The organism is Prochlorococcus marinus XMU1412 (assembly GCF_017696315.1).
Classification (GTDB): domain Bacteria; phylum Cyanobacteriota; class Cyanobacteriia; order PCC-6307; family Cyanobiaceae; genus Prochlorococcus_A; species Prochlorococcus_A marinus_AF.
Genome location: NZ_JAAORJ010000001.1, coordinates 207,526 through 435,325 on the forward strand (window position 1 = coordinate 207,526; position 227,800 = coordinate 435,325).

Here is a 227,800-nt window from a genome sequence, read left to right on the forward strand (position 1 = left end):
CTCCGTATAGTCCATAAATTGCTCCGCCAGGTCCTAACGCAGCATTACCAAAAGCAAGAGCGAGAGGTAAAGCCACTACTGCGGCTGTGATGCCTCCAAGAATATCGCCTCTTACATTTTTCAGATGAAATCCATTAATTATTTTCAAAGATGCTCTCCTTAAAATAAATACTTAACTAGAAGATATTATCTCTTAATGACGTAAATTTGTGAAAAATGAAGATTGTGCAAAATATTTTTGTAACTTTTTTTGCTTTTAATAAATAAATTTTAGTTAATTTTCCTGAACAAAAGTAGTCTCTGATTGATTTATGTGGGAGGTGAGCGATTAATGTATTAAATAAATATTTTTCAATTTAAATAATATTCAAATGAATTCGATTATTCGACCTAGAAGATTAAGAAGAACTGAAGCAATTAGAGAAATGGTTAGAGAAAACCATCTAACGGCATCTGACTTTATATATCCATTATTTATTCATGAAAAAGATTTTAAAGAGGAAATTTCAGCAATGCCAGGAACTTATAGATGGGATATTAATGGCTTAATAAAGGAGGTTACTAGGGCATGGGAATTGGGAATAAGGTGTGTGGTTCTTTTCCCAAAAATTAACGATAGTTTAAAGACTGAAGATGGAGCAGAATGTTTTAATGAAGACGGTTTAATTCCTAACGCTATTCGAATATTAAAAAAAGAGATTCCAGAAATGGCAATAATGACAGATGTTGCCTTGGACCCATACTCTTGTGATGGTCATGATGGATTAGTTGATGAAACTGGAAAAATATTGAACGACGAAACAATTGAAATTTTAAAAAAACAAGCTTTAACACAAGCAAGAGCTGGAGCAGATTTTATTGGCCCGAGTGACATGATGGATGGGAGAGTTGGAGCGATCAGAACTGCTCTTGATAGCCAAGGATTTAGTGATGTAGGTATTATTAGTTACACAGCAAAATATTCATCTGCTTATTATGGTCCATTTAGAACTGCTTTAGATTCGGCTCCAAAAGAAAATAGTAAAAAAATAATTCCAGACAATAAGTCTACATATCAAATGGACCCTGCCAATTCAAAAGAGGCTTTAATTGAATCTGCATTGGATCAGTATGAAGGAGCTGATATTTTGATGGTAAAACCAGGAATTTCATACTTGGATATTGTTTATAGATTAAGCACTTTTTCAAATAAACCTATAGCTGCATACAACGTTAGTGGTGAGTATTCCATGGTAAAGTCTGCTGCTATGAAGAACTGGATTAACGAAAAAGATATTGTATTAGAAACATTGCTAAGTTTTAAAAGAGCAGGAGCAAAATTAATACTCACTTATCATGCTTGTGATGCATCTCAATGGTTGCAGGATACTTAAAAACTCATTATTAACAAAAATTTGGTTTATTCTTAGATAAGTAATAAATTAACTGCTTTGTTTTGAAGTTTTCACAAGGAGTAAATAGGATTGGTCACATTGCACTTAGAGTCGAGAATCTCGAAAGGGCGAAATCTTTTTATATTAAGCTGGGTATGAATTTAGTTTGGGACGATAAAGATTGGTCTTATTTAGAAGCTGGTAAAGGGAAAGATGGACTTGCTTTGTTAGGCCCTAGTTACAAAGCTGCGGGACCTCACTTTGCTTTTCATTTTGAAAATAAAAAAGAAGTGGAAAATATTCAAAATGATTTAAAAAATTCTGGTGTAAAAGTTGGGCCTATACATGAACATAGAGATGGAACAGCATCTTTTTATATGAAGGATACTGAAGGAAACTGGCTCGAGATGCTTTATGTTCCTCGTGAAGGGATTCAATCGAATGTTTGATTCTTTTTTGTTGTATGCAAGAGAAAAGTTATTCAAAAAAATTATATTCAGATAACACCTTAGAAGAAGAATCTATAAGCCTTCTAGAGTGGGATTCGTTAAAAACGCATTTATCTTCTTTCGCCTCAACGGAAATGGGTAAAAGAGAAATTTTAAGTTTTGGTATCCCTTCAGAATACGAAGCATCTAAAAGACTTTTGAATGAAACTATTGAAATAAATGAGTTAGAAAATAATTTAGATAAATCAATTAGTTTTTCTGGTGTTTTTGATATTAGTAGAAATATTGAAATTTGTTCCAAGGGAGGTGTGATTTCATCTTCTGAATTGTTAGAAATAGCGAAAACAATCGCTGCAGCAAGAAATTTAAAAAAAATTTTATTAGATTTTGAACAAAGGCCTTATATTTCATCATTTACAAAAAATTTAATTGACCATCAGAATATTGAAACGATTTTTAAAAAAGGCATTGAATCTAATGGAAGGATTTCAGACAATGCTAGTAATGAACTAACTATTCTTAGAAAAGAATTATTATCTAAGAAACTTGAAAGAAAAATATTAGTTGATAAATTTATTCAAAAGAATTTAGCTTATTTGCAAGATACTACTATTGGAGATCGATATGGTAGGCCTGTTTTAGCTATGAAAGTTAATTATTTAGATAAATTTAAAGGTATAATTCATGACTCTTCATCTTCAGGAAATACAGTATATTTTGAACCTGATAGTGTAGTAACTAGAGGTAATAAGATAGCTTCTTTAGAAGCTAGGATCACAGCAGAAGAATTTAAATTACTTAAGAAATGGTCCCAAGTTGTTAGTGATAATTCAGAAAATCTTATCGAAATGGCATCTATTTTATTGAGATTAGAAAATGCTCTAACTCGTTCAAGATATTCGCAATGGATTGGAGGCAAAACTCCTACGTTTGAGAAAAATCCTATTATTTCTTTAATAGGTTTTTCTCATCCATTATTGATTTGGGAACATAAGAAAAAAGGAGCTCATCCTCCAGTGGCTGTCGATTTTCATATAAATAGAAATATTAAGGTTGTAGCTATTACAGGTCCAAATACTGGAGGTAAAACGGCAGCTTTAAAAGGCTTGGGTTTATCTTTACTTATGGCTAGAGCAGGATTATTGATACCCTCAACTAATAATCCTATTATCCCTTTTTGTCCAAATATATATGTGGATATAGGAGATAATCAATCATTAGAAGAAAATTTATCTACCTTCAGTGGGCATATATCCCGCATAAAAGAGATATTAGATTCACTTGATAATAAAGAAGGATTATCAGTCGTTTTGTTAGATGAGATTGGATCTGGCACAGATCCTCTTGAAGGAAGTGCTCTTGCGATGGCTTTATTAAAAGAATTTGCAAATAAATCTGATATCACTTTAGCAACTACACATTATGGAGATATTAAGGCTTTAAAATATAACGACTCCAGATTTGAAAACGTATCAGTTGCCTTTGATGAAGATTCTTTGAAGCCAAAATATATACTCAACTGGGGTATTCCTGGGAGAAGTAATGCTTTATCAATTTCTAAGAGAATTGGTCTCGACGAAAGCATACTCAATGAAGCCGCAAATTATCTAAAGCCGAAAGAAGTTGATAACATTAACAGTATTATTAAAGGACTTGAGGAAGAGAGGATTAAACAACAAAATTCTGCAGAAGCAGCTGCAGAACTGATTGCAAGGACTGAAATATTACATGATGAACTGAAGAGAAATTATGAATATCAAAAAATAAATGCTGAAAAAATCCAAGAAATTGAAAGGTCTAAATTATCAAAACATATTGTATCCGCTAAAAAAGAGGTAATAGATTTGATTAAAAAATTAAGAGATAAAAATGTTAATGGAGAAGATACGAGAATTATTGGAAAAAGATTAAAGGAAATTGAGACGGAACATTTAACCCAAAAAAAATTTGAAAAGTCAATATCATGGAATCCTAAAGTAGGCGATTATATAAAAATTAAAAGTCTAAATAGTACGGGACAAATTGTAGATTTAGATAAAAAAGGTGGTTTTTACGAAGTTAAATGTGGCTCATTCAGAAGCATATTATCTATAAATGACTTTGAAGGTATTAATGGAGAAAAGCCTTATTTCAAAAGATCAAAAATTGAGATCAAGTCTACAAAGGAAGATTTTTCTTTTTCTAAGATTAGAACGAGTAAAAATACAATTGATGTAAGAGGGCTAAGAGTTCATGAAGCCGAAATAATTCTTGAAGAGAAAATTAGAAAATTTCATGGACCGCTATGGATTGTCCATGGAATTGGAACAGGGAAATTAAAAAAAGGATTAAGAAATTGGTTATCAGGTTTAAATTATGTTGATAAGATTGAAGATGCAGCCAACAACGAGGGTGGGCCTGGTTGCAGTATTGCGTGGATAAAATAAAATTTAAAAAACTTAGAAAACATTTTAATAAGCTTATTAAGTGCAATTTATTGATCAAGCAAACATTATTCTTAAAGCTGGAAAAGGTGGTAATGGAATAGTTTCATTTAGAAGAGAAAAATTCGTTCCTGCTGGAGGACCTTCCGGGGGGAATGGTGGCAAAGGTGGTTCAGTTATTTTGATGGCTGATAATAATCTTCAAACATTATTAGATTTCAAATTCAAACGAGAAATAATTGCTGAAGATGGATGCAAAGGAGGTCCTAATAAGAGGTCAGGTGCTTCAGGTGAGGATAGAATCCTTAAAGTTCCCTGCGGTACAGAAATAAGGGATATTAAAACCGGGATTATTTTAGGAGACTTAACTAAAGATAAAGAGAGTTTAACTATTGCCATTGGAGGAAGAGGTGGACATGGTAATGCTTACTATTTAAGTAATCAAAATAGAGCCCCAGAATCATTCACTGAAGGAAAAGATGGTGAGATATGGGAGGTTCAATTAGAACTAAAACTTCTTGCAGAGGTTGGGATTATAGGCCTTCCAAATGCTGGGAAAAGTACTTTGATTTCGGTTGTATCATCTGCCCGTCCAAAAATCGCAAATTATCCTTTCACGACTCTAATACCTAACTTAGGTGTAGTAAGAAAAATTGATGGGAATGGTTGCCTTTTTGCAGATATTCCTGGATTAATATCAGGTGCAGCTGATGGAGTAGGTTTGGGGCATGATTTTTTAAGGCACATCCAAAGAACCAAGATACTTATTCATTTAATTGATGCAATTGCAGAAAATCCTTTACATGATTTTGAGATTATTGAGCAGGAATTAAAAAAGTATGGGAAAGGTCTTTTAGATAAAGAGAGGATAATAGTATTGAATAAAATGGAGCTTGTAGATGATGCTTATTTGAAAATAATTACAAAAAAGTTAGAAGATTTATCTAAAAAGAAAGTTTTAGTTATTTCTTCATCTTTAAAAAAAGGTTTATCTCCACTGCTTTCTGAAGTATGGAAGAGAATATAACTTAAATTAAAAATTTTTTTGTCAAAAAATATACTTGATTTAATAATGAAAATTAGTCATAAATAAGATACTTCTTTAGAAAAAATATGAATTTCTATACTTGCTTTGATCAACAAGGAAAAATAATAGCTAGATGTCAAACGATTCAAGATATCGAGGTCTTGAAGAAAATGGGAAGACCAATTGTAGAAGTCAAGGAAATGAAAAATGAGGAGTCGGTTGTTTGTTCGCTTACAGGTAGTCCATCAGACTTTAATAGAGATTACTAAAAAATTTAACAAACAAAAAAAGGGCTTTTAGAGCCCTTTTTTTTGTTTGTGCATTATCGATAAAAAGAAAACTTAATCATCATAAACAAGACATTCCGGTTCATCCGGATTGGCATCGCAGAAAAGTTCCAAAGCATTAGGGTCATGTTTATCCTCTGGATGATGATCCTTATATTCTTCGAGTTCTTTTAACTCTTCAGTTAAATGTCTGACCTTTGGAAGATTGCCCTCTGCTTTTGCAGATTCGATTTCCGATTGATCTTTTTGGATGTGTTCGTCAATGGATTTCATTTTAAGCTATTCGTACTTTAGTAGACATACATAACATAGTTAATTTCTAATGAAATTGCATTATCTATGAACTAAATAAGTGTTCATTACAACATCATTTTTTTTCCGAAATTGATTTATTTATTTTTTAAGTACTCTAATCCCATTATTTCCTCTAACGATGCTAAAACTGGGATTAGTTGATTTGGGTTTAAAGGGAATAAAGCTTTGTAGTAATCTTTCTTCCATTCATTGTCGAAGCATGTCTTTTTTACGTTAGATAAGTTAAAGAATTTTAATCTCCATTCAATAATCTTTTCGAAACTTGATAGTTCTTGTTCAGTACATTTGAAAAGTTTGCTATATATCAATTCCCATCTTATAAGCGTTGGAAAAAGGTAAATATCTGCATAGGTTAACTCTTCTCCAAATATCCAGCCCCCTTTGTTTTTCTGTAGTAAATTTTCAACTTCATTTATAGCTGCGAAAAGATGTTGACTTGCTTTTTCATAAGCTGGCTGGTTTCTTGCGAAACCACATTTATATACGCCATCATTAATACTGTTATTAATTAAATCTAAAAATTTTTGATTACAATCTTTAATGCTTAATGACTGATATTTCGATTCACTTTTTATTGAATTGAGCAGTCTTGTAATCTGTGAACTTTCATTAGACAAAATTTTTACTTCATCTTTTACAAAACTAGTTAATAGAGGTAATGTCGCTCTAAATATGTTCTTTTCATTAGCTTTTTTGTAAAGGTCTGAAAGTCTCATACATCCCTTTAAATTTGTATTGAAAATCCATTCGCCATGCTCAACATCTGCTTTTAAAAAAATAACTTTAACTTTTTTAGATAAATGTTTTATTTCGTGGACGAGTAAAGTTCTTTGACACCATGGACAAGAATTCCCTACCAATAAATAAATTTGTCCATTCTCATTATTAATATCGTATTCATTATCAATTGTTATACCTTTGGGCCTTTTATAATTACCATGTAAATCCGATGGTGCGAAGCCATTCATTAGTTGGGTCCAAAACCAAAACCAGAATTTTTTGGAGGCCTTAATAAGGTATTTATTTTGCATAAAATTTTATTTAAAAAAAAATGACTGTTCAAAGAATACTTATCGTTTCAGGTACTCATGGGAATGAAATTAATCCTGTTTGGGCGGTTAAACAATTTAATAGAGAGGAAAATAGTTTAAATCATGGTATTGAGTATGAGTACATCATAGGTAATCCTGCTGCCTATGAAAAAGGGTACAGATATATAGATGTAGATTTAAATAGATCTTTTAAAATAACTGAGAATTTTGATCAACATAAGAATAGCTTTTATGAGACTAATAGAGCCAATTTTTTAGTAGATCAATTTGGAATTGACGGATCTAAACCCTGTCAAATTGCAGTCGATTTGCATACTACTACTGCAAATATGGGAACTAGCATTGTTTTGTATGGGAGGCGATTCAAAGATTTTTGTTTAGCTGCGTTACTGCAGAACAAATTTGGATTGCCTATTTATTTGCACGAAAAAGACAAAGCCCAAACAGGCTTTCTTGTAGAAGCTTGGCCATGTGGTTTAGTTATTGAAATAGGAGCTGTCGCACAAAATTTTTATGATCCAAAAATCATAGATAGATTCTTAATAATCATTAGATCTTTAAGGGAAGAGATATTTAAATTAAGAAACAATCTTATAGAACTTCCCAAGGAATTGGTTGTTCATGTTCATCAAGGGAGTATAGATTATCCAAGAGATGAAAAAGGATATATTGATGGTCTAATACATCCTGAAAGAATAAACAAAGATTGGGAAATGATTAAAAAAGGAGATCCATTATTTCTTGATAGCCAAGGAATAATTCATAAATATGATGGAGAACAATTGATTTGGCCTGTTTTTATTGGCGAAGTCGCCTATAAGGAAAAAAAAATTGCCATGAGTTACACGAAGAAAGAAGTTATTAGTTCTAACAATCAATGGGTTTATGAGTTTGAAAGCCTTTAAATTAAGAAACAAGGACAATAAATTGGTGAAAACTAATAAGGATTTTTTATTTAATAGATAAGTTTATTTAATATTTAATACTTTTATTTTTTTTTGCTAAGTCTTAATCCTTAAAAACTTAAATTCTTTCGCTCCAATAAATAACAGCTCCAAAAGCCTCTAATTGCAGTCTTCTATGCTTAGCATCTCTTAAGGAAACCACCTCTTTCGATCTTTTTCCGTTGAGAAGCCATTCGATTATCACCAAGTTAAATCCTCAATAACAAAGAAAATATTAAGACATGGAGGTTATGTTCTTTGATATTGCAAAAAATAAGTTTACTTAAAGAAAAAAAAATTACACATTTTTAGCGATTTTGGTCTAAAATCTTCGAAGCGGAATTTATTTTCCGTTTTTATTTACACGTCTCACTTTAGAGACATATTTTACGAACTCATGACAACTATTCAGCAGCAGCGTTCTTCGCTGTTAAAAGGTTGGCCACAGTTTTGTGAGTGGGTAACATCAACTAACAACAGAATCTATGTTGGTTGGTTCGGCGTCTTAATGATTCCATGCCTACTTACAGCAGCGGCTTGCTTCATCGTTGCATTCATCGCAGCACCACCAGTAGACATCGACGGAATTAGAGAGCCAGTTGCTGGTTCATTCCTTTATGGAAACAACATCATCTCAGGTGCAGTTGTTCCTTCATCTAACGCTATTGGTCTACACTTCTACCCTATTTGGGAAGCAGCTACTGTAGATGAGTGGTTATACAACGGTGGTCCTTACCAGCTTGTAATTTTCCACTTCCTAATTGGTATCTCAGCATACATGGGAAGACAGTGGGAGCTTTCATACCGTTTAGGTATGCGTCCATGGATCTGTGTTGCATACTCTGCACCAGTTTCAGCAGCTTTCGCAGTATTCCTTGTATACCCATTCGGTCAAGGTTCATTCTCTGACGGAATGCCTTTAGGTATCTCTGGAACATTCAACTTCATGTTCGTTTTCCAAGCAGAGCACAACATTCTTATGCACCCATTCCATATGGCTGGTGTTGCTGGTATGTTCGGAGGATCTTTATTCTCAGCTATGCACGGTTCACTTGTTACTTCATCTCTAATCAGAGAAACAACTGAGACAGAATCTCAGAACTATGGTTACAAGTTCGGACAAGAAGAAGAAACATATAACATCGTTGCAGCTCATGGCTACTTCGGTCGTTTGATCTTCCAATATGCAAGTTTCAACAACAGCAGAAGTCTTCACTTCTTCCTAGCTGTATTCCCAGTTGTTTGTGTATGGTTAACTTCAATGGGTATCTGCACAATGGCATTCAACCTTAACGGTTTCAACTTCAACCAGTCAGTTGTTGATGCAAACGGTAAGATTGTTCCTACATGGGGTGACGTTCTTAACAGAGCAAACCTAGGTATGGAAGTAATGCACGAGCGTAACGCTCACAACTTCCCACTTGATCTAGCAGCAGCTGAGTCTACAACAGTAGCTCTTTCAGCTCCAGCTATCGGTTAAGCTTAAAGTTCTTAAATTTACAAGCCCCCTCTTAGGGGGCTTTTTTTTGTTTAATTTTCAATTGGTTTCATATAATGTTTATATAGATAAAACATTTGATATTTCTATGAGTAGTAGTTTTGGAAAAATTTTTCGTGTTAGTACTTTTGGAGAATCACATGGTGGTGCAGTTGGAGTTATCCTTGATGGATGTCCCCCTAAGTTAAAAGTAGATATAAAACTAATACAAAATGAATTAGATAGGCGCAGACCTGGCCAAAGTGATATTACAACACCCAGAAATGAAGAAGATAAAATTGAAATATTAAGTGGAATAAAGGAAGGGTTAACACTTGGAACTCCAATAGCGATGTTGGTAAGAAACAAGGATCAAAGACCAGGAGATTATGGTAATTTGGAGCAAGTATTTAGACCTTCTCATGCAGATGGTACATATCATTTGAAATATGGAATTCAGGCAAGTTCTGGTGGTGGAAGAGCCTCTGCAAGAGAAACAATTGGAAGAGTAGCTGCTGGTGCTGTAGCAAAACAATTATTAAAAAACTTCTGTAACACTGAAATACTATCTTGGGTAAAGCGTATACATGATATTGATTCTGATATAAATAAAGAAAAAATTTCTCTCAACAAAATAGATTCTAATATTGTTAGATGTCCTGATGAAAAGGTATCAGCAGAAATGATAGAGAGAATTAAGGAATTAAAGCGTCAAGGAGATTCTTGTGGCGGTGTTATTGAATGTCTAGTAAGAAATGTCCCTTCTGGTCTTGGAATGCCTGTTTTTGATAAATTAGAAGCTGATTTAGCGAAGGCTTTGATGTCTTTGCCTGCCACGAAAGGCTTTGAAATAGGTTCAGGTTTCTCTGGAACTTATTTAAAAGGAAGCGAACATAATGATGCCTTCATTAAATCTGATGATATAAGGAAGTTAAAAACAATATCCAATAATTCAGGCGGTATACAGGGAGGTATAAGTAATGGCGAAAATATTGAGATGAAGATAGCTTTTAAACCTACAGCAACTATCGGGAAAGAACAGCAAACAGTAAATGCTGAAGGAAAAGAAGTTTTGATGAAAGCAAAAGGGAGACATGATCCATGTGTTTTACCAAGAGCAGTTCCTATGGTTGATGCTATGGTGGCTTTAGTACTTGCTGATCATTTACTACTGAATCAAGCTCAATGTGGCTTAATCGAAAGTTAGTAGTTTTGTTAAATAAATTATATTTATCTTTGATTTAATTATTTTTGAGCCATTCATATATTTTTGGATCAAATTTTTTTTTAATAATACCTTTATCTCCAATCACGATTGCTTTGTATCCTAAAGATTGATAAGTTTTTACATCATTGATTGATAGGCCTCCAGCAGCAATGAAATTAATACTTTCAAAGTTGAGTATATCTATGGAACTAGCTTTACTTTTTATTGGATAAATTTTGATAATGTTGCAATTTAAATTTATCGCTTCCTCGAGATCTTTTAAATTTTTAATTCCGGGTATTAATAAATAATTTTTTGACTTCGAATAATTAAAAAGTTCTTTATCCCAAAATTTCATCATAGAAAAATTTAATCCAATTTTTAATGAATCTTCTATTGATTGCTTATTAACTATGGAGGCAGAGCCTAAATTAATTTGTGGAAAATTGAGTTTGATTTCGGATACAAAATCCAACCACTTTTCGTTGTTTGACCAACTTATTTCAATATTTTTTAATCCTAATTTTACTAAGCTTTCTAATTCTTCAAAAAATGAATTTCTTATAGAAGTATTTGAGTAAATATTATCTTCCGGTTTTACGAGTAAAAAAAAAGATCCTTTTAGCAGCAAGTCAGAAAAAGAATCTTCTTTAATATTCATTAAATATTTGTTTTTTAATTAGATATAATTCGCTACTTTGACTTCTGATCGGTTTAGCAAGTCTTGGATATCTTCAGTATCTATGGTTTCTTTTTCAATTAGCATTTGAGCCATCTCGTCAAGAACAGTTCTATTATCTGTTAAAACTTTTGTAGCTCTCTTATAGGCAACATCAACAAGTTCTGAAACCTCTTCATCAATTGTTGCGGCTGTGTCTTCAGAAAAATCTCTTGTAGAACTCATATCTCTTCCGAGAAACATTCCACCTTGAGATTGACCTAGAGCGACTGGACCTATTTTGTCACTCATGCCGAATTTAGTAATCATTTGTCTTGCTACATTGGCAACTTGCTGTAAATCATTTGAAGCTCCGGTTGTTACCTCTTCTTCACCATAGACTATTTCTTCAGCAACTCTTCCACCAAGAGCTACAGCCATTTGATTTTGTAAATAAGAACGAGAGTAAAGGCCAGATTCCATTCTTTCTTCACTTGGAGTAAAGAAGGTTAGACCTCCAGCTTGACCTCTTGGAATGATAGAAACTTTTGCTACTGGATCATAATCAGGCATTAATGCTCCAACTAGTGCATGACCAGCTTCGTGATAAGCAACTAATTCTTTTTTCTTATCACTGATGACTCTATCTTTCTTTTCTGGGCCAGCCATTACTCTTTCAATGGCGTCACCGACTTCGTCATTACTTACTTTATCTAAATCTTTTCTAGCTGCTAGTATTGCTGCTTCATTTAAAAGATTAGCTAAATCTGCACCAGTAAATCCTGGTGTTCTTCTGGCAACTTTATCTAAATCAACGTCTTTTGAAAGAGTTTTATCTTTCGCATGGACATTTAATATCTGCAATCTTCCAGCATAATCTGGTCTATCTACTGTTACCTGTCTATCAAATCTTCCGGGGCGCATTAAAGCTGAATCTAAGACATCAGGTCTGTTGGTGGCAGCAACTATTATTATTCCTGAATTACCTTCGAAACCATCCATTTCGGTTAGGAGTTGATTTAATGTTTGTTCTCTTTCATCATTTCCTCCGCCCATACCAGCACCTCTTTGTCTTCCAACTGCATCTATTTCATCAATAAACACAATACAAGGAGCATTCTTTTTAGCTTGTTCAAAAAGATCTCTAACTCTGCTAGCTCCAACTCCTACAAACATCTCTACAAATTCTGAACCAGATATTGAGAAAAAAGGTACACCTGCTTCTCCTGCGACTGCTTTTGCTAACAATGTCTTTCCTGTACCAGGAGGGCCAACTAGAAGAACTCCTTTTGGAATTTTTGCTCCGACCGCAGTAAATCTATCTGGACTCTTAAGAAAATCTACAACTTCTGTAAGTTCTAATTTTGCACCTTCAACACCAGCAACATCTGAAAAGGTTACTTGTGTAGATGGTTCCATTTGCAGTCTAGCTTTGCTCTTGCCAAAACTCATGGCAGGGTTACCGCCTCCAGCATTACCACTTTGGGATCTTCTGAAAAGAAAAAATAGGCCTCCAATTAAAAGTACTGGGAAAATCAAGCTACTAACAGCCTGTTGCCATGGATTGGCTAATTTTGTAGGAGTTACAGCTATATCTACATTATTCTCAGTCAGTATTTTTAATAAATCTTTGTCAGGGGCTAAATTGACCTCAGACCTGCTCCCATCATTTTCAACAACCTGAGCTGTGGCATTATCTGGGGATATTAGGACTCTACTGATTTCTTTATCCTGCACTGCCTCTATAAAATCACTGTATCTTAGAGTCTTTGTAGAATTTTCAGTACTAGGTTTATCAAAAACTGAAGTACCAATGAAAATTACAGTAATAACAGCTAGGACATAAAGTCCTACGTTTCTCCAACGTTTGTTCACAATAAAAAAGCTTTAATAAATCTATAATACTAATAATAAAACAATATTAAGAGCGTCTTAGAACATCAACTACACTTTTGAATGCAAACCATTCAGGAATTGGTTCGCCATTCCTCAATTTCTTTCTAAATTCAGTACCACTAAGTTTCATGATTTCATAATTAAATTCTTTGGCTTCTTCAGCTGTTATATATCCTTTTTCCTTCGTATAAACTAAATTTTTTGAAGGAACAGTTTGCATCATCAATTCATCTGCACACTTATTCGCAAAATTTTGGGCGTCATATGGACCATAAAAATCTTCACCAGTTGATGACGACTTACAACCAGCCATATCTCTACCAATAATAAAGTGGGTGCAGCCATAATTTCTTCTGATTATCATATGTTGAAGAGCTTCTCTTGGACCTGCCATATGCATTGAATAAGGTAAAAAAGCCCATTTTATTCTTTCATCAGATATTTCCTCTTCTAATTCTTTATAGGTCAAATATCTAACTTTTCCAGGGATATCATCTTGTTGAGTTGGCCCACAAGTTGGATGAACTAAGACAACTGAGTTAGAGGAGACATTATCTGAAAGTAAGGCATTAGTAAATAATTCATAATGTGCTCTATGAATTGGATTTCTGCATTGAAATGCAACTACATCATGATTTGATGGCAGTGTAGATCTAACTTCTTCTGGGGTTTTGCAGGGGAATTCTCTAATTGGTAGTTCAAAACCATAAACTCTTCCTCCTATATAAAATCTACCTCTCTCGTTAAAAATCATCTTAACAGCAGGATGATCTAAAGAGTTAGTACCATAACAAAGTTCAGCTTCTAAGGATTTGTCAGGCTCCCATTTAGAGCTAACTTCTAAAACTGCTATTTTTTGTTTTTTATAAGTAAGCAATATTGTCTCTCCAGCTTTTACTTTTTCATTATTTGAATCAAATACAATAGGTAAGCCAAAAAGTAACCCGTGTGTATTTCTATTATTTTTAATTACCGAATTGTAGTTATTTTCATCCATAAAACCTTCCAATGGAGAAAAAGCTCCAACCATCAAAAGTTCTACATCGCATGCATTTCTCTCGCTACATTCAAACTCATAAGTAGCATTAGAGATAAGATCATTTGTAAGTTTTTTATCTTTGATAATTAAATTTTTTAGTTCTCCTCCATAAGGCGGTATTAGTCCATCAGTATCTGTTTTACTTTTTTGTTGTAATTCCATTTTTAAAATTGATAAAGAAAAATTTTGAAAAAAAAAAGAGGGGTTTAACCCCCTTTTTCTCTTGAGTAAGATTTATGCCTTTCTTCCGTAAAGCTCCCCTATTATTTTTACATCAAGTGGATCCTTTGAACCCATATCTGTATCTGAAGGTTGGATAGCTTCAAAAGTACCAGCAAATTCGTCTGTGTCAGAATCTACATTGTTGATTGAAAGAGTAATAACGCCAGTACCATTTACATCAACTTTAATATTTTCTTTTGCAAGTTCTTCGTCATCTCCTCCTAATGCAACTAAACCTTGAGCATATTCAACACCAGTATTTTTAGCTCTTGCTTTAGGATCTAGAAAGTCACCAGTTCTGTAGTTAGGTGTAAATGTTGAACCATTAACCTCAGTGCCTGGCTCAATAGATGAAGGTAAATCAGCAGTAAGATCTTTTGCTGAGAATGCGAATGGCACCTCTAAACCACCAGGAGTTAAAACAGTTATAAGTTGAAAATCAATACCACCCTTTTCAGTGAAAGTTCCTGAATCTATATCTCCATAAACTTCTGTGACTGTGGTGTTATTTCTAGGACTTATAATTTTTGTAGAAACAAATTCTGCAGCTTTTCTTTTTGTCCCTGGCACTTTTACATAAACTTCTGTTGGATGCATACATATTCCTTTAAGGCTATCTCCATTCCCTAGAGATATTGATCCGACAAGAGATGAGTCTAATGTAGGGCAATCATTAGCTTTTCCTGTGTTAACAACATCTGTGAATTGTGCATTTCCTCTTTCAGAAAAAGCAAATGTTTTAACAGGTACGAAAGCAAAAGTTATACAAATTGAAATAACAAAAGCTAAGAAAGAACGAATTCTCATAATTAAAGTTGCAGTAAAGTTCTGTGACGATAGATTAAAGGTCATCTAATAAGTTCAGTACGGATATTACAAGGGAAAGGACCATAAAAGATAGGACTATTAAATCCTCGAAACAACCCGTAGCTTTTTAGATTTTAAAAAACTGGAATCATTTTAAGCTATCACATTATTTTTAATGATTAAGATTACAAAAAAATACAAATTAAAAAATTTTTTTTTATTTTTTAAATGAAATAATTTGGGTTATTAATTTATTTGCTAAATCAATTTTTGATGTTTTTTTAATGTAGTGTTCCATATTGTTAGTATCGAATAGCCAGCCTTCATTTTGTGCCAAAAAGCCAAATCCTTGACCTTCAAGATCAATTGGATTTGCGAATAGATAATCACAACCCTTTTGGATAATCTTTTCTTTAATTGTCATTCGTGCTTCTTCGATAGATCCTGTAAAAGCACAAAAGCCTACAAAAACTTGGTTATCTTTTTTTGATTTACTAATTGTTTTTAAGATATCTGGGACTAGCTCAAAGTTTTGATTCAAATGAGCATTAATTTGATTTTTTGGAATTTTGGCTGAAGTATCAGAGGTTATCTTGAAATCAGATACTGCTGCATTCATGAAAAAATAATCGCAATTTGATATTTCATTATTAAGTTCCCTAATTAAATCAACACTATTTTCAATTTCATATCTTTTTATTCCATCAGTAAGATTCTTGTCGATTTTCAGAGGCCCATGAACATATTTTACTTGTGCTCCTCTGAACCTCGCTACTTGAGAAAGAAGTAGGCCCATAGCTCCAGAACTTTTGTTAGTAATGTGTCTTGCCGCGTCAATTTTCTCTGAGGTACAACCTCCAGTTATTAAAATTTCTTTATTAAGTAAATCTTTGCGATATTCATTTTGTTTGTGTGAAGCTATAAATTCAAGAGCTAATTGGATTAGATCATTTGAAGGTATCTTACCGATGCCAATAGCATCACATGCTAAGAGACCTTCACTTGGTTGCAAAGATAAAACATTTTCGTAATTCTGTAAATTCTCATAATTTTTTTGGACAGCTTTATTAAGCCACATTTTTGTATTCATTGCTGGTGCAACAATAATTGGCTTTATATTTGCTATTAAGATGCTTGGAATCAATCCCTCAGCATTTCCAGTTACCCATTTTGCTAATGTTGTCGCTGTTAAAGGGGCGATGATTAAAATATCAGCCCAATTACCTAGTTCTATGTGAAGAGGTGTTGATTGACTATCAGACCATTGATCATTTTCTAAAATGCAGGGGTTTCTACTTAAAATAGAAAGAGAAAGCGGCTTTATTAATTTTTCTGCATTTTTTGATAAAACGCATCTTATTTCATAATTTTCTTTCGCTAATTGGCTAACTAATAATGGAATTCTTACAGCTGCAATACTCCCAGTTATTAATAAAAGAACCTTTATTTTGGAGTCCTTAGTTTTAGTTTTCATCGAAAGGTTCCTGATCGAGGAGATGGGTATAATTAGTTGTTAATTCAGGCCTATTGATTGCAAGTGCCCTCAGTAAATGCCAGTCCTTTAAACCATCAAATGGACTATTATAATTATCTTCCTCTAGCCTTTTAGCGAGCTCAAGGGTCATTTCTTCATCAAAAGAATTTACTAGTTCCTCACTTATTTTATTTTCTGAAATAAATTTCATATTGAGTAAAGTCAATATACTCTAATAATAATGCTTCAAGTAATTTTTTAAAATTGATATAAGAATTAAGTATATATTTTCAAGGGTATTATAATTTTTAATTTCTATAATCTTTCCAAATTTTTGTTAGGTCATTTATCTTCATTCTCAATCATAAATATGCAAACTCTCCTTTTCAAAAATATTCTTCCTTAAAATATCCGTGTAATTATTTACATCATGTCGCAAACCAAAAGAGAGCAAGTCATTAGTCACATACGCTATTTAAGGCAAGAGCTCAGAGAAATGCATTTAGGAATAAAAGAAGATAACCTTTTCCCTGAACCAGGCGAATTAAGAGGATTAATGGCTCAGTTCGAAGCATTACTTGAATTAATAGAAGGAAATACTAAAATTCAATCAAATTCTGAAGCGGCCTAGTTTAATGAAAAATGGTTGTTAAACCTCAAAAGACAAAATTTCAGCTAAAAATTGTGGAAAATATTCAGACATTAAGTTTTTGGGCTAACAATCCATGGCGAAGATATTCAATATCATTGATTACTCTTTTAATCGGCTACTTTTTTGGAAGTTCTCTTGGTATGGTAAGTGCCGTTGTGGAACTCATGGATCCTGTAGCCGCGTTTTTAGCAGTAGTTTTTATTGAGTTTTTAATACTTCTAAGAAGAAATTTTAGATTTGAAAGGAAAAAAAAATTTTTAGTACTTTTATTAGATTCTTTAAGATTGGGATTGTTTTATGGTTTCTTTACTGAAAGTCTTAAGTTGCTATAAATTTAGTTGTTGTGTTTTTGTAACAGATAAAGCAAAGCCATTCTTATGGGGATACCATTTGCAACTTGATTATTAATTAAGCAATTAGGATATCGATCTACCACTTTGCTACTGATTTCAATATCTCTATTAATGGGACCAGGATGTAGAATTGGGATCTCTTTATTATTTAAGGATAATTTCTCTGGGGTTAAGCCATAATCCAAACTATATGAATCAATGCTACTTAGTAAATTTTCCATCATTCTCTCTTTCTGGAGTCTTAAAACAATAATCGCATCTGCAATTTTTATTGATTCTTCCAATGATCTAGAAATCTTTATGGAACCTCTTGATTTAACAGGATCTTCTGTTTGATTTGGCGCGGGGGTTTTTAAAAAATTGATAAATTCATCAGGTATTAATGTCTTAGGACCACATAAGATTATATCGGCGCCGAATGCACTCAAAGCCCAAAGATTTGATCTAGCAACCCTTGAATGATTAACATCTCCAATAATTAAAATTTTTTTGGAATTTAAAACCTCTGGATTCAGTGTTTTTTTGGAAAAGAATTTTATCAATGTATAGATGTCAAGCAATCCTTGGCTTGGGTGACTATGTAATCCATCTCCCGCATTAAGAACCGAAGTCTTGGAATTTATTGCATCAAGTTTTTTTGCGATCTCAAAGGTAATGTAACTTGATGAATGTCTAATAACTAATGTATCCGCCCCCATAGCAGAATAAGTTATGGCTGTATCAATTATTGTTTCGCCTTTTGTTAGAGAGCTAGAGGATGGCGCAAACGTTTGGACATCAGCAGAAAGTCTTTTTGCTGCAAGCTCAAAACTATTTTTTGTTCTTGTACTAGCTTCAAAAAATAAAGAAGTTACCAAAGTCCCTTGTAAGGCCGGTATCTTTTTTGTTCCTGCATTCTTTAGTGCATCAAATCTATTAGCTAATTCAAATACTGACTCATAATCTTTAATTGAAAAATTAGCTAGTGTGTGGATATGTTTATGAGGCCAAATTTGCATTACGCTTAAAAAGATAAATGATTATTGAAATTTAGGTGTTCTGTCACCTTTTAATCTTTTACTTACACTCCTACTATTTTTGAGATACCAACGCCATTTTATATTTTTTGCCTTTGATATGCCAATTCTCGTAGTTTGAATAAGATCTTTTTCTTCTAGATTGGATTCTCTTGGAGAAATCCATAAAGATTTGTTATTAAGAACTTCAAGTGCGTTAAATGAAATGTCTACACTATATGTTTTAGTTACTAGGCCAGGTCCCGAAGCTAATCTTTCATTCTTATTAGAGATAAAAACCGATCTTATCAAAACACCACTCGCAAAATTTTCTTTATCAGTAACTATGTTTAAACAATGATGAATGCCATAAGATTTGTAAATATAAAATGTGCCAGGTTTACCAAATAATGATTTGTTTGATTCAGTCATTTTACGGTAGCCATGACAGGCCTCTTCTTCCTGTGAATAAGCTTCAGTTTCAACAATAACCCCTTTAACTTGATCTATCTCATTATTTTTTTTTATGAGGTGGCAGCCTATTAAATCAGGAGCAACAAGTTTAGAGTGCCGAAAAAAAAAATTTTTTGGAAATAATTCTTCTTCTATTTTTCAATATCTATCTATAACATATTTAGCTGAGAAAAATAATTAAGGCTATTAATTTATAATGATTTTCAAAAAGATGTGATTATTTTTTAAATTATTTATAATTCAAAGGATATATAAATATTATGTTCTCAATAAACTATTATTTAATAATAAAGATATTAAAGACATGTCAAAAATAACTAAAGAGGAAGTTAAAAAAGTTGCTCATTTAGCGAGATTAGAACTTAACGGGAATGAAATTAATAATCATGCAGAACAATTAGAAAAGATATTGGATTATATAAAACAACTTGAAAAAATTGATACAGATGATGTCCCCTGTACAACTAGAGCTATAGAGGTTGTAAATGTATTTAGAAAAGACGAAAAGAAAAATTCTGATTGCAATGAAGAACTTTTAGAATTGGGCCCATCGAAAGAGGATAAATATTTTAAAGTACCAAAAATTATTAATGAATGAGTAAGTTAGTTGCTTCCAATAAATGTTTTGTTGACTATCTTTAATAAAAATTTTTTTATTTTAAAGCTTGGATATAAATTTATGATTTTTCGTATTTTCCCCCTCTTTTTACTATGACTCCTTACACCTATTAATAAATCATAAATAAAGTTAAAAATGTCTTCTTTACTTTCAAATATACCAACCCTTTGGGGGGAGCCTTTTTTATCCAATAAAGGCTTGGTTTTTTCATAAGCTATTTTGTATTCAAACCAAGGAATCGAAGGCCAAAGATGATGAATGAGATGATAATTTTGTCCCATTATTAATAAATTCATAAATTTGCTTGGATAAACTCGAGAATTTATCCATTTATTTCTTGATCGAAATGGTCTATGGGGTAAATAATCAAAAAATATTCCTAAGGTAACCCCGACCATTAATGCTGGACCGAACCATAAATTATAAATTAAATTCATAAAGTCAAATTTCAAACCTGCCAAGATAATTGTTATGAATATTGATCTTTCAATTCCCCATTGTAGTAATTCATATCTTCGCCAAAGTTTTCTTTGAAAGAAAAATACCTCATGATAAAAAAATCTAGGAGCAATTAGCCAAATTGGACCAAAAGTACTGACAATATGATCTGGATCATTTTTGGGGTGATTTACATGTATATGATGTTGTAAATGAACTCTCGTAAAAACTGGAAAGCTAAACCCTAATAGAATTGCTGAGCCATGACCCATTGCTTGATTTATCCAAGGAACTGGATGAGCAGCTTTATGACAGGCATCATGAATTACAGTACCTTCAATATGTAAAGCTAAAAACGCAGTGGCTACAAGTAAAGGTAAAGGCCAAACACCTCTATACCATTGCCATATGCTAAGAAAAGCAAGAAAATAACCGCCAAAAAATAAACCTAATGTTGGGTTCCAAAAACTTGGCGGATCTACGTAATTTTTAATCTCTTTTTGCCAATTAAATGTTTTTGAAGAATTAGTTTTTTTCGTTGTATTTTTACTGGTTAAGTTTGAAATCGTTTCTTTTATTCTTTAAATAATATAACTAATATTTTAAGATGATTGCATGCTTAAACATAAAAAATTTCTTTTAAGAGATTTTTAATTGAATTTAATGTGTCAAATTAATCATCTTGAGAAAAAAAATTTTTAAAATAAACCTCTTTCAATTATTATTTTATTTGAGCGGTCGTGGCGGAATTGGTAGACGCGCGAGTTTTAGGTACTCGTATCTTCGGGTGTGGGAGTTCAAGTCTCCCCGACCGCACTTAAGGAAATTCTGATAGATAGTTTGCTTATCTATATCAACTCTTATAATTTAATTGAGTAGTTAATCTAATGAATAGTTTGATATTTTACTTGGGAACTTTTTATATTGTAATTGGGGTCATTTTCCTGACTGTACCTATAATTTATCTTGAGCTCGGCAAACCAAAAGACTTAATAAAAGCTTTTTTTAATTTATTAATAGGTTTGATATTAATAATTAAAAATAAAACATTAGATGAATCATTTTTTGTAATTTTCCTTTTTTTAACAGTACTAGTTATTTTTTATCTAGTAGAGATTTTTTTATCTAGATGGTACCAATTAACAGATATCGAAAAGAAAAAATTAACTACCTTTGTGGAGTTTAAAAACAACTTTTCGAAAATATTAGAGTCTATTAATCTTGTATTTGGTGATTTCACGAAACCTTCAAATTTTTTTAATTTTGGTAGCAATAATAAAAATACAATCCAAAAAAAGTGGGTAAGAAATGATAAAAATGATAATATAAAAGTCTGAAATTAAATAAATTGGTTATTTGAAAAATCCCAAAAAAACTACAGGTCAATTAAGAAAGAATATAATGAATTAGATTTATTTAAATAATTCTTTTGATCACCAATATTTTTATATCGTCGTATGAAATCTCAAAATAGCAAAGAACAAAAATCAGACTTTTCTTATAAAGAAACTTTAAATTTACTAAAAACTGACTTCTCAATGCGTGCTAACTCAGTTGTAAGAGAACCTGAGATTCAAAATTTTTGGGCAAACAATGATATTGATTTCCAATTAGGTTCAAGTAATTCAGGCGAAATATTTACATTACATGATGGGCCTCCCTACGCAAATGGAGCGCTTCATATGGGTCATGCCCTTAATAAAGTTTTAAAAGACATAATTAATAAGTACAAAACCTTAAGAGGATTTAGGGTCCATTTCGTACCTGGTTGGGACTGCCATGGATTACCTATTGAATTAAAAGTTCTTCAGAATTTAAAATCTGATGAAAGAAAGAATCTGGACATTCTAACTTTAAGAAAAAAGGCTACAGATTATGCCCATATCCAAATTAATAATCAAAAGGAGGGTTTCAAAAGGTGGGGCATATGGGGAGATTGGAATAACCCTTACTTAACTCTGAAGAAAAGTTATGAATCTGCTCAGATTGGAGTATTTGGGAAAATGTTTTTAAATGGTTATATATATCGAGGTCTTAAACCTGTGCATTGGAGTCCAAGTTCAAGGACTGCACTTGCAGAAGCAGAATTAGAATACCCTGATGAACATTATTCAAAAAGTATTTATGTTTCATTAAAAATCACTAAAATACCTGAGGAAATTCTATTAAATTTCACCCAAGAAAATCTTAATATCAAAAAAGATTTTTTTCAAAATAATTCTTTCATAACTATTTGGACCACTACTCCTTGGACCATACCTGCAAATGAAGCAGTTGCAGTAAATCCAAAAATAAATTACGTTTTTGCTATCGATGAAGAGAAACGAATTTACCTTTATGCAAAGGATTTATCTTCTGAAATAAGTAAAAAATTTAATAAAGAATTCAAGATGCTTCTAGAGGTTAAAGGCTCTAAATTGGAAAATATTGAATATCAACATCCCTCTAAGAATAAAAATTGCAGAATTGTAATTGGAGGAGATTATATTACTACAGAATCAGGGACTGGCATTGTTCATACTGCGCCTGGTCATGGGATAGATGATTTTAATGTGGGTCAAAAATATGATTTACCAATAACATGTGTCGTTGATGAAAAAGGCAACTTAAATGAATATTCTGGTCAATTCAAAGGATCAAATGTCCTGAAAGATGCAAATGATTTAATTATTGAATATTTACAAGGAAATAATTTACTTCTATTACAAGAAAATTATAATCATAGATACCCGTATGATTGGAGAACCAAAAAACCAACTATTTTTAGGGCAACAGAACAATGGTTTGCGTCTGTAAATGGCTTTAGATCATCAGCATTAAAGGCAATCGAAGATGTTGAATGGATGCCAGAGACTGGAAAGAAAAGAATTTATTCTATGGTTGTTGGTAGAGGTGATTGGTGTATTTCTAGACAAAGGTCTTGGGGAGTCCCTATTCCAGTTTTTTATAAAAAAAATGGTAATGACATCCTCCTTAATAACGAGATAATTAATCATATTCAAGAACTTTTTAGTGAACATGGAGCAGATATTTGGTGGGATTGGGATGTTAAAAATCTTTTGCCAGAAAATTATGCAAAAGAATCGGATCTATGGAAAAAAGGAACAGATACAATGGATGTTTGGTTCGATTCAGGATCTAGCTGGGCCGCAGTATGTGAACTAAGAAGTGAATTAAAGTATCCAGCAGATCTTTATTTAGAGGGCTCAGATCAACATCGAGGATGGTTCCAGTCTTCTTTGCTAACATCTGTTGCGGTCAATAAAAAACCTCCATATAAGAAAGTTTTAACTCATGGTTTTGCACTTGATGAAAACGGCAGAAAAATGAGCAAATCTTTAGGAAATGTTGTTGATCCAAATATTATTATTAATGGAGGTAATAATAAAAAAACTGACCCTGCTTATGGTGCTGATGTTTTAAGGCTATGGGTTAGCTCTGTAGATTATTCAGTAGATGTTCCAATTGGTTCAAATATACTCAAGCAACTTTCTGACGTATATAGAAAAGTTCGTAATACTGCAAGATATCTTCTAGGTAATATTCATGATTATGATCCTAAAATTGATAGTTTTGAAATTGATCAATTGCCTCTCTTAGATCAATGGATGTTAGGCAGATTAGTTGAGGTTACAGATCAAATATCAAATGCTTATGAAAATTACGAATTTTCAAAATTTTTCCAAATCTTGCAAAGTTTTTGCGTTGTAGATCTATCAAATTTTTATTTGGATATTGCGAAAGATAGGTTATATGTAAGTTCTAAATCAGAATTTAGAAGAAGATCATGTCAGTTCGTCATGTCAAAAGTTGTTGAAAATTTAGCCGTACTTATTTCTCCAGTGCTTTGTCATATGGCTGAAGATATTTGGCAAAATATTCCATATTCAACTGAAGAAAAATCAGTCTTTCAAAGAGGATGGCCAATATTTTCGCAGTCATGGAAAAATCAAATACTTAATGAGCAAATTGCAAATTTAAGAAATTTGAGAGTTGAAATTAACAAGGCTATAGAAGGATGTAGGAACAAACAAATAATTGGAGCAGCTTTAGAAACTGAAGTTAATTTTTTACCTAAAGATAAAGTTTTAAAAGATTCACTTACTTGGCTAGAAGAATTTGGCAATCAAGATGTAGATTTATTTAGGGACTGGCTTATAGTATCAAACTTCCAAGTGGTATCCGATTTGGTGGAGAATTCTCTAATTATTGATAATAATACAATTGGTAAGATTCAAATATTAAAAGCTCAAGGTCAAAAATGTGCTAGATGTTGGCATTATCAAAAAGAAACTTTTAATGGTATCCAAAATACAAAATTATGCAAAAGATGTTCAAATATTATTAATTCTGAATTTATTTAGATCCAGTTTTTTTGATTCAAAAAGAAAACTGAGTTTGAATTTTCTCTTATAAAATTTTCTTCGGTTTCTGATAGCGGTGCTTTATAAAGTTTAAAGTTTTTAATTATATATGTAAGTGCAATAACTTTTTTTTCTGAATCTATTTCAATTGGATGAGTTGTTGAGCTACTGTAACCTCTGAAAATAAGTATTTCTAATTGTTCTTTTTGATTTTCTTTTGGAATAAAACCCTCTAGTTTAAGTATCCTATCAGGCATCAAGGAACTTATTTTTTCAAGACTATTTATTAAATCAATTTTTGCCATTTTCTGAGAAGCAAGAGTTTCTACCATTTTTAGGTAATTTGATTATTGACCATTGAACAAGGCCTAAAATATAAATTAATAATGAAAATAATCCCAAGAATTTTGCTACCGGCTGAGTAAAGTTAGCTCCAAAGAAAAAATTAAATAAATTTTTTATAACAATATATAAATTTGAAGAAGGCTGAAGCCATATTGCACACGAATCCGAATTAATAAAATAAAAGCAGTTGAAGTTTTGTAAACTCTGAATAAAGAAATTGAGAGATATAAAAGTTAACGTCCATCTCCATATTTTTGTCGTTGTGGTCAGGGAGTAAGAAAAATTATATTCTCTTAATTCATCATTAATATCGTTCCAAAACCAAACTGAAACTGTCATTAATAATGTTGAAATATTTGTTATTACTAAAGCATAATTATACTTTCCTATTAAAAGTAAAAGGCTTATAAAAAATAAAAGGGATATTTTCCAATAAATTGATAGAAGTTTAATAACTGCTTTATTTCTTTTTTTAATTGACCAGACGGATAGAGTAACAGGAATTCCAATAAGGAAAATTATTGAAAGTTGAAAGGATAGCCAAATAGAAAGTTGATTAAAAACGTTCAAAACTTTTTCTTTTTAAACACATAATAATTAAACATCAAACTGTTACTTTTGATCTTACCATTGTCATAGTTATGAATATTATGCATCCTTATATTATTGCCTAGAAATATATTAATAATTGTATGAGACAGCATGTTAATCCCCTTAGTAGTAATTTCAATCAAATTGAGAGAATACCTTCTTTGAGCGAAATGTTTGATGATTCTAAATCGAATCTTCATTTGGATATAGGTTGTGCTGCTGGTGAGTTTCTTTTTGATTTAGCTTTAGTTAATACCAGTTGGAATTATTTAGGAATTGAAATCCGTGAGAAATTAGTCAAAAATGCTAAATTAAAAGTGTTTGAAAGAGAAATTAAAAATCTATATTTTATATTTGGAAATGCTAATAATATTTTGAATGATGTCCAAAGTAAATTTATTGTCAAAAATCTAAAAAGTCTTTCTTTTAATTTTCCTGATCCATGGTTTAAAAAGAGACATCATAAAAGGCGTGTAATTCAGCCAGAATTTTTTAATATTCTTTCAAATTCTTTGCAAAAAGGTACCTTAATTTTTATCAAAACGGATGTAAAGGATTTATTCGATTATATGGATTACACCATATTAAGTAGTTTTTATTTTAAAACAATAGATAAAAAAGATTTTAATTATTCGGAAAGTTTTAATCCAAATAAAGTTAAAACTAATCGGGAAAAATATGTGATTGTTAACCAACTTGATATTTTTGAAAGGATTTATATCAAAATTTAATACATCGTTATTTCATTATTTTCTCAATTTCTAAAAAGAGTTTGTTTGTTATTTCGCTTGATAAATAATCAACTTTCTTATGACTTTTGGCCTCAACGAGAACTCTTATAACGGGTTCTGTACCGCTAGGCCTTATATAAACTCTACAATTATCCGAATATATTTTCTGAAAAAACTCTATAGTTTGATCAATTAATATTTTGGTTTCTGGATTTAATTTATTAAGATTAAAATTTAAATTGATATTGGTTAGTTTTTGAGGAAACGGTTTGAAACTACTTTTAAGCCAATCATTTAAATTAATATTTTTCTTTTTACAATATTTGGAAATTTGAAGTGCAGTCAATATCCCATCTCCACAAAAGTTATTAATTTTTGAAAGTATATGGCCTGACTGCTCACCTCCTAAAACAGCTTTTTTTTTCTTAATTGCTTCATGCACATATTTATCTCCAACATCCGTTCTATATAGAATTCCTCCAATTTTCTTCCAGGCTTTTTCAAATCCTAAGTTTGCCATTTGTGTTGATATTAGTAAATTATTTGCGAGAATTTTTTGTTCCATAAGTTCTCTTCCCCAAAGAAAAAGAATATGATCTCCATCTAAAACATTGCCTTTAGAATCTATTCCAATTACTCTATCTGCATCACCATCGAAGCTAAAACCCATATCTGCATGACTATCTTTTAATGCTTTTTTTAATGGTTCGAGGTTAGTAGACCCACAATTCATATTAATTTTCAACCCATTTATAGAGTTATTGATAACTTTTACATCAGCACCAAGAGACTGAAAAATTTTTTTTGCGCAGGTTGTCGCTGATCCATAGCATGTGTCTAAAATTATTTTTAACCCGTTTAGATTTTCTCCTCCCATTGTTTGGATAAGGCTTTTAATATAAATATCCATAAGATCTTTATTTGTATTTAAGGGAATTATTGTTGTAGGAACTGATATATTTTGATTTGTCTCTTCAATTATTTGTTGAATTTTATTTTCAAAATATTTAGAAATTTTTTGACCATTATGATCAAAAATTTTTATGCCATTATATTCTGGTGGATTATGACTTGCAGATATCATGATCCCACTACTAAGATTCTCTTGTTTGATTACAAAAGGGATCGCTGGGGTAGGGCATATTCCAATATTTATAAATTGTTTGCCACTTTTATTTATACCTTGTGTTATTGCCTGAAGCAGAATATCTCCGCTGATTCTTGTATCTCTCCCAATTAATATTGGACTTTTCTTCTCTAAAGTCGTACCTAGAGCATATCCTACTTTGTAGGCTAGAGAATAAGTTATCTCTTCATTAAATTTTCCTCTTATTCCATCAGTACCAAAGAGAGATTGCATAATTAGGTTTCAGGAATCAAAGAAATTTTGATAATTATTCATTTTTTTATTTTATCAGTTGATTAAAAGCTTATAGATTGAGATACTCTTTATTTGTTTAACTTATTTAAGATGTTTTTAGTTAGTTATGCTTCAATAGTGCAATCTGAAAATCGAGAGCAAATTTTAAAGACAAATTTAAAAATTATATTCATATTGATTATATCTATTGTTATGGTTTCACTGCTTTTGTTTAAAAATTTCTTTTTTAAATCAACTTATCTTTTAAAGAGTTTTGGAGAATTATCTGTTGAACCTGAAATAGCTTTTACAAATAATAAGCCTACATTTATGGAATTTTATGCTGAGTGGTGTGAAGTTTGCAAAGAAATGGCTCCTCAAGTGTCTGCTTTTAAAGATGAATACGAAAAAGATATTAATTTTGTTTTTTTAAATGTTGATAATCAAAAATGGGGTAACTATATCCAGAAATTTGATGTCAACGGGATTCCTCAAGTTAATCTTTTTGATAAAAATGGTAGTTTAATATCTACTTTTATTGGTAAACAAGATGAAATAACAATAAGAGAATCAATTAATAATTTAGAAAAAGAAGAGAAACCCTATAGGGAAATTATTAATAATGAATTTTCAACAATTCAAGAAAATAAAAACAATGAGGTTAGTCCTCGTAGTCATGGATAGAATTACCATTCTAAAGATTTCGATACAATCGGAAAACTTTGTTTAAAAATAGACTTGCAATCTTGGGCAATGGACTTGTGTTCTTTTTGGGTACCGTGACCTGATCTTAAATGAATATAATGGATCCACGATCTGCATGATCCAGACATATATATTCTTGTTGGAGTTGCTAATGGTAAAACAAATCTCGCACATTCTTTGGCTACGCCTTCAGCAAGTAAATCTTCATATAATTCTGAAGCAGCCTGAAAATGCAAACCAATTTTTTCATTGAATCTTTTTTTTAACTCATCAGGTAGGTCAGGGATGGAATTTTGTCTATTTTTAAAATCTTGACGCCTCAACTCTGGTAAAGGAATGTTACCCAATTGGGAACTATCTGCATACCTCTGTGAAAATTCCTGGAAAGTAAATGACCTATGTCTTAAAATTTGGGCAGCTATTCCTCTGTTCGTTTCGATTTGTAAGGTCATAAATGACTGTTCAAAAACACTCCAATGTTCATTTTTAATGCAATAACTCAATAATTTCGAATAGTCCTCATTCTCCTGATTTTTTGGATTACTAACTCTTGCGATGTAAGCCATTGTTTTTTCTGCATCAGGAGTTAGCGAAATTAGTTCAACTTTACTCATTTTAGATTTTTGCAAGAGTTACTTTTTCTGGCTGGTTTTGATATTTACCTCTTCTATCTTCATAGGTTGTAGAGCACGGATCACCTTCAAAAAAGAGTAGTTGGCAAATACCTTCTTCAGCATATATTCTGCAATCTGCACCTGAACTATTACTAAACTCTAAAGTTAGATGGCCTTCCCACCCTGCCTCTGCGGGCGTTGTATTAACAATAATTCCAAGCCGGGCGTAAGTACTTTTGCCTATACAAATTACAGTTATATTTTCTGGTACTTTCATCTTTTCTAAAGCAACTCCTAAACCATAGGAGTGAGCAGGAAGAATAAAATAGTCTCCATCATTATCATGGTGAAGAACAGTTTTCTCTAAATTATCAGGATTAAACTTTTTGGGGTTCATCACAGTCCCAGGGACATGCCTGAAAATTAGGAATTCTTTTGATGAAAGTCTTAAATCATAGCCATAGGATGAACATCCGTAACTCAAAACTGGCTTTTGTTTATTCTCAGGCTCAAGATGTCTCACCAAATTTGATTGAAAGGGCTTTATCATGCCTTCGGCAGCTTTTTGATTTATCCAGAGATCATTTTTTAGCATTGTTTTATGTGCGAAGTTCGGTAATTTGATTAGCCATTAATAATAAATCTTTAGGTATATCTGTACCAGTAAGGATTACATCTCCAGATATAAATCGGTTTTCAAGTGTTGAAATCAAATCATCTTTATCGATAATTTTCTTATCAATAGCTAAAAAAATTTCATCAAGTATGATTTGGTCATTCTCTCCAGACTGTATTTCACTTTTACAAAAATTCCATAATTCAATAGTAGATTCATGAATAGATTTTTTTAAATTCTTATTATTTTCAATTGTCTCAGAATTATATTGATCAAAGGAATGTGATGATCTTACCCATGTTAAATTACCGCATAGCTTTACTGCATTATCAACTCCTTGCTTGACCCCTCCTTTCATAAATTGTATTAGTAGCACTTTCCTGCCAAGAGCAGCATTTCTCAGAGAGTCTCTAATGATGGATGTGTAGCTACCTCTATATGAAGATTGATAGATATGAATCTGTCCGTTTTGTGAAAATTTTTTTACGTTAATTTTCCTTGAAGTATTTGTTTTTACAACATCAAGATTACCTTTGGAATATGGGTTAGGTGAACTAATTACCATTATTTAGATTCTTTCTACATGCAGTATAATTAGAATCTAATGACGCTGCATATAGTGTAATTTTACTTAAAAAAGGGTTAAGTAATCTGAAGCTGAATGAAAAAAGCTTGTTGATAAACTGATAAGAATTGAAAATTGTTACTGTTGATACAAGATATTTCATTGTGTCTCCTTAAATTTTTTAATAGTCAAGACATTTATGATACCTGCTTCACGAGGATTCAACCGCTTTAGTTCGCAACATTCCGGACAAAGTAAAATTAACTCTGTTGGAGAACGTTTTCCAATAAATAGAACTTTAATGGAAGTTATTAAAGGTCTAGATGGTGCAAGCACAGAAATGGTTGAGAGGTCTAAAACAATATTCTTCCCTGGAGACCCTGCTGAAAGGGTTTATCTTATAAGAAGAGGAGCAGTAAGACTTTCAAGAGTTTATGAGTCAGGTGAAGAAATAACTGTTGCTCTTTTAAGAGAGAATAGTCTCTTTGGTGTTTTATCTCTTCTAACAGGTCATAGATCCGATCGTTTTTACCATGCCATAGCATTCACGAGAGTTGAAATGATAACAGCACCTGCAAATTCTGTTTTAAGAGCTATAGAGGAAGATGCATCAGTCGGACTGTTACTTTTACAGGGGCTTTCAAGTAGGATCCTGCAAACTGAAACAATGATAGAGACTCTTACACATAGAGATATGTCTTCTCGTTTAGTAAGTTTTTTAATGGTCCTTTGTAGAGACTTTGGAGTTGCAGGTGAAAAAGGTATTACTATAGATTTAAGGCTTTCACATCAGGCAATTGCTGAAGCTATTGGCTCTACAAGAGTGACCATTACAAGATTATTGGGAGATTTAAAGGATTCAGGGCTTCTTAATATTGAAAGAAAAAAGATCACAGTGTTCGATCCAATTGCTCTTGCAAAAAGATTTAATTGATTCATCATAAATTATGATGTATAGAGTATATGCAAAAGTGTGGCTTGGATTTTAATTGTTTTTTTAATATTACTAGGGGGATTAATTGCACCATTTGGGGATATTCTTGGAACAAAGATTGGTAAAGCAAGATTTAGTATCTTAAAATTAAGACCGAAAAAAACAGCAACCATTATAACTATTATTACTGGTGGGTTTATTAGTTCAGTATCAATAGGTTTATTGATTTTAGTAAGTGAAGAATTCAGACAAAGGCTTTTTGTTGATATTCCGTTTCTGCAAAAAACTTTAGATGAAAGTAAAAAGGCCTTAATCCCTTTACTGGAAGAACAAAAGGAACTAGAAGGTAAAATTATTCAAAAAGAAAAGGAGTTAAATCAATTAAAAAATAATATTAATGAATTTAGGAGAGGAAATATTGTTATTAAAAGAGGACAAACTTTGTTTATAGCTGAAATTAATTCTAGCTCAAATGTAAAACTAGACTTTACAAAAATCTACAATGAAGCTGATAAATTTGTTAAGAAAATTGTTATTCCAGTTAATAAAGAAGCAAAAAATATTCTTTTGTGGAGACCTAGTGATATTACAAAAATTAAGACAATAGCTGCAGAGGGTGGTAACTGGATTTTACTCATCAAATCAGCAACAAATGTTTTAAAAGGTGATAATTATGTTTTTGTATCTCCTGATTTATTAGAGAATAAATTTATAGTCAAAAAAGGGGAAGTTATTACTAGTTCAGTTCTGGGAGAAAGTGATTTAAATCTTAATTCAATAAATTCAAAAATTAAATCATTGCTTAGAGAAACAAGGGATGAAATCAAATCAAAAGGATCACAAGTTAGTGAAATTAAAACAAATCGAAATTTTGTAAAAAAAATTAGAGACTTTCTTCAAGAAAATCAAAATATCAAATTTAAGTTAGAAGTAGTATCTTTGAGAGATAGTAAAACTATAGAACCCATAGTCGTTGAAATCAATATTTTAAAGGTTGCATCTTAAATGACGAGAGTTATAACTATTGATCCCGGGAAAAGTAAATGCGGCTTAGTATTAGCTGAATTAAGTGAAAAAAAAGTTTGTGAAGCGATTATTCTTAAAAGTGAATTAATTGAGAATTATGTCAGAAATTTAATTGCCGCTGAGGACATATCACAAATTATTATTGGCAATGGTACCACAAGTAGAGAAATTAGAGAAAAACTATATTTTTTTAAAAAAGAAATAATAACTTTTGAGGAAAAAAATACCACCTACAGGGCTAAAGCAAGATATTTCGAACTTTTCCCAATTAGTGGTTTGAAGTTTTTAATGCCTAGGGAGGTTTTTATCCTTAATAAAAACCTTGATGCGATATCAGCATTGATAATTTTAGAAGATTATTGCAAAACGAAGTTCTCTTTGAATCAAAATATAGATTTTAAAACTTGGCTGAAATAGTGAACTTATATTCATGCCCTGTTTCTAGTTCATAATCTTTTTTCAATAAGAATCTCAATAAGGCATCCTCAATTAATGCTCTTCCCAAAGGTGGATTTACCTTTAATAGACCTTTATTAAAGGACCATGTAAAAGTCCATTTAAATTGACTAGCTACCACAACACCCTGAATTTGCTTTTTTGAGAAGCAATATTCTTTAACACTTACATTGGCAATCGTTTCAGGTTTTGAACGCATTTCTTAAGGTTGGTCTTTGTCAAAAGAATTTAATTCATTAATTATGAATTCTTCTTTTTTAGTATTTATTTGTTCTAGGGATTCTATTACTCTCTTATATACTTTATCCAATATTGATTTTTCTTCTGGAGAAATATTTCCTAATACATATGAAATGGTATTTAAATTATTTTTTCCTTTTATTACAGGAGGTGAACCAATACCAATTCTTATTCTCTTAAAGTTTTGTGTCTGTAATTGTTCAATGATGCTTTTCAGCCCGTTATGTCCGCCTGAGCTTCCTTTTCTTCTAAATCTTATTTTTCCAAGGGGAAGATCTTTATCATCGACTATTACATAAATCTGATCTAAATTTATTTTGTACCAATCAACTATTGCTCGGACAGCATCACCACTGTTATTCATAAACGTATTTGGCAAAAATAACCTGAAATTAGAATCATTTATTTTAAATTCTGAGCAGGAACTTTTAAGCTTATCTTTTAATAAAAAATTTGAATTATATTTTTTCGAGAGATATTTAAGCAGTAAAAAACCAATATTATGTCTGCTTTTTGAGTACTTTTTACCAGGATTACCCAATCCAATTAAAAATATCTCATTCATGGTGTATTTCTCATTCTCTTTTCATTGAGAATTTTAAATATATAAGCAAACTATAACCTAGTAAATTAAAACAAAGGTTCTAAAAAAGGATTATTTAGACATATTCAAAATTATTGGGATAAATTCTTGATAGATTTTAGAAGTCTAGTTTCCATTCCAATCTACTGAGAAACCCTGTAATAAAAGCGATTGGTTATAAATTTGTAGAAGAATAACTAAAAAAACCAAAAGTAGTAGGCCAATTACTGTCATTACAGGAACTGCTCCCCAACCGGGTACAACTTTTCCTTGACCTGAATTGCCAATTGCTTTTAAAAGACTTCCTAAGGCTGTTTTTTGACCCATGTTAAATTCACAAAATCGAATATTATTTCGCTATTGTATAAGAACTTATACATAAATTGTTTACAAACTTAGCAAAATTGATGCAAACTTTATCATCTACTCCAGATCCTGCAGTTTCCGTAGCTGTAACAATTCTAGCATTACTGTTAGCTTTGACCGGTTTTGGTCTATGGACTGCCTTTGGACCTAAAGCAGCAAAGCTTACTGATCCTTGGGATGATCATGACGATTAATTAATCCTTAAAGTATTTCAAAATTTTCCAAAAATACAAAAGGTAAACTTTTGATCATAGTTTAATTATAAATTTAATAGTATATAAATCTGTCAGCACTAGTATTTCCATGCTCGCCTTAAAAATTTCTGTTTACACTATCGTCTTTTTCTTTGTAGGAATATTTCTATTTGGATTTTTAGCAAGTGATCCAACTAGAACGCCAAACAGAAAAGATCTAGAAAGTCCTCAAGATTAATTTATTAATTAAGATAATTTAAATTGATTTCCAGAATTTCTAAAAAAGTAATATTTTATTCCTTTCTGTTTATTAATTTTCTACAGCCATCACAATCAGCTGAATCCCCAAAAATTAATAAAAATACCAATAAACTAAATGTTGAATTAACTCTATCAAAAACACCTAATGATGAGATCCCACCAAGTTCTTCTGAAAATTTAAATGAAACTATTACCTATGTAAATTTATTTCAGAAAAATTTTGATTCACTTTTAGCGGCAAATGACGAAAAACAACAAGAGTTAATAATCCAATCTGATAAACAGTCTGAAATAAATGATGTTATTTATGCAGAGGGAAATGTATCTGTTTCTTATAGGGGCAAACTGTTTAAAGCAGATACTTTAATTTACGATAAGTTAAATAAAAAAATTAGTGCTAAGGGTAATGTCTCTTTAGTACTAAGTAATCAAATTTTTAAAGCTTCACAATTGGAGTACAGTTTTATTAATGAAAAAGGCTATTTATTAGATGTTAAGGGGTCTATTGATACTAATACCTTATTGGAGGACTTGTCCTCAAATTTCAGCTCATTAGACTCTAAAAATATAGAAAATTTACTTGAATTAAAAAAAAAGGAAGTTTTACATACTCCTAGCGAGATTGAGAATTGGTTATTTTTTACAGATAAAATAAATATAGATGGAAAAAAATGGAAAAGTAAGCAGGCTGTATTTAGTAATGATTTACTAGAATTTAAACAAGTTAAATTAGCAATTAATTCACTAGAAGTTATTCCTGAAGAAGATAAATTACGATTTAATTCATCATTAAATTATTTGATATTTGAAGAAAAAGTTTCAATACCATTTTGGATTGGAGATAGAACTTTAACTAATTCTGGAGAATTCTTTAACTTTGATAACAGATGGAATTTAGGTTATGACAATTTAGATAAGGATGGATATTTTATTGGGAGAAAATTTAACTCTATTGATATATCAGATGATTTTGTTCTTGATTTGGAGCCGCAATTTTTGATTCAACGCTCACTTAAAGGCTATACAAAAAGTTTTGTAAAAAAGGATGAATCAATAACTTCTGAGAGACTTAAAAGAAATACGAATTTTGAAGATTACTTTGCTCTAAGATCTCTCATAAAAGGCAAAAAAAATAATTGGGATTTAGAAATAGAAAAGAATATAAATACTTTTGATTTGAATAAATTTTCAGATGGATTTAGATTCAAAACTAAATTGAGTAAAGAAATTGATTTTTTAGATTCAAAGTGGGATATAAGCCTTTATGGAATTTATAGAGAGAGAGTTTGGAATGGTTCATTGGGTGAGGCTGAAATTTACTCAGGTTATGGTACAAAATTACAAAAAGAAAATACTTGGGTTGTAAATGGCATTAAAAAGACAGAAATTTTTTCTTTAGGTTTATCTGATATAACGGCAGAGGCTTTAAATACAAAAAATCTAGTAACTAATCTAAAAGCTAACTTGTTTTATGCTCTCGATCAGAAATTTCCCTTAAATATTGAATATCCTAATAATAAAACTATAGATATTTCATATAGATACATTCCTAAACCAGTCACTAAAGGATTTAGTCTTAATACGCGATTAGAAGCATCATCTTCTTTCTACGAAAACGGAAATCATCAAGAATATTTAGGTTTAGGTATAGGCCCAGAATTAATATTGGGTAATTTTAAAAATAAAACTTTTGACTATACTCGTTTAAGCATTTTCTCTTTTTATCGATTTAAAAGTGGAGAGAGTGTTTTTAAATTCGACCAAAATAACGATAATTTCACTTTGAATCTTGCTTTTGATCAGCAATTATTTGGGCCAGTAATACTGAAAAGCTTTGGGACTTTAAATCTAACGAATGATTCTGATAATTACGGTGAATTTATAAATTCTAAAATCTCATTAAATTGGAAAAAAAGAGCCTATGAATTTGGTATTTTTTATCAACCTCATAATCAAGCAGGAGGAATTTCTTTTGAGTTATTTGGATTTAAATAACTATGTGAAATCAGAATTAAAATTTAAATAGGGTAAATCATTAAATTTATTTTCAATTAGTTTTTCATTCTCAAGCAGTGTTGAAGTTGCATCCCATTCTCCTGATAAAAACATTCTTCTTGAGCTTTCTTTAATCTCAAGATTAAAACTTAAGTCTTTTGATTTTGCTAATGAATTTTGAAGATCAATTTCTAAGAATAAAAATTTATTATCCTTATTTTTTTGAATTTCTTGGATTGATTTTTTTGGTAGGGTAAAACATGGGATTCCTATTGCAATACAGTTACTGTAGAAAATATCGGCGAAACTCTCTGCTATGATTGCTTTTATGCCCCATCTCATAAGTGCTTGGGGGGCATGTTCTCTGCTGGAACCACATCCAAAATTGCTATTAACAATTAGTATTGTGGCATTTTTGTTTTCCTCTAGATCGAAAGGATGCCTTCCCTTTAAAGTTTCTCTATCATCCTCAAAAACAGATTCACTCAATGAATCAAAGTTAACACACTTCAAGAAACGCGCTGGAATTATTCGATCTGTATCAATGTCGTTACCAATCAAGGAGATACATTGACCTTTTATTTGTGTAATTTTTCCAATTGGTAGGGTAAACTCGGATTTCATTAGTTGATGAATTCTCGAACGTCACTGACTTTGCCATTAATTGCAGCCGCAGCAACCATTGCTGGACTCATTAGTAGTGTTCTTCCACTAGGAGATCCCTGTCTACCCTTGAAATTTCTATTACTAGAACTTGCACTAACTTGATTACCTATTAGCTTATCTGAATTCATTGCTAAACACATTGAGCAGCCGGGTTCTCTCCATTGAAATCCAGAATTCTTAAATATTTTATCAAGACCTTCCTGTTTTGCTTCATCGGCGACTTTTTCTGAACCGGGGACCACAAATGCTTTTACATTCTTAGATACTTTTTTATCTTTTAATACTTGAGCTGCAACTCTCAAGTCACTGAGTCGCCCATTTGTACAACTGCCTATGAAACAAACGTCTACCGGGATATCTTTTATTGGTTGTCCTGGCTTGAAACTCATATATTCGTAAGCCTCTTCAGCAACTAATTTGTCATTTGGGGACAATTCATCTAAGAGAGGGATTTGTTGATTAATGCCTATACTTTGGCCCGGAGTAATCCCCCATGTAACTGTTGGCTCTATTTTAGAGGCATCTATTTTAATTACATCATCATAAATTGAATCTTCATCGCTTTTTAATGATCTCCACCATTTGAGCGCGTTTTCCCAATACTCATTTTTTGGTGCGCATAATTTATTCTTGATGTAGCTAAAGGTCTTTTCATCAGGGTTTATATAGCCGCATCTGGCGCCCCCTTCAATAGACATATTACATATTGTCATTCTTTCTTCCATTGATAATGCGCTAATCGCAGGGCCTGCGAATTCATACGCGAAACCTACTCCAGCCTTTACACCAAGTTCATTAATAATATGAAGCACTAGATCTTTAGCATAAACCCCATGAGATAATTTATTTTCACACCAAATTTGCCTTACCTTCAATTTGTTCATGGCTATGGTTTGGGTAGCAAGAACATCCCTTACTTGGCTTGTACCTATACCAAAAGCAATTGAGCCAAACGCGCCATGAGTTGAAGTATGGGAATCTCCACAAGCGATTGTCATGCCCGGCTGGGTTAGCCCCAATTCTGGGGCTACTACATGCACTATTCCTTGATTTCCACTACCAATATTAAAAAATCTTATTTTGTGTTGTAAACAGTTCTTTTCAAGTGTTTCAATCATCTGTTCAGCTAGATTATCTTTGAAAGGCCTGCTCTGATTATCTGTTGGCACAATATGATCAACAGTAGCAACAGTTCTATCAGGGAATTTTACTTTTAATTTTTTGTCTTTTAAAGCACCAAATGCTTGAGGACTAGTCACTTCATGGATAAGATGAAGACCAATAAATATTTGATCAGATCCTCCAGGAAGAGTTGAAACTTTATGTAAATCCCAAACTTTATCAAATAGGGTATCTTGACTCAATTTGTAAAAATAGTTACTTACTATTCGATAATAGGATTAATCGGAGGTTGTTCAAACACACATTTACACTTAGTCTTTGAATTTCTATTCGATTTCGTGTTGAGTTAAATTGTTTTTTTATATTAGTTATATGATTATTCGGTCCTGAAATTGAGATATAGACAAGTCCAACCGGTTTATCTTGACTGCCTCCGTTGGGACCAGCTATTCCACTAATTGCTATTGCCCAATCTGCTCCTAATTTCTCTTTTACATTAATTGCCATGGCCTCACAAACTTCTTCAGAAACTGCTCCATATTTTGAAAGCTTTTCTTCAGAAATATTTAATAATGAATTTTTTAGCTCATTACTATAGGAAACAATACTACCTTGAAAAACTTTAGATGAGCCTGATATTGAGGTTAGTGATGAAGATAGAAGGCCTCCGGTGCAGGATTCGGCAAAAACAATAGTTTGATTCCTCTTGGTTAATTCTTTTATTAAAACGCTAGGAAGAGTATCGTTATCCTCTCCAAAAATAAATTTCGAAAACTCTTTTCTTAATTTTTCTTTTACAGGCTTAATTATATTTTTTGCTTCTAGTTCGTTCTTTGCTCGCGCGGTGATTCTGAGTTTCACCTCTCCCAAGTTTGCATATGGAGCAACGGTCGGGTTTTTAAGATTTAATAGATCATTAATTTTTTCAGCAACGCTAGATTCTCCAATGCCTGCAAATTTAAGAGTATTTGAAAAAAAGGAATAACCATCTGAGAATTTGGTTTTAATGAAATCACATGCCGTCTCTTCCCACATGGATTTCATTTCACTTGGTACTCCAGGGAAAGTAAGAATAGTAAATCCTTTTATTGGTTCCCATATCATTCCTGGGGCAGTGCCCCTAGGGTTTTTAATTATTTGAGCATTTTTTGGGAAGAGACATTGTTTCCTTAAGCTAGATGAATCGTCCTGTAGTTTTGAGTTTGGCAGTTTTTGTTTAATTTCATCCCATAAGAGCGGTCTTTCAAAAAGAGATACATTAAAAGATTTGGCTATTGCTTCAGTAGTTAAGTCATCTGGGGTGGGTCCCAAGCCACCAGTTGTAATTAGAAGATTACTTCTTTTCGATATTTCTTGAATTACTTTCATAATTCGATCACAATTATCACCGACAGTTGATTGCCTAAAGTGGTTTAAGCCTAATTGAGATAACTGTTCAGAAATCCATTGAGCATTTGTATTGATAATATTTCCTAAGAGTAGCTCTGTTCCAATAGAAAGAATTTCAACTCCCTTGGAGTTAGGACTCATTTAATTGATGCTTCAAGTTTGCCTTCATAAAGAGGAAAACGATTACATAACGTTAATACTCTTTCTTTACATTGACTTTCAATCAGTGAATCGTCTGGGTTAAGTAATCTATCAGCAATTATTTCGCCAACTTCAGCAAAAGCATTCTCATTAAAGCCTCTAGTAGTTAAAGCAGCAGTCCCCAACCTTAGTCCGCTGGTTACAAAAGGTGATTCAGGATCAAATGGAACAGTATTTTTATTTGCAGTGATATTCACTTCACTTACAAGCAAGTCAGCAATCTTACCCGTCATATTGATACTTCTTAAATCGAGTAAAACAATATGGTTATCAGTGCCACCACTCACGATATTGATACCTCTATTTATTAAAGTTGAAGCAAGAACTTTTGCATTTTTTATTACTTGTTGGGAATAATTAACGAAATCTGGCTGCAAGGCTTCTCCAAATGCAACTGCTTTAGCGGCAATTATATGTTCGAGGGGACCACCCTGAGTTCCAGGGAAAACAGATTTATCAAATTTCTTTCCAAATTCTGCATCTTTACACAAGATAAGCCCCCCTCTAGGCCCTCTTAATGTTTTATGAGTAGTTGTAGTTACTACATCACAATAAGGTATTGGATTTGGGTGAAGTTTACTTGCTACAAGACCGGCGATGTGTGCAATATCAGCCATTAAGAATGCACCAACTTCATCTGCAATATTTCTAAATGACTCAAAATCGATTGTTCTTGGATAAGCAGAATATCCACATATGATTAATTTTGGTTTTGTTTCATGTGCTATCTCTCTTATCTCATCAAAATTTAATTCACTAGTTTCTTTATTTACACCATAGTGAACTGCATTGAACCATTTACCACTCATATTTACTGGAGACCCATGAGTTAGGTGTCCACCATGAGATAAATCCATCCCCATGATTGTTTCGCCAGGTTTAAGTAGACTTAGGAAAACAGCAGCATTTGCCTGTGCTCCACTATGGGGTTGAACATTAGCCCAATTTGCATTAAATAGTTTTTTCGCTCTCTGAATAGCTAATTCTTCGATTTCATCAACAAATTCACATCCCCCGTAATATCTTTTTTGAGGTAATCCCTCGGCGTATTTATTTGTAAGGACGGAACCTTGAGCCTGCATAACGGCAATTGATGCGAAATTTTCGCTTGCGATTAACTCAAGATGAGTTTCCTGCCTATTTTTTTCAGAGTTAATAAAATTTGATATTACTGGATCACTTTCTTTAAGATTTTGAAGGATATTCATTGAATTTGATAAGTAATACTCTTAATATAGACGATATTTTTTAGAAAAATATAAAAAGAATATTTCAGAATTTGAAACGCGCCTGGAGAGATTCGAACTCCCGACACCCTGATCCGTAGTCAGGTGCTCTAATCCACTGAGCTACAGGCGCATAATTATGTAATATCTCTGTTTCAGGGTCTCTTAGTCAACTAGATTTCGGGTAAAATATCTATTATTAACAATCTTATTATTAATATGCCTATAAAGTGGTACGGAAATGGTGATTTAGAAGATCCTATCTATAAACATTTTTCTCGAATAGTAAATTTTGTTATTCACTGCATGATATTTACTGCGATTGTAAGTGGCACGTGGCTTTTAAAAGAGATTAAATATGAAATAAGTTATTTTAATAATTTTGCAATTGTCTGGTCAGTACTTTTGGCCTCCCATTTACTTTTCGTAATTATAAAAAAACCTAAAGATACTTCAAAACAATCAACTTAAATCAATATATATTTATGGACTCTCAGATACGTATAAGTGATCTAGAAAATGTTATTTCTGAAAAGGTTTTTATTAAAATAGAAAAGTGGAATTTGTATCTTGGAGACGCTGGCCTAGCTAGGCATCTTGCTATTGAATGTATCAGCAATAAAGATCAAGGCCCATTGGAGGCTGCAAAATTAAGTTTGAAAGCAATAAATGTAAAAGTAGGGGATGGAGTTAATAGTATTCCACTGATTAATTTAATTACTTCTTCACAAATTTTAGAATTAGAGGAGATTTTGGAAATTTTTTTTAAAAACTAAATCTCTTTTTTTGAAACTTTAAATTTATTTACTTTCAAGTATTTTGTAAGTAAATAATAAATCACAAAAAAAGTTAGAGTTCCAAATATTAATAATAAAAATTCCGCGAGATTTGAATTGAAGTTATTCTTAGTTTGGAGAATAGTAAAACAAAGTGTGCTGTCTATAAATGCTGCTAATGACATGAGGCTAATTTTCCTCAATAATTCCAAGTTAGGCAAAATTATATTTTCATTGCGCAGATTGAAAGAAAGAAAAATACAAACTATAAAGTTGACTATTACTGAAGATAAAATTATTCCCACGATTCCAAAATTATAAGGAGAAAGATACCCAAAATTCTTAATTGGGGCACCAATTAAAAACCAATCAAAAAAAATATTAAATATTATTCCTGCAAATGAAGACTTAAAAGGAAAGTTTGTTTTTTCTATTGAATAGTAAGTTCTTACTAATAAATCTCTATAAAGATAAAATGGTATGCCAACTGCATAAGCAATTAATATATTTTTTACTTTTAAAGTTGCTGAATAATCAAAAGATCCTCTTTGAAAAACTAATTGTACGATTTGATTATTGAATGTTATGAAAAATCCCGTTAAAAAAATAGCTGTCAAGAAACAGTACTCTACCCCAGATATCAATTTTTTTTGGAGACCTCTTTTGTCTTTTTCACTTCTCAATTTAGAGAATTTTGGAAGTAATGGCAGAATTAAGGAGTTAGATAATATGCCTAAGGGGGCTTGTATAAGAAAGTTTCCGTAAGCTAGTCCAGATGCTGCGCCTTGAAAACTTGAAGCGAAAAACATATCGATAAAAACATTAATTTGACTTAGACCTGATGAGATAGATGCTGGAATAATTAGTTTGAAAATCCTCCTCTCTTCATCTTTAAATAAATTGAAGGTTGACTCTAATCTTAAGAGACCAATTTTATTTATTTCCCAAATTTGAACAACAAACTGAATTAAAGTACCTGTCAAAGTTCCAAATGCCAGTAATCCCGTGTAAGTAAAGAAATTAGAAGATGTATTTTCTTGGTTGAAAATCCAACTAAATAAAATAAAAAAAATAATAGTTACGCTTGTTATTGCTGGACTTATACTTGATAAAAAGAATTTTTTTTGGGAATTTAAGGCGCCAAAGCTTAAACCTATGAAGCCGGATAAAGGGATGCAAGGTGTAAGTATTTGTAATTGGTAAGTGGCAATAGATTTAGTTTCGTAACTTAAATTCGGGGCCAATAAATCAATTAATAAACTGGAATTGGAGTAAATCAAGATGGCTAAAATTAATAATAATATTGAAAGTTTTATGCTTACTTGAGTTAAAACTATCCCTCCATTTTTTTTGTTAAGCGGAGTTAAAACTGCAACGACTGCGTTATGCAATGGACCATTGATACCCCCAATGATTATTAGCAAAAAACCAGGAATTATATATGCATAATTAAATGCGTCGTATGTTATTCCAACCCCAAAAGCAGCAGCTATAAATATTTGTCTTATACATCCAGCTAATTTACTTAGACAAGTACCAAACGAAATTGAAAAAACATTATTTTTTAAAAATGATTGCATTTGGATTCGTCTATATTTTTCAATAACTTTAAGTTTCAATTATATTTGATTTTTAACTAACGACATATTTATGAATGATCGGATAATTGATTTTGATCCATTAATTGAAGGGGTTTTAATTAAGAGATATAAAAGGTTTCTTGCAGATATTGAATTAGAGAGTGGAGAGGTAGTAACTGCTCATTGTGCTAATACTGGCCCAATGAAGGGACTTTTGAGTGAGGGAGCAAAAGTAAGAATAAGTGTTTCCCCTTCTCAAAAAAGGAAATTACCTTTCACTTGGGAGCAAATATGTGTTTTAAATGCAAAAAATGAGGAGGTTTGGGTAGGTATTAATACTCTGTTCGCAAACAAGTTAATCAAAAAGGTTATTGAGAAAAATCTGCTTATAGAAATAATAGGTGAAATAGAGACAATTAAATCTGAAGTTCCTTATGGAGAAGATAAAAAAAGCAGAATTGACTTTTTTTTAACCCCTAAATCTTCAAATCCTGATAAACGTAACATTTACATAGAGGTTAAAAATACGACTTGGATTAAAGAAAATGTAGCTCTATTCCCAGATACAGTCACGAAAAGAGGCCAAAAGCATCTCATGGAATTAAAGAAATTAATTCCTGTAAGTAAAAGTGTTTTAGTACTTTGTATAACGAGAAAAGACGCTTGTTTTTTTGCCCCTGGAGATGATGCAGATCCCTTATACGGCAATCTTTTTAGAGAATCTCACAGTGCAGGAATGATAACTATCCCATGTTCCTTTGAATTTCATAAAGACCACGTATCATGGAAAGGAATTAAACCTTTGAAATAAATAAAATCTTGATAATTTGAAACTCTTAAAAAAAAATTTTTTAAATTTAACAGATATAGTTTTAAGGCGCAACTATTAAATTGGTAACAACGACTACTAGACACTAATAAGTTTTTTGAGCAAAATTGAATATGAAAGGAAACAGCACAAACTGTTTTTTTGCAGATCTAATTTTTTTTTATGACCACTGCTTTGCAAACGCCTCAAAGGCGCTCTAGGTCCAGACTACAAGATGCAAGTCTTGTTAATGGACCTATGCTCCTTTTGAGGAGTATTCGAGGATTTAGTTCAAACCGCTCAATGTTGTGGCTTGCGACTGTTCCTTTAGCTTTGTTTGGTTTAGGTATTTTTAATCTTTCAGCTCACGCAGCTGATTTACCTGAGTTGAATGCAGCTTTTCTTGCTAACAATTTATGGCTTTTGATCGCTACTATTTTAGTGATCTTTATGAACGCTGGTTTCGCTATGGTTGAGGCAGGTATGTGTCGTTCTAAGAACGCGGTAAACATCCTTGCTAAAAACCTATTCGTATTTGCTCTAGCTGTAACCTCTTATTGGTTTATCGGCTATTCATTAATGTACGGAGGTAGTGTTGCTGACGGATGGCTTTATTTTGGAGGCTTATTTTTTGATCCAACAGTTACTGCAGATATGGTAACTGATGCTGGATTAGTCCCAACAGTTGATTTCTTGTTCCAGTCTGCATTTGCAGGAACTGCGGCAACTATCGTATCCGGTCTTGTTGCTGAAAGAGTTAAATTTGGAGAATTTGTTGTTTTTGCTGTCGTATTAACTGCATTTATATATCCAATTGCTGGTAGCTGGAAATGGAATGGTGGTTGGCTTGATTCTTTAGGTTTTGTAGACTTTGCTGGTTCTTCAATTGTTCACTCAGTTGGAGCATGGGCGGGTCTTGTAGGAGCTATGCTTCTTGGACCAAGAATTGGCAAATACTCTGATGGGAAACCACAGGCTATGCCAGGACACAACATGGCTATAGCTACTCTAGGTGCATTAGTTCTATGGATAGGTTGGTATGGATTTAACCCCGGTTCTCAACTTGCTATGGATCAATGGGTTCCATATGTTGCTGTAACAACTACTTTGGCAGCAGCAGCTGGTGCTATTGGTGCAACTATTGTTTCAACATTAACTTCTGGAAAGCCTGATCTTACAATGATAATTAACGGAATCCTTGCTGGTTTGGTTAGTATCACTGCCGGTTGTGGTGATATGACTCTTGCTGGAGCCTGGTTTGCAGGACTAGTGGGAGGAATAATTGTTGTATTTTCAGTTGCAGCACTTGATGCCGCTGAGATCGATGATCCTGTAGGCGCATTCTCTGTTCACGGAGTTTGTGGTGTATGGGGTACTGTTGTTATCGGTCTTTGGGGTACAGCTGTACAAGGTGATGGAGCAGGTATGGGATTGTTCAATGGCGGAGGTATTACCCTTCTTCTAGTTCAAGCTCTTGGTGCCGCAGCTTATGCTATTTGGACACTGGTTACTTGCTGGATTGCCTGGTCTGTAATTGGAGGATTATTCGGTGGAATCCGAGTATCTGAAGAGGAAGAGACTCAAGGCTTAGATATAGGAGAGCATGGAATGGAAGCTTATCCAGACTTTGCATCTGCTAAATAATCTAACTAAAAATTAATTTAAGAAACCTGACTTATGTCAGGTTTCTTTTTTTTTACGAAAAATTATTTAAAACGTTGTAATATAGGAAAATGGATACTCAAGCTTTTAGACGATCCCTTCATCATTCTGATAGATACAATAGAAGGGGTTTCGATTCTCCAACAAAAAGAGCTCAAGCGTTAGAAGAAGCTTACCAAAGTGATTTGATAAGTTCTATTAGAGATAATAATTTTACTTACACTAAAGGTAGACTAAATATTAAGTTGGCCCAAGCCTTCGGTTTCTGTTGGGGAGTTGAACGAGCCGTTGCAATGGCTTATGAAACTAGAAGACATTACCCAAATGAGAATATTTGGATAACAAACGAAATAATTCATAATCCCTCGGTTAATGATCATTTAAGAAAAATGAATGTAAAATTCATCTCAGCTAAAAATGGAATTAAAGATTTTTCTTTAGTTTCTAATGGGGATGTTGTGATACTCCCTGCTTTCGGAGCTACTGTTCAAGAAATGAAACTCTTGCATGAGAAAGGTTGTCATATCATTGATACAACTTGTCCATGGGTTTCTAAGGTTTGGCATACAGTTGAAAAACATAAAAAACATGTTTTCACATCTATTATTCACGGAAAATTTAAACATGAAGAGACTCTCGCTACAAGTTCATTCGCGGGTAAATATTTAGTTGTACTTGATCTAGAAGAAGCTAACTATGTTTCTAACTATATTCTGGGGAGAGGTAATAGAAATGAGTTTATGAATAAATTTGCTAAAGCTTGTTCTAATGGATTTGATCCTGATAAAGATTTAGATAGAGTGGGAGTTGCAAATCAGACAACTATGCTTAAGAGCGAGACTGAGGAAATTGGAAAGGTTTTTGAAAGGACGATGTTGAAGAAATTTGGACCAGAAAACTTAAATAGTCACTTTTTAGCTTTTAATACTATTTGTGATGCAACTGAAGAAAGGCAAGATGCAATGTTCTCTTTGGTTGATGAAGACCTTGATATTTTAGTAGTTATTGGGGGCTTTAATTCTTCTAATACTACTCACCTACAAGAAATAGCAATTAATAAAAATATTTCTTCTTTTCACATTGATACACCAGAGAGGATATCAGTTAAAGAAAACTCAATATTTCATAAACCATTAGGTTCAGAATTAGAACTTAAAAATAATTTTCTACCTAATGGAAAAATTAATGTTGGAATTACCTCAGGTGCATCTACTCCTGATAAGGTTGTTGCAGATGTTATTGAAAAGTTAATTGATATTGCTTCCTGAATTTGTTATTCATTTATAGATTTGCTTAGTTTTTTTAATTTATTAGTAAGATAATTCCAAAAAATCTACTTTATTAACTAGAATAATGAAAAATTAATGAAGTATGGAAGACAAAGCACAAACTAATCAGGTTCAAACTGCAAGTATGAATAGAACTAAAGCGCCCCAAAAAGTTGAAGTTGTAGTTGCCAATTCATCGTCAGGGTCAGAAGTAAATATCCTTGGAGAACTATCGATTTTTGTTTTAAGAATCGGCTTTTGTGCTTTGATGATTCATCATGGCCTAGAAAAACTTCAGGATCCGCAGGGTTTTGCTGAGTTTGTAGTTGGTAAGTATTTCCCATTTTTGCCTGGTGATCCTGTTATTTGGACTTTTGGAGCAGCAATTACTCAACTGGTATGCCCATTTGGATTGGCTTTAGGGATTTTTGCGAGGCTTTCTTCTCTTGGTCTATTCTCAACCATGGCATTTGCAGTTTATTTTCATCTCCTTGATACTGGACTAGAAGGTTTTCCTTTGGCAGTTGTTGAAGGTCATAATTATGCTTTCGAATTGTCTTTTATATATGGGGCTATTTCTCTCTACTTTCTTTGTGCAGGTCCAGGCAGGTTATCTTTATTCAGAAAAACTAACAAGATTACATATTATCCAAAATCAACATAATTTAATGTAAGAAGTGCCTTTTTTGCGTAAATACCATTGAGATTTCTTTTAAATTGCACATGTCAATACTTTCTTGATCTCTTAAACTTCCTCCAGGTTGGATAATAGCTTTTATTCCATACTCATTTGCTAGTTCTACAGTATCTGCAAATGGGAAAAACCCATCGCTGGCCAAGACAGCACCAGAACATAACCTGCCAGCTGATTTTAATGCAATTTTTGCTGCTCCAACTCTATTCATTTGACCAGCTCCAATACCAATAGTTTTTTGGTCTTTTGCAATAACAATGGCATTAGATTTAACGTGTTTACAAATTTTCCATGCAAAATTTAGATCTAAGTTAATTTGATTACTAGGCTTTTTATTAGTTACTGAAATCCAATTTTCAATTTTTTCTTCACTATCGTCAGTATCTTGAACTAGTAATCCTCCCATTATTGATTTAGTAGAATTTTGATTCTTTTTTGGAAGTTGATCTTTTGAAAACTTTAAAATTCTTAAATTCTTTTTAACTTTTAAAATTTCTAAAGCTTTCTCATCAAAAGATGGAGCGACGACACACTCTAAGAAAATATCTTTGAGGTGAATTGCGGTCTCACTATCAATATTTGAATTAAAAGCGACTATTCCTCCAAAGGCACTAACAGAGTCGCATTCCAAAGCATTCAAAAACGCTTTAGAAGCTGAATTACTTATAGAAGCACCACACGGATTATTGTGTTTTAAAATGACAGATGCAAACATGTCGGTTGTAGGTTCATCTTTTTCTGCGTAGCCAAATTCTAAAACTGTTGAAAGTGCCGACTCTAGATCTAATAGATTGTTATAACTTAAGTCTTTTCCTTGTAATTGTTCTGCTGAGTTCCATCCAACGTTACTAAAACCATACCAGAAAGCTTTTTGATGCGGATTCTCCCCATATCTTAAGGTTTTGATTAGTGGATAAGATTCAATATATTTTGAAGATTGTAAATCTCTTTCTTTGCTTATCCAATTAGATATTGCAGTGTCATAGTCTGCTGTATGTTGAAAAGCTTCAAGGGCTAATTTTGATTTATATGAGTCTTTCAATTCACCTTTTTTACTTTCTTCAAGAAAATTTTGATACTGACTAGGATCTACTAAAACGGAAACATCTTTATGATTTTTAGCTGCAGAACGAATCATAGATGGCCCTCCTATATCGATATTTTCAATAGCATCTTCCCATTTAGCTCCCTGATCTACAGTTTTTTTAAAAGGATATAAATTTACAACAACTAAGTCAATTAACTCAAGATTGTTAGCTTCTACATCTTTTTTATGTCCCGCATCAGTTCTTTTAGCTAATATCCCCCCGTGTATTTTTGGATGTAAAGTTTTAACTCTACCTCCAAGAATTTCTGGAGAATTAGTAAAATCAGCAACTTTAATAACTGGAATTTTTGCCTCTATAAGATGTTTGGCAGTTCCTCCACTTGATAGAATTTTATAATTAAATTGCTCTACCAATTCCTTACAAAATGGGATTATATTTTTTTTATCAGAGACACTCACTAAAGCTAATGGAGACATTATGGGAAAGTTTACTTACCTAAGAATATAAACATGAAATATGCTATTAATCATGAATTTGTCTCGATTAGCTCTCAAACTGCAACTCATAGAATTATTTTGATGCATGGTTGGGGAGCTGATTCAGATGATCTTTTATCATTTGGAAAGGAGATGACTGAAAAAATAAATCTTGATTTTGAGGTAATTTCTTTGAGGGCTCCTGGATTACACCCAAGCGGTCAGGGAAGACAGTGGTATGGATTATACCCACATGATTGGAATGGAGCTGAGGTTGAAGTAAATAAACTTTTAGTTACATTAAATAAATTTGATACTTACCAGATTCCACTAAGAAAAACAATTTTGTTGGGATTCTCTCAGGGGGCGGCAATGGCAATTGATGCGGGATTCAAGTTAAATTTTGGATTAATTGTTGCTTGTAGTGGTTATCCTCATCCCAACTGGGACCCGAAAGAAAAATTCTCGCCATTGATTATTAGTCATGGTTTATTTGATAACGTTGTGCCTATAGATGCTTCTAGGACTATTTATGAAAAGGTAAAAAGTAAGTCTTCTAAATTTTGTGAATTATTAGAATTCGATGGATTTCATCAAATTGATTCAAAATTAATAAATTTTATAAGTTCAAATATAAGTAATATTTTTTAAACAAAAGCATATTCATATTCTTCAATCTCTTCCCAATCATCTGCAGTAAGTTCTAGACCCTCAAATATTTTTTCTTCACCAATTCCTTCAACTACAACTTTTAGTGATGGAAATAGAAAATGATTTTCTTCAGCATATTGGGCGCTAAATAACCCTTTTTCACCCCAAAAAAATCTATCGGTGGTGTGTTCATTTCTTCTGACATTGAAAACTGAAGGCGCAGAAAGACCATTTTCAGCTATGAATCTTCTTGCTGCTGTAACTGGTTTATGTTTACCAGTTTCGATATGATAAATAGGTACATGAGCCATTACTCTTTGGCCAGCCAATCTCCTTCTGCTGATTCTTTTTCTTTTTTTTGACATTGATTGGTACTCCTGAAATTATTAATGAGATTAGTCTTATTTATTTTTACTAATCTTATATATGTGATTTAAAATTCACTTCAAATTACATAGAGGACCCATCAACCCCTGATGTAGCTTAAAATATGAATAAATATTCATATTTAAGGCTGGCTAAAGTCAGACCTCTTTATATATCTTAATACTTTTTTCATATTTTACAAGCCCTTTTTCAAGTTTTTTTTAAAAAAATTTCTCAAAATTTCATTAATTATGAATCTTTCAAAAAAATTTGAAGAACTCATTTTAAAACAGCTAGAGAGTTTTGGTTGCTCAATGGGCGTGACTAATTTAGTAATGTATCTTGCTTCAGCTAAGCAAGGAACTAAAGCATCTTTTGAGATGATTGGTCAATGGCCACAAATTGATAGGCTTCTTACTTCAATAGAAGATGATCCTTCACTAAAGGTTTCATCGCCTAATAGAAGATGGTACCCGCTACAAGAAAACGATATTCTACTTGGTGTCCTTAGGGTAGAAACTGATTTAAAAGGAGGGAATTGGCCAGTATCTCTAGATTCTAGATTAAAAGCGCTTTCAATATCTTTAGCTAAATGCGTCTCTATCGAATTAGAACGTCAAAATAAGAATGAAGAAATCAATTATTTAAAAAATCAGGTCAATGTCATAATCCATCAATTAAGGAATCCATTGGCCGCTATTAGGACATATGCAAAATTACTAATAAAAAGACTTGGTTCAGATGATGATTCTATTGAAATAGTCGAACGCATGATAATAGAGCAAAAACAAATTAATCAATATATGAATTCTTTTGCGAAATTAAATTCACCTGTTCAACTTCCTCTTGAAATTGGAGAAGAAAGATTATTATTACCACCAAATTTAGATAATAAAAAGGTAATAACTGTTCAGAGTTTATTGAGGCCAATATTAGAAAGAGGTAAAGCTAATGCGGACTTAGAGAATAGAGATTGGACTGAACCTTCTCTTTGGCCAGATTGGACTATTTCGCCATTAAAGGCAAAATACGCTGTAATTGCTGAAATTGTGGCCAATTTATTAGAAAATGCGTTTAAATATGCCCAAAAAGATGCTGAAATTGGACTCGCAATTACGAGTAATGGACTTTGTATATTTGATGATGGTAAAAAAATATCCAAAAATGAAAACGAGAAAATTTTTGAAAAAGGTTTTAGAGGATCTGCCGCTAAAAAGAAGGACGGCACTGGTGTGGGACTTTTTTTGGCGAGGAAATTAGCAAAACAAATTGGAGGAGATTTGAGATTGCTGGAAAACAAATCGATTGATAATACTGAGAAATCAAAAAATCTTAAGAAGAAAAATATTTTCTATTTAGAACTACCTATAAAAGAATTGCATGCATAAATAACATTGCAGTTTCAACTAGTACAACACTTGCACCGCAGGCATCTCCATTGAAGCCCCCAATTTTATTACCTAGTATGTTTGGGATATAATAGCTTAAACAAATACCAATCAAAATAAGAATTAAAAATTTAATTAATATTGCTTGGGATGTAATTGAAACAAATTGGTATGCAATGAAAATTAAAAGAAAAATAATGGAGATCAAAGATTCTTTTTTAAATCCATTCCAAAACTTTTTGTGACTAATAGATTTTTTCTTATAACTCATATATTTAAACTTTTCAATAAAAAATAAATTTGAAAATCTTCCCCAAAATAAGCATATAGGTAAAACAAAAATTATTAGGCTTTGAATTTTTAATATGCAAGCAATTTGAATTAGAGTTATAAAAACTAAAGCTTGCACTCCAAAGGAACCAACTTTACTGTCTTTCATGGCTTTTAAACGTCTCTTTTTACCTGCAAAAATACCATCGAAAGTATCCATTAAACCATCTAGGTGTAGACCGCCAGTAATTAAATATCCCGAAGCCAAACAAATTAATGCAGATGCATAAATTGACCAAGAGTTTGTTCTTAAAAAAAGAAAAATATAACTCTGTATTGTCCCAATAAAAAATCCTATAGGAGGTGCAAATTGTGCAATATTTTTAAATTCGGGATTAATTAAAGGGATCTTTGGAAATGTCGTATAGAAAATCCAAGAGCCTGCCAAATTTTTTATTAAATATTTTTTGATGAGATAAAAATAGATTCAATATTAAATAATAGGTTAGATTAATGAAAAAGGATCAAAAAATTTTATAAAATATCGTGTTTGAATTTGAAATTACATGTAATTGCAGTAGAACAGGCGCAAGAACTGGTATATTTCATACACCAAATGGTTTGGTAAACACTCCAAAATTTATGCCTGTGGGTACTTTGGCAACGGTTAAAGGAATTTCATCTAAGCAGTTAACCTCTACAGGATCAGAAATGATTCTCTCAAATACCTTTCATCTTCATTTACAACCTGGAGAAAAATTAGTTAAAGAATCTGGCGGAATACATAAGTTCATGAATTGGCCTAATCCTATTCTTACTGATTCAGGAGGATATCAAGTTTTTAGTTTGGCTAAATTAAACAATATTTCTGATAAAGGTGTGGAATTTAAAAATCCAAGAGATGGTAGTCATGTATTTTTATCACCTGAAAAAGTAATACAGATTCAGATGGATCTTGGATCGGATGTTGCGATGGCTTTTGATCATTGTCCTCCGCATACAGCTAACGAAAATGATATTGAGGATTCTTTACGAAGGACTCATTTATGGTTGCAAAAATGTGTTGAGACTCATCAGAAATCCAATCAAGCATTATTCGGTATAGTTCAAGGTGGTAAATATCCGAAATTAAGAGAATATAGTGCAAAATATACAACTTCTTTTGATCTTCCTGGGATAGCAGTGGGAGGTGTAAGTGTTGGAGAGGCAGTCGAAGAAATCCATAGTGTAATTAATTATGTCCCGAAATTCTTACCAATAAATAAACCAAGATATTTAATGGGAATTGGCTCTTTAAGAGAAATTTCTTTAGCAGTTGCTAATGGATTCGATATATTTGACTGTGTTTTGCCTACAAGACTAGGAAGACATGGGACTGCATTTTTTAATGATGAAAGATTGAATTTACGAAATGCTCGATTTAAAAATGACTTTTCTCCGATTGACAAAACTTGTAAATGCGAAACCTGTAAGCACTATTCTCGTGCATACATACATCATCTAATTAGAAATGATGAAATATTAGGTCTTACACTAATAAGTTTGCATAATATTGCCCATTTAATAAGATTTACCAATGCAATTTCTGCTGCAATTAAAGATAATTGTTTTACAAATGATTTCGCTCCTTGGAAAACATCCTCTATTGCTCACCATACGTGGTAACGTCTTATCATAATTAATTAAATTATCAAAAAAGGTGCTCATTCTACTTAATACATTCGCTGAATTGCCTGAGGCTTACAAGGCCTTTGCTCCAACTGTTGATGTTCTTCCACTTATTCCTTTATTTTTCTTTTTGTTGGTATTTGTTTGGCAAGCTGCAGTTGGATTTAAATAAAATTCTCTTAGTTTAGATTGTCAGTATTAGAATGGATTTTCAAGTAAAATCGCATCTCCAGAATTTTCTACAGCACACTCTATAAAATCAGCAATTTTTAAAGCTCTTGAGGCTTGCTCACCATCTACCTCAGGAATTTCTTTGCCTTGAACACATTTAAGAAAATGCTCAAGTTCCGCATAAAGAGGTTCAATGGAGGTTGTGCTAACTTCTTCGACATATCCATCATTTCTATAAACTAATTCGCCATGTTCTGCAGTATATGATTCATGAGACTTTCGATGGATTTGTAAAGAGTGATTTAGGAAATCAGTTTCTACTAAACCATTTTGACAGTGAGCACTTAAACTTCTAATTTTTTTGTGACTCATTTTGCTGGCAGTTAAGCTTGCAATAACATTATTTTTAAAAACTAAAGTAGCATTGACATAATCTATTAATCCTTCGCTATTTCTGCCTCCAACAGCTGCTAATTTTTGTATTTTTGAGTTTACAAGCTCTAAAACAAGGTCAATGTCATGAATCATTAAATCCATTACTACAGATACATCATTTGCTCTGTCTGCATGAGGACTATGCCTCCTTGCTTCTAAAACAACAATTTCTTCATTATGTACTATTTTATTTAATTCCCTAAAAGCAGGATTAAATCTCTCAATATGACCAACTTGTAATAGACAGTTACTTGCATTAGCAGCCTCTATTAAGGATTTTGCTTCTAATTCGTTAGCTGCAATTGGTTTTTCAATGAGTACGTTAGTGCCTCCATTGAGACAATCTAGTCCTACTTTTTGATGAAGTAGTGTAGGCACAGCTATGCAGATAGCATCAACTTTTGGAATTAAGTCCTTGTAATCTTTGAACCATTCACATTGAAATTGTTCAATAGCTAATTTACCTCTCTCTTCATTTGGATCTGCTACTCCAATGAGATTTGCATCTTTAAGCAAACTTAGTACTCGTGCATGATGCCAGCCCATATTCCCTATACCTATGACTCCAACCTTTACGGGTGATGAGGTTGGTTGCATAATTTCAAATCCATTTATTTATTATCATTATCCTCCATGGGGAGCCACATTTAGCTTTTGGGAAAAATTATTTTAACACGATCAATTTTTGGACCTGACATTGAAATAACTTCAAATTTAATGTTATTAAAATCTAAAACGTCCCCAATTTTTGGAACCATTTGAAATTTCTCTAGCATAAATCCAGCAAGAGTATGATAATCTGCTCCTTCTGGGATGGAACACCCTAACTTTTTATTGATATCAATAATTTCTGATTTTCCAGCTATTGACCATTTTTTAGAGAAATTATCTAACATTCTCATGTCTGAACTAATTCTATTGTTAAGCATTTCCTCTCCAACTATTTCGCCATTTAGATCAGCTGCAGTTATTAGCCCCTCTGTACCACCGTGTTCATCAACTACTAGTAAGAAAGGATTGTAGTCTCTTACTATTGGAAATATTTCTGCTAATGAACATGTTTCTATAATTTTTGTCACTGGTAAAAGGAACGGCTCTAATAATGTATTGGCTTCCATTTCCCCTTTTGAAATTGGCTTAGCAAGATAACGCAAATCTAATACACCTAATACATCATCTAAAGACTCGCCAATCACAAAGAAGCGAGCATGGCGAGTTTTATCAACTTGTTTCATAAGTTCTGAAAAGGTTATATTTTTTGGCAAAGTTACCATTTCAGATCTTGGAATCATCACTTCTTTAACCTGTGTATCTTTTAAAGCAAAAACTCCTTCAAGAATATTCTTCTCATCTGGTTTTAAACCTGTTACATTATCTGTTTCTATAAGAGTTTCTAATTCTCCAGCAGATAAACCCGAGTTTAAAGAATCCCATTTGTTATTTAAATTGAACAAGCCTAAACAGGCGCTAGCAAAGAATTCTATCGTTTTCACAATAGGATTCATAGCTTTTCTTACGGCATCAAATATTGTGGTTAACATTAATGCGGCAGATTCTGGATTGTTAATTACTAAAGCTTTTGGAATTAGTCCAGAAACAAGAGTAACAACTAAAACAACAAATAAAAATAATAGAAGATCATAAAATCTATTTGATAAAATATTGCTTTTCCAATAATCATTAGCCAGGTTATTGCTGAGCCATCCAATTGCAATTAATGAAATTGTTACTCCAAATTGAGAAGCAATTAATGAAGATCTAAAGCGTTTTTGAATTTTTAAAATTGAAAATGCTCCTTTCTTTTTTTCTTCTATTAACCTTAAAACTTTACTTGGCCTTATTAATAAAAAAGATAGTTCACTCGCTGCGAAAAAAGCTGGAAAAAATAAAAGAAATAAAAGTAGGGTTATTTTCATTCAATGACAAATGAATAATGGGGGTGGCGAGGATCGAACTCGCCTTAGCCAAATTATGAGTTTGGTGCATTCACCAGATTGCTACACCCCCAAGGGAATTTATGTAATTTTAATTACATTGAATTTCAATATACAATATAAAAATAATATTTCAAAAAACACCTCCTTAGGAAGTTTTTGTGAGATTTCTTTTTTTTCTTCTAATCTTTAAATATAAATTTAACTTTTACTAATGAGCAAATTTTCTAATAAGTATGATTTAAATAAAGAAAAATTGTTAAAACAGTTAATTGAAAAATCTTACAAGAAAGGAAATTTTACTTTATCTTCAGGAAAAAAAAGCAGTCATTATTTGAACTGTAAGCCAGTGTCATTAAATGGCGAAGGCTTAAACTTAATAAGTGATTTATTTTTGGAATTAAAGGACTCAAGGTCAAAAGCTGTAGCAGGATTGACATTAGGTGCAGACCCTTTAGTCAGCGGATTAATTGTCAAAGCAGCTTTGCATGGCATAGACCTTGATGGTTTAATAATTCGGAAAGAAATCAAAAATTATGGTACCAAAGCTGGAATAGAGGGTCCTACATTAGAAGAAAGAACTTTGGTAACTGTTTTAGAGGATGTCGTTACAACTGCTGGTTCAGTGATAAAAGCTATAAAAAAGTTACGCGAAAATAATTATGTTGTTGAAGAAGTTTTGTCTATAGTAGATAGGCAAGAAGGGGGATTAGAAGCCCTTGAAGATGAAAATGTTAAATTAAAGAGTCTTTTTACAATAAAAGACTTTTTATAGTTATTTTAAAATGCAAGATATAAAAAAAAAGTTTTGGCTTGAAAAATTTGATTGTTTTTCTATTACTGGAAAAGATGCCAGAAAATTTTTGAATGGCATAACAACTGGTAATATTCTTGATTCAGAAAATAAAGTTATCAAAACTTGTTGGTTAACTCCAAATGGAGTTCTAAGGTCATTAATCGAAATTAATTTTTTTGAAAGAAACTTAGAAGTAATTATCTTGGCGGGTAACACTAATGAAATAATTGATTACTTTAATCAAATTATTTTTCCAGCGGACGATGTAGTTCTAAGTGAACCTTTCTTGATAAATAGAATTCAGGAAATTGATGAATCTAGTTCATGGAGAACCTTCCAGCCTATTTTCTTCAAAACAGAAGATAAAGAATTTGAAATATATAAAAATAAAATAAATTTACTAAATCCCAATGATTTAAAACTTTGGAAGATTAATCAGGCAATACCCTCATTAGAAATGGAAATAAACGGAAGAAATAATCCTCTTGAGCTTGGATTAAAAGATCTTATAGATTTTAATAAAGGTTGTTATTTAGGACAAGAAACAATGTCAAAAATAAAAAACGTATCTTCTTTAAAACAGGAAATAAGAATTTGGCAATCATTTGAATCTAATTTGAATTTAGACGTTGAAGATAAAAATTTATATATAAATTCTGCCAAGGATATTTCTGCAGGCAAAATCACTAGTTTTTTTAAATCGGATTCTCAAATAAAAGGTTTAGCAATGATAAAAAGGAAATATTTAGAGGAAGGAAGTTATTTTTTTTCAGAAATTTTTGGAAAAATTATTATTAATAAATCTGTAGGATCAATTTTTCTTTAATTGATTTTTGATTAAATATTCCGCAATTTTTAGAGTAGCCAAACAATCATCTTTGTTATATTGGATAATTTTTTTTAAAAATATTTCGTTTCCCGTAATTTGATATTGAATCCACCAATAAAGGGCTTTCGAACCACTTACATTTTTCTGCATCCATTCAAATCCAAGCCAATTAGAAACAGTTTTTAAGCCATAGTTTTTTAGTGGTAATATCCAAGACTTTCGTATTAAGGTATGTAAGTCTATAAATCTTGAGGCAAGTGAATCAATTTCTTCAAAACTAAAATTTAGGTTTTTAGCAACATTAATTATTGCTATCTTTTCAGTCTCTCCGTAATGTAAAACTGGCCATTCATTCTGTGAAAAAAGTATTTCAATAATCTTCCTGTAAGATTCTCCTTTATTGTTTTTAAGATTTAAAATTGGTTTATAAATAAGGTCTTCTTGTTTTGTAAATATATTATTTATTTTTAAAAAACCATATAAAAAGTCATGTTTATTATCTGGATTTGACTCAATATCAAAAATGTAAAATCCCGAACATATTTTTTCTAGTAGATAGTTATTAACATTTTCATTGGAAATGCAATATGGTTTCCCAGAGATATAAGCTTGTGCTTGCTTTATAAATATGGAAGCTTTTTCATACTTTTGATGGTTGAATTTAGATAATTTCTCTCCAAGTTGTTTTTCGCTATACGAAGCTAATGTTTTGGTATCAGATATACCATTTGTTATAAGTAATGAGGCCGTTTTGGATCCTATTCCATCTATATCTGTTAGATATCCATTTTCGTTTGCTTCTTTGTCACAAAATTTTTGCCATGAACAAATAGTACATTTTTTTCTATCTTGAGTTATTTCTGGCATAAATCCCTCTAAGCATTCATTCAAACTTAATAAAACATTCAAAACTTTTTTTCTTAATTTTTTATTTAAATAAATTTCTTCAATATTAGCTTTTTCATCAAAACTTGAAATTACTAATCCTTTCTCAATTTTAGATTCTTGAAAAGATTCCAACAGCATAGAACTAAAAGCTAAGTCGAATAAATGTTCTTTAGTGGTTTTGTGGCCTAACTTATAAACAACAGGTATATATTTATATTGTCCCCATTTACTTTTACCTTTAGTCTTTACAAGTAATTGTGGACGTATCTCTGCATTAATATTTTGTAAAAGATTCCCTTTGATTTTTAATCCAATTACCCCTTGATAACCATTTTCACAGGCTTTTAATCCTGTATATATTTCACCATTACAAAATTCAGAGAAAATTTGAAACTGATTAATTTTATCTATAGCTTTATGGGGAGACCAAACTTCATAAGATTTTTTTCCCTTAAAATCTAGCCATGCTTTTCTTTTGCATCTTGTAAAACTTTTTAAATGAAGAGAATTCAAATTATTTTTTAAGGGCGGTTTTAAAATTTACTCATATAAATTAGTATAGATAATTAAAAGAAATCAAGGAAATTTTAAATTTGACAGCTGATAAATTAAATAATATAAAATTTGGAACTGATGGGTGGAGAGGAATTATTGGATTTGATTTTAATTTATCTAATCTTTCAAGAGTTGCTGTTGCTGCATGCCAGGAGTTGCATTATCAATACTATAAAGAAGTTAATTCAAAGAAAATTATTATTGGATATGATCGTAGATTTATGGCTTGTGAATTTGCTAAGCAAATAGTACCTTTTGTAAGAGGATGTGGTTTTGAACCGATCTTATCTAATAGCTTTGTTACAACACCTTCTTGTAGTTTCTATGCCAAAGAAGCCGGTTGTCTTGGGGCGTTAGTAATTACAGCAAGTCATAATCCATATAATTGGCTAGGTCTTAAAATAAAAAGCTTTAATGGATGTTCAGTTGACGAATCTTTTACAAGTGAAATTGAAAAAAGATTAATGCTTGGAAATTCAATTGAAAAAATAGATGGTGTTAATCAATTGGTAGATATTAAGAAATTTCATTTAGAGCGAATTAAATCCCTTTTTGATATTGAATTTATATCCAATAGATTGAAAAAAATGAAATTGAGAATTTTTGTAGATTCTATGCATGGTTCAGCTGCAAATTGTATGGCTGAGATTTTTGCTTCTAATGATTTAGAAGTTATTTCAGAAATTAGGAAAAATGCTGATCCTTTTTTTGGAGGAAAACCTCCTGAACCTCTTTTAAATTATGTAGATGAACTAAATCAAATACTAATAAAAAATTCAACCAATGAAGTGAGAACTCTAGGAATTATATTTGATGGTGATGGTGACAGAATTGCGGCAATTGATGAAAAAGGAAGGTACACTAGTACTCAAGATTTACTACCATACTTTATTAGCTATTTGGGGAAAATTAAAAATAATTCTTATCCAGTTTTAAAGACTGTTAGTGGTTCAGATATTATTAAAAATATATCAGAGAGTCAAAATAGAGATGTTTTTGAACTTCCAGTTGGCTTTAAATATATTGCTGAAAAAATGATTAAAGAGAAAATATTTATTGGAGGAGAAGAATCTGGTGGAGTAGGTTTTGGTGACTTCATGCCTGAAAGAGATGCTCTATATGCAGCGATGGTTTTATTAAATGGAATTGCTGAAAAATCTCAATATTTATATGAAACCTTAGATGAAATTCAAAAAGATTTTGGGCCAAGTTTTTATAAAAGAATTGATATTAAATTTCCAAATCAGTCAGAAAAAAATAATGTAAAAGAATTTATCATAGATAATATTCCTAAGAATATTAATAATCACAAGTTAAAAAGTATCACAAAGATTGATGGAATAAAGTTGAGAATTGATAAAAATTTTTGGCTTCTTTTTAGATTTTCAGGAACGGAACCTCTTTTAAGGTTATATTGTGAAGCACCAAAAGAATCTTATTTAGATGAGTTATTAGAGTGGGGTCAATTATTCATTAATTTTTCAGGAAAATAAGGATGAAAAATTTATATTTAGCGAGTAAGAATAAAGGCAAAATTGAAGAATATAAGAAATTGCTTTCTGGAGTTAATTGTAAATTATTACTCCAGCCAGAATCATTAGAAGTTGAAGAGGATGGGCTGACATTTAGAGATAATGCAATTAAAAAAGCGAGTGAAGTTTCGAGAAAAACAAATAATTTCTCAATAGCAGATGATTCAGGAATTTGTATTGAAGCACTAGATGGTAAGCCTGGCATCTACTCATCTAGATATGCAGAAAATGATCAGAAGAGAATTGAACGAGTTTTAAAAGAACTTGATGGAGTTAAAAATAGAAGTGCTTTCTTTATTGCCAATATTTGTGTTTGTTCCCCAAATGGTGAATTGATTATTGAATCTGAGGCCAAATGTCATGGAAATATTATTTTAAACCCGAGAGGAAACGGTGGTTTTGGGTATGACCCAATTTTTGAGGAGAGTTCTACCAGATTAACTTTCGCAGAAATGAATAATGATATTAAAGACACTTGTAGTCATAGAGGTAAAGCATTAAAAAAAATTATTCCAGATTTAATTGAAATTTTTTCTTAAATTCAATTAACCCAAGATCCATGAAGGCCATGAGGAATTGAAATGGGTAATTCATAAACAGCTAATTCTTTTAAGTCTTTTGCGTCTAATATCACTAAATCGCTACCTCTTCTTTCTCCATTCCATAGAAGTATAAATAAAAATCCCTCATCTTCTTTTGAAGAGTTTTCTAATGGAACCATAATTGGTTCACTTACAAATCCGCTTGGACCAGCTGACCAAGAAATCTCTTCCTTAGAAGTTAAATTTATTTTTTTTATTGCTTGAAGTGGAGCGTTCCCCAGCTTTTGAGATGTGCTTGCCATCCAACTAAAAGTTGCTGTTAATCCTAAAAACTTAGGATTAACAACAGCAAATTCACAACATTGCTCACTTAAAGTTTCAAGTTCACTAGTTTTTTTCTTTAGATCGATAATTGATCTTTTCAGTTTTCCTTCTGGATATTTATCAAAGTCAATATCCCTAAAATTCTCGTCTGGACCAACTGATGGGAAATCATCATAAAAAATACTATCTAATACGATTTTGGAATCTTTTTCAAATGCATTTACATGATGAAAAACGAATCCTTTTGGAGCATCTATTGTTAAAGGTGGCTGACCTCTAAATAATCCACTTTCTCTAGGGATGATAAAAAACTTTGCCTTTTTATTTGGGTTTGACTTTAGACATTGTGCTGCACCTCTTTGACCCATTACAAACGGAAGAGGATTGAAATCTATAGCATTCTGTAAGAATATTGCCCAATTAGTTGTAATTGCGAAATCATGAAGGAATGCAAAGCCATTAAATGTATCTTTTCTGTCAAAAATGAGCTCTCCAGAATTTGTACCAGCATTATTAAATTCCATTAATCTAATAGTACTTTTTGGCCCGGTTTGTACTCCAAAAGTGACTAAAAGTTCTGAAGATGCATTTGAGTTTAGATCTGTTTTGGGATGGGCACTGAATGCTTCGTTAGGCTTGAGTACCCCTTTTAATGTTGTTAATCCAATAGTGTCAAGACTATCAGGATCCATTGCATGTGGACCAGCTGCTTCCCATAACGCGAGAATTTCATCTCCTAATTTAACTACATGAGTATTAGCGATATTCTTGAATTTTAGGTCTAATGCATTATTTAAAACCCCTCCAATTTTTTGTGTTCCAAAAACACCTCTATAAATAAATTTATTTATTTTTTCTTCTTCCAAATAGCCTTTAGTTTTAACAAATCTATTTGTTAAGAACGGCTGACCATCTTCGAACTTTATGGACGTGATCATTCCATCTCCGTCAAATGGATGATGAACCCATTGTCCACCTCTTTCTAATTTTCCCGGTCCATTTCTTAATAATGTTCCATTTAAATTTCTAATATTATTACCTTTGCTAATTTTTAGAGGCTCCTTAGTTAGCTCCTTTTCTACATTTTGATAGGCACTTGACCAATCTTCTTTGTTAAAACTTTTAATTTTATTAATTTTTTTATCTTGTAAATTAGTCACAACAAAATAATTACTTTTATCTATCTTCGCCAAAAATCAACTCAATTGTGGCTGATTCGAAAAAATTCCTATTTTATTGATTTTCTAGCATTCCTTTACTGCTTGGAATTGAATCAGATCTTCTTAGATCTATTTCGGTAGCCATTCTCATCGCTCGTGAAAAAGCTTTAAAGCAAGCCTCAACTATATGATGTGAATTACTACCTCTTATTTGATTAATATGCAGAGTTATACCACTGTTATTTACAAATGCAATAAAAAACTCTTTAACTAGTTCAGTATCATAATTTCCTATTCTAGGAGCTTTTAATTGAAGATCATAAGATAGATGTGGTCTACCAGAACAGTCTAAAGTCACTTGAACTAATGCTTCATCTAATGGGGCAAAGAAATGTCCAAATCTACTTATTCCTTTTCTTTCTCCCAAGGCTTTTGAAAATGCCTTGCCTAATGCGATTCCCACATCTTCATTTGTATGATGATCATCAATATGAGTATCTCCAATTGCTTTTATTTGTAAATCGAATAAACCATGACTGGATATTTGATGAAGCATATGATCTAAGAATGGTATCCCGGTTTCAATCTCGGAAATCCCATTCCCATCTAAATTTATAAATACAGAAATATCTGTTTCATTAGTTTTTCTTTTTATTTCAGATTGCCTTAGAGATGACATTTTTATGCAAAAAAACGTAGTTTACATTCCATTAATGCAGTAGCCCGCATCAACATAAATTGTTTGGCCGGAAATCCCGCTAGAGAGATCACTTAATAAAAAGGCAGCAGTATTGCCTACTTCTGTTTGAGTGACTGTTCTGCGTAAAGGAGCCTTTTCTTCAACATTGTGAATCATATCTAAAATGCCACCTATAGCAGAACTAGCAAGTGTTCTTATAGGTCCAGCACTTATTGCATTAACTCTGACTTGTTTTTCGGGCCCAAGTTCTGCAGAAAGATATCTTACTGAAGCTTCTAAAGCTGCTTTAGCGACTCCCATCACGTTATAGTTAGGAATCGCCCTTTCTGATCCTAAATAAGTTAATGAGACAACTCCAGCACCATCACTAAAAAGTGGTTTTGCTGCTTTACATAAAGGTGCTAACGAATACGCACTTATATTAAGAGCCCTATCAAAACCCTCTGAAGTGGTAGCACTATAATCTCCAATCAGTTCATCGCGTCCTGCAAATGCTAAGCAGTGAACTAATCCGTCAATTTGCCCCCAATTGTCTTTTATATTTTTAAAGATTTCTTCAATTTGAGCTGGATTTTGAACATCAAGAGGCAAAAATAACGATGGGTTTAAAGGTTCAGTTAGTTCTCTAACTTTAGACTCGAATCTTCCCTTATCATCAGGCAAATATGTGATTCCAAGTTCTGCGCCAGCTTTTGAAAGTTGTTGAGCGATACCCCATGCTATTGAACGATTATTGGCAATTCCTGTAACAAGAATTTTTTTGCCAGTTAGATTTAGAAGCATTTTGTTTATTATTTCTATTATTCTCCTATATAAAAGTACCTATCTTTACGGATTACTGCAAAATATACAATAATTTTCAAATATCAAAGAATTTTAAACTTGAACATGGTCAGAACAAATTCTATGGTTTTGGAATTAGGTTTTCAATTACCTAATTTCCAAATGTTAAATGCTAATTCTTCAAAAAATGAATATTTTAATTCTCATAATCTAGATAAAAGGCATTTACTTTTGATGTTTATTTGTGCCCATTGCCCATTTGTTAAATATCTTGAGAATCAAATTTTCACCTTAAGTAAAGAAATTGAAAATACAGTTCAAACAGTTGCAATTTCTAGTAATGATATTGTCACTCATCCTTCAGATTCTCCTAAAAATTTGAGATTACAAGCACAATCACAGGGATGGAGTTTTCCTTATCTATATGATGAAAATCAAAATTTTGCTAAGGAATTAAAAGCGGCTTGCACCCCAGATTTTTATCTTTTTTCAAATGAAGGAGATGGTGATTTTTTATTGTTTTATCATGGCCAGTTAGATGATAGTAGACCAGGTAATAATATCCCTCTGTCTGGAAAAGATTTGCGCTCTGCTGTAAAAGATTTGAATCAAAATAATTCTTATCCTTCAAAGCAGATGCCTTCTTTAGGTTGCAATATAAAATGGACCCCTGGTCAAGAACCAAGTTGGTTTAAATGAATTAAAATTTTTTTTTACCCATAGAAATATGGTTTAGGGTTAATATATTCACTATGCAGATTCCTCCATTTACTTTAAATAGGCAGTACCAAGAAATTGGCTCAGAAATTGAGAGTGAGGTTTCCAAAGTTTTAAAAGGGGGCCAGTATATTGGAGGACAAGAAATTGCCAAATTTGAGGAGAGTTTTTCTAGTCTGATTGGTGTTGAAAATACTATTGGATGTAATAGTGGAACTGATGCTTTAGTATTAGCTTTGCGTGCATTAGATATTGGTGTGGGTGATGAAGTTATTACCTCATCTTTTAGCTTTTTTGCAACTGCAGAGGCTATTAGTGCAGTTGGTGCTAATCCTGTTTTGGTAGATATAGATCCAGAAACTTATCTCATTAATACTGAACTAATAGAACAAGAAATAAATTCTAATACCAAGGCAATTATGCCAGTTCATCTATTTGGTAATGCAGTGAATATGAACTTAATAAAATCTTTGGCCACTAAATATGACTTAAAAGTAATCGAAGATTGTGCTCAGGCAACATGCACAATGTGGGAAAATTCCAAAGTTGGAAGTATCGGAGATATAGGTTGTTTTAGCTTTTTCCCTACTAAAAATTTAGGAGCTGCTGGAGATGGTGGAGCCGTAACAACTTCAGATCAGAAGACTGCTAAAAAAATTAGAGAACTGGCTGTTCATGGCAGCCCAATAAGATATCACCATACCCAAATTGGATATAACAGCAGACTTGATACCATTCAAGCTGCCATATTAAACATTAAAATTAAGTATATTTCTAAGTGGATTAATAATCGCCAAAAAATTGCTAAGAATTACCTTGATTTATTAGAAAAAAATCCATTTATTAGTTTTCCAAAAATTAGCTCTGATTCAATTTCCCATTCTTGGAATCAATTTGTTATCAAATTAAGAAACGATAAATATTTTTTAAATGAAGATTTTTCAAATTTATTTGATACTGATTGCAAAAAATACTATTCCTTAAGGAATTTGGTGAAACAACAACTTTTTGAAAAAGGTATTAATTCAATTATTTATTATCCAATTCCAATACACGCACAAATAGCTTACAAAAATAAAAATTTTTCTAGAACAAAACTTATAAATACAGAGAGAATTTGTACAGAAGTTCTTAGTCTTCCAATGTTTCCTGAAATTTCTTATGAAGAGCAAGTTTATGTAGCAGAAAATTTAAATAAAGTTTTAAAGGATTGTATAGGGGAAATTCAAATTTCGGCATAAAGTGATTTAAATAATCTTTGTTGTATTTTGTGATTGACAATAGGGCTTGAATAATTATTTTTTTCTAAATTAGATATCTCCCCATTTAATAATTCTGAATTTGACACTTTAGATAATTCAGGAATCCAATATTTTATATATTCGCAAATAGGATCAAATTTTCTTGCTTGGGTATATGGATTAAAAATTCTAAGCGGTTTTGGATCCATACCGCTACTGGCGCTCCACTGCCATCCCCCATTATTTGCAGCTAAGTCGCCATCAACCAAAGTCTCAATAAATTTTTTCTCACCCATTTGCCAACTACATATAAGATCTTTTACCAAAAATGAAGCGACTATCATCCTACATCTGTTATGCATCCAACCAGTGCTATTTAGTTGACGCATTGCAGCATCAACTATAGGTACTCCGGTCTCTCCGTTGCTCCAATGTTGAAACCATTCATTATTGTTTTGCCATGGAAAGTGATCCCATTTTTTTCTATATGGACCTTTCTCTAGCTCTGGGAAATGGAATAAGCAATGTTGATAAAATTCACGCCAAACAAGTTCTTTTTGCCAAGTTTCAATTGATAGGTAATTTTCTTGATTTGCAAAATCTGAATTTAAATTTAATGTGGCATTCCAAACTTTTCTAATGCTGATGGTGCCGAATCTAAGAGATGCACTTAGAAATGATGTTCCATTATGAGCAGGAAAATCTCTAGAAGAATTATAAGAATATATTTTTTTTTCGTTAATGAAGTTTTCTAATAATGTCTCTGCAGCATTCTCTCCAGGTCTACATGGACAAATATGCGAACCAGAAAATTTGATATTTTTGATAAATTTCTCTAGAACCGAATCAGATGAATTTATTGTCTTATTTTCTTTGAATTTATTATCTATATCTTTCAACTGGAAAACAACTTTATCTTGTTCATATGAACCTAATAAATTCATTTTTGATTTAAGGTTTTTATAAAAAGGTCCATAAACTGAATAAGGATTATTATTCCCTGAAAATATTTTTAAAGGTTCTACTAATAAGTGATCCCAAGTTTCAATAACTTGAATATTTTGTTCTTTTAAATTATTTTTTATTTCTAGATCTCGATTAATCTCATAAGGTTCAATTGATCTATTCCAACAAACAAACTTAGCATCTATTGTCTTTGCTAATTGAGGAATTATTAATACCGGATCTCCTTCTCCCATTACTAATCTACTGCCCATTTTTGCCCAATTATTTCCTAATTCTTGAAGCGAATATCCTAGAAACCAAGCTCTTGAACTTGCATTGAAATCGTGTGAGTAATTTTTATCAAATATATAAGTTGAAGTAATAGCATTTGATAATGAAAATGCTTTGATTAAAGCTTGATTATCAAATATTCTTAAATCCTTTCTATGCCAAAAAAGTATTCTAGGTTTATTCATAATTTATCTAAAAATTGTTTAGCTCTAAACCAAGCCGTCACGGTTTTTGCGTCAAGCACTTCATCCCCACTAGAAATAAGATTATCTAGTTCGTCGGGTTCTAAAATTAATACTTCTATATCTTCATCTAAATCTCCTTTAACCTCGGAATTGAGTTTGTTTAAATCGCGAGCTAAAAATAAATAAATTTCTTCATCTGCATAACCAGGAGCAGGGACGAGAGTTCCTAGTTCCTCCCATTTGTTTGCACTGAATCCAGTCTCTTCTTGTATTTCTCTTTGAATTGAATTAATAGGTGTTTCACCTATTTCTAATGTACCTGCTGGAAATTCTAATAAATACCTTGAAACAGCAAATCTATATTGCCGAAGAATGATAACCTTATTGTCTTTTGTAATAGGTACGGCTAATGCTGCCCCTGGATGTTTAATATATCCATATTCACCTTCATGTCCATTTGGAAGCTCAATTCTATTAATTTCGAAACTAAATTTTTTTGACTTTAACTCAGATATTTTTTCTTTAAAAATGGATCTTTTTATAAAGTTTTTGTAGCCCATAATTTTTAAATTAAAATATCCTAACAGTTATTTTTTGGTTTTGTAAACCATTTATATAGACCATTTTGGTGCATCAAACTTTGTGATTTTTTGGCTTCTACTTAAGATTTCAGATAGTGGTGTAATAACGAAATTCCGATTCATGAATCTAGGGTGGGGCAATGTTAATTCCTCGTCAACCGTATGAAAATCTTCCCACCAAAGAATATCTAAATCGAGACATCTTGATAGCCATTTCTTCCCCTTTGGCGTCTCTTCTCGTCCGAAAAATCTCTCTAACTTTTTTAGCTCTTTTAAAAGTAATTTCGCGTTTTTATTTGATGGTTTAGGAAAAGAATTACTTGTTATAAGTAAAAGAGTATTTAAATAATTTGGCTGCTCATTTTCAACACCATGGGGTAATGTCTCATAAATTGAAGACCAAAAAAAGTTTGCATGAAATTTGCTTTCCTCTTCTTTTTTTTTGTTGGAACTATCTCCCCACTCATTTATTATTTCCTCTATTTTTGGTTTGCAAATCAATAATGACTCAAGAGGGCTTCCGAATTTACTATCAATATTTGCTCCGAGGGATATACATAGTCCATTTTTGATATTAAGATTTGATAATTCCACTACAAAAAACAAAGTTATTGGATAAATTCTATATCAGGCATTTTTAAAGTGATTTTGAACCCCGAGTTAAAAGAAAAAGGAGAAATAAAAGATTTAATGAACTCAAAGGATTCTTTTAGAGCTTTTCCTTTGGCGGCAATTACTGGTCATAGCTTATTGAAATTATCTTTGCTTTTGGCAGCAGTTGATCCGAGTTTAGGAGGAGTGATTATTGCTGGCGGAAGAGGTACTGGTAAGTCAGTATTAGCAAGGGGGCTGCATACTTTACTCCCTCCTGTAGAGGTATTAGATAATGAATCAATACTGGAGACACTATCTGAGAGAAATAGTAATACTTCATTAAGACCTATTGGTAGGAACCTAGATCCACATAAACCAGAGGAATGGGATATTAGTACTAATAAATTGTTAGAGGAGGTAATTGGAAGTGATTATTTGAATCAAATTGATGAAATTCCAAAAAAAGTAAAGGAGGCACCATTTATTCAAGTTCCTATTGGTATAACTGAAGATAGACTTGTTGGATCAATTGATGTCGCTGCCTCATTAAGTACGGGAGAACAAGTGTTTCAACCTGGAATTTTGGCAGAGGCTCATAGAGGAGTTCTTTATGTAGACGATATCAATTTATTGGATGATGGTATTGTAAATTTAATTCTTGAAGCTACAGGAAGAGAGAAAAATAATATTGAAAGAGATGGTTTAAGCCTTTCTCATCCTTGTAAGTCACTTTTAATAGCAACTTATAATCCTGAAGAAGGTGCTTTAAGAGATCATGTTTTAGATCGTTTTGCTATTGTGCTTTCCGCAGATCAATCTATTGATAATACTCAAAGAGTTGAGATTACAAAATCTGTTTTGTCACACGCAGAAAATAATATTAAATTTTCAGAAAAATGGTCGGAAGAATCTGATAATTTATCTACTCAATTAATTCTGGCAAGGCAATGGTTAAAGGATGTCAAGATAACGAAAGAGCAAATAACCTATTTAGTTAATGAAGCACTTAGAGGAGGAGTAGAAGGGCATAGGTCGGAATTATTTGCGGTAAAAGTTGCAAAGGCTAATGCAGCTCTTCGAGGCGATGAGAATGTAAATTCTGAAGATTTAAAAGTCGCAGTAAGGTTAGTTATTCTTCCTCGAGCAATGCAAATACCTCCAGAAGATGATGATATTCAACCACCTCCACCAGAGGATCAGAGTCCCCCACCCCCACCTCAATCCAACAATGAAGAGTCTGAACCTGAGACTAGCGAAAATGATAATCAGCAAGACCAAGAACAAGAAGAAGATAATTCTGATGGAGAAGAAGAATCTACTCCCGAAATACCTGAAGAATTCATTTTAGACCCTGAGGCATGTAATGTTGATCCTGATTTATTGCTTTTTTCATCAGCCAAAGCTAAAGCAGGGAATAGCGGGAGTAGATCAGTTATATTTAGTGACAGTAGAGGAAGATATGTAAAACCTATTATTCCAAGAGGTAAATTAAAAAGAATTGCTGTAGATGCTACCCTCAGAGCTGCTGCGCCTTATCAGAAATCGAGAAGATTAAGGAACCCTAATAAATCAATAGTTATTGAAGAAAATGATTTTAGAGCAAAGCTTCTGCAAAAAAAGGCGGGGGCTTTAGTAATTTTTCTCGTTGATGCTAGTGGCTCTATGGCTTTAAATAGAATGCAAAGTGCCAAAGGCGCTGTAATAAGACTTTTAACAGAAGCATATGAGAATAGAGATGAAGTAGCTCTTATTCCTTTTAGAGGTAATCAGGCAGAAGTGCTTTTGCCTCCAACAAGATCAATAACTGCTGCCAAAAGAAGGCTGGAAACAATGCCTTGTGGTGGTGGATCCCCTTTAGCACATGGACTAACACAATCTGCAAAAGTAGCAAAAAATGCTCTTTCAACAGGAGACATAGGTCAAGTTATTGTTGTGGGGATCACTGATGGCCGGGGAAATGTACCATTAGGATTATCTCTAGGTCAAAATGAGGTTGAGGGAAAAGATAATGAAAATGTCAATTTAAAACAGGAGGTTCTAGATATCGCTGCAAAATATCCCATGCTTGGGATAAAACTCTTAGTAATTGATACAGAGAGAAAATTTATAGCAAGTGGATTTGGTAAAGAATTAGCAGAGGCTGCTCAAGGGAAATACGTCCAATTGCCCAAAGCTACAGATAAAGCAATTGCAGCTATGGCTTTAAATGCTATCAATGAATTCTAAATAATTATTATGGATAAATTTCGTTAAGGAATTTTGAAAGTCCAATCGTTAAATCTCTTATAGATTTAGTTAATTCTTTATCTTGTGTTAATTTTTCAAAATCATTGCTCATGTCATCTATTTTGGTTGAGATAGACCTAGCAGCATTAATTGTCAATTTAATGTCATTAAGGGTTTCTTTGTCATCAATAGCAGACAAAATGTTATTTAAATGATCTGCAGCAATTGTAATTTCTTTTATAAGAGGTTCCACTCTTTGTAGTTCTTGTTTTGATAAATAAATTAATTCATCAAGATTTTCTTGTGTTCTGTCAAATTGGTCAATTGAGTTAACGATGTTTTCAACTAAGTTTTCTTGATTTGTGTCTTTTAAAAGTTGACTAATTCTATTAGTTATATTTGAGAGACTTGATAGTTGTTTGCCTGAGATAGTATCTCCCTGACAAATAATTAATTTGGCATTACATTTTTCCGATATAGGTTTTGCAATGTTTTTAGGAATTGTCTTGTCACTAGTTTCTAAAGCAACTTGTACATCTCCTCCAAGGAAAGAATTTGTAACTACTCTTGCAAATGCTGGCCTTGGAAGAATAATTTCAGGGTTATTTAAAACTATTTTTGCTTTAATTGATTCATTCGTGAACAAGATATCTTCTATCGATCCAACTAAGATTCCCCTGTAAGTAACTGGAGATTTTTTTGATAAACCGCTTGCGTTATTGAATTCAGCAAAGAGGTACCAATTTTTTGAAGATAATCGCACTCCTCTTAGCCAAAAAGAAAAAAATGTGAATATTAAAATTCCTCCTAATAAGGAAAAACCAACTATTGAATCTCGTAAGCTTCTACGCATAATTTCTAAATGTCTTTGGGTTGCATTGGACCATCAAGTTTTCCATTTCTAAATTGAAATACATAGGGATCTTTACTCTTTTTAAATTCATCAATCGAGCCTGCCCATCTGAATTTGCCTCCATAAAGCATTAAAACTTTATCTGAAGTTCTTTCTATAGTACTAAGAACATGGCTAACTACAATAGATGATCCGCTTGCTTTATGATTTGTCTTATTAATTAAATCTTCAATTCTTGATGAGGCAATGGGATCAAGGCCGGCAGTTGGTTCATCAAAAAGTAATAAAGGTTTAGACTTTGCATTAAGAGTTTGATCAGTAATTAATGCCCTTGCAAAACTTACTCTTTTTTGCATGCCTCCACTTAATTCATTTGGAAGTTTATTCTCAATATTAAATAATCCTACCTCAGCTAAACATTCACGTACTATTTCATGAATTGACTTTTTCGATAGGTTTTTATTTCTCTTGAGGAGAAAACCTACATTTTCTTCGATAGTTAGAGATCCTAATAAAGCGGGGTTCTGAAAAACGAGTCTTACATCAGGAGGATTATTTTGATCTAATCTTAAATATGTTTGCTTCTCACCAAATATTTTTAATTCTCCTTCGGTAGGTAAAATTAGTCCTGCTAGTATTTTTAATATGGTTGATTTACCAGAACCTGAGGGGCCAACAATAGCTAATTTCTCTCCATCATTAAGTTCAAAATTTATTTGATTAAGAACATTAACTGCCCCCCAGCTTATAGAGAGGTTTTTTGTTTCAACTGCATGCTTTGATTTTTTCAAAACTTCTATAAAAAGCATCTATATATTTCATTTTGCCTATATTTAAAAATAAAAAAAGGATGTATGAATTTGATTTATAATGATTTTACATAGTCTTCAAATTTGAGAAAAATAATTTAAGAGGTTTTTTTAATGAATAAGCGTAAAAAAAAGGTTAGAAGGTACTATAAAAGCTTTAAAAAGACTAATTTTGTATTGTTAAGCAAAATCTTAAGGATTTTGAGTTGGCTTTTGCCTGGATTAGTAATAAAAAGATGGATGCTTACATCTGCGATAGGATTTTTGACTACATTATTAGGCTTCGTAATTTGGACAAATTTAAGACCGCTCTATTGGCTTATTGAAATCTTTTTTGGGGTAATGACAGGTTTAACAAGTATTTTGCCTGTTACATTAATGGGACCGTTGATTGTTGTTATTGGACTATTATTGATCGGGATTGGACAAAATAGAAGTATTAATTCAATTCAAAAAGCGCTTGTTCCAGAAAAAAACACATTTTTAGTTGATGCATTAAGAGTTAAAAGTAAATTAAACAGAGGTCCAAATATTGTTGCAATTGGAGGAGGTACAGGTTTATCCACTTTACTGAAAGGCTTAAAAAATTACAGTAGTAATATTACAGCAATCGTAACTGTATCCGATGATGGTGGAAGTAGTGGAATTCTCAGAAAACAATTAGGTGTGCAACCTCCAGGAGATATTAGAAATTGTTTGGCAGCTTTATCAAACGAGGAACCTACTTTAACTAGATTATTTCAGTACAGATTTTCAGGGGGAAGTGGTCTAGAAGGTCATAGTTTTGGAAATCTATTCTTATCAGCTTTAACAACAATTACGGGCAGTTTAGAAAAAGCAGTTCAAGCTTCTAGTAAGGTTTTGGCGGTACAAGGTCAAGTTTTACCTGCAACAAATATTGATGTTATGTTATGGGCTGAATTAGAAGATGGTGAAAAAATTTTTGGTGAAAGCAAGATCAGTAAATCTAAAAAATTAATTTCGAGGATTGGTTACCTTCCAGAAAATCCTTCAGCTCTTCCAAGTGCTCTTGAATCTATAAAAGAAGCTGATTTAATTGTTCTTGGCCCAGGTAGTCTATACACTTCTTTATTGCCTAATCTGTTAGTACCCGAGATAGTGGATGCCTTATTGCAAAGTAATGCTCCTAAAATTTATATAAGTAATTTGATGACTCAGCCTGGAGAAACAGATGGACTTGATGTCTCTCAACATATCAAAGCAATAGAAAAACAATTATCAAATTTTGGAGTTAAAACTAGAATTTTTAATTCAATCTTATCTCAGATTCAATTTGAAAAGTCTCCATTAGTAGACTATTACGAAAGTAGAGGGGCAGAGCCTGTCAAATGTAATAAAGAAAAATTATTATCTGAGGGTTATTATGTTTTGCAAGCACCATTATATTCAAAAAAAATAACTCCAACTCTTAGACATGATCCAAGGAGATTAGCAAGAGCAGTTATGTTTATTTACCGCAAATTAAAGAAAATAAACTAATAAGCATCTTGGAGTTCATAGAAATCTGGCTGAATATAATCTTTTCGTAGTGGCCATCCTCTCCAATCTTCAGGCATTAATAGTCTTTTGGGATTTGGATGATCAATAAAATTTATTCCATACATATCAAAAGTTTCTCTTTCTTGCCAATCACTTCCTTTGAAAATTTCATACAAACTAGGGATTGATAAATCAGAATCTCTTTTTAAGAAAACTTTTAATCTCACTTCCTTAATTTTTTCGATTTTTTGTAAATCATCAACAGTTATAAAATGGTAGAAACTAACAAGATTTCTGCCTGGTCCTTCATCATATCCTCCTTGACATTGAAGATAGTTGAAACCGTAATTTCTCAAGGCAGATACAGCTTCATATAATTTGTTAGGTTCCACAGAAATGTTTTCAATTCCTAGGTGATCATCAGATAAAGATTGATTTGGAATTCCATCTTTAGTCAAAGATTGGCTTATAAACCCTTCTTTTTCTATTGAAGTATCTGAAGATGTGGCTAAACCGTCTTTTTCCATTAATCTTCTGTAGAGTTAATAATTTCAGTGTTTTCAGGTAATTCGGTTATTTGTTCTTTTTTGGAAGAAGGTATGACGTTAGCTGAAGTTTTGTTTAGATATTCACCTGTATTTTCTGAGAAAACAAGATTCATTTCGTGATCAGATGTTATGTATCTGTGAGTTTGCTCTGTTTTTGTGCGCTCTAAAATTGATTCATTACCAACTTTTTTTCTTAATTTAATTACAGCATCAAAAATTGCTTCTGGTCTTGGTGGACATCCTGGGAGGTATAAATCAACTGGTATCAATTTATCAACACCTCTTACAGCAGTTGTAGAATCTGCACTGAACATTCCCCCTGTGATTGTGCAGGCACCCATAGCAATAACATACTTTGGTTCAGGCATCTGCTCATATAGTCTTACAAGGGCTGGGGCCATCTTCATTGTTACTGTCCCTGCAACTATTAGTAAATCTGCTTGCCTTGGCGAGCTTCTCGGCACTAATCCAAATCTATCAAAATCAAATCTAGATCCAATTAAGGCAGCAAATTCTATAAAACAACAAGCTGTTCCGTACAAGAGTGGCCATAGACTGCTTAGTCTAGCCCAATTATGAAGATCGTCTAAGCTTGTCAATATAATATTTTCGCTTAAGTCTGTAGTAACTTGAGGTGCACTAAGAGGATTGCAAGTCCCTTCTCGAATTTCTCTTATTGCTTTTGGGGATAATTGTGGATTCAATTTTTTAACTCCATTCTAAAGCACCCTTTCTCCATGCGTATGCCAGAGCGATAACGAGTATTGCGATGAAAATTAAAGCCTCAATAAAGGCTAATAATCCTAATCTATTAAAGGCAACAGCCCAAGGATAAAGGAATACCGTCTCCACATCAAATATAACGAAAACTAAGGCAAACATGTAATAACGAATATTAAATTGAATCCATGCTCCTCCTATAGGCTCCATTCCGGATTCATATGTAAGTTTTCTTTCTCCAGTTCTGCCTTTTGGGGCAACGATGAGATTAGTAACTAGAGCTAATACTGGAACAGCTGCGGCGATTAGAAGGAAACCTAAAAAGTATTCATAGCCAGTTAATAAAAACATCTTAAAAAATTAATTTTGAATAAAAGTCGCTTAATTAAGCAAAATCTTTTAAAGTTCTTAAAGAACAATAATAAACCGTGAGTGAAAACATTCAACCAACCTCTGAGGAAAACAAAATAGTTGAAGATTTTGAGAAAGAAAAACTTTCTGAAAATTCCTTAGAAGCAAATGTTGAACAACCTATACTTAATCTAGAACAAAATAGATTCGAATGTAGAAGTTGTGGATATATTTATGATCCGTCTGAAGGAAATAAAAAATTAAACATACCTAAAAATACTCCTTTTTCAGAGTTAGATGGGAATACTTTTGCTTGCCCTGTTTGTCGAGCCGGTAAAAATTTTTATAAGGATATTGGATCTAGAGCAAAACCTAGTGGATTTGAAGAGAATTTAGTTTATGGATTTGGATTTAATAGTTTACCTCCAGGACAAAAAAATATATTGATTTTTGGAGGGTTGGCGTTTGCTGCTGCTATGTTCCTTTCTTTGTACTCTTTGCATTAATATAGTTAAATGAAAAATTTTTTTACCAGTATTCCTAATCTTCTTTTATCTGTTGTTCTCTGTTTTGTTTTAAGCAGTTGTTCATCTACAGGTGTCAAGATGAATGAAAGCAGCCCTTGGAAAACAATTCAGTTTGAAGATCAGGCTAATGCTTTAGATGTTGATTTTATAGATGATAATCATGGGTTTTTAGTAGGCTCAAACAGATTGATTATGGAATCTACTGATGGTGGTGAAACATGGGAAAAAAGATCATTAGATATCTCTGCTGAAGAGAACTTTCGCCTTCTCGATATTGATTTCAAGGGTTCTGAAGGTTGGTTAATAGGGCAACCCTCTCTCGTAATGCATACTTTCGATGAAGGTAAAAATTGGACTAGGCTTTCACTTGGGAAGTTACCAGGCCAGCCTTTCTTAGTTACTACTATTGATGAAGGAGTTGCTCAATTGGCGACAACCTCAGCAGCTATTTATGAAACTTCCAATAGCGGTGAAACATGGGAGGCAAAAGTATCAGACCCTTCGGAACAGGGAGGTATAAGAGATTTAAGAAGAACATCTAACGGTGATTATGTGAGCGTAAGTAGTCTTGGGAATTTCTTCTCTACTCTTGATAGTGATAGCAATACTTGGATTGCTCACCAAAGAGCAAGTAGTAAGAGAGTGCAAAGCATTGGTTTCAATCCAGAAGGAAGTTTATGGATGCTTTCAAGAGGTGCGGAAATTAGATTTAATGAAGATTCTAATAATTTAGAAAGTTGGTCAAAGCCTATAATTCCTATTCTTAATGGTTACAATTATTTAGATATGGGATGGGATCCAAATGGTGACATATGGGCTGGCGGTGGTAATGGCACTTTAATAGTAAGTAAAGATCAAGGTGAAACTTGGAATTCAGATCCTCTTGCTTCTGCATTGCCTACTAACTATATAAAAATAGTTTTCCTTGATAAGGAGTCTTTAGATAATCAAAAAGGATTTATACTTGGCGAGCGTGGTTACATTCTTAAATGGAATGGCTAACTAAATCTGTAATAACTTAAGAAAATAATAAAAAAAATCTTAATTTTGGATGAATTTAACAACTGTCTGTAACCAAGCTGTTAATTTCTTCGCGAACTTATGATTTTACACTGTAAGATCGTATGGTAAACATTTGTGATTATGGCCGCAGGTTCAACGGGTGAACGCCCATTTTTTGAAATAATCACCAGTATCAGGTACTGGATTATTCATGCAGTAACATTACCAGCTATTTTTATAGCAGGCTTCTTGTTCGTATACACAGGTTTGGCTTACGACGCTTTCGGTACTCCTCGTCCGGATAGTTATTTTCAGGCATCTGAAGCAAAAGCTCCTGTTGTAACACAAAGATTTGATGCGAAGTCTCAACTTGATTTAAGAACAAAATAACTATGTCTAATTCTCAAGCTCCAATGCAGGCTGCGGAAGTCCGCGTTTATCCTATTTTTACTGTTCGTTGGCTAGCAGTTCACGCTTTAGCTATTCCATCAGTATTCTTTTTGGGTTCCATTGCTGCTATGCAATTCGTAGCCCGATAAATTTAACAATCATGCAAGTAAACGAAAATCCTAACAAAGTTCCAGTTGAACTTAATCGTACAAGCCTCTATTTAGGCTTACTATCAGTATTTGTATTGGGAATTTTATTTTCCAGTTACTTTTTCAATTAAATTAAAACTATGAGTAAATTAAAAGGACCTGATGGAAGAATTCCAGATAGACTTCCCGACGGTAGACCAGCAGTTGCATGGGAAAGAAGATGGACTGAAGGAACTCTTCCTCTATGGCTTGTTGCTACGGCAGGTGGAATTGCAGTTATCTTCGTTTTAGGAATATTCTTCTATGGCTCATACCAAGGCGTTGGAGCTGGAGGCTAATAAATCCTTACCTTGACCTGATAATCACTTATATCAAATAAGCCTAATAAGAATCAGTAAATATCCTTAGTTTCTCTTTTGTAGAGCTAGGGATATTTTCTTTTTGGGTTATCAATCCATCTTTTAATGAAAAATGAGACTTGCTTTTTGGTCTTTCTTTTTCAATTAATTTAGCTACTTCAAATATTATTTTATTAGCCACTTCAGTATTTGATCTAAGATTATCCAAAACCATCTCTACAGAAACTTCTTGATGAGTTTGATGCCAGCAATCATAATCAGTAACCATAGATAAGGATGAGTAAGCTATTTCAGCTTCTTTAGCTAATCTTGCCTCTGTGTGGTTCGTCATTCCAATTATTGAACATCCCCAACTCCTATATAAATTAGATTCTGCTCTAGTTGAGAAAGCGGGACCTTCCATTGCTAGATAGGTACCCCCTCTATGCAATTGTCTACCGCCTGGAATATTTTTTTCTCCGATTTCACTTAATATACGTGATAAATTTGTGCAGAAGGGATCCCCCATCGTTACGTGAGCAACAGCTCCCTCGTTAAAGAAGGTTGCAGGTCTATTTTTTGTCCGGTCTATAAATTGATCTGGAACCACCATATCAAGTGGCCTTATCTGTTCTTGTAATGAACCAACTGCTGAGGGAGCAATAATCCATCTTACTCCTATTGATCTTAGAGCCCAAATATTAGCTTTGTAAGGGATTTCAGAAGGATTTAAACTATGTGTTCTGCCATGTCTAGGAATGAATGCTATCTCTAGGTTTCCAAGATTATATACTTTTATTGAATCAGAAGGTTTACCATAGGGAGTATTGATTTCTAGTTCTCTTAAGTACTCTATTTTATCCATTGAATAAAATCCACTTCCACCAATCACTCCTAATCTTGATTTTTCAATTGGTAATAAATGTTCTTTATTCATAGTGATGTAAATGACTTTTAATCATCTGGTACTAATTGGAGGGGGACACTCAAATGTTTCTTTGTTGAAGAAATGGTTAATGTGTCCGAAATTAATGCCAGAAATTCCTGTTTCAATTATATCTAGAGATTCTCATTTGGTTTATTCGGCGATATTCCCATCGGTGATTTCAAAATCAATCACTTTAGAAGATAGTTTAATTGATATAAAATCTTTAGCAAAAAATGCAAAAGTATCTTTTATAGAAGAAGAAGTAAAGGATATTGATTTTAATTTTAAGAAAATTGTTTTAAGTAATAGACCTTCAGTTAATTATTCGAAATTGGTGCTTAATTATGGAAGTCAAACAATAATTCCAAAAGAATTTGAATCACTAGTTAAAAATCGAAATGCTTTTTCAATTAAACCTTTTTTAAGGGCTTATGACTCAATACTAAAAGAGGACATTTTTGATTCAGTTAATGAACTTCCATTTGTAATTGTTGGGAGTGGCCTTGCTGCAATTGAAGTATCTTATGCTTTGAGAAAAAGATGGGGAGATAGACCTTTAAAACTATTATGTGATTCAAGAAAAATTAATAATACAATTCTAAAAAGTTTACGGAATTCCAATATTGATCTAGTTGAAAAACTTAATTTTGATTATGGCAAGATTCTTTTATGTACTGGAAATACATCTCCATTATGGGCACAAAAAAAATTATTAGATTCGGATTCTTATGGCAGAATAATTACAAATCAGAATTTACAGATAAAAAGTTTCTCTGGAATCTTTGCTGTCGGTGATTGCGCAGTTGTAGGTTCAGCAAAAAGACCAGCATCGGGAGTTTTTGCAGTAAAAGTTGTAAATACATTAGTACAAAATCTAAAAAAAAATATAGAAGGGAGACCATTAAAAAAGTGGTTCCCTCAAAAGATCGGATTGCAAATAGTAAATATATTTCCAAGCCATCATCCAAAGGCTTTTGCTATTTATCGCAATTTTGTTTTCGGCCCTTCTTTTATTTTTTGGATTTTAAAGCACAAAATTGATCTCAACTTTATTCAAAAGTTCAGATCAAAAAGGCTAATTATGAAAAGTAGTGAAAAAGATATTTCATTGAATGATTGCAGAGGATGTGCAGCTAAAATTCCTCAGTTTGTTTTGAATAAATCATTAATAAACTCTAAGTTAAATTCTTTTGCCTTATCACCTGAAGATTCAGTTGAGATATATCAAAATGGTCAAGATATTATCTTGCAAAGTGTAGATGGATTTCCTGCTTTGGTAAGTGATCCTTGGCTTAATGCAAAAATTACTACTTTGCATGCTTGCTCAGATTTGTGGGCATGCGGAGCAAAACTATCATCTGCGCAGGCTTTAATTTCATTGCCAAAAGTTGAAAGGGAATTTCAAAGTTATCTCTTTTCGCAATCACTTCAAGGTATTAAATCAACAGTTGAGGATCATGGAGGTGAATTACTTGGAGGCCATACTTTCGAGGCAAGAAGTTTAGTAAATAAACCCTATTCATTAGGAATAGATATTTCTTTAACAGTTCAAGGTATTTTAAAAAATGGAGCAAAACCATGGCTTAAATCTGGAATGAATATTGGAGATATTCTCATGATGTCTAGACCTCTAGGCGTTGGGATTTACTTTGCCGGTCAAATGCAAAATATTAATATGCTAGGTAGTTCTTCTGAAATAATTAATAATTTAATAAAGAGCCAGCAATATTTGATTGATGAAATTTATCATTTTCAAAATCAATTTAAAGGATCATTAATCAATGCTGCCACTGACATTACTGGATATGGATTTATTGGACATCTTAAAGAAATGGTTGAATCATCTAATTTATATAGGCAAAGCAATAATCTTGAGCCACTAAAAGTTTTATTAGATTTATTTGCATTTAAAGCTTATCCTGGAGTATTTGATTTAATAAGAAAAGATGTTAAAAGTACTTTGTTTGAATCTAATAAAGAAATTTTTGACAAAATTTATAAAGTAAATAAGCAAAAAAGAATAATTAATTTTTTAAACGTAAATTTATTAGATCAAGAGACTTTTAACGAGAGAATATCATTACTATTAGATCCTCAAACATGCGGACCCTTGTTGATTAGTTGCAATCGTAAATATGAAAATGTTCTAAAGGATAAATGGTACAAGGTTGGAGAAGTTGTAAAAATGTAATTAATTTCTATTTAATTTGTCAATTTCCAAATATCTTAATCTTTTGATTTCCTTTCCCATCTCCTTCCCTGGATCCCATCCTTCTTTTTTTAATGTTTCTCCATCTTTTTTTGATTTTATGAATTTGTAAATAAATAACCACTTAAACAATTTACGCCAGTATGGTCCTCCATCACAAATTAATAATTTGACTGTCTCATCATTAAGGTTTCTGTCTTCAATAAATTCTGTCCAACTTGATGGAGAAAAATGATTGAAATTTTTTTGTTTTGTATTTAATATCATTTTGATATCTAAATAATCTTCTAATATTTTTATCTCACTATTATTTACCAAAAATCTCTGACATGCTTTTTCTAAATCTTTTGAATCTTTTAATAAGTAAAGCATATGATTTCCCTTTAACTTCTTAATCCAATTGAGTCCTCTTAAAAATCTTTTATCGACTTTAATATTTTCATTTAAGATTGAGATAATTTCCCATTTATGAATTATCGAAATTACATTAGTCAAATTATCGTGTTTGCAAATTTCAGCTAGTTCCATCCTTATTCGTATGCCTAGTGCAGGAGGGTAAATCATTTTCTGTTCAGTTTTTGAACTTTTCCATGGCCATTGCCTAACTGTTTCTTGAGATTGTTTGAGAGAATTATTTGAAATATTGAAATCTAACCTTGAAGCATATTTTGCACATCTAATTAATCTACTTGGATCATCTGAAATACTATTATTGTGAAGTAAGTTCAATTTTTTACTTTTTATATCAGAAATTCCACCATAAAGATCATAGATTTTCCTTGTCGAGACCTCAAAGGCTATTGAATTTATAGTAAAATCTCTCCTCTTAAGATCCTCCTCAATAGTACTTTTATTTACTCTGGGATTTAAGCCTGGAGCAGAATAAATTTCTTTTCTTGCAGAAGCGATATCAATTTTATAGTCATTAATATTTATTTCTACGGTATTGTATAAATTAAATTCCTTAATTAAACATAAATCTACATTTACAATATTTTTTTTTATAAATTTTGCAAGAGAAATAGAGGATCCTTCAATAACAAGATCAATATCTACAGGTTTAGAAAACGATTTTTTGTGGAATTTACTAATTAATAAATCTCTTAAATAACCGCCAACAAAAGCTACTTTAGTATTGTTATTAGATTCTATGTATTTTGCAATTAGGTTATATAGATTAAATGGAGTTTTGATTAATTCCCCTTGGATGTAATCAGAGATATCGTTCATGAGTTTTAACTTACATAACGAATTGGAGCTAATCTTGGATCTAGAATTTTACTTCCTTTATCACCAAATTTTACTGCTAAAGATATTTTTTCCCCACTCCCAAAAATATGTATGATTTCACCTTTCCCAAACTTTGAGTGAATTAGCTTATCGCCAACTATCCAGCTTTTCCCTTTACTGGGACCTGAATATAATTTCCTTACTGCATTTATTGGTTTGTTAACAAATTCATTTGGATTGTTTCGATCAACTCTAGTTAAACGATCAAGATGCCAATCTCTTCTAATTGAAGCACCACCAGTTTGTGGTAATTCGCCATCCATTAAATCTTCAGGTATTTCCGAAAGAAATATTGAAGGAATTGTTGCTTCACGCATGCCACCCCATAATCTTCTTTCTCTGGCATGACTTAAGAAAACTCTTTCTTTAGCTCTAGTAATACCTACATAGCATAATCTTCTTTCCTCTTCAAGAAGTGAGGGAGTATCTATAGATCTATGGCTAGGGAAGAGACCTTGTTCTAGCCCAGTGATAAAAACATTTTGAAATTCTAAACCTTTACTATTATGCAGAGTCATGAGAGTTACAGAGTTAGGATTATTTTTCTTCGTATCATTATCAGTTGTTAAGGCTGCTGTAGAAAGAAATCCCTCTACATCTCCACTTTCTGTTTCTTCTTCATATTGAGTAGCTGCATTAATTAGTTCTTGTAAATTATTTCTTCTATCTTCAGATTCTTCTGTCCCACTAGAGAGCAAGTCACTTAAATAACCACTTTTTTCTAATATAAGTTGTAGTAGTTGAGCGGGACCTGAATTTTCTAGGTAACACAGTAGATCATTCATAATTTCAGTAAATTTATTAATTCCTTTTGATGATCGGCCTATTGTTTCTTCAAGACTTTGTTTATCATTAAGAACCTCCCATAATGGGATATTTAACCTATTAGATAGTTCATTAAGTTTTTGAATAGTAGTTTTACCAATCCCTCTTCTAGGAACATTTATGATTCGTAAAAGACTAACGTTATCTGAAGAATTAACCAGAACTTTCAAATATGCTATTGCATCTTTAATTTCTCTCCTATCATAAAAACGCAATCCTCCAAAAATTGTATAAGGAATGCGCCACCTTACAAGAGATTCTTCTAATACTCTCGACTGAGCTCTGGTTCGATATAAAATTGCAAAATTTTTCCAAATTGGGTTTTGATTATGGTTATTGAGTGATTTTATTTTATTGGTAATTGCTTCTGCCTCGGAAATTTCATCATCACAGCTGAGTAACGTTAAAAGTTCCCCTTTTTCTTTAGTAGCCTTTAAAACTTTGTCAATTCTTTCAGAGTTGTTTTCAATTAGTGAGTTTGCAGCATCAAGGATATTGGAAGATGACCTATAATTTTCTTCTAATTTAATTAAAGATGATTTTGTATCATCGTTGATTGAAGTTTTAAAATCTTCTTGAAAACCAATTAAAATTCTGAAGTCAGCTGCTCTGAAACTATAAATACTTTGATCAGCATCCCCAACTACAAAAATTGACCGATCTTCCCAATTGAAGAATTTTTTTGGTTCAGTATTTCCAGCCGTAATTAATTTTATAAGTTCATATTGTGTTCTATTTGTATCTTGATATTCGTCAACTAAAATATGTTTAAATCTTTTGTGCCAGTAATCTCTTACTATATCATTTTGCCTTAATAAGAAAACAGGCAAAAGTAGAAGATCATCAAAGTCTAAAGAATTATTTTTTGAGAGCGAAATCCTATATCTCTTGTAGGCTTCTGCAACTGTTTTATCAAAATTATTATCTGCTTTTTCTAAAAGATCATTAGAAGTTAAGCATTGATTTTTAGCATTACTTATTAATCTTTTAATCTTTTTGGGATCATATCTTTTTGGGTCAAGATTCATATCTTGACTGATAATTTCTTTTACTAATGTTTGAGAATCTGTTTCATCATAAATTGAAAATTGTCTTGTCCATTTTAGGCCTTCTGGATCAGTATATTTTTCAATATCGTATCTCAGAAGTCTTGAAAATAAGGAATGGAAAGTACCGATCCAAAGGTTCTGAAGCCTCTCTTGGTGAACGTTTGTTCTTAATTGATTTTGATCAATTTCTTTGAGAGTTGTCCAAGGCTGACCAAATTGATTAAAAGCTAATTCTTGGGCTAGAAGAACCTCTAATCTTGCTTTCATTTCTTTAGCAGCTTTGTTAGTGAAAGTGACTGCGAGAATGTTATAGGGATCTATAGAATTACCCTCAATAAGATTTGCAATTCTGTGTGTAAGAGCTTTAGTTTTCCCGCTACCTGCACCTGCTACAACTAGTAGTGGTCCATAAACATGTTTTACTGCTTGAAGTTGTTGATTGTTTAGGGACTTAAAAAGGAAATTGTTGGTTTGAGGCACTTTTGGAAGGGTTTTTCAAAAATCAGACTTTACTATGAGATTCAGATTCCGTTTCTAGATCTTCTAACGCTTTTTTTAAATTTAAAAGTTCATTATTGTTATTAATTATTTCTTCAAATTTATTTTGAGGCATCTTTAATTTCATACTTCTATCTAGAATTTCTTTTTCCAATCTCTTTTTATATGAGGAAATAAGCTTCTTTGATAATTTTAAATCCTGTTGATCCAAAACTTTATTAAAAATGTAGTTTTATATTAGCGGAAAAAAATTTTTTATTTGAATTATTTCAACTATCACTTTGGAATGAAGTTATTAATTAAGAAGCGTTGCGTTAAGTTTGAAATTGTATTGTTTTTGCTAGCTTTGTATTATTCTTAAGATCGGTCTTTAAATTTTTACTTTAGGAATGTCAGTTTCAAAGAATAATCAACTATTGTCAGCCGATAAGAAATTAAATGATTTAAGCAATATAAAAGAATTTATTAATAGTGCAAACTCAAGATTAGATGCAATAACCTCAATAACCAATAATTCACATGCAATCGCAGCAGACGCTGTAACAGCAATGATTTGCGAAAATCAAGATTCACTTAATTCAAAAATATCTTTAAATACAACTAACAAGATGTCCGTTTGTTTAAGAGATGGAGAAATAATCCTAAGGATTGTTGCTTATCTTTTAATTTCTAATGACGAATCAGTTTTAGAAAAAAGTTGTTTGAAGGATCTTAAAAATACTTATCTTGCTCTTGGGGTACCTTTAAGAAATGCAAGAAGGGTTTTTCAATTAATGCGAGATGCAACTATCTCTGATTTGAATTCAACAGTTAATAATATGCATGGTAACAAAGGCTTTCTTCCTAAATTAATATCTGAAACAGAGTTTCAATTTGAAAGGATAATTAATCTTTTAAACTAGCTAAATTTCTTATCTCTGAAGTATGTGAAGTCTGTATAACTGAGTTATTTTCCAGATTTCTAATAGTAGAAAATCTGGATCTTATATGAGTGGATAAAAAGGAAATTCTTTCTTCGGAAACTGTTGATTTATAAATAGTTTTAATGTGTAAATTATTTTGTTCATCAACAAAATAATTGGATGATGAAATAAAGGATTCTGTATAACCTTTATTTCTTAAAACAATTCCTGAATTTTCATCTTTGGGTAAAAAAATCAGAATAGTTTCATCTCCCTCATTCATATTATCTTCTTCCCAATCACTAATAGCTTGCCAGTTTATAGAAATGGCTATACTCTCAAGGTTTAAACTGAATTTATAATTTTTAAAAATTTCAACGACTTTTTTATTTTTTTTGTTGATATGTTTTATGTATATTTTACTAGTTGAGTTTTCAAATTCCTGAAAAGCTAAAGTGTGAGTACTTCTAATTGATTTCCACTCTCCTATACTTTTATCAATGAATTGATTAATTATTGTTAGATTCTTCGTCAAGTTTATCTTCTACGGAATGATTTTCTGCTTTTTGTATCATTCTTACCATTGAATCCACCATTAATCTCTTTGCAGAAGTTACTTTTAATCCAGAAGGAGTAGTTGATATTTGTTCTCCAGGACGATCATATGAAGTTGGTCTGAATGGAGTCATCTAATAACTTTAAGAATTAATCGATATCCATTCTTGCATGAATCATTATTTATATAGTTATTGTTTGCGAAAATGTCATATCTTTCGTCTTTGATTACAGAATTATCAATTGTTTTGTTATTTAGGCATTTTATTTTTTGCCAATCCTGAAATAGTCGCTAAAGCAAACATTCCCAATAGAGCAATACCTAGAAATAATCCTGCTCCCTGGCTAACTCCAGCTCCTACTGCTACAAGTATAGAGTCACTGATTAGAAGACTTATTAATAATGCAGGAGTAAATATTTTCCAGCGAGTTCCTCCAATACCAATTGCGTAGCTTAGAAAATCAAAAAGGCCAGTCATTAGTAGACCTGTCATAAGAAAGAAATTTTCTTCTAGCTGGTTTTGATTAAAACTTTCAATCTTTTGCATTGCTTTCGGGCCTACTAAATTACGTACAGGAACGCGACCATAATTTCTCGCGATAAAGAAAGCAGCTTGGCAAAAAACGATATCAGAAAAGATTATTGTCATGTAACCTTTTTGAAATCCTAGTAATGAACCAGCTAGCAGAGAATAAGCTGAACTTGGAAGGGCAGGTAAAATAATACTTACTCCTCTGAGTATGAATATTCCAAAAGGAGCCCAAATCCCCATACTTTCTATTTTGTTCCTTAGAGGTTCAATCCCATAATTTTGGATTAAATAAATCAATACTACAAATATTGCTATAAAAAAAACTACTGAGAGAAATTTCTGTATTTTATTCATTATTTTTCAAATAAATTTATTGGAATTAAATTCTTAATTTAATGTTTGATTCTATCTATAATAGAAATACTAATCAATAAAAATTTTTACAAATTTTTAATCTTATATTTCCTACTAATAAAAAATATTTGTATTCCATAAGTAGTCATGATTAATTCTAAGAATAAAGTTAATTCAATATTTTTAAGAAATATAATTAATTTAGTCCTTTCGATAATCGTTTCCATATTTATTCCAATAAAACAATCAGAAGCTTTGCCTCATGAATGGGTTGGAGTCCCTAAAAGTCAATATGGAGAGCAGTTATGGGATAAACAAAGTATTAAAAGAAATGAGGATGGTTCTGTAAGAGTATTGAGTAAATTTATTCCCAAAACAAAAAGTGAAATTACAAAGGATATTCTCTATACAATGGATATAAATTGTTTTGAAAAATCATTTAGAGATGTTGATGTCTCTATAGATGAAGTAAATAGTAATTTCAATGATTTAGCTGATTGGCAAGATCCAAATGGAGATAAACTCATTTTGGGTGTTATTGGTCAAGTCTGCAGAGTTGAAAACTAAAAAATTTTCAATTATAAAAATTAAATTATGAAAAATTTACGAACCCACTATTTCTTGAAAGTATAAAACCCTGTCAAAGACAGGGTTTTAAAGGTGCCAGGACCCAGATTTGAACTGGGGACACGGCGATTTTCAGTCGCCTGCTCTACCAACTGAGCTATCCCGGCTCTAACCTATATACTCTAAATTAAGATGTGTAGTTTGTGAAACCCTTTTCATTAAAAATTTTATATCTTTATCAAATATCCAAAAATTATTACCTTGAATTAATCGCTAATAATGCAGTACCAAAAGAAGTGGTTTTATTGCATGAAACTATTGGTATATTTATAATTTTTTCTCTTATTTTTCTCCACTGAGGGTTTTTTGAACCTCCACCAACAGTAATAATTTTTTTTGGAAGTGAACCTGTTAGTTCACCTAGTTTTTCCCATCCTTTCAATTCGATCTTGGCTAGCCCCTCGAATAATGCATGTAAATAAAGTGAGTCGCTTACTGGTCTTGGACCTAGTATAGGTTCTAAATTAGAATTATTAACAGGAAATCTCTCACCTTTACTATTGAGGGGTAAAAGATTCAAAGAAGTGTTTTTCGATGGATTTATTTGTCGACTGAGCTCCTTTATTTCTAAATCTGAGAAGAACTGAGACAAGATACCACATCCTGCATTTGATGCCCCTCCACATATCCAATCGCCGTTTACTTTGTGGTTTGTAATTCCTTGTTTTTTTATTGGGTTATCAATAATTTTCTTAACTACAATAGTTGTTCCTAAAACTGCGAGACCATCTTCTTTACCTAAACCTGCAGCTATTACACTTGCATTAGAGTCAGTGGTGCCTGAGATTAATATTAATTTCTTATTCAAGTTAAATCTTTCTGCAAAATCAATATTCACTTGTCCAATAATTTCCCCACTTTTTATTATTTGAGGTAGGCATTTGTGCCATGAAGTATTGCGATAGCTTTTTGGCCATGATTCTTTTTTTAGATCCCATCCTAGTTTTAGATTATTACCTTCTTCTCCATATTTCCAATCTTTTAAAAACCAACCAGTGATCCAATCAGATTGATGTCTTAAAAGTATATTTGTCCCATATTTATCTATTAGTTTTAATGCTTTAGCAAGACTACTGTATGGAGTTCGGAGATAATCTTCTCCAGAAGTTAATGATTCAAGAAGGACCATATGTTCATTACATGCTTGGTCATAAGATATTGCTTCTCCCATCGGCTCTCCTTTCAAATTTGATGCTATTAAAGTCCCTGAGGTGCCTGAGATAGCCAATTTATTAAGGTTAATTTTTACCTCAATAGGTAAATTGACTAAGAGATTTTCACAAGAATTGATCCAAGAATTTGGATTTTTAAAGCTGTATGAATAAGGGACTGAATTTGAATATACTAATTTCTTATGAAGATTAATTATTGATATTCTTGCACCACTAGTTCCAAAATCTAACCCTCCATAAAAATTATCAGGCATAGAAATAATATCTATAAAAAGATTTTGGAAGCCTCGGCTAATTGGGCTGCTTTTTCTTCTACATTTTCCCAAGGGAGCTCAAGATCTCTTCTGCCAAAATGTCCATAGGATGCAGTCTTTCTAAAAAATTTACCTCCCATTTTTTTTGGTAGATTTCTTAAGTTAAATTCTTTTATTATAGCTGCTGGTCTTAAATCAAAGTGCTCTTTGATTAGATCAGTCAAATTAGCTTGTGAAATAAGACCTGTATCAAAAGTTTCCACGAGAATAGAAATTGGTTTTGCTACTCCAATTGCATAACTTAATTGCACTTCTGCTTTTTTTGCCAATTTTGCCTTAACTATGCTTTTAGCTACATAACGTGCTGCATAAGCAGCTGATCTATCTACTTTTGTGGGATCTTTACCAGAAAATGCCCCTCCTCCGTGTCTTGCATATCCACCATAAGTATCTACAATAATTTTTCTGCCAGTTAGCCCCGCATCCCCTTGAGGCCCCCCTACGACAAATTTTCCCGTGGGGTTTACTAGAAATCTTGTATTGCTAATGTTTGGTTTGATTTCTAAATCTTCAGTAGCAGGAATTACAACATGCGTCCATAAATCTTTTTTTATTCTTTGACGAATTTCTTCTTCATTTGTTATTCCATCAATCTCAGGATTATGTTGAGTGGAAATTAAAATCGTGTTAATTGAGACTGGTAAACCTTTTTCGTAATCAATGCTTACTTGAGTTTTACCATCTGGTAGTAGATAATTAAGGACTTCTTCATGCCTCACTTTGGCAAGTTGGATGGCTAATCTATGTGCCAAGCTAATCGGTAAGGGCATTAATTCAGGCGTCTCATCGCATGCATAGCCGAACATTATGCCTTGATCACCAGCTCCAGTATTATCTTCCAAATCATCGTTAACATCATCTGCTTCGTTTACTCCTTGAGAAATATCCGGCGATTGCTCGTCAAGTGCTACTAAAACAGCACAACTATTTGCGTCAAACCCACCTGCTCTATAGCCTTCATATCCAATTTCTTTAATTACATTTCTAACAAGTTTTATATAATCGACTTTTGCTTTTGAAGTTATTTCTCCAGTAAGTAAACAAAGACCCGTATTAACAACAGTTTCGCATGCAACTCTGCTTTCTGGATCTTCAGTCAATAAAGCATCTAAAACAGCGTCACTAATTTGATCACATATTTTGTCAGGATGACCTTCAGTAACGGATTCTGAAGTGAAAATGAAATCACTCATTTATAAATAATTTTGGGATTAGGGAATATCCTAAATTAGATTATCGTTCCAAATCAATTATTGTAAATTAAAAAGACCTGTATTAAGAATAATGAGGCTTAATTTCCGATATTCGTGCACAAAATATAATTGAAGTTATACTGCTTCAGATGAAGCTGTAACGATCTCTTCGTTATCGTCAGTTTGTTCAAATAACATTTGTTTATATTTCGCAGCCATTTCTTCAGCTTTACTAAAAACTTTTTGAGGGTCAGTTAGCATATCTCCTGGTTCAGGTTCAAGTGCTTTAGTAGATAATGAAATTCGCCCTCTTTCTGAATCAAGGTCAATTATCATAACTTTCATTTGGTCATTCACATTTAAAACGTTATGAGGAGTCTCAATATGTTCATGACTAATCTCAGAAATATGCAATAGACCACTAACTCCACCAATATCAATAAAGGCTCCATAAGGTTTAATACCTTTTACAGAACCAACAACAACTTCGCCTACCTCAAGTCGGTTCATTTTTTTCTCAACTAAAGCTCTTCTATGGCTTAGTACTAATCTATTTCTTTCTTCATCAACTTCAAGAAATTTTAAAGGCAAATATTCACCTTCTAAGTCATCTTTAATTTTTCGAGCACTTATATGAGAGCCTGGAATAAAACCTCTCAATCCTTCTACCCTAACAAGAGCTCCTCCTCTATTTGTTGCGAAAACTTCAGAATATATCGTTGCATCTTCTTTTTGGAGTTGTCTAACCCTTTCCCATGCTCTTTGATATTCAATTCTTCTAATGGAGAGGGCTAATTGGCCATCTTCATTTTCTTCGCTCATTATGAAAAATTCTCTGCTTTCTGAAGGTTGTAAAACATCATTAAGTCCTTCAACTCTATTTATTGAAACCTCCTGAACAGGCATAAAAGCAGCTGTTTTTGCCCCTATATCGATCATGGCCCCTTTGGGCTCTAAGGCAAAAACGGTACCTTTAACTAGATCGCCCGGCTTGAAATTATAGTCATACTTACCCAATAGTGATGCAAATTCTTCTTGTGTGAATCCTGCGTTGTCAAAATCCGTATTTTTTCTGCTAGAGGAAGAATCTGCTGAAGGGATATCGCTCTCCAATGATAAATCTTCCTCGTTTTGAGATGCTGAATCATTATCTAACTCAGAAGAGTTTTTAATTTCTTGATCCTCAGAAAGTTCTTTAACGGTTTGGGAAGAATTTTCGTTCATTTGTTGTATCGCAGACTACCTAAGGTAGTTAGAAAGGGATGCTACTAGCCTGCAAACCAATAGCAAAAAACATTTGTGATATGTATTCTACACTTTAAGATGCTGAATTTTATGAAATTGAAGCTAATTGATTTTTTGAATTTCCCTTTAGAGATTCAAGAGTTGAAATAAAATCTTTTACTCCATTAAATTTTCTGTAAACTGAGGCGTATCTTATATAGGCGACTTCGTTTTCTTTCCTAAGATTTTTAAGTATTAATTCTCCGATTTGTGAAGATTTAATATCTTTATTAGAGTCTTGAACAATTTTTGATTCAATTCCATCAACGAAATTGATAATTGCTTCACTACTGAAGTTAGTCTTTTCGCATGCTCTTGATATGCCAGTAAATAATTTTTGTTTATCAAATAATTCTCTGCCACCGTCTTTCTTTATAACTGAAACTGGCATTGTTTCAACTCTTTCATAAGTTGTAAATCTAAAGCTGCAATTTAAACATTCTCTTCTTCTTCGAACACTTTTACCACTATCAGCAGATCTTGATTCCAAAACTCTGCTATCTGTGTTTTGACAGGTTGGACACTGCATGTAGTGAAATAAGGTGAACTGTAACTCTAATAGTAGAGTAAAATCCTAATTATGAAAAGTAAAAAAAAACCTCTTGTTAAAGAGGTTTTTTAATAACATCATTTTTTATCGAATTTAGGTGGATCTCTAAAGGCGACAGCAAAGAATAAAGTGACGACTGCAAGAGTTAAAATAAGAACGTATGCAAAAGCTTCCATAAGATTAAGTAATAAAGTTTAGTTTAAACCCTTCCTGGGATTCTTCTTGTGGTTTCGTCACCAAGTTTCTTGAATAAACCAAATTCAACTTGGTCTCCAATCTCAGCGTCGATACCAGCAAAGGAATTTCTGTAAAGAGTCCTTGAAGCATGCCACCAGTGTCCAAACAAGAATAGCAATCCGAAACATAGATGTGCATATGTAAACCATGCTCTTGGGGAGCTTCGGAATACACCGTCAGATTTATAAGTTTCTCTGTCGAACTTGAATGCTTCACCAAGCTGTGCTTTTCTGGCTAGTCTTTTAACTACTGCAGGATCAGTAAATGTTTGTCCATTTAAATCTCCTCCATAGATAGTTGCAGTTATGCCAGTTTGTTCAAATGAATACTTTGCTTCAGCTCTTCTAAATGGAATATCTGCTCTAACATTACCTTCTTTATCTTCAAGTATAACTGGGAAGTTTTCAAAGAAATTAGGTATTCTTCTAACTTCTAATTCGTTACCTTCCTTGTCTTGGAAAGAAATGTGACCTTGCCAACCAGTTGGTAAACCATCACCATTTACAAGAGCTCCAACTCTGAATAATCCTCCCTTTGCAGGACTGTTTCCAACATAATCATAGAAGGCTAACTTTTCTGGGATTGATGCATATGCCTCTTCTTTAGTGGCACCATCATCAATAGCAGCTTGGACCCTTCTGTTAATTTCAGTTTTGAAATATCCAGAGTCCCATTGATATCTGGTAGGACCAAATAACTCGACTGGAGTTGTCGCTGAACCGTACCACATTGTTCCAGAAACAACGAAAGATACAAATAGTACAGCAGCTAGAGCACTAGCAAGAACTCCTTCAAGACTTCCAAGTTTTAATGCTCTATACAGCCTTTCTCCAGGTCTATTGGTTATGTGAAAAATTCCTCCAATAATACCCATTAGTCCTGCCGCAATATGATTTGCAACTATTCCTCCTGGATTAAAAGGATTAAATCCTTCTACTCCCCATGAAGGGGCCACAGGCTCTACATGACCAGTCAAACCATAAGGGTCAGAAACCCAAATCCCGACGTTTGCGCAATGAAAAGCTCCAAAACCAAAGCATGTTAGTCCAGCTAGAAGAAGGTGAATTCCGAATATTCTTGGTAAATCAAGAGCAGGCTCACCAGTTCTTGAATCTTCCCATAAATCTAAGTCCCAATACGTCCAGTGCCAAATAGAGGCCAGCATCAGTAGTCCACTAAACACTATGTGTGCCGCTGCAACCCCTTCAAAACTCCAGAATCCAGGATCAACTCCTGTAGCACCCGTAATATCCCATCCGTTCCAACTACTTGTGATGCCTAGTCTTGCCATAAAAGGCATAACGTACATTCCTTGTCTCCACATTGGATTAAGAACAGCATCAGAAGGATCAAAAATGGCTAATTCATAAAGAGCCATAGAACCGGCCCAGCCGGCTAATAATGCAGTATGCATAAGATGCACAGCAAGTAGTCGACCTGGGTCATTAATAACTACTGTGTGAACTCGATACCAAGGCAATCCCATCGGTTAATTTCTTGTAACTATGCTGAATAAACAGCTAAACATCACGATAGTAAGGGTTTTTTAGTCTTTGAGGGATTTTTGTAAATAAATTTATTTTCTTGCAAAAATTGGGCAAATCAATAAGCAGAACTGGAGTTACAAGGAATTTTAAGCTAAAAATTGTTAATATTTTGGTCACAATTCTCAAAGTAAAACGCCAAAATAAGAAAAATAACTAAAAAAATGGCAACTATCAGATTTATCCGTGAGGATTTAGAGGTTCAATGTAATCCTGGTGAGAATTTAAGAGAATTAGTAATGAAAGAGAACTTACAACTTTATGGATTAAAAGGAATTTTAGGAAATTGTGGCGGAGCAGGGCAATGCAGTACTTGTTTTATTTCGGTTGAAGGAGGAAGCAAAAATTCTTTAAGCCCTCTTACTTCTGTAGAAGAAGAAAAACTTAAAAATAGACCTGAGAATTGGCGACTTGCATGCCAAACATTAGTTAAATCCTCTACAGTCATTTTAACAAAACCACAATCTCCACCTTCAAATTTTGAAGAACTTAAAAAAAATAGCGAAAATAAAAAATTACCTCGCTAATTGTTTAAGACTGTTAATTAGTTGATAAAAATTTGTTTATTTTTCCACTTTATTTCAAGTTATATGTCTATAGTCTTAATACCTAATAGAACTGTCAACTAAATGGAAACAACTAATTTCGGATTCGTAGCTAGCCTTTTATTTGTAGGGGTGCCAACAATATTCCTTATAGGTTTATTTATTTCTACTCAAGATGGCGAAAAATCAAGCTTCTACTCAGAATCTGGTAAAGGTAAGCTTGGCCCAAAAGGCTAAAGCTTTTATAAATGCTAAGCATTTCTGTAAAAGAAATTTTATTTTGGAAAAAAACACAACTTTCTAAGGGGGGAGATCATGAATCTCTTGCTCTTTTACTTGATTCTGTAGGCGGTATATCAACTAGTGATCTAAATTCGCTTAGTATAAATCCTGAAGGTAGCCTATATTTAAAACATGACTTAGACCATTTAGAGTCTATTTGGGAAGATCATTTATTAAATTCTTCGCCTATCCAATACCTTTGTGGGATTACTTTTTGGAGGGATCTAAAATTAAAAGTCACAAATAAAGTTCTTATACCTAGGTCAGAGACCGAACTAATAGTTGATATTGTCTTCAAGATATTTGGAAAAACTTCGCAGAAATTATGTTTCGCTGAATTAGGAACTGGATCGGGAGCTATTAGTATTGCTTTGGCATTAGCGTATCCATTGTGGGATGGAATAGCTACTGATATAGATCAAGATGTATTAGGAATAGCTACTGAAAATTACATTAATTCTTCTAAACAATCAAATTTAAGATTTTATTGCGGACACTGGTGGAGTCCTCTGGAAAGCTTTAAGGGGAAATTAGATCTGGCAATTTCTAACCCCCCATATATACCTAAAGATACTTATGAAAAATTACCCAAAGAGGTTAAAAATTTTGAACCAAAAATTGCTTTATTAGGAGGTGAAGATGGTTTAAAGCACATTAGAGAAATAATTCAAAAAGCACCATTATTCTTAAAGGAGAATGGTTGGCTAATTATAGAGAATCATTTTGATCAAAGTGAAAAAGTAAAACAACTACTAATTAAAAATAAATTTACATCCATAGAAATCGTGAATGATCTTTCAGGCATTGGTAGGTTTGCCATTGGGAGATATAAATAAATTATTAAAGGTTCATAATCTCAATGAATTTAGTAGACTGCAAAACTGCCTTGAGGACTCTTAAAAGTGGTTTGCCTATAATTTTCCCAACAGACACTTTACCTGCAATTGGATGCTTACCAAAATTCTCAAATATTATTTATGAGTTTAAAAAAAGAGATAGAAACAAACCCTTAATTCTTATGGGATCAGAACATAAACATTTAATTGATTATGTTCACGAATCAGCTAAAGAAGATTACGAAAATTTAGCCTCAAAATATTGGCCTGGAGCTCTGACAATTGTTATTCCTGCTTCATCAAAGCAGGCAGCAAACCTCACTAGTAATGATCTGACTATTGGGTTGAGAATTCCAAATTCAAATATCGCACAATCTCTTATGAGAGAGACAGGCCCATTGTTAACTTCCAGTGCAAATATTTCAGGTTTTAAAGGATCAATTACAGCTGAAGGTATTGCTCTAGACTTCCCTTCTGTAAAAATTTTGGGCCCTATCCCCTGGGGAAAAAGTAGCGGAAAAGCAAGTACTATTATATTTTGGAAGAAAAGTGGAAATTGGAAACTGATTAGAGAAGGAGAAGTATTAGTTAGGGAATTGTATTAATGTTTTTATTATTATTTTTTGTTTTTTTAATTCAATTTTTTACGTATTGGATATTTGAACCCCTTGCATCTTTTTTAGAGTTTGTTCTGGAGATAAGATTTTTTCCTATTGTTGCTCTGATAGGTTTAGTCTTTTTATTTTCAGGAAAGAATATTCAACAGAATTAAATAAATCAAAATGCCGGCTAACAGATTTGAACTGATGACCTTCGCTTTACAAAAGCGCTGCTCTACCGCTGAGCTAAGCCGGCAATCTCTTCATCTTACAATTAGGGAGGGTCAATTATCAGTATTTTTTTAGCTTTTTTTAAATTTATTACTTTTTGATATCTTTGTTAGATTTATCAGCTTTATCAGTTTTTTTGAATTTTATTTCTCCTGACATAGTTCTTTTAATTGGCAAATTGGCAACTAGTGCTGTCATTCTATCCTCAGTCTCTAAACTTACTGCCACCTCCTCAAAATCAATTTCAACATATTTAGCAACAACATCAAGGATCTCTTTCCTCATTTTATCTAAAAGATCAGTTGTTAAGGAACTCATATCAACTCTGTCATGAGCAAGTACAAGTTGTAATCTTTCTCTAGCTGTATTTGCACTAGACGTTTCTCTGCCTAGTAATTTATTTATAAGATCTCTGAGAGTCATCATTTTAAAAAACCTTTGTTTGCATTAATCTCATGAATTTATCTTTAAGACTTTTGCCTTCTTTTTTAAGATCGATAATTGGTACATCTTTATTTGTAAGTCTTTGAGAAACATTCAAATAACATTTTTTTGCAGGAGATCTACCATCTGAAAGGGTCAGTGGCTCTCCTCTATTTGTACTTATTATTACCTGTTCATCTTCTAAAACAATCCCTAATAAAGGCAAAGAAAGGATCCCTTGAACATCTTCGATGGATAACATTTCTTGACTAGCCATCATGTTAGGGCGAACTCTATTGATTACAAGTTGGATAGGCTCAATATCTGAAGTATTAAGAATCCCTATTACTCTATCCGCATCCCGCACTGCCGATAATTCTGGGTTAGTAACAACAATAGCTTCTTTACAGGCTGCAAGAGCATTTTTAAAGCCATCTTCTACGCCAGCAGGACAATCTACTAAGACAAAATCAAATTTTTCACTAAGTAACTCACTAATTTTTTTCATATCTTCGGGCTTCATCCAATCCAACATCCTTGGATCTCCAGCAGGTAGAAGAGCAAGATTGGGTTCCTTTTTATGTCTAACCAATGCTTGGTCAAGACGACAATTCTTGTCTAGAACATCTTGAGCGGTATAAATGATGCGATTTTCTAATCCTAGAAGAAGATCTAAATTTCTTAAACCAAAATCAGCATCTAATACAGCAGTTGTTGCTCCGCTATTAGCAAGTGCTATACCTAGGTTTGCGGTTAAAGTTGTTTTACCAACTCCTCCTTTACCTGAACAAATTAATATTGTGCGAGTATTCTTCCCCACGATTTTTAAGATTTTACAAATAATAAAGCCACTTGCAGAAAGTTAAATATTTTAAAGATTAAGTAATTCTTAAATTTATTTAGTGTGAATTAATTTATTGCAAATTATTGATTAATTTTTATTTTCGATTAAGTGTGGTTTGATAATTATCGTTTGTTTATCTATTACCGCAATTTCTGGATAATAATTTTTGGGTTTATCCTTTGGTCCTATAGCTACCACATCTGCAATTCTTAACTGTAAAGGGTTTAGATAAAGTGATGCAATAGAGGCATTTTTATTCCCGCTTTTACCTGCGAATGCGATCCCTAGTAATTTGCCCCAAACGTAAATATTTTTTTTAGCGGAAACTATTGCTCCTGGATTAACGTCTCCAATAATGCATAGGTTTCCATTTGAAGATATTCTTTCACCCGATCGTAATGTTCCTTTGTGAAGGATATCGTATTTCTTCTTTGAATTGAATAATGATAACTTATTTTTAATCTCTTGCTCTCTAATAAAAACTGAATCTATTTTTAAAAACTTTCCGCTTAGTATTGTATCTCTATTGTTTGAGTAAATGCATAAGGAACAAATGTTAATTTTGTCAAAATGGTTTTTTACTTTTGCTAATTGATGAGCACTTATTGACTCATTGACTACGAAAATTTTTGCTTCTAAAGGTTCCTTGATGGAAGAAAATTTTTTGAATGTTTCATGGATATTATCTAAATCTAATAAAGAAAAAATTTCTAAATATTTACTTTTAGTATTTTTTAAAACGATTTCCATTGAATTAAATCTAGGGATTGTTTTTCATCAATGAAATTTCATTATTAATTTCATTTTTGATCATACCTGGATAAATAATAAAAGAGCTTTCCTGGGATCTCATTAAAGTTTTTATTAATGCAGAACTATTTTCTAATGCGTTTTGATAAGTGCCGTCCCATATTTTCATTGCATTGTTAGATTCAAAACCTTTAAAAGACTTTTCCTTAATACCGCAAAATATTTCTGGATCATAACCATTCATTTCACATAATTTTGTGGCAAATGCAAGGATTTTTAATCTATTCATCTTAGTTAAAAAACTTATGTCTGATGCCTTTAATAAATCTCTATCAATAAACATTTTGCATAGTGTAGAAAGTGGTTCAAAAGATTCATCTTTCCATCTCATCAAATGATAAAAAAAGGTTACATCATCATTTCTTATGAAATCATCAAAATCAATCTTGGAAGGTGAAAAAATCCATTTATATAAAGAATCATCTAACCAAATTTTCTTTTCATAATAATGTTTTATTGTGTATAGTATTTTTTCCAAAATCCATGTCGATATTTCGTTTATCTTGTGATTGTATATTGTTCTATACATCAAGTTTCTTAGTACGAGGAAATGCTCGATAGCGATCACTCCTTTTGGTTTGATTCCGATATTACCATCGGGTGAAAAGGTGAGAGCTGAAATAATTCTTTCTAAATCTACTAACCCATAATTAGTACCTGTGTTGTAACTATCGCGTAAAAGATAATCGAGACGATCGCAATCTACCTCACTACTTATCAATGTTTTTAAAGGTTTTGAAAATAGTTGTTTTGATTGAAATAATTCACCAATTTTTTTCGGTAATTCGTTGTCATATTTTTTGAGGATTGAATTTATTGGAGAATAATTTGTAACTAAGTTTTCAGACCATTGTTCGTGATTATGCTTGAATATTGTTTCACTGGTATGGCTTAAAGGCCCATGACCTAAATCATGTAGTAGAGCTGCTCCATAAAGAATAAATTTATTTTCACAAAATGAAGATTTAATTTCAATTAATCTCTTATAAATTTTTCTAGCTATACAAAAAACACCAATTGAGTGAGTAAATCTACTCGATTCTGCGCCATGAAAAAGTAATGATGCAGCGCCTAGTTGTTTTATTCTTCTTAGTCTTTGAAAAGCGACTGTATCAATTAATTCCATAATCATTAATTCTTCTGGCTTTCCAGCATCAAATACTATTTCTTTATGAATTGGGTCATGAAAAATTCTTTTAATACTCATAATTTTTAGGATTTTTTATTTTCAATCCTTAACCATTTAAAGATTCAATTTCTTCATTGTTTAATTCAATATTTTGAACTGAAACTTCTTCTTTTTCCAATAGCGACCCCAGAAATAATTCTGCATTCCTCACCCATTTATCATCAGTACTTCCATAATCACTTGTATCCGGGAGATCAAGTAATTTGTTAGGAGTCATACCTTGGCCTTGAATATTATTACCATTGGGGGTTAAGTAACTAGCTACTGTTATGGCAATACCACTATCTTCTCCCAAACTTTTTAGGGATTGAATTAAACCTTTCCCATAAGTTTGCTCTCCCATAAGAATTGATCTCTCATTATCTTGTAAAGAACCGGCAAGTATTTCACTTGCACTTGCAGTACCTTTATTTACTAAAGTCACCATTGGTCCATCAAAAGATGTCTCCTTTTGAGAAATAATTGCATCTTTTATTCCATTTCTATCTTTTGTCTCGACTACAGGTTTCTCACTCAATAATGAGTCTGCAACTGCTATACCAGAGCTTACTAGTCCCCCTGAATTATTTCTAAGATCCAAGATCAAGCCTTCAACCTCTTTCTCTTTTAACTCTTGAAGTGCCTCTTCAACTTTTTTGGGTACGCTTTCGCTGAATTGAGTTATCCTTAAATATCCTATTGTGTGAGAATCGTCTCTCAATCTTTTTGTTCGAACTGGTCTGAGATCTACTGATCTTCTTTCTAGATCGACTTCCCTAACTTCTCCTGATTTCGAAGATACTTCAACTAAAACTTTTGTCCCTGATTCACCTCTTAACTTAGAGGCAGTACTTGCAAGCCCTAATTTTTCTGATGAAATTCCGTCCACTTTCTCTATCAAGTCCCCGCTTACTATTCCAGCTTCTTCAGCTGGAGAACCCCCAAGAGTAGAGATAACTTTAACTTTATTGTCATCATCTTCACCTAATTGAAGCCCAACTCCATTAATTTCACTCCCAAAATTACTTGATTTCAAAAGTTCATAATCTTTTGGGCGTAAAACTCTTGTGTAGGGATCTTCTAGAGGTCTTAACATGTCTTCAATTGCGGAATAAGCCTCTTCACTTGTTTCAATTTGTTTCTGTAATGTTTTTTGTCTAATTCTTTTCCATTGGATTTCATCAAACTTTTCAGGATCATAAAAACCTTCGTTTACTAAGGTCCAAGCGTCAAGTACTAATTGCCTGCTATCACTGAGAGCATCAACTCTTTCAGTCAACAAAAGATTGATAGAAAAAACTATGATCATTGATGCAGTGATCAAAGTTTTGAATGTTAAAAGTTTGTTAAAAGATGAATTCATTGGGTTAAGTGTTAACACCAAGTATAAGAATTTTAAGTAAGCTCTTTATATCAAAGCTAATTTTTTTTTGGATGGCGAATTCTTCATCTGTTTATGACTGGTTTCAAGAAAGGCTTGAAATCCAAGACATAACTGACGACGTAACTTCCAAGTACGTACCCCCTCACGTAAATATTTTTTATTGTTTAGGAGGCATAACTTTAGTATGCTTCCTAATTCAATTTGCAACAGGTTTTGCAATGACTTTTTACTATAAACCAACCGTTACACAAGCTTACAGTTCAGTCAGTTATTTAATGACCGATGTAAGTTTTGGTTGGTTAATAAGATCTGTGCATAGATGGAGTGCATCTATGATGGTTTTGATGTTAATCCTGCATGTCTTTAGGGTTTACCTTACTGGAGGTTTTAAAAGGCCAAGAGAACTAACTTGGGTTACAGGTGTTGTAATGGCGGTCATAACTGTTGCTTTTGGAGTAACAGGATACTCCCTACCTTGGGATCAAGTAGGTTATTGGGCAGTTAAGATTGTTTCAGGTGTGCCGGCTGCAATACCAGTAATTGGTGATTTTATGGTTGAACTACTTAGAGGTGGAGAAAGTGTTGGACAATCTACTTTAACCAGATTTTATAGCCTTCATACTTTTGTATTACCATGGTCATTGGCAGTTTTCATGTTGATGCACTTTTTAATGATTCGTAAACAGGGTATTTCAGGTCCCTTATAAACTCTTATACTTAAACCATTACTAGTTCTCCATATGTCTACGTTAAAAAAACCAGATCTATCTGATCCAAAATTGAGAGCAAAGTTAGCTAAAGGTATGGGCCATAATTATTATGGTGAACCTGCCTGGCCAAATGATTTATTATATATCTTCCCAGTAGTTATTTTAGGAACGATTGCCTGCGTAGTTGGATTAGCAGTTCTTGATCCAGCAATGTTGGGAGACAAAGCTAATCCCTTCGCAACACCTCTAGAAATTCTTCCTGAATGGTACCTCTATCCGGTATTTCAAATACTTAGAGTTGTTCCCAACAAACTTTTAGGTATCGCACTTCAAACATTAATTCCTCTTGGATTAATGATTTTACCCTTTATCGAAAACGTTAACAAATTTTCTAACCCATTTAGAAGGCCAATAGCAATGTCTGTTTTCTTGTTCGGAACTTTTCTAACCATCTATCTTGGTATTGGAGCGTGTTTGCCAATTGATAAATCACTCACTTTAGGTTTATTTTAGTATTAAATTTTAAACATATCTAAATCTTTACCCTCATTCCTTAGGAAATGATTCATCAATAAAAATCCAACAATTGTCCAAGTTTGATAAGTCCTTGATTGTTGTCCAACCCATGTACCTGTAGGCCCATCAAAATATTCTGCCCATTCTTGCTTGGGTAATTGATTAAGTTGACACCAATATGATTCCTCTATTAAAGATTTCATTTCTTCCATGAGAATCACATCATCTGAACCATATTCTTTTTGATGCAATAGAACAGCTGCACCAAAAAACCAAAGTAAACTTGGCCAATGACCACCGTTATGGTAGCTCCAAGGCCAATTCTTTGGATCCGATCCAGTTTTGTTTTGCCATTCTTCAACATCCATATGAGGATGACAAATCCTCATGGGCATTTGAGCCATCAGATCCTGTCTGTTATGTAAAACTAATCTAAATAAAGCTCTTTGCTCTTCAGGAGGTAGTACTCCGAACATACATGCTAAAGAGTTCCCTAAACTGTAAAATCGAAAGTCTGGTCTTCCTGTCCTAATATTCCCTATTAAGTAACCACCTCTATTTTCTAACCAATCTTGTAGCCATGAGGGAACTACTTGAGGTTGAACGTTAAATTCATTGAAGTGTTGATCATCTCCATACTGCTCAGTTGGCCTCCTTCTTAGAATTTGCATTGTTTGGCTGGTAACCCAATAATGTTTTAACAGAAAACTTCCTAAATCCTTAACCCATTGATTTGTAAGAATAAGTCTTTGGTCTAAAAGTCTACTAACGTGATCTTCTCTACTTAATTCCATTAAGTTGATACAACTTTTTAAACATCCATGAAGTAAAACTTCAACTTCTAGGGGTGCTCCCCATACATCCATAGGTCTATCAATCATGAATGCGCAATCAGGAACAAAAAGTACTGGAGTACCCTCAAATGTTGGATGTAGAACCAAATCTAATAGAAGTTGAATACCTCTTTGAACACTTTGACTTTTACCAAAGGCATAATCGCCGCTTTTATTGACATAATACCAACATAAAATGGGCCACCATAAACTTGCATCAGCTGAAGTAATCCTCCCTATTGATCTTTGACCATAGTCTCCAATGAGCTTGCCGTTCTCTTCAATGAAACTAGTAGGGAATACCCCACGTGTTTGGTAATTAGTGCTTTGTAATTCAAGACACACAGTTAGGAATTTTTTGACAATTTCGTACCTTTTTTGAGTTATGAGATAAATCATTACAGGAACGTTGTCTCTTAAAAATATTTCTCCATAATTTAATTTTTTATTTTTTGTTGGGTGTTCTAGTGCAGCAACGCTTCCTACTAACTCACCTGAGATTTCAACCAAAGTCTTTTCGAAGTGTTTTTTTGCATTTGTTACAATTTTCTCTTCATCGGAACTTGGTCTTACTCTTAAATTTTTTTGACTAAATCTTTCTGCCATTTCATTTATATCCCTTTATTTAAGCCTAGTTCTTTAAAGAGACTTTGAACAAATAAAAAATTAATAAAAAATTTTTGTATAAAAGGTTGCACAATTACAGTGGGATGGTTTAGTATTTTCTTCTGGGCAAAAATATATTTTTTGCATAATTCAACAAATTTCCTTAAATCTGATTTTTGGTAAATTAATGAATTTCCTAGAGATTTGATCTTGATCATTATTTCTAGCCAGAAGAAGGGTTTTCCCTTCAAATGAGTTAACCACTAGTTGTTTAGCTCAGCACCTAGAAAATTTAAAAACTTAGGAACTGATGCTTTTATTGCGTCTAGAATAACTAGATTTATTTTTAGTTATTCCAAGATGTACATGCGATAAAGGTGTGAGGTCCCGTCAAGAATATATAAAAATGTCATCAATTGCTAACTTTTGGCTTTGATGCAAACGGATCTGAGATCTTGGAAAGTCACTTTAAAATTTTTTTAATGTGCACTCAATGTAATCCTTAAAATATAAGGAGGCTTAACTGAATAAATAAACTCAAGTTTTTATTTGGATAAAGCAATTCAATTTGAGTAGATTTATCTACAAAAGGATTTGAACACAACGGAGAGTTTGATCCTGGCTCAGGATGAACGCTGGCGGCGTGCTTAACACATGCAAGTCGAACGAACCTTCGGGTTAGTGGCGGACGGGTGAGTAACGCGTGAGAATCTGCCCTCAGGAGGGGGATAACGGTTGGAAACGACCGCTAATACCCCATATGCCTATTGGTGAAATGAATTTCGCCTGAGGATGAGCTCGCGTCTGATTAGCTAGTTGGTGAGGTAATGGCTCACCAAGGCTTCGATCAGTAGCTGGTCTGAGAGGATGATCAGCCACACTGGGACTGAGACACGGCCCAGACTCCTACGGGAGGCAGCAGTGGGGAATTTTCCGCAATGGGCGAAAGCCTGACGGAGCAACGCCGCGTGAGGGACGAAGGCCTCTGGGCTGTAAACCTCTTTTCTCAAGGAAGAAGATATGACGGTACTTGAGGAATAAGCCACGGCTAATTCCGTGCCAGCAGCCGCGGTAATACGGGAGTGGCAAGCGTTATCCGGAATTATTGGGCGTAAAGCGTCCGCAGGCGGCTTTTCAAGTCTGCTGTTAAAGCGTGGAGCTTAACTCCATCATGGCAGTGGAAACTGAAAGGCTTGAGTATGGTAGGGGCAGAGGGAATTCCCGGTGTAGCGGTGAAATGCGTAGATATCGGGAAGAACACCAGTGGCGAAGGCGCTCTGCTGGGCCATTACTGACGCTCATGGACGAAAGCCAGGGGAGCGAAAGGGATTAGATACCCCTGTAGTCCTGGCCGTAAACGATGAACACTAGGTGTCGGGGGAATCGACCCCTTCGGTGTCGTAGCTAACGCGTTAAGTGTTCCGCCTGGGGAGTACGCACGCAAGTGTGAAACTCAAAGGAATTGACGGGGGCCCGCACAAGCGGTGGAGTATGTGGTTTAATTCGATGCAACGCGAAGAACCTTACCAGGGTTTGACATCCTGCGAACCTCTTAGAAATTTGAGGGTGCCTTCGGGAATGCAGTGACAGGTGGTGCATGGCTGTCGTCAGCTCGTGTCGTGAGATGTTGGGTTAAGTCCCGCAACGAGCGCAACCCACGTTTTTAGTTGCCAGCATTTAGTTGGGCACTCTAGAAAGACCGCCGGTGATAAACCGGAGGAAGGTGTGGATGACGTCAAGTCATCATGCCCCTTACACCCTGGGCTACACACGTACTACAATGCCACGGACAAAGGGCAGCAAACTCGCGAGAGCTAGCAAATCCCATAAACCGTGGCTCAGTTCAGATCGTAGGCTGCAACTCGCCTACGTGAAGTAGGAATCGCTAGTAATCGCAGGTCAGCATACTGCGGTGAATACGTTCCCGGGCCTTGTACACACCGCCCGTCACACCATGGAAGTTGGCCATGCCCGAAGTCGTTACTCCAACCCTTGTGGAGGAGGACGCCGAAGGTGGGGCTAATGACTGGGGTGAAGTCGTAACAAGGTAGCCGTACCGGAAGGTGCGGCTGGATCACCTCCTAACAGGGAGACAACAAAATGTTTAATATTATTATTTTGTCACCTTAGGTCGATCGGTATCTCACGTTCTTAATTTATTAAGAATTTCATTTCCTAAGTTTTTCTAGGTCACACCCATTATTTTTCCTGGGCCATTAGCTCAGGTGGTTAGAGCGCACCCCTGATAAGGGTGAGGTCCCTGGTTCAAGTCCAGGATGGCCCATATCTCTATGTTGGGGGTATAGCTCAGTTGGTAGAGCGCCTGCTTTGCAAGCAGGATGTCAGCGGTTCGAGTCCGCTTACCTCCACTGATTACCACCTCTTCCATATCTATAGAAAGGAAATGTTTTGAGTTGTGATCAAATTCTGAACGAATCTAGCTTCCTAATGAAATCATTAAGATGCTGGACTCATTGAATTAATTTCATTGTTTTCAGAGAACCTTGACAACTGCATAGATTATTTTAAAGACAATAAGCATTTTTAATGATGCAGATTTATTATTTGTGCGAACGCACTAATAACAATTCTATTAAGCTGATGCTTCAAATTTGAAGTTATTGGTCAAGCTACAAAGGGCTCACGGAGGATACCTAGGCACACAGAGGCGATGAAGGACGTGGTTACCTGCGATAAGTCTCGGGGAGTTGGAAGCACACTTTGATCCGGGAATTTCCGAATGGGGCAACCCCATGTACGGCCAACTGAATATATAGGTTGGTGCGAGCTAACCCAGCGAACTGAAACATCTTAGTAGCTGGAGGAAGAGAAAGTAAATAACGACTCCCTCAGTAGCGGCGAGCGAACGGGGAACAGCCCAAACCGATAGTCTTGACTATCGGGGTTGTGGGACAGCAATATGGATCAACAAGTCTAGAAGAAACGTTTGAATGGCGTGCCACAGAGGGTGAAAGCCCCGTAATCGAAAGATAAGTTGACCTAGCTGTATCCCGAGTAGCACGGAGCACGTGGAATTCCGTGTGAATCTGCGAGGACCACCTCGTAAGGCTAAGTACTACTGTGTGACCGATAGTGAAACAGTACCGCGAGGGAAAGGTGAAAAGAACCCCGGGAGGGGAGTGAAATAGAACATGAAACCGTGAGCTTACAAGCAATGGGAGCCCGACTAATCGGGTGACCGTGTGCCTGTTGAAGAATGAGCCGGCGACTTATAGGCACTGGCGGGTTAAACCGGAAATGGTGGAGCCACAGCGAAAGCGAGTCTTAATAGGGCGTTTGTCAGTGTTTATAGACCCGAACCCTGGTGATCTAACCATGGCCAGGATGAAGCTTGGGTGATACCAAGTGGAGGTCCGAACCGACTGAAGTTGAAAATTCAGCGGATGAGCTGTGGTTAGGGGTGAAATGCCAATCGAACCAGGAGCTAGCTGGTTCTCCCCGAAATACGTTTAGGCGTAGCGTCTAGTGCTCCAGCAGGGGGGTAAAGCAACCATTTCGGTGCGGGCTGCGAAAGCGGTACCAAATCGATATGAACTCTGAATACCCTGTGTGTAACTAGGCAGTCAGACTGTGGGGGATAAGCTCCATAGTCAAGAGGGAAACAGCCCAGACCGCCAGCTAAGGTCCCAAAATTAACGCTAAGTGATAAAGGAGGTGGGATTGCCCAGACAACCAGGAGGTTTGCCTAGAAGCAGCCATCCTCAAAGGAGTGCGTAATAGCTCACTGGTCGAGCGATCCTGCGCCGAAAATGAACGGGGCTAAGCGTTATACCGAAGCTGCGGATAAATTTATTTATGGTAGGGGAGCGTTCTATGTAGGGTGAAGCGTTAGCGTAAGCGGACGTGGACAGCATAGAAGTGAGAATGTCGGCTTGAGTAGCGAAAACATGGGTGAGAATCCCATGCCCCGAAACCCTAAGGGTTCCTCCGGCAGGCTCGTCCGCGGAGGGTTAGTCTGGACCTAAGGCGAGGCCGAAAGGCGTAGTCGATGGATAACAGGTCAATATTCCTGTACCAGATGTGTTTTGAGAAGGGGGACGGAGAAGGCTAGCCAGGCCAGATGTTGGTTACTGGTTCAAGCGTTCGAGGCTTTGAGAGATGGAGAAAACATCTTGAGCTAAGGCGTGAGTACGAGCTGCTACGGCAGCGAAGTTGGTGATGTCATGCTTCCAAGAAAAGCCCTATACTCGTTAAGACACAAATGCCAGTACCCGAAACCGACACAGGTGGGGTGGTAGAGAATACCGAGGGGCGCGAGATAACTCTCTCTAAGGAACTCGGCAAAATGGCCCCGTAACTTCGGGAGAAGGGGTGCCAGCGAGAGCTGGCCGCAGTGAAGAGGCGCAAGCGACTGTTTACCAAAAACACAGGTCTCCGCTAAGTCGCAAGACGATGTATGGGGGCTGACACCTGCCCAGTGCCGGAAGGTTAAGGAAGCTGGTTAGCTTTTAGTGAAGCTGGCGACTGAAGCCCCGGTGAACGGCGGCCGTAACTATAACGGTCCTAAGGTAGCGAAATTCCTTGTCGGGTAAGTTCCGACCCGCACGAAAGGTGTAACGATTTGCGCGCTGTCTCGGAGAGAGGCTCGGCGAAATAGAATTGTCTGTGAAGATGCGGACTACATACACCCGGACAGAAAGACCCTATGAAGCTTTACTGTAGTTTGATATTGTGCTCGGGCTCTGAATGCGCAGAATAGGTGGGAGACGTTGAAATAGTGCTTGTGGGTACTATTGAGTCATCGGTGAGATACCACTCTTTCAGAGCTAGGGTTCTAACGCTTACCCGTTATCCGGGAAGCGGACAGTATCTGATGGGCAGTTTGACTGGGGCGGTCGCCTCCTAAAAGGTAACGGAGGCGCACAAAGGTTCCCTCAGGCTGGTTGGAAATCAGTCGTTGAGTGCAAAAGCAGAAGGGAGCTTGACTGTGAGACCTACAAGTCGAACAGGGACGAAAGTCGGTTTTAGTGATCCGACGGTTCTGCGTGGAAGGGCCGTCGCTCAACGGATAAAAGTTACTCTAGGGATAACAGGCTGATCTCCCCCAAGAGTTCACATCGACGGGGAGGTTTGGCACCTCGATGTCGGCTCATCGCAACCTGGGGCTGAAGTCGGTCCCAAGGGTTGGGCTGTTCGCCCATTAAAGCGGTACGCGAGCTGGGTTCAGAACGTCGTGAGACAGTTCGGTCCATATCCGGTGTATGCGCAGGAATATTGAGAGGATTTCTCCCTAGTACGAGAGGACCGGGAGGAACGCACCTCTGGTGTGCCAGTTATCGTGCCAACGGTAAACGCTGGGTAGCCATGTGCGGAGTGGATAACCGCTGAAAGCATCTAAGTGGGAAGCCCACCTCAAGATGAGTATTGCCATGGCTTAAGCCAGTAAGGTCACGGGAAGAACACCCGTTGATAGGCTCTACGTGGAAGCTTGGTAACAAGTGCAGCGGAGGAGTACTAATAGACCGAGGGCTTGACCAAATAAACTTAATTTATTGTTTTTAATTTATATAATTTTCTATGCAGTTCTCAAGGTTCACACTATCCTGGTGTTCATGGCGATGTGGAACCACTCCGATCCATCTCGAACTCGGTTGTGAAACGCATCAGCGGCGAAAATATTTAGGGGGTAGCCCCTTGAGAAAATAGCTCAATGCCAGGTAAAAATATTTAAAAGGGTTTACTCTTCATGAGTAAGCCCTTTTTTATTTTTGGCATTTCGGACACCAATGGGTACTTCTTCCAGTGATTTTTTGTCTTTCAATTAAATTTCCACATTTACGACATTTTTTTCCAGTTCTCCTATAGACATTTGTCTGTAAACCAAAATTCCCATTTTCTCCTTCCAAGTCCCTAAAATCACTAAATGTAGTACCCCCAGAACCTATACTTTTTTTTAATACATTTACAATTGATTCTTTGAGCTTTATTAACTCATTCTTTTTTATTGTTCGAGCTTCCCTAAAAGGGGAGATGCCAGCAGAGTATAAACTTTCATCAGCATAAATATTACCTATACCTGCCACTATTGTTTGATCTAATAAAATAGCTTTTATAGATTTTGTTCTTTTTGAAATAACTTTCTTAAGGTAATTTGCATCAAAGTCTTTAGAAAATGGTTCTGGTCCTAATGAACCTAATCCTTTTATTATTTTATTAAGCGATAGGTCCTTATTAATCCACCACATTTGGCCAAAACTTCTTACGTCAATATACCTAAGCTCATTATTATTTTTATCGAAAAATCTTATTCTTGTATGTTTACAAGGATGACTTGAGTTTTCAATAAATTTAAAATATCCAGTCATTCTTAGATGAACTACAAGAAATCCGTTATTTTTTGAATTTTCTACAAGAAATTGGGCATTCTCATTTTGAACTTCTTTTAATTGAGCTATTAAATATTTTCCTCTTCTATCCCATTTATAAATAAGTGAGTTCAGAAGTCCTTTAATGAATTCTTCTTTGTTAATTGGGAATGCAACAGTTGAATCCCTACAGACTTCTACTTTTTTAATAATAAAGTTATTAAGTTTTTGCTCTAAACCTCTGCGAACTGTCTCTACTTCTGGTAATTCAGGCAATTATTTAAGCTTTCTCTAATTCACTTTCAGCGAAATTATTTGTATTTGCTCCACCATCAGTTCCGCTTATCCCAGCGTAATTTACTTTATCGAATCTGACTACACAGTTATATTTAATGCCTGAGGTATCAACTGAAGCAACTTTACCGATTTCGTTATACCAATATGATTCTGGTCTTTTTACTCTTACGAGATCTCCTCTTGAAATAGCCATTACTATTAATTTAACTTTTTGTAGAATAACTCATCATTAATATTCTTAGACAAATTATTCACACATATTAATTAAAGTTTTAACAAAAATCATTAATTAAATTATTTTCGAATTCTTCTTTAACAGGCTTACTTCCCATCCATTTCCTGCCAGGTATTCTTACATCTAATTCATTTTTATCACAATTGATTGAAATAATCAGTTTTTTATTTTCTTGATTTAGAACGTTTAAAACTTTTCTACCTTTAATATCTTTATATGATTTACTTTGGATAATTATAGGACCATAAATTTTTCTATCTAACTCAATTAAGTCATTATTTTTTTTATTTTTTGTTAATTTATATTTTTCTGAATTAATTGTGTTCTTTTTTCTTATTGTGAGCTTTTGACCAATTTTTATTGAATTAGGATTATTAATATTATTTATCTCTATCAGTTCTTTTACTTTTATATTATATTTGTTCGATATGTCAGTAAGATTTTCACCTGTTTGAACAATATGATAATTCTTAATTAAATCTGATTGTTTTGTGAGCTTTTCAGAAGATTCGGAGATAATAAGATTTTGGCCAACAAAGATATAATTTTCATCTTTTAAGTTATTCAATTTAATAATTAAATCTTTATTAATTGAATAGGATTTTGAAATACTTGATATTGTATCTCCACTTTTTACAATATGAATTTTATTTATTTCAGTTTTTTTTTCAGTAATTGATTCTTTTCTAGCAATATTCTCAATTTTATTTTTTGATGAATATATTTTTTCTTGTGATTTTATCAATGATTGATTAAAAAAATTAATAAATATGGCAATTACTAAAAATGCAAATTTCATAAAACTCACTATTTATTTAAAGATAATCTTTAAATTTAAAATCGCTAGGTTTTTGAAAACAATTTAAGTAATTTAAACCTGAAAAATAAACTTTAAAAATTTCTTTACTCTTTCATAGGGGGGATACCTCAGATTTGAATCAAATAAAAAACCTTTAAAAGTAATAGATTTTTGATTTGAAAAATTTCGAAAACCTTCTTCTCCATGAAATTTACCAATACCACTTTGCCCAACGCCTCCAAACGGTAAATTTGGAATAAGAACTGGTAACATCACATCATTTATACAAATTGTTCCAGAGCTGGTTACTTTTGAAATATGATTATGGATTTTTTTATTGCCTCCAAATAAGTAGATTGCTAAGGGTTTTGATGTTTGACTAATCTGTTTTAAAGCTGATTCCTTATCATTAATTCCAACTACAGGAAGTAGTGAACTGAATAATTCTTTCTGCAAAATATCTGTTTCATGTAATTTAGTTCTCAAAATTGTTGGAGATATTTTCAACTTTTTTTTACTAAAAGTCCCCCCAAATAAAATTCTTTTTTCTTTTTCATATTGTTTGAGAATTTCTACAGTTGATGTAAATTGTTTTTTCTCCAATTTTGATAGGTTTTCGGAAATAATTGGATTATCTCCGTAAAAGCTTACTATGTATTTCTTTAATTTTTCTATAAAAATATTTTCAATTTCTTTATCTACAAAGATATGATTCGGAGCCATGCAGGATTGACCAGAATTAAAAAATTTACCCCAAACAATTCTTTTTGCAGCTACTTCTAAATTTGCATTCTTAAAAACAATTACAGGATTTGTTCCGCTTAACTCAAGAGTTAATGGAGTTAAGTTTTTTGAAGCTAATTTCATTATGGATTTTCCAGTTTCAGTACTTCCTGTAAAAAAAATGTGGTCAAAATTTTGTTCAATTAATTTTATGGATTGTTTATTATCTCCCTCTACTGTCATTAGGACATCTTTATGGAAATATTTGGAAGTAAGCTTTTTAATAAGTTTTGAGGTCGCAGGACATTTCTCTGATGGTTTTATAACTGCAGTATTTCCTGCTGAGAAAATATTTACCAATGGCTTTAAAATATAAAGTAATGGATAATTATAAGGACCAAGAATTAAGACACACCCAAGAGGTTCATAAATAACTTTGGAGGATGATGGAAAAAGATAAAAAGGGGTATCAATCTTTTTTGGTCGCATCCAAGTATTGAGTTTCTTTTTTATAAGTGAAATTTCTTCTTTCACTAAAAGGATTTCTGAAAGCCCTTCTATTTCAGATTTGCCAAGATCAACAAAAAGTGATTTAATTATCTCTTTTTTATTTTCATCCAAAAGTTTAGAAACTATATTGATATGATGGATCCGCCATTTTATATCTTCAGTTTTGCCAGTGAGAACTGTATTTTTTAATTTATAGATGTCTTCTAAATGAAATTTATCAGAAATTTTCATTTTTTACCTTTGAATAGTATTAAATATATCAGAGGATAAATTGTAAATAACTATGGTTTTTAGGTAGTTAAATCAAAGCGAATAATTTATGAGAAATAATCAAATTTATTAATATTGCTTTTAAAAATTCAAATTTTTCTTGGTTAGTATATTTCTATGAGGGAAAATTTTTCAATTAGATTGATATCTATAAATGAAATACCAGAAGTCACAAACTGGGCAAGGTTAGAAGGATTTTCTCCTGGAATGGATGATTTATCAATTTATAGAAATACAGATAAACAAGGGGTTTGGGTAGCTTGTCTAGACAATAATCCTATAGGCTCTATTGCGTGTATAAAATATAATTCCTCGTATGGTTTTATAGGTTTATTTATAGTTAAAAAAGAATTCCGGAATAATGGATATGGAGTGAGATTATGGAAACATGCCCTCGAATATTTGAAAAATGTTGATTGTATTGGTCTTGAGGCTGCCCCAGATAGATTAAATGATTACGCAAAGTGGGGGTTTAGAAAATCTTCCATTACAAATCGATGGAAATTAAATGGTTCTCAAGATTTGCCATTGAAAAATTTCTATAAAGATCAATTTCATTCTTTTAAAGTTGTCCCGGGTAATAAAATTTCTTCTGAAGCAGTCTTAATTTATGATGATCAAAGAGAACCTAGTCCCAGACCACATTTTCTAAATGACTGGTTGAAGAATTCTCATGGTAATGTCAGTGCAATTGTCGATAATAATGGGATGTGCCATGGATTTGGCAGGATAAGACCTTGTGTATTGGAGGATAATGAGCAAGGCTGGAGAATTGGCCCACTTTTAGCGGATACTCCACCACTTGCTGAATTATTAATAAGGGAGTTAGTTGGTGATTTAGATGCTCAAATCTTATTGGATTGCTCTAATCTGAACCCTTACGCAAATTATCTTTTATCAAGTTTGGGATTTGAGGAAATATCAAAAACTTACAGAATGTATAAAGGCATTCAACCTCCCTGCCCTATGAATCAAGTATATGGTCTTGCCTGCTTGGAACTGGGGTGATTTCCTTTAAAGCTTTCATTTCCCCTTTTGTTTCTATAATACTGAAGGAAGTTTGTTTGATTAAGATTACCTTCCAGAAGGTTTCAAAATTTTTTCTACAATATCGGCATTGATTATAGTGATCTCTCCATTGTCAATATTGGCAACTTGAAACAAGGTCCATGAATTTGGATTTCTAGCTCCTCCAATACAGTCGATAACTTGACCGACCCAATAATTTTCATCCTTTTCCTTTGTATCTTCGCAATTTTCTTTTTTAATTGCGACATAATCACCAGGCCTAACGAAAAGAAACTCAGGAGTTGCTGAGCTCACAATAAATAACTAATAGTATATACGTACTATAGTAAGTTGTTGGTTTTGTTGCTGAAATTTGAATTATTTAGCAAACTAGGGGTAATTCAAAAATAAAATGGAATCAACTGAAATTGCTATATTTTCAACGTTATTGGGGTTAATCCTAGCTTTAACTGACGCTTATATAGAAAGAAATATTCCTGGGTAATATTTCCAATTGATTTTTTAAATTAAATAAGATTTAAGCTGGTCTAATATGTCGGCACGGTTGGAAACTAATTTTGTAAAAACTAAATATATCAACCCTCCCATTGCGAGCCTTCCGTTAATTTTTTCTAACTGCTTTAGTTTTCTCAAAAATTACCCTTGCTGTTAAATAAAATTTAAAGGGTATAGAAAATAAAAAAGTATTGATTACTTCAAAATTAAAAAATTTATAGAAATATTATTTCAAACACGAATTAAATTTAAAGCCAAGCTTCTTTCATCTCAAGATAAAGTCTCTCGCTCTCAGCAGAATTGATTTTGCTGTCTGAATAGGATTGTTGCTGTTGCTGTTGCTGCTGCTGAGTTGAGTTAGTATTAGAATTTTGGACTTCGCTCATTAGAAGGGCTTTATAATTGTGTTTATTCTCTCATATTTAGAGCTTTTTTTGTCAACTTAAATTCTTAAATTTTTTTTAAATTTTCTACGTTTTTAATTTTCCTGTTTTGAGTGAATTTATTTCGCTACTGTAGTTTTGGTATAAAGGAATTTAACTTCCCAATATACAATTCCTAGGAAGATAGCACTTGCAATAATAATTTCCGAAATGGCTAGCATTTTATTCTTCAATACTAATTTAATTTTGGTATCAATTTACACGGAATGCAATAGGTACTAATTACATTTTAGATTTTAAAAAATCTTATTTAATAAAATAACGCGTCGAAATAATATAAAATTTTAAATTAGATACATATTTTTCCGTGGGAAATTTCATAAATTCAACAACTCTTATACCTTTAATACCTTTTGTAACCTCTTTATTTATTCTTATTTTATTGGCAAGTTTTAACAGAACACTTAATAGGTTAACAAAACCAGTTACTGCACTGGTTGCATTATCTTTATTAAGTTCTGCTTTTATAAGCTCATTTGATTATTTTAAGAAAATAGAAGAAGAATTGGTTTTATCTGAATTTCTCAAATTTTTTGAAGAAAAAAATTTAGTTATACATCTCAATTTAGTAAATGAAAAAATTATAATTTTTTTCTCATTGATAATGATATTAATTATTGGAATATCTTTTTATAAATTGCCTAGAAAAAAAGGTTATGTCTCATTAATGATTAGCCTAGGATTAATTTCTTCATCGGCGATGCTCTCAATATTGCTAATAGATTTCTCAGCACTGATCTAAACTGTTGTAAGCATTGACAAAGCTTGGTTAAGTTCTTGGACATGATTTAATTCATCTTGAGCAATTTCTTTTATTTTTTGATCATTTGGATTATCTATTAAATATTTGGAATAAGTTTCAAATGCATGTTCTTCGATTTTTATGTTGACATCATAAGCATTAGCTGGAGAGAGGAAATAATAAAAAACCATGATCCAGTAATAAACAAGCACAAGGTGTCTCGCAAAAAATCTATCGATCCAGAACCTATCACCTCCTCTTTTCTCCATTTCTTTAAGATGCTCAGTTTCGTTAATAGCTTGATAAAAATGTTCTTTCATTAAAATCATCGTTTTCTCATTTCTAATTCCTAGGGATTCTTTAAAATGAAGAACTGAAAGAAATGCAAAATAAGGTGATCTAGCTATAACTTCTAAAACCCAAAATCTTTGCAAAGATCTACCAGAGTATATTAAGTCTAATAAGTTAACTGTACTATTCAAAATCAAAGAATTTAATTTCTTCATAAATTTCATTTTCTTTAAGTATAATTACTCAGCCGCTATAGGGCTATAATATATTGAGGTAATTAACCAAAAATTAATATTTATAATCTAAAAGTTGTTACTAACATTGAAATATTTTTTTTTCATGCATTAATTGGGTAGATAAAAATTTTATATGACAACTACTGAAAAAATTGCAAATGCCAAAAAGAGGATTGATGAATTAGAAAGACTTATAAAATATTGGAATGATTCAGACCATGATGAGGCAAAAATAGTAAATTTTACAAGGAAAATTGAAAATAAAGTTGCTTAGATTGGGATTATTAAGGCTGATTAACTTTATCTACTTAAAGTGATTTAATATCTTTGAGGTTTCGAAGATTGTTTAATTTATAAATAGAGCAATTAAACCTATTCTCAAAAACAGTAAGGAAGAAATAATCTAAAAGAAAAATCTATATGAAAACCTTTTCAAAAAAATATTTGATGCCGATTAAATTTATACCATGGCTTTTTTGGGTATTTATATCTTTTATGAGTATATATTTGTGTAAGATAGCCTGGGTAAATTGAATAATTAATGCATCTAGCTTCTCCTTAGCCAACCAGGAGCACCGCCAAACCAATCCGATATATCATCTTCATTTGGGTTGAAATGATTTTCTTTATCTAGTCCATCTATCCCAAATGATTGTAAGAGATTATCAATCCCCCCATCATTTTTTGTACCATTCCTTCTATAGCTGTTAGCTTTTTTTAGCCAAAGAGAAATTGTCGAATTATGGTGCGCAAATTTCTCAACATATATCCTTTCTTCTAATGTAATTGATTTATCTTGAGCAATTCTTTTAATTATTCCTTGTATCTTTAGTCTTTTTGCATTACTAAGAAGCATTTTTGATCAATTCATTATTCTTTTTATAGGGAGGATTACTAAATAAATCTTGTCAATGTTAATTTCAACAAATTAACTATTTTAAGAGGTTTTTAAGCAAGAAAAATCTTAAGACACTAAAAAAAGGGATCAATAAGTTACTTATGATACTTTTATTCATTTATCCAGCTTATGATTTCTGCAAATTAGATAAAAAAAATCAATCCATTTTCAAAGGAACTTCAAAATTAAGATAAGTCGATAAAGTTGTTGCGTAATAGTAAATCTGTACTAGTATTAGTACAGATTTACTATTAAGATATGAAAGTGATTTCATCTTCTCCTTATGCCCCTTTTAATTCAAAAGAGTGGAATTCTCTAATAAGCAAAAATGTAAAGTTTGAAAATACTCCAATAAAGATTCAAAAAAAAATTTATAGAACTTTTACTCTAAAAAAGATTGAAAAAGATAAACTTTTACAAGAGAAGAATGAACTGCATCAACAAATGCAACTTGTATTCGGATAGAAAAATATTAACTAACAATCTTTTTATTGAATATTATTTTACGAGATCCGATTTTTTGTTAGATTAGTAGAAATACAAGAAGGATTTAATTTGGCTGTAGATCGAGAACTTTTAAAAGAAGTTACCCAAGAACTTTGGAATACCGTAAAAAAACTAAGACCTGAAATAGATCGGCAAACTCGACTTCAATTAGTTTTAAAGGCCTTATTAACTATTGGAGATTTACCAGATCAAATGCAAGCTGCCATGGTAGTAGGTGTTTGCGCAGAAATGGATAAAAGTGATGTTGAAAATGTTGAAACTAATTCACAAACTAAAGATTCAAGCGGAGTTGATACTTCTACAGGCAGAAAAGTAGTTAGAAGAAGTTCAGCTAAATAAACCTTAAACGATCATTCTTTAATTTTCTTTGATTCGTTTTTATTAAGTCTATTGAATAAGTAATATGAAATTACAATTAAGAGAGGAACGAATATTGAGTGTAAAGTCATCATTAATTCTGTTTGACCCATTCCTATAAGATTTGACTCGCTTGGAAGTTGTTCTGACCAAGTGCCAACTAAATGCCAGGCTTGAGGAATTGATAAGAAAAACATATAAGAGCTATAAGTTAAGTTTATGTTCAGATAAAGATTATCATTATTGAACGTTTTTGCTTTCTTTATTCTTATTTCTTAACTAAGTATTTGCAGAGTTATAAAAAAGAACTTGATTCATAAATTTATTTTCTTAAGAAGAGTTTTAAATTCTTTTTTACCAATAATTTTTTCAGCTGCATACGCACCACTTGCTGAAACAGCAGGAATTCCAATACCTGGAAATGTACTTGCACCGCAAGTAAACAAATTTTTCACTGGAGTTTTGCAGCCTGGGAAAAGACCTGTTGCTGCAGATAATGCAGGGCCGTAACTACCGCAATAGGTATTGGTGAATTTTTTATGAGTGATTGGGGTTCCTAGCATCTTTAAATCAATCCTTTCATCTATGTCAGGGATGAATTTTCGCACTGCATTAAGGAATATTGAACATCTTTCTTCTTTCAAATTTCTATAGATTAATTCCTTTGGGTTTAGGTTTTCCCAAATTTCCCAAGGTTCATTTGCGGGAGTATATCCATGAAGAACATGTTTTCCTTTAGGGGCCATATTTTTATCTAAAACAGATGGGATTGAAAAAACAGCTATATTTCTTTCTGCGGTTATACCTTTTCCCCACTCATCAACATGTATCGCATGTATTGGCAAATCTTCAAGGCCATCAGCATCAAAACCTAGATGTATATGAAGGAAAGAATCACATTTATTAGGGTTCAAAACTTTTGTATTCCATTTTTTTGAAATTTCATTTGGAATTAACTTCTTTAAATTCCAAACATCAGTATTAGTGACAACAGATTCGCAACTATAACTAGAACCATTATTAAGAGTTACACCTGTCGCTAAATTTTTATTGAAGTTAATTGACTTTACTCTCGAAGAGAGAATTAATTCTCCTCCATTTTTTTTAAATCCATTAATTAAGGCTTTTACGATAGATTCACTACCTCCTTTAGGGTATTCAAGGTATGAATTTGGTTCAAACCATTCGTTAAATAAAGTAGCCATCGCAGCTGTATTTGTATCATGCATTGACATACCACTTATTAAAAAGCTTAATAAATCAACCCAATTTCTGAGAAAAGGATCTTCTAGATGATTATTTACTAAATTCCCAAAACCCTTATTAATTTTTGCTATTTGATTGATATTAGGTAAAAATCTTGAGGTTAAGTTTATTAGATCTAAGAAATTTATTGATTCGGGAGAAAATGAGAGTAAAGGTATCTCATTTATTACTTGGCTAAGAGGTTTTATTTCGGAAATAAATGATTCCCATTCTTTAACAGAATTCTCACCCCTTAAAGTTTTAATTGTTTGTTTAAAAGGTTCTTCTCCCACATCAAGATTAAAATTGCCTTCAGGGACAATTACTTGCCAACCTTTGTATTGAAATAGCTCAACTTCTTCATCAATTAATTTAAGAATTTGCCCTAAGGGATTAGTTGTCGGCCATTTACCTATTCCACTCCACAATGAAGGACCTGATTCGAAAGTGTAACCTTTTCTTTTGAAACTATGAGCAACACCTCCTGGTTGGGAATGTGCTTCACATATAAGTACAGTTTTGCCTGATAAAGCCAGAATTGAACCGCAACATAATCCACCAATTCCACTTCCGACTATTACAACATCGTACTTTTTCATTAAATATTTGCTTTACTCTTCTTGTAAAACTAATGCGTTTTAGACAAATGTATTAGTAGAGGTTGTAATACTTAGAACAACGGCAAGGAAAAATATGTAAGGGACAGCTTTTAGAGGAATGTATCCTTGGCTTTTAGAAATGAAGTCCATTAATTTAGTTACTTTATGTAAATATATTAACGAGATCTTGTTCCTTATGTGTGCCAAAAAATTATTTTTTTAGAAATATATTGAAACAAAGAAATCTTTTTGAGGTGATCTTTTTGGTTTTGAACATTTTTTATGAAGTTATCTTAGTATTTAATTCTTAAGAAAAATCTATTATGAAAGACTTACCTGATATCAAGGAGATAAAAATATTAGAAAAAAATTCTCAAAAAAATGGAAGCGGAATAGCATATGAGGAATTGTTAGGAATATGGAAGTTTAAGTATGTATGGGGAAAGGAGTTAGATGGAATTAAGAATGTACCCAGTTCGATTCTACAAGTATTGTCTGCAAGACTCGAATTAAAAAGTAAAAATAAAGAGGATCAAATAAATTATGAAATAAAAAATTCAATTAATTTTGGATTATTAAACATTACCTTTTTAGGCAGCGCAGAATTAAAAGGGCTTAGACCTTTATTGGTTTTTTATTTTAAAGAATTGAAAATTAGTATTAGTAATTTTCCTATATTTAATAATGAATTAAAAAAACCTGAAGAAAAAAAAATGCCTTTTTTCTCACTTGTAGGAATTAGCACTAAAGATAATTGGTTATGTGCTCGAGGCAGGGGTGGAGGGCTTGCAATATGGGTTAGGTCTTAAATTAGTGGTATTCCCCTGGATGATCTACCTTCCTTACAGTAACTTTATCGACTTTTTGTCCATTAAATCTTAAGAGATCATCTCCTGAAAAGTCATATCCCAAGCGTTGACCTATTAGGGCTACATCATCCGCTGTAGAGGATGTAGTAACCTGCTTTTTTAAGTCTTCATCAGATTGCATCTTAATTAAAAATTTTCTTATTTCAGAAAAACTCATTACTAGAACTTGATTAATTGATGTTAAAAAAATTTATAAAATCTTTTTCTTAGTAAGAACAAGATAAATAGATAATCATTATACTATTTTTATGACTTACCTATTCCTCTACGTAGTTGGCATAATTTTAATATGGTGGACATATCGTGTTGGTTGGCTTGAGGCGCTCAAAACAGTAGTTAAAGTTATAGTTCCCTCAGCGCTTATTATTTTATTTAACATTAAAGCCGGAAGATTACTTTTTAAAAGTCCTTTAGTCGGTTTATTAAGCGCTTTGCCTACTTCAATTTTTATTTTTAGAGGTTCATTGCCTTTAGTTAGTTATATAAATAACTGGATTGAAAATAAAATAAATAATTATGATGATTCGGAAGTTATAGATACTGATTCCGTGCCTTTAGATGATTAATTTAATTTAATCAAATCCAAGAAATAATTCTTTGTGTACAACAAGAACATCAAATAGAGTTGTCCCATGAATAGGACTTAATGGAATCTTGTCTATATTCAATGCTTCTGCGCAAATTAAATGAGCATCCCATTTTGTATCGTGATCACTTATTTCAATTGACCACTCAATTACTTTTTGGAAATGATCTGGCATCTCCGAACCAATTTTTCTGCAAATTTGACATAGAACTGACAAAAGAGGAGGTTTTGATGGCCTTTTTAAATCTTTAATAAGACTAGGTTGTGTAAAAACACTTGTATAGCGGATGTAGTCTATTAATTCATATTCTTCTTTAGTAAGAGCTGCTTTATCTAATGCTCTTTCAAATTCTTCTACGGGGGTTATGGGCCTATCCAAGATATTAGTTGTTGCTGTTTTCTGAATCTATTTTTTCTTGATTAATTTCATTTTTTTGATTGCTTTCTATAGATTTAGGAGATTCATCTTTATCTTCTTCGTTCATAACTTGATCGATTTCATTTTGAAATTCATTCGACGCTTTTTTAAGACTTTTCAAAGTTTTACCAAGCTGTTTTCCTAATTCAGGAAGCTTTTTTGGACCAAAAATTAAAAGAGCTAAGATTAGTATTACAGTAACTTCAGGCAAACCTACACCAAAAATATTCATAACTGATAACTATTTAACTAATTAGGAAATCTACTATTAAATATAGTCAAATCATGTGAAAATTTCATTCTCGGAAAAGCTTTATTAATATTAAAAAATTTTGAAAAATATTATTGTTATTAATACTCCTTTAAAGAAAACTAACCAAAGTAATTGATAATCACTCAATTTAAATTTTTTTTGGTACCAATTTATAAGAGTTTTATGTTTATCTATTAATTTTCTCATTTTTACTGAGATTATTTATTACTATCACTTATTTTATCTTAATTTCATTTATTATTATTTTATAGAATTTCTTGATTAAACTCAAATTAGATTATGCTATCAAGATTAAATTTTTTCTAAACTAATTTTTTTCTAAATTATTGAAACTATTCGCTAAATATCTACTATCTTAAAAAAAATGAAGTACTTATTTGTTGTTTTTTACCTATTTTTTCTAATTTATCCAGCTGAAGCCGTTACCACAAAAATGTTTAAAGTATTGGATACGTGTGCAAGATATCGACTCGGTGAGATTAAAGCTAATGAGGCTATAGAAAAACTAAAATTAAAATTAACGAATTCTTCCACTAGTCAGCCAAAGGACCTAGTAAAAAAATATTGCTCAGTATTTACTCCAAATGAAAAAATTGAATTTTAATTTTAGCACTCTATATTTAATTATTCTTTTTTGAATAATCTTTAGCTTTGTTTCTTATTTCTTTAACTTTTTTAAAATTAGTTATTTTTAAATTAAAAATAACTCCCAAAAAAAGAATAAGAAATAAAAAAATATAAATTATTAATTCCATATTATTGAATTAATAAATTTACCATGGTTAAATTTACCCTAGTTTATTTCAATAATTTTTTAGTATCTTTTAAAACAAAAAAACTGACTTTAATATCAGTTATTTACCTCTAGGCCACAAAAAAAACATATTAACCTCTAATATGGAACTTTATAAGAATTATTGTGCAGATTGGGGATAAAATTCCAGAATTTTCTTTACTGGATCAAAATGGAGTTAAAAGATCAAATAAGGGTTTAAAAAATCCCCTTGTTTTGTTTTTTTATCCAAAAGATGATACGCCGGGTTGCACTATAGAAGTTTGCGGATTTAGAGATAAATATGACTTATTTAAAGTATTAGGTGCACAAGTTTGGGGAGTAAGTAATGGAAGTACCTCAAGTCATTTGGCATTTGCTAATAAAAATAAATTACAATATCCATTACTTTGTGATACGAATGACTCTCTTAGGAAAACTTTTAAAGTTCCTAAAGTATTAGGTTTTATGGATGGTAGGGTGACTTACGTTATTGATCGCAAAGGGACAGTTAGGCATATTTTTAGAGATTTATTGAATGGTCCTGAACACATTAAAGAGGCTATTAGAGTACTTAAGGAAATTCAAAATCAATAAATTATTATTCAAAGAATTTTAGATTAATAAGTTTTGTTTTATTATAGTTTCAGCTTTTTTAACTATATGAAGAAAATGGGAATGCAGGCTGTTGATCTTGCTATTCAAAATGGAGTGGATCTTGACGGTACTCCTATCCCTCAAAAAATGCTAGATCTATACAATAGAATTATGGATGAGGAGAATAAAAGACAAAGGAGTGGTGTTAAAAAATCAATGAGAAATAGATGCGTAAAAACGGGTTCTAAGCATTTTGATAAAGAAACATTGAATCAATTATTAATAGACTCGGGATGGGAAGGTCTCAAAGAAAAAGAAATTTTGTTTTTTTATAACTAAAAATTTTTAAATTATCTTAAAATTTATATATGGTAATTTTTACTTAAATTATAAAAACTAAGAAATAACAAAATATTTATTAAGATCTAATTTTTCGAATTATTTAAACCATCCTTTTTTGTTAGAGGATATTATTTTCTCTTTTTCAGCTTTTGTTTTATTACTTGCTTTTTTGAAAGCCAAGTTGGCTTCTATAACTGTAATTATTGATATGAAAAAAAGACCAGAAATCCCAATTATTTGTTCATTTTGAGAAGGTTCTGAATCACCTTGTAAAAAAATACCTAAAGCGAACCATGCAGTACTAGCAGTGATGGTAAAAAAATAGGGTTTCCATCTTCTTTGATATAAGTAACCCGATCCTAAACCAGGAAGAAAATTCAAAAAAGATGCTACCCACCCTTTTGAAGATGCAAGTATTTCGTCTCTTGAAGGATAAGACATTTATGTTAGGTATTTATTAAATGTGAATTTATATAAGCAAAAGATATTGCTGCACAAATTACCCAACTAAAGGGTAAGAACATTCTTATTTTTTCTTTATTGTTATTCATTTTTTAATTATGGAAAATATTTTTAAAATCTGTGGATTTAATAGATACCTTAAAACTAGAAGAATTAAAAAAGACGGTTTTTAACCGTCTTTGAAAAAAGTAATTTCTCTAAAAATAAATTATTTATCTTTTGAGGCTGAGAGCACTTTAAGTTGTTTTTTTACTTCTTTTTCTCTCTCTTCAAGATGTTTTAGTTGAGCTTTAAAAGCATCTTCAAGTCTTACTTTTTGTGTTGTAATTTCATCAAGCTCTTCCTGATGTTGGTTTTTCTTTAACTCCTTCATTTCACTATCGGAAATAACATATACAGGGCGATATGAAGGTGTTTCAAAAAGAAGATCAAACATTGAATACATAAGTGACCTTTGAATTAGTACCAATTCAATATCTGATAATTCTTTGGAATATGAAAGGATAAATACCGAAGATATTGATACGGCAAATACACCGAATTTCGGTTTACCTAACATAACCGCCCAGTATTTACCGATCGAATTTTAAGGTATGTTTTAAAGTATTAAGAAAATGCTTCTAAAAATTTAAATTAAAAAGAACTAAAAATGGATTTAAAAATTACTAAAACATTAGTAATCCCATCCAACGAAATTAAATGGCGATTTTCCAGATCCTCCGGTCCTGGAGGGCAAAATGTAAATAAAATTGAAAGCAGAGTAGAGATTATTTTTGATTTAGAAGATTCCAAAGTATTAAATAATTATCAGAAAGAAATTCTTAAAAGAAACTTGAAAAACAAATTAGTAAATAATAGCTTGCGTTTAGCGGTTCAAGAACACAGAAATCAAGTATTAAATAGGCAGCTAGCTTTAATGAAATTTAGTTCAATCATAAAAAATGCTTTAAATAAACCATTTAAATTAAGAAAATCTACACAACCTACTAAAGCATCACAAAAGAAAAGAGTTGAGGTTAAGAAAAAACGCGGCGAATTGAAAAAAAGTCGACAAAAAGAAAAAATTTATCAAATATGAATTAACTAAATAAATTTTTTCCTCGCAGATTGCAATCAAAGCATGTGATAAATTTAATTTTATTTTGATTTATTGAATTCAACTAATGATTTCTGGTTAATTGACTCTAATTTTGTAGGGGTGATGCGTTTCTACAAAGATAGAGATTATTCTGATAAATCTATTGATTATATGTTTATTGAAGAAGGAATTATTATGGGAATTCATGGAGAAAATCCTCCATTAATGAAAACTAGAAAAAAAATTGTTATTGAAGAAGCAAGATTATTATGGCAAAAATTGTTAAATGAAGGTTGGCAAAAAACTAATAAAAAATGGTGAGGAAATTCTACAAAAATTTTTTTTAATTTAAGAAAGTAAATGAACCTTTAGGGTATAGCTTGGAAATTTTTTCCTGTTGCAAATATTTCTTTTTTTTGACGTCGTTTTCATATCTTCTCAACATCATTAGATAGTTTGTAACTCCAAAAATTATTAAAAACACAATAAATCTTATTCCTGCATCAAAGTTCATATGAATATTAAGCTTTATTTTAATCTGACAATTACTAATCAAAAATCAATCGGTATTTATATCTAATTAATACGTCTAGTAAAAATCTTTTTTGATTGTACGGTATAAAAAATACATAATAAAAGTAATATCAAAATTGCACTAAAGCTTCCGATTGGGTTTGGAATATTTTGTGTAAAAGGCCCTGCTAAAAAAGAAGGTGTATTTTCTTTGAATTCTATTAATCCGTTATTTAATAAAAACCAAATACCCACTAGTCCTCCATGAATTCCTATGCAATTCCATAAAGAACCTTTATCTCTAATTTTTACTAATGATAGAAATATCCCAAGTAAAATAAATCCCAAACGTAATCCTACTATGTTCCAAAAGATCTCATTTGATAAATTATGAACGAAGCTAAATATTATAGCTTGTAAAGCTATTGATATTTTTGTGCCATATTCAAATTTTAATTCTTCTAGTAACCAGCCCCTAAATATTATTTCCTCTGCGAATCCAACACCTAATCCCAGTAGAATAGAATTTAAAAATATTATTGGCGAGAATTCACCTATCCAAGAAATATAATTTTTTTGCAATAGTGGTACCAGAATTAGCATTATTAAAACTAAAGCAAATAAAATACCTTGTGAAAAATTGAAAAAGTTTTTCAAGAATTTGTCTTTTGTTATCCCAAGAAGTATCCAAGCACTTGATTTGTTATGTTTGATATAAAACCAATATGGGAGTAAAAAGATAAAAAGTAAGAAAGTAATAATAGTACCAATTAATGATAAATTATCTTTTTCAAAATTAAACAATAAAAGTGGCTGAGATAAAGCCCAGCCAATGCCATAAAGAATAGGAATAAAAAATATAGTGGATAAAAATCTTGGTCTTAAAAGAAAAAAACTTCTAATTAGTATCATTAAATTTTTCATTTTACTTTGAATATTAATTAACCCCAGCCTTTGCCTTTTATTATTCTAACTACTTGTTCAAAAAGTTTTAGCTTTTTCTTTTTACTATAATTTATGTTTTTTGAAAGATTAGATAAATCTTTATAAAATTGCCGAGTTATTTTATCTTCTTTATCACTAGGCCATAGTAAGTCTGAGCCCTCTTCATATTCTTCTTTATATCTTTCTTTATTCAAATTTTTTTTATATCGTAATAATTTAAATTTTACTTATTGCAAATGCTTAAAAGTGATGTTTATTAAATTTGTGTATTTATTTAAAATTTATGCTGATTAATCTTTCAACTTTAGTTTTTACATTATTATCTCCATTGCTTATTTTTGCAGTAATAGTATCGGTTTACTTATTTCATTAGGAAGTATTTAAAAATAAACTTAATTAATTTAAGGGTGTATTATGCCTACTTTTTCTAATGCAAATGATAAAACTGCAATTACAGCCATTAGTGTTAAGATCTTGTTCTTTTTAATGAAATCCATAATGCATATTAATAATCTTTTTATTAAATTCTTATATAAAATAATAAATAATTATAATCATTATAACAATTACAATGGAACCCATTTATTTAGGAGATTTAGTTCCCTCAATAGCTTCTTATAAAAAGATAATTGAAAAATTTGATAAAGGTATAAAAGAAGGGGAATTTTATGAAGAACCTATTGGAGGAGATTTTAATTACCCTGATTGGTAAATATGCTTACTACAAAAATAACTTTTGCCTTGGCAGATTGGATTAGAGAGTGGCGTAAGTGCCGGGATAATAATCCTTCTATTGATGAGTGTGTAAAATTTGTTCAGTGGAAATTAGAAGATTATAAACTTTCTGATAGTGATAAAAGAATAATTGAATCTATTTTGCTCTATGAATCTGAATAAATAAGGGATTATAGACTTTAATTTTTATTTTTATCTATAAAAAACAAAGGATCATTAAAATCCTCTTACAAATTAAGAAAAAAGTAAATCAGCATATTTACGGATTTACTGAAAATATAAAAAGGAGTAATTTATAAATGTTGAGTTCGGAGGCAATCTAAATGATTGATAGTCCGCCTGAAATTTAGCAAATTCCAAAATATAGGAAGCGTATTCCTGAGAATGGGATTATTCGAAAATTAAAGTTCAATCAATTAGTCTGATAAGACTTCGCTTTATAATTACTAGCGACAATAGGGACTGAAATTATCGAGAGAAATCCCCGAATTCACGTATTCTAGGTTTATGAGTAAATAGACTTTAAAATATGTAATTTTATATCCTGTAAGAAGGAAATCAAATATTAAAAAGGACTGTACAAGCAGTCCTTTTTTTGTTTAACAAATTTCTTCTAAATTAGACTTCTTTTTGGATAATATGGATTAATAAAGTGATTAAAAATATTTCAAAATGAAAGATCAAGTCTTGTTTCCAAAAATTGCAGTACGTGAAAAGGGTTTTTTACAAGTAAGTGATATTCATACTATTTATTGGGAAAGATCTGGTAATCCAAATGGCAAAAAAATTCTTGTTATTCATGGAGGTCCAGGAGGAGGAAGTCAACCAAGATATAGAAGATACTTTGACCCAGATAAATTTGATATTATTCAATTTGACCAAAGAGGTTGCGGTTCTTCAACTCCCTTCTCCGAATTAAAAGAAAATACGACCAATCATTTAGTTGATGATATTGAGAAATTAAGGATTCTTTTAAAAATAGATACTTGGCATTTGTTTGGTGGATCTTGGGGCTCAACACTTTCACTTATATATGCGATTAAAAATCCCTCAAGAGTTATCAGCTTAACTTTGCGAGGAATATTTTTATGTAGAAAGTTTGAATTATTGTGGTTCTATCAATATGGTGCAAGTGAGATATTCCCAGATGAATTTGAAGAATATATTTCTGTAATACCAAAAGAAGAAAGAAATGATTTAATAAGTTCTTTTTATAAATATCTAACATCATCAGATGCAAATCTTAGATCAAAAGCAGCAGCAGCTTGGACAAAATGGGAACTCTCTACAAGTCATTTAATAAATAAAAAATTTGATTTTGATAAGTCTGAAGTTAATTCTTTTTCTGATGCCTTTGCAAGGATCGAATGTCATTATTTTATTAATAATATTTTCTTAGAAGATGATTTTATTTTGAAAAATATAAAAATAATAGAATCGATTCCTACAAAAATAATTCAGGGGAGGTATGACGTTGTATGTCCTGTTAGGAGTGCTTGGGATCTAAATAAGAAATTAAAGAATTCTGAATTAATTATTGTTAATGATGCTGGTCATTCAATGAGTGAAAAAGGTATAAGTATCGAATTAATAAAAGCTGTAAAAGGAATTGAAAATCTCTAATAAAGTGAATATGCTTTTAAAAATTAAAGGCCATTATCTTCAATATTTTGTGCAATACTCCTAAGAAGTTCGACTATATCAGAATCTTCGCATTTAGTATCTTCTTTGAGCAAAATGCACTCGTCTCTGATACTTACATTAGTACTCCACCATATACCTGAACTATTGGTATCGTCCCATTCAAATCTTTTAGACATAATTAATAAAATCTAATAAATACATTAAAGGTTGCATTAGTTCATCGTGGGTTTATATATTTAATTTCAAAATTTAAAAAACTTTCCTAGGAGCTAAAAGTAATCTGGAAATTTCTGACAATAAAATTTAGAAATCTAATTTCAGTTCGTATTGTTTTTCCTTTTCCCTAGAAACAATTTTTTTATTAATTATGTTTTTTCTAAGCCTTTTTCTAGAGCCATGCTTTAAATAAATTTCTTTTGAGATATCCCAATATCCATCCTTTTTAGTGATTTCCTGAATTTTCTTCTTTGCAGTTTTAGTACTATTTGGGATGTCAATTATTGGTCTTATGTAATTAATTTGTTCATATTCTTCTTGATTAAATCTAGATAATAGCCATGGTTCATGAATGAAATTAAGTGATATATCCTTTAATTCTGGTATCCATTTTTTTATAAATTTACCTTGAGGATCATGATCTTTTCCCTGCTTAATAGGATTATAAATTCTAGTGGTATTTATAGACGTAGTTCCAGATTGCATTTGGCATTGGTTCCAATGTATTCCAGGCTCATAATCTACAAATTTATTTGCTAATTCAGAACCTGAATCTTGCCATGGTAGCCATAAATTATAGCTAGCAAAAGACATTAACATCGCTCGCATCCTAAAGTTAATCCATCCATTGAAATTTAATGAACGCATACATGCATCTATAAAAGGAAAGCCCGTATTGCCTGAACTCCATGAATAAAGTAATTCATTATTTTTTTCTCTAATATTTTTAAAAAAAGGATGGTATTCCCTAAACTCTAGTTCTGGTTCACTTTCAAGTTTCTGAATAAAATGACAATGCCAAGTTAATCTGCTTTTTAACATCCTGGAATTATTGTTTTTTGATATATTTGCCTCTTTAAAAATTTCTTTTAATGAAATACATCCCCAACAAATATATGGGGATAGTCTTGTACAACTATCAAATGATTTTTCTGGGCTAGATATATCTTTTGAATAAGAATCTAATTTATTACTAAAGAAGTATTGCATTCTCTCTAAACCTTTCTTTCTTCCACCTTGCATTCTTCCTGGACAAATTCCTTTTTTAAAGGTAAAAATTTCGTCTGAGGGTATTTCTCCAATATTAAAGTTAATAGAATTAATTTTTAATGGAGCTTTGAGTAAGTTTTTTTCGGAATTTTCTTGCCATTTTTTAGACCAATTATTCCTATCTAAATTTCCTCTAAAAACTGAAAATTGTAGAAATTCCTTCCAAATAATATTTTTGCTTAAAGCCCATTCTCTTACTTTTTGATCTCTTTTATAAGTAAGCCAATCTCCGGTTTCTTGATGGCTATATATACCTTTGATTTTAAATTTTGAACTAATTTCATCAAAAATATTAATAACATTTCCAGTCCTAATAATTAATGGTTGTCCAATCTCAGTAAGTGCATTTCTTAAATCTATTAAACTTTCTTTGCAAAATTGCCATTGTCTATCTGAATGAGTATTTTGGCTCCAAATATCTAACTCAATAATATAAATAGGTAAAATATCATTATTTTTTATAGCCTCACAGAGAGCCTCGTTATCAAAAATTCTTAAATCTTTCTTAAACCATAAAATATTTATTTCTTTCATAATTTTTTCTTTTAATCCTAGAAAAATAAGATTAAGTTTGTAGGTAAAAAATTTAAAAAATTTTAGAATAACTAAAAAATCAAAAAAATGAAAATAACAAAAAAACTTTGGGAGGATAATTATGAGATTGCTTTACTAAGTTTAAATACAAAATTTGTTCAAGGTTTAAAGAATGGAAGTCTACCTAAAAATATATTTCAAGAATATTTAGCTCAAGATTATTTCTTTTTAGAGACTTTTGCTAAGGCTTATGGTCTTGCTGTTTCCAAATCAAAAGATAAGTACTCAATAAGGAAGTTAAGTGAACTGTTAATGGGCGTTTCAGAGGAGTTAATACTTCATGAAACGTATGCAAAAGAATGGGACATTGATTTGTCTAATAACTATATAAAAAAAGCCACTAAAAATTATACAGATTTTCTTGATGATACTTCCAAAAGACTTAGCTCCGTTGAAATAATGTTTGCAATGACTCCATGTATGCGACTTTATTCTTGGATAGGAAAAAGTTTGTATGAGGGGGATTTTGACACTAAATATAAAGAATGGATAATTACTTATTCTGATGAGAGCTTTGAAAAGCTAGCAGATTCACTTGAAATTCTTATTGAGACTAATAAAGAAAAATATGATATTAATCAGGCTAAATATTTATACAGGAGAGCTATGGAATTGGAGTTAGATTTTTTTAATGCATATTCAGATTTCTGATTTAAATTAAAATTTACTTATAGTACTTTCAAAGTCGAATTAATAAATCATGTATTCTAAAATTGCACTTTCAATAGGCGGTAGTGACTCCGGGGGTGGAGCAGGCATCCAGGCTGACTTAAGAACTTTCATGGCCCTTAAAGTGCATGGATGTTCTGTTATTACATGTATTACAGCACAAAATAGTATAGAGGTTACATGCGTTCAACCAGTAGAGAAGAATACTTTATTAAATCAGTTAGATACTTTATTTGCTGATTTTGGTATTGATGCTTTAAAAACTGGAATGTTATTAAATGAAAGGATAATTAATGATACTGCTTCAAAATTAAATACATATAAAATAACCAAAATTATTGACCCAGTAATGGTTACAAGAACTGGTTCTAAATTACTGGAAGATTCTGCTATTAATGCTTATAAAAAACTCTTATTACCAATTGCTGATTTGGTAACTCCAAATATTTATGAAGCAAATCTACTTTCTGATTTAGAAATAAGGAGTAAAGAAGATATCGAAAATTCAGCAAGAAAAATTATTAGTCTTGGAGCTAAAGCGGTACTTATAAAAGGTGGCGGTTTAAAAGATATGAAAGGGAAGGATTTTTTCCTTGACTTAAATGGTAGAAAAGAGTGGCTATTTAATAATTTTATAAATACAAAAAATACTCACGGTAGCGGCTGTACTTTGAGTGCTGCTATTTGTGGTTACAAGGCTTTAGGTTTTGATCTATTAGATTCTATACAAAAAGCGAAATTATTTGTTGAGAAATCTTTAGACAATTCTTATCAAATAGGCTCTGGCCCTGGTCCCTTAGGCCATCATTAATTATTTATAGAAGTCGAGTTAGAACCACCATTTTCTGTAGGGCTTTTTTAAAAATAAGATTTCTTCAGTCTCCCATCCTCCCTCCAACCACTCAAGATGCTCAAGTAATAAAGACTCACTTTCCCTTTTGCTTAATTGCCCAATTCTATTAGCAATACCATCGAACCTTACTTTCATCAATTCCTCAATCTTGATGTTATTCATAGGTTAAATAATAAATTTTTTCTACTCTTACTTGTATACATTTTCTTGTCAACGATTTAATTTTATTTGTTTACTAGCAGTTCTTAAATATGTATTAAATACAACTTTTTAAAATAGATAGTAATTAAGACTTATTCACATAGATTTAATTAAAGACTAACTTATATGAAAATACTTTAACTATGAATAAAGAAGAAACAGCAAAGCAAAAAACTATTTTAAATGTAGGCTATTGTGAAACGACCTCTGAATGGCTCAATAGAATCATTACTGAACTGGCAGATGAAAATAAAAATTTTGTAGATTTGTCAGTTATTTGTGCTTAATTTTTTAGAAAATATAGATTATTTTGATTTTATTTCAGTTAGCTTCTAAGTATAAGGGAAATTTAAAAGATATTTTGTGATGTGAATCCTAATAAAAAAAACATAGAAATAATTAAACAATTCAATTTATCTCCTCATCCTGAGGGTGGATGGTTTAGAGAGATAGTAAGGAGTGAAAATTCTCTAATAAGGGAAGATGGCCAAAGTAGAAACTTTATTACGGGAATTTATTATCTTTTGGAGAGAGATGCAAAAAGTGCTTGGCACAGAGTAAAAAATGCTGATGAAATTTGGATTTATCTAAGGGGCGACCCTCTGAATTTATGGTGCCTAGATAATGATAATAAGTTAATAAGAAATTTAATTTTAGATTCCAATAATCCAGTAGAAATGATCCCATCTGGATGTTGGCAAGCTGCAAAAAGTACAGGCGAATTTACTTTAGTGAGTTGTTGTGTTGGCCCCGGCTTTGATTTTAAGGATTTTGAATTACTCAGAAATACAAATCATACTTCTAGATTGGATAAAGCAATTAATGATCTTATTTGAGTTATTTTTTTGTTTATATTTTTGAAATTATCCTCTAGATTTATAAGGCTACTCAATTAATCTATATTTAATGAATCAAAATTCTGTCAAAACAATTGGTATTAATGATGAACCAAGAAAAGATTCATGCTTAGTATATGTAAATCAGGCTGATGGCTTAAAAGGCATCCTTGATAGGGATTTTAATGAATGGTCGAATTTTGATAGTTGGGAAAGTATTTCAGTTCAGCAATGGATTTTTTCTAGAGCTTTAGAGGTTTTCAGAGGTAAGAAAATTGATATTAAATGCGACTGTTGTGAAAATAATACTTTAATCCCAAATGATTTTGAGAGTATTAAAAAAGAAAAATGTTTTGGTAAAAAAAGTGCTTATATGATTGAAAAAGTTGTAGATGAAATTGTATTAGCTAAGGCGAGAAGAGAAAGTGATGGAACATATTCTGCGTAAGATTCATAAATATATATGGAGTGAAAAATCTTATACTTACCAGTGAAAATTATCAGAAGAACCAATCGTTAAATTTCTAGTGGACATCTTATGGAACTTAAAGTGTACCGAATCACTGAACTCCTTTTCATCTGAGTAATTAACAAGATCCACTGGGTCGATGTTTTCATCGAACCATTCATCATATTCAATATGGTTTGGTTCAGCAAAATAACTCATATCCAATTAATAGCTTTCAAAAAACATATAAACGGTACAAGCGATACCAAATTAATATTCTTAATTTTTAGATAATCCATATTTTTAACTTTTTCATAAAGATTAGTTGCTAGAAAGATAGGAGAAATATCTATAAATTAATGTCTCTAGATACAACCATGGTTTCTATCCATCCCCACTTCACAATCAAGGATGGGAAGATGGACCAGTGCATAGCTCTTTTAGAAGAAATTTTGGTACTGACAAAAGCTAATGAACCTGACTGTCTTTTTTTTAATATCACTACTTGCGGTTCAAATAAGGCTTATGTAAGAGAGGCATATAAAGATGGTGCCGCCGCTTTATTTCATCTCAAAAATATGGGACATATAATTCCCAAGCTTTTTGAAGTGTCAGATATTACTGTGCAGGTCCAAGGCCCTGCCAAGGAGATTGAACCCTTGAAGGAAATACTGCCAGACGCTGATTTCTATGAAGCAATATCTGGATTCTGATTTAGATTGTATATATTGACAGTCGATCGCTAGGGGCTTTTAGCCCCCTTTTTATTTAGGAATTCAAAATAAATTAATCTTCCCTTTACTTATATCAAGTAACTTTATTATCAGCTCAAATATTATTTTTATGGCATCAACTTTTTATATTGTTCATCATGAATTTAAGGCAGGAAAAGCTGAAAAATGGTGGGATACAGCTTATGCGGCAATGTCACCAGGTGGTGGATGGGATGATGCGGTAGCAGCTAATAAAGAAAAAGGATTTTTTAACCATTCTGCAAATGCCGTAACTAAAACTGGTCCTGTATATTGTTTTTGGGAAGTAAAAGAGGGTATTTCAGCTGAGGAGTTTCAGGAGTTTATAGACGGTCCCTCTGGACCAGGTTTCGGACAAGATGCTCTGATGAATATCTGTAAACCAATTGACATATCATTAATGAATGGACAAACACCTTATCCACCAGTTTTTTCTTGATTATTGACAGTTGATCTAAAATAAGAAGCAATTAGCTTTTTGTTATGACTATTGAAACTACTGTTTTCACCTTTAAACTTTCAAATACATTTGAGGAGTGGGTAAAAATGTTTGATAGTCCAGAGATAGATGAATTTCATAAAACGGTAGGACTTACTCCTCTATATCGTGGCAAAAGTTTAATTGATCCAAAAGAAGTTATTGTTATTCATCAAGCTGAAGAAGGTGTGGCTAAGCATGTTTTTTCAGATCCTGAAACCATTAAGAATATAGAATCTGGAGGACATATTTATAGCACAACGAAAATCACAAGTTGGGTTTCTGATTAGTCGAAAAAGTAACTATGCAAATTTATATAAGTTTAATGCGGAACAGGAATCCCATATAAGATCTTTAAAAACTAAATTAGGATATAGCTGAGTTTAAGGATAAGAGTATTAACTAATTAGTTCGACTAAATTATTAATAAGAATCTGAGTGCAAGCGGTAACCACAAGCATAGAAGAAGCATTAGTAAAAGAGTAATAGCATGGATATTTGGAATGTAATGCTCTTTTAAAATTTGTGTTTTCATAATTTATCTCGCCTTCTTAAGTTTGATTTCTCTTCTGATAAGCAACGCTATTACCACAACACACATGTTCATTAGAAATACGTCTAATGGCATTTTCTAAAAAAGTCTCTATTTAATTAATAGCAAGATTATTGATCTACGAATCAAGAGATGATTACAAATGTTTATTGGCTTAATAAAAAGGAATTTAAAAATTAAATTTATGCTTAAATATCTCAGTTCACATAACTATTAAATGGCTTATTCAGAAACAAGAATAGTAATAGGCGGTCTAGCTCATGTACCTGTTCTTATTTTTATAGCCAATTTTATTAAAGGTAAGTTTGGGATTAAAACTGAAGAGACAAAAGATACTGTAGTCAAAGGAGAGCCAGTTAAAATTATTGAGGTAAAAGATACTGTAGTTAAAGAAGGAAAAGCAGAAGCTATAAAAGAAATCTCTAGTAAGCTAGACAGTATCGAAAAGAAGGCTGATAAGCTTTATGAAAAGGTAAAGAAGAAAAAAAAGGATAAGAAGAAGAAAAAAAAGAATAACTAGATTGAGATCCTATCAAGCATTAATATGTCTTGAGCTTGTATTGTATCTCTCTTATCTTCATCTTCGGGGTCTTTATAAGATTCAATTTCAGCTTGAATTTTTCTCTTGTAAACTCCTTTGATATAGTCCATTTCTCTTTTGTCTTTGTCCAGAATTGAGAATGGTGATCTTTTTAAGTTCATAACTTTCTCCTAAAAAAATAAATTTAATCAGCTCCAGTTTTTATCAGATTCAACAAAGCTATCTAATGTTTGCTGGTTCCTGATTTCTTCTTCAAGAAGTTCTTCTTCTGATCTTTCTTCAATCTCAGATTTATAATCTTCTTTTAGTGTGGATTTCGTAGACATTTGCTCATGAAGACTACATCTATGTTCTAACTAGTTAGAGAGGCTATTCGACTAATAAATTTGTACGGTTTGAGGTACTCCCATATACGGATAAAGGATCAACAATTTAATTTAAATATGGATAAAATGTATGAAATTTTGATCAATTTTTGCCTTTAAGAATCATCAATAAAGGTAGACCAACAAGCATCAAACTCTCATCAATTAATAAAAAAGTATTCAGGTTCATTTATCCATTCCTTCTGGGGTATCCCAATTTAGAAAAATCCCTTTTTTAATTGGTTGTCTTTTCATATCATCCATCTCTTTTCTGATTTTGTTGTAGTAGGCCAACTCCTCTGGATCATCAGAACCAAGACCATAATTCATGATTGCTGCAATATATATTTTGTGCATCCGGTATGACGATAGTGGTATAACTACAGGCAAATTTTTTTAAATATATTTGAATTCTAGTTAAAATGCTGATTTACGAGATCTCAGTTATATTAATCAATTTCTCAAGTGCCCTCGTCGGGACTTGAACCCGAGACCTCTCCCTTACCAAGGGAGTGCTCTACCGCTGAGCTACAAGGGCAATTTTAAAGTGGGCCGGGTTGGACCGTTCATGATTGCCTGCAGCACAATGATTCTGAAGTGTGCAGAATAAATTTAGACGGCCTATCTGTAACTGTCAAATTATTTCCAGGGAGTGCTGTAGTAGTGGTTTAGTCCATTTATTTTCATAAAAACTTTTTAAAGGGACATTTAAAGAACTTTCTGCTAATTTTCTATTAAAATCAGGCTTCTATTCATTCAGATGTCCAAGGAATATCCTCTTTTATTTCCTGAATTGGTTAAACAGTTCAACTCGATAGATCAGTTAAATGACGAAGATAGTAATTTGATTGAAGATGAATGGGATGAGGAGGGCATAAATTATAAAATTATTGAATATGAGGCAGAGGGTAGTTTTTATAATGACTTCAGAGTTTTATGTTATAAAAATAAGTACTATAGATGTTCATTCGATGATCATGTAATAGAAGGCTATATGTCTAAGGAACTGTATGAAAAATTCTATGACGTTTACTTTAATGAAGAATGGATAGTTGCAGGAGAATGGATAGAGATTGATAAGGAATTAAATGATGATGAGGTGCCGGAAGGTAATTATTTCTTTTCGATCCCATCTATTGTGCAACTTCTAGATGGTGGAAAGAAGATCGACAATAGATGTATTAATGAAGATTATGAGATTGATACTGATTGGTTAATTGATACTGATGAAAAGGATTTTAAAAATATAATTTATGGCGTTTATGGATTTGGAAAAGAAGTTTTATTCAATGATGAATTTGTAATTAAACATAGATATATAGGCTAATAAATAATAAATTTTGACTAACTACTTTTGCAGATAATGACCCCCTAATAATCTGAATAAACATGGAGGTCGCCAAGTTTTAAAATATCATAATTTTCAAAGTAAGAGCATTCAAAATCATTTTCAAAAACATATGAGTTTATATTCGCTTCTTTATTAATGTAATTATCATCTACTTTTATACAAATAATACAATTTGAACTTTGAAAATATCTTCCACCATTATCATCACTAAAACTACTTTCATCTACACCAGGAGCTATCATTATAAATTGCCTATCAGAACTTAATTTAATAACTCCTTCATTAGGATCTATACCTTTTTCTTTTTTTAAAAATTCTTCAAAATTATATGGGGACAAAAAATATTCATCATCAGGAACATCATTTTGTTTTTCAAATGATTTTAATTCGTTCACTATTTTTTTATCAGCAATACGTAAAACCTTCTCAAAATCTCCAATAAGATATTTTCCTCTAGGTAGTTTGCCAATTTTCCATTCAGCCGGGAATTCGTAGTCAGGTATTTCAAACCCACTATTTTTTTTATTTTTTAAAGCTTTAGTATGTTCTATAAAAAAGTCTTCCACTAGAGCAATATCATCACTATTCTTATTGGTTGAATTATATCCATATGATTTAATATTTTCATATCTTGGAAGAATATCTTTTTCAATTTTTCCAAGTAATTCTTCGCCTTTAAGTTTTTTATAATTAGAAAAATCTGTTTTAAATTCGGGGAAGTCTTTTGTTAATTGTCTTCCTTTTGGATATTCATATTTGCATGATCTTTCCCAACACTTTTTAAAAATTTTCAAAATCATATTTATATCAAGTTCCGACTTAAATTCTTGATAGTTTTTATAAGGACAACTTGAACTATTACCTATATAAAATAACCATGTTTCATCATCTCCTTCTAATGGGTCATCAACAGCTTCATGGTATCTAGTTTCTAAATAATCCAGTATTCCCTCTTCAGTACTAACCCAATCAAATAAAGCAGGAAATTCTTCTTCTAAAAAAGTTTCATCTAGTCCATGAGCATCAGGATCAGAATCATCTAGAAAAATTGTGATTGCTGAATATGTTGCAGATGAAATCTTTTTTTCATGAAAATATGTACAAACTTCATTTGAATAACAATACAAATGTATAAAGAAAGCGTTAACGGAAACTGGTTTCATTTTTGTAAATTTTTCTTTAATAGAACCATTAAATACTTTCAGCATTATTTCGTAGTTGAGATCATCTAAAAATTCTGTCAAATCTCTATATTTCAGCGATTCCCCAATTTTGAATCTTTTCTTGATCACTTCCCAAACTTCAATTTCCCCTTCTAAGGGGGTTAGACCTCCTTTTATTTGATTTTTAAATGAATCAACAGATGATATATCATCAAAAAATTCTTCTTTTTCTTCAAGTAGTTCCTTACTTTTAAGACCTTCAGCAACTATTGTGAAGCATTGAAGCGTGGCTTCATTAATTTTTTTGTTCAAATAAAGAATTTTTATAATCCTAGTGACCTCTTCTGAGTTAGGAATTTGTTGGATAGGTTTATTTTCAGAAAGTTCTAAATAATTATCTAACCAATCTGCATAAAAATCCCAATCAGGCATAATATCAATCTGATCTTCTTCATTTTCCAAATAGATTGAATATCTAAGTATGTCTTTCCAATCGAATGTATTTCTTTTTAAAACATCCCATACAGACTCATCATCATTAAAAATTAAACCAATATTAAGACATTTGTTAAAAAGATTTGGAGCGGTATAGAAACCTAAATTCTTCATCTTCTCTTTAATAGCATCTTCATCAGGTACATGAATTCCCAAAATCAAATCAAATGGGTCTTCATGATTTTGTAAGTCTTTGTCCAAGACAATTATTATATAAGAATCAGGATCTTCGTCCCATACAATTTCAAACCCTTCAGATTTCAAAAATGTGTAGACTTCTTTTCCAATAATTCTTGTTTCATCAAGTGATGGATTTTCTTTACCTAAACCAAAACCCAGACACATTGCTTTTTCTTTATGTGCCCTCTCTTCTTCTGCTTGAGTGAATACTACAAATTTTTTATCTTTACCGTATTCTCTTGCATCTTGAATAGCATCACGCCACATCTCCCAAGCTCCGCAATCTATGTAAAAGTTTTTTTCTTTTTCTAGCTTTGAGAGAGATTTTTGAAGTTCCACAATATTTAGAGCAACATTCACACTCAATTTTTTATCTATTCCTAAAGGCATTTATAAGGATCTAATTGAACTAGATTTTATATCTTTATTTAAAAAAAACATATTTACCTAAAAATTCTTGAAAACTAGTATTTACTTTATTACCTATAAAAATAATTTTGTTATTAGTTTCTTGTATAGATAATCTATAGATAAGAAAGATTATTTATGAATTAAAAATCATGATAGATCTGAAAAGAAATAGTAAAAAAGAACCTGTAAAAGCAACTGGATTAAGGACAAGAGCATCTTCGTCTTATTCTCCTAATCAGAAAGATGATTTCAAAATAAGTAGAGGAAGGTTTTCTAATTTTTTAACCTGTAAAAGATGTTTTTACCTGGATAGAGTAAAAGGTTTAGACCCCCCTGGAACGCCCGGATGGACTTTAAATGAGACAACTGATTTGCTTTTAAAAAAAGAATTTGATTATTGCCGAGAAAGACAAATTCCACATAGATTATTTATCGAAAATGATTTAAGTCATTTAGTTCCTTTTGATCATCCTGAGATAGATGATTGGCGTAATTCTCTTCACAAAGGATTGATGCTTCGTCATAAGGATACAAATATCATTTTGACTGGAGGAGTTGATGACATCTGGCAGCACAATATTACAAAGGAATTAATAGTTGTTGATTATAAATCTCAGGCAAAACTTGGAAGAGTAGATAAACAGGATTATCTTGATGATCCATATCATGAGGGTTATAAAATTCAAATGGATTTCTATGCTTATCTTCTTAAGGGGATGGGATTTGATGTTCATAAAACAGCTTATTTTTTAGTTTGTAATGCAAAAAGAGATGACGAGGAATTTAATAAAAGAATGAATTTTGATGAATATTTAGTTCCCTATGATTGGAATATTGATTGGATTGAAGAAGAAATAGATTCAATGGTTTCTTTAATGAATAGTGATCAGATCCCGGAACCAAATCTATCCTGTAAAAATTGTGCTTATTCCGAGCAATATGCCAAGTTAGTTTGTAATCCAGTGAAAGATGATAGTGAAGAGATTCAGGGAAATCTTTTTTAGCAAACTTTTTGCCTATGCTTAAGCTGGAATGGGATAATTTAATTGATTGACAGTCGATCTAACATAGAGGGATAAAACCCTCTTTTTTATTTTCTTTGATGGGAGATGAAGCTTATACAATACAAGATTACGTTCATGATGAGGCAGTAGCTTTTGCTGGAGCGATGCATCCCAAAGGTAGCCTGGCTCACAATTCAGATGAGATGTATTCATCTGACCGATATAAGTTAGAGAGTTGGAACCCTGAAGATACAATTCCAGTGGCAACTTTTTTTTATGAAAAGTACTCCCCAAAAAAAGCATATTTTTATGTCGCATCTTTTACCGAAACACAATGGAAAGAATCTCATATGGAAGTTTATTCACTCTTTTCTATCTGGTGGAATAAAGAATGGAGTCACTGGGAAAAAATACCTGAGTACTGTTGTTCCGTAATATCTGAAAAACCTCAACCACCTTTACATAAAGAAGCAGCAAATTGGATGTTGAAAAGAATGACTACCGAAGGATCTGGTTTCGCAGATGTAGACTATTTTAGAAAAGGCAAACTAGAAATATTCAAATGAAACGCTTACTTCTTGTCACAATAATATTTTTATTTCCTTTTTACGCTCAAGCTGGCTTCCCAGAAGGTGAGAATGGATATGATCTAAAAAAAATTGAAGAGTCTTTTAGATTACCCTGTGATGAGATTGGAAATGATGATTGCATAGCAAGAGCATTGGGTGTCGGTGCCTGTACCTGGGTATTTGGAATCAACAAAGATAAAGAGCCTGCGGAAGCTTTAAAAATTGCAGATAATGTTTTAATTGCTCTCCTGAAAGGAAATAATCTTGATTTAAAATCAATGCTTGAAAAAGATGGATTAATTAAAAATAATATTAAAAAAGAAGCCACTTACAGAATTAATTTTTGCAGAGAAGAGACAAAAAAAGCTATCCCAAAGTTAGTAAAGAAATTGCCGGAGGGTGTTGTATTGGATGAAGAGAGAATAGAAAATTTAACCAGCGTCTTTCCTCTGCAATATTTAAGTATGTTTGAGCAATTTAGCAAATAAAAAAAGTGAAACTTTTACTATTGACTCCTATATTCAAACGTTTTAAAAAGAGTGCTTTTTTCTCATCACTTAATCAGAATACTTGTCCTGTTTATGATGCTGAAGAAATAAAAAAACAAGAACAGCAAGAAGCTATTAAAAAGTTATATCCATAAAAAAATATTCCATGTTTAAAAGAAAAGCTTTCTGTTTTTATGACCTAAATTTTCTATGTACTTTGCTTCTTAATTTTAAAAACTTCTCGTTTTGCTTTTCAAAATCATTAGTATCCCACTTATTTCCATAAAAATTATATGCTTCATCTTTTGTTGAAGCCAGTTCGCAATCCTTTCTCCAATAAACTTCTAGACGACAATCTTTGTTTGAACAAACCCAGTTAGCTTTAGGAACTTGGCAAATATAAACATTACCGCTTTTATCCTTTATTTTTACTTCTCTAAAAGGTCCCATGCAACAGCCTCTAATATCATATTCGGCAATATTATCCACTACTTCTTCGCTTGGCATACCATAGACAACTTCAAGTAGTTGCTTTTGCCCGCATTCAGGGCAAGCTTTTGGTTTCCCGCATCTAATTATTCTTTTTGGCTTACCTCTTTTCCCCATTACATCATGTCATTGAGCATATAATTCCAGTCAATCACTCCCCCCATTTTTTTCGTTTTTTCATCTTCTGCCCTTATGGCTTTTCTGATCTTTTGTCTTTCTTCAGAGTAATTTTTATCTAAGCTTTCATCAGGGTTACTAAGATAATCTGTGATGTTTCTTTTCGTCCATAGATCCATAATGTTTTTGATATTTAAAGGGTCCGAAGGAAACAGTAGGGGTCAGTAATAACCTTATAAAAGAGTTTATATTCTTTTGGTGGAACATATCCATTATTTTTCGCCAATTGATAATCTTCACAGGCCCCCCGTCTATCTCCTGAAAGATTTCTTTCTCTTGCTCTTCGCATTAGTAATTTATTTTTAGTTTTTACTTCGAACTTTGCAAAATTGCTGGGCAGACAATTCTCTGCGAAAACATTTTTTGCTCTTTTATTTCCTTTCTCAATCCCTTTCCTCCAGTCATTACATGCTCCCTGAGCATCCCCAATCATTTCTTTAAGAATCGCTCTATTGAAGAATGAATATTGAAGTTCTATATCTTTTGAAATCGCCCTTGAATAATCTTTAATAGCACTTATGTTTCTTCTTAAATTTGCATTAGCTCTTGCACGATTGTAGACAGCAGCTCCATTGCCAGGATCAATTGATAAAAGTAAGTTGAGATCATTTACAGCACCTTCATAATCTTTCAATTCACTTTTTGAATTTGCTCTATTGAATAATGCATAGGTATTCTTTGGATTGAATTTCAAAGACTCTGTATAGTCTTTTATTGCCCCTTTATGATCATCATAAAAGTATATTTTCTTGTCGCCTTCGAAGTTATATTCTATTGATTTATTTGTATCAGTAGTAATACTTTTTGCTTTGGATTTGTTGCTAAATATTGTTGGACTTGCGGCCAAAAAAATTGAGAAAAGTAAAGGGTAAATTTTCATACTTCAAAAAATATAAAGTTCTAGTTTTTTTAAATTAATGCATATTCAAAATATTGCCATGTCCTCTTTTTTTAATTCGTTATTTTTTGTACATAAATAAAATTCTTTAATATTGATTCTTATAAAAAAAACTAAAAATTATTTCTTAAATAAATCTTGAATAATATAAATATCCTCTGCATTTGGATATTTCTGTTTAAACACGCTGATTGCACTATTTGGCGACAAAGCAAATAAATTTATTTTGATTCTATATTTATCTACCAAGCCAGAGATTAAATACTTTTTCATTTTAAAGCAGAAAAGTTTTTTTCTAATTCTTTAGTTTTCCAATATTCTTCAACTACGACAACACTTACTTTTTTAAAAGCTTTAAAAGTATCTATGTAATGTTGATAATCATCTTCAGGAAAATGCGAAGGAAAATTATAATAATCCTCTCTCTCATCTATTAGAAAATTTTTAGAAGGAACTTTTTCAATCCAATCTAACCAGTGATTCACCTCAGAATCGAGAGAAATATATGAATACCTTTCATTACTGTAATTAAACCAGTCAATCCCATTTATATTTACCAAGATATCAAATACAAATCCGCGTTGATATGATCCTATCGAACATTCAACAGGAGGAATTTTTGGAATAAAAATATCAACTGGACTTTTAATTATCCAGTTATAGAAGTTTGTTTTTTCGGGTTCCTTTATTGCAGCATTATCCATCCAACTCTCAAATTCTTGTCTCTGTGAATTAACAACGAACATTTTTAGTTTTATTAATAAGAGAAAAGGACCATAGCGTTATTTTGCATCTGTTCTAAATTAAATAAACAAGATCTTTATATTTTTTGAAGTATGAAAATTTACCATTTTATAATTGCAACTTCATTAGCAATTCCATCTCTTATATTTTCTCCAAATGCAGAAGCTCATAAACATTTTAATAAAGTCAAAAATATTTCTTCATCTGAAAAAATAACAGGCAATGGGTATGAGATCTTAAAAGAAAAAAATTATATTCATGCAAGTGAAAAATTATCAGAAGCGTTAAAAATTAATCCTAAAAATAAGTTTGCCTTACTTTTGAGAGCATATTCAAAAAAGGAATTAAAAGATTATAGAAGTGCCTTAAAAGATTTAAATACAATTTTAAAAATCGATTCAGAATATAATGCCGCAGTAGCTCTTAGGGCATGGGTCAATATTAAGTTGCGAAATTATACGGAGGCGATTGATGATTATTCAAAATTAATAGCATACGATCTAATGCTTAAAGATTCATATGGAAATAGGGGATTTCTAAAAGAGATAATGAATGACAATGAAGGAGCATGCTCAGACTGGCAAAAAGGAGGTTTGCTTGGTAATAAAAAAGCATCTTTGGCTTTTGAAAATCATTGTTGATTCGAATAAGTTTCATTTTTATATTTGATGAAAAAATTAAAAGATGCCTTATACAAACTATTCGCTCTTAGGTCTAGCTCATAAAGTTCGGGATCATCAAAAAAATCTTTTTCTATTTTTTCTAATTGATTAATGTCATTAATTTCTTCTAATGAATTTTCTATAATTTTTTTTTCTCTAAGAATAAAATTAATTTTCTCTAGTGCATTTAAAAAAGCATTTACCACAATTCTTCTATCAATTAATTTAGAAATTTCCTTAGAATGATTTCCTGAAGAAATCCAATTTTTTAAGTTATCCAAAGTCATAATATTAATTTTATAACCTCCAAAAAATTCCAAAATAAAAAATCTCTTTATTTTCTTTTAGTTCTAAATAACTTTTCTCATAATACAAATATACTTCTTGCCTACAATTATTTCATTTGGCAATATTGGTAACCGACTCCCAAATTGGCACATCCAAATTAGATGTTTCCATTAATGGCCAGATAGAAACGAAGGAATACAAGTCAGGGATTTTCAAATAATTTTTCTTTCGGTTCAGCTGTTAAAAAGCTCCTACACACATACTGATAGACAATGAAAATTATTAAGAGACTCAGGTCGCTGCCAGGCGATTCTTTGGACGTTATACGCCGTACACCGCCCCTTGTTTTCGCAATGGCTGTCTTATCTCTCGGGGGATTTATAGGCGCTTCCACGGTCCTTGTGAGAGGGTTCAGAACAGTTGAGAATACTATCACTGTTACCGGTGCAAGTACTGAAAGTTTCGAGAGTGATATCGCAAAATGGTCAGTCCAGGTAAAGACATCAGGTACAACTCAGATTGACTCATTTACCAAGCATAAGCAGTCCATTAATAAGACAATGGAGTTCCTTAAAGCCAATGGAATTGAGGACAGTTTAAAGCAGGATGTTTATATTGGACCCGCGAGTATCAGTGAATATAAAACCAAGCATCCCAAGACTAATGAAATCATTAGAACTGAATGGATTACTTATCAGAATATTGAGATTGAAAGTAGGGATGTTTATAACATCCAGAAGACCCATAGTCAGATAACAGAATTGCTTGGAAAAGGGGTAAGGGTGAAACCAAGTCGTCCTGAATTCACCTATTCAAAGCTGGCTGATAAACGCGTTGACATGCTTGCGAAGGCGGCAAAGGATGCACGAATCAGAGCTGAGGCAATTGCGCTTCAGGCAGGATCTGAAGTAGGTGGTTTAAAGAGAGTGAACACCGGTGTTTTTCAGATAACTGTTCCGAACTCCACGAAGGTGAGTAGCTGGGGTTCTTATGACACTTCAACTATCAAGAAAGATATCACTGCCGTAATGGGGGTAACTTTCGCAGTTAAGTAGATATTCAGGGAGTCTGTTTTTTGCCTTTTAGAATCATCAGCAAAGGTAGACCAATAAGCATTAGGCTCCCATCAATTAATAAAAAAGTATTCAGATTCATTAATCCATTCCATCGGGAATATCCCAAGTAAGGGGTATTCCTTTTTTAACGGCATCTTTCTCCATCTCATCCATTTCTTTTCTTAGCTTGTTGTAATAGGCCAACTCTTCTAGATCATCAGAACCAAGACCATAATTCATGATCGCTGCAAGATAAATTTTATGCATGCGGTATGAAGATAGTGGCATTATTTAAGACAAGCTATTTAAATTATAAGATTGTTTTTATCCGCATTGCTTATCTTCTCCACTAATACAAAATCTTTCAGCTTCAGTATTTAATCTCATTTCACAGGAAATTATCATTAAGGGTTTAACTGTTCCCTGCCCAAAATGTTTTGACTTGTAGTGAGAACAAATCCTACGTCTAGCACTCATCCAGTCTTTCCATAGTTTATCGTCATTCAATTCCTGTCTTAAATCCCAGTCTCTTTTATTCGCTTTCTCTGCGTAACACCTTGTATATTCTGGTGTTGCTCCTGTCTCTACACATTCAAAAGGATAATCTTCCCACTGTTTAGCGTTCCAGCTTTCAAAGGTGTGATCATGAGCTCTAAGAGGTATTTGTGATAAGACTAATAAAAGAGGGAATAGAAAGGTTTTTATCTGCATAAAAACTAAATATAGGAATTTTTATGGTATCTCAGATCCCAATCATTGCAAGGGATTACGTAACCCCTCCATAATACACGGGTAGAAGGGTTAAAAGACAAGAAATTGACAAGCTACTACTTACTGGATGTGTGTAAACACATAATGCACGTACAGAATATAGGTACTTATATGTTGATATTGGTTATATTATTTAGAAATTAATTTTTTAGATGAGTAGTGAAGTAATTCATGAGGTGAGTGAGCAGAGATCAAGGAATATGTCTGCAATAAAGTCGAAGAATACAAAGCCAGAAATCACTGTAAGAAAACTTCTCCATTCAATGGGATATAGATTCAGATTACATAAAAAAGATTTACCGGGTTCTCCTGATATTGTTCTGCCAAAATATAAAACAGTAATTTTTGTGCATGGATGTTTTTGGCATAGACATCAAAATTGTAAGTATGCCTCTAATCCAAAAACTAGGAGAGAATTCTGGGAAAAAAAGTTTAAAGAAAATATTGAGAGAGATAAAAAAACTCAAGAAAAGTTAAAAAATTTAGGTTGGAAAACAAACATTGTTTGGGAATGTGAAGTTAAAAATAGAGAAATATTATTCCTTAAGTTAGAAGAGATTTTAAGGAAAAAATAATTTATTTAAAAAAAAATTCTTAAAGATTAATTTTGAAATCCACTATCTTTAGCTCTTTCAATGATTTTTATCAATCTGGGATATTGCCAATCAACTGGTACAAAGCTTACCTGAATTGCTTTATATAATAAATTCTGATCTCTAGGAGAAATTATTCTTTTTTGCATACAAAACTTGAGAACTTTTTTCCAGTAATCCGGACCTAAACTTACGATATAATTTTCAGTCTCAAGCTGGTTATCTAACTTTTGTTTTTTTGATGCTTCTTTAAGTAAACTTTTTTCTTCTTCTTTATTTAATAAAGTATTTTCAAAATCTTCACTTAAATTTATTTGTACTTTTTTAAATAATTCCCAGCAATCTAAACTCTTTGCATATTCTCCTGTATTAAGTGGAGCATTTTTGGGACGTTCTGCTTCAGTGAGATGTATTACTGCTTCACGTCCCACCTCTAGAAGTGTATTTTCTAATTCTTGATTCAAGGATTGAGATTTCCAAATATTGTTGTAATTTATCGCTTTGTTTTTCCTCTTTATTGTGTGTAATAATTTTGCAATTCCATAGGCAACTATATTTCTTTTATAACCTTCTGCATACCAATCTGCTTTTTTTACTAATTCATCAAAACGTCTAAAAATGAGTACTTTGGCCATTGAATATTTAAAAAATGTTTCATCGAAAAATGTCTTATTACCTTCTTCACTCTCCTGTTTTTTAGTAAACGCTTGAGTAAATTCTATATAGCATTTTTGTGATCCTTTACTTACTAAATCAGGCTTGCATAAAAATGTATTTATTACTATTGCTAATTGGTCTTTAGTTACCTTTTGATTCTTTGGATTTAATGCATCAAATTTTTTCTTTTCTCCCGTAGATTTTAACAATGCTTTTTCTTGATTGTATTGTCCTCTTGCTCTCTCATAAAACCATCTAGATTGTATTGTAGTGCCTGTTTTTTGAGGAGCTAAAATTTTTCTTGAATAATTCTCCATATCCACGTGGAATTTATTATTTGAGGTGAAGTCAATATGATTTACTTTATTTTGGCTATTTGCATATTCGGAAATTTTTGGGACTATTTCTTCTGCTCGACTTTCGTTAGATATAACTGATAACTTCATTTGAATTTGAATATCTTTTAAGTTTTCTTCGAAACCTCTTTTGATAGCTTCATGAACCGATGCGGTAGTTTGCCCTCCATTAACTATTTGAAAATTAGTTATTGAAGATATAAAAAGACCTCCTTTTTCAGAAGTTGAATTAAAGTCTTTTTTTATATTTGATGCAGTCGCAGTAATGCCATTGTTATAACTAAAAAACATGTTTGGGTTTTGCTCAATGGTAGACCTTATTCCTTTATTAACTTTTCCCTTTGCCTGTAAAAAGACACGTACATTTTGTTCTAATAATCTGCTACCCCAAGCTTTAAAAATTTTTGCAAGAGTATATCCTGGCATTATGCAAAGATAACTTTCAAAATCATTATTGGCACTGGATGCATTAAGAGCAGTTATAGAGCCGCCATATTCGGCTAGATTAATAATGATTTCCTCTTTTTCTTTACCTGAAATCATTAGGTCATAAAATCGATTGACATCCCAAGGTACAAATTCTGCATGGATACCATTTATTGGAATTGGATCAAAATCTCTATTTCTAATATTTAAAGATTTATTTGTAATAAAAACTATTTTTATTTTTTGTATTTGATCCCAAGTCGTAGAAATAAGATCTGACAATCCAAATTCAGTACTTGTCATATCCAATTCTTCTCTGAAATTTGGATCTAATGATTTGGAGATGAAATTAATTGCTTTTTTACACATTGAGTCAATTTCAGCTCTGTTAATTGAAACTATTTCTTCTTGATTTGAAAAATCACAAACAATTAAACTTAAAGTTCCTTCATCATCAATTGGATTGCCACCATAACCATCTATCTTTAATCCGGGTTTATCAAAAAAACATCTATCTGCAGTTGGAATAACTTCTGCTTTTATTAAGTCTTCAGAAAAAAAATAAAAGAATGCATCTTCTGTTAGTTCGTTGCTGCTTTCTGCTTCAACTAATATTTCATTTCTTAATTGAGAGTGAAAATCCTCTAAGGTTTGTTCCATTAAATTGCCTTGAGAACATCTTCTTTACTTATTTCAAAATCTTTTAGTTCATTCATATCCAAAGAGTAAGAAACATCATCAATTCCCGAAGATAATTTACTACCTACAATCTTTGGAAAATCATTTGTAACTTTATAGTAAACAATTTCTTTTATTTCCCATTTTGATTCTGTGTAATCATCCTCCCAATCGAATCCATACTCTGAAATTAAATTATTAAATTGAGAAATTAAGTTTGGATTTCTTTTCTCAATTTCTTGCTCAACATATAAACACCATTCACTAAGATCTTTGCTTTCTTTAGATTCAGAAAAATCAATACCGAATACTGCTAGAAATAAATTTGTTTCCGGATTTTCTTCAAGCTGATCTTCAGAGGAAATCTTAATTTTTGGTTTTGAAATAGTTCTTTTTGCTTTGATTTCTATTTGATTTTCTTTTAAATCGAAGTCTTTGCTTCCACCTAAAGGCCCTTGCCAACTTTCTAAAGCCATTTCAGGCGAAATATTTTTTTTATTTATTAAGATCTCACTTAAAAAATAAAGTTCCCCAATTAAACCTTTTTGAGCAGAATTAGGTAACTTATTATCCCTTTTGCCTGCAAGTAAATTAACCCATCTCCAACATCTTCTCAAAAGAACTGATAAAGTACCCTGCTCACTTTCTTCATTTACACTTGCATTAATAAGCAAGCAACATAATTCTGCGAATATTTCTAATTGTGTTATGTCTAAAAGAGTAATTTTCAGGAATTTTCTTTTAGAAATAATTTCATTAATTGAAAGACCTCTTAATTTAGGTAAATTTTTTTTGGGAGGAATAATAGTCTTATCTTCTTTGGTTTCAAATAATAAGCAATGATTCTTTTCTTCATCAATAGCCCAAAGGAATCGTCTTTGAATTTTTGGATCAGTAAAAACTGGAATAGCTTTTTTGCCAGGTGGTATTTTTCCCCAAGGGTTTTTTTCTTTAACTTCCATCGCTTCCTTTTAGTTCAATAAGTTCATTTGATTCTAAATTATCGAAGAAATTCATTTGTCTCCAAGTTTTATTAACAAAATATTGTGTGGCTTCTTGATGTTTTTTAGTTGGAGGAAAACTTATTGACCAAGTTGCATGTGCGAAATCATTATCTTCGAATGAATATCTCAAACTATCTGTATCTTTAAAAAGATCTATGAAATGTAAAACTAATAATGGCTTTCTTCCTTTAACTCTAAATATAGAATCAGGATAACCATCTTTATCAATTTCGTTTTTTAAGATCTTTAATCTGTTTTGGTCTCTCCATTTATTTATTTCATTCTCAACCGCTAATTCACTTAACCCAACTTTTTCAATATATCTTCCAGATATCTTTCCATTAGCAAATTTAATCTTGTCATCTGATGCAATTATAAGTTGCCTTCCTGAAGTCCCAATTGAAATATCGCCGACTTTAATATTCCTAAATGCATATCGTGATTTTTTTCTAGGCGAGGTTACAAATACATCCCAACTACTTAATTCATCCGATCTATCATTTATATATTTTATTATTGGTTCAATGGGATTAGTTAAAGGACTTCTAGACACAAATTCACATATAAAATCCTCAATATCATTAATACTTACTTCTTTAAATAAAAGTCCTGGTAAACCATGATGTTTTTCTACTGATATTTTTTGATTAAGAGATAAAGCATTTATTAATTTCTTTGAAAGATCAAAATTTCGTTTAAGGATATTTTTATCCTTTGGGAGAGTAGTTGTTTCAATAAATCTTGAAGACAGAGATACATTTATTGTCCTTTTCTGACCAACTCCCATTTTATTTAATGCAGTTATATGTAATGAGAGAGGATTATCCCTAACCATAAGTCCAAATTCTAATGGAGATTTTTTTAACCTTTCCATTTGTTTTACTTGTTCACCGATATTATTCACCTCTTCAGCAATAAACTGGTAAAAATCTATAGCATTTAACGTCATCCAGATTTTACATAAATCCTCATAGCCATCTCTATAACCAAACCATCTACCCATTTGTAGAAGAGTATCGCACATTTGGGTATTCCTTAAAATATATGTAATGGCTAACCCATGAACTGTGAATCCTCTTGATAAAGAGTGGCCTCCGATTACAATATAAGATTTTGCTTTTATTTTTGGATCGCCATCTTTATATTCAACAGGATCAGAAGACTCTTGATTTATAGATTTTATTTCTATTCTGAGATATGTTTTTTTTATTGCATTTTTAATATCTGGCCATTTCTCTTTGATGTTATTTGAATAATATTTGATAAAAACATCTTCAAAAATCTTTAATCTATTTTTTGCATCTTCATTTTCTAAAAATAAATTATGTCTTAATAAATTATCGAGCCTATCTTTTTCTCTTGTAATTTCCAATTTCAATTGCTCTTGAACAGAAGTAAATAATGAAACATTGATCATCATGGAGACATCTTTAGAGTCAAAAATATCCCTTAAATAAAAAATTGCATTTACTAAATAAAAAGCTATTATTGCTTCTTTTAAGCTTGTAGGGATTTTGGGCTCAAGAACCTTCTTATGCTTAAGAGGTATATAGTCTTCATTATCAGTTATTTTTTCAATAGTATTTGAATTATATGGATCATCATCCAAGAATATTTTTTTAGGACCAAAATAATTTGTGGGAGGAGAAATTCTTGTTATGAAATTTTTTGGGAAAAGATCCCCGCCAATCATTTCATCCTTATCATCAGGATCTATAAAAATATTTGCAAAAGGTGTTGCTGTATATCCTATGTAAGAACTTTTGGTAAAGATATTTAATATTTCTCTTATATCTTTATTTATTCTTGTTGGGTCATCATTATCGCTGCCATATTTTGTATTTATTGAAGCATTATCGGCTTCATCATCAATCAATATCATTGGTAAATTAATTTTCCCATCTCTAAATAATTTTGAGCTACTAAAGTAACTTTTTACGTTGTTAAGAACGTTAGTATTTTTTTTAATTACTGCGACCACTGGTTTTTCATCTCTCGAAAATTTAAGTCTCTCAAGAGCAGGAGCATCAAAGTCAAATTTATCTGTAATAGAAACTGGTTCTTTTACATCATTAATAATGATCTTTGGCTTTATAAATCCATCATTTATTCTTTTTTGTGTTTGTTCTCGAAGATTATTATCTCTTCCTGCAATAACAATAATTACTTTATAACCTAAGTCAGCTGCTTTGGTTATCAAGGCAATATAGTTTGCAGTCTTGCCACTTTGAACTGATCCGATAACTAATCCTTTTCTGTCCCATCCATTTTTTTTTGTTGGATCAGGGTCTCCGCATTTAGATATTATCCTGTCAGTGTCTAATCCTATTGTTGTTAGAACGTTATCAGAGAAACTTCCTTTTTTGGATAAGAGATTTTTGTAGTTAGACCAGTATCCTTCATTTAAAACTTGCTTCCTCTCAGGAGTTAACCATTCTTCAAAGTTTTCAGAATCATCTTCAATCGTCGAACATATATCCATATCTATTCCTTCTATTTCCTGAATCTTTAAAATAACTTCTTGAATATCTTCTTCGTTTAAACTAGAAAAATTTGGTGCTTGAGAATTGAACCTTACGGAATGTTCGATTGCTTCTTCAGATGAATCTCCAGGGAAAGCAATGTGTAAATGGTTTTGCGATAGACGTTGTAGTAATTTTTTTAAATCCACTTTATTTAAAAATTCTCATAAACTGTCTTTGATAGATTCCCAGTTTTCTCTAAATATATCAATACCTTTCAAAATATCATAACTATCTTCCACAGATAAACCTTGTTTAATGTAGTAATCAATAATATTTTTTGCGTGGTCTAAAATTTCTTTAATAGTTAATTCTTCGGTTATGAGATTTTTTGGGTTTTCAGCATAATCAGAAGATATTAATTGCAGTGGAATTCTTTTTTCTACTAAAGAAAATATTTTTTCTGCTTCATCAGCTAATTCCTCGCTTAAAGAATTTAGTAGAAACTTTATGGATGGATGATCTTTGCTGATTTTGTAAATTATTTGTCTATCAGTAGAAACAAATCTTTCCCAAATTGGAGACTTTTGCTTGTTTATTAAAGCTTTAGCTCTTTTTGCAAATTTCTTTATTGCAGGTCTTGAGAAGGCATGTATTAAGTCTCTTAATCTCCCACGAACTTGTTGAGGAGGAGTCGCCCTGCTTTTTTTAACATCCAATTGCCATTCTGCATCTGAACTATTGTCAATATCGATGGATATTCTGCAAAGTTTTCTCATTTCTAATTTTCTTGCTAAACCAAACCATGTTGACTTACAAATTAATCTCCCATTTCTATATAAATAAAATCCTTGATTTTCTAAATAACCTTCTTCTCCTCCATGATATTCCCATTCTTCAGAAGTGCAGTTAGTGTGATGAGGTAAAGCATAAGATATGACCTTGCATTTATTAGCTATGATTTCTGCTGGCTGAGTAGTTGACTTTTCTTTGAAAAATGGATCTGCTGAAATACAGATATTTCCGTTTACTGTAAAAATAATTTTATTGCCATAATCACCACTTATGTATCTATGAAAAACAAGACTTATATGTTTTATTAATTGATTGGTAACTGATTCAAAATATTCTTGAGCATTTATTTTATCTTTTTTTTCTAAAGTATCAATTTTTTCCCATCTTATTGTTGTACCTTTTTCTTTAAATGCATTTTTGCCATCAAGTTTTTCAAGATCCATAAACCATTTATTTTCTTTCTCGATAAGATCTAAATCCCATATTGCCGCATATGTGTTTTCATTTTGTTTTGTTTTTACAATTAGTTTCTTCGCTTGTGAAAAGGAAGCTGTTTTAAGTCCTAATCCAAATCTTCCAAGATCTTCTTTATCCCTTTCATGAAGTGGATTTTTGCTTCCTAGTCTCATGGCTTCTTCAAGTTCCTCACTTGTCATACCAATGCCATTGTCCTTGATTTCAACGAAAGGTTCTTGATTATCCCAGCTACAAATAATGTCTATTTTTGTTGCTTTTGCCGAAATAGAATTATCGATTATATCTGCAACCGCATTATTTAAGGAATAACCTAAGCTCCTCATACTCATAATCAATGAGTTTGCATTAGGTGGTATTTCCTTCCTCACTTCGCAAATAAATAATATTTATTGAAAATAAACTTTTTCTCTATATCTTTCAACATGATGTTAAGGCTTCTGATTATTTAGAGATTTTGGATATTCTTTTTCATATTCCTTTTGTAGCTCATGATCAATTTGTTTTTTTAGAGATGTTAATTTTTTTGTTCTTTCGTCAAGTAATTCTTTATAACGCAAAGTCTCTTTTTTAAGTTCATTTAAAAGTGATTGAACTTTTTTTGTCATGAGGCAATTGATGAATCAGAAGCTGGAATTTTAGAAATTTGATCTTTTGAATCAAAATTTATTGCCGAATTTGCTTTGATTATTTTTTCAATTATTTCCTCTTTTTTCCCTTGTTTTGATAAGGCAAGTAATGAGCAATACCCTGTTCCTTCTCTATCGGTTTCTAATAAGTGACCTATATGTATATCTCTATTCATATTGCTAAATTTTAAAATTTCATGATCGATATCCATTATCTGTGAAATAATTCTGCTAATTCCTATGGATTGTTTTATCTCTGTGGTTAATCCAACTGTAGCTAAAGCACCTCTTACGGAATTCCTGGAAAACAAATCATATTCTTTTCTTGCGATTTCACTCCAGTCGATTTCATCTTTTGTAAGTTCTTCAGCAAGCAGTTCTAGTGAAGGGATATATTTCTCAAGACTAAAACTTTTTATTTTAATTTTTCTAGCTTTATCTTGTAGAAAAATCTCAGGAGTAGGCCAAAAGTTTTTTAATCTTTGATAGGTATCTTTCTTTCTTTTTTCAAGATCTTTATCTCCTAAGATCGCAGGTTTATTTTTTTCTTTAGTATTTTTTTTGAAAGTCTCTGGAAGTAAATTCCCAAGACATGCATTCCATGCCCTTATATTGCTTGGAATTATTTTTCTTCCTTCCCTTTTTTTTGTCCATATAAGTTCAACTTCTTTTTTATTTGATTCATACCAGTTAATTAGATTTTCTCTAAGTTTGGGAACTATATCAGGTTGGGTAAATTCTTTCTCATTTTTAATTGATTTCATTAAAGATTTACCGAGTTCAAAAGCAACAATGGGTGCAACGGCTTCTCCAATTTGGTGGAATCTATTTGAAGGCCCTCCATAAAAATTGAAACCATCGGGGAAAGATTGAACTCTTGCCGCTTCCCTAACTGATAGGGTTCTATTCTGGTGGGGATGAATATACCAATAACCATCTTTTGACATGTGAGCAGTTATTGTCAGACATGGTTCGTTAGGTTTGAGGATATTGTATTTATCACCAAAACTTATTTTCTGACTTTGCTTTACTTGCTTACCTTCTCTGAAAGCTTTGCTCGTAACTGAATATCTTCTTTGCTCTTCTGATAATTGAGAATATTTGATCCCAGTTGATCGCATCAATTTAAATGTCTCAAGATCATCCTCTCTAACTTTTCTTATAAGGTGATCGTGAATCATCTCATCACCAATATCCAACCAATTCCTCATTAATTTCTGATAATCGTTTTTTGGTCCTTCATAGCTATATTTTTCATCCCACTTTTCATCCCATCCTCCTTTGAGTGGAGGGAGATCTGAAATCGCCTCGTTCAATGTGACTGCCTCTTCGACAGAATCATATTTTGGCTTTGGCCATTTCATAGGAGCGCATTCATTTATTTTTGTTCCGGAAATAAATAATCTTGGCCTTAGTTGAGGCACTCCATATTGCCATGCATAAATCAATTTAGGATTTATTCGATAGCCAGCTTTCTCAGCTCTATTAATGATTGATCTATATATTTCCTGCTCACCTGTCTGCGCAATATCAGTAACATTCTCCATTAGAAAAGCTTTTGGTTTAACCTGCTCCACTATCGAAATAAATGATTCCCATAATTCTCTTCTATCTTCATTCAGTTCATGATGTTGAGCAGAAACTTCTTCGTTATGTTTTCTCCATTTGATATTTCGGGAGAAAGGCTGACATGGTGGTCCGCCTGCTATAAGTGATATTTCTCCACACTTATTAAGTTGTTCTGAAATTTCATTAATTACTTTTCTTTTGCTTAAATCGCATTCATATGAACATCCACCAAAGTGATGCCTGTGAGTCATTATTGAATCGTTTCTGATATCGCAGGCCAGTATTACATCAAAATTTGCACGATGCAGTCCAAGGCTTAAACCACCGGCACCTGAAAAAAGGTCAACAGCAAAATAAGGTACTTTTTTTATTGATCGAACTTTTGCTGCATATTCAGGAAGTTCATCAAAACTGCATGAATCTACATGTGCTTCAAGTTCTGATGCAGGCCCTCTTACAGGACTTAATCTATGTGGATCACTTTTCCCTACTGCATTTTTATGAATCATGCGACCTCTTCACTCTGAGTATCAATTAACTGCTGGAGTTGCTCTTCACTTAAAAGATCAAGACATATTGAACCTCCAAGGGAATTTAGTTTTCTTATCGCAATTCTTACTTTGCTGTCGGGTAATTCAACTAGCTTTTCAGTAAGTATTCTATTTATCTTGGGAATCAGGCCAAATTCTCGATCACTCAACCCAAGATGAAGTTCCTGACTGGTAAATAATTTTTTGACCAGGGAATAGTCAGAATGATCATTCTCCATCATCCTGTCGGCGGCAAAAAAAAGTCTCGAGAAAGTATTTCTGCCATGTCCATTTATTGATGATGTCCCTAGAAATCTTAGTGATGGAACATGTTTCTTTCCTGTTCCAACAGTAAATCCATCTTCCGGATCAATCGGAATATTACCTCTCCATCTAAGCCACGGAATATTTGGATATCTTATTACGCATAGCCAGTGCCACATCCTCATATCAGTAAGAATATGAGAAGGCAGAGATTTGAATGTTGTATGAACGCACTCAACTAATCTTGCATCCAGACTCGCACCAGTAACTTTTTCAAGAATAAGTTGATCTATAAGTGCTGAGAGATTTGTAAGGTCAACCTTGCATTTCACTTCCTCTATACTCACAATATCTGGATTCCTCAAAGCAGAAATAAGTCCATTACTGATTAGAGGTGCTTTTAATCTGAATAGTTTTTCGCTCATGCAACCTCCTCTTTTTCAAGGTTAGTTGGAATCTCCGATTCAAAACTGCACCCTCTCGCCATTATTTCCGCCAATTCCAGAATCTTCGTTTCCTGCTGAATTATGGAACTCATTTTAAGAATAAATTTCTGAAAAGACTCAGGTGACCTAAGTTCATTGGCCAGAGCAATAACCGCTTCATGTGGAGAGATATTTGTTTCTAGAAGATTTGTCGAAAATAGAGATAGAGTCTGAAGTTGTGATGGCGGCAATTGCTCAACAATTTCTTCACTGCTCAGGTCATTGTTTGTATTCAACATATTCTGGATGGAGTTCATCGAAATAGAAAGAATCATGGTCCAAACAGTGGAACAAATTGAGGTGAAGATGATATCTCTCTGAAGGGAATTGATATCTTTCCTCAAGGCCTTACTCATCAGAAGTTTTTTCAATGATGCAGTCACATCTGCATTCATTTCAATTACTGGAGGTTCACTTGGGATTAATCTCCATAACTGATCTTTACTTTCAGGGGGAAAGGATTGCCACTTTATGTTGAAGATGGAGTCATTATTAGCTTCGGTGGTAGCAAAACGAATGGTATGAATCAGACTTCTTCCAATTATCTGACCCATTTCTGTGGCATAGCCGCTCCTTGATTTTTCTCCGGCAAATTGTTCTGTTCTTACAAGAAGTGCTTCTGCCCTGACTTCTTCTCCATTTAAAAAAGGTATATAGGAAGTCTCTGAAAAAAAGAATCCACCACCACCATCCTCTAAATCAATTATTTCTCTTCTACCTGTTGATCTGCTTATAAGACGGCATATGAATTTAACAGGAGGATTTTCCCTTTCTGAGGGATGAAGAGTTTCTTCCCATTCAAAAGGTGCAGTTAGCAGTATCTCAAGTTTTGTCTTTTCAAGTTTGCCATTGAACTTGAAAGTAATTCCATTGCTTACTTCCTGAATTACCTCTTCAGAAATGCTGTCTGGAGCTGTTATTCGAAATGCTCCATCAAGATCTATTGTTTTCCAGGGGACAAAATGCATGATTAACCTACCTTCCTGAAGCCTGCAATTTCAGGGTTGACTCCGGATGGAGGTTTTACTATGCACTCAAAAGGAACTGATGAAAATTGGTTTTCGGCAGAGAATACAAATCTCCTTGAATCAGAATCGTCATATGAAATATATTGTTCACTCCCCATAATTCTCATATCACTTATTCCCCACATTTCTCCCTGGCCACTGTCTGCAATGCTCTGGAAAGATAAATGTACTTTTGCAGTTCTGATTGATTCACCTGATCGTACTAATTCGCCGGCTATTCTCCATCCATTGGCTTTTTTAATGAAGGAGCATTGATCTCTATCTATAACAACTTCAAGTGCGGAACTTTTTGTCTTGGATAGACTTTTCTTTTCTTTAATTCCTCTGCCAAGATTAATCATTCTTTTAAGCATTTCTGGTCCTTCATCAGGAGGTGCAATAAATGAAGTCAGTAAGTTCTGAATGAGGATCTGCCTTAGTTCATATCTGATTCCTCTAAGTCTGTTAGCATGACCTCTCCATGTATAACTTTCTCTCAGTCTTCTTGTTGTAGGCAGCCAGTCATCATGAGTCACTGGTTCACCTGCACGGAAATATTCTTCAGCGAATGCGTTATTTTCCCTGCTCAACTCTGTCTTGTCAGATTCGGCAATCTCATTCAATGATGTACCTACAAATGCAGCTGCACAATAGGAACCTCCATCACTTAACTTTGTACCTTCGGCATAATCAATAACCATTCCAGAACCCCTTATAAGTGCAATAGTTGATCGGCATGGCAGACATTCCTCTTTGGAAGGGACTCTTGTAACTCCAAGTCTGACAGTACTTTTAAGCTCATCATGAAGAAGTTCAGGATTGTCTGAGGGTTCCACTCGTCTAGGTATGGGAAACTCAACATCAATTGAGGAACTGTCGCCCGGGAATAATGATTTTGCACCTTCAAAAGGTTCTACTCTTCCACACTCAACGAATGGAGACCATATTTCATCAGCACGCGCTTCAGATATATATTCAGCTGATTTCCCCTCTTCCCGAAATACTCTTGCTTTGAAATCAAGTCTTTCCCAGCTGATTGCAGGCCAGAACCATTTTGATGCAGCTTTTGTGAAATCTCTGCAGAGTTCCTCTGGATCTCTTATTCCTGATGAACCGGTATCATCACGATCAGGTTCATGAAAAGTTGGAATGAGGATAGTTGTTCCGCACTCAGTTTCATTGTCACGATTGAGAAGAATTTTTTCTGCATCTCTTTCTTTCATCCAGGTGGATTCTGCAATAGGAATTCCATCTTTTTCACTTTCAGATCCCATGTAGGCACCATCAAGCCATGATTTTCCGTCCATTTCATGAGCGGGAATTTCGCTTCTTCCAAAAATTCTTAATTTCTTTCTGCCTTCAATTCTTGAAGAGAAAAGAACAGTGAATATTCTTGAATGCATCCAGCTGACTGCCTTTCCCAGCCCAAAGCTTCCTCCTAATCCAGACTCTTTACCGGTTGAAAAATTCTGCACACATAGCTTACGGAAATTTCCTTTCTCGTCCCAGTCATCACCTGTCAGACCATCAGTTCCGTAATCACTGATTTTCAGACAGACAAGATCAGATGATTTCATGGATTCAAGTCCGGCCTTCAGGGTGAGGGCAGTTCCACTTGAACCTTTAACTGATGAAAGGTGAGGGATAAGAGTTTCACTGTTGATTAATTTAAGAAATTTCTCTTTTTTCTCTCCCTTGAGCACAATCAGATCAAAAAATATTTTCACCTTTTTATCCCTTCTCTGATCGAGACTGTTCTGACAGATTTCTCTGACAAGAGTTTCCAGCAGTGATCTTTTTCTCTGTGATCCACCTGCTTCAAAAATTTCACTTGCGGCATTACCACCACTGGACCTACCCTGTCCGAGCGATGGTGTCCCAATCCATTTCAGTTGTGTCTTTGCTGTTTTCAAATCCCCTTCAGACACTATATAAAGTGTTAATAAATGATAGATGCCACGATCAGATTGTCATCTCAAGGCCAGAGAATTGCAACATTTGAACGAAATATTCTAAAAATTAATTACAAATTTTTTTACAGGTTTTATACGCTCCATCACTTGCAATAACCCCCCTATGGGGGACTGCTGATTTATATGGAAAGTTGAAAGTGGCTGTAGCGCATCAGCATTTTTATATCTCTGTGACCACTGCAAGCACTTATCTCCAGTGCATTCATTCCGCATCTCCACATTCTGCTTATGGCTATATGTCTTAGATCATGAAATCTGAGAGTTTCAAGTCCGGCTTTTTTTCTTGCCTTATCAAATCCATGCCTCGCGCTACCTTTTGAAAGTTCTATAACTTTCCCATCTCTTCTCTGTGATTCCTCAAGAATCTTCTGCGCCTTTTCAGGGAAAGGAACAAGCCTCATTCCGGATGAATTATCTATGGCGGCACATTTCTTTCTACATATATAGAGTAATTTTTTCTTCAGATCTATATTTCTCCAGGTCAGGCTCAAAAGTTCGGAACGGCGGAAGCCAGTCGTCAGGGCAAGTTTTGTGAGTCTCAGATGATTTTTGTTGGACATCTGAGACAGTTCAAACAGGAGTCTTTTTTCATCTTCATTCGTTAAAAAAGGAGCTCTTGCATCTCCTGTCCCTCTCACTCTCAGATTCCTTGCTGGGTTGTCTTTGATTTCAGCTCCTCTTTCATCTCGCACCCAGTCGATTAATACTCTCAATATCCTCAGTTCCCGCATAACTGTATTTGGTTTCACCTTCAGTAATCGTTCATCTCGCCAGACTGCGAAATGTTTTATCTGCAGATCCTTCAGAGGAATATCTCCAAGCCAGCTTTCTGCCGTCACCCTGAGAGGATATTTTTCATTTTCCGCACTGCGGTGCAGAAGCAGCGGACCATTTATATAGTCATTGATTGCCTCTCCCAGGGTGATAGGGATATTCGGAAAAACTTTTTTTGTCCTCTCTTCGACGGCATCTGCCCATGATTCAGCCAGATCTCTGGAAAGGAAATTTCTGGACCTCGGACCGACATAATTCTTCCTTCTGATAAGGACCTGCCAGCCGCTGCCGCTTCTTCTGATTGTTGCCATTTCGGTGTCATCGTTTGTGTGATGCACCTCCAGATATCTGCCTTTAAAACAGAAAAGTGGACCCGAAAACGGACGTCCACTTCTGAATAATTTCTTTGTGCGATAGTGGTAATCTCACTGATACCAAGCTATCCCGCGAGTGCCCTCGTCGGGACTTGAACCCGAGACCTCTCCCTTACCAAGGGAGTGCTCTACCGCTGAGCTACAAGGGCAATTTTAAAGTGGGCCGGGTTGGATTTGAACCAACGTAGGCAGAGCCAGCGGATTTACAGTCCGCCCCCTTTAACCACTCGGGCACCGACCCCCACTATTTGAACTTATCAGTTAATGGACACTTTGTGTGAAATTGTTTTGGTTTTTTTGTTTCTTTCTAGATAGCATTTGTAAAGAAAAGATTTTATTGATGATGAATATTTTATTGATAAATGGACCAAATCTAAATCTTTTGGGCACTAGAGAACCTGAAATATATGGTAATAAAACATTGAGTGATATAGAAAAAGATTTAACTAAAGTTGCTAAAGAAAAAAGTATTAATCTTGAATGTTTTCAAAGTAATCATGAAGGAGAAATAGTAGATAAAATTCAGGAGTCTGTAAAAAGTATCCAAGGTATTCTTATAAATGCTGGTGCTTTCACGCATACCTCGATTTCTATTCGTGATGCTTTAATTGGATCGAAAATTCCTTTTGTAGAGTTACATATTTCAAATATTTTCAGTAGAGAAGATTTTCGAAAAGAATCTTTTCTTACAGATAAAGCTATAGGAATTATTAGTGGATTTGGCATATCAAGTTATTCCTTAGCTCTTGAAGGAATTATTGGATATTTGAGTATTAAAGATTAAATGCTAGTCGATTTTAAAAGGCCCACTTCTCATATTAAATATTTATCGTCATTCACCTCAGATGAGTGGATCAAACTCGCATTATCTAATCCAATAGATATTCTTATTGATCATGCTCATTGTGAAAGAAAAGCAGCAGGAGTAGCTATTCAATTGATGTTTAGATATCCATCAGAACCAAATCTGGCAGAAGTTCTAAGCCCAATAGCGAGAGAGGAATTAGAGCATTTTGAAAAAATACTTTATTTTTTAAAGGATCTTGGACATTCTCTTGAGTCATTAAAACCACCTCCATATGGAACTGAACTGTCCAAAAATATAAGAAAGGAAGAGCCCAATAGAATGCTTGATAGTTTCTTAATAGCAGGACTTATTGAAGCAAGAAGTCATGAAAGATTAAGCTTGCTTGCGCTGAATTATGAAGATAAATCGTTTAAATCCCTTTATGAGTCTCTGCTAGAGAGTGAGGCAAGACATTTTGGAGTTTACTGGAAATTAGCGCAAACTAAATTCTCTAAAAATCAAACTTTCAAAAGGTTAGAGGAATTGTCTGAAATTGAGTCATCAATACTGGCTGAAACTTACATATTGCCAAGGGTACATAGCTAAAGTTAATAAAATAAAAATGATAATAAAAAATTTCTTAAGTTTACTTAATCCATATAAAACTGATTTGCCAACATTCACCATCGTTGGTGTAGGCCCTGGAGATCCATCGCTTTTAACAATTGCTGCTGTGGATGCAATAAAAAAAGCGAAAGTTATAGTTTTCCCAATATCAGATGATAATAAAAAGAGTTTTGCTGCGGAAATAGTCAAGAAATACACCAAATTTAAAAAAAATATCCCTATCATCTTTCCAATGGCTAGGAAGGATTTTGAACCAGATGAAATATGGTCTAATGCTGTAGAAAAAATTGTGGAATTTATACAAAATGGCGAATCAGTTGTTTTACTGTGTCTTGGAGATACTTCACTATTTGCAAGCTCTTCTAATATCTTGAGGTTAATAAAAAATAATCATGCTGAAATTATTACCAAAACCATACCTGGTATTTCCTCTATTTCAGCAGCAGCAGCTTTAAATGAGTTTGATTTGGTAAAAAAAGGCGAGACATTGATCATCAAAGAATGCTCTTCTTCAGAATCTGAATTAACAACCCTAATTAGGGAAAGTAAGGCAAATAGAACTGTATTGGCCATTATGAAAGTTGGCAAAAGATGGAATTTAGTCAGGGAAATTTTGAAAAAAGAGGATATCATCAATACAACATTAATAGCTTTAAGTGTTGGTATGCCTGATCAAATTATTCAATATGCATCGCAATATAAAAAGGAATTTATGCCTTATTTTTCATTAATTTTGATAAGGTTCGATTAATGTATAAAAAAGAAAAATTAGTTGAAAATCAATTTACATGGCCAATATGTAAAAAACTATTATTTCTTATTCTTGAAGATAAGCTTAGTGATGTATTTGTTTGTGAATTAGTTTGGGAGAGACTTTTTTATACTAAAGAACTATCTATAAATGATTGGGTCTTTAGCGCATTAACTCCTTCTTATTGGTCAGAAAAATTTGAAAAAGCTCCTCAAATCATTTCTGAGCGACCAGCCTCAGTACATTTGACTCGATCAATTCCTAAAGACTATAAAAAGGGATTGAAAAATTTTCTTAATTTTAAAGGTTATAAAATTAATGAACTCTATCCAAGAAGAACTAGAAGAGCGACTGCAGTAAATTGGTTGATTTATTGGGCGATTGAAAATGATTGTTTTTCAAAAGATAATGGATTAATCCCAATTCCTAGTTCACCCCCTGTTAATCCAGTTAAAGGACATTTTGGCGATCCAGAAATTAAATAAGTTTTTTTGAATAAGGTAAATGATTCTATTAAAGGTATAGTTGTAATGGATACTACTTTCTTTGGAGAGAAGAATTGATTCTTCCTACAATAGCAATTATCGGAAGACCGAACGTTGGGAAATCTACCTTAGTTAATCGTCTTTGCCAAAGTAATGATGCAATAGTATTTGATAAGCCTGGTGTTACAAGAGATAGAACTTATCAAAATGCTTCATGGGGAGGTAAGGAATTTCAAATAGTTGATACTGGAGGTTTAGTTTTTGATGATGATAGTGAATTTCTCCCAGAGATAAGGACGCAAGTTTTCTTGGCTCTAGAAGAGGCTTCAATAGCGTTACTGGTGGTAGATGGGAATCAAGGCGTTACTGATGGTGATTTATCAATAGCAAAATGGTTAAGAAACTCAAGCTGTAAAACCATTGTTGCTGTTAACAAATGCGAATCGACTACTCTAGGAATATCCCTAGCTTCAGAGTTCTGGAAATTAGGATTGGGTGAACCTAACCCTGTTTCGGCTATTCATGGTTCAGGTACTGGAGATCTTTTAGATCTCGTTATTGGCGAACTTCCTGAAAATAATATCCAAGATGATGAAGAAAAGATAATGATGTCAATAATTGGTAGGCCTAATGTTGGTAAATCTAGTTTGTTAAATTCAATCTGTGGAGAAAAAAGAGCAATAGTTAGTGATATTAGTGGTACAACAACTGATTCAATAGATACGCTTATTAAAAAAGGGGATAATCATTGGAAAATTATTGATACTGCTGGGATTAGAAGAAAAAAAAATGTTAAATATGGCACTGAATTCTTTGGTATTAATAGGGCTTTTAAATCTATAGATAGAAGTGATGTTTGTGTTTTAGTTATAGATGCGGTTGACGGAGTAACTGATCAAGATCAGAAGTTGGCTGGGCGCATAGAAGAACAAGGCAGAGCTTGCATAATTGTTGTTAATAAATGGGATCTTGTAGAAAAAAATAGTTCAACAATTTATCAAGTAGAAAAAGAACTTAGATCCAAACTTTATTTTTTACACTGGTCAAAAATGATATTTATATCTGCCCTAACTGGTCAAAGAGTTGATAATATTTTTGGACATGCTCTCAATGCTGTAAATCAACATAGAAGAAGAGTAACAACATCTGTAGTTAATGAAGTACTTAAAGAATCAATCAGTTGGAAAAGTCCTCCAACGAAGAGAAGCGGCAAACAAGGTAGGCTTTATTACGGTACTCAAGTAAAGAACAAACCTCCCACTTTTACTCTTTTTGTAAATGACCCTAAATTATTCGGAATAACTTATAGAAGATATATTGAAAAACAAATTAGAGTAAATTTAGGTTTTGAAGGCACACCCCTCATTTTACTTTGGAGAGGAAAACAGCAAAGAGCTTTAAATAAAGAAGTCGAAAGAGAAAATATTGAGTTAATTCAAAAAGATTAATGAATTTGCTAACCAAATTTTCTGTTGGTCAATACGTTCATGGTAATAGAAGTTGGCTAAGGATTATAGATAGTAGATTAAAAATAATTATCGTAATGATATTTTTAATCACTCCAATTTGGGCAGGTCCAATATGGAGATTGAGTTTAGTTGGTTTTTTACTATTAATTACTTTTTTAAGTTTATTGCCATCTAGAGTATGGTGGCGATCTTTATTTTTTCTCTCATGTTTGTCACTACTAATTGGATGTATATCAATACTTGCCTCGCCTGATATTCAATCTCTTGATGGCTACTTAAGAAATCCCAATGAGTTGCAAGTAGTTCTGGAAAGTCAAAAAGAATGGAATATTTTGCAAATTCCTTCGCAGAAGATATGGTTTATTAATTTTGGTCCCTACAACTTATCAAGAAAAGCCTTTGAACTAGGAATAAAAACCTCCACTTTAATATTTACCGTTATTCATAGTGTGAATTTGATGCTTTTAACCACATTGCAGGAAGACATTGTATGGGGATTAAGTTGGTTTATGTATCCATTAAGAAAGATTGGATTGCCAACTAGTAAGTGGCTTTTTCAGTTGTTAATTGCATTACGTTTTATTCCTCTAGTGCAGGAAGAACTTCAAAATATCATTAAATCTGTGTCAGTGAGATCAATAAATTTTAGAAATTTAGGATTAAAGAAATCCTTTAATGTTTTATTAATCTTAGTGGAAAGGTTATTTCAAAATATATTTCTGAGAGTTGATCATGGAGCAGAATCATTACTCTCAAAGAAAAAAATTATTATAAAAACCAACAGATTTAGAACTCTTTATCCTTCAAAATCTCTCAATGTAATTGTTAATACATTATCGATTTGTTTTATTTGCATAGCAATTTTTCTTAGAAAACTGTATGGTGCATTATAAATAACACAATATTTTAGGTTTGAGTTCTGAGCGTTATTTAAACCATCCAACATTTGGCATGTTATACCAAGTTTCTCCAGGAAATGATGGGAGAGATATTTATGCGACTTTATACGCTCAAAAAATGTTTTTCTTGGTAGAAGTTCGACAGAGAGAAGTTTTTTTTGAAGTTATACCTTATTTAGATGCCCGTAACCAGGCCGAACTAAACCTTCAAAAAGCTAAAAGAAAAGGATCTGAAGAACTATCTAAATGGGAGAATTTATTTACGCAAACTTTCTTATAAAAGGTGAACCCTGCAAATTATTTAAAAATAAAAAATAAAATACCATCCAATGTAAATATTCTTGCCGTAAGTAAAGGATTTAAAAGTCAAGAAATCAAGACTATTCAAAATATAGGTCAGAACGATTTTGGTGAAAGTAAGGTGCAAGAGGCGTTTGAAAAACAATTAACCTTAAAAGATCTTAAACAAATAAATTGGCACTTTATTGGAAGAATTCAAAGTAATAAAATAAGAAAAATAGTTCAAAATTTTAAATATATTCATTCAGTAGATTCATTTCAAAAGTTGCAAAAGATTTCTAATATTTCACGTGAAGAGAAGAAAAATCCATTAATAATGTTGCAGGTTAAGTTGAGTGATGATCCTACTAAAGGAGGCTTTAATCCTGAATTTTTAAATTTGAAATGGAGAGAAATTCAAGAGTTGAAAAATATTTCATTAACCGGTTTGATGACTATCAATCCTAAAGGACTTAGCTCTAGAGAAAATTCAGGGTTGTTCAAAAAATGTCGTGCTCTCGCTGATTCTCTCCAACTACCAGATTGTTCCATGGGGATGTCAGGTGATTGGGAGGAAGCTATTGACGCTGGATCAACTTGGTTAAGATTAGGATCATTGATTTTTGGAGGTAGATCCTAATTAGTTATTTTTTATAAAAATCTTATCTATAAACTTGCAGTAAAGTTCAACTAACGTTATTTAAGTATAGGTAGTTTATTCATTTAAAAAATGAATCTATTACTCAAGGTTCTTAAACCTTAGTAATCAATTTCAAGAGGATTTAAAAGGTGTCACTTATTTCTAGATTAAAGGCAGTTGTTGCAGGGGATGAGTATCTCGATGATGATTTTGATGAGTTGGATTATGCTTCAGAGGATGAATTAAATGATATTAATAATTTCAAACAAAATCCAAAGAATGCAAATGCCCTCGCAAATTCAAACCCATTTGATTTTATGAATAACAACAGATCATCAAAAGTAGTTGGTATGCCAGGAATCTCAAATTCATCCTCAGAAGTAAGCTTAATGGAACCAAGAAGTTTTGATGAGATGCCTCAAGCTATACAGGCATTAAGAGAGAGAAAAACTGTAATACTCAATTTAACTATGATGGATCCTGATCAAGCTCAAAGAGCGGTTGATTTTATTGCTGGGGGCACATATGCAATTGATGGACATCAAGAGAGAGTCGGTGAAAGTATTTTCCTTTTTGCTCCAAGTTGTGTAAATGTAACTAGTTCTTCCCCAGAAGAAGCTTCTCCTTCTTCTGTATCTACAGAAAATACACCACAATATAGTTTGGGCAAAAATACTACTCCTGAACCAGCATGGGGTAATTCTAAATTAAGTGCTTATTCATGATTAATCTGTGACAGATAAAATTGCGATTATTGGTTTTGGAAATATTGCAAGTGCCATAGTTACCCCTCTATTAGATAACAAATTAATTCAGCCAGAGAACGTTTTTTGTGTTGTAAATACAGAAAAAAGTTTAGAAAAAATAAAAAAAAATTATAAACATAATATAAATATTTATAAATCAGGTTCTAAAGAGTCAAAAATAATTTGGGATTGTCAATATAAACTTCTTTCGATAAAACCCCAACAATTAAATGATATAAGTGAGGCCAATCACATAACAAACAAGGACAATTTAATAGTTTCAATTCTTGCCGGGGTTTCAATAAATAGACTTGCTCAAAAATTTCCTAATCATAAATGTGTGAGGGTGGTTACAAATATTCCAATAACTATTGGAAAAGGTTTAACAGGGATTACTTGGGGAGAAGAAATTACAGAAGATCAGAAACAATTTGCAAAAAAATTATTTGAAAATACTAGTAAAATTTATGAATTTACTGAAGATTACCTTGATATATTTTTAGCTTTAACTTCATCAGGTCCTGCAATTATTGCTTTAATTATAGAAGCATTAAGTGATGGAGGATTAAGCGGAGGATTGCCAAAAATAATTTCAGAGGAACTTGTTATGGAAATGATACTAGGAACTATTTGTCTAATAAAGGAAAATAGGCTTACTACTTCTGAGCTTAAAAATTTAGTAACCTCTCCAGGTGGAACAACTATTTCTGCTTTAAGGGTTTTAGAAAAAAAGAGTGTAAGGTCAGCATTAATTGAATCAATAGTTTCAGCTAGTAATCGAAGTAAAGAGTTTCGTTAGTTTTTTAAATTATCTTTTAAATTCATATAAACTTTTTCAAGTGAATTTATATTTTTAGTAATTGTGTATCTTTCAAGGATACGTTCTCTAGCTTTTTCTCCAAGATCTTTTGTAAATGAAGGGTGTTCTACAAGAATTGGGATTATAGTTTTTAATTGTGCGGCCACATTATCAGTTGAAATTACTATTCCTGCTCCATTATCTAAAACTTCACCATCAGCTCCGGCATCTGTAGCTACACAAGCAGTACCAGAAGACATTGCCTCTAAAAGTGATAATGATAAACCTTCTACTAAGCTTGGTAAGAAAAATACTTCTGCTATTTGCATTATTGCTACCCTAGTTTCTAAATCTAATTCGGCGCCCCACCAAATTAATTTCTCATTACCAAGGTTAGAAAAACTATTTTCTAAAGTTGGCTTCATTGGTCCATCTCCAACAATAACTAATTTGCAATTTTGAGTTTTTGTTTGGCGCCAAGAACGTAAAAGTGCCTCGATATTTTTCTCATTGGCAATCCTACCCATATATAAGAAGATTCTTTCATTTCCAAGTTTGTTTTTTACCTGATCATATTTTTTATTTTTTTCACAAAAAGGTTTCCAAATATTCTCATCAACACCGTTTGGAATAACTATTTGTTTTTCTTTAGGTACTCCTAATTTAGAAAGAACATTTTTTTGAAGTTCGGAAAAAATGATTATCTTATCGAACTTTGATAAAGAGGGAGCATAAAGTTGATATGTTAGCTGTTGAGTGCTAGCAGTTAAATTTCTATTTTTTGCATCAAATGGTGGGTGAAATGTTCCTATGAGCGGAAGATTAATTTCATCACAAATCTCTGGAAGTCTAAAGTCTAAAGGAGATAAAGTTAAGCTTGCATGTACTAAATCAGGCTTTAATCTTTCCAAGGATAGCCTTAGCTCTTTTTCTGCTCTTGGTGAGGGTATTGTGTAAACTTGGGACTTAATTAAATATGGAAGACTTACATCAGGGTCATTTGCCAGAAATAATGGTTTTGATGAATTTGAACTAGAAGGATTGTCGAAATGAATGAAACTAACTTTATGACCTCTAGCCTTTAATTTCTCATTAGTTGAGTTGCCATAAGTTACATTTCCACAAAAAGGAGATTTCTTACCTAACCAGGCAACATGAGCCACATTGATTGAATTAACTATTTATTAAATTAACAGTCAGAGCACCCAAGATCATAATTTTAAAATTTATTCATAGTTTATGAAAATGTTAACTATATATTTCTCTCAACATTTTTAGTGAAGATAGATCTTTCTCTAGTTGAGTAGAGATCCAAGTTTCAATAATAAATAATATTTTAAGCCAGACTTTTTTAGGTCCCAATAACTCTCCATTAGATTTTATTGGTAATTCAGGGAAAAGAAGTCTCTGTAGTAGAGCAACTTCAGATGCATTTATTTTTAGATTACTTTGAGGATCTTCCATAGACGAAAACCCTTCACTTGGCAAATAATAACAACTCCATTCCCAATTCCCTACAGGCGGAATAATAGGTTCTCCAGTTTTACAGCAATGATGAATCGGTAAATTTATCCCTCCAATGGCTAATAGATGGATTAAAGATTGAATACTCATTGAGAGCATTTTAATATCCTCTTCTTTGGATTCTTCATACAAATAAATCCTATCAAGATGTGCAAGAACACAAGATAAATAGTTTTGTTGCTTGTCATTATTACCTACTAATAAAAAAGTTAATTCAGTTATTGCTTGCGCGGCTGCAAGACATTCAATATTTTTCCCGAGACCAGAATAGCTTTTTAATATTTTAATTTGACGTACAGATTTAAGATTTCTTTTCCCAAAAATCTGGAGACTTAAATATGTTAATGGAGTAGCTGCGGCAAGGCTACTTTTAGGACGTCTAGCACCAGGTGCCGCTAATCGAACAATCCCTTGCTCATCAGTAAGAATAGTTATTAATCTATCATTCTCGCCTAATGGAGAAGCTTTGATGCAGAGACCTTCTAGTCTGCACTCACCAGAACCAGACATTTAAATAACCTTTACTTCTTGAAAAATCTCACAAAAATTAGAAGTTCCTACGCAACTAATTCCATTATCAAGCAAATCAATAACTTGTGTCAGTTTTTTTATACCACCTACAACTTTGATGTGATTTTGGGAGCCTGTTATTTTTAATATTTCCGCTACATCATTTACTGTAATAGGGGGTCCAAACCCGTCCCCGAATTGAAAATTTTTTATTCCTAATTCCAAAGATATTTCTATCGCATTGTGCAAAACTTCTGTTTTTAGTTTTGATTTATTTATGATTATTGAAACAGGTAATCCTGATAACTTCACTTGCTCAATTTCAGCAGCGAAAGTTTCTAAGTTTCTTTTGGATAAATTGATAAAGTTTGGGATATATTCAATTCCGTTTGCACCTTTATCTTTTGCAAAATTAACTAATTCTTCAATAAATGTAACTGGCAAATCTGCTAAAGGGTAGGAAATGAATGCGTTTATGTTTGCACTGTAATTGCTCAAACGGTTTTTAAAATCATCTAAATAATTTAGTGAAGTAGAAATATTCTTGATATTATATTTTTTTATTAAATCGCAATTCGCGCAGAAATCTTCCCAAGTTAAATACGGATTAATTATTATTGCATGAATTTTTTCGTTTAATTCATATTCAATATTAGGCATTTAAAAGTTATTTGGATTGAATCAGTCCATAACCTCCATGATTCCTTTTATATATAACTTGAAGATCATTATTTTTCTTGTTTCGAAAAACATAAAAATCATGATCAATTAGATCTAATTGTTTTCTTGCTTCGTCTGATGAAATTGGAGTCATTTCAAAGTATTTATTTTTTATAGATGGCTCAGGCAGACTTGCTTCAGTTCCTTCTTTAAATAAAGCTTTATCTAAAAAATTTGATTCCATACTTTCAATTGGTAAAGAATCTTTATTTTTAAATTGTTTATTATGAATTGTTTTATTGTTTCTTTCTTTGTATTTGCGTAATTTTCTACAAAGTTTATTTGAAACTAAATCAATGCTTGAGTATAGATTTTCAGTTTTTTCTTCAGCTCTAATTACGGTACCATTTGCAAAAATAGTAACTTCTGCAGTTTGGAACGAGACTCTTGGATTCTTTTCAATTGAAAGGTGTATGTCAGCTTCTTTAACGATATCCTTATAGTGATGTGTTGCTTTTTCTATCTTTGCCTCAGTATATTCTTTTAATGCTCCAGTGAGCTCAAGATTCTTTCCATGGATTAAAATTTTCATAACAAATCTAAAAATATTTACTTACTTTCTAAATCTACTTAAATATGGATAATAGAACAGCAATAATTAAACAACCTGATAATATTTCTTCTTTTAATGATGTTTATAAATTACAAAAAGAATATCAGGAGGCATTGATTTTAGATAATTCTAACCCTGATTTTATTTGGATAGGGGAGCATCAACTCTGCTATACATTGGGGAGAGGATCTAATTACGATAATTTACTATTTTCTCTGAATGATGCTAAATATGATGTTTTTAAGATTGATAGAGGTGGTGAGGTAACTTGTCATATGCCAGGACAATTAGTTACGTATTTGGTTTTAGATTTGAAAAATTTTAATAAAGATTTAAATTGGTACTTAAGAAAAATCGAAGAAATTATTATAAAAATCCTTGGAGTTTTTAATATAGATTGTCACTCTAGAAAAGGGTTTACTGGTGTTTGGATAGGAAATAGGAAAATCGCATCAATTGGAATTGGGTGTAAAAGATGGATTACGATAAATGGATTTTCAATCAATATTAACTGCGAATTAGAAAACTTTAATAAGATTGTTCCTTGCGGAATAGAAAATTGTCTTATGGCAAATATGATTGATTACAACAAAAATTTAAATATTCAAGAAGTCAAGAGAATTGTTAAAAAAACCATCGAGGAAGAATTTAATTTTGATTTTATATCAAAATAGAAATTAAAATTTCAAATTCAATTTAATATGGGTGATTTAGCGTATTGGCCTTCAGCCAAACCTCTTTCTAAAAAAAATAAATTTGCCAAAAATAGAGATTTTATTAAGAGCCTTGATCATATAGATCAAATTTGGGAAAAATTAAAATTTAAATGTGGTGATGCTTTAGCTGTTTGCGATTTAAGAGGGAAATACAAAGAAAAATTTTCTTATTCTGAGCTGGCTGATTTAATAACAAAAGTCTCTTTTTCTTTCGAAAATTATGGTTTAAAAAAGGGGGATGTAGTTACTGTAATATCTGAAAATTCTCCAAGATGGCTAGCAGTAGATCAAGGCTTAATGCGAATGGGAGCTATAAATGCAGTGAGAGGTATTAATTCTCCTTCAGTAGAATTAGACTATATTATTCGGCACTCTAATTCAGTAGGACTAATAGTTCAATCTAAGGAAATTTGGCTAAAGTTAAATAACAAAGAAGAATTAAAAAAAAGACTGAAATTTATAATCAATTTAGAAGATGAACAATTTGAAGGTTTAATAAGTTGGAGTACATTCATAAGTTCAGGAGAAAAAGAAAATTCACAAAATAATAATCTTGAAAAATTAAATCCAGAAATTGATGACGTCGCTACTATTCTTTACACTTCTGGGACGACCGGAAAACCTAAAGGTGTGCCTTTGACTCATGCAAATTTTTTACATCAAATAATCAATTTAGCCTATATCGCTGATCCAGAACCAGGGACCTCTGTATTAAGCGTTTTGCCTATCTGGCATTCTTATGAGAGAAGTGCTGAATACTTCTTTTTTTCATGCGGTTGTTCTCAATACTATACAATTCCAAAATTTCTTAAAGATGATATTACACAAATAAAACCTGTTGTCATGGCTACTGTACCGAGACTATGGGAAGCAATACATGATGGTTTTTTTCAGGCTTTGAAAAAAATGCCTTCCAAAAAGCAAAAACTTATTAAGTTTTTGATAAGAAATAGTTCGTTTTTCAAAAGAAGTCTTAGAAAGATAAGAAATATAGATATAAATCAAATAACTTTTAAATCAAAAATCCCCTTACTGGGTTCTGTTATTAGCCGATATCCTTTACATAAATTGTCTACTATTTTTTTATGGCCGAATATTCTTAGACAACTATGCGGAGAAAAACTGAAATTTCCCATTAACGGTGGAGGTGCATTGCCAGAACATGTAGATCTTTTTTTTGAATCTTTAGGTGTAGATGTTTTGGTGGGATATGGCCTCACAGAAACTAGTCCAGTATTAACTTGTAGGAGAAGAGAATTAAATGTTAGAGGATCATCTGGTCAGCCTCTAGCATTTACTGAAATCAAAATAGTGAATGATGATAAAAAAAAGATTCTGAAGTTCAGAGAAGTCGGGAAAATTCTTGTTAGGGGGCCGCAAGTAATGAAAGGTTATCTTAATAATGAAATAGCTACAAATGATGTTTTATCCAAGGATGGTTGGTTTGATACTGGTGATTTAGGTTTTCTAATACCAAATGGTTCTCTCTTTATAACAGGAAGAGCCAAGGATACAATAGTGCTATCAAGTGGTGAAAATATAGAACCGAATCCGCTAGAGACTGAAATCCTTAGTTCTGAATTTATTAATCAGATTCAACTAGTAGGACAAGATAAGAAATGTTTAGCAGCCCTTGTAGTTCCTAATGTCGAATTGGTTAAAAGCAAGTTTTTGGAGGAAGACCTTTCAAAATTAAACTTGAATAAGAATATTGGTACATTTTTCAAATCACAAATTAATAATTTGCTTAAAAGTCGATTAGGAGCAAGATCAGAAGAACAAATATTAGATTGTTATTTTGTTGATGCCTTTACTCTAGAAAATGGGTTGTTAACACAAACTCTTAAACAAAAAAGAAAAGAAATAGAAAAAAAGTATTCATTGCAAATAGAAAATATGTATGAAAACAAATTTAGTAAGAAAATTTGATTTGTTCTATCTATATTGAAAAGGTAATTTAATTTTTTATGGAAACAAAAAACTCAATATCTATAAAGCGCTCAATAGCTATTAAAGCTGTAGTTACACCAACTTGGAAGGAAGATGCTGAAAAAGAATTAAGTAAAGCAATTTCAAACACTGATCAGCAATTATCGCAACTGGAGAAGGAGGGGCAGCAAATAGTAAATAATATTAGATCCCAATCGGTTAATCCTCTAGATCCAAGGGTTCAAGAACAGGTTAGTCAAGTGCAACAACAAGTCGCAGCAAAACGAAATGAAATTGAAGAACAAAAAAGAAATCTACTTCAACAACAGAGTCAAGTTCGCGAATTAAAAATGGACGAAATTGTTGATCAAGGGCAAGTGGATAGTTTCTGTGATGTCACTGTGGGAGACAATCTTATTGAGAAAATGCAGGTCTCGATTACGGTTAAAGATGGAGTTATTCAATCTATAGATAATAATTAAAGAGAAGATTTAGTATTTTTGATAAATATAAGTAAATCTTAATTTCAAAAAGTTTAAATTCTAATCGATCTAAATTATTACTTTCTTAAGTTTTAAGAGTTCCCACTGTGAACATGATTTCGTATAATTAGAACAAGAGTTTAAAGGGTTCTTAATCATAAAAACTTTAGGAAGTTTGGTAGAAATCCCTTGAAACTTATGCAATAACAATTTTCTTATGTCTCACGAAATATTCATGCCTGCCTTGAGTTCTACTATGACAGAGGGCAAGATTGTGGAATGGTTGAAAAATCCAGGAGATAAAGTTGAAAGAGGTGAATCTGTCTTGGTTGTTGAATCTGACAAGGCAGATATGGATGTTGAATCTTTTCAAGATGGATATCTTGCAGCTGTTTTAATGCCTGCTGGCAGCACTGCACCAGTAGGAGAGACTATCGGTCTTATTGTAGAAAATGAGGATGAGATAGCTTCTGTTCAAGAACAAAATAAAGGAAATCAACCCGAAGTTGCTAGTTCGGATCAACTTGAATTGGTAAGCAATAAAACTGAAGAAAAACCTTTGGTTCAAAGTGAAATTGTTGAAAAACAAGCAAAAGAAGTCGTATTAATGAGTGAAAAGGCAGCTCCATCTGTTAATAGTGATCAAATAAATGCTGCTACGAGTAATGTTTCTTCGAGGGTGATTGCATCTCCAAGAGCTAAAAAACTTGCCTCTCAAATGGGTGTTGATTTGGCAAAGGTTCATGGATCAGGACCTCATGGAAGAATTCAAGCAGATGATATTTTAAAAGCTAATGGCCAACCAGTCTCTATACCATGGATAGGCGAAGGTGGTTCTCCTGCAAGTATCCCTGGTGCAAATTTGGGAGTTGAAAGTAAACCAGAAGCTTCAGGAAATAGTTTTGGTAATCCTGGAGAAACAGTTCAATTTAATACTCTTCAAAAAGCAGTAAATAAAAATATGGAATCTAGTTTAGATGTGCCATGTTTTAGGGTGGGTTACTCCATCAACACAGATAAATTAGATAATTTCTATAAAAAAGTAAAACAGAACGGAGTGACTATGACTGCTTTACTAGTTAAAGCAGTTGCAAAAACACTAAAGAAACATCCTCAAGTTAACTCAAGTTTTTCAGAAAATGGAATTTCTTATCCAGAAAATATAAATATTGCTGTTGCTGTTGCGATGGAAGATGGTGGACTAATAACTCCAGTTTTAAAAGAACCATGCAATACTGATTTATTTGAATTGTCTAGGGAATGGAAAGATCTCGTAAAAAGATCAAGATCAAAACAATTAGAACCTGATGAATACTCAACGGGAACTTTCACTTTATCTAACCTTGGGATGTTTGGAGTTGATAGATTTGACGCAATTCTTCCTCCAGGTACCGGTGCTATTTTAGCCATAGCATCATCGAAACCAACAGTTGTTGCTAATAGTGATGGTTCAATATCTGTTAAAAAAATAATGCAAGTAAATCTAACAGCTGATCATAGAGTGATCTATGGAGCTGATGGGGCTTCATTCTTAAAAGACTTGGCTTCCCTAATTGAAGATGAGCCAGAGACTCTTGTCTCCTGAATTTAATTGATTTCTCAAATTAATAATGAAAAGAGAGATTATAAGCTTGAAGCTTATGATTATTTACTTGATCCTTCATTAATTGCTAGTAAACCTTCTGCAATTAGGCATGAATCAAGATTGATGATAGTTAGAAATAGTGTTTTAGAAGAAGACTGCTTAACTAATAAATTTACCAAGAATCTTTTAGATGAATTTAGAGAAGGGGATCTTGTAGTTGTAAATAATACTAAAGTTATGAAAGCTAGGTTAAAGGTTGAATTAGAAAATAAGAAATTAGTCGAATTATTAGTTTTAGAAAGATCCCATGAATGTGTTTGGTTATGTTTGGCAAAGCCAGCGAAAAAGTTAAAAATAAATAGAAAATTAAAATTAAAATCTCCTTTAGATCAAGATATTAATTTGATTGTTGATGGAGTTGATGAAGAAACTGGAGGGAGATTTATTAAATTTCCGGAAAATATTACTTGTCTCAACTCAATGAATGAACTTCTTGATAGATACGGGGAAATCCCTCTCCCTCCTTATATAAAAAATTCTGAAGAAGAATCTTTTCATGAGAAAAATTATCAAACTGAGTATGCAACTAATCCGGGGGCAGTTGCTGCACCAACAGCTGGTTTACACTTAAGCAAAAGTCTTATTTCCAACCTAAAAAAAAAAGGAGTAATAATCTTACCGATAACTTTGCACGTGGGTTATGGAACATTCAAACCAATTGATCAAGAAGATTTAAGTAACTTAAAACTTCATAAAGAATGGGTAAGTGTTAATAAGGAAGTAGTGGAGGAAATAAAAAGAATAAAGAAAACAGATAGAAAAATAATTGCTATTGGTACAACTAGCGTAAGAGCTCTTGAAAGTTGTTATTGTCGCGAAATTAATGACTTTATTCCCATAGCTAAATACGTAGATTTAGTAATTAAGCCAGGTTATAAATTTAAGGTAGTTGATGGATTATTAACTAATTTTCATCTCCCTAAAAGTTCATTATTACTTTTAGTAAGTGCAATGATTGGTAGAGAAAGATTATTAGATTTGTATAAAAAAGCCATAAAAGAAAAATTTAGATTCTTCTCTTATGGCGATGCGATGTATATTTCACCAGATTCACTACTGGAGAAAAAATAGATTTAGGCTTTGACTGGTTCTTGAATGATTCCGCTTGGAACTTCAGTAAACATAATTGATGATAAATACCTCTCTGCTAAATCAGGAAGAACAACTACAATTGTCTTCCCAGCATATTCATCTTGTTCAGCTAATCTAACAGCAGCCGCGGCCGCTGCTCCACAAGATATTCCCACTAATAGACCTTCTTCTTTTGCTAATCTAAGAGCCATCTCGATTGACTCGTCATTTGTTACTTGTTCAACCTTATCAACAATTGATAAGTCAAGGTTCTTAGGAATAAATCCTGCTCCAATTCCTTGGATTTTATGAGGTCCAGATTTAACCTCTTCACCATTCATTGTCTGTGTAATAACAGGACTATGTGAGGGTTCTACAGCTACAGAAGTAATATTTTTTCCCTTCTCTTGCTTAATGTATCTTGAAACTCCTGTAATTGTGCCGCCAGTTCCAACCCCTGCAACTAAAACATCAATTTCACCATCGCAATCATCCCAGATTTCTGGTCCAGTAGTTTTGAAATGAATTTCAGGGTTTGCTGGGTTATCGAATTGACCTGGCATGAAATATTGAGAAGGATTACTTTCTGCAATTTCTTTAGCCTTAGCTATTGCTCCAGGCATACCTTTAGATGCTTCTGTTAAAACAATTTCAGCACCCAACACTGCCATAACCCTTCTTCTTTCAATTGACATTGATTCTGGCATAGTAAGAATGAGTTTATAACCTCTTGCTGAAGCAGTAAAAGCTAGGGCAATTCCTGTATTTCCAGAAGTTGGCTCAACAATAGTTTTATCTTTTGTAAGCTTCCCACTTTTCTCTGCATCCCAGATCATGTTTGCGCCAATCCTACATTTGACACTATAAGCAGGGTTTCTACCTTCAATTTTTGCAAGTACTGTAGCTTTCGCGTTTTTAGTAACTGATTTTAATTTTACTAATGGAGTGTTTCCAATAGCAAAACTGTTGTCCTCATAAATTTTTGCCATTTATATATTGAGAAAATATATTTTAATACTAACTATTATTCAGAAAAAGAGTATATAAGTTTCTATACGGTAAATACTAGGAATTTAGAAATTATTGAGTGCTTCAGAAAAGCTTTTCCATAATTGATCTTGGTCCTCTAATCCAACTGATACTCTAATAAGGTGCGAGGGTATACCAAAACTTTCAGCCCATTCCAACTCGTCATAATGAGCTAGTAAAACATAAGGACAAACTAGAGTAAATTTTGTACCTAAACTAGGACCTTTAGATACTTTTAGAGAATCATAAAATTTCATAGCTTTGTTTAATCCTCCATTTAATTCAAATGATAATAAGCAGCCGTATCCTCCATCAGAAGTAAGTAAAGAATTATAATTTGGACAATTTTCAGGATGGAAAATATTTTTAATCTCGCTATGGGTCTCTAATCTTTTTTTTAATTCTAAACATGCTTTATTTTGTTCAAAAACTCTTTCATTTACATCTCTACTAACCTTCTCTAGATAAACTATATCTCCATCGGAAAGTATTGGAAGATAAATCTCGTTTAATGCATTTCTAAACTGATCAATCCATTTGCTTTTTGGATTTAGGATTAATGATCCGGCAAGAATATCACCACTACCTGAAAAAATTTTTGTAAGCGAAGTAAAAACTATATCTGCATGTTCCAGAGAATTTATATTTAAATTCGAACCAATTGTATCGTCAACAATTAACGGAATATTTAGCTTTTTTGCAATTTTTGAAATTTTTTTAATGTTTACACATTTGAGCATTGGATTACTTGGAAGTTCAATAATTAATGCTGATGGATTTATTCTTTTGATTTCTAATTCAATATCCGAGCAATTTTCTTCTGTAATTAACTTTGCTCCGTGAAAGATTTTCATTGGTAATTTAAGTACATCTACATATGGAAAACCAACTTGGAGTGTTGGTTTAGCTGGAAATAATTTATATATGATTTCTAATGATGTATGCAATGCAGACATTCCAGATGAAGTTAAGTGAATATCATTAGAGTTAATTTTTGTAGATTTAGAAATTCTATTTTTTATCATTTGAGAACATTCATCTACGTAAGATTTTGGGGGGCAATCTTCAAGACCTAGTTCTATAGCGGCAGTTCTTGAAGATAGACCAAGACCAGTATGTTGCCAAAAATATTTTGCATAAATACTTCCTTCTTTTTCAGTTATTAAGAAAGCTAAATTATCTCTTTTTTCTATTAACGAGAATTTTTCAGAAGTATTTCTATCAATGTATTTTTTAGCTTTAAAAGCTATGCGGTCATTGGGATATGGCCAGATACTTTTATTGTTGTAGTAATTTTGCTTTTTTACTTTTTCACATAATCTTTTCACTATGGGGTTTAGCCCGAATCGTGGGTAAATGGACTTCAATAAATTCATGCATTCTTGATCTTTTTCCTCGTAATTTATTACATCATTCCAAGTTGGTAATGCTACAGAAACGGCATGAATGCTATCAGGGATAGCATATCCCAACTCTAAATTTTTCCATATAGGTTTTTTAAGTAAATCTCTCAATTTTCAGAATTTATTTAAAGCAAATAAAATGTCCGAGATTAAATCGTTTGTATCTTCACATCCAATTGATAATCTGACAAGAGCATCATCTATCCCTAGCAGATTTTTTGTTTTGTCATCAACAGAAGCATGAGTCATCGTTGCAGGGTGGCAAATTAAACTTTCAACTCCTCCAAGGCTTTCTGCTAGAGAGAAATATTTGAGAGATTTGCAAAATTTAAAAGTATCCTCTTTATTTAAATTTAATTTTAGGGTGATCATTGAACCTCCAGATTTCATTTGCGATTTTGCTAAATTAAATTGCGGATGTTCTTGATTAAAAGGGTAAATTACTTTACTAATTATTTTATGATTCCCTAATTGTTCAGAAATAAAATCTGCACTTTTAGTTTGATGTTCGATTCTTAAAGGAAGAGTTTTTACTCCTCTCGTAATGAGCCAACTATCAAAGGGAGATGGTTGAAGTCCGAGAGCTTTTTGAGAGAAAAGCATCTTACTATTCCATTCCTCATTATTTGTCAGTACTGCTCCGCCAAGTGCGTCACTATGTCCATTAATGAATTTTGTGGTGCTTACAACCGATAGTGTTGCACCAAGGTCCAATGGTTTTTGAATAAGCGCTGTAGAAAATGTGTTGTCTACAACTACTGGTATTTCGAGTTTATTCGCTTCATTACAAATCGCCTTAATATCAAGTACCTTCAAAAGTGGATTAGTTGGACTTTCGAGCCATATCAAGGCTGGCTCGAAGTTTGAAATCTTTTTGATATTATTTTCATTTGTAAAATCTGTGTATAAAACTTCTAGTCCAAATTTCTTGAAAACTTTTTCGAACATCCTCACTGTACAACCATAGAGATTTGACTCGCAGAGTATCTTGTCACCTGATTTTAGTGTTGATGAAATTGCAGTTACCGCGCTAATTCCAGATCCGAAAACTGTACAGTATTTAGAATCTTCTATTGATTTAAGGATGTTTTCTAGAATTCTAAAGTTTGGATTGCCTGATCTGGTGTAGTCGAAATTATCTTTATTTCCATGTTTGAAAGTAGATGTAGAAAAAATAGGAGGCATAACGCATCCAGTTTCTTCTGCAAATGTTTTCCCATGGTGAATAGATAAGGTCTTAAAACCTGGCTTTTTTATATTATCTTCCTTATTTCCCATTATTTTTAAAAATAAGAATTAAATTAAATCTCTCTTTTAAAAAATGAGAGATTTAATAATCCAAAGAAAAGTAGTATTAAACTTTTCTTGAATAATATTCAACAACTAGTAGTTCGTTTATTTCAAGAGCAACCCACTCTCTATCGCATTTCCCATTTATTTTTCCCGTTAATTTAGGCTTGTCTAAATCAAGATGAGGAGGGACATTTGCTAAGCCAGGGAATTCTATATTACCTTCAACAAGTTTTTTGCTTGCTTTGTTTTCTTTAATTCCGATTACATCGCCTGATTTGCATTGATAACCTGCAATATCAAGAACCTTTCCATTAACGGTTACATGGCCATGATTTACTAATTGTCTTGAGCCTGGAATGGTACCTCCAAAACCTAATCTAAAACAAACATTATCAAGTCTATTTTCTAAAAGTCTTAGTAGGTTAGTACCTGTTGATCCTTCTTGAGCTCTAGCTTTTTTCACATAACGTACTAGTTGTTTTTCAGAAACTCCATAATTAAACCTAAGTTTCTGCTTTTCTTCTAGACGAATAGCATATTCTGATCGCTTGCGACGGGCTTGGCCGTGCTGACCTGGAGGATTAGACTTCTTTGAAGCTTTCCTGGTGAGACCTGGTAGTTCTCCCAAGCGACGCGTAACCCTTAATCTGGGGCCGCGGTATCTTGACATAATTTTAAATTAAATAGAAATTTGCAATAAATTGGATAATTGATTAAATTCAATTAAACTAATTACTACTGAGATATTATTTTACATCATTAAAGTGTTCAAAACTATTAATAAATCAATTACTTCTATACTTCTTTTTATGATTTCGTTCTATCAAAAGTGGTTTTCTCCTTTTTTCGGACCAAGATGTAGATTTATTCCAAGTTGCAGCTCTTATGGATATGAGGCAATTACTAGACATGGTCCTTGGAAGGGAGGGTGGTTAACTTTAAGAAGATTAAGCAGATGTCATCCTTTAACTCCCTGTGGATGTGACCCTGTGCCTGACTAAATGAATGAAAATATTTATTTTTGTTAGGCAGGGATGTTGCCTTTGTGATTCATTAAAAAATAAACTGGCAAAAATAAATCTTAATGAGTTATTCCCTAATCTGGAGGAGCTTAAAGAAATTGATATTGATAGGGTCGATTTATATAAAGATAAATATAAAAAATATGATTATGAAGTACCTGTTATTGCTGTTGAAGGAATTAGGTCCGAGGAGATTATAGAATTGCCTCGCATTTCTCCAAGATTAAAAGATGATCAATTAAAGAATTGGTTTCAAAAAAATATTAGTACCATTCTGGAGAAATAATTTTTCATATGAGATCTATAAAATTACATAAACTTTTAGATTTGGTAGGAATTATTCCTTCATTAGATTTAATCAATCACGAAATCAATAATATTTCTTTTAACTCTAAAGAAGTACAAAAAGGAACTTTATTTTTAGGTATGCCTGGTTTAAATGTTGATGGAGGAAAATATTGTATTGAGGCAATTGAAAATGGTGCAGAGGCTGCCATTATTGGGTCTGCTGCAAAAGAGAAAATTGGATCTATTGATCTAGAAAGGATTTTGGTTATAGAGGATAATTTAGATTATTTGTTTGGTCAAATAGTCGCTGAGTTTTGGAATAGGCCTTCAAGAAAACTTAAACTTATTGGTGTTACTGGTACAAATGGAAAAACCACAATTACTTTTTTATTGGAATATCTTTTAAAAAAATTAGGGAAAAAGACTGCATTATTTGGGACCTTGCTCAATAGATGGCCTGGCTTTTCAGAAGTGGCTCTTCATACAACTGATTTCGCCGATAAACTCCAAAAGAAATTAAATGCTGCTGTTGAGGCAGAATCTGAATTCGCGATATTAGAGGTAAGTTCTCATTCTATTGCGCAAAACAGGATATCAGGATGCGAATTTGAGGCGGCTATTTTTACTAATTTAACTCAAGATCATCTTGATTATCACCCAGATATGGAATCATATTTTCAAACAAAAAAAAAATTATTTTTCCCACCTTACTTAAAAGAAAAAGATGGGATTTGTGTATTAAATCATGATGACCATTGGATATCTAAATTATCATCTGATCTTAAAAAAAGATCTTTATTAGTCTCTACAAAGATTACTGAAAGTGAATTTGAAAATGATGATTTTTTTTTCGTAACAGATAAAAAATTTACTGAAAGTGGTTCCACTTGTATTTTCCATACACCTAGGGAAAAAATTCAACTTTTTGTTCCACTTGTTGGTGAATTTAATTTAATGAATGCGATTCAAGCAATAACAATTTTGTATAAACTGAATTTTTCTTTAAAAGATTTATCAAAGTTAATACAATCTTTCCCTGGTGCTCCTGGGAGAATGGAGAAAATACAAATTGATGATAATGACGTTTCAAGATCTCTTCCAACAGTAATTGTTGATTATGCCCACACTCCTGATGGATTAAAAAAAGTTTTGCAATCAATTAAAAAACTTTGTGAAGGGAAACTAATAACTGTTTTTGGCTGTGGCGGAGATCGTGATCGTAGTAAAAGGCCTTTGATGGGATCAATAGCTGAAGAGTTGTCTGATCAACTTTTTATAACTTCAGATAATCCAAGATCAGAAGAACCCCAAAAGATAGTAAATGATATTTTGATGGGTATAAAAAAAAGAGAAAAAATAACAATTGAAATTGATAGATTTAAAGCAATAAATGAATCTATTAAATTTGCCAATAAAAAAGATATTGTTTTAATTGCAGGAAAAGGACATGAAGACTACCAAATTCTCAATGATAAAGTTATTAATTTTGATGATAGAAAAATAGCTTATAAATTATTAAAAGAAAAAAATAAATCTCAATAAAATTTCCTAATCAAATAAGAAAGATTTTTACGCAAATCACAAGAAAAGTTTCTTAGAATCAATGGAGTTATTTTTAATAAAATGAAAGGCTTAGCCTTAGTTGTAGGCGCAGGTGGAATTGGAACACAACTAGCTAAAGATCTGAATGAAAGTGAAAAAGATTTAGATGTTGTTTTGTGTGGAAGAAAAAGTGAATTTAATCCTTTTTGGGAATTAGATATAGAGGATTCTCAATCCCTTTTGCAGTTGAAAAATAAAATATTAAATCATCCTTCAAAATTAAGGCTAGTTGTTAATGCTACAGGTAGACTTCATAGTGATTCTCTTCAACCAGAAAAAAGATTACAACATCTTGATAAAAAAAATATGATGGAAAGTTTTTCAATTAATGCCTTTTCTCCTATTTTATTAGCTAAAGCGATTGAAGAATTTATACCAAAAGATTTTGATTTTAATTTTGCAAGTATAAGTGCAAGAGTTGGTAGTATTGGAGATAATCAAACAGGAGGTTGGTATTCATATAGAGCTGCAAAATCTGCGCAAAATCAGTTTTTTAAATCTTTAAGTATTGAATGGGCTAGACGTTTCCCAAAGGCTGCTATCACATTGCTTCATCCAGGAACAGTAGATACTGATTTATCTAGACCTTTTCATAGATTTGTTCCAGAACATAAATTATTTAGTAAAGAAAAATCCTCCCAATTCTTGATCAATATTATTAAAAATCAATCACCAGAATCTACAGGAAAATTTATTGCATGGGACAACTCGGAGATACCTTGGTAGACTAAATTTTTTTATATCAATAGATCTTTAAGTCAATATTTTTTTTATTTCTCTAGCAAGTAAATCAATCTCAGCTTCTGTAGTCATTTGATGTATGCATGCTCTAAACCATTTTGGATCTTCTAAAACTCTAATCCAAATTTTCTTTTCTCCAAGTTTCTTTACATATTTATCCTTATCTTTAATATTTTCGATATTAAAACTAACAATCCCGTTTAAATATTTTTTTTCTAAAACTAATTCAACACCCTTTGATTGATTTAATTCATCCCAAAGTTTTCCACTTAATTTTTTGATAGTTTTGTTTTTTTCTTTTTCATGGCAGTCTTTATCCAAAAGATCTAAAGAATTCCGAAGCCCAGCAAGTAAAGGAATACAAGAGGTAGCTATTTCAAATTTTCTTGCATCATCATGAAAAAGATTATCTGAAGGCTCATAAATGCCTTGTTCTTTTTTTAAAGATTTCCAACCAATTATTGTTGGATCTGTTTCAAGAATAAATCTATCTGAGACATAAATGGCTCCAAGTCCTTCTGGTCCACATGCCCATTTGTGAGAAGTTATTGAATATAAATCAGCATAAAAAACTTCTTTTTCAATATTTATGTGCCCAAAGGTTTGAGCACCATCAACAAGTAAATAAGAGTTTTCTCGATTATTTTTTAATTCGATAGAAATTTGTTTTAAAGGAATTTTATATCCAAAGTTCCATAAGATATGAGAAATAATTAGGATCTTAGTCTTACTATTTAGATTTTTCAAAATCTCTAAAATTATATTTTCGTCGTTTAGATTTTTAATTTTTTGGATTGGCAAAATTTTGAATATTAATTTATTTCTTCTGCAAAATTCTCGACTTGCAGCCACTACTCCAGGATGTTCACAGTCACTTATTAACAACTCTTCTCCCTCTTTTACTTTTATTCCCCAAAAGGGCAAAATCATACCGGAAGAGATATTTTCGGTAAAAGCTACATTCTTTGAATTGACACCTAATTTTTGCGCAATGATTCTTTTTGTTGTCAATATTTCTTTGTAAATAAAAGGCCACATATCATTGGTAAATGGTCCTAAATCTTGGATAATTTCCCAAGTTTTAACTATTGCTTCTAGAGAAGATTTTGGTAATGGTCCTTGACCGCCATAGTTGAAATAATACTTATTTTTTAATGCGGGTATTTGATCTCTTAGATTATTTCTCATGGAAATTTATATTTTCAACTCTTGAATTTTTTTAAATATTGCCCACTAAAGTTACTGTTCTAAATTCAATATCCTCAATTACTTTCCAAGGTTCAGCACTCCTTTCTACAAATTTTAAATTTTTAAATCCTACTTCTTTAAAATCACTTATAAACTCTGGCTCATACCATGCTCCACTAATACAGCCTGTCCATAAATCATGATCATTTTGCAATCTTAAAGGAATTTTTTTGTTAGAGACGATATCGCTAATTGCAATTCTTCCATTATCGTTTAAAACTCGTTTTATGTTATTAAGAAGGTTATTTCTAGATACTGGACTTACCAAGTTTAAAACGCAATTACTTAAAATAATATCAACTGATTTATCTGCGATTAATGGATTTAAATCTTTATCTAATTCATCAAGTTTTTCAATTGAACCTTCTAGAAATTCTGTATTGTTGAAACCTATATTTTTTGTAACTTCTTTAGATGCTGATCTTGATAAAGAAAGCATGTCAGGATTCTGATCAACTCCAATAACTTTCCCTTCTTTCCCAACAATTTGGGCACAAATGAAAGCATTTTTGCCGCTACCACTTCCAAGATCTAAGACTATATCATTTTTTTGAACATATTTTGTTGGATCACCACACCCATAGTCTCTTTCTATAACCTCTTGAGGAATCGCTTCTAGTAAAACGGGATCAAACCCAACTGGTGTACAAAGACAACTTTCTTTTTCTTGTGCCGCTGAGCCATATCTTTCTTGAATCGCATCTTTATGATCGAATTGATTAGGTGCTTTATTCGATGTGTTTGTATTACAGCAACTTTCAGACATATTTTTTAAAGGACTCTAGATAAATATAGCCAAAAAAAAAGCCCCTGAAAAAGGAGCTTTTAATTTGTTTAATTAAATTATTTAGTGTAATTAACACCTCTGTAATTTAATTCTGCTTTTTCATTACTTGAAGAAGCGTCATCCATTCTGTTGGTGTATACGTTTCTTCTGTAGGTAAGTTCAACAAGTTGCTTTTTAGCAGCTTCTTTGTTTTGAACGTAGTTTTTACCTCTGTAAGTTAAAGTAGTCATGTTTCGATGTGACAACACGGCCATCCCCCGTTCCATGGTATGACTCGAACTGCGCCCTCAAATGAGGGTGAACGAAAAAGTAGCTATTGCTACCAAATAATTATAAGCGTATTTTTGACTGCATGTCTAGCTTTTACAAATAGAAACGAAGATTTAATGTTTTTTTAATTATTATCTTAGGTAAATTTTTTTATAAATAGTCTCTAAAAAGGTTTATGTTTATATTTGGTTTAATCTTCATGTAACTATTAATTTATGACAGGTTTTTTATATTTCTTGGGAAATACTTTAAGGTGGCCAGTGTTAAAGCCAAAAGAATTTTTTTCACTACATGCTTATTTTTCAATTATTTATTTGATAACTTTTACTTTGAGTAAATATGATGTAAGCCAATCAAATTTAGTTTTTACTTTAGGAATTCTTGCACCCCTTTTAATCGCTATTGGTCAAGGACTTCCAATTGATTGCCTTGATATGGAATCATCTTTGTTGAAGGAATTAAAAACTAAATAATATATATTTCAGTTAAAAATTTTTATAAAACTTGGACAACTTCGCTTATTTCAGGAATCATTTCTTTTAACTTTCTTTCAATACCCATTTTGAGAGTCATAGTGCTACTTGGGCAACTACCACATGCTCCTTGAAGTCTGACTTTGACAATTGGACCATCTATTTCTGCAATCTCTACATTACCTCCATCAGAAATTAAAAAAGGTCTTAGCTCGTCAAGGACTTTTTCCACATTGTCGTTTGTCAGAGAGAGTGTTTCAGTACTCATAATTTTGGATTAACTTTATAATAAGCCTAGAAAGAAATCTGATTAATTGCAAAAAAGATAAATTTCTGTTGTGACTTCATCTAAAAATCCCACTAATTACAATAGTTACTTTGATGCAGTCTTAGTAGGAGCAGGGATAATGAGTAGTACTTTAGCCCTCCTAATTTCAGAAGTTTTACCAGATATAAAATTTCTTATTATAGAAAAATTAAATGCTCCAGGAAGTGAAAGTACTGGCGCTTTTAATAATGCAGGTACAGGACATGCCGCTAATTGCGAATTAAACTATACCCCTTTAGATGAAAAAGGAAATCTAAAAATAGATAAAGCGCTCTCAATAAATCGTTCTTTTGAAAAATCCATGTCTTTATGGGCCTCATTGTATGAAACAGGGAAAATTGATATTGAGAAGTTTCTAAAATTTATTCCTCATATTAGCTTTGTTTCTGGTCAGGATAATATTTCTTTTTTAAAAAAAAGATTTAAGAAAATGACCGAAAATCCTGAATTTATCGATATGGAATTTTCTACATCTTTTGATGAAATTTCATCATGGGCTCCTCTAATAACAAAAGATAGAAATCCATCTACTCAAATTGCTGCTACCAGAATAGGTAGAGGAACTGATATTAATTTTGAGGCTTTAACTAAAGAGTATTTGTCATTAGTTTCCTTAAACAAAAATGTTGAAATTAGATACAAAACAGAATTAGTAGATTTAGAGAAAATTGATAAAAAACAATGGGAACTAGAAATAAGTTCTGAAGGTAGAAAAACTTCAATTAGAACTGGCTACGTTTTTCTTGGTGCTGGTGGAAAAACAATTAACTATTTACAAAAATCAAAAATTCCAGAAGCAAAAAGTTATGGTGGATTTCCTGTTAGTGGGAAATGGCTTATTTGCGAGAAAAAAGATCTAACAGAAAAACATAACTCAAAAGTTTATGGTAAAGCTGATATTGGATCGCCCCCAATGTCTGTGCCTCATTTAGACACCAGATGGATTGATAATAAAAAACTTCTTTTATATGGACCTTTTGCTGGATTTACTACGAAATTTCTAAAACAAAGTTCATACTTTGACTTATTTAGTTCAATTAAAAAGAATAATATTTTTTCTATGTTAGACGTTGGTTTCAAGAACAACGATTTAATTAATTACCTAATATCACAATCATTAAAGAACCATAACTCAAGAGTTGAGAATTTAAAGAATATGATGCCATCAGCTAATCCTTCTGATTGGTATTTAAAGAATGCTGGTCAAAGAGTCCAAATAATTAAAAAAACTGAAGGTGGTGGTTCTTTGAAATTTGGAACTGAGATTGTAAATTCATCTGATGGATCATTATCTGCTTTGTTGGGAGCCTCTCCAGGAGCAAGTACTGCGGTTTCAATTATGGTTGAGGTTCTAGAAAAATCTGTTTTATTTTTAAACGATAAGCATAATCTTCAGAAAAAAATAAATGACTTAATTCATCCAGAACTATCAGTCTCTGAAAATTACAGTACCTTCATAAAAGAAATTAAAAAAAGAAATAATTCCATTTTTGGTTTCCATCCATAATTCTAATTAGCTAATATTAATCAAGATGTAATAAGAGGAGAATTTTTCTTTCTATATGACTGATATATCGGTTTCAAAAATTAGAAATTTCTGCATAATCGCTCATATTGACCATGGTAAATCTACCCTTGCAGATAGGTTACTTCAAGATACTGGTACTGTGCAGCAGAGGGATATGCAAGAACAATTTTTGGACAGTATGGATCTTGAAAGAGAGAGAGGAATTACTATCAAGTTACAGGCCGCTAGGATGAAATATAAAGCTGACGATTCCCAAGAATATGTTTTGAACTTAATAGATACTCCAGGGCATGTTGATTTCTCTTATGAGGTTAGTAGATCTCTTCAAGCTTGTGAAGGCGCCTTACTTGTTGTTGATGCAAGCCAAGGAGTAGAAGCTCAAACCTTAGCTAACGTTTATCTTGCCTTAGAAAATAATCTTGAAATAATTCCTGTTTTAAATAAAGTTGATTTACCAGGGGCTGATGCTGAAAAAATAAAACAAGAAATAGAGGAAATTATTGGACTTGATACATCTAATGCAATAAATTGTTCAGCAAAAACTGGAGTTGGTATTAAAGATATTTTGGAAGCAATCGTAAGAAGAGTACCCCCTCCTCAAGATGAAATTAAACTACCTACAAAGGCACTGATTTTTGATTCTTATTATGATCCGTACAGGGGAGTTATTGTTTATTTCAGGGTGATATCTGGGTCTCTAAATAAGAGAGAAAAAATATTATTAATGGCAAGTAAGAAAAATTATGAACTAGATGAGATAGGAATAATGGCGCCTGATCAGCAGCAAGTTGATGAATTACATGCAGGAGAAGTTGGTTATTTAGCTGCTTCTATAAAATCAGTTGCTGATGCGAGAGTGGGAGATACGATTACTCTTTTAAATTCACCTGCCAATGATCCTTTGCCTGGATATAAGACAGCAAATCCTATGGTTTTTTGTGGTTTATTCCCGACTGATGCTGATCAATTCCCAGATTTAAGAGTTTCACTAGAAAAATTACAATTATCTGATGCAGCTTTAAAATATGAGCCCGAAACCAGTAGCGCAATGGGCTTCGGATTTAGGTGCGGATTCCTAGGACTTCTTCATATGGAGATTGTTCAAGAAAGATTAGAAAGAGAATATGACTTGGATCTAATCGTAACGGCACCATCAGTTATTTATAAAGTTAATTTAAATCAGCAGGAACATATCTTTATTGATAATCCTTCTACAATTCCTGATCCACAACTTAGAGAATCAATAGAAGAGCCTTATGTGAAAATGGAAATTTATGCTCCCAATGAATTTAATGGAACATTAATGGGTTTATGTCAGGAAAGAAGGGGAGTATTTATAGACATGAAATACATAACAACAGATCGAGTTACCTTGATTTATGAAATTCCATTAGCAGAAGTTGTAACAGATTTCTTTGATCAAATGAAAAGTAGAACCCAAGGTTATGCATCAATGGAATATCATTTGATTGGCTATAGAAAAAATGACCTTGTTAGATTAGATGTTCTAATAAATTCAGAAAGAGCAGATCCATTAACTTCTATTGTTCATAAAGATAAGGCTTATGGAATTGGCAGAAGTTTAGTTGAGAAATTAAAAGAACTTATTCCAAAACAACAATTTAAAATACCTATTCAAGCATCAATCGGTAGCAGGATTATTGCAAGTGAAAGCATAAGTGCATTGCGAAAAGATGTTTTATCTAAATGTTATGGAGGGGATATTTCTAGGAAAAAGAAACTCTTAAAGAAACAAGCCAAAGGTAAAAAGAGGATGAAGGCAATGGGTAAAGTTGAGGTCCCTCAAGAAGCTTTTATGGCAGTCTTGAAATTAAACCAGTAATTTCTTTTAATTTAAAATTTATAGCTATTTATTTTTAAAAGAATTGGGTATATTTCATTTATATCTTTAAAAAAGATTTTGGATATTAACTCATTTAATCGTGTCGGGGCAAATATCAGAAAAGCTGGATTTTTAATTGTACTTTTTTATCTTCTTGTTGTTTTAATAATGAAATTTTTGGAGGCCAATAATTTTTTTGGCTATTCATTTTCAATGTTAAGCAATGATATCTTTGCCCCTCCTTCTCTTAATCATTTTTGTGGCACAGATAGATTAGGAAGAGATGTTTGCTTAAGAACTTTGCAAGGATCATCATTAGCAATAGAAGTTGTATTCTTAGCTATTCTTTTTTCATTAAGTTTGGGTTTGCCTTTGGGATTATTGAGTGGATATTTTGGTGGTTTTTTTGATAAATGCTTATCACTAATAATGGATACTATTTTTTCAATACCTGTAATTTTGCTTTCAGTTGTTGTGGCTTTTGTATTGGGTAAGGGTATCCTTAACGCGGCTTTGGCATTGTGTATCGTTTACTCTCCTCAATATTTTAGATTAATCAGAAATCAGACAATATTGGTTAAATCCGAAACTTATGTGGAAGCAGCTCAAGTTTCAGGAGCTGATGTTAAAACAATTATTTTTAAATATATTCTTCCAAATGTAATAACACCCTTGCCTATTTTGCTTACCCTAAATGCTGCGGATGCTGTCTTGGTATTAGGAAGTTTAGGATTTTTAGGCCTTGGTGTTCCTGCAGATGTCCCAGAGTGGGGAAGTGATTTAAATCTTGCTCTTGCCGCTTTACCTACAGGCATATGGTGGACGGCTTTGTTCCCAGGTTTGGCAATGTTTTTTTTAGTTTTAGGTCTTTCTTTTATAGGAGAGGATCTTGAAGAAATTTTTGATAGTCAAAACTCTGAATAAATTTAGTTATCTGTAATAGGATTAAGTTCTCCTTGATCATTCAACTTTGGATATTCTTTAGCTGATTTTTTATACACCGCAGCTAATTCTGGGTAACACCATTCAAAAAGTGTTTTTTGATATTCATCTATATTTAACCCTTCTCCATTAGCGGGCAATATACCTTTATTTTTTCTTTGGCGAATAGCTTCAAATAATAATATGGAAGCAGCAACTGAAACATTCAGAGATTGAACCATACCTCTCATAGGTATAAAAATTGATTGATCAACCATTGATATAAGTTCATTACTTAGTCCCCATTTTTCTGCACCTAAAACAAAACATGTATTTTGAGAATAATCAAAATTTCTATAATCTACCGATTCACTATTAAGAGTCGTTCCATATAATTTAAAACCCTTATTCTTTAAATCAGATATTGCCGTGATAGTGTTTTCATGATTATTTAGTTTTACCCATTTTTGACTTCCTTGAGCAGTACTATTAAAAGTCTTAACGGCATTCGTTTTGCTAATAAAATTTGCTTCGAAAACCCCTGCTGCATCACATGTCCTTAATATCGCAGATAAATTATGTGGTTTATTGACATCCTCAACTAAAACAGTCAAGTTTTTCATTCTGCAATCTAAAACACTTTTGATTCGTTCAAATCTTCTTGGCAAAATTGACATTTATAATATTTTCACACCTTTAAATTATATTCAAAAAATATTGATTACCTATTAAATCTCTTGGTTTATAATATTTTGGTAGTTTGAATTAACTCAATGGCATACATAGAATGGGACTATACAGTAATAACAAGTATGGTAGAAAAACAAGGTTGGGATTTACCTGATCGTGAATCGGAAGAGTGGAATAAATTTAACGATGAATTAGGAGAAAAAATGAGAGGTGTTGGACTTATTTTTGAAAAATATTGTAAATTTACTCCCGACGTAGGAGAAGGAGTTCATCTTCTAGATGACTGATAATAAATAGTTTTAAACCATTGATGTATCCCTTAATCAATGGCTTATTAATAAATAAGATAATATAATTTCACTAAATTAGAACTGGCAATTATTAAGGCTTTATAAAGCTTGTAATTTAAAAAAATTTTTTATTCCACAAAAAAGTTATTTAATTTCTATATTTGAATAAAAATATGAAAAATAAATTAACCTTTTTATTCGATGGTGGTTGTCCACTGTGTTTGCGAGAAACAAATTTTCTAAAAAAAAGAGATATCTTAAATCAAATTGCATTTATAGATATTAATAGTAAGGATTATGATCAAAGTCTTTTTAGTGACATCTCATATTCAGAAGCTATGTCCAACCTGCATGGGATTATGGAAAATGGTGAAATTATTAGGGGACTAGATGTACTTGCATATTCTTATGAATTAGTTGGTTTAGGTTGGGTTTATTATCCCTTGAGGATTAAGCTTTTATCTCCATTATTGAGACTGGTTTACAGATATTGGGCAAAATATAGACTTCAAATTACAGGTAGATCAGATATTGAAAAACTTTGTACCTCACAATGTGAACAATAAATATGGAAAGTATCGATATAGACAGAATAATAGAAATGTGTTGGGAAGATAGAACACCCTTTGAAGCTATCGAGTATCAATTTGGTTTAAAAGAGGAAGATGCGATAAAAATTATGCGTCGAAATCTTAAACCTAAATCCTTCAAAGTGTGGAGAAAGAGAGTTTCGGGAAGAAATACAAAACATATGGCGCTTAAAGATTCAACTAGATTTAAATCTACTCACAAAAGAAAATTATAAATTTTGAAAAATCTTTCTACTAAAACTTGTCCTGTTTGCAATAGGCCCTTCGAGTGGCGTAAAAAATGGAAAAACTGTTGGGATGAAGTTATCTACTGTTCAAAAAGATGCAGTAATAGGAAGTCGCAAAGATGAAACAAGTATCAATTATTTTCCCGAATCAACTTTTTAGAGAAAGCCCAATCTTAAAAATAAATTGTGACATTTTGATTTTGGAAGACTCATTATTTTTTGGAAATGATAAATTTAATAAATTAATTAACCATAAAAACAAGTTAGTTTTTCATAGAGCATCTATGCTCGCTTATAAAAATTATTTAGAAATATCTGGCTTTAAAGTTTTATATATCGAAAACAAGAATAATGTTTCTACAGTCGACTACTTATCGGAATATATTAAAGATAAATATCAGAAAATAAATCTCATTGACCCTCATGATTTTTTAATAATGAAGAGGATTAATAATTTTGTTGAAAGTAATAATTTAGCTTTAGATGTAATACCCTCTCCTATGTTTATGAGCAGTGAAGATTTAAAAGATTTATTTGCATCAAATACAAAAAAACCTCTTATGGGGAGATTTTATGAGAACCAAAGAAAGAGCCAAAAGATTTTAGTTAATCATGATGATAAACCTCAAGGGGGGAAGTGGAGTTTCGATGAGATGAATAGAAAAAAATTACCCAAAAAAATAAGCATACCTGATACACCTAAATTACAAAAAAACAAATTTGTAGTTAATGCAGAAAGGTCATTAGCCAATTTTGATATTGAGTTTATTGGAGAAAGTAATAACTTTTTATATCCAACTAACTTTGATGAAGCAGATGAATGGTTAAATGATTTTTTTAAACATAGATTTTTCTTGTTTGGAGATTATGAAGATGCTATTTCTAAAAAAAATTCTTTTTTATGGCATAGTTTACTTTCTCCTCTTTTAAATAGTGGCTTACTAACGCCAAATGAAGTAGTAAATAAAGCATTACTTTATGCCAAAAATAATAATGTTCCAATCAACTCTTTAGAGGGTTTTATTCGTCAAATTATTGGATGGAGAGAATTTATTTGCCTTGTCTATAAGAAGTATGGAACAAAAATGCGAAATAGTAATTTTTGGAATTTTGAAGATAAGCCAATTCCAAAATCTTTTTATCAAGGGAATACAGGAATCGAACCAGTAGACGTTGTTATAAAAAATATTATTAAATTTGGTTATTGTCATCATATTGAGCGGCTAATGATTGTTGGCAACTTTATGCTTTTATGTAGAATTCACCCCAACCAAGTTTATAAATGGTTTATGGAAATGTTTATTGATTCCTATGATTGGGTTATGGTCCCAAATGTTTACGGAATGAGTCAGTTTAGTGATGGAGGGATCTTTTCAACAAAGCCATATATATCAAGCTCTAATTATGTAAAAAAAATGTCTGATTTTAAAAGTGGCCCATGGTGTGAAATATGGGATGGCTTATTTTGGAAATTTATTAAAGATAATGAAAGATTTTTTAGAAAGCAATATCGTTTAGCAATGTTAACGAGAAATCTCGATAAAATGACAGAGGAAAAATTAAATAATCACTTAAAAACGGCCGATAAATTTTTAAGAGATATTCAATAAATTAATAGTAATAAACTACAGTTGTCTTTGAAAAATTAAAAGAATATTATGTTATGAAGAAATATTAAGTACGGATGTTAGGTTAGGAAAAATTAGGTTTATCTAATGGAAATTGGAACACTTTTTTTAAAAAGTAATTCGACAGGTATTATCACTTTTTCTGAATTAGATTGGATAACTAACCAACAATCTAATTTTACAAGGTTGGAAGAATCCATAGCAATTAAATTAGGCAGAATGCTTGATGCAGGATCTATAAATATTGGTTGCCATTTGAAATCCTGATTAAGTTTTTATTTTACTAATGAAGTATCAAGAAGAAAAAAAAATATTTTTTCGGGAAAGAATCCATTCTTTAAATATCTTTCTTTTTTTAGGATTTAATCTGTCACTTATTTCTATCTTAGGTTTTATTTGGTTGAATACTACACTTGAAAAAGTAGTTTAAATTTTTGAATTTTTTGTATATTAAAGTTATCTGTAAAAATAAATTATATTGTGAGCATAGGTTATTTACAAAGAAAGGCAGCTTGGGAAATTTTATTAAAAGTTAGTTCTGGTGATTTTTCTGATCATGCTCTTGAAAAGGTTTTAAAAAATTATCAATTTAACCCTCTTGATATAGCTTTTATTACGGAATTATCTTTTGGATGCATAAGGTATAGAAAATTTCTTGATCTTTGGACGGATCATACATCAAAAATTACTCATAAAAAGCAACCTCCAAAGTTAAGATGGCTTCTACATATAGGTTTATATCAACTATTGAAAATGGATAAAATTCCATTTCCTGCTGCTATTTCTACCACTGTAGAAGTAGCTAAAAAAACAGATTTAAATGGTTTAGCGGGAACTGTGAATGCGATATTGAGAAATGCATCAAGAAAATTAGAACAAAAAATTTTTCCGGAATTATCTTCTGATAGAAAAGAACGAATTTCATATCTTGAATCATTTCCATTATGGCTTGTGAAGGATCTTTATAAATGGGTCGGCAATAGAGAGGGTGAAAATATCATTAAGGCATTTAATAAAAAACCATCAATTGATTTGAGAATTAACCAATTAAAAACTAATTTAGATAACTTTTTGAAAGTACTTCATGAAAATAAAATTGATGCTGAAATTATTAAAGAATTACATAATGGAATTACTTTAAAATCTAATCCAAGATCTATAAAAAATTTACCTGGATATAGTGATGGACTTTGGACAATTCAAGATAGATCTTCTCAGTGGATAGCACCTCTCTTAAATCCAAAAGAAGGTGAAAAAATTTTAGATGCTTGTGCAGCTCCAGGAAGTAAGTCTACCCACCTAGCAGAATTAACAAATGATAATGCTGAAATCATTGCCGTAGATAGATCAGCAAAAAGATTGAAATTACTGCAATCAAATTTAGAAAGGTTAAATTTGAAATCTGTTAATACTCTCAAGGCTGATGCTACGAGTTTGATTGAATTAAATCCAAATTTTATATCTTATTTTGATAAGATCTTATTAGATGCTCCATGTTCAGGCATTGGAACTCTTTCAAGGAATCCAGATTCTAGATGGTCTTTAAGTAAAGAAAAAATAAAATCTTTAACTTTATTACAGGAAAAACTTTTGGAGAGTATTTTTCCTCTTTTGAAAAAAGATGGCACTTTAGTTTATTCAACTTGTACTATTTGTCCCGATGAAAATAATCTATTAATTGAGAGATTTATTGAAAAAAACAAAGTTTTAAAATTGGTTAGCCAAAAGACAATTTTACCTAGCTTAAATTATCCAGGTGATGGATTTTATTCTGCAATAATTTCTTATAAATCTTAAAAATATAATTTATTTTTTAGTTGGAATTTTAAAAATTTCAGATATAAACTTTTTCCATAAATAAGCTGCATTTCCACTAGATAATTCAGATTCTTTGTTGTCGTCGTAACCTATCCAGATCCCTGTCGTAAGGTTATCAATGGAACCAATAAACCAGAGATCTTTATTCCCATCAGATGTCCCTGTTTTTCCATAAATTTTCTTTCCTTTTATGGAGGCTGCTTTTGAAGTGCCTTCTTTTACAGATTTTTCAAGAAGTTTATTTATTTTCTGATTTACATTTAAATTTAATATTTTCTTGGAAATAGATTTGTTTTCCCAAATAGGTTGTTTTTTAAATGATTCTATTTTTTCTATGATTTCAGGGCTTTGAATCTGCCCATTATTGTTTATTGCAGAATATGCATTTGTGATGTTTAAAAGATTATCTCCGTAGGAGCCAATAGCTAATGATGGGAATTCCTCAAACTCTTGCTCATATCCTAGTCCAAATGAATTCGCTAAATTAATAATATTTTTTAAGCCGATTTTTTTTGTTATTGATATTGGAACGATATTTGATGAACTTTTAAATGATTCAATCAAAGATATTGAACCTCTATAGTCTTCTGAAAAATTTTTTGGGCAATAACTTTCCCAGCATATTGGTAAGTCTTCAAATTTATCACTTAATTTTATGCCTTCTATTAATGCAGCAGCATAAGGAATTATTTTAAAAGTAGAACCTAAAGGTCTTACAGATGAAATCACTCTATTGTATTCATTAATTGATGGATTTTTGCTGGTTATCATTGTCCTGATTAGTCCTGTGTTTGATTCGATAGACAATAGTCCAAATTCAAGTTCTTTAGGCCCTGCATATCTTGATATTTTTTGACCTTTTTCTTGCCAATCTTTGTTGATAGAAGATTTAATTCTTAAAAACTTATAATCATTTTTACTTCCAATTTTTTTATCTGTTTCCTGAAGAATAAAGTTTATTAGTAATTTATCATCTAAAAAATTATCAGCTTTTTGATAATTTAATTTTATTTTTTCTTTAATAGCCTTATTCTTATTTGCAAGAGAAATATATCCATCAACATACATTGATTCAAGAACTTTATTTCTATTTTTAATAGCTAGTTCTAAATTTTGATAAGGAGAATAAATTGATGGAGCTGGAGCTAATCCTGTAATTAATGCGATCTCTGATAATGTCAATTCTTCTATAAATTTTCCAAAATAAACTTGGGCAGCCTCGTCTACACCGTATGCTCCTGATCCTAGATAAATATTATTTAAATATAATTTTAAAATTTGATTTTTGTTATATCTAAATTCAAGTATGAGTGATATAAATATTTCTTTGATTTTTCTTTGAAAACTTAAATCATTATTTAGAAAAAGTAATCTGGCAACTTGTTGTGTAATCGTACTTCCTCCCTCTTTAACATAACCACTTCTAATATTTTGAATAAGGGCACGAGAAATACTTTTTAAATCTATTCCACTATGTTTATAAAATCTTTTATCCTCAGAAGATATAAAAGAATGTTGAAGAAAAAATGGAATTTCATGATAACCATTATCTATTTCAAATTTGCGGCTTAATTTGCTTAGTATCTTATTATCAGAAGATGATATTACATAAGAATATTTGGTTTCCCGAAACTTTTTATTTTTAGATACGTCAAATTTTAACGTACTAAATATTAGACTAAAAAAATAAAAAGATATTCCAGAAAAAATTAATATTGGAATTATTAAAACAAAAGATTTGAATTTAATCTTTTGCACCTTAAGCAACTAAAAAACTATGTCCTATCGCTAAAGCTGTAACTAACATTCCAGTTATAAGAAATGGTTGGGCACTTGCTTGATATTTGACATCAAACTTTAGAGGATCTCTTAGTAACCACATATCTTGAAATGTAATTTGTGGAATTACCAATAAAACTAAAATTACAGAGGCTAAATGTTGACCAATAATGACTAATACCACAACCATTGCTAATTGAAAAATGTCAATCAGTCCTGCACTTATTCTACTTGCATTTTTAATTCCAAATACTACTGGTAGAGAATTTAAGCCTAGCTTTGAGTCTCCTTCAACACTTTTGAAATCATTAATAACTGCAATCCCAAGTCCTGAGAGGCTATAAGCAAGTGTTAGTATCGCCGTTACGATAGTTAATTTCCCAAACAAGGCTTGTCCTGCCCACCAAGGTAAAGCTATATAAGATGCTCCTAATGCATAATTTCCAAGCCAACCATTCTGTTTTAATTTGAGTGGTGGAGCAGAATATATATAACTAACAAAGGAACCTCCTAATGCCAAAAGTAAGACGGAGGGGAAGCTGTGCTTAGCATATAAATCTAATAGAAAAGCAACTATTAAACCCGCTATAAGTAATACCCAGATTTGTATTTTTACATCTTTAATCGAAATTTTGCCAGAAGGAATGGGTCTATTTGGTTCATTAATTGCATCAATTTCTTTATCAAAAAAATCATTTATGGTTTGGGTATAACCAGCCAGAAGTGGTCCACTCATCAACATACATGCTAATGAAGCTAGAACATTACTAAATGTCCATTCAAAATTCCCACTTGCAGCTGCTCCACAAATAACTCCCCATATCAAAGGGATCCACGTTATTGGTTTCATTAACTGTATACGGAGTTTCCATATACTTGATGTTTCAGAGGCACCCTTAATTCCTAATAGTTGTTTTGGATCATTCACTTTACTCTTTAACCTTTCTCAATTTCTTCTGGGAAAAACCAATTTTGCTCACCATTCTGAAATTTTGCGGTGATACCAATACTTCTGCCGTCTGTCATTTTATAGCCTGTTATTACGGCTTTAGGATTCGAGGATATTTGATCTATTAATTTAGCTGGTAGTCTATCTTTTACTTTGTTAATGTTAATTTTGATTTTACTACCGATTTTGGGTAATAATTTTGTTTCAGCCATAAGAGGTAAAATGGAAGCTATTATGCAAGATTAACAGCATTTGGACAATTTTTACTAAAATGGTAGCTCTTCGTTTAATTCCTTGTTTAGATGTCGCACATGGCAGAGTGGTTAAAGGTGTAAATTTTATTAACTTGAGAGACTCAGGCGATCCTGTTGAATTAGCTTGTAGATATTCTGATGAAGGGGCAGATGAATTAGTGTTTTTAGATATTAGAGCAAGTGTGGAAAATAGGAATACATTGGTTGAACTTGTTTCTAGGACAGCAAAATCAGTGAAAATCCCTTTTACAGTAGGTGGAGGCATAGATTCTGTTTCTTCTATTAATGATCTTTTAAGAGCAGGAGCGGATAAAGTGAGTTTGAATTCTTCAGCCGTAAGAAATCCCAATTTAATTTCTGAAAGTTCTAGAGAATTTGGTACTCAATGCATCGTTATAGCAATTGATGCTCGAAGAAAAGTTAACAAGGTTGATAAGTGGGAGGTATATGTAAAAGGAGGGCGAGAAAATACTGGCATAGATGTACTAAGTTGGGCAAAGAAAGTTGAGGAATTAGGCGCGGGGGAAATATTGCTTACTTCAATGGATGGTGATGGAACACAGAACGGATATGATTTGAACTTGACAGAATCTGTTTCAAACATTGTTGATATCCCAGTAATTGCATCTGGAGGGGCAGGCTCTCTAGAGGATATCTTTGATGTTTTCAAAGAAGGCAGGGCATCAGCAGCACTTTTAGCATCATTACTTCATGATAAGAAACTTACTTTAAAAGAAATAAAAACTTTCCTCCTAGAAAAAAAACTTCCAATTAGACCATATGAATAAAAAATTTAATTTAATCCCAAAAAGAAATAAGGTTAAAATTTAAAAATGAAATTTACAAAAACTATCGAAGTCAAAAATATATTTAATAAAATTTCTTATAAATATGACTTTTTAAATAATTTATTAAGTTTTGGGCTACACAAATTATGGAAAAGGAAATTAGTTAATCTATTGGAACCTTTAAATGGTGAAGATTGGGCTGATTTGTGCTGTGGAACTGGAGATTTAGCATTCTTAATTTCTGAGAAAGTTAGTCCAATGGGCTCAATTACTGGAATTGACAGTGCAGAAGATATCTTAAATATTGCTAAGAAAAAATCAGAATTAAAAAAAAATAAATTTATAAAGTGGGAAATTCAAGATGTATTAGAAATTAATGATTATTCAAAAAATTTTGATGGGATTTGCATGTCATATGGACTAAGAAACTTGAATAATGTTGAAGAAGGATTAAAAAAAGTTTTTTATCTTTTGAAGGATAAAGGAAGAGCAGGATTTTTAGATTTTAATCACTCAACAAAAAGTTCTTTATCTAATATTTTTCAGAAAATTTATTTGAGATTTATTGTAGTAACCATTTCGCAGCTTTTTAATTTAGGTCCAGAGTACGCATATATTGAAAAAAGTATTAGAAATTTTCCAAAGAAAAATGAGCTTATAAACATTGCTAAGGAAGTTGGATTTAAAAAAGCTCAATATAGGACTATTTTGGGCGGGCAAATGGGAATTCTAATTTTAACTAAATAAAGAATTTAGTTATTTATTTTTCTCCAACAAAAAGAACACTTTCCCCATCGCTTGATTTCGCCCTTAGGAGTAGGGGAATTACAGAGAGTACAAATGCACATATTATTTTGATGGATTCTGCTTGGATGCTTTGCCCAAACTATCTTTGCATTAGTAGCTTTGATATTTTTATTTTTAATTTCATAATTTTGTATTATTTTTATTTCATTCAAAGTTATTCCAATTTTCTCGATTCTCTCTTTTAATTTATGCTTGTTATAGATTAAAGCTTGGCGCCACTGTGGATGATTTACTGCAATAGTAAGTATTTTTTTTTCAATATTTAATGGTTTGCATTCTTGAAATAGTTCCAAACCGATTAGGTTCTTCCAGTTTTCGTTTATTTGAGAAAGTTTATCTAAATCTCCCCATGATTTTTTGAAATTATCAAGACAATTTTTTAATGGATGTGGATTCCTTCTATTCACTATTGGCAAATAATTTTTGTCCAATTTGTAAAATTTGCTTATTAAGACTAAAGTTAATCTAATCTTCAAAAAGATGCTCGTTGTTTTAATAAAGAATTTGTGAAAGTTATTGGATCTGCATCTAAGACAGTTTTTTACTTAAAAAAAATCCAGGGTCAATATCCAACATGGAGACTTCTTTACAAAATAAAATGTAAAAGTACCGAAAATGAGCTAACAAACTTGCTTGGATATTCTGAAATAAAGAAAAATCAGCCAGTAGCGATAATCGCAAGAGAACAGTTCTCAGGGGTTGGCCAAAACTCAAAAACTTGGGTTTCTCCAAAAGGCGGGATTTGGTTAAGTGCAGCTTACCCAATATTTTCAAAAGAATTTGCATGTCAAATATTTAATTTGTCTTTAGGTATTAAGTTATGTGAAATGCTTAGACAAGAGAATATAAATGTTTGTTTGAAATGGCCAAATGATATTTTTTTTGGTTCAAAAAAGTTGATTGGATTTTTACCAAGGGTGATAACAAGGGGCAAAGAAATTATCTATGTAAGAGTAGGACTTGGCATGAATCTTTTAAATTACACTCCATCGGAAGGTATTTCATTATCAAAAGTACTTCAAACCAAGAATATTAATCAACATTATTGGACAGCGAAAGTTCTTAAGGCTTTTTATGATTCAATTGAATCTAATAAGAAGAAAGAATATGTGATTAAATCTGCAAATAAGTTTCTTACTAAAAGTTTTTTACCTAGTGGTTATTGTCCTCATACATGGAAAATTAAAGATATTGATTCCAATGGGAATTTAAGAATTGAAAATGAAACTCAACTGAAGGTAATTAGAAGGTTTTGAATTTAATTAACTTTTAATTCAACTATTCTTCCATCCTTAAATTTGGCTATTTTTTTTGCGCGATTTGCAACTTCATCTTCATGGGTAACTAAAACTATAGTTATTCCAGATTCATGCAGCTTGTCAAAAAGATCTAATACATCTTCAGTGGTTTTTGAATCTAGTGCTCCAGTAGGTTCGTCTGCTAACAAAATTGCAGGGTTATTTATGATAGCCCTCGCAATAGCAACTCGTTGTTGTTGACCTCCGGATAATTGGTTTGGACGATTATTCATTCTTTCTGAAAGGCCTACTTTTTTTAAGGCATTCTTACCTCGCTCTAATCTTTGTTCAGGATCAATACCAGCATAAATCATCGGCAAAGTTACATTTTCAAGAGCAGTTGCGTCTGAAAGAAGATGAAATTGTTGAAAAACGAAGCCTAATTTTTGGTTACGTATTTCCGCGAGCTCATCATCAGATAAATTCTCAACAGGAATTCCATTTAATTTATAAATACCTTCTGATGGTCTATCTAGACATCCAATAATATTCATTGCTGTACTTTTGCCTGAGCCACTAGCTCCCATTACAGCTAAATAATCACCTTTATAAATTTCTAAGTTTATGCTGTCTAAGGCTTTAACAGTTAGATCTTCTTTCCCATATGTTTTAGATATATTTTCTAAACTCGCGACTTTCTTGGACATTTATTAAAGAATGCTTCTAGGAAATATTGTTTGCTGTAGCAATAATATCTTTTAAGAAAGGAGTTTCTGAAACTGCTGTATTAGCTAATTTAAAAAGAGGATTAGACAGGATTCCTCCAAGAGCAGTTACTGCGACACAAGTATAAAGTGCAATTCTCAAGGGAGGTAATCCTACAATTCCCCAATTAATTTCAGGATATGACTTGACTATTTCAGAAGCTTCCATTGGTTCTTTAACTACCATCATTTTTATTACTGAAATGTAGTAATAAATAGATATAACTGAAGTTACTAATCCAACTATAACTAATAGATATTGATGATTTGCCCAACCTGCAAAGAACAAGTATATCTTCCCAAAAAATCCTAACATTGGAGGTAAACCTCCAAGAGATAAAAGACAAAGGCTTAAGCCTAATGTAATGAGAGGATCTTTTTGGTAAAGTCCTGAGTAATCAAGAATTCTGTCAGAGCCAGTTCTTAGAGAGAAAAGTATTACACAAGAAAATGCACCCAAATTCATAAACAAATATGCAGCCAAATATAAAACAGCTGCTGATAAACCATCTTGTGTGCCAGATACTATTCCAATCATTACAAATCCGGCTTGTCCAATAGAACTGTAAGCTAGCATCCTTTTCATGGATGTTTGAGCTAGAGCTACAACATTTCCTAGAGCCATGCTTAATATGGCCAAAATGGTAAATAAAAGTTTCCATTCTTCGTCAAAAGAAGAGAAAGTTGTGCTTAATATTCTTATCGCAAATGCAAAGCCCGCTGTTTTTGAACCAACAGATAAAAAAGCTACGACAGGTGTAGGTGAACCCTCATATACATCAGGAGTCCATTGATGAAAGGGAACAGCAGCAATTTTAAATGCAACTGTTGATAAGACAAATACAAGCGCTAGTGAAGTAATGAAGGACGGCTTATTGATAATCTCTAAACCTATTGTTGCTAAGTTTGTTGAGCCACTTAATCCATAAAGAAAAGAGGATCCATACAAATAGACAGCAGCAGCAGCTGATCCAACAAGGAGGTATTTTAAGGCCGCTTCTGAACTTCTTGGATCTCTCTTGAGGTAACCAGAAAGTAAGTAACTTGCTACAGATAAAGTTTCCAGAGATATAAATACACTAATAAGGTCAGTAGATCCACACAAAAGCATTGCTCCAAGAGTGGCCGATAGAACTATCGCGGCAAACTCTCCAATTGGGCTACCACTTTGTTCTGTATACCGCCAACTTATAAGTAAAGATACTAAGGTTGATAAAGAAATTATTGCTCTAAATGCGATTGCTAAATTATCTGAATTAAAGGACCCAAGGAATGCGCTTTCTACCGGATTGCTCCATTGCAATGCCAAACTTACAATAGAGCTGCCAATTGATAAATAGCAAATTATTGGTGCCCATTTTGATGCAGTTTTTTCTCCAGCTAAATCTACAAGAAGTGTTCCAACAATACCTAATAAAATAAAAGCCTCTGGAATAATGGCTTGAGCATTTAGATTAATTGTAAAGATTTCGTTGGGCACTTTATTAAATTGGATTAAATTAGATGTTTGATTGTAAGAGTCTAAGAGTTAATCTTAACTTGATTATAATTTGTGGGTATGATTTTTGAAATTTTAAGAATAAATTACTTGAAAAAGCTTCAAATAATCATAATATGCCCTAACTGAACAAAAACACCAATTTTTGAAATAAACCTTGGATCACACACTTGTTATTGTTGAAAGTCCCACCAAAGCAAAAACCATAAGAAAGTTTTTGCCCTCTAATTTTGAAGTTCTCGCTTCAATGGGACACGTAAGAGATCTTCCAAAAGGAGCTGCTGAAATACCTGCTGCGGTTAAAAAGGAAAAATGGTCAAGGATAGGAGTTAATACAACAGAAGATTTTGAACCACTTTATATAGTTCCAAAAGATAAGAAAAAGGTTGTTAAAGAGTTAAAAGATGCATTGAAAGGTGCGACCCAGCTATTACTGGCAACTGATGAAGATAGAGAGGGAGAGAGTATTAGCTGGCATCTCCTACAAATACTTAAGCCTAAAATACCAACTAAAAGAATGGTTTTTCATGAAATTACGAAAAAGGCAATTAATAAAGCTTTAGACCAAACAAGAGAAATTGATATGGAACTTGTTCAGGCTCAAGAAACAAGAAGAATCTTGGACAGGCTTTTTGGATATGAATTATCTCCTTTACTTTGGAAGAAAGTAGCCCCCCGATTATCTGCTGGTCGTGTTCAATCAGTTTCTGTAAGACTTCTTGTTAGGAGAGAGAGAGAGAGAAGATCCTTTAAAAAAGCTAGTTACTGGGGGATTAAAGCTTCCCTAGTAAAAGATAATGTTACTTTCGAAACTAAATTATTTAGTTTAAATGGTCAAAGAATTTCTAATGGTTCCGATTTCGATGAACAGACTGGTAAATTAAAACAAGGAAATAAATCTCTAATTCTTGGAGAAGAAAAAGTAAGTGACCTATTGAAGATTTTTTCCTCTGGGGATTGGTTAGTCTCAAAAATCGAAAAAAAGCCATCTACTCGTAAGCCAGTTCCTCCATTTACAACTAGTACATTGCAACAAGAAGCAAACAGGAAGCTTCGTTTGTCTGCAAGAGAAACAATGAGATGTGCCCAAGGCCTATATGAGAGAGGTTTCATAACATATATGAGGACTGATTCGGTCCATCTTTCCGAACAAGCTACAAAAGCTGCTAGAGAATGTGTCAGCTCTATGTATGGAAAAGAATATTTATCTAAATCACCAAGACAATTTAATTCAACTGCAAGGAATGCTCAAGAAGCACACGAAGCAATTAGGCCTGCAGGTGAGGTATTTAAAACACCAAAGGAAACAACTTTAACTGGAAGAGACTTATCTCTTTACGATTTAATTTGGAAAAGAACTGTAGCTAGTCAAATGGCGGAAGCTAGGCTAACAATGATTAATGCTGAAATTAGTGTGGGGGATGGATTATTTAAATCGAGTGGGAAAAGTATTGATTTCCCAGGATTCTTCAGAGCTTATGTCGAGGGAAGTGATGACCCAAGTTCATCCCTTGAACAACAGGAAATTATTCTCCCCAACTTGACTGCCGGAATACGTCTTGAAGTTGCTAATAAGGAATCTACTTTTCATGAAACTAAACCGCCAGCAAGATATACAGAGGCTGCATTAGTTAAAGTTCTTGAAAAAGAAGGGATTGGAAGACCATCTACCTATGCAAGCATTATTGGGACAATTGTGGATAGAGGTTATGCAAATATATCTTCCAATACTTTGGCTCCAACGTTTACAGCTTTTGCTGTTACTGCACTATTAGAAGAACATTTCCCTGATTTGGTTGATACTACTTTTACTGCAAAAATGGAATCTTCATTGGATGAAATATCTTCAGGTAATCTTGAATGGCTTCCTTACCTTGAGACTTTCTATAAAGGTAAAAATGGTCTTGAGGTAAAAGTTCAGAAAACAGAGGGTGATATTGATGGCAAGGCTTATAGACAAGTTGATTTCGAAGACCTTCCTTGCGTAGTCAGAATAGGCTCTAATGGACCATGGCTTGAAGGTACAAAAATTGATGAATCTGGTAACGAAATTCAGGCTAAAGGTAATCTTCCAATGGATATTACTCCTGGAGATTTAGATATAAAGCAAGTTGATCAAATTTTAAGTGGCCCATCAGATCTTGGAACTGATCCAAAAACTGGGGAAAAAGTCTTTTTAAGATTTGGCCCTTATGGACCTTACGTACAGTTGGGAAATAATGATCAAGATAGAGCTAAACCAAGAAGAGCTTCATTACCCAAAGAGTTGAAAACTGATGATCTAACTCTAGATGAGGCTCTTGTACTATTAAGTTTGCCTAGATTGTTAGGAGCTCATCCTGAAGGAGGAGTTGTTGAGGCTGATAGAGGAAGATTTGGCCCGTATATCAAATGGATTAAAAATGAAAATGAATCTGAAAACAGATCCTTAAAGAAAGAGGATGATGTTTTTACCGTTGATATAGAACGAGCATTAGAAATTCTTGCGATGCCAAAAATGGGTAGAGGTGGTCAAGAGGTACTTAAAGACTTTGGAAAACCGAAAGAATTTAAAGAAAAAATTCAAATATTAAATGGAAGATATGGCGTCTATTTAAAATGTGGCAAAACTAATGTTTCGCTTGCCAAAGATACTGACATAGAAAAAATTACCATAGATGACGCAGTTTCTCTTTTAGAAGAAAAACTAAAAGATAAAAAAGGGGCAATTTTAAAAAAAACAAAGATTAGTAATAAAAAAACTACAAGGAAAAAGAAAGGTTAGAAAAAATATGATTTTAAAAAAAAAAGAATTTTTTTTATTAATTTTTTTAATTTTCTTGCAATCATGCTCTGGAGGTAGGATTGGAAATTTTCTTGAAAGTAGTTTTAATGATTTAGAAAAAACAAGCAAAAATAAAGATTTACAAAATAACTTATTAAATAAAAATGATATAAATTTAGAAAAAGAAAACAAAAAATTTGATGATAAAAAAAATAAAAAAATTAAGAAAGTAGAAAAGCCAAAAAATTTTCCAGAAAATAAAAACGATATAAATTTAGAAAAAGAAAACAAAAAATTTAATGATAAAAAAAATAAAAAAATTAAAAATCTTTCAAAAAAAAGAAAAATTGAGCTTCAATCTTACAAAATAATATTCATTTTAAAAGATGTAGATCCAAAAGATCCCACGGAAGAGTTAAGTTCCATATTGAGTAATTCTGAGGTAAATTTTGAAATAGAAAAGATTGAACGTATCTTAGATTCAAAAAATAAAAGTATGAATAAAAATTAATTAAAAATATTCAACAAAAAATGAAAATAACAACAAAAACTGAAGCATTAAATATTGTCGAGACCTCTTATTTAGCATCTCTTTCGTCTTTATTATGGGTTGCATTATATTATCTGCCAATTGGGGGAGCTTTATTAAGGTTGATCTTACCCCTGCCAATCATCTTGTTGCACTTGAGAAGAGGAACTAAAATTGCATTGGAAGGACTTTTAATACAATTTCTACTTTTATTAATAATTATGGGTCCTGTTAGAGGAACTTTATTTTTATTTCCTTATGGGATCTTGGCTTTTTGGTTAGGTTGGTGTTGGTTTAAAGAAAAGAGTTGGGAGCTTAGTTTAACTGGAGGAGTTGTTATTGGAACCCTTGGCTTCTTACTAAGAGTAATAGCATTATCTACGTTGGTTGGAGATAATCTTTGGGTGTTAATTACTAGAGCGAGTTACGGTCTAATAGAAAAGTTCATTGGATTATTTAATTTACCTTTATATCCCTCAATTTTGAGTATACAATTAGGTGCAATTTTATTAATAATTTTTCAAGAAATAGTTTATGTTTTAACTGTACATGTGGTTGCCTATTCTCTTTTTCCTAGATTTAAATTAACTATCCCAGATCCTCCAAGATTATTAAATGGCTTAGTTGATTTTAATAATTAAAAAAGTAAGAATGTACAGTAAAGAATTAGGGATAAATTTTTTTGGTAATGAAACCAATAAAAAAAGACAACTTAATAAGATAGAAATACTGAAAAAGAATATTAAAAATTTAAAAATATTTCTTATAATTGCTGGCACTAATACATCTCAAATCCCAGGAATTTCCGCAGCAGGTATTAATGCAAAATCAAGGAGAAAAACTGCGCTGGCAGATGCCGAATTTTTGCTTGAGGGTGCTTCAAAAGATCATAAATATAAATTGCCTCTTCTCAATGCAGGAGTAACTCCGGCCCTAATCAGTCATGTTTGTTCAAAGCTTATAAATATTTATCCAGTTATTGTTCCTCTCGGAATAGGAACAAAACCTTATTTTAATCATTTGGTTGTAGAAGATAGAAATTTGGGCCCATCAAATTGTCTTACTACTGGTAAATCGATGACTAAAGAGAGAGTTTTAAATCTCTATGAAAAAGGTCTTGCGATAGGAAAATCCTTAAAACAACCAGTTTTAATTTCTGAATCTGTACCGGGGGGCACCACAACTGCTCAGGCAGTAATGGAAGCTTTTGGTTTGCAGGTATCTAATTTAGTTGGGAGTAGTTTGTTTAAAGCTCCAAGAGAACTAAGAAGACAAGTAGTTAAAAGAGGACTTTTCAATGCAAATTTCAAGGCTGATTTCGACTCTTTTGATGTTGTCGCGGCGGTAGGTGATCCTTTCCAAGCTTTCTCAATGGGTCTATTAATTGGTGCCAGGTTAGCAAAACAACCTGTAATATTGTCTGGAGGAAGTCAGATGTTAGCGGTAATTTTGCTTGTATTAGAATTTTTAGATGAAAAAAATAAAGATGAATTTATTGAAGATGTTTTTATTGCGACAACTGGGTGGCTTGTGAAAGATAATTCTCTAAATGATTTAGTAAATCTAATTAATGAAAAATATGATGTAAAATTACTAGGTTTAGCCAGTCCTTTAAATTTCAAATCTTCAAAATACAAAGAATTGAGAGATTATGAATTAGGTCATGTAAAAGAAGGTGTAGGTGCTGGTGGAATTTCATTGCTTGCTTTCTTAGATGGATTTAAAAATGAAGAAATAGTTTCATTGTGTCAACTAAATCTGGAAATGATGAAGGGTCTAGGTCAAATTTCTTTAGATAAGGATTGCTGAATGTTTTCAAAATTTGCAACTAGAAGAGAATTTTTAAATTGCGGTACGCTTTCGCTTTTATTTTTCTTAAACTCTTGCAGTAATCTACCTAATAAAGTAAAAATTGCATTACAAAATTCTTTTTATCCAGAATCTTTTAAAGACACGATTCCAAAAGATTGGAAGCAGGAAAAAATTAATTTTGAAAATGTTCGGCTACAAAAAAATAGAAACACAATTTTTAATTCTGACTTTACTTTAATAAATGATGGATGGATTTCTAGTATAGATTTTTCAGAATTTGAAAAAGTTAATGAATATGCACTTTTCGAAAATTTAGATAAGAGATCGATAGATTTTTTGGGAAGTTTTAATCAAAATCAGAGGAGTAAATTATTTCCTATTGGCGTAGTACCCTATACAATTATCATTAAAAATAATAAAAAATTAATAAATTCAGCCAAAACATCTTGGGATTTTCTTCTTTCTAAAGAATTAACTGGGAAAATTATTTTTCCACAAAGTCCCAGAATAATATTGTCAATTGCTCAAAAAATTAATTCATTTAATTCTTTAAAAAAACTTAAAAGCCAAGCGATGTTATTTGATGATAAAAATATGCTCAATTGGTTGATTAATTCTGATGCTATTGTCGCAATAGTTCCTTATAGTCTTTGTTCAAAATATTTAAAAATAGATCCAAGGCTTTCTTTAGTTTTCCCAAGCCAAGGCGTACCTTTGATGTGGCATTTTCTACTTAGTCGATCAAATTTAAATAATGCAATATTAATTAAATGGATTAAATCTTTAGAAAATAAATCAATAGTAGATAAATTAGTAAGCCAGGGTTGGTATCTTCCATTCAATAGTGATTATTTACAAAGTAAATATAAATCTGAAATGCTACCCATCTCAGGACCTTCTGAGAAATGTTGGGAAAATAGTTGGTCTTTTCCTCTCTTAACAAATGAACAAAAAATTAATCTTAAAAATATCTGGAATGAGTCCTTATCCCCATAATCTTTTTGAAGGATTTTCAATTAATAAGTTATGAGTTTCCTTTAATAAATTTGGTATATCTAATTTACTAGGACATTTAGGAACACATTCATTACATTCTTGACAAAATGAGGAATTTTTTTCTTCCCACCAGTGGCCAGCTTTTCCAATTAAATTGTATCTTTCTTTGGAAAATTCTAATTGGCCATAACCAATAGATATATTTCTTAAACGAAGTATTTCTGGAATAGGCACTTCATTTGGACATGGAAGACAAGATCTACATTGTTCACATTTGGTTGAGTTTAATCTTTCATTAGAAACTTCCTCAATTTTGTTCAGGGCACTTTTTTCAAGTTTTGTAAGATTCTCGAATGAGTTTCTAAGTTTATGCGCAAATTCAAAATCTTTTTTGTTTGAAGCCCCCAAGGATAAAGTTGTAATGCCTTTTGCCAGCAGAAATCGATACGCTAATTCTAATGGATGAAAAGGCTTGGAAGCCTCTATCAAAATATCACTTGGAGAATACAATCTACCGCCTTTATCAGCAGGTGATATTGCTAAAACTCCCATACCTTTTTTTATAGCTTCCTCTGCTAAAGCAATCTTAGATTGATCTAAATAATGTAAATGAAGACTACAAAAAGTAAAAACTTCAGAGTTAATTGCATCTTTAATTAGTGAATAACTTCCGTGAGAACTAAAACCAACTTGATCAACTAGCTCCTTCTCAAGTATCCAAGATATGAATTTTTTACCCTCTCCAACAAGAACCCAATCTAGATGTTGTTTTAAGTTGAGTCCGTGAATTGCAAGATTATTAATTTTCTCGCGATTTAAATTTTTAAGAGACTTTTTAAAATTATTTTTTAAAAAGTCAAAATCACCCTTTGGTAAAACTTTGGAAGTAATCACCCAATTTTTTTCTTTTATATTCTCTTCTATTGCTAATTTTTTTATTGAATTTCCAATAAGTGATTCAGCATCACCATAAGAAGGTGCTGTTTCTATGTGGTTAATTCCTACATAATATGCATTTTTTATTATGCTATACATTTTTTCGAGACTTTCAGTTGCTCGCATTGTTCCTAAAGTGAATAAGCTCACTTTGGCCCCTCTACCAAATGATCTTTTTTGTGAATTAATAATCATCTAAATATGATCAATTTCTTTTTATTTACTCTTTAATTTATTTATAGTTGAAAATCATTTAAAGTAAATTAAAGTAAATACAAAATTTTGCAAAATATTTTTCTTAAATCTATGTTTACAGGAATAATTCAATCAGTTGGAAAACTAAGACAAGAAAAAAATATATTAGAAATTGAAATTCTAGATAATTTATTTGATATGGCAATCGGTGACAGCATAGCTGTTGATGGAATTTGTTTAACAGTTAAAGAGATTTTTCAAAATAAATTTACTGTTGATGTTAGTGAGGAGACATTAAAAAAAACAACTTTAGGAGTAAAGTCGAACTTGAATCAAATTGTTAATTTGGAGCCCGCTCTTAGGGTGTCTGACCGTCTAGGAGGGCATATAGTCAGCGGACATGTAGATGGCCTTGGAACAGTTGAGAACATAGAAAAATTAGAGAAATCTTGGCTCTTATCAATAAAGTGGAAAAATAATAATTTTTCAAAATATGTTGTTAATAAAGGGAGTATTTGTGTAAATGGTATAAGTCTTACGATTGCAAAATATGAGCAGGAAGGAGAAATATTTACTATTGCGATAATTCCTCATACTTGGCATAACACAAATCTGAATAAATTAAATATCGGTGACAGCGTAAACCTTGAGGCAGATGCACTAATTAAATATGTTGAGAAATTACTTTTATTTAATAAAAATAGTAATCAAGATTTATCTTCAAATAATATTTCTTCCGAGTGGCTTAAAGAAAACGGTTGGTAAAATATATTTCTTAATTTAATGGAATCAGATAAATTGTTTTTGATTCTTTTTTAAGATCTATTTTAAATTCCTGACCAGGTTCTAGACCTAATTTTTTGGTGTAGGCATGACCAATTAATAGGTTCCCATTGCCATGAACTTTAGTTCTGAACTCTGTCTGCCTGCCTCTTGAAGCTCTATTACCATTTTTCCCCTGACGACCATTTCCTATTTTGTAACCCTTAGCTTCAATAAGTGCCCTATAAAAACTTTTTCTTAAGATTCTTCCACTAGGACCTACGTACCCACAACCTCTTGCTATCTCATCTTCAGATTTTTTACTTAATAATTTTGCTTTTTCAAGAAGTTCTTGTCCTTCTAGCATTATCTGACAAATTTCTAATTATATATTCTTACTAAAAAGGAGAACTGTGGCAATATAAATTAATAAAAAATATATTTAATTTTTAAAATTTAGTTTTTTATAAAAGATACAAAATAATAAATAAAATAACCCATATTCCATCTACAAAATGCCAGTACAACTCAACAGCTTCCAAAGGGAACATATTTTGACTAGTTAATCTTCCGCCCTTGATTCTAGATTGCCAAGTAATAATTAAAATCATTAAAGTGCCTAAAGTGACATGTAATCCATGAAAACCAGTAAGAGCATAAAAAGTACTTGCAAATAAATTATCGGTTAATCCAAAAGGTAAATGAAAATATTCAAATAATTGACATATTAAAAATATAATTCCAAGAAAAGCAGTAAAAAATAACCATTTTTGGGATTCAGAGTTTTTATCTTTTAAAAGTGCTTTGCCTGCTTTATGGAAAGTTGCACTACTAACAAGTAACAAAATTGTATTGAATGTAGGTATTGGTAGTTCTAATTCATAAATAGCACCATCAGGTAATGGATTTACTGCTTTATAAGTTAAATAGGCAGCAAAGAAACCAGCAAAAGTCATTCCGTCCGCAATTAGAAAAGTTATAAGACCAAACATTCTGAAGTCTTCATGTGTTTCGTTAACTTCAGAATTATTTTTTTGAATTTCTTTTGAGCTATCTAGAGTTGTCATATGTTTTTATTTTCGTTCAGAAATTTCTTTACCATAACCATAAGGTTCTTCAACTAATGGAGCTTCTCCTTCCCAATTTTCAACTGGAGGTGGAGAAGATGTTAACCATTCAGGTGTAAGAGCATTCCAAGGGTTATCTCCAGCATCTTTTCCATTTCTTACACTAAGGAATACATTAATTAAAAAAGGAATTGTACTTATAGCCATCAATAGAGCCCCAAGGCTACTAATTTGATTAACGAACTGGAATTGAGGATCATATTCTGCAACTCTTCTTGGCATTCCATTTAAACCAAGCCAATGTTGAGGAGCAAAGCACAAGTTAAATCCAATAAAGGTAATGGCAAAATGTAAAATTCCTAATTTTTCATTGAGCATTTTTCCAGTTACTTTTGGGAACCAATGATAAATTGAAGAGAAAATAATAAAAACAGTCCCTCCATAAACTATGTAATGAAAATGGGCTACAACGAAGTAGGTATCATGTACGTGAATATCGAAAGGTACCTGTGCCAAAGCAACTCCTGTAATACCTCCAAAAACGAAATTTATAATAAATCCACAAGAGAATAACATTGCACTATTGATGGAAATTTTACCTCCCCATAATGTTGCAACCCAATTAAAAAATTTTATACCTGTTGGAACAGCAATAAATGCTGTGGCAATTGTAAAGAACAATCTCATCCAAGGGGGCGTTCCACTTGTAAACATGTGATGCGCCCAAACAACTAAACCTAAAACTACTATCCCCATTATTGAAAAAACCATTGTTGTATATCCAAAAAGTGGTTTTCTAGCATGTACAGGAAGTATTTCACTAACTAAACCAAAAGCGGGAAGGACCATAATGTATACAGCTGGATGAGAATAAAACCAAAATAAATGCTGATAAACTACGACATTGCCACCTAAAACAGGATTGAAAAACCCCGTATTAGCGATGATATCGAAGCTAAGTAGAATTAAAGTGCCTGCTAAAACAGGAGTTGACAAAACAACTAATAGACTTGTTCCAAGCATTGCCCAACAATACATTGGCAATCGCATGAGTTTTAATCCTGGCCTTCTTAATTTGATAATGGTCGCTATAAAGTTTATTCCACCAAATATAGAACTGCCTCCAAGTAATAGAACGCTCATAATCCAAATAATTTGTCCAGATTGAGGCGTGGTTATGCTTAAAGGTGGATAAGCCGTCCATCCAGCCTGAGCAGCACCCTCAACAAAATAGCTTGCTACCAACATCAAACCTGAAGGAGGAATTAACCAAAAAGCTACGGCATTTAATCTTGGGAATGCCATATCTCTCGCGCCTACATAAAATGGAATTAAATAATTTCCAAAAGCACCGTTAACTACTGGCACTATCCAAAGGAATATCATTATTGTTCCGTGTAAAGTTAAAACTTGGTTATAAACATCTCTTGGCATGAAGTCAGACATTGGACTGGCTAGTTCAATTCTTATAGCGCTCGCTAAGGTTCCACCTATTAAATAGAAGAGAAAACCACAAACCAAGTATTGTATCCCAATTACTTTATGATCAAGGCTAAAACTAAAGTATCTAAGCCAGCCTTTAGGTTGAAGACTTTCATTATTAGTTTTTTGTGGATCAATTGATATTGTCATAAATTTACCTCTGGTTTTTTATTTTTGTTAAACCATTCGTTGTAATCAGATTCTTCTTCAACAATTATGGAGGCTCTCATTCCTCCATGATATGGGCCACATAATTCTGCGCAAATTATCGGATATTTTCCTACTTTTGTAGGAGTGAAATTTAGAATAGTCGGTTGTCCAGGAATAATATCTTGTTTAATTCTGAACTCTGGCACCCAAAAAGCATGAATGACATCTTTGGATTCCATTTTCATTGATACTTTTTGATCAACAGGAACGTGTAGTTCTCCTGATATGAAATTGCCCTTGGGATAATTAAATAGAAACGCAAATTGCATAGCTGAAACTTCAATCGATAAATTATTTATTGCTATTTCATTATCAGAAGTTTGACTTATTCCAGCCCATATTTTTTCAGTGTTAGAACTCATCATTTCGTGATTATGATTTAGTTCTTTCATCCCTCCCATACGATCGTAGATGTTGTAGCTATATAAACCTATTAATAAAACAATTATTGAAGGGATAATTGTCCATACAATTTCTAAGCTTAAATTCCCCTCTAAAGCTATACCATCGCCTATCTGATCATTTCTTTTCCTAAACTTAAATAGGCTATAAATAACTGCTATTGTCATTCCTATAAAAATAATTAATCCAATTATGAAAAGAATTTTAAAAAGTTCATCGTAAATTGGTGCATTAATACTTGCTTCAGCTGGGAGCAGGTTTACATTAAAACCAATCCAAAAAGATACAGAAAAAACGAGGGAAATAATTAGTATTAAATAAATGTTTTTATTTAACAATTGATCTCTAAAAATTTGTACTTATAACCTCAAGATATTCAATTTTTTTAATCCTGCATCCTTTGTTAAAAGAAAAACATTTAAATTCACAACTTCTTAAGATTTATGAAATAAAAGGCGTATTATTAATAACTTTTTAGAGTTAATTGTCAGGGAAAAAAGATTAAATTAGTAAATTATTTTTTAAATTAAAGATATTAATTTTTAATTAATGTTTGGTTTTTGAATCTAATTTATTATGCAAAATAATAGGTTTTATCCATTTGATTAATAACCAATTATATAAATCAAAATATCTGACAATTTTTAAAAGGTTGGGCAGTCATAGTGTACTCGCAATCATCGCACTAATCGTTATTGGAGGTGCTACGAGAGTCATGGAGGCGGGACTTGCCTGTCCAGATTGGCCATTGTGTTATGGATCTTTTTTGCCTTTTAATCATATGAACCTAAGAGTATTTCTAGAGTGGTTTCATCGTCTAGATGCTTTTTTGGTTGGAATATTAATTCTTTTTAAATTTGCCCTTTCAATTCTTTGGAAAAATGAAATTCCAAATTGGTTACCTAAAACTTATTCATTATTACTTTTTCTCGTTATTGTTCAAGGATCTTTTGGAGCATTAACAGTAATAAACCTTCTTGATTCATATATTGTTACTGGCCATCTTTTAATAGCTTTTCTACTTCTCATAACAACAATTTCAATAAATCAAAATTTAGAAAATGACGACATAGAAGAACCATCAATATGGTGGAGATTATTATTGTTTGTTCCTCTTTTACTTACTCTAATTCAATCTTTTATTGGAGTGAGGCTTTCATCAACCTGGTCAGCACATATTTGCTTATCTTTTAATAAACAATGTCTAATTCTAAATTCACATAAATTATTTGCTTTTCCAATTGCTTTTTCAATTCTATTTATTATTGCTACTGCAATTTATAAGAGAAGTTTGCTTAATGAAAATTGGAAATATCTCTCAGCACTTATTTTCCTCTTGTTTTCTCAAATTGCTTTGGGTGTTTTAAGCCTTAAAACAAATTTGAATGAACCTATTTTTATTATCGGTCATCAACTTAACGCCTCTTTGTTTATTGCGATATTAACAACATTAATTTTTAGAAATCCTTTTGCCAAAAAAGCTCTAACCCACTCCCTAAATTCTCAAATGGTTGGTATCAATTGATGAACAGTAGTAACATAGAAAACTTGAACTATAAATCTCCAGCTAGGGATGAAGTTGTACCTTCCAGAAAAAGATTAACTTTGCCCCCTTGGCTTGAAGTAGCAAAACCTAGATTAATCCCACTTTTATTGGCAACAACTTTGGGAGGAATGGCTTTAACAGAAGAATGGCCTTTGTCTTCACCGAAACTTATCTGTACTTTAGGAGGAGGCGCTTTGGCAGCAGCAGCAGCAGGAGCTCTTAATTGTTTGTGGGAAATGGAATTAGATAAGAGGATGACAAGAACTAGTAAAAGAGCCTTGCCAGCAGGAAAGTTGTCATCTGAGACTGTATTTTTAGCTGCCGTATCATGTACTTTGGCAGCTTCGATGCTTTTAGTAAGTGGTGTAAATTATTTGGCTGCGGGTTTAACCCTTCTTGGTTTATTTAGCTACGTAATTTTATATACAGTTATTTTGAAACCTCGTACAACAAAAAACATTGTTTTCGGAGGAGTTGCTGGTGCGATACCACCTTTAGTTGGCGCATCTGCTGCTACAGGGCATGTAGGACTTAGTGGTTGGTGGTTGTTTGGTTTAGTAATGTTATGGACCCCAGCTCATTTTTGGGCACTTGCAATTTTGTTGAAGGATGATTACTCATCTGTTGGTATTCCTATGCTTCCTTCTGTTAAAGGATCTGTTTTTACTGCTAAAGCGATTTCTCGTTACGGATGGGCAACAGTCTTAATGAGTATTATGGGAGTTTTTGCTTTACCTGAAGGGGGTCTCTTATACGGAATTATGCTATTGCCATTTAATGGAAGACTTTTGCAATTAATAAATGAATTAAAGAAGTCTCCTGATGATCTTTCAAGAGCAAAGTCTCTTTTTAGGTGGTCTATTCTCTATATGTTTGGTATTTGTCTTTTGTTATTAATTTCTAGAACCCAACTATCCGTAGAATTTGAGCAGCAATCTATGCAAATATTTTTATCTACACTATCACTGCTTAGTAATTAACTTAGATGTAAAATGTTTTTTAAGAAATAGTAAGTTTGATGAATTATATAAAAGTTAAAGGGCTCTCAAAATCTTATTCAGAAATCAAGGCTTTAAAAAATTTATCGATGGAAATTGAATCTGGAACATTATTCGGAATACTAGGTCCAAATGGTGCTGGCAAATCAACACTTATAAAAATACTAGCTACTTTAATAGAGCCTGATAGTGGAGAAGTTTTAATAAGTAATATTAATCTGATAAAAAATTCAAGGAAAATTAGAGAATTAATTGGTTATGTTGCCCAGGACATTGCACTTGATAAAATATTAACTGGACGAGAGCTTTTGGATTTTCAATCAGATTTATATCACATCAACAAAAACAAAAAATTTGAAAGGATTAATAAATTAATAGATCAATTAGAAATGAATGATTGGATTGATCGTAAGTGCGGGACTTATTCAGGGGGAATGAAAAGAAGAATAGATCTTGCAGCTGGACTTTTACATTTGCCCCAAGTATTAATATTGGATGAACCTACAGTTGGTTTAGATATTGAAAGTAGAAATATCATATGGCAACTTTTGAAAGATTTGAGAAATAATGGAATGACTATTATTTTAAGCAGTCACTATCTTGATGAAATAGATAAATTGGCAGACAAATTAGTGATAATTGATGATGGAAGGGTTATAGCACAGGGGACTCCTGCAGAACTGAAAAATAAATTAGGAGGAGATAGAGTAACTTTGAAAGTAAGAGAATTTAGTAATCAGGAAGAAGCAAAAAATATATGCCAAATTTTATCTGCAATAGATGGAATTAGTCAGATTATCATAAATGAAGCTCAAGGTTTCTCGATAAATTTTGTAGCAGATAAGGAAAAAGATTTACTTACGAAGCTCAAAGTGGAATTGGCATTCTCAAAGTTTGAAATTTTTTCTCTTACCCAAAGTCAGCCAAGCTTAGATGATGTATATCTTCAGGCAACTGGGAAAACATTATTGGATGCCGAAATTTCTATGGCAGGCAAAAGAGACTTTAAAAAAGAATCAAAGCAATCAATGCGATAAAAAACCCCTTCTTAACTAACTATAATGAAAATTAATTACTACTAATTATGGAATTACAACAATATAATTTATTTTTTTTATATCAAGAAACATTTGCCTTAACAAAAAGATTATTTATTCAATTAAAAAGAAGACCATCAACTCTTTTAGCTGGAATATTACAACCTATAATTTGGCTTTTTTTATTTGGGGCATTATTCTCTAAAGCACCTGAAGGTTTTTTGCCAGGAGTTGATTCTTATGGGAATTTTTTAGGAGCAGGACTTATTGTTTTTACTGCTTTTAGCGGAGCCCTAAATTCTGGTCTTCCTTTAATGTTTGATAGAGAGTTTGGATTTCTTAATAGATTACTTGTGGCTCCTTTAACCAGTAGATTATCCATAGTTTTATCTTCTTTTTTTTACATAACAATCCTTAGCTTTGTTCAGAGTATTGTAATAATGGTTGTTTCATACATTTTGGGTTATGGATGGCCCAACTTATATGGTTTAGGAATTGTTTTTACAACACTAATCCTATTAGTTCTTTTTGTGACATCAATAAGTTTATGTTTAGCTTTTGTTTTGCCCGGGCATATTGAATTAATAGCTCTTATATTTGTGATAAATTTACCTCTTCTTTTTGCAAGTACTGCTTTGGCTCCAATTTCTTTTATGCCAAATTGGCTTGGGTGGTTAGCTTCATTAAATCCATTAACTTTTGCGATTGAACCTATTAGGACTGCTTATACAGAAACTATGAATTTAGAATTAGTGGCTTTACATGCCCCATATGGTGATTTAACTTGTAAGAGTTGTATATCAATTTTATTTTCTTTAACAGTTTTTTCCTTGATCATTATAAGGCCTCTGTTAAATAGAAAGTTAAATTAATAAATTTATGCTTTTAAAAAATCATCTAATAGAAGTTTTTAAAAAAGCCTCTTCAGAAAATAATTTTTTGCTTAAAGAAAATGTTGTTCTTAAGTGGGTCCATAGATTTGGGATTGATTCTTTAAATGATTTATTAATCCATACTCCAGTAAAAAAGGAAAATCATGAAGAAGAAAATCAAGAACAAATAACTTTAATTGATGAAAATCATGAAGAAGAAAATCAAGAACAAATAACTTTAATTGATGAAAATCATGAAGAAGAAAATCAAGAACAAATTAGGCTTGAATCTTTTAAGACTTTAGAAAATTTAGAAGAAACAAATTGTGAACCAAATTACTTAAAAATTTCTAACAATAATCAAGTCTTTAATGCTAAACAAGATTCTAATCAAATAAATCAATATATTAAAACCCCAAAATTACCACTACCTAATATTAAAAATTTAAGAAAATGGATTAATAAAGATAAAAAAGCTAGTTAGCTATTTACATCATACCTGGCATACCCATGCCGCCCATTCCTGGCATACCCATGCCTCCCATTCCTGGCATACCCATGCCTCCCATTCCTGGCATACCCATGCCGCCCATTCCTGGCATACCCATACCTCCCATGCCACCCATTGGATCTCCACCTGGCCCTCCTGGGGCTGCGGCTTCAGGCTCTGGAATGTCAGCCATTGCAACTTCTGTTGTCAGGAGCATAGCTGCAATAGATACTGAATCTTGAAGAGCTAATCTTATTACTTTGGTTGGATCTAATATTCCTGAATCTTTTAAATCCTCATATTTTCCTGAATTAACATTGAAGCCTTTGTTAAGTCTTTTAATTTCAGCAACAACTACATCACCATTAAAACCAGCATTTTTTGCTATTTGTTTAGTAGGTTCCAAAAGGGCTTCTTTTACTATATTTATCCCTGTTCTTAAATCATCGGAAGATGTTTGACTTAAATTTAAAAGGTCATCTGATATTTCAATTAAAGTTTGTCCACCTCCAGAAACTACACCCTCTTCAATAGCAGCTTTCGTAGCATTAAGGGAATCTTCAATTCTTAACTTTTTGTACTTCATCTCTGTTTCTGTTGCAGCTCCAACTTTGATAAGTGCTACCCCTCCAGCTAGTTTTGCGATCCTTTCATTAATTTTGTCCTGATCATACTCTGAGTCTGTTATGTCAACTTCTCTCTTTAATTTTTCTACTCGCGCTTTAACCAAATCTTTAGTGTCTTCGAAGGCAACTATTGTAGTTTTTTCCTTCGTGATAGTTATTTTTTTTGCTTTGCCTAAATCTTTAATCGATACTTTATCAAGTGTCATCGATTTATCTTCACTAATTAACTTAGCTCCAGTAAGAATAGCAATATCTTCAAGGGCAGCTTTTCTTCTCTCGCCAAATAACGGAGCCCTTACAGAAGCTACGTTTAACACTCCACTATTCTTATTCAAAACCAAGGTGGTTAAAGCCTCTCCTTCAATATCTTCAGCAATTATTAGCAAAGGGGAGCCTGACTTCTGAATTTCTTCAAGTATTGGAACCAGATCAATTAAAGTTGAAATTTTTTGATCAGTTATTAATATTTTAGGATTTTCAAGTTCACAAACTTGTCTTTCTTGGTCTGTTACGAAATATGGAGAACTATAGCCTCTATCAAAAGACATTCCTTCAGTTATATCTAATTCTGTATCTAGTGATTGAGATTCTTCGACAGTTATTACGCCATCTGAAGTAACAATATCCATTGCCTTCGAAATTATAGATCCAATTTCTTCATCACCTCCAGCACTAACTGTTGCAACTTTTTGGATATCAGAACCACTTAATGAAATACTTTTGGAACTTAATTTTTCTAGAACAAAAGCCAGGCCTATCTCCATACCTTTTTTTAATTCCATAGGACTGGCACCAGAAGCAATATTTTTTAATCCCTCTTGAACCATCTTCTGAGTCAAAATGGTGGCTGTTGTGGTTCCATCTCCTGCACTCTCTTTCGTCTTGGATGCAACTTGTTCTATTAATTTCGCACCCAAATTAGAAATAGGGTTCTCAATCTCAATTTCTTTAGCAACTGTGGACCCATCTCTAACTATATCTGGTGAACCAAATTTTCTCTCTATTACAACGTTTTTTGCTTTTGGGCCAATAGTAACCTTTACCGCATTAGCTACGAAATTTACACCTTTTTCTAGCGCTTCTCTTGATTCATTAGAAAAACTTAATTGTTTAGCCATGTTTACTCAATCTTTAGTCTTATTCTAATCTCCCATAGAATCATTTTTAAGGGATATTTAATTAAGTGGGGAAAGCCGAATTTCTTTAAATGAGACATACACATTAACTCAAATAAGAGTATCTTTAAGTTATGGAAGAAACAAATAATCTTATTTTTACTCTTACCGCAATCCTGGCGATTGCTATGACACTGATATATTTTCCTTTAAGATTTTTCTTGACATTAACGGCTAGAAGTCGAAGACTTAAACTTTTACAAAAAATTAGAAGGTTAAGAGATGAATTGGGCCAGCCTTATGAAAGTACATAATTAAATACTCATACCTCCGTCAATACTGATTGTTTGCCCTGTAATATAACTCCCAGCATTACTAGAAACTAAGAATGACACTAAGTTTGCAATTTGAGTACAACTTCCTAATTTCCTTAAAGGGATAACTTTAAGTATCTCTTCAGTATTAAGTTTTCCAGTCATTTCTGTTTCTATAAAGCCAGGAGCTATTGCGTTTACGTTTATACCTCTTGAAGCAAATTCTTTAGCGCAAGATTTTGTGAATCCAATAACTCCAGCTTTGGCTGCAGAATAATTTGCTTGGCCGGGATTACCAATTATTCCAACAACAGATGAAATATTTACAATACTACCGCTTCTTTTTTTCATCATAAATTTTGAAGCATATTTTGTACAAAGAAAAACCCCTTTTAAGTTTGTATTTAATACATCATCCCATTGTTCCGATTTCATTCTCATCAATAGTCCATCTCTAGTAATACCTGCATTGTTAATAAGAATATCAATGGAGCCATTAATTTTTATGATTTCTCCAAAAGCTGAACTGACAGAATCCTCTCTTGATACATCAAATTTTAATTTATGAGCTTTACCTCCCGAATTTTTTATTGAATTTACAACTTCTTCAGCTTTTTCATCAGAAGAAGAGTAATTAATAAAAACTTCTGCTCCTAAGCGGCTTAGTTCCAAAGCAATTTCTTTACCAATTCCTCTGCTAGCTCCAGTGATTAAAGCAACTTTGCCTGATAATGAATCTGTATTGGACATTATGTAATTTTATAATTTTTAATCGTAGTACTATTTGTGTAAAGATATTGCTTTTATTTATAATTGTCTAGAAATTATTAAGACCTTCTATTGTGCACTTTTTAATACCAGCTGCAGGGAGCGGTAGCAGAATGAAAGCTGGAAAAAATAAATTACTTATTGATTTAGAGGGAGAGTCTTTGATTTTTTGGACACTTAAATCTGTATTTTCTGCAAGCTCAACAAATTGGGTTGGAATAATTGGGCAACCGAAAGATAAAAATTTATTATTAAATTCAGCAAAAGATTTTGCTCATAAAGTTCATTGGATTAATGGTGGTGACACTAGACAAGAGTCAGTTTTTAATGGTTTAAAAGCGCTACCAAAAGATGCTGAAAAAGTTTTAATACATGATGGTGCTAGATGTCTAATTAATCCTGAATTGATAGACCTTTGTGCCAAACAATTAGATGACAATGAAGCTGTAATTTTGGCTACTAAGGTAACTGACACAATAAAGATTGTTAATAATGAAGGTTTTATTAAAGAAACACCAGATAGAAATTATTTATGGGCAGCGCAAACTCCTCAGGGCTTTTTAGTAGATAGATTAAAAAAAGCTCATAAGATGGCAATTGATAATAATTGGAAAGTCACAGATGATGCCTCACTATTCGAAATGCTTAATTGGAAAGTGAAGATTGTTGAAGGAACTTATTCAAATATAAAAATCACATCCCCTATAGATTTGAAAATAGCAAAACTTTTTGTGAAGAACCCTTAGTTAAAAAGGTTTATGGATACTAAGAATGCCATCATAACCATTTAAAGTGGATTCGTATCCTAAAGGAATGCAAGCATTTCCCGATATGTGGCCTATTGGGAGGTCAAAAAGAATAGGAAAATCAAACTCTAGGAGTCTTTCAATAATGCAGTTTTTTAGTAAATCTTTCCATTCAAGGTCGCAGGAATCATTAGAAAAACTTCCGAATCCAATGCCAGCAATTTCAGTAAGTGTTTTAGTCATTCTGAGGTAAGTCAACATGCGATCAATTTTATAAATATCTTCATTAATATCTTCAAAAATTATTATTTTCCCTTTGCAATTTGGAAAGTGATTAGTACCAATTAAAAAAGTAGCAATAGTTAAGTTAGAAACGATAATTTCTCCTTTAGCTATCCCACCTCTTAAAGGGATTCCTCTTATATCTTCAACATATCCCTCAAAAAGTAAATTTCTTAATCTCTCAAGACTCCACTCCGGCTCTTTGAAAAGGCCATTAACCATGGGCCCATGAATAGAACCTGTAAATCCTTGAGAATATTTTGATAGTAATAAAGAACATGTATCTGAGAATCCAAGCATTAAACCATGCTGCCAAGAAGGTTCTTTTTCTAATAGTCTTGCTGAACCCCAGCCTCCTTTTGCAAAAATGATTAGCTTACTATTTAGTGCTTTTTCCAGTTCTTCAAATCTAGTTAGATCATCACCTGCAAAATAACCAAATTTTTTTGATAGAGAATTATTTTCATTAATTTCCAAGCCCCAGTTTTTTAAGATTTCTATGCCTTTTTGAAAATTTTCGTTTTCATCAATAAAGGAGCCTGGAGCTAAAATATCTATAAGATCACCTTTTTTTAATCTAAAAACCATCTTTAGAATTTATGAGGCAATGATAATTCCTAATAAAAGAACTCCTCCATAAATTGATTGATTTTTGAAGTGATTACCTATATTTTTCATTGT

General features: G+C 32.2%; 265 protein-coding genes, 10 tRNA genes and 3 rRNA genes (1 of these 278 cut by a window edge). 138 read left to right on the forward strand and 140 right to left on the reverse strand.

Annotated elements, in window-relative coordinates; genetic code table 11:
* Positions 1-148, reverse strand: a 148-nt coding sequence (locus tag HA152_RS10145; protein WP_432421764.1) for a SulP family inorganic anion transporter, incomplete at its 3' end; no start/stop codon positions are given.
* A gap of 223 nt (positions 149-371) precedes the next feature.
* On the opposite strand from HA152_RS10145, the gene hemB reads away from it, so the two are divergent.
* The 5 genes from hemB to HA152_RS01145 all read left to right on the forward strand — a co-directional run bounded on the left by hemB (position 372) and on the right by HA152_RS01145 (position 5,541).
* Positions 372-1,373 carry a porphobilinogen synthase gene (hemB, locus tag HA152_RS01125; RefSeq protein WP_209132678.1) on the forward strand — a complete coding sequence of 334 codons (1,002 nt, stop codon included), beginning with the start codon at positions 372-374 and terminating at the stop codon, positions 1,371-1,373.
* 62 nt (positions 1,374-1,435) lie between these two features.
* On the forward strand, positions 1,436-1,822 hold the full coding sequence (locus tag HA152_RS01130) for a VOC family protein (RefSeq protein WP_209132686.1): 387 nt from the start codon (positions 1,436-1,438) through the stop codon (positions 1,820-1,822).
* Between the two features lie 14 nt (positions 1,823-1,836).
* Positions 1,837-4,248, forward strand: coding sequence for an endonuclease MutS2 (locus tag HA152_RS01135; RefSeq protein WP_209132688.1), 2,412 nt, complete (start codon positions 1,837-1,839; stop codon positions 4,246-4,248).
* Positions 4,249-4,288: 40 nt separating this feature from the next.
* Positions 4,289-5,272, forward strand: a complete 984-nt coding sequence (gene obgE / locus HA152_RS01140) for a GTPase ObgE (protein WP_209132696.1) — start codon at positions 4,289-4,291, stop codon at positions 5,270-5,272.
* 86 nt (positions 5,273-5,358) lie between these two features.
* On the forward strand, positions 5,359-5,541 hold the full coding sequence (locus HA152_RS01145) for a hypothetical protein (protein WP_011817712.1): 183 nt from the start codon (positions 5,359-5,361) through the stop codon (positions 5,539-5,541).
* A 72-nt stretch (positions 5,542-5,613) separates the two neighbouring features.
* Here HA152_RS01145 and HA152_RS01150 read toward each other — a convergent pair whose 3' ends face one another.
* Both HA152_RS01150 and HA152_RS01155 read right to left on the reverse strand, forming a co-directional pair.
* Entirely contained in the window at positions 5,614-5,832 is a 219-nt protein-coding gene (locus HA152_RS01150) for a CP12 domain-containing protein (RefSeq protein ID WP_011817713.1), read from the reverse strand.
* 116 nt (positions 5,833-5,948) lie between these two features.
* Positions 5,949-6,905 (reverse strand): glutathione S-transferase family protein, encoded by a 957-nt coding sequence (locus HA152_RS01155; RefSeq protein ID WP_209132698.1) that lies wholly within the window; start codon positions 6,903-6,905, stop codon positions 5,949-5,951.
* Positions 6,906-6,925: 20 nt separating this feature from the next.
* On the opposite strand from HA152_RS01155, the gene HA152_RS01160 reads away from it, so the two are divergent.
* Positions 6,926-7,831: an aspartoacylase gene (locus HA152_RS01160; RefSeq protein ID WP_209132700.1), complete on the forward strand. Its 906-nt coding sequence runs from the start codon at positions 6,926-6,928 to the stop codon at positions 7,829-7,831.
* A gap of 118 nt (positions 7,832-7,949) precedes the next feature.
* Here HA152_RS01160 and HA152_RS10030 read toward each other — a convergent pair whose 3' ends face one another.
* A complete protein-coding gene (locus HA152_RS10030; RefSeq protein ID WP_280634297.1) occupies positions 7,950-8,078 on the reverse strand; it encodes a hypothetical protein in 129 nt (42 codons plus the stop codon).
* A 189-nt stretch (positions 8,079-8,267) separates the two neighbouring features.
* On the opposite strand from HA152_RS10030, the gene psbA reads away from it, so the two are divergent.
* Entirely contained in the window at positions 8,268-9,350 is a 1,083-nt protein-coding gene (psbA, locus tag HA152_RS01165; protein WP_002805533.1) for a photosystem II q(b) protein, read from the forward strand.
* Positions 9,351-9,456: 106 nt separating this feature from the next.
* On the forward strand, positions 9,457-10,554 hold the full coding sequence (aroC, locus tag HA152_RS01170; protein ID WP_209133294.1) for a chorismate synthase: 1,098 nt from the start codon (positions 9,457-9,459) through the stop codon (positions 10,552-10,554).
* Between the two features lie 34 nt (positions 10,555-10,588).
* Here aroC and HA152_RS01175 read toward each other — a convergent pair whose 3' ends face one another.
* The 6 genes from HA152_RS01175 to isiD form a co-directional block, all read right to left on the reverse strand.
* A complete protein-coding gene (locus tag HA152_RS01175; protein ID WP_209132702.1) occupies positions 10,589-11,215 on the reverse strand; it encodes a bifunctional 4-hydroxy-2-oxoglutarate aldolase/2-dehydro-3-deoxy-phosphogluconate aldolase in 627 nt (208 codons plus the stop codon).
* Positions 11,216-11,233: 18 nt separating this feature from the next.
* Complete coding sequence (gene ftsH, locus HA152_RS01180; RefSeq protein ID WP_209132711.1) at positions 11,234-13,087, reverse strand: ATP-dependent zinc metalloprotease FtsH; 1,854 nt, start codon at positions 13,085-13,087, stop codon at positions 11,234-11,236.
* Between the two features lie 46 nt (positions 13,088-13,133).
* Positions 13,134-14,309, reverse strand: a complete 1,176-nt coding sequence (gene sat / locus HA152_RS01185) for a sulfate adenylyltransferase (protein ID WP_209132713.1) — start codon at positions 14,307-14,309, stop codon at positions 13,134-13,136.
* A 72-nt stretch (positions 14,310-14,381) separates the two neighbouring features.
* A complete protein-coding gene (locus HA152_RS01190; RefSeq protein ID WP_209133296.1) occupies positions 14,382-15,176 on the reverse strand; it encodes a photosystem II manganese-stabilizing polypeptide in 795 nt (264 codons plus the stop codon).
* Positions 15,177-15,393: 217 nt separating this feature from the next.
* Positions 15,394-16,650: a bifunctional phosphopantothenoylcysteine decarboxylase/phosphopantothenate--cysteine ligase CoaBC gene (gene coaBC, locus HA152_RS01195; RefSeq protein WP_209132715.1), complete on the reverse strand. Its 1,257-nt coding sequence runs from the start codon at positions 16,648-16,650 to the stop codon at positions 15,394-15,396.
* Complete coding sequence (gene isiD / locus HA152_RS01200) at positions 16,640-16,861, reverse strand: protein IsiD (protein WP_209133298.1); 222 nt, start codon at positions 16,859-16,861, stop codon at positions 16,640-16,642. The genes coaBC and isiD overlap by 11 nt, the downstream gene beginning before the upstream one ends.
* Positions 16,862-17,080: 219 nt before the next feature.
* Between isiD and HA152_RS01205 the strand changes: the two genes are divergently transcribed.
* Positions 17,081-17,281 (forward strand): hypothetical protein, encoded by a 201-nt coding sequence (locus HA152_RS01205; RefSeq protein ID WP_209132717.1) that lies wholly within the window; start codon positions 17,081-17,083, stop codon positions 17,279-17,281.
* A gap of 11 nt (positions 17,282-17,292) precedes the next feature.
* Complete coding sequence (locus tag HA152_RS01210; RefSeq protein WP_209132719.1) at positions 17,293-17,634, forward strand: DUF565 domain-containing protein; 342 nt, start codon at positions 17,293-17,295, stop codon at positions 17,632-17,634.
* Between the two features lie 2 nt (positions 17,635-17,636).
* On the opposite strand, the gene HA152_RS01215 is transcribed toward HA152_RS01210, so the two are convergent.
* Together HA152_RS01215 and HA152_RS01220 are read right to left on the reverse strand one after the other, a co-directional pair.
* Positions 17,637-18,653: an aspartate carbamoyltransferase catalytic subunit gene (locus tag HA152_RS01215; RefSeq protein WP_209132721.1), complete on the reverse strand. Its 1,017-nt coding sequence runs from the start codon at positions 18,651-18,653 to the stop codon at positions 17,637-17,639.
* Positions 18,654-18,674: 21 nt separating this feature from the next.
* On the reverse strand, positions 18,675-19,259 hold the full coding sequence (locus HA152_RS01220; protein ID WP_209133300.1) for a DNA-3-methyladenine glycosylase: 585 nt from the start codon (positions 19,257-19,259) through the stop codon (positions 18,675-18,677).
* 169 nt (positions 19,260-19,428) lie between these two features.
* Here HA152_RS01220 and gatC point away from each other — a divergent pair, with 169 nt between their 5' ends.
* A complete protein-coding gene (gene gatC / locus HA152_RS01225) occupies positions 19,429-19,722 on the forward strand; it encodes an Asp-tRNA(Asn)/Glu-tRNA(Gln) amidotransferase subunit GatC (RefSeq protein WP_209132730.1) in 294 nt (97 codons plus the stop codon).
* Positions 19,723-19,727: 5 nt separating this feature from the next.
* Here the strand turns inward: gatC and HA152_RS01230 are convergent, their stop codons facing one another.
* Positions 19,728-20,675, reverse strand: coding sequence for a fatty acid desaturase (locus HA152_RS01230; protein ID WP_308789018.1), 948 nt, complete (start codon positions 20,673-20,675; stop codon positions 19,728-19,730).
* Positions 20,676-20,915: 240 nt separating this feature from the next.
* On the opposite strand from HA152_RS01230, the gene HA152_RS01235 reads away from it, so the two are divergent.
* From HA152_RS01235 to ileS, 3 genes are all read left to right on the forward strand, one after another.
* Positions 20,916-20,997: transfer RNA gene (locus HA152_RS01235), tRNA-Leu, on the forward strand.
* 71 nt (positions 20,998-21,068) lie between these two features.
* Entirely contained in the window at positions 21,069-21,518 is a 450-nt protein-coding gene (locus HA152_RS01240) for a hypothetical protein (protein ID WP_209132732.1), read from the forward strand.
* Between the two features lie 120 nt (positions 21,519-21,638).
* Positions 21,639-24,545, forward strand: coding sequence for an isoleucine--tRNA ligase (gene ileS / locus HA152_RS01245; protein ID WP_209132742.1), 2,907 nt, complete (start codon positions 21,639-21,641; stop codon positions 24,543-24,545).
* Here ileS and HA152_RS01250 read toward each other — a convergent pair.
* The gene (locus HA152_RS01250) at positions 24,542-24,877 is read right to left on the reverse strand and encodes a hypothetical protein (protein ID WP_209132744.1); all 336 of its coding nucleotides are present in this window, start codon (positions 24,875-24,877) and stop codon (positions 24,542-24,544) included. The two genes, ileS and HA152_RS01250, sit on opposite strands and share 4 nt — an antisense overlap.
* Positions 24,837-25,460, reverse strand: a complete 624-nt coding sequence (locus tag HA152_RS01255; protein WP_209132746.1) for a DUF3177 family protein — start codon at positions 25,458-25,460, stop codon at positions 24,837-24,839. Before HA152_RS01255 ends, HA152_RS01250 begins: the two co-directional genes overlap by 41 nt.
* A 122-nt stretch (positions 25,461-25,582) precedes the next feature.
* Between HA152_RS01255 and trmB the strand changes: the two genes are divergently transcribed.
* Positions 25,583-26,212 carry a tRNA (guanosine(46)-N7)-methyltransferase TrmB gene (gene trmB / locus HA152_RS01260; RefSeq protein ID WP_209132748.1) on the forward strand — a complete coding sequence of 210 codons (630 nt, stop codon included), beginning with the start codon at positions 25,583-25,585 and terminating at the stop codon, positions 26,210-26,212.
* A 7-nt stretch (positions 26,213-26,219) separates the two neighbouring features.
* On the opposite strand, the gene glmM is transcribed toward trmB, so the two are convergent.
* Positions 26,220-27,572: a phosphoglucosamine mutase gene (gene glmM / locus HA152_RS01265; protein WP_209132758.1), complete on the reverse strand. Its 1,353-nt coding sequence runs from the start codon at positions 27,570-27,572 to the stop codon at positions 26,220-26,222.
* A gap of 138 nt (positions 27,573-27,710) precedes the next feature.
* Here glmM and HA152_RS01270 point away from each other — a divergent pair, with 138 nt between their 5' ends.
* Entirely contained in the window at positions 27,711-28,256 is a 546-nt protein-coding gene (locus HA152_RS01270; RefSeq protein ID WP_209133304.1) for a thioredoxin domain-containing protein, read from the forward strand.
* A gap of 2 nt (positions 28,257-28,258) precedes the next feature.
* On the opposite strand, the gene thyX is transcribed toward HA152_RS01270, so the two are convergent.
* Genes thyX through HA152_RS01285 form a run of 3 tightly spaced genes read right to left on the reverse strand, consistent with a single transcriptional unit; the run spans position 28,259 to position 30,072 of the window.
* Entirely contained in the window at positions 28,259-28,891 is a 633-nt protein-coding gene (thyX, locus tag HA152_RS01275) for an FAD-dependent thymidylate synthase (RefSeq protein WP_209132766.1), read from the reverse strand.
* Between the two features lies 1 nt (position 28,892).
* Positions 28,893-29,486 carry a dCTP deaminase gene (gene dcd, locus HA152_RS01280; RefSeq protein WP_209132768.1) on the reverse strand — a complete coding sequence of 198 codons (594 nt, stop codon included), beginning with the start codon at positions 29,484-29,486 and terminating at the stop codon, positions 28,893-28,895.
* Positions 29,487-29,490: 4 nt separating this feature from the next.
* Entirely contained in the window at positions 29,491-30,072 is a 582-nt protein-coding gene (locus HA152_RS01285; RefSeq protein WP_209132770.1) for a cob(I)yrinic acid a,c-diamide adenosyltransferase, read from the reverse strand.
* Between the two features lie 199 nt (positions 30,073-30,271).
* Here HA152_RS01285 and ntcA point away from each other — a divergent pair, with 199 nt between their 5' ends.
* The 3 genes from ntcA to HA152_RS01300 are packed head-to-tail and all read left to right on the forward strand — an operon-like array spanning position 30,272 to position 32,449.
* Positions 30,272-31,006 (forward strand): global nitrogen regulator NtcA, encoded by a 735-nt coding sequence (gene ntcA, locus HA152_RS01290; protein ID WP_075439254.1) that lies wholly within the window; start codon positions 30,272-30,274, stop codon positions 31,004-31,006.
* 39 nt (positions 31,007-31,045) lie between these two features.
* Entirely contained in the window at positions 31,046-32,011 is a 966-nt protein-coding gene (locus tag HA152_RS01295; protein WP_209132772.1) for a DUF3084 domain-containing protein, read from the forward strand.
* Positions 32,012-32,449: a hypothetical protein gene (locus HA152_RS01300; protein WP_209132774.1), complete on the forward strand. Its 438-nt coding sequence runs from the start codon at positions 32,012-32,014 to the stop codon at positions 32,447-32,449. It begins immediately after the preceding gene.
* Here HA152_RS01300 and HA152_RS01305 read toward each other — a convergent pair.
* The 3 genes from HA152_RS01305 to psbH all read right to left on the reverse strand — a co-directional run bounded on the left by HA152_RS01305 (position 32,430) and on the right by psbH (position 33,638).
* Positions 32,430-32,687 (reverse strand): DUF3146 family protein, encoded by a 258-nt coding sequence (locus HA152_RS01305; protein ID WP_209132776.1) that lies wholly within the window; start codon positions 32,685-32,687, stop codon positions 32,430-32,432. The two genes, HA152_RS01300 and HA152_RS01305, sit on opposite strands and share 20 nt — an antisense overlap.
* A gap of 3 nt (positions 32,688-32,690) precedes the next feature.
* Positions 32,691-33,293: an aminoacyl-tRNA hydrolase gene (gene pth, locus HA152_RS01310; RefSeq protein WP_209132778.1), complete on the reverse strand. Its 603-nt coding sequence runs from the start codon at positions 33,291-33,293 to the stop codon at positions 32,691-32,693.
* Between the two features lie 144 nt (positions 33,294-33,437).
* Complete coding sequence (gene psbH, locus HA152_RS01315; RefSeq protein ID WP_002805661.1) at positions 33,438-33,638, reverse strand: photosystem II reaction center phosphoprotein PsbH; 201 nt, start codon at positions 33,636-33,638, stop codon at positions 33,438-33,440.
* A gap of 80 nt (positions 33,639-33,718) precedes the next feature.
* Between psbH and psbN the strand changes: the two genes are divergently transcribed.
* From psbN to HA152_RS01330, 3 genes are all read left to right on the forward strand, one after another.
* Complete coding sequence (psbN, locus tag HA152_RS01320) at positions 33,719-33,871, forward strand: photosystem II reaction center protein PsbN (protein WP_209132780.1); 153 nt, start codon at positions 33,719-33,721, stop codon at positions 33,869-33,871.
* 109 nt (positions 33,872-33,980) lie between these two features.
* The gene (locus HA152_RS01325; RefSeq protein ID WP_002805124.1) at positions 33,981-34,109 is read left to right on the forward strand and encodes a photosystem II reaction center protein I; all 129 of its coding nucleotides are present in this window, start codon (positions 33,981-33,983) and stop codon (positions 34,107-34,109) included.
* 23 nt (positions 34,110-34,132) lie between these two features.
* Positions 34,133-36,127, forward strand: coding sequence for a DUF3769 domain-containing protein (locus tag HA152_RS01330; protein WP_209132782.1), 1,995 nt, complete (start codon positions 34,133-34,135; stop codon positions 36,125-36,127).
* On the opposite strand, the gene leuD is transcribed toward HA152_RS01330, so the two are convergent.
* The 5 genes from leuD to HA152_RS01355 form a co-directional block, all read right to left on the reverse strand.
* Entirely contained in the window at positions 36,128-36,751 is a 624-nt protein-coding gene (gene leuD, locus HA152_RS01335; protein WP_209132784.1) for a 3-isopropylmalate dehydratase small subunit, read from the reverse strand.
* Positions 36,751-38,157 carry a 3-isopropylmalate dehydratase large subunit gene (leuC, locus tag HA152_RS01340; RefSeq protein ID WP_209132786.1) on the reverse strand — a complete coding sequence of 469 codons (1,407 nt, stop codon included), beginning with the start codon at positions 38,155-38,157 and terminating at the stop codon, positions 36,751-36,753. The genes leuD and leuC overlap by 1 nt, the downstream gene beginning before the upstream one ends.
* 13 nt (positions 38,158-38,170) lie before the next feature.
* Positions 38,171-39,445, reverse strand: a complete 1,275-nt coding sequence (locus HA152_RS01345) for a competence/damage-inducible protein A (RefSeq protein ID WP_209132788.1) — start codon at positions 39,443-39,445, stop codon at positions 38,171-38,173.
* Positions 39,442-40,713, reverse strand: coding sequence for a serine hydroxymethyltransferase (glyA, locus tag HA152_RS01350; RefSeq protein ID WP_209132790.1), 1,272 nt, complete (start codon positions 40,711-40,713; stop codon positions 39,442-39,444). The genes HA152_RS01345 and glyA overlap by 4 nt, the downstream gene beginning before the upstream one ends.
* 77 nt (positions 40,714-40,790) lie before the next feature.
* A tRNA-Arg gene (locus HA152_RS01355) sits at positions 40,791-40,864 on the reverse strand.
* A gap of 86 nt (positions 40,865-40,950) precedes the next feature.
* Between HA152_RS01355 and HA152_RS01360 the strand changes: the two genes are divergently transcribed.
* A complete protein-coding gene (locus tag HA152_RS01360) occupies positions 40,951-41,202 on the forward strand; it encodes a hypothetical protein (protein ID WP_209132792.1) in 252 nt (83 codons plus the stop codon).
* A 14-nt stretch (positions 41,203-41,216) separates the two neighbouring features.
* Entirely contained in the window at positions 41,217-41,507 is a 291-nt protein-coding gene (locus HA152_RS01365; protein ID WP_209132794.1) for a DUF3181 family protein, read from the forward strand.
* On the opposite strand, the gene murJ is transcribed toward HA152_RS01365, so the two are convergent.
* Complete coding sequence (murJ, locus tag HA152_RS01370; RefSeq protein WP_209132796.1) at positions 41,504-43,087, reverse strand: murein biosynthesis integral membrane protein MurJ; 1,584 nt, start codon at positions 43,085-43,087, stop codon at positions 41,504-41,506. The two genes, HA152_RS01365 and murJ, sit on opposite strands and share 4 nt — an antisense overlap.
* A gap of 70 nt (positions 43,088-43,157) precedes the next feature.
* Here murJ and sfsA point away from each other — a divergent pair, with 70 nt between their 5' ends.
* The 4 genes from sfsA (at position 43,158) to HA152_RS01390 (ending at position 47,489) form a co-directional block, all read left to right on the forward strand.
* Positions 43,158-43,898 carry a DNA/RNA nuclease SfsA gene (gene sfsA / locus HA152_RS01375; RefSeq protein ID WP_209132798.1) on the forward strand — a complete coding sequence of 247 codons (741 nt, stop codon included), beginning with the start codon at positions 43,158-43,160 and terminating at the stop codon, positions 43,896-43,898.
* A gap of 180 nt (positions 43,899-44,078) precedes the next feature.
* Positions 44,079-45,539, forward strand: a complete 1,461-nt coding sequence (locus HA152_RS01380; protein ID WP_011817755.1) for an ammonium transporter — start codon at positions 44,079-44,081, stop codon at positions 45,537-45,539.
* 89 nt (positions 45,540-45,628) lie between these two features.
* On the forward strand, positions 45,629-46,825 hold the full coding sequence (locus HA152_RS01385; protein WP_209132800.1) for a 4-hydroxy-3-methylbut-2-enyl diphosphate reductase: 1,197 nt from the start codon (positions 45,629-45,631) through the stop codon (positions 46,823-46,825).
* 103 nt (positions 46,826-46,928) lie between these two features.
* Positions 46,929-47,489: a DoxX family protein gene (locus tag HA152_RS01390; RefSeq protein WP_209132802.1), complete on the forward strand. Its 561-nt coding sequence runs from the start codon at positions 46,929-46,931 to the stop codon at positions 47,487-47,489.
* A 1-nt stretch (position 47,490) separates the two neighbouring features.
* On the opposite strand, the gene purH is transcribed toward HA152_RS01390, so the two are convergent.
* Positions 47,491-49,044, reverse strand: a complete 1,554-nt coding sequence (gene purH / locus HA152_RS01395; RefSeq protein WP_209132805.1) for a bifunctional phosphoribosylaminoimidazolecarboxamide formyltransferase/IMP cyclohydrolase — start codon at positions 49,042-49,044, stop codon at positions 47,491-47,493.
* A 33-nt stretch (positions 49,045-49,077) separates the two neighbouring features.
* On the opposite strand from purH, the gene HA152_RS01400 reads away from it, so the two are divergent.
* Entirely contained in the window at positions 49,078-49,695 is a 618-nt protein-coding gene (locus HA152_RS01400) for an alpha/beta hydrolase (RefSeq protein ID WP_209132807.1), read from the forward strand.
* On the opposite strand, the gene HA152_RS01405 is transcribed toward HA152_RS01400, so the two are convergent.
* On the reverse strand, positions 49,692-50,060 hold the full coding sequence (locus HA152_RS01405) for a DUF3155 domain-containing protein (protein WP_011817760.1): 369 nt from the start codon (positions 50,058-50,060) through the stop codon (positions 49,692-49,694). The genes HA152_RS01400 and HA152_RS01405 overlap by 4 nt on opposite strands.
* A gap of 252 nt (positions 50,061-50,312) precedes the next feature.
* On the opposite strand from HA152_RS01405, the gene HA152_RS01410 reads away from it, so the two are divergent.
* A complete protein-coding gene (locus tag HA152_RS01410; protein ID WP_209132809.1) occupies positions 50,313-51,449 on the forward strand; it encodes a sensor histidine kinase in 1,137 nt (378 codons plus the stop codon).
* Here the strand turns inward: HA152_RS01410 and HA152_RS01415 are convergent.
* Positions 51,427-52,167 carry an adenosylcobinamide-GDP ribazoletransferase gene (locus HA152_RS01415; protein WP_209132811.1) on the reverse strand — a complete coding sequence of 247 codons (741 nt, stop codon included), beginning with the start codon at positions 52,165-52,167 and terminating at the stop codon, positions 51,427-51,429. The two genes, HA152_RS01410 and HA152_RS01415, sit on opposite strands and share 23 nt — an antisense overlap.
* 98 nt (positions 52,168-52,265) lie before the next feature.
* Here HA152_RS01415 and tgt point away from each other — a divergent pair, with 98 nt between their 5' ends.
* The gene (gene tgt / locus HA152_RS01420) at positions 52,266-53,384 is read left to right on the forward strand and encodes a tRNA guanosine(34) transglycosylase Tgt (RefSeq protein ID WP_209132813.1); all 1,119 of its coding nucleotides are present in this window, start codon (positions 52,266-52,268) and stop codon (positions 53,382-53,384) included.
* Between the two features lie 34 nt (positions 53,385-53,418).
* On the forward strand, positions 53,419-53,559 hold the full coding sequence (locus tag HA152_RS01425) for a photosystem II reaction center protein K (protein ID WP_002805418.1): 141 nt from the start codon (positions 53,419-53,421) through the stop codon (positions 53,557-53,559).
* A gap of 26 nt (positions 53,560-53,585) precedes the next feature.
* On the opposite strand, the gene HA152_RS01430 is transcribed toward HA152_RS01425, so the two are convergent.
* The 3 genes from HA152_RS01430 to HA152_RS01440 all read right to left on the reverse strand — a co-directional run bounded on the left by HA152_RS01430 (position 53,586) and on the right by HA152_RS01440 (position 56,000).
* A complete protein-coding gene (locus HA152_RS01430; RefSeq protein ID WP_209132815.1) occupies positions 53,586-54,590 on the reverse strand; it encodes a Gfo/Idh/MocA family protein in 1,005 nt (334 codons plus the stop codon).
* Between the two features lie 50 nt (positions 54,591-54,640).
* Positions 54,641-55,909 (reverse strand): hemolysin family protein, encoded by a 1,269-nt coding sequence (locus HA152_RS01435; protein WP_209132817.1) that lies wholly within the window; start codon positions 55,907-55,909, stop codon positions 54,641-54,643.
* Positions 55,910-55,927: 18 nt separating this feature from the next.
* Positions 55,928-56,000 (reverse strand) — tRNA-Ile (locus tag HA152_RS01440).
* Positions 56,001-56,141: 141 nt separating this feature from the next.
* On the opposite strand from HA152_RS01440, the gene pyrE reads away from it, so the two are divergent.
* Both pyrE and HA152_RS01450 read left to right on the forward strand, forming a co-directional pair.
* On the forward strand, positions 56,142-56,702 hold the full coding sequence (gene pyrE, locus HA152_RS01445) for an orotate phosphoribosyltransferase (RefSeq protein ID WP_209132819.1): 561 nt from the start codon (positions 56,142-56,144) through the stop codon (positions 56,700-56,702).
* Between the two features lie 10 nt (positions 56,703-56,712).
* A complete protein-coding gene (locus HA152_RS01450) occupies positions 56,713-57,549 on the forward strand; it encodes a folate-binding protein YgfZ (protein ID WP_209132821.1) in 837 nt (278 codons plus the stop codon).
* On the opposite strand, the gene HA152_RS01455 is transcribed toward HA152_RS01450, so the two are convergent.
* Positions 57,535-58,953 (reverse strand): TM0106 family RecB-like putative nuclease, encoded by a 1,419-nt coding sequence (locus HA152_RS01455; protein ID WP_209132823.1) that lies wholly within the window; start codon positions 58,951-58,953, stop codon positions 57,535-57,537. The two genes, HA152_RS01450 and HA152_RS01455, sit on opposite strands and share 15 nt — an antisense overlap.
* 80 nt (positions 58,954-59,033) lie before the next feature.
* Here HA152_RS01455 and HA152_RS01460 point away from each other — a divergent pair, with 80 nt between their 5' ends.
* Entirely contained in the window at positions 59,034-60,488 is a 1,455-nt protein-coding gene (locus tag HA152_RS01460) for a phosphoglucomutase/phosphomannomutase family protein (protein ID WP_209132825.1), read from the forward strand.
* A 2-nt stretch (positions 60,489-60,490) separates the two neighbouring features.
* Entirely contained in the window at positions 60,491-61,066 is a 576-nt protein-coding gene (rdgB, locus tag HA152_RS01465) for an RdgB/HAM1 family non-canonical purine NTP pyrophosphatase (RefSeq protein ID WP_209132834.1), read from the forward strand.
* Between the two features lie 2 nt (positions 61,067-61,068).
* On the opposite strand, the gene HA152_RS01470 is transcribed toward rdgB, so the two are convergent.
* The 3 genes from HA152_RS01470 to fabI all read right to left on the reverse strand — a co-directional run bounded on the left by HA152_RS01470 (position 61,069) and on the right by fabI (position 64,036).
* Positions 61,069-62,553, reverse strand: a complete 1,485-nt coding sequence (locus HA152_RS01470; protein ID WP_209132842.1) for a carotenoid oxygenase family protein — start codon at positions 62,551-62,553, stop codon at positions 61,069-61,071.
* Between the two features lie 73 nt (positions 62,554-62,626).
* Complete coding sequence (gene hisB / locus HA152_RS01475) at positions 62,627-63,232, reverse strand: imidazoleglycerol-phosphate dehydratase HisB (protein ID WP_209132845.1); 606 nt, start codon at positions 63,230-63,232, stop codon at positions 62,627-62,629.
* Between the two features lie 21 nt (positions 63,233-63,253).
* On the reverse strand, positions 63,254-64,036 hold the full coding sequence (fabI, locus tag HA152_RS01480; protein WP_025893966.1) for an enoyl-ACP reductase FabI: 783 nt from the start codon (positions 64,034-64,036) through the stop codon (positions 63,254-63,256).
* A gap of 105 nt (positions 64,037-64,141) precedes the next feature.
* Here fabI and HA152_RS01485 point away from each other — a divergent pair, with 105 nt between their 5' ends.
* The gene (locus HA152_RS01485; protein WP_209132847.1) at positions 64,142-64,735 is read left to right on the forward strand and encodes a thioredoxin family protein; all 594 of its coding nucleotides are present in this window, start codon (positions 64,142-64,144) and stop codon (positions 64,733-64,735) included.
* A gap of 53 nt (positions 64,736-64,788) precedes the next feature.
* Positions 64,789-65,994, forward strand: coding sequence for a DegT/DnrJ/EryC1/StrS family aminotransferase (locus HA152_RS01490; protein WP_209132849.1), 1,206 nt, complete (start codon positions 64,789-64,791; stop codon positions 65,992-65,994).
* Here the strand turns inward: HA152_RS01490 and HA152_RS01495 are convergent.
* The 3 genes from HA152_RS01495 to folK are packed head-to-tail and all read right to left on the reverse strand — an operon-like array spanning position 65,979 to position 68,590.
* Complete coding sequence (locus HA152_RS01495) at positions 65,979-67,415, reverse strand: cryptochrome/photolyase family protein (RefSeq protein ID WP_209132851.1); 1,437 nt, start codon at positions 67,413-67,415, stop codon at positions 65,979-65,981. The two genes, HA152_RS01490 and HA152_RS01495, sit on opposite strands and share 16 nt — an antisense overlap.
* Positions 67,412-67,975 carry an NUDIX hydrolase gene (locus tag HA152_RS01500; protein ID WP_209132853.1) on the reverse strand — a complete coding sequence of 188 codons (564 nt, stop codon included), beginning with the start codon at positions 67,973-67,975 and terminating at the stop codon, positions 67,412-67,414. Before HA152_RS01500 ends, HA152_RS01495 begins: the two co-directional genes overlap by 4 nt.
* Positions 67,976-68,026: 51 nt before the next feature.
* Positions 68,027-68,590, reverse strand: coding sequence for a 2-amino-4-hydroxy-6-hydroxymethyldihydropteridine diphosphokinase (folK, locus tag HA152_RS01505; protein WP_209132855.1), 564 nt, complete (start codon positions 68,588-68,590; stop codon positions 68,027-68,029).
* A 48-nt stretch (positions 68,591-68,638) separates the two neighbouring features.
* On the opposite strand from folK, the gene bchD reads away from it, so the two are divergent.
* Entirely contained in the window at positions 68,639-70,816 is a 2,178-nt protein-coding gene (gene bchD, locus HA152_RS01510; RefSeq protein WP_209132857.1) for a magnesium chelatase ATPase subunit D, read from the forward strand.
* Positions 70,817-70,823: 7 nt separating this feature from the next.
* On the opposite strand, the gene HA152_RS01515 is transcribed toward bchD, so the two are convergent.
* Positions 70,824-71,669, reverse strand: a complete 846-nt coding sequence (locus HA152_RS01515; protein WP_209132866.1) for an MlaD family protein — start codon at positions 71,667-71,669, stop codon at positions 70,824-70,826.
* Positions 71,670-71,674: 5 nt separating this feature from the next.
* Positions 71,675-72,478, reverse strand: a complete 804-nt coding sequence (locus tag HA152_RS01520; RefSeq protein ID WP_245211173.1) for an ABC transporter ATP-binding protein — start codon at positions 72,476-72,478, stop codon at positions 71,675-71,677.
* 114 nt (positions 72,479-72,592) lie between these two features.
* On the opposite strand from HA152_RS01520, the gene HA152_RS01525 reads away from it, so the two are divergent.
* Positions 72,593-73,978: a gluconeogenesis factor YvcK family protein gene (locus tag HA152_RS01525; protein WP_209132869.1), complete on the forward strand. Its 1,386-nt coding sequence runs from the start codon at positions 72,593-72,595 to the stop codon at positions 73,976-73,978.
* Here the strand turns inward: HA152_RS01525 and HA152_RS01530 are convergent.
* Genes HA152_RS01530 through HA152_RS01540 form a run of 3 tightly spaced genes read right to left on the reverse strand, consistent with a single transcriptional unit; the run spans position 73,975 to position 75,597 of the window.
* Positions 73,975-74,505 carry an NAD(P)H-quinone oxidoreductase subunit J gene (locus tag HA152_RS01530; RefSeq protein ID WP_209132876.1) on the reverse strand — a complete coding sequence of 177 codons (531 nt, stop codon included), beginning with the start codon at positions 74,503-74,505 and terminating at the stop codon, positions 73,975-73,977. The genes HA152_RS01525 and HA152_RS01530 overlap by 4 nt on opposite strands.
* Positions 74,505-75,230 (reverse strand): NADH dehydrogenase subunit K, encoded by a 726-nt coding sequence (locus tag HA152_RS01535; RefSeq protein WP_209132879.1) that lies wholly within the window; start codon positions 75,228-75,230, stop codon positions 74,505-74,507. Before HA152_RS01535 ends, HA152_RS01530 begins: the two co-directional genes overlap by 1 nt.
* 4 nt (positions 75,231-75,234) lie before the next feature.
* A complete protein-coding gene (locus HA152_RS01540) occupies positions 75,235-75,597 on the reverse strand; it encodes an NAD(P)H-quinone oxidoreductase subunit 3 (protein ID WP_011817786.1) in 363 nt (120 codons plus the stop codon).
* 77 nt (positions 75,598-75,674) lie between these two features.
* Here HA152_RS01540 and HA152_RS01545 point away from each other — a divergent pair, with 77 nt between their 5' ends.
* The 6 genes from HA152_RS01545 (at position 75,675) to HA152_RS01570 (ending at position 78,003) form a co-directional block, all read left to right on the forward strand.
* Positions 75,675-76,103, forward strand: a complete 429-nt coding sequence (locus tag HA152_RS01545; RefSeq protein WP_209132882.1) for a rubredoxin — start codon at positions 75,675-75,677, stop codon at positions 76,101-76,103.
* A gap of 9 nt (positions 76,104-76,112) precedes the next feature.
* Complete coding sequence (locus HA152_RS01550) at positions 76,113-77,126, forward strand: photosynthesis system II assembly factor Ycf48 (protein ID WP_209132884.1); 1,014 nt, start codon at positions 76,113-76,115, stop codon at positions 77,124-77,126.
* Positions 77,127-77,267: 141 nt separating this feature from the next.
* Complete coding sequence (psbE, locus tag HA152_RS01555; protein WP_025880392.1) at positions 77,268-77,516, forward strand: cytochrome b559 subunit alpha; 249 nt, start codon at positions 77,268-77,270, stop codon at positions 77,514-77,516.
* A 2-nt stretch (positions 77,517-77,518) separates the two neighbouring features.
* On the forward strand, positions 77,519-77,665 hold the full coding sequence (gene psbF / locus HA152_RS01560; protein WP_025880394.1) for a cytochrome b559 subunit beta: 147 nt from the start codon (positions 77,519-77,521) through the stop codon (positions 77,663-77,665).
* A gap of 11 nt (positions 77,666-77,676) precedes the next feature.
* On the forward strand, positions 77,677-77,796 hold the full coding sequence (locus tag HA152_RS01565; RefSeq protein WP_002806119.1) for a photosystem II reaction center protein L: 120 nt from the start codon (positions 77,677-77,679) through the stop codon (positions 77,794-77,796).
* Between the two features lie 9 nt (positions 77,797-77,805).
* Positions 77,806-78,003 (forward strand): photosystem II reaction center protein J, encoded by a 198-nt coding sequence (locus tag HA152_RS01570; RefSeq protein ID WP_011375864.1) that lies wholly within the window; start codon positions 77,806-77,808, stop codon positions 78,001-78,003.
* A gap of 43 nt (positions 78,004-78,046) precedes the next feature.
* Here the strand turns inward: HA152_RS01570 and mtnP are convergent, their stop codons facing one another.
* On the reverse strand, positions 78,047-78,940 hold the full coding sequence (gene mtnP / locus HA152_RS01575) for an S-methyl-5'-thioadenosine phosphorylase (RefSeq protein WP_209132886.1): 894 nt from the start codon (positions 78,938-78,940) through the stop codon (positions 78,047-78,049).
* Positions 78,941-78,950: 10 nt separating this feature from the next.
* Here mtnP and selD point away from each other — a divergent pair, with 10 nt between their 5' ends.
* Entirely contained in the window at positions 78,951-81,122 is a 2,172-nt protein-coding gene (selD, locus tag HA152_RS01580) for a selenide, water dikinase SelD (RefSeq protein WP_209132888.1), read from the forward strand.
* On the opposite strand, the gene HA152_RS01585 is transcribed toward selD, so the two are convergent.
* From HA152_RS01585 to HA152_RS01595, 3 genes are read right to left on the reverse strand one after another with little or no spacing between them, the layout of a single operon-like run.
* Positions 81,123-82,370, reverse strand: coding sequence for a CCA tRNA nucleotidyltransferase (locus HA152_RS01585; protein WP_209132891.1), 1,248 nt, complete (start codon positions 82,368-82,370; stop codon positions 81,123-81,125).
* A gap of 5 nt (positions 82,371-82,375) precedes the next feature.
* The gene (locus HA152_RS01590) at positions 82,376-84,784 is read right to left on the reverse strand and encodes a UvrD-helicase domain-containing protein (RefSeq protein ID WP_209132893.1); all 2,409 of its coding nucleotides are present in this window, start codon (positions 84,782-84,784) and stop codon (positions 82,376-82,378) included.
* 22 nt (positions 84,785-84,806) lie between these two features.
* A complete protein-coding gene (locus HA152_RS01595; RefSeq protein WP_306822604.1) occupies positions 84,807-84,956 on the reverse strand; it encodes a hypothetical protein in 150 nt (49 codons plus the stop codon).
* Between the two features lie 235 nt (positions 84,957-85,191).
* On the opposite strand from HA152_RS01595, the gene HA152_RS01600 reads away from it, so the two are divergent.
* The gene (locus HA152_RS01600; RefSeq protein ID WP_209132898.1) at positions 85,192-85,704 is read left to right on the forward strand and encodes an R-phycoerythrin subunit beta; all 513 of its coding nucleotides are present in this window, start codon (positions 85,192-85,194) and stop codon (positions 85,702-85,704) included.
* Here HA152_RS01600 and HA152_RS01605 read toward each other — a convergent pair.
* The 3 genes from HA152_RS01605 to HA152_RS01615 all read right to left on the reverse strand — a co-directional run bounded on the left by HA152_RS01605 (position 85,688) and on the right by HA152_RS01615 (position 87,146).
* Positions 85,688-86,239 (reverse strand): phycobiliprotein lyase, encoded by a 552-nt coding sequence (locus HA152_RS01605; protein ID WP_209132900.1) that lies wholly within the window; start codon positions 86,237-86,239, stop codon positions 85,688-85,690. The genes HA152_RS01600 and HA152_RS01605 overlap by 17 nt on opposite strands.
* On the reverse strand, positions 86,214-86,393 hold the full coding sequence (locus HA152_RS01610; RefSeq protein ID WP_011375871.1) for a hypothetical protein: 180 nt from the start codon (positions 86,391-86,393) through the stop codon (positions 86,214-86,216). The genes HA152_RS01605 and HA152_RS01610 overlap by 26 nt, the downstream gene beginning before the upstream one ends.
* Positions 86,394-86,510: 117 nt before the next feature.
* A complete protein-coding gene (locus HA152_RS01615) occupies positions 86,511-87,146 on the reverse strand; it encodes a TVP38/TMEM64 family protein (protein WP_025880420.1) in 636 nt (211 codons plus the stop codon).
* 147 nt (positions 87,147-87,293) lie between these two features.
* Between HA152_RS01615 and HA152_RS01620 the strand changes: the two genes are divergently transcribed.
* Entirely contained in the window at positions 87,294-87,713 is a 420-nt protein-coding gene (locus tag HA152_RS01620; protein WP_209132902.1) for a hypothetical protein, read from the forward strand.
* A 94-nt stretch (positions 87,714-87,807) separates the two neighbouring features.
* On the opposite strand, the gene HA152_RS01625 is transcribed toward HA152_RS01620, so the two are convergent.
* The 7 genes from HA152_RS01625 to psbB all read right to left on the reverse strand — a co-directional run bounded on the left by HA152_RS01625 (position 87,808) and on the right by psbB (position 94,009).
* Positions 87,808-87,880 (reverse strand) — tRNA-Phe (locus HA152_RS01625).
* An 89-nt stretch (positions 87,881-87,969) separates the two neighbouring features.
* Positions 87,970-89,199 (reverse strand): FGGY-family carbohydrate kinase, encoded by a 1,230-nt coding sequence (locus HA152_RS01630; protein ID WP_209132904.1) that lies wholly within the window; start codon positions 89,197-89,199, stop codon positions 87,970-87,972.
* An 11-nt stretch (positions 89,200-89,210) separates the two neighbouring features.
* The gene (gene metK, locus HA152_RS01635; protein ID WP_209132906.1) at positions 89,211-90,452 is read right to left on the reverse strand and encodes a methionine adenosyltransferase; all 1,242 of its coding nucleotides are present in this window, start codon (positions 90,450-90,452) and stop codon (positions 89,211-89,213) included.
* Positions 90,453-90,587: 135 nt separating this feature from the next.
* Positions 90,588-91,676, reverse strand: coding sequence for a 30S ribosomal protein S1 (locus HA152_RS01640; protein WP_209132908.1), 1,089 nt, complete (start codon positions 91,674-91,676; stop codon positions 90,588-90,590).
* Positions 91,677-91,785: 109 nt separating this feature from the next.
* Positions 91,786-92,265: a transcriptional regulator NrdR gene (gene nrdR / locus HA152_RS01645; protein WP_209132911.1), complete on the reverse strand. Its 480-nt coding sequence runs from the start codon at positions 92,263-92,265 to the stop codon at positions 91,786-91,788.
* Positions 92,266-92,363: 98 nt separating this feature from the next.
* A complete protein-coding gene (locus HA152_RS01650) occupies positions 92,364-92,462 on the reverse strand; it encodes a photosystem II reaction center protein T (protein WP_032527597.1) in 99 nt (32 codons plus the stop codon).
* A 23-nt stretch (positions 92,463-92,485) separates the two neighbouring features.
* Positions 92,486-94,009 carry a photosystem II chlorophyll-binding protein CP47 gene (gene psbB, locus HA152_RS01655; RefSeq protein WP_209132913.1) on the reverse strand — a complete coding sequence of 508 codons (1,524 nt, stop codon included), beginning with the start codon at positions 94,007-94,009 and terminating at the stop codon, positions 92,486-92,488.
* Positions 94,010-94,231: 222 nt separating this feature from the next.
* Between psbB and HA152_RS01660 the strand changes: the two genes are divergently transcribed.
* The 4 genes from HA152_RS01660 to HA152_RS01675 all read left to right on the forward strand — a co-directional run bounded on the left by HA152_RS01660 (position 94,232) and on the right by HA152_RS01675 (position 96,335).
* The gene (locus HA152_RS01660) at positions 94,232-94,594 is read left to right on the forward strand and encodes a 2Fe-2S iron-sulfur cluster-binding protein (RefSeq protein WP_209132915.1); all 363 of its coding nucleotides are present in this window, start codon (positions 94,232-94,234) and stop codon (positions 94,592-94,594) included.
* Between the two features lie 102 nt (positions 94,595-94,696).
* Positions 94,697-94,849, forward strand: a complete 153-nt coding sequence (gene psbM, locus HA152_RS01665; protein WP_209132917.1) for a photosystem II reaction center protein PsbM — start codon at positions 94,697-94,699, stop codon at positions 94,847-94,849.
* 11 nt (positions 94,850-94,860) lie between these two features.
* Complete coding sequence (prmC, locus tag HA152_RS01670; protein ID WP_209132919.1) at positions 94,861-95,730, forward strand: peptide chain release factor N(5)-glutamine methyltransferase; 870 nt, start codon at positions 94,861-94,863, stop codon at positions 95,728-95,730.
* Positions 95,731-95,753: 23 nt separating this feature from the next.
* Complete coding sequence (locus tag HA152_RS01675; protein WP_209132927.1) at positions 95,754-96,335, forward strand: L-threonylcarbamoyladenylate synthase; 582 nt, start codon at positions 95,754-95,756, stop codon at positions 96,333-96,335.
* A gap of 178 nt (positions 96,336-96,513) precedes the next feature.
* On the opposite strand, the gene HA152_RS01680 is transcribed toward HA152_RS01675, so the two are convergent.
* The 6 genes from HA152_RS01680 to ctpZ all read right to left on the reverse strand — a co-directional run bounded on the left by HA152_RS01680 (position 96,514) and on the right by ctpZ (position 101,168).
* Positions 96,514-96,585, reverse strand: a tRNA-Thr gene (locus HA152_RS01680).
* Between the two features lie 65 nt (positions 96,586-96,650).
* A complete protein-coding gene (minE, locus tag HA152_RS01685; protein ID WP_209132929.1) occupies positions 96,651-96,986 on the reverse strand; it encodes a cell division topological specificity factor MinE in 336 nt (111 codons plus the stop codon).
* Position 96,987: 1 nt separating this feature from the next.
* The gene (gene minD / locus HA152_RS01690) at positions 96,988-97,803 is read right to left on the reverse strand and encodes a septum site-determining protein MinD (protein ID WP_079323377.1); all 816 of its coding nucleotides are present in this window, start codon (positions 97,801-97,803) and stop codon (positions 96,988-96,990) included.
* Positions 97,804-97,914: 111 nt separating this feature from the next.
* Positions 97,915-98,577, reverse strand: coding sequence for a septum site-determining protein MinC (locus tag HA152_RS01695; RefSeq protein ID WP_209132931.1), 663 nt, complete (start codon positions 98,575-98,577; stop codon positions 97,915-97,917).
* Between the two features lie 10 nt (positions 98,578-98,587).
* A complete protein-coding gene (locus HA152_RS01700; RefSeq protein WP_209132933.1) occupies positions 98,588-99,844 on the reverse strand; it encodes an HD domain-containing protein in 1,257 nt (418 codons plus the stop codon).
* 28 nt (positions 99,845-99,872) lie between these two features.
* A complete protein-coding gene (gene ctpZ / locus HA152_RS01705; RefSeq protein ID WP_209132935.1) occupies positions 99,873-101,168 on the reverse strand; it encodes a carboxyl-terminal processing protease CtpZ in 1,296 nt (431 codons plus the stop codon).
* A gap of 71 nt (positions 101,169-101,239) precedes the next feature.
* Between ctpZ and petB the strand changes: the two genes are divergently transcribed.
* Both petB and petD read left to right on the forward strand, forming a co-directional pair.
* Complete coding sequence (petB, locus tag HA152_RS01710) at positions 101,240-101,896, forward strand: cytochrome b6 (RefSeq protein ID WP_011817812.1); 657 nt, start codon at positions 101,240-101,242, stop codon at positions 101,894-101,896.
* Positions 101,897-101,929: 33 nt separating this feature from the next.
* On the forward strand, positions 101,930-102,412 hold the full coding sequence (petD, locus tag HA152_RS01715) for a cytochrome b6-f complex subunit IV (RefSeq protein WP_002808353.1): 483 nt from the start codon (positions 101,930-101,932) through the stop codon (positions 102,410-102,412).
* A gap of 2 nt (positions 102,413-102,414) precedes the next feature.
* Here petD and HA152_RS01720 read toward each other — a convergent pair whose 3' ends face one another.
* Positions 102,415-103,854, reverse strand: coding sequence for a glycoside hydrolase 100 family protein (locus HA152_RS01720; protein ID WP_209132937.1), 1,440 nt, complete (start codon positions 103,852-103,854; stop codon positions 102,415-102,417).
* Between the two features lie 600 nt (positions 103,855-104,454).
* On the opposite strand from HA152_RS01720, the gene HA152_RS01725 reads away from it, so the two are divergent.
* The 5 genes from HA152_RS01725 to rrf all read left to right on the forward strand — a co-directional run bounded on the left by HA152_RS01725 (position 104,455) and on the right by rrf (position 109,534).
* Positions 104,455-105,939 (forward strand): 16S ribosomal RNA (locus HA152_RS01725).
* A gap of 125 nt (positions 105,940-106,064) precedes the next feature.
* Positions 106,065-106,138: transfer RNA gene (locus HA152_RS01730), tRNA-Ile, on the forward strand.
* 12 nt (positions 106,139-106,150) lie between these two features.
* A tRNA-Ala gene (locus tag HA152_RS01735) sits at positions 106,151-106,223 on the forward strand.
* Positions 106,224-106,477: 254 nt separating this feature from the next.
* Positions 106,478-109,353, forward strand: a 23S ribosomal RNA gene (locus HA152_RS01740).
* A gap of 64 nt (positions 109,354-109,417) precedes the next feature.
* Positions 109,418-109,534: ribosomal RNA gene (rrf, locus tag HA152_RS01745) — 5S ribosomal RNA — on the forward strand.
* The 16S, 23S and 5S rRNA genes sit together here with 2 tRNA genes alongside, the layout of an rRNA operon.
* 43 nt (positions 109,535-109,577) lie before the next feature.
* Here the strand turns inward: rrf and HA152_RS01750 are convergent.
* The 4 genes from HA152_RS01750 to HA152_RS01765 all read right to left on the reverse strand — a co-directional run bounded on the left by HA152_RS01750 (position 109,578) and on the right by HA152_RS01765 (position 112,975).
* Positions 109,578-110,456: a DNA-formamidopyrimidine glycosylase gene (locus HA152_RS01750; RefSeq protein WP_209132939.1), complete on the reverse strand. Its 879-nt coding sequence runs from the start codon at positions 110,454-110,456 to the stop codon at positions 109,578-109,580.
* Positions 110,457-110,460: 4 nt separating this feature from the next.
* Positions 110,461-110,670, reverse strand: a complete 210-nt coding sequence (locus tag HA152_RS01755; protein ID WP_011817817.1) for a photosystem I reaction center subunit IV — start codon at positions 110,668-110,670, stop codon at positions 110,461-110,463.
* A 79-nt stretch (positions 110,671-110,749) separates the two neighbouring features.
* Entirely contained in the window at positions 110,750-111,511 is a 762-nt protein-coding gene (locus HA152_RS01760) for a LysM peptidoglycan-binding domain-containing protein (protein WP_209132941.1), read from the reverse strand.
* A 72-nt stretch (positions 111,512-111,583) separates the two neighbouring features.
* A complete protein-coding gene (locus tag HA152_RS01765) occupies positions 111,584-112,975 on the reverse strand; it encodes an aldehyde dehydrogenase family protein (protein ID WP_209132943.1) in 1,392 nt (463 codons plus the stop codon).
* 156 nt (positions 112,976-113,131) lie between these two features.
* On the opposite strand from HA152_RS01765, the gene HA152_RS01770 reads away from it, so the two are divergent.
* Positions 113,132-114,022 carry a GNAT family N-acetyltransferase gene (locus HA152_RS01770; protein WP_209132945.1) on the forward strand — a complete coding sequence of 297 codons (891 nt, stop codon included), beginning with the start codon at positions 113,132-113,134 and terminating at the stop codon, positions 114,020-114,022.
* A 66-nt stretch (positions 114,023-114,088) separates the two neighbouring features.
* Here HA152_RS01770 and HA152_RS01775 read toward each other — a convergent pair whose 3' ends face one another.
* Positions 114,089-114,337, reverse strand: coding sequence for a DUF3104 domain-containing protein (locus tag HA152_RS01775; protein WP_209132947.1), 249 nt, complete (start codon positions 114,335-114,337; stop codon positions 114,089-114,091).
* Between the two features lie 449 nt (positions 114,338-114,786).
* Positions 114,787-114,924 carry a hypothetical protein gene (locus HA152_RS01780; protein WP_012007127.1) on the reverse strand — a complete coding sequence of 46 codons (138 nt, stop codon included), beginning with the start codon at positions 114,922-114,924 and terminating at the stop codon, positions 114,787-114,789.
* A gap of 364 nt (positions 114,925-115,288) precedes the next feature.
* Here HA152_RS01780 and HA152_RS01785 point away from each other — a divergent pair, with 364 nt between their 5' ends.
* The gene (locus HA152_RS01785) at positions 115,289-115,723 is read left to right on the forward strand and encodes an NADH-quinone oxidoreductase (protein WP_209132949.1); all 435 of its coding nucleotides are present in this window, start codon (positions 115,289-115,291) and stop codon (positions 115,721-115,723) included.
* On the opposite strand, the gene HA152_RS01790 is transcribed toward HA152_RS01785, so the two are convergent.
* Positions 115,720-116,229 (reverse strand): alternative oxidase, encoded by a 510-nt coding sequence (locus HA152_RS01790; protein WP_209133309.1) that lies wholly within the window; start codon positions 116,227-116,229, stop codon positions 115,720-115,722. The genes HA152_RS01785 and HA152_RS01790 overlap by 4 nt on opposite strands.
* A gap of 154 nt (positions 116,230-116,383) precedes the next feature.
* On the opposite strand from HA152_RS01790, the gene HA152_RS01795 reads away from it, so the two are divergent.
* Positions 116,384-116,524, forward strand: coding sequence for a hypothetical protein (locus HA152_RS01795; protein ID WP_209132951.1), 141 nt, complete (start codon positions 116,384-116,386; stop codon positions 116,522-116,524).
* Positions 116,525-116,797: 273 nt separating this feature from the next.
* Here HA152_RS01795 and HA152_RS01800 read toward each other — a convergent pair whose 3' ends face one another.
* Positions 116,798-117,106 (reverse strand): hypothetical protein, encoded by a 309-nt coding sequence (locus HA152_RS01800; protein WP_209132954.1) that lies wholly within the window; start codon positions 117,104-117,106, stop codon positions 116,798-116,800.
* Between the two features lie 300 nt (positions 117,107-117,406).
* On the opposite strand from HA152_RS01800, the gene HA152_RS01805 reads away from it, so the two are divergent.
* The gene (locus tag HA152_RS01805) at positions 117,407-117,613 is read left to right on the forward strand and encodes a hypothetical protein (protein ID WP_209132956.1); all 207 of its coding nucleotides are present in this window, start codon (positions 117,407-117,409) and stop codon (positions 117,611-117,613) included.
* Between the two features lie 90 nt (positions 117,614-117,703).
* Positions 117,704-117,994: a TIGR03894 family protein gene (locus HA152_RS01810; RefSeq protein ID WP_209132958.1), complete on the forward strand. Its 291-nt coding sequence runs from the start codon at positions 117,704-117,706 to the stop codon at positions 117,992-117,994.
* A gap of 11 nt (positions 117,995-118,005) precedes the next feature.
* Here the strand turns inward: HA152_RS01810 and HA152_RS01815 are convergent, their stop codons facing one another.
* Positions 118,006-118,209, reverse strand: coding sequence for a hypothetical protein (locus HA152_RS01815; RefSeq protein ID WP_209132960.1), 204 nt, complete (start codon positions 118,207-118,209; stop codon positions 118,006-118,008).
* Between the two features lie 117 nt (positions 118,210-118,326).
* Positions 118,327-119,856, reverse strand: coding sequence for a phytoene desaturase family protein (locus tag HA152_RS01820; RefSeq protein WP_209132962.1), 1,530 nt, complete (start codon positions 119,854-119,856; stop codon positions 118,327-118,329).
* 323 nt (positions 119,857-120,179) lie between these two features.
* Between HA152_RS01820 and HA152_RS01825 the strand changes: the two genes are divergently transcribed.
* On the forward strand, positions 120,180-120,665 hold the full coding sequence (locus tag HA152_RS01825; RefSeq protein ID WP_209132963.1) for a hypothetical protein: 486 nt from the start codon (positions 120,180-120,182) through the stop codon (positions 120,663-120,665).
* A gap of 1 nt (position 120,666) precedes the next feature.
* Here the strand turns inward: HA152_RS01825 and HA152_RS01830 are convergent, their stop codons facing one another.
* Entirely contained in the window at positions 120,667-120,882 is a 216-nt protein-coding gene (locus HA152_RS01830; protein WP_025957575.1) for a Nif11-like leader peptide family natural product precursor, read from the reverse strand.
* Between the two features lie 91 nt (positions 120,883-120,973).
* Here HA152_RS01830 and HA152_RS01835 point away from each other — a divergent pair, with 91 nt between their 5' ends.
* The gene (locus HA152_RS01835; protein ID WP_209132965.1) at positions 120,974-121,291 is read left to right on the forward strand and encodes a hypothetical protein; all 318 of its coding nucleotides are present in this window, start codon (positions 120,974-120,976) and stop codon (positions 121,289-121,291) included.
* A 6-nt stretch (positions 121,292-121,297) separates the two neighbouring features.
* On the opposite strand, the gene HA152_RS01840 is transcribed toward HA152_RS01835, so the two are convergent.
* The gene (locus HA152_RS01840; RefSeq protein WP_209132967.1) at positions 121,298-121,690 is read right to left on the reverse strand and encodes a hypothetical protein; all 393 of its coding nucleotides are present in this window, start codon (positions 121,688-121,690) and stop codon (positions 121,298-121,300) included.
* Between the two features lie 4 nt (positions 121,691-121,694).
* Positions 121,695-121,961: a TatA/E family twin arginine-targeting protein translocase gene (locus tag HA152_RS01845; RefSeq protein ID WP_209132969.1), complete on the reverse strand. Its 267-nt coding sequence runs from the start codon at positions 121,959-121,961 to the stop codon at positions 121,695-121,697.
* Between the two features lie 406 nt (positions 121,962-122,367).
* Between HA152_RS01845 and HA152_RS01850 the strand changes: the two genes are divergently transcribed.
* From HA152_RS01850 to HA152_RS01860, 3 genes are all read left to right on the forward strand, one after another.
* On the forward strand, positions 122,368-122,607 hold the full coding sequence (locus HA152_RS01850) for a non-structural protein (NS2)-like protein (RefSeq protein WP_209132971.1): 240 nt from the start codon (positions 122,368-122,370) through the stop codon (positions 122,605-122,607).
* A gap of 315 nt (positions 122,608-122,922) precedes the next feature.
* The gene (locus HA152_RS01855) at positions 122,923-123,372 is read left to right on the forward strand and encodes a peroxiredoxin (RefSeq protein WP_012007141.1); all 450 of its coding nucleotides are present in this window, start codon (positions 122,923-122,925) and stop codon (positions 123,370-123,372) included.
* A gap of 66 nt (positions 123,373-123,438) precedes the next feature.
* Positions 123,439-123,711, forward strand: coding sequence for a small RNA NsiR4-regulated ssr1528 family protein (locus HA152_RS01860; protein WP_002808213.1), 273 nt, complete (start codon positions 123,439-123,441; stop codon positions 123,709-123,711).
* Between the two features lie 99 nt (positions 123,712-123,810).
* Here the strand turns inward: HA152_RS01860 and HA152_RS01865 are convergent, their stop codons facing one another.
* Positions 123,811-124,155 (reverse strand): hypothetical protein, encoded by a 345-nt coding sequence (locus tag HA152_RS01865; RefSeq protein WP_209132973.1) that lies wholly within the window; start codon positions 124,153-124,155, stop codon positions 123,811-123,813.
* Positions 124,156-124,384: 229 nt separating this feature from the next.
* Positions 124,385-124,735: a hypothetical protein gene (locus HA152_RS01870; protein WP_245211175.1), complete on the reverse strand. Its 351-nt coding sequence runs from the start codon at positions 124,733-124,735 to the stop codon at positions 124,385-124,387.
* A gap of 90 nt (positions 124,736-124,825) precedes the next feature.
* On the opposite strand from HA152_RS01870, the gene arfB reads away from it, so the two are divergent.
* The gene (gene arfB, locus HA152_RS01875) at positions 124,826-125,254 is read left to right on the forward strand and encodes an alternative ribosome rescue aminoacyl-tRNA hydrolase ArfB (RefSeq protein WP_209132976.1); all 429 of its coding nucleotides are present in this window, start codon (positions 124,826-124,828) and stop codon (positions 125,252-125,254) included.
* A gap of 72 nt (positions 125,255-125,326) precedes the next feature.
* Positions 125,327-125,575, forward strand: coding sequence for a DUF1651 domain-containing protein (locus HA152_RS01880; RefSeq protein ID WP_002805475.1), 249 nt, complete (start codon positions 125,327-125,329; stop codon positions 125,573-125,575).
* 255 nt (positions 125,576-125,830) lie between these two features.
* Here HA152_RS01880 and HA152_RS01885 read toward each other — a convergent pair whose 3' ends face one another.
* Complete coding sequence (locus HA152_RS01885) at positions 125,831-126,691, reverse strand: CPBP family intramembrane glutamic endopeptidase (RefSeq protein ID WP_209132978.1); 861 nt, start codon at positions 126,689-126,691, stop codon at positions 125,831-125,833.
* Positions 126,692-126,708: 17 nt separating this feature from the next.
* A complete protein-coding gene (locus HA152_RS01890) occupies positions 126,709-126,906 on the reverse strand; it encodes a hypothetical protein (protein WP_025891421.1) in 198 nt (65 codons plus the stop codon).
* A gap of 377 nt (positions 126,907-127,283) precedes the next feature.
* Between HA152_RS01890 and HA152_RS01895 the strand changes: the two genes are divergently transcribed.
* The 3 genes from HA152_RS01895 (at position 127,284) to pip (ending at position 129,070) form a co-directional block, all read left to right on the forward strand.
* Complete coding sequence (locus HA152_RS01895; protein WP_209132980.1) at positions 127,284-127,424, forward strand: hypothetical protein; 141 nt, start codon at positions 127,284-127,286, stop codon at positions 127,422-127,424.
* A 2-nt stretch (positions 127,425-127,426) separates the two neighbouring features.
* The gene (locus tag HA152_RS01900; protein ID WP_209132982.1) at positions 127,427-127,609 is read left to right on the forward strand and encodes a hypothetical protein; all 183 of its coding nucleotides are present in this window, start codon (positions 127,427-127,429) and stop codon (positions 127,607-127,609) included.
* Positions 127,610-128,119: 510 nt separating this feature from the next.
* Entirely contained in the window at positions 128,120-129,070 is a 951-nt protein-coding gene (gene pip, locus HA152_RS01905) for a prolyl aminopeptidase (RefSeq protein ID WP_209132984.1), read from the forward strand.
* Positions 129,071-129,093: 23 nt separating this feature from the next.
* Here the strand turns inward: pip and HA152_RS01910 are convergent, their stop codons facing one another.
* A complete protein-coding gene (locus HA152_RS01910) occupies positions 129,094-129,267 on the reverse strand; it encodes a hypothetical protein (protein WP_209132986.1) in 174 nt (57 codons plus the stop codon).
* Between the two features lie 127 nt (positions 129,268-129,394).
* Positions 129,395-130,891, reverse strand: coding sequence for an FAD-binding domain-containing protein (locus tag HA152_RS01915; protein ID WP_209132988.1), 1,497 nt, complete (start codon positions 130,889-130,891; stop codon positions 129,395-129,397).
* An 87-nt stretch (positions 130,892-130,978) separates the two neighbouring features.
* On the opposite strand from HA152_RS01915, the gene HA152_RS01920 reads away from it, so the two are divergent.
* Entirely contained in the window at positions 130,979-131,602 is a 624-nt protein-coding gene (locus tag HA152_RS01920) for a TenA family protein (RefSeq protein ID WP_025891424.1), read from the forward strand.
* A 49-nt stretch (positions 131,603-131,651) separates the two neighbouring features.
* Positions 131,652-132,431: a bifunctional hydroxymethylpyrimidine kinase/phosphomethylpyrimidine kinase gene (gene thiD, locus HA152_RS01925; RefSeq protein WP_209132990.1), complete on the forward strand. Its 780-nt coding sequence runs from the start codon at positions 131,652-131,654 to the stop codon at positions 132,429-132,431.
* Positions 132,432-132,449: 18 nt separating this feature from the next.
* On the opposite strand, the gene HA152_RS01930 is transcribed toward thiD, so the two are convergent.
* Positions 132,450-132,635, reverse strand: coding sequence for a hypothetical protein (locus HA152_RS01930; protein WP_032515599.1), 186 nt, complete (start codon positions 132,633-132,635; stop codon positions 132,450-132,452).
* A 182-nt stretch (positions 132,636-132,817) separates the two neighbouring features.
* Here HA152_RS01930 and HA152_RS01935 point away from each other — a divergent pair, with 182 nt between their 5' ends.
* The 3 genes from HA152_RS01935 to HA152_RS01945 all read left to right on the forward strand — a co-directional run bounded on the left by HA152_RS01935 (position 132,818) and on the right by HA152_RS01945 (position 133,958).
* A complete protein-coding gene (locus HA152_RS01935; protein ID WP_179852286.1) occupies positions 132,818-132,961 on the forward strand; it encodes a hypothetical protein in 144 nt (47 codons plus the stop codon).
* Between the two features lie 81 nt (positions 132,962-133,042).
* Positions 133,043-133,510 (forward strand): cupin domain-containing protein, encoded by a 468-nt coding sequence (locus tag HA152_RS01940; protein WP_209132992.1) that lies wholly within the window; start codon positions 133,043-133,045, stop codon positions 133,508-133,510.
* A 70-nt stretch (positions 133,511-133,580) separates the two neighbouring features.
* Positions 133,581-133,958, forward strand: coding sequence for a phosphoenolpyruvate carboxykinase (locus HA152_RS01945; protein ID WP_209132994.1), 378 nt, complete (start codon positions 133,581-133,583; stop codon positions 133,956-133,958).
* A 36-nt stretch (positions 133,959-133,994) separates the two neighbouring features.
* On the opposite strand, the gene HA152_RS01950 is transcribed toward HA152_RS01945, so the two are convergent.
* On the reverse strand, positions 133,995-134,177 hold the full coding sequence (locus tag HA152_RS01950; RefSeq protein ID WP_209132996.1) for a hypothetical protein: 183 nt from the start codon (positions 134,175-134,177) through the stop codon (positions 133,995-133,997).
* A gap of 200 nt (positions 134,178-134,377) precedes the next feature.
* Here HA152_RS01950 and HA152_RS01955 point away from each other — a divergent pair, with 200 nt between their 5' ends.
* From HA152_RS01955 to HA152_RS01970, 4 genes are all read left to right on the forward strand, one after another.
* Positions 134,378-134,671, forward strand: coding sequence for a hypothetical protein (locus HA152_RS01955; protein ID WP_209132998.1), 294 nt, complete (start codon positions 134,378-134,380; stop codon positions 134,669-134,671).
* Between the two features lie 130 nt (positions 134,672-134,801).
* Entirely contained in the window at positions 134,802-135,149 is a 348-nt protein-coding gene (locus HA152_RS01960) for a hypothetical protein (protein ID WP_011862406.1), read from the forward strand.
* A 44-nt stretch (positions 135,150-135,193) separates the two neighbouring features.
* The gene (locus HA152_RS01965) at positions 135,194-135,478 is read left to right on the forward strand and encodes a DUF3764 family protein (RefSeq protein WP_011862407.1); all 285 of its coding nucleotides are present in this window, start codon (positions 135,194-135,196) and stop codon (positions 135,476-135,478) included.
* 480 nt (positions 135,479-135,958) lie between these two features.
* On the forward strand, positions 135,959-136,261 hold the full coding sequence (locus tag HA152_RS01970) for a hypothetical protein (protein WP_025887483.1): 303 nt from the start codon (positions 135,959-135,961) through the stop codon (positions 136,259-136,261).
* Here HA152_RS01970 and HA152_RS01975 read toward each other — a convergent pair.
* From HA152_RS01975 to HA152_RS01990, 4 genes are all read right to left on the reverse strand, one after another.
* Complete coding sequence (locus HA152_RS01975) at positions 136,258-136,443, reverse strand: hypothetical protein (RefSeq protein ID WP_025880500.1); 186 nt, start codon at positions 136,441-136,443, stop codon at positions 136,258-136,260. The two genes, HA152_RS01970 and HA152_RS01975, sit on opposite strands and share 4 nt — an antisense overlap.
* Before the next feature lie 27 nt (positions 136,444-136,470).
* Positions 136,471-136,608 (reverse strand): hypothetical protein, encoded by a 138-nt coding sequence (locus HA152_RS01980; RefSeq protein ID WP_011862410.1) that lies wholly within the window; start codon positions 136,606-136,608, stop codon positions 136,471-136,473.
* Between the two features lie 225 nt (positions 136,609-136,833).
* Positions 136,834-137,025, reverse strand: coding sequence for a hypothetical protein (locus HA152_RS01985; RefSeq protein ID WP_025887487.1), 192 nt, complete (start codon positions 137,023-137,025; stop codon positions 136,834-136,836).
* A gap of 88 nt (positions 137,026-137,113) precedes the next feature.
* A tRNA-Thr gene (locus tag HA152_RS01990) sits at positions 137,114-137,185 on the reverse strand.
* Positions 137,186-137,407: 222 nt separating this feature from the next.
* Between HA152_RS01990 and HA152_RS01995 the strand changes: the two genes are divergently transcribed.
* Positions 137,408-137,974, forward strand: coding sequence for a hypothetical protein (locus tag HA152_RS01995; protein WP_209133001.1), 567 nt, complete (start codon positions 137,408-137,410; stop codon positions 137,972-137,974).
* Positions 137,975-138,018: 44 nt separating this feature from the next.
* Here HA152_RS01995 and HA152_RS02000 read toward each other — a convergent pair whose 3' ends face one another.
* Complete coding sequence (locus tag HA152_RS02000) at positions 138,019-140,226, reverse strand: DUF6891 domain-containing protein (RefSeq protein ID WP_209133003.1); 2,208 nt, start codon at positions 140,224-140,226, stop codon at positions 138,019-138,021.
* A 170-nt stretch (positions 140,227-140,396) separates the two neighbouring features.
* Here HA152_RS02000 and HA152_RS02005 point away from each other — a divergent pair, with 170 nt between their 5' ends.
* The 4 genes from HA152_RS02005 (at position 140,397) to HA152_RS02020 (ending at position 142,463) form a co-directional block, all read left to right on the forward strand.
* Complete coding sequence (locus HA152_RS02005; protein ID WP_209133005.1) at positions 140,397-141,251, forward strand: PD-(D/E)XK nuclease family protein; 855 nt, start codon at positions 140,397-140,399, stop codon at positions 141,249-141,251.
* A gap of 98 nt (positions 141,252-141,349) precedes the next feature.
* Positions 141,350-141,817 (forward strand): hypothetical protein, encoded by a 468-nt coding sequence (locus tag HA152_RS02010; protein WP_209133007.1) that lies wholly within the window; start codon positions 141,350-141,352, stop codon positions 141,815-141,817.
* Positions 141,814-142,308, forward strand: coding sequence for a ribose ABC transporter ATP-binding protein (locus HA152_RS02015; protein WP_209133009.1), 495 nt, complete (start codon positions 141,814-141,816; stop codon positions 142,306-142,308). The genes HA152_RS02010 and HA152_RS02015 overlap by 4 nt, the downstream gene beginning before the upstream one ends.
* Positions 142,309-142,313: 5 nt before the next feature.
* Positions 142,314-142,463, forward strand: coding sequence for a hypothetical protein (locus tag HA152_RS02020; protein ID WP_209133011.1), 150 nt, complete (start codon positions 142,314-142,316; stop codon positions 142,461-142,463).
* A 37-nt stretch (positions 142,464-142,500) separates the two neighbouring features.
* On the opposite strand, the gene HA152_RS02025 is transcribed toward HA152_RS02020, so the two are convergent.
* The 4 genes from HA152_RS02025 to HA152_RS02040 all read right to left on the reverse strand — a co-directional run bounded on the left by HA152_RS02025 (position 142,501) and on the right by HA152_RS02040 (position 144,618).
* A complete protein-coding gene (locus HA152_RS02025) occupies positions 142,501-142,914 on the reverse strand; it encodes a hypothetical protein (protein WP_209133013.1) in 414 nt (137 codons plus the stop codon).
* Positions 142,914-143,093 (reverse strand): hypothetical protein, encoded by a 180-nt coding sequence (locus HA152_RS02030; protein ID WP_209133015.1) that lies wholly within the window; start codon positions 143,091-143,093, stop codon positions 142,914-142,916. Before HA152_RS02030 ends, HA152_RS02025 begins: the two co-directional genes overlap by 1 nt.
* 14 nt (positions 143,094-143,107) lie before the next feature.
* Positions 143,108-143,854, reverse strand: coding sequence for a tetratricopeptide repeat protein (locus HA152_RS02035; RefSeq protein ID WP_209133018.1), 747 nt, complete (start codon positions 143,852-143,854; stop codon positions 143,108-143,110).
* A 287-nt stretch (positions 143,855-144,141) separates the two neighbouring features.
* Complete coding sequence (locus HA152_RS02040; RefSeq protein WP_209133020.1) at positions 144,142-144,618, reverse strand: hypothetical protein; 477 nt, start codon at positions 144,616-144,618, stop codon at positions 144,142-144,144.
* A 90-nt stretch (positions 144,619-144,708) separates the two neighbouring features.
* Between HA152_RS02040 and HA152_RS02045 the strand changes: the two genes are divergently transcribed.
* Positions 144,709-145,257, forward strand: coding sequence for a tetratricopeptide repeat protein (locus HA152_RS02045; RefSeq protein WP_209133022.1), 549 nt, complete (start codon positions 144,709-144,711; stop codon positions 145,255-145,257).
* Here HA152_RS02045 and HA152_RS02050 read toward each other — a convergent pair.
* The gene (locus HA152_RS02050) at positions 145,248-145,565 is read right to left on the reverse strand and encodes a hypothetical protein (protein ID WP_209133024.1); all 318 of its coding nucleotides are present in this window, start codon (positions 145,563-145,565) and stop codon (positions 145,248-145,250) included. The genes HA152_RS02045 and HA152_RS02050 overlap by 10 nt on opposite strands.
* Before the next feature lie 273 nt (positions 145,566-145,838).
* On the opposite strand from HA152_RS02050, the gene HA152_RS02055 reads away from it, so the two are divergent.
* Positions 145,839-146,621, forward strand: coding sequence for an SIMPL domain-containing protein (locus HA152_RS02055; protein WP_209133026.1), 783 nt, complete (start codon positions 145,839-145,841; stop codon positions 146,619-146,621).
* Between the two features lie 99 nt (positions 146,622-146,720).
* Here the strand turns inward: HA152_RS02055 and HA152_RS02060 are convergent, their stop codons facing one another.
* Both HA152_RS02060 and HA152_RS02065 read right to left on the reverse strand, forming a co-directional pair.
* Complete coding sequence (locus tag HA152_RS02060) at positions 146,721-146,909, reverse strand: hypothetical protein (protein ID WP_209133028.1); 189 nt, start codon at positions 146,907-146,909, stop codon at positions 146,721-146,723.
* 36 nt (positions 146,910-146,945) lie between these two features.
* Positions 146,946-147,332: a hypothetical protein gene (locus HA152_RS02065; RefSeq protein WP_209133030.1), complete on the reverse strand. Its 387-nt coding sequence runs from the start codon at positions 147,330-147,332 to the stop codon at positions 146,946-146,948.
* 212 nt (positions 147,333-147,544) lie between these two features.
* Here HA152_RS02065 and HA152_RS02070 point away from each other — a divergent pair, with 212 nt between their 5' ends.
* On the forward strand, positions 147,545-147,967 hold the full coding sequence (locus HA152_RS02070; RefSeq protein ID WP_209133032.1) for a very short patch repair endonuclease: 423 nt from the start codon (positions 147,545-147,547) through the stop codon (positions 147,965-147,967).
* Between the two features lie 26 nt (positions 147,968-147,993).
* Here the strand turns inward: HA152_RS02070 and HA152_RS02075 are convergent, their stop codons facing one another.
* The 12 genes from HA152_RS02075 to HA152_RS02130 all read right to left on the reverse strand — a co-directional run bounded on the left by HA152_RS02075 (position 147,994) and on the right by HA152_RS02130 (position 162,683).
* Positions 147,994-150,084, reverse strand: a complete 2,091-nt coding sequence (locus HA152_RS02075; RefSeq protein WP_209133034.1) for an AIPR family protein — start codon at positions 150,082-150,084, stop codon at positions 147,994-147,996.
* The gene (locus tag HA152_RS02080) at positions 150,084-151,064 is read right to left on the reverse strand and encodes a PD-(D/E)XK motif protein (protein ID WP_209133036.1); all 981 of its coding nucleotides are present in this window, start codon (positions 151,062-151,064) and stop codon (positions 150,084-150,086) included. Before HA152_RS02080 ends, HA152_RS02075 begins: the two co-directional genes overlap by 1 nt.
* Positions 151,054-153,777 carry a Z1 domain-containing protein gene (locus HA152_RS10120; protein ID WP_209133038.1) on the reverse strand — a complete coding sequence of 908 codons (2,724 nt, stop codon included), beginning with the start codon at positions 153,775-153,777 and terminating at the stop codon, positions 151,054-151,056. The genes HA152_RS02080 and HA152_RS10120 overlap by 11 nt, the downstream gene beginning before the upstream one ends.
* A gap of 15 nt (positions 153,778-153,792) precedes the next feature.
* Entirely contained in the window at positions 153,793-155,208 is a 1,416-nt protein-coding gene (locus HA152_RS02090; protein ID WP_209133040.1) for an ATP-binding protein, read from the reverse strand.
* A gap of 60 nt (positions 155,209-155,268) precedes the next feature.
* On the reverse strand, positions 155,269-155,445 hold the full coding sequence (locus HA152_RS02095) for a hypothetical protein (protein WP_209133043.1): 177 nt from the start codon (positions 155,443-155,445) through the stop codon (positions 155,269-155,271).
* Positions 155,442-157,544, reverse strand: coding sequence for a DNA cytosine methyltransferase (locus HA152_RS02100; protein WP_209133045.1), 2,103 nt, complete (start codon positions 157,542-157,544; stop codon positions 155,442-155,444). The genes HA152_RS02095 and HA152_RS02100 overlap by 4 nt, the downstream gene beginning before the upstream one ends.
* A complete protein-coding gene (locus HA152_RS02105) occupies positions 157,541-158,254 on the reverse strand; it encodes a DUF6339 family protein (protein ID WP_209133047.1) in 714 nt (237 codons plus the stop codon). Before HA152_RS02105 ends, HA152_RS02100 begins: the two co-directional genes overlap by 4 nt.
* Complete coding sequence (locus HA152_RS02110) at positions 158,251-159,282, reverse strand: hypothetical protein (RefSeq protein WP_209133049.1); 1,032 nt, start codon at positions 159,280-159,282, stop codon at positions 158,251-158,253. The genes HA152_RS02105 and HA152_RS02110 overlap by 4 nt, the downstream gene beginning before the upstream one ends.
* A 2-nt stretch (positions 159,283-159,284) precedes the next feature.
* Positions 159,285-161,249 carry a hypothetical protein gene (locus tag HA152_RS02115; protein WP_209133051.1) on the reverse strand — a complete coding sequence of 655 codons (1,965 nt, stop codon included), beginning with the start codon at positions 161,247-161,249 and terminating at the stop codon, positions 159,285-159,287.
* 164 nt (positions 161,250-161,413) lie between these two features.
* Entirely contained in the window at positions 161,414-162,379 is a 966-nt protein-coding gene (locus HA152_RS02120) for a tyrosine-type recombinase/integrase (protein WP_209133053.1), read from the reverse strand.
* Between the two features lie 140 nt (positions 162,380-162,519).
* Positions 162,520-162,591 (reverse strand) — tRNA-Thr (locus HA152_RS02125).
* Positions 162,592-162,601: 10 nt separating this feature from the next.
* Positions 162,602-162,683 (reverse strand) — tRNA-Tyr (locus HA152_RS02130).
* A 102-nt stretch (positions 162,684-162,785) separates the two neighbouring features.
* On the opposite strand from HA152_RS02130, the gene aroQ reads away from it, so the two are divergent.
* From aroQ to proC, 10 genes are all read left to right on the forward strand, one after another.
* Positions 162,786-163,226 (forward strand): type II 3-dehydroquinate dehydratase, encoded by a 441-nt coding sequence (aroQ, locus tag HA152_RS02135; protein ID WP_025971782.1) that lies wholly within the window; start codon positions 162,786-162,788, stop codon positions 163,224-163,226.
* Positions 163,227-163,835 (forward strand): tRNA-(ms[2]io[6]A)-hydroxylase, encoded by a 609-nt coding sequence (locus HA152_RS02140; protein WP_209133056.1) that lies wholly within the window; start codon positions 163,227-163,229, stop codon positions 163,833-163,835.
* A gap of 16 nt (positions 163,836-163,851) precedes the next feature.
* On the forward strand, positions 163,852-164,607 hold the full coding sequence (gene cobI, locus HA152_RS02145) for a precorrin-2 C(20)-methyltransferase (protein WP_209133059.1): 756 nt from the start codon (positions 163,852-163,854) through the stop codon (positions 164,605-164,607).
* Positions 164,607-165,092 (forward strand): DUF1823 family protein, encoded by a 486-nt coding sequence (locus tag HA152_RS02150; RefSeq protein WP_209133062.1) that lies wholly within the window; start codon positions 164,607-164,609, stop codon positions 165,090-165,092. The genes cobI and HA152_RS02150 overlap by 1 nt, the downstream gene beginning before the upstream one ends.
* Positions 165,093-165,166: 74 nt before the next feature.
* Complete coding sequence (gene der / locus HA152_RS02155) at positions 165,167-166,540, forward strand: ribosome biogenesis GTPase Der (protein WP_209133073.1); 1,374 nt, start codon at positions 165,167-165,169, stop codon at positions 166,538-166,540.
* Positions 166,540-167,454, forward strand: a complete 915-nt coding sequence (locus tag HA152_RS02160; protein ID WP_209133076.1) for an energy-coupling factor transporter transmembrane component T family protein — start codon at positions 166,540-166,542, stop codon at positions 167,452-167,454. The genes der and HA152_RS02160 overlap by 1 nt, the downstream gene beginning before the upstream one ends.
* A 19-nt stretch (positions 167,455-167,473) precedes the next feature.
* Positions 167,474-167,740 carry a PII-interacting protein PipX family protein gene (locus tag HA152_RS02165; protein ID WP_079321246.1) on the forward strand — a complete coding sequence of 89 codons (267 nt, stop codon included), beginning with the start codon at positions 167,474-167,476 and terminating at the stop codon, positions 167,738-167,740.
* A gap of 3 nt (positions 167,741-167,743) precedes the next feature.
* Positions 167,744-168,379, forward strand: coding sequence for a YggS family pyridoxal phosphate-dependent enzyme (locus HA152_RS02170; RefSeq protein WP_209133078.1), 636 nt, complete (start codon positions 167,744-167,746; stop codon positions 168,377-168,379).
* Between the two features lie 149 nt (positions 168,380-168,528).
* Complete coding sequence (locus tag HA152_RS02175; protein ID WP_025955246.1) at positions 168,529-169,104, forward strand: cell division protein SepF; 576 nt, start codon at positions 168,529-168,531, stop codon at positions 169,102-169,104.
* 7 nt (positions 169,105-169,111) lie between these two features.
* Positions 169,112-169,924 carry a pyrroline-5-carboxylate reductase gene (proC, locus tag HA152_RS02180; RefSeq protein WP_209133081.1) on the forward strand — a complete coding sequence of 271 codons (813 nt, stop codon included), beginning with the start codon at positions 169,112-169,114 and terminating at the stop codon, positions 169,922-169,924.
* On the opposite strand, the gene HA152_RS02185 is transcribed toward proC, so the two are convergent.
* From HA152_RS02185 to hpf, 4 genes are all read right to left on the reverse strand, one after another.
* Positions 169,921-171,087: a glycosyltransferase family 4 protein gene (locus tag HA152_RS02185; protein WP_209133082.1), complete on the reverse strand. Its 1,167-nt coding sequence runs from the start codon at positions 171,085-171,087 to the stop codon at positions 169,921-169,923. The genes proC and HA152_RS02185 overlap by 4 nt on opposite strands.
* 85 nt (positions 171,088-171,172) lie before the next feature.
* Positions 171,173-171,958, reverse strand: a complete 786-nt coding sequence (gene recO, locus HA152_RS02190; protein ID WP_209133084.1) for a DNA repair protein RecO — start codon at positions 171,956-171,958, stop codon at positions 171,173-171,175.
* Positions 171,959-172,618, reverse strand: coding sequence for a 2-deoxyribose-5-phosphate aldolase (locus HA152_RS02195; RefSeq protein WP_209133086.1), 660 nt, complete (start codon positions 172,616-172,618; stop codon positions 171,959-171,961).
* Between the two features lie 7 nt (positions 172,619-172,625).
* Entirely contained in the window at positions 172,626-173,210 is a 585-nt protein-coding gene (gene hpf / locus HA152_RS02200; RefSeq protein ID WP_209133088.1) for a ribosome hibernation-promoting factor, HPF/YfiA family, read from the reverse strand.
* Positions 173,211-173,254: 44 nt separating this feature from the next.
* Here hpf and lipB point away from each other — a divergent pair, with 44 nt between their 5' ends.
* The 5 genes from lipB to queA all read left to right on the forward strand — a co-directional run bounded on the left by lipB (position 173,255) and on the right by queA (position 179,074).
* The gene (gene lipB, locus HA152_RS02205) at positions 173,255-173,905 is read left to right on the forward strand and encodes a lipoyl(octanoyl) transferase LipB (protein ID WP_209133091.1); all 651 of its coding nucleotides are present in this window, start codon (positions 173,255-173,257) and stop codon (positions 173,903-173,905) included.
* A gap of 27 nt (positions 173,906-173,932) precedes the next feature.
* Positions 173,933-175,876 carry an AMP-binding protein gene (locus HA152_RS02210; protein ID WP_209133093.1) on the forward strand — a complete coding sequence of 648 codons (1,944 nt, stop codon included), beginning with the start codon at positions 173,933-173,935 and terminating at the stop codon, positions 175,874-175,876.
* A 38-nt stretch (positions 175,877-175,914) separates the two neighbouring features.
* Positions 175,915-176,358: a YlqD family protein gene (locus tag HA152_RS02215; RefSeq protein ID WP_209133095.1), complete on the forward strand. Its 444-nt coding sequence runs from the start codon at positions 175,915-175,917 to the stop codon at positions 176,356-176,358.
* Positions 176,359-176,575: 217 nt separating this feature from the next.
* Positions 176,576-177,943, forward strand: coding sequence for a dihydrolipoamide acetyltransferase family protein (locus HA152_RS02220; RefSeq protein ID WP_209133097.1), 1,368 nt, complete (start codon positions 176,576-176,578; stop codon positions 177,941-177,943).
* 6 nt (positions 177,944-177,949) lie between these two features.
* The gene (gene queA, locus HA152_RS02225; RefSeq protein WP_209133099.1) at positions 177,950-179,074 is read left to right on the forward strand and encodes a tRNA preQ1(34) S-adenosylmethionine ribosyltransferase-isomerase QueA; all 1,125 of its coding nucleotides are present in this window, start codon (positions 177,950-177,952) and stop codon (positions 179,072-179,074) included.
* A 2-nt stretch (positions 179,075-179,076) separates the two neighbouring features.
* Here the strand turns inward: queA and cysK are convergent, their stop codons facing one another.
* The 4 genes from cysK to rpsD all read right to left on the reverse strand — a co-directional run bounded on the left by cysK (position 179,077) and on the right by rpsD (position 183,469).
* A complete protein-coding gene (cysK, locus tag HA152_RS02230) occupies positions 179,077-180,063 on the reverse strand; it encodes a cysteine synthase A (RefSeq protein ID WP_002805805.1) in 987 nt (328 codons plus the stop codon).
* 84 nt (positions 180,064-180,147) lie between these two features.
* Positions 180,148-181,617 (reverse strand): PLP-dependent transferase, encoded by a 1,470-nt coding sequence (locus HA152_RS02235; RefSeq protein WP_209133101.1) that lies wholly within the window; start codon positions 181,615-181,617, stop codon positions 180,148-180,150.
* Positions 181,618-181,620: 3 nt separating this feature from the next.
* Positions 181,621-182,784 carry a trans-sulfuration enzyme family protein gene (locus HA152_RS02240; protein WP_209133103.1) on the reverse strand — a complete coding sequence of 388 codons (1,164 nt, stop codon included), beginning with the start codon at positions 182,782-182,784 and terminating at the stop codon, positions 181,621-181,623.
* A 76-nt stretch (positions 182,785-182,860) separates the two neighbouring features.
* Complete coding sequence (gene rpsD, locus HA152_RS02245; protein WP_011817920.1) at positions 182,861-183,469, reverse strand: 30S ribosomal protein S4; 609 nt, start codon at positions 183,467-183,469, stop codon at positions 182,861-182,863.
* Between the two features lie 94 nt (positions 183,470-183,563).
* On the opposite strand from rpsD, the gene yidD reads away from it, so the two are divergent.
* From yidD to HA152_RS02265, 4 genes are all read left to right on the forward strand, one after another.
* Positions 183,564-183,800: a membrane protein insertion efficiency factor YidD gene (yidD, locus tag HA152_RS02250; RefSeq protein WP_025928090.1), complete on the forward strand. Its 237-nt coding sequence runs from the start codon at positions 183,564-183,566 to the stop codon at positions 183,798-183,800.
* A gap of 4 nt (positions 183,801-183,804) precedes the next feature.
* Positions 183,805-184,107 carry a glutaredoxin family protein gene (locus tag HA152_RS02255; RefSeq protein WP_025955258.1) on the forward strand — a complete coding sequence of 101 codons (303 nt, stop codon included), beginning with the start codon at positions 183,805-183,807 and terminating at the stop codon, positions 184,105-184,107.
* An 8-nt stretch (positions 184,108-184,115) separates the two neighbouring features.
* Entirely contained in the window at positions 184,116-185,651 is a 1,536-nt protein-coding gene (locus HA152_RS02260; RefSeq protein WP_209133105.1) for a UDP-N-acetylmuramoyl-L-alanyl-D-glutamate--2,6-diaminopimelate ligase, read from the forward strand.
* An 81-nt stretch (positions 185,652-185,732) separates the two neighbouring features.
* Entirely contained in the window at positions 185,733-186,437 is a 705-nt protein-coding gene (locus tag HA152_RS02265; RefSeq protein ID WP_209133107.1) for an SDR family NAD(P)-dependent oxidoreductase, read from the forward strand.
* A gap of 27 nt (positions 186,438-186,464) precedes the next feature.
* Here HA152_RS02265 and HA152_RS02270 read toward each other — a convergent pair whose 3' ends face one another.
* From HA152_RS02270 to HA152_RS02280, 3 genes are all read right to left on the reverse strand, one after another.
* A complete protein-coding gene (locus HA152_RS02270) occupies positions 186,465-187,640 on the reverse strand; it encodes an aminotransferase class V-fold PLP-dependent enzyme (RefSeq protein ID WP_209133109.1) in 1,176 nt (391 codons plus the stop codon).
* A 31-nt stretch (positions 187,641-187,671) separates the two neighbouring features.
* Positions 187,672-188,466 carry a methyltransferase domain-containing protein gene (locus HA152_RS02275; protein WP_209133116.1) on the reverse strand — a complete coding sequence of 265 codons (795 nt, stop codon included), beginning with the start codon at positions 188,464-188,466 and terminating at the stop codon, positions 187,672-187,674.
* Positions 188,467-188,543: 77 nt separating this feature from the next.
* The gene (locus tag HA152_RS02280; protein ID WP_071813219.1) at positions 188,544-188,717 is read right to left on the reverse strand and encodes a DUF4278 domain-containing protein; all 174 of its coding nucleotides are present in this window, start codon (positions 188,715-188,717) and stop codon (positions 188,544-188,546) included.
* A gap of 255 nt (positions 188,718-188,972) precedes the next feature.
* Between HA152_RS02280 and HA152_RS02285 the strand changes: the two genes are divergently transcribed.
* The gene (locus HA152_RS02285) at positions 188,973-189,230 is read left to right on the forward strand and encodes a hypothetical protein (RefSeq protein ID WP_011375974.1); all 258 of its coding nucleotides are present in this window, start codon (positions 188,973-188,975) and stop codon (positions 189,228-189,230) included.
* 22 nt (positions 189,231-189,252) lie between these two features.
* Here the strand turns inward: HA152_RS02285 and HA152_RS02290 are convergent, their stop codons facing one another.
* On the reverse strand, positions 189,253-189,498 hold the full coding sequence (locus HA152_RS02290) for a NifU family protein (protein ID WP_209133118.1): 246 nt from the start codon (positions 189,496-189,498) through the stop codon (positions 189,253-189,255).
* A 70-nt stretch (positions 189,499-189,568) separates the two neighbouring features.
* Here HA152_RS02290 and HA152_RS02295 point away from each other — a divergent pair, with 70 nt between their 5' ends.
* From HA152_RS02295 to HA152_RS02305, 3 genes are all read left to right on the forward strand, one after another.
* Positions 189,569-191,065 (forward strand): malate:quinone oxidoreductase, encoded by a 1,497-nt coding sequence (locus HA152_RS02295; RefSeq protein WP_209133120.1) that lies wholly within the window; start codon positions 189,569-189,571, stop codon positions 191,063-191,065.
* Positions 191,066-191,120: 55 nt separating this feature from the next.
* The gene (gene lepA / locus HA152_RS02300; RefSeq protein ID WP_011817927.1) at positions 191,121-192,929 is read left to right on the forward strand and encodes a translation elongation factor 4; all 1,809 of its coding nucleotides are present in this window, start codon (positions 191,121-191,123) and stop codon (positions 192,927-192,929) included.
* Between the two features lie 168 nt (positions 192,930-193,097).
* Positions 193,098-193,853, forward strand: coding sequence for an ABC transporter permease (locus HA152_RS02305; RefSeq protein ID WP_036924212.1), 756 nt, complete (start codon positions 193,098-193,100; stop codon positions 193,851-193,853).
* Positions 193,854-193,855: 2 nt separating this feature from the next.
* Here HA152_RS02305 and trmH read toward each other — a convergent pair whose 3' ends face one another.
* Positions 193,856-194,527 carry a tRNA (guanosine(18)-2'-O)-methyltransferase TrmH gene (gene trmH, locus HA152_RS02310; protein ID WP_209133122.1) on the reverse strand — a complete coding sequence of 224 codons (672 nt, stop codon included), beginning with the start codon at positions 194,525-194,527 and terminating at the stop codon, positions 193,856-193,858.
* Between the two features lie 96 nt (positions 194,528-194,623).
* Here trmH and HA152_RS02315 point away from each other — a divergent pair, with 96 nt between their 5' ends.
* From HA152_RS02315 to HA152_RS02345, 7 genes are all read left to right on the forward strand, one after another.
* Positions 194,624-194,827 carry a hypothetical protein gene (locus tag HA152_RS02315; protein WP_011817930.1) on the forward strand — a complete coding sequence of 68 codons (204 nt, stop codon included), beginning with the start codon at positions 194,624-194,626 and terminating at the stop codon, positions 194,825-194,827.
* Between the two features lie 176 nt (positions 194,828-195,003).
* Complete coding sequence (locus tag HA152_RS02320; protein ID WP_209133124.1) at positions 195,004-195,396, forward strand: thiol-disulfide oxidoreductase DCC family protein; 393 nt, start codon at positions 195,004-195,006, stop codon at positions 195,394-195,396.
* Between the two features lie 2 nt (positions 195,397-195,398).
* Complete coding sequence (locus tag HA152_RS02325; RefSeq protein ID WP_011817932.1) at positions 195,399-195,635, forward strand: TIGR03643 family protein; 237 nt, start codon at positions 195,399-195,401, stop codon at positions 195,633-195,635.
* Positions 195,636-195,638: 3 nt separating this feature from the next.
* The gene (locus HA152_RS02330; RefSeq protein ID WP_071813220.1) at positions 195,639-195,770 is read left to right on the forward strand and encodes a DUF2256 domain-containing protein; all 132 of its coding nucleotides are present in this window, start codon (positions 195,639-195,641) and stop codon (positions 195,768-195,770) included.
* A complete protein-coding gene (locus HA152_RS02335; RefSeq protein ID WP_209133126.1) occupies positions 195,767-197,257 on the forward strand; it encodes a cryptochrome/photolyase family protein in 1,491 nt (496 codons plus the stop codon). Before HA152_RS02330 ends, HA152_RS02335 begins: the two co-directional genes overlap by 4 nt.
* A gap of 105 nt (positions 197,258-197,362) precedes the next feature.
* Positions 197,363-197,542, forward strand: a complete 180-nt coding sequence (locus tag HA152_RS02340; RefSeq protein WP_209133128.1) for a hypothetical protein — start codon at positions 197,363-197,365, stop codon at positions 197,540-197,542.
* A gap of 213 nt (positions 197,543-197,755) precedes the next feature.
* On the forward strand, positions 197,756-199,072 hold the full coding sequence (locus tag HA152_RS02345) for a 16S rRNA (cytosine(967)-C(5))-methyltransferase (protein ID WP_209133130.1): 1,317 nt from the start codon (positions 197,756-197,758) through the stop codon (positions 199,070-199,072).
* Positions 199,073-199,081: 9 nt separating this feature from the next.
* Here HA152_RS02345 and HA152_RS02350 read toward each other — a convergent pair whose 3' ends face one another.
* The 3 genes from HA152_RS02350 to petP are packed head-to-tail and all read right to left on the reverse strand — an operon-like array spanning position 199,082 to position 202,033.
* Positions 199,082-200,851 (reverse strand): transglycosylase domain-containing protein, encoded by a 1,770-nt coding sequence (locus tag HA152_RS02350; RefSeq protein ID WP_209133132.1) that lies wholly within the window; start codon positions 200,849-200,851, stop codon positions 199,082-199,084.
* 1 nt (position 200,852) lies between these two features.
* The gene (gene chlG / locus HA152_RS02355; protein ID WP_011817939.1) at positions 200,853-201,800 is read right to left on the reverse strand and encodes a chlorophyll synthase ChlG; all 948 of its coding nucleotides are present in this window, start codon (positions 201,798-201,800) and stop codon (positions 200,853-200,855) included.
* A gap of 8 nt (positions 201,801-201,808) precedes the next feature.
* Positions 201,809-202,033: a cytochrome b6f subunit PetP gene (gene petP, locus HA152_RS02360; RefSeq protein ID WP_011375988.1), complete on the reverse strand. Its 225-nt coding sequence runs from the start codon at positions 202,031-202,033 to the stop codon at positions 201,809-201,811.
* Positions 202,034-202,092: 59 nt separating this feature from the next.
* On the opposite strand from petP, the gene hisF reads away from it, so the two are divergent.
* On the forward strand, positions 202,093-202,863 hold the full coding sequence (hisF, locus tag HA152_RS02365; RefSeq protein ID WP_209133134.1) for an imidazole glycerol phosphate synthase subunit HisF: 771 nt from the start codon (positions 202,093-202,095) through the stop codon (positions 202,861-202,863).
* 45 nt (positions 202,864-202,908) lie between these two features.
* Positions 202,909-203,610 carry a bifunctional demethylmenaquinone methyltransferase/2-methoxy-6-polyprenyl-1,4-benzoquinol methylase UbiE gene (ubiE, locus tag HA152_RS02370; protein WP_209133136.1) on the forward strand — a complete coding sequence of 234 codons (702 nt, stop codon included), beginning with the start codon at positions 202,909-202,911 and terminating at the stop codon, positions 203,608-203,610.
* A gap of 5 nt (positions 203,611-203,615) precedes the next feature.
* Here the strand turns inward: ubiE and HA152_RS02375 are convergent, their stop codons facing one another.
* Positions 203,616-204,101 carry a DUF721 domain-containing protein gene (locus HA152_RS02375; RefSeq protein WP_245211177.1) on the reverse strand — a complete coding sequence of 162 codons (486 nt, stop codon included), beginning with the start codon at positions 204,099-204,101 and terminating at the stop codon, positions 203,616-203,618.
* Between the two features lie 75 nt (positions 204,102-204,176).
* On the opposite strand from HA152_RS02375, the gene HA152_RS02380 reads away from it, so the two are divergent.
* Positions 204,177-204,926: a biotin--[acetyl-CoA-carboxylase] ligase gene (locus HA152_RS02380; RefSeq protein ID WP_209133138.1), complete on the forward strand. Its 750-nt coding sequence runs from the start codon at positions 204,177-204,179 to the stop codon at positions 204,924-204,926.
* 2 nt (positions 204,927-204,928) lie between these two features.
* Here HA152_RS02380 and HA152_RS02385 read toward each other — a convergent pair whose 3' ends face one another.
* Both HA152_RS02385 and HA152_RS02390 read right to left on the reverse strand, forming a co-directional pair.
* On the reverse strand, positions 204,929-205,615 hold the full coding sequence (locus HA152_RS02385) for an ABC transporter ATP-binding protein (protein WP_002807731.1): 687 nt from the start codon (positions 205,613-205,615) through the stop codon (positions 204,929-204,931).
* 16 nt (positions 205,616-205,631) lie between these two features.
* Positions 205,632-207,152: an NAD(P)H-quinone oxidoreductase subunit N gene (locus tag HA152_RS02390; protein WP_209133140.1), complete on the reverse strand. Its 1,521-nt coding sequence runs from the start codon at positions 207,150-207,152 to the stop codon at positions 205,632-205,634.
* Between the two features lie 175 nt (positions 207,153-207,327).
* On the opposite strand from HA152_RS02390, the gene topA reads away from it, so the two are divergent.
* The 5 genes from topA to HA152_RS02415 are packed head-to-tail and all read left to right on the forward strand — an operon-like array spanning position 207,328 to position 213,271.
* Positions 207,328-209,934 (forward strand): type I DNA topoisomerase, encoded by a 2,607-nt coding sequence (gene topA / locus HA152_RS02395; protein ID WP_209133142.1) that lies wholly within the window; start codon positions 207,328-207,330, stop codon positions 209,932-209,934.
* 7 nt (positions 209,935-209,941) lie between these two features.
* Positions 209,942-210,445: a hypothetical protein gene (locus HA152_RS02400; RefSeq protein WP_209133144.1), complete on the forward strand. Its 504-nt coding sequence runs from the start codon at positions 209,942-209,944 to the stop codon at positions 210,443-210,445.
* A 20-nt stretch (positions 210,446-210,465) separates the two neighbouring features.
* Positions 210,466-211,104, forward strand: coding sequence for a DUF2232 domain-containing protein (locus HA152_RS02405; RefSeq protein ID WP_209133146.1), 639 nt, complete (start codon positions 210,466-210,468; stop codon positions 211,102-211,104).
* Between the two features lie 10 nt (positions 211,105-211,114).
* Positions 211,115-212,272 carry a nicotinate mononucleotide-dependent phosphoribosyltransferase CobT gene (gene cobT / locus HA152_RS02410; protein ID WP_209133148.1) on the forward strand — a complete coding sequence of 386 codons (1,158 nt, stop codon included), beginning with the start codon at positions 211,115-211,117 and terminating at the stop codon, positions 212,270-212,272.
* Positions 212,273-213,271, forward strand: a complete 999-nt coding sequence (locus tag HA152_RS02415; RefSeq protein WP_209133150.1) for a hypothetical protein — start codon at positions 212,273-212,275, stop codon at positions 213,269-213,271.
* On the opposite strand, the gene HA152_RS02420 is transcribed toward HA152_RS02415, so the two are convergent.
* Positions 213,260-214,402 (reverse strand): aldo/keto reductase, encoded by a 1,143-nt coding sequence (locus HA152_RS02420; RefSeq protein ID WP_209133152.1) that lies wholly within the window; start codon positions 214,400-214,402, stop codon positions 213,260-213,262. The genes HA152_RS02415 and HA152_RS02420 overlap by 12 nt on opposite strands.
* A 111-nt stretch (positions 214,403-214,513) precedes the next feature.
* Here HA152_RS02420 and HA152_RS02425 point away from each other — a divergent pair, with 111 nt between their 5' ends.
* Positions 214,514-215,167 (forward strand): riboflavin synthase, encoded by a 654-nt coding sequence (locus tag HA152_RS02425; protein WP_209112653.1) that lies wholly within the window; start codon positions 214,514-214,516, stop codon positions 215,165-215,167.
* 10 nt (positions 215,168-215,177) lie between these two features.
* Here HA152_RS02425 and HA152_RS02430 read toward each other — a convergent pair whose 3' ends face one another.
* The 4 genes from HA152_RS02430 to coxB form a co-directional block, all read right to left on the reverse strand.
* Positions 215,178-215,531, reverse strand: coding sequence for an AbrB family transcriptional regulator (locus HA152_RS02430; protein WP_209133154.1), 354 nt, complete (start codon positions 215,529-215,531; stop codon positions 215,178-215,180).
* Between the two features lie 97 nt (positions 215,532-215,628).
* The gene (locus HA152_RS02435) at positions 215,629-216,231 is read right to left on the reverse strand and encodes a cytochrome c oxidase subunit 3 (protein WP_209133157.1); all 603 of its coding nucleotides are present in this window, start codon (positions 216,229-216,231) and stop codon (positions 215,629-215,631) included.
* A 6-nt stretch (positions 216,232-216,237) separates the two neighbouring features.
* Positions 216,238-217,863: a cytochrome c oxidase subunit I gene (ctaD, locus tag HA152_RS02440; RefSeq protein ID WP_209133159.1), complete on the reverse strand. Its 1,626-nt coding sequence runs from the start codon at positions 217,861-217,863 to the stop codon at positions 216,238-216,240.
* Complete coding sequence (gene coxB, locus HA152_RS02445; RefSeq protein ID WP_209133162.1) at positions 217,860-218,663, reverse strand: cytochrome c oxidase subunit II; 804 nt, start codon at positions 218,661-218,663, stop codon at positions 217,860-217,862. The genes ctaD and coxB overlap by 4 nt, the downstream gene beginning before the upstream one ends.
* A 263-nt stretch (positions 218,664-218,926) precedes the next feature.
* Here coxB and HA152_RS02450 point away from each other — a divergent pair, with 263 nt between their 5' ends.
* From HA152_RS02450 to HA152_RS02470, 5 genes are read left to right on the forward strand one after another with little or no spacing between them, the layout of a single operon-like run.
* A complete protein-coding gene (locus HA152_RS02450; protein WP_209133164.1) occupies positions 218,927-219,850 on the forward strand; it encodes a COX15/CtaA family protein in 924 nt (307 codons plus the stop codon).
* Positions 219,850-220,851, forward strand: coding sequence for a heme o synthase (locus HA152_RS02455; RefSeq protein ID WP_209133171.1), 1,002 nt, complete (start codon positions 219,850-219,852; stop codon positions 220,849-220,851). The genes HA152_RS02450 and HA152_RS02455 overlap by 1 nt, the downstream gene beginning before the upstream one ends.
* A gap of 38 nt (positions 220,852-220,889) precedes the next feature.
* The gene (locus HA152_RS02460; RefSeq protein WP_209133173.1) at positions 220,890-221,906 is read left to right on the forward strand and encodes an ABC transporter ATP-binding protein; all 1,017 of its coding nucleotides are present in this window, start codon (positions 220,890-220,892) and stop codon (positions 221,904-221,906) included.
* A 47-nt stretch (positions 221,907-221,953) separates the two neighbouring features.
* Positions 221,954-222,778 carry an ABC transporter permease gene (locus HA152_RS02465; protein WP_002805246.1) on the forward strand — a complete coding sequence of 275 codons (825 nt, stop codon included), beginning with the start codon at positions 221,954-221,956 and terminating at the stop codon, positions 222,776-222,778.
* 7 nt (positions 222,779-222,785) lie between these two features.
* Positions 222,786-223,262 (forward strand): glycoprotein, encoded by a 477-nt coding sequence (locus HA152_RS02470; protein ID WP_209133175.1) that lies wholly within the window; start codon positions 222,786-222,788, stop codon positions 223,260-223,262.
* Positions 223,263-223,266: 4 nt separating this feature from the next.
* Here HA152_RS02470 and groL read toward each other — a convergent pair whose 3' ends face one another.
* The gene (groL, locus tag HA152_RS02475; protein WP_209133183.1) at positions 223,267-225,012 is read right to left on the reverse strand and encodes a chaperonin GroEL; all 1,746 of its coding nucleotides are present in this window, start codon (positions 225,010-225,012) and stop codon (positions 223,267-223,269) included.
* Between the two features lie 131 nt (positions 225,013-225,143).
* Between groL and HA152_RS02480 the strand changes: the two genes are divergently transcribed.
* On the forward strand, positions 225,144-225,323 hold the full coding sequence (locus HA152_RS02480) for a hypothetical protein (protein WP_011862475.1): 180 nt from the start codon (positions 225,144-225,146) through the stop codon (positions 225,321-225,323).
* Here HA152_RS02480 and fabG read toward each other — a convergent pair whose 3' ends face one another.
* Positions 225,324-226,073 (reverse strand): 3-oxoacyl-[acyl-carrier-protein] reductase, encoded by a 750-nt coding sequence (gene fabG / locus HA152_RS02485; protein WP_209133185.1) that lies wholly within the window; start codon positions 226,071-226,073, stop codon positions 225,324-225,326.
* A gap of 92 nt (positions 226,074-226,165) precedes the next feature.
* Here fabG and ispD point away from each other — a divergent pair, with 92 nt between their 5' ends.
* The gene (gene ispD, locus HA152_RS02490) at positions 226,166-226,837 is read left to right on the forward strand and encodes a 2-C-methyl-D-erythritol 4-phosphate cytidylyltransferase (protein ID WP_209133187.1); all 672 of its coding nucleotides are present in this window, start codon (positions 226,166-226,168) and stop codon (positions 226,835-226,837) included.
* Here the strand turns inward: ispD and HA152_RS02495 are convergent, their stop codons facing one another.
* Together HA152_RS02495 and HA152_RS02500 are read right to left on the reverse strand one after the other, a co-directional pair.
* Complete coding sequence (locus tag HA152_RS02495) at positions 226,838-227,707, reverse strand: LD-carboxypeptidase (RefSeq protein ID WP_209133189.1); 870 nt, start codon at positions 227,705-227,707, stop codon at positions 226,838-226,840.
* 9 nt (positions 227,708-227,716) lie between these two features.
* A protein-coding gene (locus HA152_RS02500) for a 4-hydroxybenzoate polyprenyltransferase (protein WP_374939234.1) crosses the window boundary here: on the reverse strand, positions 227,717-227,800 show its 3' portion. It continues 825 nt past the right edge of the window; the window shows 84 of its 909 coding nt (coding positions 826-909); its start codon lies beyond the right edge, outside the window — the gene reads right to left on this strand; the stop codon is at positions 227,717-227,719.

Coding starts and splice junctions, on each gene's coding strand:
- hemB (WP_209132678.1), top strand. CDS start 372: ATGAATTCGATTATTCGACCTAGAAGATTAAGAAGAACTGAAGCAATT.
- HA152_RS01135 (WP_209132688.1), top strand. CDS start 1,837: ATGCAAGAGAAAAGTTATTCAAAAAAATTATATTCAGATAACACCTTA.
- HA152_RS01145 (WP_011817712.1), top strand. CDS start 5,359: ATGAATTTCTATACTTGCTTTGATCAACAAGGAAAAATAATAGCTAGA.
- HA152_RS01150 (WP_011817713.1), bottom strand. CDS start 5,832: ATGAAATCCATTGACGAACACATCCAAAAAGATCAATCGGAAATCGAA.
- HA152_RS01155 (WP_209132698.1), bottom strand. CDS start 6,905: ATGCAAAATAAATACCTTATTAAGGCCTCCAAAAAATTCTGGTTTTGG.
- HA152_RS01160 (WP_209132700.1), top strand. CDS start 6,926: ATGACTGTTCAAAGAATACTTATCGTTTCAGGTACTCATGGGAATGAA.
- psbA (WP_002805533.1), top strand. CDS start 8,268: ATGACAACTATTCAGCAGCAGCGTTCTTCGCTGTTAAAAGGTTGGCCA.
- aroC (WP_209133294.1), top strand. CDS start 9,457: ATGAGTAGTAGTTTTGGAAAAATTTTTCGTGTTAGTACTTTTGGAGAA.
- HA152_RS01175 (WP_209132702.1), bottom strand. CDS start 11,215: ATGAATATTAAAGAAGATTCTTTTTCTGACTTGCTGCTAAAAGGATCT.
- sat (WP_209132713.1), bottom strand. CDS start 14,309: ATGGAATTACAACAAAAAAGTAAAACAGATACTGATGGACTAATACCG.
- HA152_RS01190 (WP_209133296.1), bottom strand. CDS start 15,176: ATGAGAATTCGTTCTTTCTTAGCTTTTGTTATTTCAATTTGTATAACT.
- coaBC (WP_209132715.1), bottom strand. CDS start 16,650: ATGAAAACTAAAACTAAGGACTCCAAAATAAAGGTTCTTTTATTAATA.
- isiD (WP_209133298.1), bottom strand. CDS start 16,861: ATGAAATTTATTTCAGAAAATAAAATAAGTGAGGAACTAGTAAATTCT.
- HA152_RS01205 (WP_209132717.1), top strand. CDS start 17,081: ATGTCGCAAACCAAAAGAGAGCAAGTCATTAGTCACATACGCTATTTA.
- HA152_RS01210 (WP_209132719.1), top strand. CDS start 17,293: ATGGTTGTTAAACCTCAAAAGACAAAATTTCAGCTAAAAATTGTGGAA.
- HA152_RS01215 (WP_209132721.1), bottom strand. CDS start 18,653: ATGCAAATTTGGCCTCATAAACATATCCACACACTAGCTAATTTTTCA.
- gatC (WP_209132730.1), top strand. CDS start 19,429: ATGTCAAAAATAACTAAAGAGGAAGTTAAAAAAGTTGCTCATTTAGCG.
- HA152_RS01240 (WP_209132732.1), top strand. CDS start 21,069: ATGAATAGTTTGATATTTTACTTGGGAACTTTTTATATTGTAATTGGG.
- ileS (WP_209132742.1), top strand. CDS start 21,639: ATGAAATCTCAAAATAGCAAAGAACAAAAATCAGACTTTTCTTATAAA.
- HA152_RS01250 (WP_209132744.1), bottom strand. CDS start 24,877: ATGGTAGAAACTCTTGCTTCTCAGAAAATGGCAAAAATTGATTTAATA.
- trmB (WP_209132748.1), top strand. CDS start 25,583: ATGAGACAGCATGTTAATCCCCTTAGTAGTAATTTCAATCAAATTGAG.
- glmM (WP_209132758.1), bottom strand. CDS start 27,572: ATGCAATCTCTCTTTGGTACTGATGGAATAAGAGGAAAATTTAATGAA.
- thyX (WP_209132766.1), bottom strand. CDS start 28,891: ATGAGTAAAGTTGAACTAATTTCGCTAACTCCTGATGCAGAAAAAACA.
- dcd (WP_209132768.1), bottom strand. CDS start 29,486: ATGCTAAAAAATGATCTCTGGATAAATCAAAAAGCTGCCGAAGGCATG.
- HA152_RS01285 (WP_209132770.1), bottom strand. CDS start 30,072: ATGGTAATTAGTTCACCTAACCCATATTCCAAAGGTAATCTTGATGTT.
- ntcA (WP_075439254.1), top strand. CDS start 30,272: ATGATACCTGCTTCACGAGGATTCAACCGCTTTAGTTCGCAACATTCC.
- HA152_RS01300 (WP_209132774.1), top strand. CDS start 32,012: ATGACGAGAGTTATAACTATTGATCCCGGGAAAAGTAAATGCGGCTTA.
- HA152_RS01305 (WP_209132776.1), bottom strand. CDS start 32,687: ATGCGTTCAAAACCTGAAACGATTGCCAATGTAAGTGTTAAAGAATAT.
- pth (WP_209132778.1), bottom strand. CDS start 33,293: ATGAATGAGATATTTTTAATTGGATTGGGTAATCCTGGTAAAAAGTAC.
- psbH (WP_002805661.1), bottom strand. CDS start 33,638: ATGGGTCAAAAAACAGCCTTAGGAAGTCTTTTAAAAGCAATTGGCAAT.
- psbN (WP_209132780.1), top strand. CDS start 33,719: ATGCAAACTTTATCATCTACTCCAGATCCTGCAGTTTCCGTAGCTGTA.
- HA152_RS01325 (WP_002805124.1), top strand. CDS start 33,981: ATGCTCGCCTTAAAAATTTCTGTTTACACTATCGTCTTTTTCTTTGTA.
- leuD (WP_209132784.1), bottom strand. CDS start 36,751: ATGAAATCCGAGTTTACCCTACCAATTGGAAAAATTACACAAATAAAA.
- HA152_RS01345 (WP_209132788.1), bottom strand. CDS start 39,445: ATGAGTCCTAACTCCAAGGGAGTTGAAATTCTTTCTATTGGAACAGAG.
- glyA (WP_209132790.1), bottom strand. CDS start 40,713: ATGAATATCCTTCAAAATCTTAAAGAAAGTGATCCAGTAATATCAAAT.
- HA152_RS01360 (WP_209132792.1), top strand. CDS start 40,951: ATGCCTATAAAGTGGTACGGAAATGGTGATTTAGAAGATCCTATCTAT.
- HA152_RS01365 (WP_209132794.1), top strand. CDS start 41,217: ATGGACTCTCAGATACGTATAAGTGATCTAGAAAATGTTATTTCTGAA.
- murJ (WP_209132796.1), bottom strand. CDS start 43,087: ATGCAATCATTTTTAAAAAATAATGTTTTTTCAATTTCGTTTGGTACT.
- sfsA (WP_209132798.1), top strand. CDS start 43,158: ATGAATGATCGGATAATTGATTTTGATCCATTAATTGAAGGGGTTTTA.
- HA152_RS01380 (WP_011817755.1), top strand. CDS start 44,079: ATGACCACTGCTTTGCAAACGCCTCAAAGGCGCTCTAGGTCCAGACTA.
- HA152_RS01385 (WP_209132800.1), top strand. CDS start 45,629: ATGGATACTCAAGCTTTTAGACGATCCCTTCATCATTCTGATAGATAC.
- HA152_RS01390 (WP_209132802.1), top strand. CDS start 46,929: ATGGAAGACAAAGCACAAACTAATCAGGTTCAAACTGCAAGTATGAAT.
- purH (WP_209132805.1), bottom strand. CDS start 49,044: ATGTCTCCATTAGCTTTAGTGAGTGTCTCTGATAAAAAAAATATAATC.
- HA152_RS01400 (WP_209132807.1), top strand. CDS start 49,078: ATGAAATATGCTATTAATCATGAATTTGTCTCGATTAGCTCTCAAACT.
- HA152_RS01405 (WP_011817760.1), bottom strand. CDS start 50,060: ATGTCAAAAAAAAGAAAAAGAATCAGCAGAAGGAGATTGGCTGGCCAA.
- HA152_RS01410 (WP_209132809.1), top strand. CDS start 50,313: ATGAATCTTTCAAAAAAATTTGAAGAACTCATTTTAAAACAGCTAGAG.
- HA152_RS01430 (WP_209132815.1), bottom strand. CDS start 54,590: ATGCAACCAACCTCATCACCCGTAAAGGTTGGAGTCATAGGTATAGGG.
- HA152_RS01435 (WP_209132817.1), bottom strand. CDS start 55,909: ATGAAAATAACCCTACTTTTATTTCTTTTATTTTTTCCAGCTTTTTTC.
- pyrE (WP_209132819.1), top strand. CDS start 56,142: ATGAGCAAATTTTCTAATAAGTATGATTTAAATAAAGAAAAATTGTTA.
- HA152_RS01450 (WP_209132821.1), top strand. CDS start 56,713: ATGCAAGATATAAAAAAAAAGTTTTGGCTTGAAAAATTTGATTGTTTT.
- rdgB (WP_209132834.1), top strand. CDS start 60,491: ATGAAAAATTTATATTTAGCGAGTAAGAATAAAGGCAAAATTGAAGAA.
- hisB (WP_209132845.1), bottom strand. CDS start 63,232: ATGTCATCTCTAAGGCAATCTGAAATAAAAAGAAAAACTAATGAAACA.
- fabI (WP_025893966.1), bottom strand. CDS start 64,036: ATGCTTCTAAATCTAACTGGCAAAAAAATTCTTGTTACAGGAATTGCC.
- HA152_RS01485 (WP_209132847.1), top strand. CDS start 64,142: ATGGTCAGAACAAATTCTATGGTTTTGGAATTAGGTTTTCAATTACCT.
- HA152_RS01490 (WP_209132849.1), top strand. CDS start 64,789: ATGCAGATTCCTCCATTTACTTTAAATAGGCAGTACCAAGAAATTGGC.
- HA152_RS01495 (WP_209132851.1), bottom strand. CDS start 67,415: ATGAATAAACCTAGAATACTTTTTTGGCATAGAAAGGATTTAAGAATA.
- HA152_RS01500 (WP_209132853.1), bottom strand. CDS start 67,975: ATGGGCTACAAAAACTTTATAAAAAGATCCATTTTTAAAGAAAAAATA.
- HA152_RS01515 (WP_209132866.1), bottom strand. CDS start 71,669: ATGCGTAGAAGCTTACGAGATTCAATAGTTGGTTTTTCCTTATTAGGA.
- HA152_RS01520 (WP_245211173.1), bottom strand. CDS start 72,478: ATGCTTTTTATAGAAGTTTTGAAAAAATCAAAGCATGCAGTTGAAACA.
- HA152_RS01525 (WP_209132869.1), top strand. CDS start 72,593: ATGAATAAGCGTAAAAAAAAGGTTAGAAGGTACTATAAAAGCTTTAAA.
- HA152_RS01530 (WP_209132876.1), bottom strand. CDS start 74,505: ATGGAAAAAGACGGTTTAGCCACATCTTCAGATACTTCAATAGAAAAA.
- HA152_RS01540 (WP_011817786.1), bottom strand. CDS start 75,597: ATGTTTTTATTAACTGGCTATGAATACTTTTTAGGTTTCCTTCTAATC.
- HA152_RS01550 (WP_209132884.1), top strand. CDS start 76,113: ATGAAAAATTTTTTTACCAGTATTCCTAATCTTCTTTTATCTGTTGTT.
- psbE (WP_025880392.1), top strand. CDS start 77,268: ATGGCCGCAGGTTCAACGGGTGAACGCCCATTTTTTGAAATAATCACC.
- psbF (WP_025880394.1), top strand. CDS start 77,519: ATGTCTAATTCTCAAGCTCCAATGCAGGCTGCGGAAGTCCGCGTTTAT.
- HA152_RS01565 (WP_002806119.1), top strand. CDS start 77,677: ATGCAAGTAAACGAAAATCCTAACAAAGTTCCAGTTGAACTTAATCGT.
- HA152_RS01570 (WP_011375864.1), top strand. CDS start 77,806: ATGAGTAAATTAAAAGGACCTGATGGAAGAATTCCAGATAGACTTCCC.
- mtnP (WP_209132886.1), bottom strand. CDS start 78,940: ATGAATAAAGAACATTTATTACCAATTGAAAAATCAAGATTAGGAGTG.
- selD (WP_209132888.1), top strand. CDS start 78,951: ATGACTTTTAATCATCTGGTACTAATTGGAGGGGGACACTCAAATGTT.
- HA152_RS01585 (WP_209132891.1), bottom strand. CDS start 82,370: ATGAACGATATCTCTGATTACATCCAAGGGGAATTAATCAAAACTCCA.
- HA152_RS01600 (WP_209132898.1), top strand. CDS start 85,192: ATGTCAGTTTCAAAGAATAATCAACTATTGTCAGCCGATAAGAAATTA.
- HA152_RS01610 (WP_011375871.1), bottom strand. CDS start 86,393: ATGACTCCATTCAGACCAACTTCATATGATCGTCCTGGAGAACAAATA.
- HA152_RS01615 (WP_025880420.1), bottom strand. CDS start 87,146: ATGAATAAAATACAGAAATTTCTCTCAGTAGTTTTTTTTATAGCAATA.
- HA152_RS01620 (WP_209132902.1), top strand. CDS start 87,294: ATGATTAATTCTAAGAATAAAGTTAATTCAATATTTTTAAGAAATATA.
- HA152_RS01630 (WP_209132904.1), bottom strand. CDS start 89,199: ATGCCTGATAATTTTTATGGAGGGTTAGATTTTGGAACTAGTGGTGCA.
- metK (WP_209132906.1), bottom strand. CDS start 90,452: ATGAGTGATTTCATTTTCACTTCAGAATCCGTTACTGAAGGTCATCCT.
- HA152_RS01640 (WP_209132908.1), bottom strand. CDS start 91,676: ATGAACGAAAATTCTTCCCAAACCGTTAAAGAACTTTCTGAGGATCAA.
- nrdR (WP_209132911.1), bottom strand. CDS start 92,265: ATGCAGTGTCCAACCTGTCAAAACACAGATAGCAGAGTTTTGGAATCA.
- HA152_RS01650 (WP_032527597.1), bottom strand. CDS start 92,462: ATGGAAGCTTTTGCATACGTTCTTATTTTAACTCTTGCAGTCGTCACT.
- psbB (WP_209132913.1), bottom strand. CDS start 94,009: ATGGGATTGCCTTGGTATCGAGTTCACACAGTAGTTATTAATGACCCA.
- HA152_RS01660 (WP_209132915.1), top strand. CDS start 94,232: ATGGCAACTATCAGATTTATCCGTGAGGATTTAGAGGTTCAATGTAAT.
- psbM (WP_209132917.1), top strand. CDS start 94,697: ATGGAAACAACTAATTTCGGATTCGTAGCTAGCCTTTTATTTGTAGGG.
- prmC (WP_209132919.1), top strand. CDS start 94,861: ATGCTAAGCATTTCTGTAAAAGAAATTTTATTTTGGAAAAAAACACAA.
- HA152_RS01675 (WP_209132927.1), top strand. CDS start 95,754: ATGAATTTAGTAGACTGCAAAACTGCCTTGAGGACTCTTAAAAGTGGT.
- minE (WP_209132929.1), bottom strand. CDS start 96,986: ATGATGACTCTCAGAGATCTTATAAATAAATTACTAGGCAGAGAAACG.
- HA152_RS01695 (WP_209132931.1), bottom strand. CDS start 98,577: ATGGAAATCGTTTTAAAAAATACTAAAAGTAAATATTTAGAAATTTTT.
- HA152_RS01700 (WP_209132933.1), bottom strand. CDS start 99,844: ATGAGTATTAAAAGAATTTTTCATGACCCAATTCATAAAGAAATAGTA.
- ctpZ (WP_209132935.1), bottom strand. CDS start 101,168: ATGAATTCATCTTTTAACAAACTTTTAACATTCAAAACTTTGATCACT.
- petB (WP_011817812.1), top strand. CDS start 101,240: ATGGCGAATTCTTCATCTGTTTATGACTGGTTTCAAGAAAGGCTTGAA.
- petD (WP_002808353.1), top strand. CDS start 101,930: ATGTCTACGTTAAAAAAACCAGATCTATCTGATCCAAAATTGAGAGCA.
- HA152_RS01720 (WP_209132937.1), bottom strand. CDS start 103,854: ATGGCAGAAAGATTTAGTCAAAAAAATTTAAGAGTAAGACCAAGTTCC.
- HA152_RS01755 (WP_011817817.1), bottom strand. CDS start 110,670: ATGGCTATTTCAAGAGGAGATCTCGTAAGAGTAAAAAGACCAGAATCA.
- HA152_RS01760 (WP_209132941.1), bottom strand. CDS start 111,511: ATGAAATTTGCATTTTTAGTAATTGCCATATTTATTAATTTTTTTAAT.
- HA152_RS01765 (WP_209132943.1), bottom strand. CDS start 112,975: ATGAAAATTTCTGATAAATTTCATTTAGAAGACATCTATAAATTAAAA.
- HA152_RS01770 (WP_209132945.1), top strand. CDS start 113,132: ATGAGGGAAAATTTTTCAATTAGATTGATATCTATAAATGAAATACCA.
- HA152_RS01780 (WP_012007127.1), bottom strand. CDS start 114,924: ATGAGCGAAGTCCAAAATTCTAATACTAACTCAACTCAGCAGCAGCAA.
- HA152_RS01790 (WP_209133309.1), bottom strand. CDS start 116,229: ATGAAGAAATTAAATTCTTTGATTTTGAATAGTACAGTTAACTTATTA.
- HA152_RS01795 (WP_209132951.1), top strand. CDS start 116,384: ATGACAACTACTGAAAAAATTGCAAATGCCAAAAAGAGGATTGATGAA.
- HA152_RS01800 (WP_209132954.1), bottom strand. CDS start 117,106: ATGCTTCTTAGTAATGCAAAAAGACTAAAGATACAAGGAATAATTAAA.
- HA152_RS01805 (WP_209132956.1), top strand. CDS start 117,407: ATGAAAGTGATTTCATCTTCTCCTTATGCCCCTTTTAATTCAAAAGAG.
- HA152_RS01815 (WP_209132960.1), bottom strand. CDS start 118,209: ATGTTTTTCTTATCAATTCCTCAAGCCTGGCATTTAGTTGGCACTTGG.
- HA152_RS01820 (WP_209132962.1), bottom strand. CDS start 119,856: ATGAAAAAGTACGATGTTGTAATAGTCGGAAGTGGAATTGGTGGATTA.
- HA152_RS01825 (WP_209132963.1), top strand. CDS start 120,180: ATGAAAGACTTACCTGATATCAAGGAGATAAAAATATTAGAAAAAAAT.
- HA152_RS01830 (WP_025957575.1), bottom strand. CDS start 120,882: ATGAGTTTTTCTGAAATAAGAAAATTTTTAATTAAGATGCAATCTGAT.
- HA152_RS01835 (WP_209132965.1), top strand. CDS start 120,974: ATGACTTACCTATTCCTCTACGTAGTTGGCATAATTTTAATATGGTGG.
- HA152_RS01845 (WP_209132969.1), bottom strand. CDS start 121,961: ATGAATATTTTTGGTGTAGGTTTGCCTGAAGTTACTGTAATACTAATC.
- HA152_RS01850 (WP_209132971.1), top strand. CDS start 122,368: ATGAAGTACTTATTTGTTGTTTTTTACCTATTTTTTCTAATTTATCCA.
- HA152_RS01860 (WP_002808213.1), top strand. CDS start 123,439: ATGAAGAAAATGGGAATGCAGGCTGTTGATCTTGCTATTCAAAATGGA.
- HA152_RS01865 (WP_209132973.1), bottom strand. CDS start 124,155: ATGTCTTATCCTTCAAGAGACGAAATACTTGCATCTTCAAAAGGGTGG.
- HA152_RS01870 (WP_245211175.1), bottom strand. CDS start 124,735: ATGTTAGGTAAACCGAAATTCGGTGTATTTGCCGTATCAATATCTTCG.
- arfB (WP_209132976.1), top strand. CDS start 124,826: ATGGATTTAAAAATTACTAAAACATTAGTAATCCCATCCAACGAAATT.
- HA152_RS01885 (WP_209132978.1), bottom strand. CDS start 126,691: ATGAAAAATTTAATGATACTAATTAGAAGTTTTTTTCTTTTAAGACCA.
- HA152_RS01895 (WP_209132980.1), top strand. CDS start 127,284: ATGGAACCCATTTATTTAGGAGATTTAGTTCCCTCAATAGCTTCTTAT.
- HA152_RS01900 (WP_209132982.1), top strand. CDS start 127,427: ATGCTTACTACAAAAATAACTTTTGCCTTGGCAGATTGGATTAGAGAG.
- pip (WP_209132984.1), top strand. CDS start 128,120: ATGAAAGATCAAGTCTTGTTTCCAAAAATTGCAGTACGTGAAAAGGGT.
- HA152_RS01910 (WP_209132986.1), bottom strand. CDS start 129,267: ATGTCTAAAAGATTTGAATGGGACGATACCAATAGTTCAGGTATATGG.
- HA152_RS01915 (WP_209132988.1), bottom strand. CDS start 130,891: ATGAAAGAAATAAATATTTTATGGTTTAAGAAAGATTTAAGAATTTTT.
- HA152_RS01920 (WP_025891424.1), top strand. CDS start 130,979: ATGAAAATAACAAAAAAACTTTGGGAGGATAATTATGAGATTGCTTTA.
- thiD (WP_209132990.1), top strand. CDS start 131,652: ATGTATTCTAAAATTGCACTTTCAATAGGCGGTAGTGACTCCGGGGGT.
- HA152_RS01930 (WP_032515599.1), bottom strand. CDS start 132,635: ATGAATAACATCAAGATTGAGGAATTGATGAAAGTAAGGTTCGATGGT.
- HA152_RS01935 (WP_179852286.1), top strand. CDS start 132,818: ATGAATAAAGAAGAAACAGCAAAGCAAAAAACTATTTTAAATGTAGGC.
- HA152_RS01945 (WP_209132994.1), top strand. CDS start 133,581: ATGAATCAAAATTCTGTCAAAACAATTGGTATTAATGATGAACCAAGA.
- HA152_RS01950 (WP_209132996.1), bottom strand. CDS start 134,177: ATGAGTTATTTTGCTGAACCAAACCATATTGAATATGATGAATGGTTC.
- HA152_RS01955 (WP_209132998.1), top strand. CDS start 134,378: ATGGACCAGTGCATAGCTCTTTTAGAAGAAATTTTGGTACTGACAAAA.
- HA152_RS01960 (WP_011862406.1), top strand. CDS start 134,802: ATGGCATCAACTTTTTATATTGTTCATCATGAATTTAAGGCAGGAAAA.
- HA152_RS01965 (WP_011862407.1), top strand. CDS start 135,194: ATGACTATTGAAACTACTGTTTTCACCTTTAAACTTTCAAATACATTT.
- HA152_RS01970 (WP_025887483.1), top strand. CDS start 135,959: ATGGCTTATTCAGAAACAAGAATAGTAATAGGCGGTCTAGCTCATGTA.
- HA152_RS01975 (WP_025880500.1), bottom strand. CDS start 136,443: ATGAACTTAAAAAGATCACCATTCTCAATTCTGGACAAAGACAAAAGA.
- HA152_RS01980 (WP_011862410.1), bottom strand. CDS start 136,608: ATGTCTACGAAATCCACACTAAAAGAAGATTATAAATCTGAGATTGAA.
- HA152_RS01995 (WP_209133001.1), top strand. CDS start 137,408: ATGTCCAAGGAATATCCTCTTTTATTTCCTGAATTGGTTAAACAGTTC.
- HA152_RS02000 (WP_209133003.1), bottom strand. CDS start 140,226: ATGCCTTTAGGAATAGATAAAAAATTGAGTGTGAATGTTGCTCTAAAT.
- HA152_RS02005 (WP_209133005.1), top strand. CDS start 140,397: ATGATAGATCTGAAAAGAAATAGTAAAAAAGAACCTGTAAAAGCAACT.
- HA152_RS02010 (WP_209133007.1), top strand. CDS start 141,350: ATGGGAGATGAAGCTTATACAATACAAGATTACGTTCATGATGAGGCA.
- HA152_RS02015 (WP_209133009.1), top strand. CDS start 141,814: ATGAAACGCTTACTTCTTGTCACAATAATATTTTTATTTCCTTTTTAC.
- HA152_RS02025 (WP_209133013.1), bottom strand. CDS start 142,914: ATGGGGAAAAGAGGTAAGCCAAAAAGAATAATTAGATGCGGGAAACCA.
- HA152_RS02030 (WP_209133015.1), bottom strand. CDS start 143,093: ATGGATCTATGGACGAAAAGAAACATCACAGATTATCTTAGTAACCCT.
- HA152_RS02035 (WP_209133018.1), bottom strand. CDS start 143,854: ATGAAAATTTACCCTTTACTTTTCTCAATTTTTTTGGCCGCAAGTCCA.
- HA152_RS02040 (WP_209133020.1), bottom strand. CDS start 144,618: ATGTTCGTTGTTAATTCACAGAGACAAGAATTTGAGAGTTGGATGGAT.
- HA152_RS02045 (WP_209133022.1), top strand. CDS start 144,709: ATGAAAATTTACCATTTTATAATTGCAACTTCATTAGCAATTCCATCT.
- HA152_RS02050 (WP_209133024.1), bottom strand. CDS start 145,565: ATGACTTTGGATAACTTAAAAAATTGGATTTCTTCAGGAAATCATTCT.
- HA152_RS02055 (WP_209133026.1), top strand. CDS start 145,839: ATGAAAATTATTAAGAGACTCAGGTCGCTGCCAGGCGATTCTTTGGAC.
- HA152_RS02060 (WP_209133028.1), bottom strand. CDS start 146,909: ATGCCACTATCTTCATACCGCATGCATAAAATTTATCTTGCAGCGATC.
- HA152_RS02065 (WP_209133030.1), bottom strand. CDS start 147,332: ATGCAGATAAAAACCTTTCTATTCCCTCTTTTATTAGTCTTATCACAA.
- HA152_RS02070 (WP_209133032.1), top strand. CDS start 147,545: ATGAGTAGTGAAGTAATTCATGAGGTGAGTGAGCAGAGATCAAGGAAT.
- HA152_RS02075 (WP_209133034.1), bottom strand. CDS start 150,084: ATGGAACAAACCTTAGAGGATTTTCACTCTCAATTAAGAAATGAAATA.
- HA152_RS02080 (WP_209133036.1), bottom strand. CDS start 151,064: ATGGAAGTTAAAGAAAAAAACCCTTGGGGAAAAATACCACCTGGCAAA.
- HA152_RS02095 (WP_209133043.1), bottom strand. CDS start 155,445: ATGACAAAAAAAGTTCAATCACTTTTAAATGAACTTAAAAAAGAGACT.
- HA152_RS02100 (WP_209133045.1), bottom strand. CDS start 157,544: ATGATTCATAAAAATGCAGTAGGGAAAAGTGATCCACATAGATTAAGT.
- HA152_RS02105 (WP_209133047.1), bottom strand. CDS start 158,254: ATGAGCGAAAAACTATTCAGATTAAAAGCACCTCTAATCAGTAATGGA.
- HA152_RS02110 (WP_209133049.1), bottom strand. CDS start 159,282: ATGCATTTTGTCCCCTGGAAAACAATAGATCTTGATGGAGCATTTCGA.
- HA152_RS02120 (WP_209133053.1), bottom strand. CDS start 162,379: ATGGCAACAATCAGAAGAAGCGGCAGCGGCTGGCAGGTCCTTATCAGA.
- aroQ (WP_025971782.1), top strand. CDS start 162,786: ATGAATATTTTATTGATAAATGGACCAAATCTAAATCTTTTGGGCACT.
- HA152_RS02140 (WP_209133056.1), top strand. CDS start 163,227: ATGCTAGTCGATTTTAAAAGGCCCACTTCTCATATTAAATATTTATCG.
- cobI (WP_209133059.1), top strand. CDS start 163,852: ATGATAATAAAAAATTTCTTAAGTTTACTTAATCCATATAAAACTGAT.
- HA152_RS02150 (WP_209133062.1), top strand. CDS start 164,607: ATGTATAAAAAAGAAAAATTAGTTGAAAATCAATTTACATGGCCAATA.
- HA152_RS02160 (WP_209133076.1), top strand. CDS start 166,540: ATGAATTTGCTAACCAAATTTTCTGTTGGTCAATACGTTCATGGTAAT.
- recO (WP_209133084.1), bottom strand. CDS start 171,958: ATGTCTGGTTCTGGTGAGTGCAGACTAGAAGGTCTCTGCATCAAAGCT.
- HA152_RS02195 (WP_209133086.1), bottom strand. CDS start 172,618: ATGCCTAATATTGAATATGAATTAAACGAAAAAATTCATGCAATAATA.
- hpf (WP_209133088.1), bottom strand. CDS start 173,210: ATGAAAATTTTAATCCATGGAAAGAATCTTGAGCTCACTGGAGCATTA.
- lipB (WP_209133091.1), top strand. CDS start 173,255: ATGGATAATAGAACAGCAATAATTAAACAACCTGATAATATTTCTTCT.
- HA152_RS02210 (WP_209133093.1), top strand. CDS start 173,933: ATGGGTGATTTAGCGTATTGGCCTTCAGCCAAACCTCTTTCTAAAAAA.
- HA152_RS02215 (WP_209133095.1), top strand. CDS start 175,915: ATGGAAACAAAAAACTCAATATCTATAAAGCGCTCAATAGCTATTAAA.
- HA152_RS02220 (WP_209133097.1), top strand. CDS start 176,576: ATGTCTCACGAAATATTCATGCCTGCCTTGAGTTCTACTATGACAGAG.
- cysK (WP_002805805.1), bottom strand. CDS start 180,063: ATGGCAAAAATTTATGAGGACAACAGTTTTGCTATTGGAAACACTCCA.
- HA152_RS02240 (WP_209133103.1), bottom strand. CDS start 182,784: ATGGGAAATAAGGAAGATAATATAAAAAAGCCAGGTTTTAAGACCTTA.
- rpsD (WP_011817920.1), bottom strand. CDS start 183,469: ATGTCAAGATACCGCGGCCCCAGATTAAGGGTTACGCGTCGCTTGGGA.
- HA152_RS02255 (WP_025955258.1), top strand. CDS start 183,805: ATGAAAATATTTATTTTTGTTAGGCAGGGATGTTGCCTTTGTGATTCA.
- HA152_RS02260 (WP_209133105.1), top strand. CDS start 184,116: ATGAGATCTATAAAATTACATAAACTTTTAGATTTGGTAGGAATTATT.
- HA152_RS02265 (WP_209133107.1), top strand. CDS start 185,733: ATGAAAGGCTTAGCCTTAGTTGTAGGCGCAGGTGGAATTGGAACACAA.
- HA152_RS02270 (WP_209133109.1), bottom strand. CDS start 187,640: ATGAGAAATAATCTAAGAGATCAAATACCCGCATTAAAAAATAAGTAT.
- HA152_RS02275 (WP_209133116.1), bottom strand. CDS start 188,466: ATGTCTGAAAGTTGCTGTAATACAAACACATCGAATAAAGCACCTAAT.
- HA152_RS02280 (WP_071813219.1), bottom strand. CDS start 188,717: ATGACTACTTTAACTTACAGAGGTAAAAACTACGTTCAAAACAAAGAA.
- HA152_RS02285 (WP_011375974.1), top strand. CDS start 188,973: ATGACAGGTTTTTTATATTTCTTGGGAAATACTTTAAGGTGGCCAGTG.
- HA152_RS02290 (WP_209133118.1), bottom strand. CDS start 189,498: ATGAGTACTGAAACACTCTCTCTGACAAACGACAATGTGGAAAAAGTC.
- lepA (WP_011817927.1), top strand. CDS start 191,121: ATGACTGATATATCGGTTTCAAAAATTAGAAATTTCTGCATAATCGCT.
- HA152_RS02305 (WP_036924212.1), top strand. CDS start 193,098: ATGAAATTTTTGGAGGCCAATAATTTTTTTGGCTATTCATTTTCAATG.
- trmH (WP_209133122.1), bottom strand. CDS start 194,527: ATGTCAATTTTGCCAAGAAGATTTGAACGAATCAAAAGTGTTTTAGAT.
- HA152_RS02315 (WP_011817930.1), top strand. CDS start 194,624: ATGGCATACATAGAATGGGACTATACAGTAATAACAAGTATGGTAGAA.
- HA152_RS02320 (WP_209133124.1), top strand. CDS start 195,004: ATGAAAAATAAATTAACCTTTTTATTCGATGGTGGTTGTCCACTGTGT.
- HA152_RS02325 (WP_011817932.1), top strand. CDS start 195,399: ATGGAAAGTATCGATATAGACAGAATAATAGAAATGTGTTGGGAAGAT.
- HA152_RS02335 (WP_209133126.1), top strand. CDS start 195,767: ATGAAACAAGTATCAATTATTTTCCCGAATCAACTTTTTAGAGAAAGC.
- HA152_RS02340 (WP_209133128.1), top strand. CDS start 197,363: ATGGAAATTGGAACACTTTTTTTAAAAAGTAATTCGACAGGTATTATC.
- petP (WP_011375988.1), bottom strand. CDS start 202,033: ATGGCTGAAACAAAATTATTACCCAAAATCGGTAGTAAAATCAAAATT.
- hisF (WP_209133134.1), top strand. CDS start 202,093: ATGGTAGCTCTTCGTTTAATTCCTTGTTTAGATGTCGCACATGGCAGA.
- ubiE (WP_209133136.1), top strand. CDS start 202,909: ATGAAATTTACAAAAACTATCGAAGTCAAAAATATATTTAATAAAATT.
- HA152_RS02385 (WP_002807731.1), bottom strand. CDS start 205,615: ATGTCCAAGAAAGTCGCGAGTTTAGAAAATATATCTAAAACATATGGG.
- HA152_RS02400 (WP_209133144.1), top strand. CDS start 209,942: ATGATTTTAAAAAAAAAAGAATTTTTTTTATTAATTTTTTTAATTTTC.
- HA152_RS02405 (WP_209133146.1), top strand. CDS start 210,466: ATGAAAATAACAACAAAAACTGAAGCATTAAATATTGTCGAGACCTCT.
- cobT (WP_209133148.1), top strand. CDS start 211,115: ATGTACAGTAAAGAATTAGGGATAAATTTTTTTGGTAATGAAACCAAT.
- HA152_RS02415 (WP_209133150.1), top strand. CDS start 212,273: ATGTTTTCAAAATTTGCAACTAGAAGAGAATTTTTAAATTGCGGTACG.
- HA152_RS02420 (WP_209133152.1), bottom strand. CDS start 214,402: ATGATTATTAATTCACAAAAAAGATCATTTGGTAGAGGGGCCAAAGTG.
- HA152_RS02425 (WP_209112653.1), top strand. CDS start 214,514: ATGTTTACAGGAATAATTCAATCAGTTGGAAAACTAAGACAAGAAAAA.
- HA152_RS02430 (WP_209133154.1), bottom strand. CDS start 215,531: ATGCTAGAAGGACAAGAACTTCTTGAAAAAGCAAAATTATTAAGTAAA.
- HA152_RS02435 (WP_209133157.1), bottom strand. CDS start 216,231: ATGACAACTCTAGATAGCTCAAAAGAAATTCAAAAAAATAATTCTGAA.
- ctaD (WP_209133159.1), bottom strand. CDS start 217,863: ATGACAATATCAATTGATCCACAAAAAACTAATAATGAAAGTCTTCAA.
- HA152_RS02455 (WP_209133171.1), top strand. CDS start 219,850: ATGAACAGTAGTAACATAGAAAACTTGAACTATAAATCTCCAGCTAGG.
- HA152_RS02460 (WP_209133173.1), top strand. CDS start 220,890: ATGAATTATATAAAAGTTAAAGGGCTCTCAAAATCTTATTCAGAAATC.
- HA152_RS02465 (WP_002805246.1), top strand. CDS start 221,954: ATGGAATTACAACAATATAATTTATTTTTTTTATATCAAGAAACATTT.
- HA152_RS02470 (WP_209133175.1), top strand. CDS start 222,786: ATGCTTTTAAAAAATCATCTAATAGAAGTTTTTAAAAAAGCCTCTTCA.
- groL (WP_209133183.1), bottom strand. CDS start 225,012: ATGGCTAAACAATTAAGTTTTTCTAATGAATCAAGAGAAGCGCTAGAA.
- HA152_RS02480 (WP_011862475.1), top strand. CDS start 225,144: ATGGAAGAAACAAATAATCTTATTTTTACTCTTACCGCAATCCTGGCG.
- fabG (WP_209133185.1), bottom strand. CDS start 226,073: ATGTCCAATACAGATTCATTATCAGGCAAAGTTGCTTTAATCACTGGA.
- HA152_RS02495 (WP_209133189.1), bottom strand. CDS start 227,707: ATGGTTTTTAGATTAAAAAAAGGTGATCTTATAGATATTTTAGCTCCA.